The sequence below is a fragment of the Pseudomonas sp. R3.Fl genome (assembly GCF_023516765.1).
Taxonomy (GTDB): Bacteria; Pseudomonadota; Gammaproteobacteria; order Pseudomonadales; family Pseudomonadaceae; genus Pseudomonas; species Pseudomonas citronellolis.
The window spans coordinates 1362465-1584756 of record NZ_JAMGSO010000001.1 but is presented as its reverse complement, the minus strand read 5'-3'; the positions used below and the strand labels follow the sequence as shown (position 1 = coordinate 1584756).

203 protein-coding genes and 2 pseudogenes (2 of these 205 only partly in view) are annotated in these 222292 nt (G+C 68.5%); 109 read left to right on the top strand and 96 right to left on the bottom strand.

Translation table 11 applies throughout. The features are described from left to right. A protein-coding gene (locus M8R19_RS06610) for an acyl-CoA dehydrogenase C-terminal domain-containing protein (protein WP_249917370.1) crosses the window boundary here: on the bottom strand, positions 1-327 show its beginning. The gene continues 1494 nt to the left of window position 1, outside the view; only the first 327 of its 1821 coding nucleotides appear in the window; the start codon lies at positions 325-327; the stop codon falls past the left edge of the window. Positions 328-470: 143 nt separating this feature from the next. Here M8R19_RS06610 and M8R19_RS06605 point away from each other — a divergent pair, with 143 nt between their 5' ends. The 4 genes from M8R19_RS06605 to M8R19_RS06595 all read left to right on the top strand — a co-directional run bounded on the left by M8R19_RS06605 (position 471) and on the right by M8R19_RS06595 (position 2891). After that, positions 471-887 (top strand): MarR family winged helix-turn-helix transcriptional regulator, encoded by a 417-nt coding sequence (locus tag M8R19_RS06605; RefSeq protein ID WP_043312766.1) that lies wholly within the window; start codon positions 471-473, stop codon positions 885-887. Between the two features lie 75 nt (positions 888-962). Beyond that, on the top strand, positions 963-2159 hold the full coding sequence (locus M8R19_RS06600) for an MFS transporter (RefSeq protein WP_249920147.1): 1197 nt from the start codon (positions 963-965) through the stop codon (positions 2157-2159). Then, positions 2156-2278, top strand: coding sequence for a hypothetical protein (locus tag M8R19_RS33145; RefSeq protein WP_024128567.1), 123 nt, complete (start codon positions 2156-2158; stop codon positions 2276-2278). Before M8R19_RS06600 ends, M8R19_RS33145 begins: the two co-directional genes overlap by 4 nt. A 58-nt stretch (positions 2279-2336) precedes the next feature. Further along, complete coding sequence (locus tag M8R19_RS06595; RefSeq protein ID WP_009623611.1) at positions 2337-2891, top strand: glutathione peroxidase; 555 nt, start codon at positions 2337-2339, stop codon at positions 2889-2891. Positions 2892-3694: 803 nt separating this feature from the next. On the opposite strand, the gene M8R19_RS06590 is transcribed toward M8R19_RS06595, so the two are convergent. The 3 genes from M8R19_RS06590 to M8R19_RS06580 all read right to left on the bottom strand — a co-directional run bounded on the left by M8R19_RS06590 (position 3695) and on the right by M8R19_RS06580 (position 6733). Further along, positions 3695-4972: an outer membrane protein transport protein gene (locus tag M8R19_RS06590; RefSeq protein WP_074977238.1), complete on the bottom strand. Its 1278-nt coding sequence runs from the start codon at positions 4970-4972 to the stop codon at positions 3695-3697. Between the two features lie 175 nt (positions 4973-5147). Beyond that, positions 5148-5627: a hypothetical protein gene (locus tag M8R19_RS06585; protein ID WP_074977236.1), complete on the bottom strand. Its 480-nt coding sequence runs from the start codon at positions 5625-5627 to the stop codon at positions 5148-5150. A 251-nt stretch (positions 5628-5878) separates the two neighbouring features. After that, on the bottom strand, positions 5879-6733 hold the full coding sequence (locus M8R19_RS06580; RefSeq protein ID WP_043270950.1) for a sulfurtransferase: 855 nt from the start codon (positions 6731-6733) through the stop codon (positions 5879-5881). A gap of 106 nt (positions 6734-6839) precedes the next feature. Here M8R19_RS06580 and M8R19_RS06575 point away from each other — a divergent pair, with 106 nt between their 5' ends. After that, positions 6840-7637, top strand: a complete 798-nt coding sequence (locus M8R19_RS06575; RefSeq protein ID WP_249917369.1) for a lysophospholipid acyltransferase family protein — start codon at positions 6840-6842, stop codon at positions 7635-7637. A gap of 6 nt (positions 7638-7643) precedes the next feature. On the opposite strand, the gene M8R19_RS06570 is transcribed toward M8R19_RS06575, so the two are convergent. Then, entirely contained in the window at positions 7644-8702 is a 1059-nt protein-coding gene (locus M8R19_RS06570; protein WP_083426719.1) for an SMP-30/gluconolactonase/LRE family protein, read from the bottom strand. A 135-nt stretch (positions 8703-8837) separates the two neighbouring features. Between M8R19_RS06570 and rnd the strand changes: the two genes are divergently transcribed. From rnd to M8R19_RS06555, 3 genes are all read left to right on the top strand, one after another. Continuing rightward, a complete protein-coding gene (rnd, locus tag M8R19_RS06565) occupies positions 8838-9977 on the top strand; it encodes a ribonuclease D (RefSeq protein WP_074977230.1) in 1140 nt (379 codons plus the stop codon). After that, complete coding sequence (locus M8R19_RS06560) at positions 9974-10267, top strand: YcgL domain-containing protein (protein WP_009623596.1); 294 nt, start codon at positions 9974-9976, stop codon at positions 10265-10267. The genes rnd and M8R19_RS06560 overlap by 4 nt, the downstream gene beginning before the upstream one ends. 228 nt (positions 10268-10495) lie before the next feature. Beyond that, positions 10496-11428, top strand: coding sequence for a D-2-hydroxyacid dehydrogenase (locus M8R19_RS06555; protein WP_074977228.1), 933 nt, complete (start codon positions 10496-10498; stop codon positions 11426-11428). Between the two features lie 32 nt (positions 11429-11460). Here M8R19_RS06555 and M8R19_RS06550 read toward each other — a convergent pair whose 3' ends face one another. Continuing rightward, positions 11461-12054 carry a nitroreductase family protein gene (locus M8R19_RS06550; protein ID WP_058072850.1) on the bottom strand — a complete coding sequence of 198 codons (594 nt, stop codon included), beginning with the start codon at positions 12052-12054 and terminating at the stop codon, positions 11461-11463. A 212-nt stretch (positions 12055-12266) separates the two neighbouring features. Between M8R19_RS06550 and M8R19_RS06545 the strand changes: the two genes are divergently transcribed. Next, positions 12267-12716, top strand: coding sequence for a YcgN family cysteine cluster protein (locus M8R19_RS06545; RefSeq protein ID WP_009623592.1), 450 nt, complete (start codon positions 12267-12269; stop codon positions 12714-12716). Positions 12717-13488: 772 nt separating this feature from the next. Here the strand turns inward: M8R19_RS06545 and M8R19_RS06540 are convergent. Together M8R19_RS06540 and M8R19_RS06535 are read right to left on the bottom strand one after the other, a co-directional pair. After that, positions 13489-13854, bottom strand: coding sequence for a CPCC family cysteine-rich protein (locus M8R19_RS06540; RefSeq protein ID WP_249917368.1), 366 nt, complete (start codon positions 13852-13854; stop codon positions 13489-13491). Next, the gene (locus M8R19_RS06535; protein WP_249917367.1) at positions 13854-15914 is read right to left on the bottom strand and encodes a S9 family peptidase; all 2061 of its coding nucleotides are present in this window, start codon (positions 15912-15914) and stop codon (positions 13854-13856) included. The genes M8R19_RS06540 and M8R19_RS06535 overlap by 1 nt, the downstream gene beginning before the upstream one ends. Before the next feature lie 98 nt (positions 15915-16012). On the opposite strand from M8R19_RS06535, the gene M8R19_RS06530 reads away from it, so the two are divergent. The 3 genes from M8R19_RS06530 (at position 16013) to M8R19_RS06520 (ending at position 17972) form a co-directional block, all read left to right on the top strand. Beyond that, complete coding sequence (locus tag M8R19_RS06530) at positions 16013-16489, top strand: MFS transporter (RefSeq protein ID WP_074977223.1); 477 nt, start codon at positions 16013-16015, stop codon at positions 16487-16489. Between the two features lie 171 nt (positions 16490-16660). Continuing rightward, complete coding sequence (locus tag M8R19_RS06525; protein ID WP_074977221.1) at positions 16661-17434, top strand: class II glutamine amidotransferase; 774 nt, start codon at positions 16661-16663, stop codon at positions 17432-17434. Positions 17435-17447: 13 nt separating this feature from the next. Next, on the top strand, positions 17448-17972 hold the full coding sequence (locus tag M8R19_RS06520) for a DUF2937 family protein (protein WP_074977219.1): 525 nt from the start codon (positions 17448-17450) through the stop codon (positions 17970-17972). A gap of 129 nt (positions 17973-18101) precedes the next feature. Here the strand turns inward: M8R19_RS06520 and M8R19_RS06515 are convergent, their stop codons facing one another. Continuing rightward, a complete protein-coding gene (locus M8R19_RS06515) occupies positions 18102-18731 on the bottom strand; it encodes a cysteine hydrolase family protein (protein ID WP_249917366.1) in 630 nt (209 codons plus the stop codon). Positions 18732-18852: 121 nt separating this feature from the next. On the opposite strand from M8R19_RS06515, the gene M8R19_RS06510 reads away from it, so the two are divergent. Next, complete coding sequence (locus M8R19_RS06510; RefSeq protein WP_249917365.1) at positions 18853-19806, top strand: GlxA family transcriptional regulator; 954 nt, start codon at positions 18853-18855, stop codon at positions 19804-19806. Between the two features lie 644 nt (positions 19807-20450). On the opposite strand, the gene aceK is transcribed toward M8R19_RS06510, so the two are convergent. The 3 genes from aceK to cysK form a co-directional block, all read right to left on the bottom strand. Beyond that, positions 20451-22184 (bottom strand): bifunctional isocitrate dehydrogenase kinase/phosphatase, encoded by a 1734-nt coding sequence (gene aceK, locus M8R19_RS06505; RefSeq protein ID WP_436410240.1) that lies wholly within the window; start codon positions 22182-22184, stop codon positions 20451-20453. A gap of 125 nt (positions 22185-22309) precedes the next feature. Continuing rightward, positions 22310-23407 carry a polyamine ABC transporter substrate-binding protein gene (locus M8R19_RS06500; protein WP_074977211.1) on the bottom strand — a complete coding sequence of 366 codons (1098 nt, stop codon included), beginning with the start codon at positions 23405-23407 and terminating at the stop codon, positions 22310-22312. A 173-nt stretch (positions 23408-23580) separates the two neighbouring features. Next, positions 23581-24555 carry a cysteine synthase A gene (gene cysK, locus M8R19_RS06495; protein WP_116423541.1) on the bottom strand — a complete coding sequence of 325 codons (975 nt, stop codon included), beginning with the start codon at positions 24553-24555 and terminating at the stop codon, positions 23581-23583. 285 nt (positions 24556-24840) lie between these two features. Between cysK and M8R19_RS06490 the strand changes: the two genes are divergently transcribed. The 3 genes from M8R19_RS06490 (at position 24841) to M8R19_RS06480 (ending at position 28164) form a co-directional block, all read left to right on the top strand. After that, on the top strand, positions 24841-25686 hold the full coding sequence (locus M8R19_RS06490; RefSeq protein ID WP_009623574.1) for an AAA family ATPase: 846 nt from the start codon (positions 24841-24843) through the stop codon (positions 25684-25686). Between the two features lie 114 nt (positions 25687-25800). Further along, on the top strand, positions 25801-26982 hold the full coding sequence (locus M8R19_RS06485) for a vWA domain-containing protein (RefSeq protein WP_116423542.1): 1182 nt from the start codon (positions 25801-25803) through the stop codon (positions 26980-26982). 162 nt (positions 26983-27144) lie between these two features. Continuing rightward, positions 27145-28164, top strand: coding sequence for an AraC family transcriptional regulator (locus M8R19_RS06480; protein ID WP_043312790.1), 1020 nt, complete (start codon positions 27145-27147; stop codon positions 28162-28164). 257 nt (positions 28165-28421) lie between these two features. Here the strand turns inward: M8R19_RS06480 and M8R19_RS06475 are convergent, their stop codons facing one another. Continuing rightward, positions 28422-29465 carry a class I SAM-dependent methyltransferase gene (locus M8R19_RS06475; protein ID WP_116423543.1) on the bottom strand — a complete coding sequence of 348 codons (1044 nt, stop codon included), beginning with the start codon at positions 29463-29465 and terminating at the stop codon, positions 28422-28424. 243 nt (positions 29466-29708) lie between these two features. After that, positions 29709-30410, bottom strand: a complete 702-nt coding sequence (gene csiR, locus M8R19_RS06470; protein WP_249917363.1) for a DNA-binding transcriptional regulator CsiR — start codon at positions 30408-30410, stop codon at positions 29709-29711. 193 nt (positions 30411-30603) lie between these two features. Between csiR and glaH the strand changes: the two genes are divergently transcribed. The 5 genes from glaH (at position 30604) to gabP (ending at position 37292) form a co-directional block, all read left to right on the top strand. Next, on the top strand, positions 30604-31581 hold the full coding sequence (glaH, locus tag M8R19_RS06465; RefSeq protein ID WP_074977199.1) for a glutarate dioxygenase GlaH: 978 nt from the start codon (positions 30604-30606) through the stop codon (positions 31579-31581). A 121-nt stretch (positions 31582-31702) separates the two neighbouring features. Beyond that, positions 31703-32956: an L-2-hydroxyglutarate dehydrogenase gene (lhgD, locus tag M8R19_RS06460; RefSeq protein WP_249917362.1), complete on the top strand. Its 1254-nt coding sequence runs from the start codon at positions 31703-31705 to the stop codon at positions 32954-32956. A gap of 31 nt (positions 32957-32987) precedes the next feature. Next, positions 32988-34436 carry an NADP-dependent succinate-semialdehyde dehydrogenase gene (gene gabD, locus M8R19_RS06455; protein ID WP_249917361.1) on the top strand — a complete coding sequence of 483 codons (1449 nt, stop codon included), beginning with the start codon at positions 32988-32990 and terminating at the stop codon, positions 34434-34436. Positions 34437-34473: 37 nt separating this feature from the next. Then, positions 34474-35748 (top strand): 4-aminobutyrate--2-oxoglutarate transaminase, encoded by a 1275-nt coding sequence (gene gabT, locus M8R19_RS06450; RefSeq protein ID WP_249917360.1) that lies wholly within the window; start codon positions 34474-34476, stop codon positions 35746-35748. A 143-nt stretch (positions 35749-35891) separates the two neighbouring features. After that, complete coding sequence (gabP, locus tag M8R19_RS06445; RefSeq protein WP_249917359.1) at positions 35892-37292, top strand: GABA permease; 1401 nt, start codon at positions 35892-35894, stop codon at positions 37290-37292. A 447-nt stretch (positions 37293-37739) separates the two neighbouring features. On the opposite strand, the gene mdtI is transcribed toward gabP, so the two are convergent. Continuing rightward, positions 37740-38069, bottom strand: coding sequence for a multidrug/spermidine efflux SMR transporter subunit MdtI (gene mdtI / locus M8R19_RS06440; RefSeq protein ID WP_116423548.1), 330 nt, complete (start codon positions 38067-38069; stop codon positions 37740-37742). Beyond that, positions 38063-38422, bottom strand: coding sequence for an SMR family transporter (locus M8R19_RS06435; RefSeq protein WP_249917358.1), 360 nt, complete (start codon positions 38420-38422; stop codon positions 38063-38065). The genes mdtI and M8R19_RS06435 overlap by 7 nt, the downstream gene beginning before the upstream one ends. 472 nt (positions 38423-38894) lie before the next feature. On the opposite strand from M8R19_RS06435, the gene M8R19_RS06430 reads away from it, so the two are divergent. Together M8R19_RS06430 and M8R19_RS06425 are read left to right on the top strand one after the other, a co-directional pair. Continuing rightward, positions 38895-39353, top strand: a complete 459-nt coding sequence (locus M8R19_RS06430) for an Xre family toxin-antitoxin system antitoxin (RefSeq protein WP_249917357.1) — start codon at positions 38895-38897, stop codon at positions 39351-39353. Continuing rightward, the gene (locus M8R19_RS06425; protein ID WP_074977182.1) at positions 39353-39820 is read left to right on the top strand and encodes an RES family NAD+ phosphorylase; all 468 of its coding nucleotides are present in this window, start codon (positions 39353-39355) and stop codon (positions 39818-39820) included. Before M8R19_RS06430 ends, M8R19_RS06425 begins: the two co-directional genes overlap by 1 nt. 8 nt (positions 39821-39828) lie before the next feature. Here M8R19_RS06425 and M8R19_RS06420 read toward each other — a convergent pair whose 3' ends face one another. Then, the gene (locus tag M8R19_RS06420; RefSeq protein ID WP_249917356.1) at positions 39829-40278 is read right to left on the bottom strand and encodes an NUDIX hydrolase; all 450 of its coding nucleotides are present in this window, start codon (positions 40276-40278) and stop codon (positions 39829-39831) included. A gap of 58 nt (positions 40279-40336) precedes the next feature. After that, positions 40337-41212 carry a class A beta-lactamase gene (gene bla / locus M8R19_RS06415; RefSeq protein WP_502942813.1) on the bottom strand — a complete coding sequence of 292 codons (876 nt, stop codon included), beginning with the start codon at positions 41210-41212 and terminating at the stop codon, positions 40337-40339. A 268-nt stretch (positions 41213-41480) separates the two neighbouring features. Between bla and egtB the strand changes: the two genes are divergently transcribed. After that, a complete protein-coding gene (gene egtB / locus M8R19_RS06410) occupies positions 41481-43598 on the top strand; it encodes an ergothioneine biosynthesis protein EgtB (RefSeq protein ID WP_249917355.1) in 2118 nt (705 codons plus the stop codon). Here egtB and M8R19_RS06405 read toward each other — a convergent pair. Next, entirely contained in the window at positions 43595-44080 is a 486-nt protein-coding gene (locus tag M8R19_RS06405) for a GFA family protein (protein ID WP_249917354.1), read from the bottom strand. The two genes, egtB and M8R19_RS06405, sit on opposite strands and share 4 nt — an antisense overlap. Positions 44081-44234: 154 nt before the next feature. Between M8R19_RS06405 and fabF the strand changes: the two genes are divergently transcribed. Continuing rightward, positions 44235-45512 carry a beta-ketoacyl-ACP synthase II gene (fabF, locus tag M8R19_RS06400; RefSeq protein WP_249917353.1) on the top strand — a complete coding sequence of 426 codons (1278 nt, stop codon included), beginning with the start codon at positions 44235-44237 and terminating at the stop codon, positions 45510-45512. A gap of 85 nt (positions 45513-45597) precedes the next feature. After that, positions 45598-47532 (top strand): DEAD/DEAH box helicase, encoded by a 1935-nt coding sequence (locus tag M8R19_RS06395; protein WP_249917352.1) that lies wholly within the window; start codon positions 45598-45600, stop codon positions 47530-47532. Between the two features lie 158 nt (positions 47533-47690). On the opposite strand, the gene M8R19_RS06390 is transcribed toward M8R19_RS06395, so the two are convergent. Beyond that, entirely contained in the window at positions 47691-50090 is a 2400-nt protein-coding gene (locus M8R19_RS06390) for a DUF3772 domain-containing protein (RefSeq protein ID WP_249917351.1), read from the bottom strand. A gap of 223 nt (positions 50091-50313) precedes the next feature. Between M8R19_RS06390 and M8R19_RS06385 the strand changes: the two genes are divergently transcribed. From M8R19_RS06385 to M8R19_RS33140, 4 genes are all read left to right on the top strand, one after another. Next, a complete protein-coding gene (locus M8R19_RS06385) occupies positions 50314-51354 on the top strand; it encodes a histone deacetylase family protein (protein ID WP_249917350.1) in 1041 nt (346 codons plus the stop codon). Positions 51355-51380: 26 nt separating this feature from the next. Next, positions 51381-52481: an extracellular solute-binding protein gene (locus tag M8R19_RS06380; RefSeq protein WP_249917349.1), complete on the top strand. Its 1101-nt coding sequence runs from the start codon at positions 51381-51383 to the stop codon at positions 52479-52481. 184 nt (positions 52482-52665) lie between these two features. Continuing rightward, positions 52666-53598: a DMT family transporter gene (locus M8R19_RS06375; RefSeq protein WP_249917348.1), complete on the top strand. Its 933-nt coding sequence runs from the start codon at positions 52666-52668 to the stop codon at positions 53596-53598. 155 nt (positions 53599-53753) lie between these two features. Next, positions 53754-53885: a PA1414 family protein gene (locus M8R19_RS33140; RefSeq protein ID WP_009623528.1), complete on the top strand. Its 132-nt coding sequence runs from the start codon at positions 53754-53756 to the stop codon at positions 53883-53885. A 69-nt stretch (positions 53886-53954) separates the two neighbouring features. On the opposite strand, the gene M8R19_RS06370 is transcribed toward M8R19_RS33140, so the two are convergent. The 6 genes from M8R19_RS06370 to speB form a co-directional block, all read right to left on the bottom strand. Further along, on the bottom strand, positions 53955-54680 hold the full coding sequence (locus M8R19_RS06370; RefSeq protein WP_249917347.1) for an MBL fold metallo-hydrolase: 726 nt from the start codon (positions 54678-54680) through the stop codon (positions 53955-53957). A gap of 164 nt (positions 54681-54844) precedes the next feature. Next, complete coding sequence (locus tag M8R19_RS06365) at positions 54845-56446, bottom strand: 5-guanidino-2-oxopentanoate decarboxylase (RefSeq protein ID WP_249917346.1); 1602 nt, start codon at positions 56444-56446, stop codon at positions 54845-54847. Positions 56447-56539: 93 nt separating this feature from the next. Next, entirely contained in the window at positions 56540-57919 is a 1380-nt protein-coding gene (locus tag M8R19_RS06360; RefSeq protein ID WP_249917345.1) for a sodium:solute symporter family protein, read from the bottom strand. 139 nt (positions 57920-58058) lie between these two features. Then, positions 58059-59573, bottom strand: a complete 1515-nt coding sequence (locus M8R19_RS06355) for a purine-cytosine permease family protein (protein WP_009623524.1) — start codon at positions 59571-59573, stop codon at positions 58059-58061. A gap of 25 nt (positions 59574-59598) precedes the next feature. Further along, positions 59599-60003, bottom strand: coding sequence for a YybH family protein (locus M8R19_RS06350; RefSeq protein WP_009623523.1), 405 nt, complete (start codon positions 60001-60003; stop codon positions 59599-59601). A 10-nt stretch (positions 60004-60013) separates the two neighbouring features. Further along, the gene (gene speB / locus M8R19_RS06345; protein WP_058072822.1) at positions 60014-60973 is read right to left on the bottom strand and encodes an agmatinase; all 960 of its coding nucleotides are present in this window, start codon (positions 60971-60973) and stop codon (positions 60014-60016) included. 286 nt (positions 60974-61259) lie between these two features. On the opposite strand from speB, the gene M8R19_RS06340 reads away from it, so the two are divergent. The 6 genes and pseudogenes from M8R19_RS06340 (at position 61260) to M8R19_RS06315 (ending at position 67386) form a co-directional block, all read left to right on the top strand. After that, a complete protein-coding gene (locus M8R19_RS06340; protein ID WP_009623521.1) occupies positions 61260-62156 on the top strand; it encodes a LysR family transcriptional regulator in 897 nt (298 codons plus the stop codon). After that, positions 62153-62764 (top strand): tRNA-uridine aminocarboxypropyltransferase, encoded by a 612-nt coding sequence (locus M8R19_RS06335; RefSeq protein WP_249917344.1) that lies wholly within the window; start codon positions 62153-62155, stop codon positions 62762-62764. Before M8R19_RS06340 ends, M8R19_RS06335 begins: the two co-directional genes overlap by 4 nt. Positions 62765-62872: 108 nt before the next feature. Further along, positions 62873-63304 carry an acetyltransferase gene (locus M8R19_RS06330; RefSeq protein ID WP_249917343.1) on the top strand — a complete coding sequence of 144 codons (432 nt, stop codon included), beginning with the start codon at positions 62873-62875 and terminating at the stop codon, positions 63302-63304. Positions 63305-64702: 1398 nt separating this feature from the next. Next, positions 64703-65332 (top strand): hypothetical protein, encoded by a 630-nt coding sequence (locus M8R19_RS06325; RefSeq protein WP_135499910.1) that lies wholly within the window; start codon positions 64703-64705, stop codon positions 65330-65332. A gap of 174 nt (positions 65333-65506) precedes the next feature. Then, a pseudogene (locus M8R19_RS06320) lies at positions 65507-65602 on the top strand (DTW domain-containing protein); the annotation flags it as partial. 176 nt (positions 65603-65778) lie between these two features. Beyond that, on the top strand, positions 65779-67386 hold the full coding sequence (locus M8R19_RS06315; RefSeq protein WP_249917342.1) for an ABC-F family ATP-binding cassette domain-containing protein: 1608 nt from the start codon (positions 65779-65781) through the stop codon (positions 67384-67386). 297 nt (positions 67387-67683) lie between these two features. Here M8R19_RS06315 and M8R19_RS06310 read toward each other — a convergent pair whose 3' ends face one another. Next, the gene (locus M8R19_RS06310) at positions 67684-68052 is read right to left on the bottom strand and encodes an antibiotic biosynthesis monooxygenase family protein (RefSeq protein ID WP_249917341.1); all 369 of its coding nucleotides are present in this window, start codon (positions 68050-68052) and stop codon (positions 67684-67686) included. Between the two features lie 73 nt (positions 68053-68125). On the opposite strand from M8R19_RS06310, the gene soxR reads away from it, so the two are divergent. After that, entirely contained in the window at positions 68126-68608 is a 483-nt protein-coding gene (gene soxR / locus M8R19_RS06305) for a redox-sensitive transcriptional activator SoxR (protein ID WP_009623517.1), read from the top strand. On the opposite strand, the gene M8R19_RS06300 is transcribed toward soxR, so the two are convergent. Next, positions 68581-69540: a threonine dehydratase gene (locus M8R19_RS06300; protein ID WP_249917340.1), complete on the bottom strand. Its 960-nt coding sequence runs from the start codon at positions 69538-69540 to the stop codon at positions 68581-68583. The genes soxR and M8R19_RS06300 overlap by 28 nt on opposite strands. Positions 69541-69760: 220 nt before the next feature. On the opposite strand from M8R19_RS06300, the gene M8R19_RS06295 reads away from it, so the two are divergent. From M8R19_RS06295 to M8R19_RS06280, 4 genes are all read left to right on the top strand, one after another. Further along, on the top strand, positions 69761-70723 hold the full coding sequence (locus tag M8R19_RS06295; RefSeq protein WP_249920145.1) for a DMT family transporter: 963 nt from the start codon (positions 69761-69763) through the stop codon (positions 70721-70723). Positions 70724-70868: 145 nt separating this feature from the next. Further along, positions 70869-71393 carry an RNA polymerase sigma factor gene (locus tag M8R19_RS06290; RefSeq protein WP_249917339.1) on the top strand — a complete coding sequence of 175 codons (525 nt, stop codon included), beginning with the start codon at positions 70869-70871 and terminating at the stop codon, positions 71391-71393. Then, positions 71390-72331, top strand: a complete 942-nt coding sequence (locus M8R19_RS06285; protein WP_116423568.1) for a FecR family protein — start codon at positions 71390-71392, stop codon at positions 72329-72331. The genes M8R19_RS06290 and M8R19_RS06285 overlap by 4 nt, the downstream gene beginning before the upstream one ends. A gap of 110 nt (positions 72332-72441) precedes the next feature. Continuing rightward, entirely contained in the window at positions 72442-75000 is a 2559-nt protein-coding gene (locus M8R19_RS06280; protein WP_249917338.1) for a TonB-dependent receptor, read from the top strand. 416 nt (positions 75001-75416) lie between these two features. Here M8R19_RS06280 and aqpZ read toward each other — a convergent pair whose 3' ends face one another. The 4 genes from aqpZ to M8R19_RS06260 form a co-directional block, all read right to left on the bottom strand. Further along, on the bottom strand, positions 75417-76103 hold the full coding sequence (aqpZ, locus tag M8R19_RS06275) for an aquaporin Z (protein WP_116423570.1): 687 nt from the start codon (positions 76101-76103) through the stop codon (positions 75417-75419). Between the two features lie 151 nt (positions 76104-76254). Beyond that, a complete protein-coding gene (locus M8R19_RS06270; RefSeq protein WP_043312831.1) occupies positions 76255-76878 on the bottom strand; it encodes an NAD(P)H-dependent oxidoreductase in 624 nt (207 codons plus the stop codon). Further along, positions 76871-78265, bottom strand: coding sequence for a class II fumarate hydratase (locus tag M8R19_RS06265; RefSeq protein WP_249917337.1), 1395 nt, complete (start codon positions 78263-78265; stop codon positions 76871-76873). The genes M8R19_RS06270 and M8R19_RS06265 overlap by 8 nt, the downstream gene beginning before the upstream one ends. Positions 78266-78362: 97 nt before the next feature. Continuing rightward, a complete protein-coding gene (locus M8R19_RS06260) occupies positions 78363-79376 on the bottom strand; it encodes a DUF2804 domain-containing protein (RefSeq protein ID WP_407072403.1) in 1014 nt (337 codons plus the stop codon). 152 nt (positions 79377-79528) lie between these two features. Between M8R19_RS06260 and M8R19_RS06255 the strand changes: the two genes are divergently transcribed. From M8R19_RS06255 to M8R19_RS06230, 6 genes are all read left to right on the top strand, one after another. Next, positions 79529-80074, top strand: a complete 546-nt coding sequence (locus M8R19_RS06255) for a DUF2059 domain-containing protein (protein WP_116423574.1) — start codon at positions 79529-79531, stop codon at positions 80072-80074. 13 nt (positions 80075-80087) lie between these two features. Beyond that, entirely contained in the window at positions 80088-80393 is a 306-nt protein-coding gene (locus tag M8R19_RS06250) for a BolA family protein (RefSeq protein WP_249917336.1), read from the top strand. 110 nt (positions 80394-80503) lie between these two features. Beyond that, a complete protein-coding gene (gene trhO, locus M8R19_RS06245; RefSeq protein ID WP_249917335.1) occupies positions 80504-81445 on the top strand; it encodes an oxygen-dependent tRNA uridine(34) hydroxylase TrhO in 942 nt (313 codons plus the stop codon). 39 nt (positions 81446-81484) lie between these two features. Beyond that, positions 81485-82087 carry a DsbA family protein gene (locus M8R19_RS06240; protein WP_249920143.1) on the top strand — a complete coding sequence of 201 codons (603 nt, stop codon included), beginning with the start codon at positions 81485-81487 and terminating at the stop codon, positions 82085-82087. 526 nt (positions 82088-82613) lie between these two features. Next, positions 82614-85070 (top strand): EAL domain-containing protein, encoded by a 2457-nt coding sequence (locus tag M8R19_RS06235; RefSeq protein WP_249917334.1) that lies wholly within the window; start codon positions 82614-82616, stop codon positions 85068-85070. Positions 85071-85132: 62 nt separating this feature from the next. After that, complete coding sequence (locus M8R19_RS06230) at positions 85133-85918, top strand: iron-containing redox enzyme family protein (RefSeq protein ID WP_249917333.1); 786 nt, start codon at positions 85133-85135, stop codon at positions 85916-85918. 8 nt (positions 85919-85926) lie between these two features. Here M8R19_RS06230 and M8R19_RS06225 read toward each other — a convergent pair whose 3' ends face one another. The 3 genes from M8R19_RS06225 to M8R19_RS06215 form a co-directional block, all read right to left on the bottom strand. Further along, positions 85927-86883, bottom strand: coding sequence for a quinone oxidoreductase family protein (locus tag M8R19_RS06225; RefSeq protein WP_249917332.1), 957 nt, complete (start codon positions 86881-86883; stop codon positions 85927-85929). A 21-nt stretch (positions 86884-86904) separates the two neighbouring features. Next, on the bottom strand, positions 86905-87078 hold the full coding sequence (locus M8R19_RS06220; RefSeq protein ID WP_074977117.1) for a DUF1427 family protein: 174 nt from the start codon (positions 87076-87078) through the stop codon (positions 86905-86907). Between the two features lie 269 nt (positions 87079-87347). Next, a complete protein-coding gene (locus M8R19_RS06215) occupies positions 87348-88121 on the bottom strand; it encodes an AraC family transcriptional regulator (protein WP_249917331.1) in 774 nt (257 codons plus the stop codon). A gap of 341 nt (positions 88122-88462) precedes the next feature. Here M8R19_RS06215 and M8R19_RS06210 point away from each other — a divergent pair, with 341 nt between their 5' ends. Next, positions 88463-89872, top strand: a complete 1410-nt coding sequence (locus M8R19_RS06210) for an amino acid permease (RefSeq protein ID WP_249917330.1) — start codon at positions 88463-88465, stop codon at positions 89870-89872. Between the two features lie 102 nt (positions 89873-89974). Then, positions 89975-90352 carry an MliC family protein gene (locus M8R19_RS06205; protein ID WP_074977110.1) on the top strand — a complete coding sequence of 126 codons (378 nt, stop codon included), beginning with the start codon at positions 89975-89977 and terminating at the stop codon, positions 90350-90352. 215 nt (positions 90353-90567) lie between these two features. Here M8R19_RS06205 and M8R19_RS06200 read toward each other — a convergent pair whose 3' ends face one another. After that, positions 90568-91491 (bottom strand): nucleoside-binding protein, encoded by a 924-nt coding sequence (locus M8R19_RS06200; protein WP_116423584.1) that lies wholly within the window; start codon positions 91489-91491, stop codon positions 90568-90570. A gap of 236 nt (positions 91492-91727) precedes the next feature. On the opposite strand from M8R19_RS06200, the gene arfB reads away from it, so the two are divergent. Beyond that, positions 91728-92141: an alternative ribosome rescue aminoacyl-tRNA hydrolase ArfB gene (gene arfB, locus M8R19_RS06195; RefSeq protein ID WP_009621591.1), complete on the top strand. Its 414-nt coding sequence runs from the start codon at positions 91728-91730 to the stop codon at positions 92139-92141. A gap of 76 nt (positions 92142-92217) precedes the next feature. Here the strand turns inward: arfB and M8R19_RS06190 are convergent, their stop codons facing one another. Continuing rightward, on the bottom strand, positions 92218-93435 hold the full coding sequence (locus tag M8R19_RS06190) for an MFS transporter (RefSeq protein WP_249917329.1): 1218 nt from the start codon (positions 93433-93435) through the stop codon (positions 92218-92220). Between the two features lie 88 nt (positions 93436-93523). Here M8R19_RS06190 and M8R19_RS06185 point away from each other — a divergent pair, with 88 nt between their 5' ends. After that, entirely contained in the window at positions 93524-94078 is a 555-nt protein-coding gene (locus M8R19_RS06185; RefSeq protein ID WP_249917328.1) for a TetR/AcrR family transcriptional regulator, read from the top strand. Here the strand turns inward: M8R19_RS06185 and M8R19_RS06180 are convergent. Continuing rightward, entirely contained in the window at positions 94075-95298 is a 1224-nt protein-coding gene (locus M8R19_RS06180) for a flavin monoamine oxidase family protein (protein ID WP_249917327.1), read from the bottom strand. The genes M8R19_RS06185 and M8R19_RS06180 overlap by 4 nt on opposite strands. 74 nt (positions 95299-95372) lie before the next feature. Continuing rightward, a complete protein-coding gene (locus M8R19_RS06175; RefSeq protein ID WP_249917326.1) occupies positions 95373-96443 on the bottom strand; it encodes an AbrB family transcriptional regulator in 1071 nt (356 codons plus the stop codon). A 108-nt stretch (positions 96444-96551) separates the two neighbouring features. Here M8R19_RS06175 and M8R19_RS06170 point away from each other — a divergent pair, with 108 nt between their 5' ends. Further along, positions 96552-97442: a LysR family transcriptional regulator gene (locus M8R19_RS06170; protein WP_249917325.1), complete on the top strand. Its 891-nt coding sequence runs from the start codon at positions 96552-96554 to the stop codon at positions 97440-97442. 375 nt (positions 97443-97817) lie between these two features. Here M8R19_RS06170 and M8R19_RS06165 read toward each other — a convergent pair whose 3' ends face one another. Then, positions 97818-98711, bottom strand: coding sequence for a TauD/TfdA dioxygenase family protein (locus M8R19_RS06165; RefSeq protein ID WP_249917324.1), 894 nt, complete (start codon positions 98709-98711; stop codon positions 97818-97820). Between the two features lie 113 nt (positions 98712-98824). Between M8R19_RS06165 and M8R19_RS06160 the strand changes: the two genes are divergently transcribed. Beyond that, positions 98825-99856, top strand: coding sequence for an AraC family transcriptional regulator (locus M8R19_RS06160; RefSeq protein ID WP_061562336.1), 1032 nt, complete (start codon positions 98825-98827; stop codon positions 99854-99856). Positions 99857-99911: 55 nt separating this feature from the next. Here the strand turns inward: M8R19_RS06160 and M8R19_RS06155 are convergent, their stop codons facing one another. From M8R19_RS06155 to phhA, 3 genes are all read right to left on the bottom strand, one after another. Further along, positions 99912-101108, bottom strand: a complete 1197-nt coding sequence (locus M8R19_RS06155) for an amino acid aminotransferase (protein WP_249917323.1) — start codon at positions 101106-101108, stop codon at positions 99912-99914. After that, entirely contained in the window at positions 101105-101461 is a 357-nt protein-coding gene (locus M8R19_RS06150) for a 4a-hydroxytetrahydrobiopterin dehydratase (RefSeq protein ID WP_074977094.1), read from the bottom strand. Before M8R19_RS06150 ends, M8R19_RS06155 begins: the two co-directional genes overlap by 4 nt. A gap of 140 nt (positions 101462-101601) precedes the next feature. After that, complete coding sequence (phhA, locus tag M8R19_RS06145) at positions 101602-102390, bottom strand: phenylalanine 4-monooxygenase (RefSeq protein ID WP_249917322.1); 789 nt, start codon at positions 102388-102390, stop codon at positions 101602-101604. A 260-nt stretch (positions 102391-102650) separates the two neighbouring features. On the opposite strand from phhA, the gene M8R19_RS06140 reads away from it, so the two are divergent. Further along, positions 102651-104213, top strand: coding sequence for a sigma-54-dependent phenylalanine hydroxylase transcriptional regulator PhhR (locus tag M8R19_RS06140; protein ID WP_009621602.1), 1563 nt, complete (start codon positions 102651-102653; stop codon positions 104211-104213). Between the two features lie 640 nt (positions 104214-104853). On the opposite strand, the gene M8R19_RS06135 is transcribed toward M8R19_RS06140, so the two are convergent. The 5 genes from M8R19_RS06135 to M8R19_RS06115 are packed head-to-tail and all read right to left on the bottom strand — an operon-like array spanning position 104854 to position 107340. Beyond that, positions 104854-105228, bottom strand: a complete 375-nt coding sequence (locus M8R19_RS06135; protein ID WP_249917321.1) for a hypothetical protein — start codon at positions 105226-105228, stop codon at positions 104854-104856. A gap of 44 nt (positions 105229-105272) precedes the next feature. Further along, positions 105273-105809, bottom strand: a complete 537-nt coding sequence (locus M8R19_RS06130; RefSeq protein WP_249917320.1) for a protoglobin domain-containing protein — start codon at positions 105807-105809, stop codon at positions 105273-105275. Between the two features lie 9 nt (positions 105810-105818). Further along, entirely contained in the window at positions 105819-106187 is a 369-nt protein-coding gene (locus M8R19_RS06125; RefSeq protein ID WP_074977084.1) for a roadblock/LC7 domain-containing protein, read from the bottom strand. Then, positions 106184-106738 carry a GTP-binding protein gene (locus M8R19_RS06120; RefSeq protein WP_249917319.1) on the bottom strand — a complete coding sequence of 185 codons (555 nt, stop codon included), beginning with the start codon at positions 106736-106738 and terminating at the stop codon, positions 106184-106186. Before M8R19_RS06120 ends, M8R19_RS06125 begins: the two co-directional genes overlap by 4 nt. After that, positions 106735-107340: a DUF4388 domain-containing protein gene (locus M8R19_RS06115; RefSeq protein WP_249917318.1), complete on the bottom strand. Its 606-nt coding sequence runs from the start codon at positions 107338-107340 to the stop codon at positions 106735-106737. The genes M8R19_RS06120 and M8R19_RS06115 overlap by 4 nt, the downstream gene beginning before the upstream one ends. Positions 107341-107611: 271 nt before the next feature. On the opposite strand from M8R19_RS06115, the pseudogene M8R19_RS06110 reads away from it, so the two are divergent. The 6 genes and pseudogenes from M8R19_RS06110 to M8R19_RS33400 all read left to right on the top strand — a co-directional run bounded on the left by M8R19_RS06110 (position 107612) and on the right by M8R19_RS33400 (position 118751). Further along, positions 107612-111943 (top strand): annotated as a pseudogene (locus tag M8R19_RS06110) (DEAD/DEAH box helicase). Between the two features lie 199 nt (positions 111944-112142). Then, a complete protein-coding gene (locus M8R19_RS06105) occupies positions 112143-113606 on the top strand; it encodes a DUF6531 domain-containing protein (protein WP_249917317.1) in 1464 nt (487 codons plus the stop codon). A gap of 14 nt (positions 113607-113620) precedes the next feature. After that, complete coding sequence (locus M8R19_RS06100; protein ID WP_249917316.1) at positions 113621-116308, top strand: RHS repeat-associated core domain-containing protein; 2688 nt, start codon at positions 113621-113623, stop codon at positions 116306-116308. An 8-nt stretch (positions 116309-116316) separates the two neighbouring features. Further along, on the top strand, positions 116317-116733 hold the full coding sequence (locus M8R19_RS33405; RefSeq protein WP_366520474.1) for a DUF4279 domain-containing protein: 417 nt from the start codon (positions 116317-116319) through the stop codon (positions 116731-116733). A 47-nt stretch (positions 116734-116780) separates the two neighbouring features. Continuing rightward, positions 116781-117224, top strand: coding sequence for a hypothetical protein (locus M8R19_RS06095; RefSeq protein ID WP_249917315.1), 444 nt, complete (start codon positions 116781-116783; stop codon positions 117222-117224). A gap of 1299 nt (positions 117225-118523) precedes the next feature. Beyond that, positions 118524-118751 carry an Imm32 family immunity protein gene (locus M8R19_RS33400; RefSeq protein ID WP_502942804.1) on the top strand — a complete coding sequence of 76 codons (228 nt, stop codon included), beginning with the start codon at positions 118524-118526 and terminating at the stop codon, positions 118749-118751. 94 nt (positions 118752-118845) lie between these two features. Here the strand turns inward: M8R19_RS33400 and M8R19_RS06090 are convergent, their stop codons facing one another. Beyond that, positions 118846-119163 (bottom strand): Mpo1-like protein, encoded by a 318-nt coding sequence (locus M8R19_RS06090; RefSeq protein ID WP_009621613.1) that lies wholly within the window; start codon positions 119161-119163, stop codon positions 118846-118848. A 129-nt stretch (positions 119164-119292) separates the two neighbouring features. On the opposite strand from M8R19_RS06090, the gene M8R19_RS06085 reads away from it, so the two are divergent. Then, positions 119293-120291: an AraC family transcriptional regulator gene (locus tag M8R19_RS06085; protein ID WP_009621616.1), complete on the top strand. Its 999-nt coding sequence runs from the start codon at positions 119293-119295 to the stop codon at positions 120289-120291. A gap of 360 nt (positions 120292-120651) precedes the next feature. Here the strand turns inward: M8R19_RS06085 and M8R19_RS06080 are convergent, their stop codons facing one another. Continuing rightward, on the bottom strand, positions 120652-121365 hold the full coding sequence (locus M8R19_RS06080; RefSeq protein WP_249917314.1) for a TorF family putative porin: 714 nt from the start codon (positions 121363-121365) through the stop codon (positions 120652-120654). Between the two features lie 214 nt (positions 121366-121579). Between M8R19_RS06080 and M8R19_RS06075 the strand changes: the two genes are divergently transcribed. The 13 genes from M8R19_RS06075 (at position 121580) to M8R19_RS06015 (ending at position 132211) form a co-directional block, all read left to right on the top strand. Beyond that, on the top strand, positions 121580-121885 hold the full coding sequence (locus tag M8R19_RS06075; RefSeq protein ID WP_074977073.1) for an STAS domain-containing protein: 306 nt from the start codon (positions 121580-121582) through the stop codon (positions 121883-121885). Between the two features lie 12 nt (positions 121886-121897). Beyond that, positions 121898-123598 (top strand): ATP-binding SpoIIE family protein phosphatase, encoded by a 1701-nt coding sequence (locus M8R19_RS06070; RefSeq protein WP_116423596.1) that lies wholly within the window; start codon positions 121898-121900, stop codon positions 123596-123598. Positions 123599-123651: 53 nt separating this feature from the next. Next, positions 123652-124002 (top strand): Hpt domain-containing protein, encoded by a 351-nt coding sequence (locus M8R19_RS06065; RefSeq protein WP_009621625.1) that lies wholly within the window; start codon positions 123652-123654, stop codon positions 124000-124002. Between the two features lie 73 nt (positions 124003-124075). Then, positions 124076-125353 carry a flagellar hook-length control protein FliK gene (locus tag M8R19_RS06060; protein WP_249917313.1) on the top strand — a complete coding sequence of 426 codons (1278 nt, stop codon included), beginning with the start codon at positions 124076-124078 and terminating at the stop codon, positions 125351-125353. A gap of 462 nt (positions 125354-125815) precedes the next feature. Then, a complete protein-coding gene (gene fliL, locus M8R19_RS06055) occupies positions 125816-126328 on the top strand; it encodes a flagellar basal body-associated protein FliL (protein WP_249917312.1) in 513 nt (170 codons plus the stop codon). A 10-nt stretch (positions 126329-126338) separates the two neighbouring features. Next, positions 126339-127310 (top strand): flagellar motor switch protein FliM, encoded by a 972-nt coding sequence (gene fliM / locus M8R19_RS06050; protein WP_009621629.1) that lies wholly within the window; start codon positions 126339-126341, stop codon positions 127308-127310. Positions 127311-127335: 25 nt separating this feature from the next. After that, on the top strand, positions 127336-127803 hold the full coding sequence (fliN, locus tag M8R19_RS06045; protein WP_009621630.1) for a flagellar motor switch protein FliN: 468 nt from the start codon (positions 127336-127338) through the stop codon (positions 127801-127803). A gap of 2 nt (positions 127804-127805) precedes the next feature. Further along, the gene (fliO, locus tag M8R19_RS06040) at positions 127806-128288 is read left to right on the top strand and encodes a flagellar biosynthetic protein FliO (protein ID WP_249920142.1); all 483 of its coding nucleotides are present in this window, start codon (positions 127806-127808) and stop codon (positions 128286-128288) included. Continuing rightward, positions 128285-129064 (top strand): flagellar type III secretion system pore protein FliP, encoded by a 780-nt coding sequence (gene fliP / locus M8R19_RS06035; protein WP_061562328.1) that lies wholly within the window; start codon positions 128285-128287, stop codon positions 129062-129064. Before fliO ends, fliP begins: the two co-directional genes overlap by 4 nt. A 19-nt stretch (positions 129065-129083) precedes the next feature. After that, entirely contained in the window at positions 129084-129353 is a 270-nt protein-coding gene (gene fliQ, locus M8R19_RS06030) for a flagellar biosynthesis protein FliQ (RefSeq protein WP_009621633.1), read from the top strand. Then, positions 129353-130129, top strand: coding sequence for a flagellar biosynthetic protein FliR (gene fliR, locus M8R19_RS06025; protein WP_009621634.1), 777 nt, complete (start codon positions 129353-129355; stop codon positions 130127-130129). Before fliQ ends, fliR begins: the two co-directional genes overlap by 1 nt. Further along, on the top strand, positions 130129-131265 hold the full coding sequence (flhB, locus tag M8R19_RS06020) for a flagellar biosynthesis protein FlhB (protein WP_249917311.1): 1137 nt from the start codon (positions 130129-130131) through the stop codon (positions 131263-131265). The genes fliR and flhB overlap by 1 nt, the downstream gene beginning before the upstream one ends. Before the next feature lie 124 nt (positions 131266-131389). Next, complete coding sequence (locus M8R19_RS06015; protein WP_249917310.1) at positions 131390-132211, top strand: hypothetical protein; 822 nt, start codon at positions 131390-131392, stop codon at positions 132209-132211. Between the two features lie 3 nt (positions 132212-132214). Here M8R19_RS06015 and M8R19_RS06010 read toward each other — a convergent pair whose 3' ends face one another. Further along, the gene (locus tag M8R19_RS06010) at positions 132215-133474 is read right to left on the bottom strand and encodes an OprD family porin (RefSeq protein ID WP_249917309.1); all 1260 of its coding nucleotides are present in this window, start codon (positions 133472-133474) and stop codon (positions 132215-132217) included. Between the two features lie 350 nt (positions 133475-133824). Between M8R19_RS06010 and M8R19_RS06005 the strand changes: the two genes are divergently transcribed. From M8R19_RS06005 to M8R19_RS05995, 3 genes are read left to right on the top strand one after another with little or no spacing between them, the layout of a single operon-like run. Further along, on the top strand, positions 133825-134856 hold the full coding sequence (locus M8R19_RS06005; protein WP_249917308.1) for a TRAP transporter substrate-binding protein: 1032 nt from the start codon (positions 133825-133827) through the stop codon (positions 134854-134856). Positions 134857-134868: 12 nt separating this feature from the next. Next, complete coding sequence (locus M8R19_RS06000) at positions 134869-135405, top strand: TRAP transporter small permease (RefSeq protein ID WP_249917307.1); 537 nt, start codon at positions 134869-134871, stop codon at positions 135403-135405. After that, positions 135402-136724, top strand: a complete 1323-nt coding sequence (locus tag M8R19_RS05995; RefSeq protein ID WP_116423603.1) for a TRAP transporter large permease — start codon at positions 135402-135404, stop codon at positions 136722-136724. Before M8R19_RS06000 ends, M8R19_RS05995 begins: the two co-directional genes overlap by 4 nt. Before the next feature lie 223 nt (positions 136725-136947). Here the strand turns inward: M8R19_RS05995 and M8R19_RS05990 are convergent, their stop codons facing one another. Continuing rightward, complete coding sequence (locus M8R19_RS05990; protein WP_249917306.1) at positions 136948-138444, bottom strand: aldehyde dehydrogenase family protein; 1497 nt, start codon at positions 138442-138444, stop codon at positions 136948-136950. Between the two features lie 245 nt (positions 138445-138689). Between M8R19_RS05990 and M8R19_RS05985 the strand changes: the two genes are divergently transcribed. The 3 genes from M8R19_RS05985 (at position 138690) to feaR (ending at position 141843) form a co-directional block, all read left to right on the top strand. Then, a complete protein-coding gene (locus M8R19_RS05985; protein ID WP_043314781.1) occupies positions 138690-140189 on the top strand; it encodes an APC family permease in 1500 nt (499 codons plus the stop codon). Then, the gene (locus tag M8R19_RS05980; RefSeq protein ID WP_249917305.1) at positions 140170-140748 is read left to right on the top strand and encodes a DUF3156 family protein; all 579 of its coding nucleotides are present in this window, start codon (positions 140170-140172) and stop codon (positions 140746-140748) included. The genes M8R19_RS05985 and M8R19_RS05980 overlap by 20 nt, the downstream gene beginning before the upstream one ends. Positions 140749-140901: 153 nt before the next feature. Then, positions 140902-141843 carry a transcriptional regulator FeaR gene (gene feaR, locus M8R19_RS05975; RefSeq protein ID WP_249917304.1) on the top strand — a complete coding sequence of 314 codons (942 nt, stop codon included), beginning with the start codon at positions 140902-140904 and terminating at the stop codon, positions 141841-141843. 1 nt (position 141844) lies between these two features. Here the strand turns inward: feaR and M8R19_RS05970 are convergent, their stop codons facing one another. The 20 genes from M8R19_RS05970 to M8R19_RS05875 all read right to left on the bottom strand — a co-directional run bounded on the left by M8R19_RS05970 (position 141845) and on the right by M8R19_RS05875 (position 159918). After that, complete coding sequence (locus tag M8R19_RS05970) at positions 141845-142183, bottom strand: hypothetical protein (RefSeq protein WP_249917303.1); 339 nt, start codon at positions 142181-142183, stop codon at positions 141845-141847. A 133-nt stretch (positions 142184-142316) separates the two neighbouring features. After that, complete coding sequence (locus M8R19_RS05965) at positions 142317-143429, bottom strand: histone deacetylase-like amidohydrolase (protein WP_249917302.1); 1113 nt, start codon at positions 143427-143429, stop codon at positions 142317-142319. A 33-nt stretch (positions 143430-143462) separates the two neighbouring features. Beyond that, entirely contained in the window at positions 143463-144617 is a 1155-nt protein-coding gene (locus tag M8R19_RS05960) for an MFS transporter (RefSeq protein WP_249917301.1), read from the bottom strand. A gap of 10 nt (positions 144618-144627) precedes the next feature. Beyond that, on the bottom strand, positions 144628-145497 hold the full coding sequence (locus tag M8R19_RS05955; protein ID WP_009621657.1) for a transporter: 870 nt from the start codon (positions 145495-145497) through the stop codon (positions 144628-144630). Positions 145498-145601: 104 nt separating this feature from the next. Further along, positions 145602-146588, bottom strand: coding sequence for a response regulator transcription factor (locus tag M8R19_RS05950; protein WP_249917300.1), 987 nt, complete (start codon positions 146586-146588; stop codon positions 145602-145604). Positions 146589-146732: 144 nt separating this feature from the next. Continuing rightward, positions 146733-147500 (bottom strand): SDR family oxidoreductase, encoded by a 768-nt coding sequence (locus M8R19_RS05945; RefSeq protein WP_249917299.1) that lies wholly within the window; start codon positions 147498-147500, stop codon positions 146733-146735. Then, positions 147497-148291, bottom strand: coding sequence for an SDR family NAD(P)-dependent oxidoreductase (locus M8R19_RS05940; protein WP_249917298.1), 795 nt, complete (start codon positions 148289-148291; stop codon positions 147497-147499). The genes M8R19_RS05945 and M8R19_RS05940 overlap by 4 nt, the downstream gene beginning before the upstream one ends. Further along, entirely contained in the window at positions 148288-149103 is an 816-nt protein-coding gene (locus M8R19_RS05935; RefSeq protein WP_009621661.1) for a molybdenum cofactor biosynthesis F family protein, read from the bottom strand. The genes M8R19_RS05940 and M8R19_RS05935 overlap by 4 nt, the downstream gene beginning before the upstream one ends. A gap of 59 nt (positions 149104-149162) precedes the next feature. After that, a complete protein-coding gene (locus M8R19_RS05930) occupies positions 149163-149831 on the bottom strand; it encodes a helix-turn-helix transcriptional regulator (RefSeq protein WP_116423612.1) in 669 nt (222 codons plus the stop codon). Positions 149832-150066: 235 nt separating this feature from the next. After that, a complete protein-coding gene (locus M8R19_RS05925) occupies positions 150067-150432 on the bottom strand; it encodes a cupin domain-containing protein (protein WP_249917297.1) in 366 nt (121 codons plus the stop codon). A gap of 35 nt (positions 150433-150467) precedes the next feature. Then, positions 150468-151766 carry an NAD(P)/FAD-dependent oxidoreductase gene (locus M8R19_RS05920; protein WP_043270797.1) on the bottom strand — a complete coding sequence of 433 codons (1299 nt, stop codon included), beginning with the start codon at positions 151764-151766 and terminating at the stop codon, positions 150468-150470. A gap of 131 nt (positions 151767-151897) precedes the next feature. Beyond that, entirely contained in the window at positions 151898-152338 is a 441-nt protein-coding gene (locus M8R19_RS05915; RefSeq protein ID WP_043314767.1) for a GlcG/HbpS family heme-binding protein, read from the bottom strand. Between the two features lie 140 nt (positions 152339-152478). Beyond that, positions 152479-153285, bottom strand: coding sequence for a 4-hydroxy-2-oxoheptanedioate aldolase (hpaI, locus tag M8R19_RS05910; protein WP_249917296.1), 807 nt, complete (start codon positions 153283-153285; stop codon positions 152479-152481). 97 nt (positions 153286-153382) lie between these two features. After that, on the bottom strand, positions 153383-154186 hold the full coding sequence (hpaH, locus tag M8R19_RS05905; protein ID WP_249917295.1) for a 2-oxo-hept-4-ene-1,7-dioate hydratase: 804 nt from the start codon (positions 154184-154186) through the stop codon (positions 153383-153385). 12 nt (positions 154187-154198) lie between these two features. After that, positions 154199-155518 (bottom strand): MFS transporter, encoded by a 1320-nt coding sequence (locus tag M8R19_RS05900; protein ID WP_249917294.1) that lies wholly within the window; start codon positions 155516-155518, stop codon positions 154199-154201. A gap of 43 nt (positions 155519-155561) precedes the next feature. Next, entirely contained in the window at positions 155562-155954 is a 393-nt protein-coding gene (locus M8R19_RS05895; protein ID WP_043270789.1) for a 5-carboxymethyl-2-hydroxymuconate Delta-isomerase, read from the bottom strand. Positions 155955-155964: 10 nt separating this feature from the next. Then, positions 155965-156888, bottom strand: coding sequence for a 3,4-dihydroxyphenylacetate 2,3-dioxygenase (hpaD, locus tag M8R19_RS05890; protein ID WP_074977025.1), 924 nt, complete (start codon positions 156886-156888; stop codon positions 155965-155967). A gap of 112 nt (positions 156889-157000) precedes the next feature. Beyond that, positions 157001-158461: a 5-carboxymethyl-2-hydroxymuconate semialdehyde dehydrogenase gene (gene hpaE / locus M8R19_RS05885; protein WP_249917293.1), complete on the bottom strand. Its 1461-nt coding sequence runs from the start codon at positions 158459-158461 to the stop codon at positions 157001-157003. Between the two features lie 19 nt (positions 158462-158480). Beyond that, positions 158481-159251, bottom strand: a complete 771-nt coding sequence (locus M8R19_RS05880) for a fumarylacetoacetate hydrolase family protein (protein ID WP_009621680.1) — start codon at positions 159249-159251, stop codon at positions 158481-158483. A 1-nt stretch (position 159252) separates the two neighbouring features. Next, entirely contained in the window at positions 159253-159918 is a 666-nt protein-coding gene (locus M8R19_RS05875) for a fumarylacetoacetate hydrolase family protein (protein WP_069863974.1), read from the bottom strand. A gap of 275 nt (positions 159919-160193) precedes the next feature. On the opposite strand from M8R19_RS05875, the gene hpaR reads away from it, so the two are divergent. The 3 genes from hpaR (at position 160194) to M8R19_RS05860 (ending at position 163352) form a co-directional block, all read left to right on the top strand. After that, entirely contained in the window at positions 160194-160616 is a 423-nt protein-coding gene (hpaR, locus tag M8R19_RS05870; protein ID WP_009621684.1) for a homoprotocatechuate degradation operon regulator HpaR, read from the top strand. 213 nt (positions 160617-160829) lie between these two features. Continuing rightward, positions 160830-161744 (top strand): 4-hydroxyphenylacetate catabolism regulatory protein HpaA, encoded by a 915-nt coding sequence (hpaA, locus tag M8R19_RS05865; RefSeq protein ID WP_009621686.1) that lies wholly within the window; start codon positions 160830-160832, stop codon positions 161742-161744. A 402-nt stretch (positions 161745-162146) separates the two neighbouring features. After that, positions 162147-163352: a Bcr/CflA family multidrug efflux MFS transporter gene (locus tag M8R19_RS05860; protein ID WP_249917292.1), complete on the top strand. Its 1206-nt coding sequence runs from the start codon at positions 162147-162149 to the stop codon at positions 163350-163352. A 1-nt stretch (position 163353) separates the two neighbouring features. On the opposite strand, the gene M8R19_RS05855 is transcribed toward M8R19_RS05860, so the two are convergent. Next, positions 163354-164583 (bottom strand): MFS transporter, encoded by a 1230-nt coding sequence (locus M8R19_RS05855; protein WP_074977015.1) that lies wholly within the window; start codon positions 164581-164583, stop codon positions 163354-163356. Positions 164584-164884: 301 nt separating this feature from the next. On the opposite strand from M8R19_RS05855, the gene M8R19_RS05850 reads away from it, so the two are divergent. Beyond that, the gene (locus M8R19_RS05850) at positions 164885-166054 is read left to right on the top strand and encodes a p-hydroxyphenylacetate 3-hydroxylase oxygenase component (RefSeq protein ID WP_109934845.1); all 1170 of its coding nucleotides are present in this window, start codon (positions 164885-164887) and stop codon (positions 166052-166054) included. Between the two features lie 197 nt (positions 166055-166251). Then, positions 166252-167187, top strand: a complete 936-nt coding sequence (locus M8R19_RS05845) for a p-hydroxyphenylacetate 3-hydroxylase reductase component (RefSeq protein WP_249917291.1) — start codon at positions 166252-166254, stop codon at positions 167185-167187. A 6-nt stretch (positions 167188-167193) separates the two neighbouring features. Here the strand turns inward: M8R19_RS05845 and M8R19_RS05840 are convergent, their stop codons facing one another. The 3 genes from M8R19_RS05840 to M8R19_RS05830 all read right to left on the bottom strand — a co-directional run bounded on the left by M8R19_RS05840 (position 167194) and on the right by M8R19_RS05830 (position 169451). Continuing rightward, positions 167194-167904 carry an rRNA pseudouridine synthase gene (locus tag M8R19_RS05840; protein WP_249917290.1) on the bottom strand — a complete coding sequence of 237 codons (711 nt, stop codon included), beginning with the start codon at positions 167902-167904 and terminating at the stop codon, positions 167194-167196. Between the two features lie 52 nt (positions 167905-167956). Then, on the bottom strand, positions 167957-169054 hold the full coding sequence (locus M8R19_RS05835) for an AI-2E family transporter (protein ID WP_249917289.1): 1098 nt from the start codon (positions 169052-169054) through the stop codon (positions 167957-167959). 205 nt (positions 169055-169259) lie between these two features. Continuing rightward, positions 169260-169451, bottom strand: coding sequence for a PFL_1563 family small protein (locus M8R19_RS05830; protein ID WP_009621696.1), 192 nt, complete (start codon positions 169449-169451; stop codon positions 169260-169262). A 157-nt stretch (positions 169452-169608) separates the two neighbouring features. Between M8R19_RS05830 and M8R19_RS05825 the strand changes: the two genes are divergently transcribed. Both M8R19_RS05825 and M8R19_RS05820 read left to right on the top strand, forming a co-directional pair. Further along, the gene (locus M8R19_RS05825; RefSeq protein WP_116423623.1) at positions 169609-171378 is read left to right on the top strand and encodes an ABC transporter transmembrane domain-containing protein; all 1770 of its coding nucleotides are present in this window, start codon (positions 169609-169611) and stop codon (positions 171376-171378) included. Between the two features lie 30 nt (positions 171379-171408). Then, positions 171409-172245, top strand: coding sequence for a CvfB family protein (locus M8R19_RS05820; protein WP_009621700.1), 837 nt, complete (start codon positions 171409-171411; stop codon positions 172243-172245). 84 nt (positions 172246-172329) lie between these two features. Here the strand turns inward: M8R19_RS05820 and M8R19_RS05815 are convergent, their stop codons facing one another. Then, entirely contained in the window at positions 172330-172884 is a 555-nt protein-coding gene (locus M8R19_RS05815; protein ID WP_074977005.1) for an NAD/FAD-utilizing enzyme apparently involved in cell division, read from the bottom strand. Positions 172885-173109: 225 nt separating this feature from the next. On the opposite strand from M8R19_RS05815, the gene def reads away from it, so the two are divergent. Then, complete coding sequence (gene def, locus M8R19_RS05810; RefSeq protein WP_074977003.1) at positions 173110-173649, top strand: peptide deformylase; 540 nt, start codon at positions 173110-173112, stop codon at positions 173647-173649. Positions 173650-174023: 374 nt separating this feature from the next. Here def and M8R19_RS33135 read toward each other — a convergent pair whose 3' ends face one another. The 3 genes from M8R19_RS33135 to M8R19_RS05800 form a co-directional block, all read right to left on the bottom strand. Beyond that, positions 174024-174155, bottom strand: coding sequence for a hypothetical protein (locus M8R19_RS33135; RefSeq protein WP_009621712.1), 132 nt, complete (start codon positions 174153-174155; stop codon positions 174024-174026). A 105-nt stretch (positions 174156-174260) separates the two neighbouring features. Continuing rightward, on the bottom strand, positions 174261-174452 hold the full coding sequence (locus M8R19_RS05805) for a hypothetical protein (protein WP_074977001.1): 192 nt from the start codon (positions 174450-174452) through the stop codon (positions 174261-174263). Further along, on the bottom strand, positions 174449-174907 hold the full coding sequence (locus tag M8R19_RS05800) for a hypothetical protein (protein WP_249917288.1): 459 nt from the start codon (positions 174905-174907) through the stop codon (positions 174449-174451). Before M8R19_RS05800 ends, M8R19_RS05805 begins: the two co-directional genes overlap by 4 nt. Before the next feature lie 194 nt (positions 174908-175101). Between M8R19_RS05800 and M8R19_RS05795 the strand changes: the two genes are divergently transcribed. After that, positions 175102-176010 (top strand): YihY/virulence factor BrkB family protein, encoded by a 909-nt coding sequence (locus tag M8R19_RS05795; protein ID WP_009621718.1) that lies wholly within the window; start codon positions 175102-175104, stop codon positions 176008-176010. Positions 176011-176013: 3 nt separating this feature from the next. On the opposite strand, the gene M8R19_RS05790 is transcribed toward M8R19_RS05795, so the two are convergent. From M8R19_RS05790 to M8R19_RS05770, 5 genes are all read right to left on the bottom strand, one after another. Next, positions 176014-176508, bottom strand: a complete 495-nt coding sequence (locus tag M8R19_RS05790; protein ID WP_074976997.1) for a hypothetical protein — start codon at positions 176506-176508, stop codon at positions 176014-176016. A 338-nt stretch (positions 176509-176846) separates the two neighbouring features. Next, a complete protein-coding gene (locus tag M8R19_RS05785) occupies positions 176847-177098 on the bottom strand; it encodes a BrnA antitoxin family protein (protein ID WP_249917287.1) in 252 nt (83 codons plus the stop codon). Further along, complete coding sequence (locus M8R19_RS05780; RefSeq protein WP_249917286.1) at positions 177076-177354, bottom strand: BrnT family toxin; 279 nt, start codon at positions 177352-177354, stop codon at positions 177076-177078. Before M8R19_RS05780 ends, M8R19_RS05785 begins: the two co-directional genes overlap by 23 nt. A 141-nt stretch (positions 177355-177495) precedes the next feature. After that, positions 177496-178059 (bottom strand): GNAT family N-acetyltransferase, encoded by a 564-nt coding sequence (locus M8R19_RS05775; protein ID WP_249917285.1) that lies wholly within the window; start codon positions 178057-178059, stop codon positions 177496-177498. A 338-nt stretch (positions 178060-178397) separates the two neighbouring features. Then, positions 178398-179522: a PilT/PilU family type 4a pilus ATPase gene (locus M8R19_RS05770; RefSeq protein WP_074976992.1), complete on the bottom strand. Its 1125-nt coding sequence runs from the start codon at positions 179520-179522 to the stop codon at positions 178398-178400. Positions 179523-180114: 592 nt separating this feature from the next. On the opposite strand from M8R19_RS05770, the gene M8R19_RS05765 reads away from it, so the two are divergent. From M8R19_RS05765 to M8R19_RS05745, 5 genes are all read left to right on the top strand, one after another. Continuing rightward, positions 180115-182757, top strand: a complete 2643-nt coding sequence (locus M8R19_RS05765; protein ID WP_249917284.1) for a winged helix-turn-helix domain-containing protein — start codon at positions 180115-180117, stop codon at positions 182755-182757. Positions 182758-183138: 381 nt separating this feature from the next. Continuing rightward, complete coding sequence (locus M8R19_RS05760; RefSeq protein ID WP_043270753.1) at positions 183139-184083, top strand: SphA family protein; 945 nt, start codon at positions 183139-183141, stop codon at positions 184081-184083. An 11-nt stretch (positions 184084-184094) separates the two neighbouring features. Then, the gene (locus M8R19_RS05755; protein ID WP_249917283.1) at positions 184095-185681 is read left to right on the top strand and encodes a hydantoinase/oxoprolinase N-terminal domain-containing protein; all 1587 of its coding nucleotides are present in this window, start codon (positions 184095-184097) and stop codon (positions 185679-185681) included. A gap of 21 nt (positions 185682-185702) precedes the next feature. Further along, positions 185703-186815 (top strand): S-methyl thiohydantoin desulfurase family protein, encoded by a 1113-nt coding sequence (locus M8R19_RS05750; protein WP_249917282.1) that lies wholly within the window; start codon positions 185703-185705, stop codon positions 186813-186815. Beyond that, the gene (locus M8R19_RS05745; protein WP_249917281.1) at positions 186812-188119 is read left to right on the top strand and encodes an SLC5/6 family protein; all 1308 of its coding nucleotides are present in this window, start codon (positions 186812-186814) and stop codon (positions 188117-188119) included. The genes M8R19_RS05750 and M8R19_RS05745 overlap by 4 nt, the downstream gene beginning before the upstream one ends. A 21-nt stretch (positions 188120-188140) precedes the next feature. Here the strand turns inward: M8R19_RS05745 and M8R19_RS05740 are convergent, their stop codons facing one another. The 5 genes from M8R19_RS05740 to M8R19_RS05720 all read right to left on the bottom strand — a co-directional run bounded on the left by M8R19_RS05740 (position 188141) and on the right by M8R19_RS05720 (position 193488). Beyond that, the gene (locus M8R19_RS05740) at positions 188141-188422 is read right to left on the bottom strand and encodes a peptidylprolyl isomerase (RefSeq protein ID WP_009621739.1); all 282 of its coding nucleotides are present in this window, start codon (positions 188420-188422) and stop codon (positions 188141-188143) included. Between the two features lie 929 nt (positions 188423-189351). Further along, on the bottom strand, positions 189352-189939 hold the full coding sequence (gene mdaB / locus M8R19_RS05735) for an NADPH:quinone oxidoreductase MdaB (RefSeq protein ID WP_249917280.1): 588 nt from the start codon (positions 189937-189939) through the stop codon (positions 189352-189354). A gap of 212 nt (positions 189940-190151) precedes the next feature. Further along, entirely contained in the window at positions 190152-191723 is a 1572-nt protein-coding gene (locus M8R19_RS05730) for a M48 family metallopeptidase (protein ID WP_249917279.1), read from the bottom strand. Positions 191724-191734: 11 nt separating this feature from the next. Next, positions 191735-192097, bottom strand: a complete 363-nt coding sequence (locus M8R19_RS05725) for a hypothetical protein (RefSeq protein ID WP_249917278.1) — start codon at positions 192095-192097, stop codon at positions 191735-191737. Positions 192098-192135: 38 nt separating this feature from the next. Then, positions 192136-193488: a CHASE2 domain-containing protein gene (locus M8R19_RS05720; protein WP_249917277.1), complete on the bottom strand. Its 1353-nt coding sequence runs from the start codon at positions 193486-193488 to the stop codon at positions 192136-192138. A 144-nt stretch (positions 193489-193632) separates the two neighbouring features. Between M8R19_RS05720 and M8R19_RS05715 the strand changes: the two genes are divergently transcribed. Then, on the top strand, positions 193633-194478 hold the full coding sequence (locus M8R19_RS05715; protein WP_249917276.1) for a CAP domain-containing protein: 846 nt from the start codon (positions 193633-193635) through the stop codon (positions 194476-194478). A gap of 7 nt (positions 194479-194485) precedes the next feature. Here M8R19_RS05715 and M8R19_RS05710 read toward each other — a convergent pair whose 3' ends face one another. The 5 genes from M8R19_RS05710 to M8R19_RS05690 all read right to left on the bottom strand — a co-directional run bounded on the left by M8R19_RS05710 (position 194486) and on the right by M8R19_RS05690 (position 200627). Then, entirely contained in the window at positions 194486-195256 is a 771-nt protein-coding gene (locus M8R19_RS05710; RefSeq protein ID WP_249917275.1) for an IclR family transcriptional regulator, read from the bottom strand. Between the two features lie 76 nt (positions 195257-195332). Next, positions 195333-196799 carry an amidase gene (locus M8R19_RS05705; protein WP_249920141.1) on the bottom strand — a complete coding sequence of 489 codons (1467 nt, stop codon included), beginning with the start codon at positions 196797-196799 and terminating at the stop codon, positions 195333-195335. A 9-nt stretch (positions 196800-196808) separates the two neighbouring features. Beyond that, entirely contained in the window at positions 196809-198131 is a 1323-nt protein-coding gene (locus tag M8R19_RS05700; RefSeq protein WP_116423641.1) for a citrate-proton symporter, read from the bottom strand. A gap of 44 nt (positions 198132-198175) precedes the next feature. After that, on the bottom strand, positions 198176-199342 hold the full coding sequence (locus tag M8R19_RS05695) for a M20 aminoacylase family protein (protein ID WP_249917274.1): 1167 nt from the start codon (positions 199340-199342) through the stop codon (positions 198176-198178). Positions 199343-199490: 148 nt separating this feature from the next. After that, the gene (locus M8R19_RS05690) at positions 199491-200627 is read right to left on the bottom strand and encodes a porin (protein ID WP_249920140.1); all 1137 of its coding nucleotides are present in this window, start codon (positions 200625-200627) and stop codon (positions 199491-199493) included. Between the two features lie 252 nt (positions 200628-200879). Between M8R19_RS05690 and mdcA the strand changes: the two genes are divergently transcribed. The 9 genes from mdcA to madM are packed head-to-tail and all read left to right on the top strand — an operon-like array spanning position 200880 to position 208223. Beyond that, positions 200880-202541, top strand: coding sequence for a malonate decarboxylase subunit alpha (mdcA, locus tag M8R19_RS05685; RefSeq protein ID WP_249917273.1), 1662 nt, complete (start codon positions 200880-200882; stop codon positions 202539-202541). Next, a complete protein-coding gene (locus M8R19_RS05680; protein ID WP_249917272.1) occupies positions 202541-203416 on the top strand; it encodes a triphosphoribosyl-dephospho-CoA synthase in 876 nt (291 codons plus the stop codon). Before mdcA ends, M8R19_RS05680 begins: the two co-directional genes overlap by 1 nt. Positions 203417-203418: 2 nt before the next feature. Continuing rightward, entirely contained in the window at positions 203419-203718 is a 300-nt protein-coding gene (locus tag M8R19_RS05675; RefSeq protein WP_249917271.1) for a malonate decarboxylase subunit delta, read from the top strand. Further along, the gene (locus M8R19_RS05670; protein WP_249917270.1) at positions 203711-204574 is read left to right on the top strand and encodes a biotin-independent malonate decarboxylase subunit beta; all 864 of its coding nucleotides are present in this window, start codon (positions 203711-203713) and stop codon (positions 204572-204574) included. Before M8R19_RS05675 ends, M8R19_RS05670 begins: the two co-directional genes overlap by 8 nt. Next, positions 204571-205377: a biotin-independent malonate decarboxylase subunit gamma gene (gene mdcE, locus M8R19_RS05665; RefSeq protein ID WP_249917269.1), complete on the top strand. Its 807-nt coding sequence runs from the start codon at positions 204571-204573 to the stop codon at positions 205375-205377. Before M8R19_RS05670 ends, mdcE begins: the two co-directional genes overlap by 4 nt. 17 nt (positions 205378-205394) lie before the next feature. Next, entirely contained in the window at positions 205395-206063 is a 669-nt protein-coding gene (locus M8R19_RS05660; RefSeq protein ID WP_249917268.1) for a malonate decarboxylase holo-ACP synthase, read from the top strand. Beyond that, positions 206060-206992, top strand: coding sequence for a malonate decarboxylase subunit epsilon (mdcH, locus tag M8R19_RS05655; protein ID WP_249917267.1), 933 nt, complete (start codon positions 206060-206062; stop codon positions 206990-206992). Before M8R19_RS05660 ends, mdcH begins: the two co-directional genes overlap by 4 nt. Before the next feature lie 48 nt (positions 206993-207040). After that, complete coding sequence (gene madL, locus M8R19_RS05650; protein ID WP_043314736.1) at positions 207041-207457, top strand: malonate transporter subunit MadL; 417 nt, start codon at positions 207041-207043, stop codon at positions 207455-207457. Between the two features lies 1 nt (position 207458). Beyond that, positions 207459-208223, top strand: a complete 765-nt coding sequence (madM, locus tag M8R19_RS05645; RefSeq protein WP_116423645.1) for a malonate transporter subunit MadM — start codon at positions 207459-207461, stop codon at positions 208221-208223. A 35-nt stretch (positions 208224-208258) separates the two neighbouring features. Here madM and M8R19_RS05640 read toward each other — a convergent pair whose 3' ends face one another. Beyond that, positions 208259-209230 (bottom strand): LysR family transcriptional regulator, encoded by a 972-nt coding sequence (locus M8R19_RS05640; RefSeq protein ID WP_058071365.1) that lies wholly within the window; start codon positions 209228-209230, stop codon positions 208259-208261. A gap of 535 nt (positions 209231-209765) precedes the next feature. Between M8R19_RS05640 and M8R19_RS05635 the strand changes: the two genes are divergently transcribed. From M8R19_RS05635 to M8R19_RS05615, 5 genes are all read left to right on the top strand, one after another. Next, positions 209766-211100, top strand: coding sequence for a carbohydrate porin (locus M8R19_RS05635; RefSeq protein ID WP_249917266.1), 1335 nt, complete (start codon positions 209766-209768; stop codon positions 211098-211100). Positions 211101-211291: 191 nt separating this feature from the next. Further along, positions 211292-213286 carry a TonB-dependent receptor family protein gene (locus tag M8R19_RS05630; protein WP_502943058.1) on the top strand — a complete coding sequence of 665 codons (1995 nt, stop codon included), beginning with the start codon at positions 211292-211294 and terminating at the stop codon, positions 213284-213286. 44 nt (positions 213287-213330) lie between these two features. Further along, positions 213331-215742 (top strand): glucose/quinate/shikimate family membrane-bound PQQ-dependent dehydrogenase, encoded by a 2412-nt coding sequence (locus tag M8R19_RS05625; protein ID WP_249917264.1) that lies wholly within the window; start codon positions 213331-213333, stop codon positions 215740-215742. Between the two features lie 691 nt (positions 215743-216433). Further along, complete coding sequence (locus M8R19_RS05620; RefSeq protein WP_249917263.1) at positions 216434-219082, top strand: nitrate/nitrite transporter; 2649 nt, start codon at positions 216434-216436, stop codon at positions 219080-219082. Between the two features lie 49 nt (positions 219083-219131). Next, positions 219132-222292 carry the 5' portion of a nitrate reductase subunit alpha gene (locus tag M8R19_RS05615; RefSeq protein WP_249917262.1) on the top strand. It continues 604 nt past the right edge of the window, so 3161 of the gene's 3765 nt are visible here — the first part of the coding sequence; its start codon is at positions 219132-219134; the stop codon falls past the right edge of the window.

Here is a 222292-nt window from a genome sequence, read left to right as displayed (position 1 = left end):
CAGGCTCATCGGCAGGCCCTGGCCGCCGTATTCCACCGGGTGCGACAGGCCTTGCCAGCCGCCGGCCACGTAGGCGTCGTAGGCTTCCTTGAAGCCCTTGGGCGTGCGTACCTCGCCGTTCTCCAGGTGGCAGCCTTCCTCGTCGCCGGAGTGGTAGAGCGGGGCGATCACTTCCTCGCAGAGCTTCGCGCATTCGCCGAGGATGGCGTCGACCATGTCCGGCGTGGCCTCGGCGCCGTTGATCAGGTTGCGGTAGTGCTCGGGGAAGTCGAAGACCTCGTTGAGCAGGAAGCGGGTGTCGCGCAGCGGGGCTTTGTAGACGGGCATCGCGGTGATCTCGGAAGGACGGTGGCGCAGTTATACGGCCGCGCACCCGGCCTGGCCTTGGCAGCGGCAACAGCCGGCACCTGGCAGATCGGACAATCGACCGCGATTGACCTTCGCGGGTATCGCGGGTATATACACGTATCATGCTGACCACCCAATGCCTCTGCACCCAGTTGCGCCGCGCCGCCCGAGGTGTCACCCGCGTCTATGACGATGCCCTGCAGGGCATCGGGCTGACGGTTGCGCAGTTTTCCCTGCTGCGCCACTTGGCGCGCCTGGAGCGACCGAGCATTTCCGAGCTGGCCGAAGCCATGGGCCTGGACCGCAGCACCCTGGGGCGCAACCTGCGCCCGCTGCAGGCCGAGGGCCTGGTGGAGCTGCAGGGCGATGCCGGCGACCAGCGCAACCGCCTGGTGCTGCTCACCGCCGCCGGGCGCGAGCGCCTGGAGCAGGGCGCGCAGCCCTGGGAAGCGGCGCAGCGGCGGATGTACGAACGCCTCGGGGTGGAGCGCCGCGAGCAACTGATGGCGTTGCTGGGGGAGCTGGAAGCCCTCGATTGAACGCCTTGCCAAGGGCGTTCGTATGGATGAATGCGGGTATATACCCCTGTTGGAGCGAGAAGAACAATGTCCAAGCTGTCGCGTGCGGGTTTCTGGATCCTGCTGTCCGGCGCCCTGATCCTGGCCCTGTCCCTGGGCGTCCGCCACGGCTTCGGCCTGTTCCTCGCGCCGATGAGCGCCGAGTTCGGCTGGGGCCGCGAGGTGTTCGCCTTCGCCATCGCCCTGCAGAACCTCATCTGGGGCATCGCCCAGCCCTTCACCGGGGCCCTGGCCGACCGCTTCGGCGCGGCGCGCGCGGTGCTGGTGGGCGGCCTGCTGTATGCCCTGGGCCTGGTCATGATGGGCTACTCGGACTCGGCAGCCAGCCTGTCGCTGTCCGCCGGGCTGCTGATCGGCATCGGCCTGTCCGGCACCTCCTTCTCGGTCATCCTCGGCGCCGTCGGTCGCGCCGTGCCGCTGGAGCGGCGCAGCATGGCCATGGGCATTTCCGCCGCCGCCGGCTCCTTCGGCCAGTTCGCCATGCTGCCCGGCACCCTCGGCCTGATCGGTTGGCTCGGCTGGTCGGCGGCGCTGCTCGCACTCGGCCTGCTGGTGGCATTGATCGTGCCGCTGGCCGGGCTGATGCGCGACAAGCCGCTGCCGGTGCAATCCCATGAACAATCCCTGGGCGAAGCGCTGCGCGAGGCCTGCGGGCATTCCGGTTTCTGGCTGCTGTCGCTGGGCTTCTTCGTCTGCGGCTTCCAGGTGGTGTTCATCGGCGTGCACCTGCCGGCCTACCTGGTGGACCGCCACCTGCCGGCCACCGTCGGCACCACGGTGCTGGCGCTGGTGGGGCTGTTCAATGTGTTCGGCACCTACATCGCCGGCTGGCTCGGTGGGCTCTTCAGCAAGCCGAAGCTGCTGACCGGGCTGTACCTGATCCGCGGCCTGGTGATCCTGGCCTTCCTCTGGGCGCCGCTGACGGTGTGGACGGCCTACGCCTTCGGCATCGCCATGGGCCTGCTGTGGCTGTCCACGGTGCCGCTGACCAACGGCACCGTGGCCACTCTGTTCGGCGTGCGCAACCTGTCCATGCTCGGCGGTATCACTTTCCTGTTCCACCAGGTCGGTGCCTTCCTCGGCGGCTGGCTGGGCGGCTACGTCTACGACCACACCGGCAACTACGACCTAGTCTGGCGGATCGCCATTCTCCTCTCGCTGCTCGCCGGCCTGCTCAACTGGCCGGTGCGCGAGCGCCCGGTGGCGCGCCTGGGCGTCGCGGAGGTAGCGTGAGGCCGCTATTGCGCCTGGGCGCGGCCGTGCTGGCCGCGGCGCTGCTGGGCCTGGCCTGGTGGGGCTGGCGGCATGGTGGCCTGGCGTTGTTGCAGGCCGGCCTGGGCCATTGCTTCTGAGGATTGCCGCGGGCGGGGCAGGGGAGTAGCGTCCTTCGATCGAAGAAGGAGAATCGCCATGTCCCGCTACCTGTTCCTCGGCCTGCTGTGCTGCCTGCCCCTGGCCGCCCAGGCTGCCGACTGCCCGCCGCTGCTGGCGCAGCAGGGGCACCTGCAGAAGCTGCGCTCGAAGGTCGACCTCGACCTCTGCGGGCTCTACGCCGGCAAGCCGCTGCTGGTGGTCAACACCGCCAGCCACTGCGGCTTCACCCCACAGTTCAAGGGCCTGGAGGCGATCTACCAGCGCTACAAGGGCCAGGGCCTGGAAGTGCTGGGCGTGCCCTCGGACGACTTCAAGCAGGAGGCCGACGACGCCGCCGAGACCGCCCAGGTCTGCTACGGCAACTACGGCGTGACCTTCAACATGACCCAGGTGCAGCCGGTGCGCGGCGACGACGCCATCCCGCTGTTCCGCGAGCTGGCGCGCCAGGCCGACCAGGCGCCGCGCTGGAACTTCTACAAGTACGTGGTGGACCGCCAGGGCAAGGTGGTGGCGCAGTTCCCCAGCCTGACCAAGCCGGATGATCCGGCCTTGCAGGCGGCTATCGAGAAGGCGATCGCTAGCCAGCCGTGAAGATGGAAAGGCCGTTCGTGCCACCGGGGCGTCTGGCGCGCTCGGTGAATCCAATCGCGGACAAAGTCCGCTCCTACGCCCTCCGGCAAGCACCAGACCCGTAGGATGGCGTTGAGCGAAGCGATACCCATCACCCCGGCCGCATGGGTTTCGCCAAGGCTCAACCCATCCTACGAAAAGCGCCTTGGCGCAGCCGGCAAGACAGTTGCTCCTACGCCCGTGCTTCCTGGAACCGTAGGAGCGGACTCCGTCCGCGATTCGGCGGATAACGCCGTAGGCGTTATGCGCCCTACGGATTTCCAGAGAAACATCCGAGCGCACCGGAGTGCCCCTTCAGAAGGCCGAGCGAAACCCGCGCTCAGGAGGTCATGCGACATGGATGTCGCGAGAGCCCCGCGGGCTACAGGGACGTACCCTCGGGGCGGGCCTCCGTGGCGGGGGAGTTCGCGAGGGTAGCCCGGCTTTATCGGGCCCGTATGTTGGGGCAAGCCTTTTTGGTTCCTTTTTGCGGGGGTGGCCTTCCACCGTTTGACAAAAGGGACTCGCCCGAGGGGGCGAAACAAAAAACATCCGAGCACGCCGAAGCGGCGCAAACACACCCAAACAAGACGTCTCTGGGTTCCCGCGTTCGCGGGAATGAGGGGGGTGAGGATCGGAGCGAGGGATCAGGATTCGCAAGCGAAGCCACAGCCCCATCCCAAATGAAAAAATGCCGTTTCCCCCATGGAGAGAAACGGCATTCTTTTTAAGGGAACAGCATCAGGACATCTACCCGGCTTTCCCCATGCGCTGGCGACTAACTATCAGAAGCGATAGGTCACCTGCGCAGTCAAACCGTGAGCGCTGTTGTCATACTTGGCGCTGTAGGCCGGCTGCACGTTCAGGCCAAGGACGCTCGGGCCGTCAGGCTGGTTCACGCTTGCGGTGTTTTCCCACAGGTAGGCGTAGGCCACGTCGACGGTCAGGTCGGCGTTCGGCGACCAGCCGGCGCCCAGGGTGAAGATCTTGCGATCGCCCACCGGGATACGCACGTTGCGGTCCGCGTTGCTGGTCGGCGACGGATCGTAGGCGAAGCCGGTACGCAGCACCCATTCCGGGGTCAACTGGTAGGAGGTGCCGACGGCCACCGACCAGGTGTCCTGCCAGTTCAGCTCTTCGCCGATGGTGTTGAACTGGGCGACCGGGGCGCCCTGGTTGCGCACGCTGATTTCCTTCAGGCGGCTCCAGCGCGTCCAGGTGGTGCCGCCGTACACGGTCCACTTGTCGTCCAGCTTCTGGGTGATGGACATGTCCACCGATTCCGGCAGGGTGATGTCCAGCTTGGCGTCCATGCGCGAGTCGAACAGGCCCAGCGGCGAGCCGGACACGGTGGTGTGGCCGCCCAGGTGGTAGTCGACCTTGGAGTGGTAGGTCAGGCCCAGGCTGGTGCTGTCGGTCGGGGTGACCAGCACGCCGACGTTGTAGCCGATGGCGGTGTCGTCGCCCTTGATGCTGATCTTGGTGTCGTTGGCGGCGCCGGCCAGGCCGGCGGTGGCCAGGTAGTTCTCCAGCTTGCCGTCGATGCGGTTGAAGGTGGGGCCGAAGCCGACCGACACGACATCGTTGAACTTGTAGGCGATGGTCGGCTGGACGGTGATCACCTGGACCTTGCTGTAGGAGCCGTGGGCGCGGCCCTGGAAGCTGCTTTCGTAGTCGTTGATGATGCCGTAGGGCACGTAGATGCCCAGGCCGAAGGTGAAGTCTTCGTTGATCGGCGTGGAGAAGTAGCCGAACGGAACGGCGGCCAGGGGCACGGAGTCGCCCTTGTTGGTGCCGGTGCCGCCACCGTGGGCCTGGCTGATGTCGTCCTTGGCGTCGACGACGGCCAGGCCGCCGCTGACTTCGGTGCGCTTGAGCTTGGACAGGCCGGCCGGGTTGCCGTAGATGGTGCTGGCGTCGAGCGCGGAGGAGGCACGGCCCGCGTAGGCGGTGCCGGCGCCGCTGGCGCTTTGTTCGTTGATGGCGATGCCGTTGGCCAGGGCCTGGGCAGAGGCAGCGCTAATCGTCAGTGCGAGAGTGGTTTTGAGCCATGTTGTTTTCATTGTAAGAGCAACTCCTGTGGTCAACGGCGCGCAAGCTACCAAGATTCCCAGGCCTTTGGTAGTACCTCTGGGGGCTCTATATCGGGCATTTGCGCGTAAAGTGCCGTCCTTGTGCGAGGTTTTCCCTTCGTTAATGTATGTAAATGAAAGTTGACTGATCGGTCATTGATCGCGATCAGGCGGCGAGCAGTGGATCGCCTATGTACGCCTGCCAGGCGTCGAGGAAATCACGCAGGTGGCCGTGGGGCTGGAAGACCCGCCGCCAGACCCTGGCCTGGCCGAGGTGATCGGTGGGGGCGGGCAGTGGCAGGCGTTCGGCCTCCACCAGCATCCAGGCGATGGCGGTGCTGTAGCGCAGGTTCACGGTCAGTTCCAGGTGCGGGGCGTCGAGGAAGGCGTGCTGGCTGGCCAGGCCGCGCACGCGGCTGGCGAGGTTCGGGTCCAGGGCCAGGTAGCGGTCCCAGAGCTGCTGGTGGCGGTATTCGTCGATGCGGAACAGGCCGTGTCCGCGGCCATTGTCCAGGCTGCTGCCAAGCGCCGATTGACAGGCCGCCGCTCCCAGCAACAGCGCCTCGGCCTCCCCGCTGTGACGTTCCAGGTACAGCAGGGTGGGCCGGATGACGTGCTGTCGCAGGTCGCAGGCGGCGATTCCCATGGTCTTGTCCCTCAATGAACGGCGGGGCTGGGCGTCTTGGCAGCTTCTGATGTTCTCCTGGGCCCCGCCGTAAGCGGACTTAGCCGCTCGATTTGAAGTGTAGTGCGATAAACCCGCTGTAAAGGACTGTTTTTAAATTGTTTTGACTTTCTGCGGCGCAGGCATATTCCTCGATGTGATTAGTCGATAGCGGGTTACTGTGCCGGGGAAGGAGCCCCAGGCCGCGTCAGCCGCGGCCTGGGGCGGGGGCGTCAGGCGCCGGTGGCCACCGGGTGCCGCGGGTCGGTGATCCACTCGCTCCAGGAGCCGGCGTAGAGGCGGCCCAGGGGATAGCCGGCCAGGCTCAGGGCGAACAGGTTGTGGCAAGCGGTGACGCCGGAACCGCAGTAGGCCACCAGCTCCTGGGCCGGACGGCCGCGCAGCAGGTGGGCGAAGCGCTGGTGCAACTGCGCTGGCGGCAGGAAGCGGCCGTCGCTGCCGAGGTTGTCGGTGAAGGCCGCGCACTGCGCGCCGGGAATGTGCCCGGCGACCGGGTCGATGGGCTCCACCTCGCCGCGGAAGCGCGGCTCGGCGCGGGCGTCGATCAGCGGCAGCTGCGGGTCGGCCAGCAGCGCCGAGAGTTCGCCGGCGTCGATCAGCAGGCCGTTGTCCGGCTCGCCGTGGAAGGCGCCCGTCGGCACCGCCGGCTCGGCGGTGGTCAGCGGCAGGCCGGCGGCGCGCCAGGCGTTCATGCCGCCGTCGAGCAGGTACACGCCGTCGCGCTTGCCCAGCCACAGCAGCAGCCACCAGGCGCGGGCGGCGAAGGCGCCGGGACCGTCGTCGTAGAGCACCACCTCGTCGCTGTTGTCCAGGCCCCAGGCGCGCAGGCGCTGGATCAGCGCGTCGGCGTCGGGCAGCGGGTGGCGGCCGGTCACGCCCTTGACCACCGGGGCCGAGAGGTCGCGTTCGAGGTCGGCGTACTGGGCGCCGGGAATGTGGTTCTCGGCGAACACGCGGGCGCCGTAGCCCGGGTCGTCCAGGGCGAAGCGGCAGTCGAGGATCAGCAGGCCGGGTTCGTCCAGGCGGGCTGCCAGTTGTTGCGGGCTGAGCAGGCGGGCGAGTGACATCGTACGGGTTCCTGTGTCGTGACGGTTTCCTCGCGCATCATAAGGCTTGTGCAATGGAAAACGCCGGTTCGCGGCGGCTTTCTTCGATCCGATGGAGTTTTCGCCCATGTTCAGTCTGCAACCGGCGACCCAGGCGGCCTCGCGGGCGCGCGTCTGCGCCATCGCCCTGGCGACCGGCCTGATCACCCTCTACTACAGCCTGCTGGTGCTGTCCCTGGCCGCCATCGGCCGCCTGCGCCGCGAGCGCGTGGACCGCTACACCCGCCAATGGTCCGGCATGCTGCTGCGCCTGGTGCGCATGCGCCTGAGCGTGCACGGGGCCCTGCCGGACTTCGGCGACGGGCGGCGCTACATGATCCTCTGCAACCACTCCAGCCACTACGACATCCCGGCCAGCTTCGCCGCGCTGCCCGGCTCGATCCGCATGCTGGCCAAGAGTGAGCTGTACCGCATCCCGGTGCTCGGCCGGGCCATGCGCGCCGCCGAGTTCCCCTCCATCGACCGGCACAACAGCCAGCGCGCCCGCGCCGACCTTCAGCGCGCGCGGCAAATGATGGAGAGCGGCATCGTGCTGTGGGCGGCGCCGGAAGGCACCCGCTCGGACGACGGGCGCCTGCTGCCGTTCAAGAAGGGCTGCTTCCGCCTGGCGCTGGACACCGACGCGGTGATCATCCCGGTGGCCATCCGCGGCATCCACCGGGTGCTGCCGGCGCGCACCTTCGACCTCAACCTGGGCCAGCCGGTGGACCTGCTGGTGGGCCGCCCGGTGGACGCCGCGGCCTTCCACGGGCAGGGCCTGGACGCCCTGATGGGCGAGGTGCGCGGGCGCATGCAGGACCTGCTGGAGCCGGGCGCCGCGAAATGCGCCGAAGCGGCCCGCGAGGAGCCGCTGGCGCTGGGCTGAGGCGCTTCAGCGAATCTTCAGGCGGCCGATGCGGTCGTTTTCCAGGCTGCCGAAGTAGAGGTAGTCGCCCACCGGCTTGGCCGAGGTGATCATGCGCAGGTGCTGGCCGCTGGTGTCGTGCAGGCTGCGCACGATCTGGCCGTTCTCGTCCACGGCGATGACCAGGCCGTAGGGCACCGGCTTGGGCAGCAGCGCGCGCGGCAGCTTGGTCAACTGGCGCTTGAGCCAGGGCTGGCCGAGGATGAAGTCGGCGTCGGCCTTGCGCGGCGTCGGCAGGGCCACCCAGAAGGTGCCCTTGCGGTCGCCCTGGAGGTTGTCCGGCAGCCCCGGCAGGTTGTCGATGAAGATGTCCTGCTGCCCGGCCTTCGGGCCTTTCAGCCAGTAGCGGGCGATACGGTAGCGGTAGGTCTCGTTGACCAGCACGAAGTCCTCGTTGGCCGACAGCGTCACGCCGTTGGCGAAGTACAGGTCCTTGAGCAGCACCTCGGTCTTGCCGCTCGCCGGGTCGTAGCGCAGCAGGCGGCCGTGGGGGCGGGTCTCCAGGTAGTCGAGGATGTAGTCGGGCTGGTGGAAGCGGCTGGAGGCGTCGCTGAAGTAGATGCGCCCGTCGCTGGCGATGTCCAGGTCGTCGGCGAAGGCGAAGGGCAGGCCGTCAGCCTCGGTGCTGAGCACCGTGATCTTGCCCTGCGCGTCGATCTTCAGCAGGCCCTTCCAGGCGTCGGCGACGATCAGGTTGCCCTGGGCGTCGAAGTCCATGCCCAGCGGGCGGCCGCCGGTCTCGGCGAAGGTGCTGACCTGGCCGTTGTCCAGGCGCACCACGCGGCCGTCGTCCAGGCCGGCGTAGACGCGGCCCTGGGCGTCCACCGCGGTGTCTTCCGGGCCCTTCACCTGGCCCAGGCCGAGCAGTTCGGCCTTCATCAGGGTGTCGTTGGGTTCCAGCACGCCGGTCATCGGCGGCGCCGGCGGCGGGTTCCAGGCCACGGGGTCGATGGGGCTGGGGGTGATGGCGAGGTAGACCGCGGCGGCGGCGATCAGCAGTACCAGCAGGCTTGCGAGTTTCTTCATCATGAAGGCTTCTTGTCGGGGTTCCTGGGGCAGGAAAGATAAGCCTTCGTTCGCATCTGTACAGCCTTGCAAGCAAAAGCGGAATGCTCGGACATCATCCAGCCCGATATACTGCGCTCCACGTGAAGCAAGGAGATGTTCGTGAGCGCCCTCGATATCCGGTGGATCCGCGACGATGCCAGCCTGGCGCAGCAATGCCGGGACTGGAAACAACGGCCGTACCTGGCACTCGATACCGAGTTCATGCGCGTCGATACCTTTTACCCCGAAGCCGGCCTGGTGCAGGTCGGCGACGGCGAGCGGGCGTGGCTGATCGACCCGCTGCTGATCCGCGACTGGTCGCCCTTCGCCGAGGTGCTGGAGGCGTCCTCGGTGGTCAAGGTGTTCCATGCCTGCGGCGAGGACCTGGAAGTCTTCCAGCGCCTGACCGGCAGCCTGCCGCAGCCGCTGTTCGACACCCAGCTGGCCGCCGCCTACCTGGGCATGGCGCATTCCATGGGCTACTCCAAGCTGGTGCTGGAAATCCTCGGCCTGGACCTGCCCAAGGACGAGACGCGTTCGGACTGGCTGCAGCGCCCGCTGACCGACATGCAGGTGCGCTACGCCGCCGAGGACGTGCAGCACCTGGCCGAGGTCTACGTGAAGCTGGCGCCGCGCCTGCCCGAGCACAAGCTGGCCTGGCTGCTGGCCGACGGCGCCGACCTGGTCGCCAACCAGACCCGCGTCAGCGACCCGCGCCAGGCCTGGCGCGACGTCAAGCTGGCCTGGAAGCTGGCCCCGCAGCAGCTCGCCGTGCTGCGTGAACTCTGCGCCTGGCGCGAGGAGCAGGCGCGCCTGCGCAACCAGCCGCGCAACCGCATCCTGCGCGAGCAGACGCTGTGGCCGCTGGCGCGCCTGCAGCCGAAGGACAAGCTGGCGCTGTCGCGCATCGACGAGATGCACCCGCGCACCGTGCGCCAGGACGGCGACACCCTGCTGGCGCTGCTCGCCCACGCCGCCGCGCAGCCCGCCGAGCAATGGCCCGAGCCGCTGCCCGAGCCGTTGCCGCGCGAGGTGACGCCGCTGCTCAAGCAACTGCGCGAGGTCGGCCAGCGCGAGGCCGAGCGCCAGGGCATGGCCCCGGAGCTGATGCTGCGCAAGAAGATTCTCGAGGCGCTGCTCAAGAGCGGCTACCCCGATGGCCCCTACCGCCTGCCCGATTCCCTGCAGGGCTGGCGTCGTGAACTGATGGGCCAGGCTCTGCTGGACTGCCTGGCCGCCCCGGAGAAACCATGAAACGCATCTGCTCCATCTACAAGAGCCCGCGCAAGAACGAGATGTACCTGTACGTCGACAAGCGCGAGGCCCTGAGCCGCGTGCCCGAGGCGCTGCTGGCGGCGTTCGGCGCGCCGCAGCACGCCTTCGACCTGGTGCTCAGCCCCGAGCGCAAGCTGGCCCGCGAAGATATCCACAAGGTGCTGGAGAACATCGAGAAGCAGGGTTTCCACCTGCAGATGCCTCCAGTGGAGGAGGAATACATCGAGCACCTGCCGGAAGAGTTGCTGCGCATGAACGATCCGTTGTAAGCGTCGAAAAGTCGTCGCTGTCGCGAATTGGTACGAAATTGCTGTGCAAGTTGTAGGCTCAAGAGCATTATTGCGTCAGAAATTGCCTGAGTAAGCGGAACGCCTGGGCTTCCTGCCGGTCTACAGGCCCTTCGTTCAACTCGCAAAAAATCGCCGCTGCATGCAGGGACGATAACGACAATGCCAATCAACGTGCCTACGCCTTGCCACCCCGGTGCGATCTAGACCATGCGCCTGCTCATCCTCGATCGCGAACACACCCTCTACGCCGCGCTGACCATGGCTGCCGAGCCCAGCCTCAGCGTGGTGTCCGGCGACAAACCCGACAACCTCGTCGAGGCCGCCGCCGAATGTCCCGTGTGGCTGGGCGAGCCCGACCTTGTGGCGCAACTGCTGCGCAAGGGCGTGCACCCCGTCTGGGTGCAGTCCACTTGGGCCGGCATCACCCCGCTGCTGGCCGACGACCTGCCCAAGGACTACGCGCTGAGCCGCGCGGTGGGCATCTTCGGCCAGGTGATGAGCGAATACCTGCTGACCTACATGCTGGCCCACGAGCGCCAGTTCCTCGGCCGCCTGGCCAGCCAGGTCGGCAGCCAGTGGGACGACCGCGCCCCCGGCAGCCTGCGTGGCCGCCACGTGCTGCTGGTGGGCACCGGCGAGATCGGCCTGGCCGTGGCGCACATGCTGGCGGCCTTCGGCGTCGAGCTGACCGGCGTGGCGCGCACGCCGCGGCCGCTGCAGCCGTTCCAGCGGGTGGGTTCGCTGGCCGAGTTGCCGCGTCTGGTGGAGACTGCCGACTACGTGGTCAACCTGCTGCCCGACACCCCGGATACCCAGGACATCTTCGACCTGGCGCTGTTCCAGCGGATGAAACCCTCGGCGCTGTTCATCAACGCCGGGCGTGGCGTCGCGGTGGTCGATGCCGACCTGGTCAGCGCCCTGGAAAGCAACCGTCTGGCCGGCGCCGTCATCGACGTCTGCCGCCAGGAGCCGCTGCCGCCGCAGCACCCGTTCTGGAGCGCGCCGCGCCTGCTGCTCACCGGCCACACCGCCGCGCCGACGCTGCCGGGGCCGATGGTGGAACTGTTCCGCGAGAACCTGTCGCGCTTCTGGGCCGGGCAGCCCATGCGCGGCGAGGTGGACTTCACCCGCGGCTATTGAAAGCGGGCGCCCCGCGCGGGGCGCCCTGTCCCTCACAGGCTGAAATCGCCCTCGGCGGCCAGTTGCTCCAGCGGCCGGCGCGGGCTGGGGATTTCGCGCGCCTGCAGGCTTTCCGAGAGGATCGACTTGTCGCCGAGCTTGCCGATGGCGATGGCGGCGTGGATCTCGTGGTCGTCCGGCACCTTCAGCTCGACGCGGGTGGCCTCGCGGTCGAAGCCGGCCATGCCGTGGCTGTGCCAGCCGGCCAGGCTCGCCTGCAGGGCCAGGAAGCCCCAGGCCGCGCCGGTGTCGAAGGTGTGCCAGAGCGCCGGTTTCTCCTCGCTGGAGCCGGGCGGGGCGAAGGTGGTCTTGGACAGCACTATCACCAGCGCCGCGGCGTTCTGCGCCCAGCCGCGGTTGAACTCGCCCAGCAGGTCCAGGTAGCGCTGCCAGTTCGGCGTGTCGCGGCGCGCGTAGAGGAAGCGCCAGGGCTGCGAGTTGAACGAGGAGGGCGCCCAGCGCGCGGCTTCGAGGAAGCCCAGCAGGGTTTCCTCGGGGATGCTCTCGCCACTGAAGGCGCGGGGCGACCAGCGATTGATGAACTGCGGGTCGATGGGGTAGTCGGCAACGCGGGGATTGGCGCTCATGGCGGCTCCTGCTGGCAAAGGGGGATGGTGCCGTGGACGGCTGGGCATCGCGGATCGTGGGTGAAGCGGCGGCCCGCTCGGGCCTGATGGTGGGGGAAAGCTACCCAGCCGCGCGGCCCCTGGCAAGCGCTCCGGTGGTCACCTGCGCTTGGCCGGCGCGGCGCCTGGGCATAGACTTGGCGCCCCCGTGAAAAGCCCTACCTAGAAAAACGATGGCCGCCAAAGTCGAACCCTTCTGGAAACGCAAGACCCTCGAACAGCTCGATCAGCAGGAGTGGGAGTCGCTGTGCGACGGCTGCGGCCTGTGCTGCCTGCAGAAGCTCGAGGACGAGGACGACGGCACCGTCTACTACACGCGCATCGCCTGCAAGCTGCTGGACCTGAAGACCTGCCGCTGCACCGACTACGCCAACCGCCGCGCCAGCGTGCCCGACTGCATCCAGCTCACCCCGGCCCAGGCCGACGAGTTCCGCTGGCTGCCGCCGACCTGCGGTTACCGCCTGGTGGCCGAGGGCAAGGACCTGCCGTTGTGGCATCACCTGGTCTGTGGTGATCCCGATGCGGTGCATCATGAGCGGATTTCGCAGTCGGGGCGGATGCTCAGTGAGACTGTGGTGGCTGAGGATGATTGGGAAGAGCATCTGATCTTCCGGGCGGGGTGAGGTGCTGGGCGGGGATTGATTTTCGTAGGAGCGAGCTTGCTCGCGAATGGAGCTCCTCGGCGGTGTAGGTGCTGGGTTTAAGAGCGCCCTCTCCCCAGCCCTCTCCCTGAAGGGAGAGGGGGCCGTTCGGAGTGGAGTCGAAGAGTCAGGCACCATCCTTCAATCCCGTCATTCCCGCGAACGCGGGAACCCAGTGACTGCGGGGTTCGCGAGCAAGCTCGCTCCTACGAAAAGCAAAAGCAAAAGCAAAAGCGCGTTTGCTCTTGGACTTCCAGAGAAATAGCCGAGCGCACCGAAACGCCCCTTCAGAAGGCCGAACGAAACCCCCGCTCAGGAGGTCATGCGACATGGATGTCGCGAGAGCCCCGTGGGCTACAGGGACGTACCCTCGGGGCGGGCCTCCGTGGCGGGGGAGTTCGTGAGGGTAGCCCGGCTTCATCGGGCCCGTATGTTGGGGCAAGCCTTTTTGGTTCCTTTTGTGGCGTTTGACAAAAGGGACTCGCCCGAGGGGGCGAAACAAAAAATCTCCGCAGACTCGGTGCGGCGCGATACACCAAACCTCAAAGCCACTGGGTTCCCGCGTTCGCGGGAATGACGGGGGTGGAGGATGGCGCCGGACCAACAAACCACTCCGGACAGCCCCCTCTCCCTTCACAGGGAGAGGGCTGGGGAGAGGGCGCTCTTAAATGGGGAAACGATGCAGACAGCAACACACCGAGCCGGCTCTCCTCTCCCCACTACCCCCGACCCAGCGCCAGACAGGCTCTATCGCCTAACGCCCACTCGGCACCGGTCGCAACCAGTAGCAGGCTTCCTCCCCAGCCACCAGCGGGCCGCCGCTGTCCTCGTCCAGGCTCGGGTAGTCCGCTCGGCGTTGCCATAGGGCGAACCAGCGTTCGTCCTTCTCGTCCTCGATGGTCGGCGGCCGCACCTGCTCGCGGAAGCGCCTTTCGCAGGCGCCCCACTGCACGTAGTTCACCTGCGCCTCGATCAGGCTGACCGCGTTGGCGCCGCCGCGGGCGTCGGGGAAGCACAGTTGCAGCAGGTCGTCTTCCCAGAAGCAGATCGGGCAGGTTTCGTACGAGCCCGGCGCGTCGGCGAAGCTGAAGTGGCCGCAGCACGGGCAGGTGTAGAGCATCAGGCCGCCTCCAGCAGGCCCAGCACCTTGAGCACGAAGGCGTATTCCAGGGCCACGTCCTTGAGCCCCTGGTAGCGCCCGCTCATGCCGCCGTGGCCGGCGCCCAGGTCGGTCTTGAGCAGCAGCGGGTTGTCGTCGGTCTTGCTGGCGCGCAGCTTGGCCACCCACTTGGCCGCTTCCCAGTACTGCACGCGGCTGTCGTTGTAGCCGGCCACCACCAGCAGCGCCGGGTAGTCCTGGGCGCAGACGTTCTCGTAGGGCGCGTAGGCGCGGATGCGCTCGTACACCTTGTGCTCCTGCGGGTTGCCCCACTCGTCGTACTCGGTGACGGTCAGCGGCAGGTCCGGGTCGAGCATGGTGTTGAGCACGTCGACGAAGGGCACCTCGGCAATGCACGCGGCGAACTGCTGCGGGCGCTGGTTGAGCACCGCGCCCATCAGCAGGCCGCCGGCGCTGCCGCCGCTGATCACGGTCTGCTGCGGGGTGCTGTAGCCCTCGGCGCAGAGGTGCTCGGCGCAGGCGATGAAGTCGCTGAAGCTGTTCTGCTTGTTGGCCAGCTTGCCGGCGCGGTACCAGGCCTCGCCCAGCTCGCCGCCGCCGCGCACGTGGGCGATGGCGAAGACGAAGCCGCGCTCCAGCAGGCTCAGGCGGGCGTGGGAGAACCAGGGATCGAGGCTCGCCCCGTAGGCGCCGTAGCCGTACAGGTACAGCGGCGCCGGGCGGCCGGCGGCGATGCCCTGCAGCACCTCGCGGCGCGCCACCAGGCTGATCGGCACCTGCACGCCGTCGACGCTGGCGGCCCAGAGCCGGCGGCTTTCGTAGGCGTCGGCGTCGAAGGGGCCTTCCACCGGGGTTTCCTTGAGCACCTGCTGGGCGCCGTCGAGCAGGCCCAGCTGGCGGATCTGCGCCGGGCGGTTGAGCGCCTCGTAGCGCAGGCGGATGACCGGGCTGTGGAATTCCAGGCTGTCCTGCACGTACAGGTTGTAGGCCGCGTCCGGCAGCTCCACGCGGCGCGGCGCCTGGCCGGCGGCGTGGACCTCGACGATCGGCAGGCCGCCCTCGCGCAGGCTGAGGGTGAAGGCGTCCTGGTTGAGGGTGATGTCTTCGAGCATCACGCTGTCGCGGTGGGCGATCAGTTCGCGCCAGTGCTCGCGGTCGGGCGCCGCTTCGCTGGCGCTGTAGAGGGCGAAGTTGATGCCGCTCTGGTTGCTGCGGATGAACCAGGTCCACTCATTGTCCAGACGGCCGTGGTCGACGTGGTACTCGTGATCTTCCTGGCGCGGGGAGACGCAGCGGAACTCTCCGCGCGGCTGTTCGGCGTCCAGCACCCAGGCCTCGCTGGTGGTCTTGCTGCCCAGCAGCAGCACCAGCTGGCGCTCGGAGCTGGCGCGGTAGCAGTGCAGGAAGAAGCGCCCGTCGCGCTCCTTGAACACCTGCTCGGCGCCGGGTTCGCCCAGGGTGTGGCGGTACAGCTTGTGCGGGCGGTGGGTGTCGTCCAGCTCGCCGAAGAACAGGGTGCGGCTGTCGTTGGCCCAGGTCATGCTGCCGTCGCAGTCGTCGAAGGGCAGCTCTTCCACGGCGCCGCTGGCCAGGTCCTTGACGTACAGGCGGTAGATCTCGTCGCCGCTGGTGTCCAGGCTGTAGGCCAGGCGCGAGTGGTCGGGGCTGATGCTGAAGGCGCCGAGGGAGAGGAAGCCGCCGGCGGCGAGCTCGTTGGGGTCCAGCAGCAGTTGCTCGGCGCTTTCGTCCACGCTCAGCGAGTCGTCGGCCGGGCGCGGGCAGCGGTAGTGGCGCGGGTACTCGTCGCCGGCGGTGGTGCGCTGGTAGTACAGCCACGGGCCCCAGGGCGAGGGCAGCGACAGGTCGGTCTCGCGGATGCGGCCCTTGATCTCCTGGAACAGCTGTTCGCGCAGTTCGGCCTGGCCGGCCAGTTCGGTTTCGAGGTAGGCGTTCTCCGCCTTGAGGTAGTCGAGCACTTCGGCGCTGTCGCGGTGCTGCAGCCAGGCGTAGGGATCGGCGGCGGCTTCGCGGCGGGCGACGGGGGGCTGGCGGTCGGTCATGGCGGCTCCTTGGCGGGGCAGGGGTGACACCCGGCTGCGCACCCGTGGGGAAAAGCGGCTATCATAAGCCCCCTTCCGCCGCCATCGCACGCACGCGCATGAACGAACACGATTATCAACTCGCCTGGGGCGTCTACCTGTTCGCCGCTTTCGGACTCCTGGTCGTCTGGTTCCTGATGACCGGCTGGATGTGGCGCTGGCTGCGCGAACCGCTGCGGGTGATCGTGCTCGTGCTGTTGTTCACCCCGACGCCGGTCGACCCGGCCAACAACGAATACGCCCCGGCCATCGCCATCACCGCCCTGGACGTGCTGTTCAAGGTCGGCAACAACGCCTGGCGCGCCGTGTCCGACCTGGCCCTGGTGCTGCTGGCGGCCTTCGTCGTGTACCTGATCTTCGTCGCCGTGCGCTGGCCCATCGAGCGCGCTGCGCGCAACCGCCGCCAGCGCGCCGAGGCGGAGGACGAGCCGACCATGCGCCAGCTCATGCAGCCGCAGTTGATGCCCGACGTGGACGACAGCCGCGCCGACGAGCGCAACGGCAACCGCGGCATGCGCATCGAGCCGCGCCTCTGAGCGACCCCGGCGCCGCCCTTGCGCGGCGCCCATCCGGCGTTCAGCATGGCGGCATAGCCGTAGCGGAACGAGCCCGATGCAGCCCAAGACCTTCACGCCAGGCCGGCGCCTGATTTCCCTTTTCACTTTCCACCGCGTGCCGGGCGACCGCCTGCCACAGGAGCGCTGACCATGTGCGAACTGCTCGGCATGAGCGCCAACGTCCCCACCGACATCGTCTTCAGCTTCACCGGCCTGATGCAGCGCGGCGGCGGCACCGGCCCGCACCGCGACGGCTGGGGCATCGCCTTCTACGAGGGGCGCGGCGTGCGCCTGTTCCAGGACCCGAGCGCCAGCGTCGAGTCGGAGGTGGCGCGCCTGGTGCAGCGCTACCCGATCAAGAGCGAGACGGTGATCGGCCACATCCGCCAGGCCAACGTCGGCAAGGTCTGCCTGTCCAACACCCACCCCTTCGTGCGCGAGCTGGGCGGGCGCTACTGGACCTTCGCGCACAACGGCCAGCTGGCCGACTTCGCGCCGCCGCCGGGGCTGTACCGGCCGGTGGGCGACACCGACAGCGAGGCGGCCTTCTGCGACCTGCTCAACCGCGTGCGCCGGGCCTTCCCCGAGCCGGTGCCGGTGGAGGTGTTGCTGCCGACGCTGGTCTCCGCCTGCGCCGAGTACCGGCAGAAGGGCGTGTTCAACTGCCTGCTGAGCGACGGTGATTGGCTGTTCACCTTCTGTTCCAGCAAGCTGGCGTACATTACCCGCCGCGCGCCCTTCGGCCCGGCGCGGCTGAAGGACGCCGACCTGACCGTGGACTTCCAGTCCGAGACCACGCCCAACGACGTGGTCACGGTGATCGCCACCGAGCCGCTGACCGACAACGAGCACTGGTCGGTGCAGCAGAGCGGCGAGTGGATGCTCTGGTGGCGCGGCGAGATTCTCGACCAGGGCCGCGTCTGAGAGGGGGACTCCCATGTTGCGCAGTTACATCCGCCTGGTGCTTTTCGCCCTCGGCCTGCTGGTCGGGGTGCAGGTGCCGGGTTTCATCAAGGACTATTCGATCCGCGTCGATGCCCATCGCCAGGAATCTCTGCAGGCCCTGGAGGGCTATCGCAACACCGCCGGGCAGTACTTCCAGGGCGACCTCGACGCCCTGGTGGCGCACTACCGCGGCAGCCCGGACCCGGTGTTCCAGCGCGACGGCGACAACGTCGAGCGCCTGCTGCGCCGCGCCAAGCTGTTCGACAACGAATGGCAGGCCTTGCAGGGCCCCTGGTACGCCCGCGCCTGGCACCTGCTGAGCGCGCCGAACCGCGAGCTGCTGCAGGAGACCCTCGACGGCTACAGCTACCAGGTGGTGCTGGCGCCGGAGGCCATCGGCTGGGCCCTGGGCGGCGGTTTGCTGCTGGCCTGGATCGTCGAGCTGCTGATCGTTTCGGTCGGCGCGCTGGCGGGATTGGGGGACAACCGCAACGTTGCGCGGCGGCATTGGAGCTGAGGGCCGGTTGGACTCCGTGCGGGACGGGGAGGGCGGTCAGGCGGCATATAACCGCGAACGGTTATACGCCTTACGCCAGGGGTGAGCTTTGCGTAGGGCGGATAACGTTCGACGTTATCCGCCGTTTTCCTAACCGCGGGCGTTGATGGCCCGCTGGTTGGAGGCGTAGATGTTGTCGCGCTCCAGGGCCTTGCCGCTTTCCACCGCCGCCAGCCAGTCGGCGGTGCTGGCCACCGCGGCGAACGACGAATGCAGCACCACGCTGAACACCCGGTGGATTTCCTCGGCAGTGGCCGCGCCCGCGCTATTGGCGTAGGGCAGCGAGCCGCTGGCGTCGTCGAGGAATTCCACCTGCCAGCCTTCGTGGGCGGCCTGGCGGGCGGTGGAGTCGTCGCAGTTGTGCGTCATGTAGCCGACGAGTGTCAGGGTGTCGACGCCGCGCTCGCGCAGCCAGTCGCCCAGCCCGGTGCCGCTGAGGGCGCTGGCCTTGCTCTTGTCCAGCAGCAGGTCGCGGGGGCGCTCGGCCACCTGCGGGTGCAGTTCCACGCCGTGGCTGCCGGGGGCGAAGATGGGCGCGCCGGCCGGCGCTTGGTGGCGCACCACCACCACCGGGATGCCGGCGGCGTGGGCGGCGTCCATGGCGCGCAGGATGTTCGGCAGCGAGTCGCCGACCGGCGGGTATTCGATGCGCAGGTTGCCGCTGAAGTACTCGTTCTGCACGTCGATGACGATCAGGGCGCGTTTCGGGGCGTTGCTCATGCTGGGTGTCTCCGCTGGAGTGGGGATGGAGCCATTCTGCGCAGGGGCCGGCGGTCGGCGTGAGTGGCCCGCAAGACAGCTTTCGCTAGAATCGGGCCAAAGCCTTGTCCGGATGATGCCCATGGAAACCCATCGCGTGGCCGTGGTGGCCTTCGACCAGATCAGCCCCTTCCACCTCTCGGTGCCCTGCCTGGTGTTCGGCGAGGGTGACCCGGGCGGCTCGCGCACGCGCTTCGAACTGCAGGTCTGCGCCGCCGAGCCGGGACCGCTGAACACCACGGCCGGTTTCGCCATAGACACGCGCCACGGCCTGGAGGTGCTGGAAACCGCCGATACCCTGATAGTGCCGAGCTGGCGCGAGCCGGCGGAACGCCCGCCACAGGCCCTGCTCGACGCCCTGGTGGCTGCGCATGCGCGCGGCGCGCAGCTGGTGGGCCTGTGCCTGGGCGCCTTCGTGCTGGCCGAGGCTGGTCTGCTCGATGGCCGCCGGGCCACCACCCACTGGCTGTGGGCAGACTATTTCACCCAGCGTTATCCCCAGGTGCGGGTGGAGCCGGACGTGCTCTACGTCGACGATGGCCCGATCCTCACCTCCGCCGGCACCGTGGCCGGCATCGACTGCTGTCTGCACCTGCTGCGCCAGCGCTGCGGCGCCGGCCTGAGCAACCAGCAGGCCCGCCGCCTGGTGGTGGCGCCGCACCGCCAGGGCGGCCAGGCCCAGTTCATCGAACAGCCGCTGCCGGCCACGGCGCGGGACAACCGCCTCTCCGGCCTGCTCGACTGGGTACGCGAACGCCTCGACCAGCCCCACGACCTGGACAGCCTGGCCGAACGCGCGCTGATGAGCCGGCGCAGCTTCAGCCGGCACTTCCGCCAACTCACCGGCAGCACCCTGGGCGACTGGCTGCGCGGCGAACGCATGGCCCTGGCGCAGCGGCTGCTGGAGTCCACCGAACAGCCGATTCCGGAGGTGGCGGCGCTGGCGGGGTTTGGTTCGGTGGCTTCGTTGCGGCAGCATTTCAGTGCGGCGCTGGGGGTGTCGCCGAGTGCCTATCGGCAGGCGTTTCGGGGGTGAGCGGGGGCTCCGGCTTTTGTAGGAGCGAGCTTGCTCGCGAACAGTGGTTACCGGTGGCTGCGGTGTTGGGGGTAAGAGCGCCCTCTCCCCAGCCCTCTCCCTGAAGGGAGAGGGGGCTGTTCGGAGGGGGTGGGGAGTTTGGAGTTATCCTGAGACGCCCATCTCCCCCTCGTCATTCCCGCGAATGCGGGAACCCAGTGACGGGCGGTTCGCGAGCAAGCTCGCTCCTACGAAAAGCAAAAGCAAAAGCGCGTTTGCTCTTGGACTTCCAGAGAGACATCCGCGCGCACCGGAACGCCCCTTCAGAAGGCCGAGCGAAGCCCCCGCTCAGGAGGTCATGCGACATGGATGTCGCGAGAGCCCCGTGGGCTACAGGGACGTACCCTCGGGGCGGGCCTCCGTGGCGGGGGAGTTCGTGAGGGTAGCCCGGCTTTATCGGGCCCGTATGTTGGGGCAAGCCTTTTTGGTTCCTTTTGTGGCGTTTGACAAAAGGGACTCGCCCGAGGGGGCGAAACAAGAAACATCCGAGCACTCGGAGCGGCGCGCTACACCCAAACAAGAAGGCAGCTGGGTTCCCGCGTTCGCGGGAATGACGGGGGTGAGGATCGGAGCACGGAATAGAAGGTTCGCGAGCAAGCTCGCTCCTACTCCTCCAACACCTTCTCCGGCAACTCATTACGCCGATAAGGAAACACGTCTATCACCTTGCCCGCCCGTATCTGCGCCTGCAGCCCCTTCCAGTAATCCGCGTCATAGAGATCGCCATGCAGCTTGGCGAACAACCGGCGCAGCTTCAGATCGACGAACAGGAAGCGCGGAAACTCCTCGGGAAACACATCCATCGGCCCCACCGAGTACCAGGGCTCGGAAGACATCTCGTCCTCCTCGTAGCGCGGCGGCGGGATGTGGCGGAAGTTCACCTCGGTGAGGTAGCTGATCTCGTCGTAGTCATAGAACACCACGCGGCCGTGGCGGGTGACGCCGAAATTCTTCAGCAGCATGTCGCCGGGAAAGATGTTCGCCGCCGCCAGCTGCTTGATGGCCAGGCCGTAGTCGTACAGCGCCTCGTGCACCTGGGCCTCGGTGGCGTGCTCCAGGTAGAGGTTCAGCGGGGTCATGCGGCGCTCGGTCCAGCAATGGCGGATCAGCACCACGTCGCCCTCCATCACCACGGTGGAAGGCGCCACCTGCAGCAGTTCGGCCAGGCACTCGGGCTCGAACTTGGCCACCGGGAAGCGGAAGTCGGCGAACTGCTGGGTGTCGGCCAGGCGGCCGACGCGGTCGTGGTTCTTCACCAGTTGGTACTTCTGCACCACGGTGGCATGGTCCACGGTCTTGGCCGGGTTGAAGTTGTCCTTGATGATCTTGAACACGGTGTTGAAGCCGGGCAGGGTGAACACGCTCATCACCATGCCGCGCACCCCGGGGGCCATGACGAAGCGGTCGTCGGTGCTCGCCAGGTGGTTGATCAGGGCGCGGTAGAACTCGCTCTTGCCCTGCTTGTAGAAGCCGATGGAGGTGTACAGTTCGGCGATGTGCTTGCCCGGCAGCAGGCGCTTGAGGAAGGCCACCAGCTCCGCCGGCACCGGCACGTCGACCATGAAGTAGGAGCGGGTGAAGGAGAAGATGATCGACACCTCCGCCTCGTCGGTGATCACGGTGTCGAAGCGGATGCCGCGGCCCTCGCGGTGGATCAGCGGGAACACCAGCGGCCACTGCTCGTCGGGGGTGAACAGGCGGCCCACCAGGTAGGCGCCCTTGTTGCGGTAGAACACCGAGCCGATCAGCTCCAGGGCCAGCTCCGGGTCCTTGCACACCCAGTCCGGCAGGTTGCTGTGCAGCAGGGCGTCCAGGCGCGCCAGGTCGCCTTCGGCATCCTCGTAGGGCACCTGGAAGCGGTAGTCGGCGAATATCTGCTGCAGCGCCTGGCGCAGGTTGCCCCGGGGCCGGTAGACGCGGGTGTGCGGGTCGCGCGCATGGGGCCGCAGCGACGGCCGCGTGGTGTGCACGAACATGGTGCCGTCGCTGATGTTGTCGTGGCTGAACAGGCCACAGAAGATCGAGTTGAACCAGGTTTCCGCCAGCTCGTCGTCGTTGCGCGGGTCGATCAGGGCGATGTAGGCGCTCTTGATCAGTGGCCAGCGCTCCACGTCCAGCAACTCCGCGGGGCTGAACCTGCTGCCGACCCGCGCCACCGTCTCGGCGACCTTCTCCTCGTAGAGGTCGATGCGCTCGGCCGAGGTCCGCTGGATCTCCTGCCACTGCGCCTGCTCGAAGCGCGCCTGGGCGCCGTCGGTGATCTGCTTGAAGCGCTCGCGGTAGACGTCGAAGCCGTCGAGGATGGTCTGCGCGATCTGGGCATGGCTCATGGGGCGCATCTCGTTCATGGGATGTGCAGCGAGCTTAGCCAGACTCCGGGGGCGGCGAAAGCGACACGGCCGACCGGCCGGTCAGGAAGCGGGGGCGTCGCCGCCCCCGTTCGTTCAGTACGTCGTGCAGGGGATTACTTGCCGGTCTTGACGTTGGTCCAGATGCGCGTGCGCAGGCGGTCGATCTTCATCGGCATGGATTGCAGGGCGAACAGCTTGGCCATCTTGTCCTGCGGCGGGTAGATCGCCGGGTCGGCCTTGATCGCCGCGTCCACCAGCGGCTCGGAGGCCAGGTTGCCGTTGGCGTAGTGCACGTAGTTGCTGATGCCGGCCATCACCTCCGGGCGCAGCAGGTAGTTCATGAAGGCGTAGGCGGCCTTCTCGTCGGGCGCGTCGGCCGGCATGGCGATCATGTCGAACCACAGCGGCGAGCCTTCCTTGGGCGTGGAGTAGTGGATCTCGATGCCGTTCTTGGCTTCCTTGGCACGGGTGGCGGCCTGCAGGATGTCGCCGGAGAAGCCGACGGCCACGCAGATGTTGCCGTTGGCCAGGTCGCTGACGTACTTCGAGGAGTGGAAGTAGGCGATGTACGGGCGCACCTTGAGCAGCGCTTCCTCGGCCTTCTTGTAGTCCTCGGGGTTCTGGCTGTGGTGCGGCAGGCCCAGGTAGTTCAGGGCGATGGGCAGCAGCTCGGGACCGTTGTCCAGTACCGCCACGCCGCACTTGGCCAGCTTCTGCATGTACTCGGGCTTGAAGAACAGGTCCCAGGAATCGACCGGTGCGTCTGCGCCCAGCACTTCCTTGACCTTGGCCGGGTTGTAGCCGATGCCGGTGGTGCCCCACAGGTAGGGGAAGCCGTACTGGTTGCCCGGGTCGTTGACCTCCAGGGCCTTCATCAGCACCGGGTTGAGGTTCTTCCAGTTGGGCAGCTGGCTCTTGTCCAGCTTCTTCAGCGCGCCGGCCTGGATCTGCTTGGCCATGAAGTGGTTGGAGGGCGCCACGATGTCGTAGCCGGACTTGCCGGTCATCAGCTTGCCGTCCAGCGTCTCGTTGCTGTCGTAGACGTCGTAGGTGGTCTGGATGCCGGTTTCCTTGCTGAAGTTGGCGACGGTGTCGGGGGCGATGTAGTCGGACCAGTTGTAGATCTTCAGGGACTCGGCCTGGGCGCCGGCGGCGACGCCCAGGGTGAGGGAAAGCGCTAGGGCACTGGACAGCGGTGCGGTCGTTTTCATTGTTGTTTCCTGACGGCAAACGGTAGTGGCGCGGCCGGGGTGGGGCCGCGGCTGCTCAAGGAATAACCGGATTGCCGGAGGATTTGGAGGGGGCGCGGTTGCCCGCGGGTCCGCAGACAGTGGCAAAGGGCCGCCGCGCGGGGCGCCGCCCCGCAGTGGGGCGGCGCGGGGGCTTACTGCACCATTTCCTGTTCTTCGAACACGCCTTCGAAGAGCATGCTCGACAGGTAGCGCTCGGCCGAGTCGGGCAGGATGACGACTATGGTCTTGCCCTGCATCGCCGGCTCCTCGGCCAGGCGCACGGCGGCGACCATGGCGGCGCCGCTGGAGATGCCGCAGAGCACGCCTTCCTCCTGCATCAGGCGCAGGGCCATGCTGCGGGCCTCGTCGTCGCCGACCAGTTCGACGCGGTCGACCATGGCCAGGTCGAGGTTCTTCGGCACGAAGCCGGCGCCGATGCCCTGGATCTTGTGCGGCGAGGGCTTGACCTCTTCGCCGGCGAGAGTCTGGCTGATCACCGGCGAGCTGGTCGGCTCCACGGCCACCGAGAGGATCGGCTTGCCCTTGGTGTTCTTGATGAAGCGCGACACGCCGGTGAGGGTGCCGCCGGTGCCGACGCCGGCCACCAGCACGTCCACCGCGCCGTCGGTGTCGTTCCAGATTTCCGGGCCGGTGGTCTTCTCGTGGATCGCCGGGTTGGCCGGGTTGTCGAACTGCGCCGGCATGAAGTACTGGGCCGGGTCGCTGGCCACCAGCTCCTCGGCCTTGGCGATGGCGCCCTTCATGCCCTTGGCCGGCTCGGTGAGGACCAGCTCGGCGCCGAGGGCCTTGAGCACCTTGCGCCGCTCCAGGCTCATGGAGGAGGGCATGGTCAGCACCAGCTTGTAGCCGCGCGCGGCGGCGACGAAGGCCAGGCCGATGCCGGTGTTGCCCGAGGTCGGCTCGACGATGGTCATGCCCGGCTTCAGGCGGCCGCTGGATTCGGCATCCCAGATCATGTTGGCGCCGATGCGGCACTTCACCGAGTAGCCGGGGTTGCGGCCCTCGATCTTGGCCAGGATGGTGACGCCGCGCGGGGCCAGGCGGTTGATCTGGACCAGCGGCGTGTTGCCGATGGACTGCGCGTTGTCTGCGAAGATGCGGCTCATGATGGGTGTCCTTGTGGATCGATGCTGACCCACCAGCCTATTCCCCGGCGCCCTGGCCGTAAAGCTGCGAAACCGTCGGAAAGGTCGGCTCCAGGGCAGCGGCGTCGGTGAGAGGGTGGTGCGCGGTCGACGTCGTTCGACGAATGGACGAGTGGCTGCGCATTCAGTGACTGAATGCCATGCCTGCGTTCACAGTCGACGGAGCTGCGCGGTATAGTCGCAGTCTGTCTCCCAGTTCCTACAGCCCGGGCATAGGCCCGGCCGATACCGTTCGAGGATTCCCCGATGAAGTTCGAAGGCACCCAGTCCTACGTCGCCACCGACGACCTCAAGCTGGCGGTCAACGCCTCCATCACCCTGCAGCGCCCGCTGCTGGTGAAGGGCGAGCCGGGCACCGGCAAGACCATGCTCGCCGAGCAGCTGGCCGAAGCCTTCGGCGCCAAGCTGATCACCTGGCACATCAAGTCCACCACCAAGGCCCACCAGGGCCTCTACGAGTACGACGCGGTGAGCCGCCTGCGCGACTCGCAGCTGGGCGTGGACAAGGTCCACGACGTGCGCAACTACATCAAGAAGGGCAAGCTCTGGGAGGCCTTCGAGGCTGACGAGCGCGTCATCCTGCTGATCGACGAGATCGACAAGGCCGACATCGAGTTCCCCAACGACCTGCTGCAGGAACTCGACAAGATGGAGTTCTACGTCTACGAGACCAACGAGACCATCAAGGCCAGGCAGCGGCCGATCATCATCATCACCTCGAACAACGAGAAGGAGTTGCCGGACGCCTTCCTGCGCCGCTGCTTCTTCCACTACATCGCCTTCCCCGACCGCGAGACGCTGCAGAAGATCGTCGACGTGCACTACCCGGGCATCAAGGCCTCGCTGGTCAGCGAGGCGCTGGACATCTTCTTCGACGTGCGCAAGGTGCCGGGCCTGAAGAAGAAGCCCTCCACCAGCGAACTGGTCGACTGGCTGAAGCTGCTGATGGCCGACGACATCGGCGAGGCGGTGCTGCGCGAGCGTGACCCGACCAAGGCCATCCCGCCGCTGGCCGGCGCCCTGGTGAAGAACGAGCAGGACGTGCAGCTGCTCGAGCGCCTGGCGTTCATGAGCCGCCGCGCTTCACGCTGAATTTGACCGGCTCTTCGTAGGAGCGAGCTTGCTCGCGAACAGACTCCGCGACGGGGGCTCGTTCGCGAGCAAGCTCGCTCCTACAGGGCATGTGCTTCACGAGAGGACGCAGCCATGCTGCTCAACCTGTTCAACGAAATGCGCGCGGCCAAGGTGCCGGTGTCGGTGCGCGAGCTGCTGGACCTGATCAACGCGCTCCAGCACCGCGTGGTGTTCGCCGACATGGACGAGTTCTACTACCTCGCCCGCACCATCATGGTGAAGGACGAGCGCCATTTCGATAAGTTCGACCGGGCCTTCGGCGCCTACTTCAAGGGCCTGGAGAAGCTCGACGACCATCTCAAGGCGCTGATTCCCGAGGAATGGCTGCGCAAGGAGTTCGAGCGCCTGCTGACCGACGAGGAGCGCGCGCAGATCCAGTCCCTCGGCGGCCTGGACAAGCTCATCGAGGAGTTCAAGAAACGCCTTGAGGAGCAGAAGGAACGCCACGCCGGCGGCAACAAGTGGATCGGCACCGGCGGCACCAGCCCGTTCGGCTCCGGCGGTTTCAACCCCGAGGGCATCCGCGTGGGCGACGCCGGCAAGCGCCAGGGCAAGGCGGCCAAGGTGTGGGACCAGCGCGAGTACAAGAACCTCGACGACCAGGTCGAACTGGGCACGCGCAACATCAAGATCGCCCTGCGCCGCCTGCGCAAGTTCGCCCGCGAAGGCGCGGCGGAAGAGCTGGACATCGACGGCACCATCGACCACACGGCCAAGGACGCCGGGCTGCTCAACATCCAGATGCGCCCGGAGCGGCGCAACACCGTGAAGCTCCTGCTGCTGCTGGACATCGGCGGCTCGATGGACGCCCACGTGAAGGTCTGCGAGGAGCTGTTCTCGGCCTGCAAGACCGAGTTCAAGCACCTGGAATATTTCTACTTCCACAACTTCATCTACGAGTCGGTGTGGAAGAACAACCTGCGCCGCGGCAACGAGCGCACCGCCACCTTCGACCTGCTGCACAAGTACGGGCCGGACTACAAGGTGGTGTTCGTCGGCGACGCGGCCATGGCGCCCTACGAGATCACCCAGGCCGGCGGCAGCGTCGAGCACTGGAACGAGGAAGCCGGCTACGTGTGGATGCAGCGCTTCATGGAGAAGTACAAGAAGCTCATCTGGATCAACCCGTACCCGAAGGACACCTGGAACTACACCGCCTCCACCAACCTGGTGCGCGAACTGGTGAAGGACCAGATGTACCCGCTGACCCTGCGCGGGCTGGAAGAGGGGATGCGCTTCCTTTCGCGCGGTTGAGCCCGCTGTGCTGCACCAACCATCGCGCTCCCCTGTAGGAGCGCGCCCTGCGCGCGAATCGCGGGCAGGGCCCGCTCCTACAATTGCCGCCTTTGCCTTGCCAAATCCCATGCCCGCGACGGTAACATCGCGGGCACGGCGCAGCGCACCGATGGGCAAGACATGACCGGAACCAGCTTCTCCCGCAACACCTGGCTCAACTCCCTGCACATGACCACCCTGACGGTTTCCCTGCTGGAAGCCGAAGGCCATGAGCGCGACGGCATCCTCGAAGGCAGCGGCATCACCGCCGCCGACCTGGTGGACCTGCGCCGGCTGGTCAGCCCCTGGCAGGAGCAGCAGGTGTTCGCCAACGCCGAGCGCCTGGCCGCCGAACCCGCCCTGGGCCTGCGCCTGGGCCTGCGCACGCGGATTTCCGCCTACGGCCTGCTGGGCTATGCGCTGCTTTCGGCGCCGACCCTCGGCGAGGCGCTACGCATCGGCCTGAGCTACCCGGTGCTGCTGGGCACCTACTTCCACCTGTCTCTGCAGGTCGAAGGCGAGGTGGCCTGGCTGGTGGCCACCGGCTACAGCGAGGACGAGGCCCTGCGGCCGTTCAACACCGAACTGTGCCTGGGCTCGATGAAGGTCACCTGCGGCGACCTGCTGGGCCAGCCCCTGGAGTTGCTGTGCGCGGAGTTCGACTATGCCGGCCCGCCCGAGCGCGAGGCCGCCTACGCCGAAGGCTTCGCCTGCGGCTTGCGCTTCGGCGCTTCGCGCAGCGCCTTCGGCTTCCCCGCCGCCTGGCTGGAGCGCCGCCTGCCGCTGGCCGACCCGGTGACCCACCGCGAGATGCTCGAACAGTGCCGCCGGCAGAACGTCGACCTGGCCGCCCGCCGCGCCTGGTTGGACAAGGTCCGCGGCATCCTCGGCGAGCGCCTGCAGTCGCCGCCGGGCCTGGAGGAACTGGCGCGGCGCCTGAACTGCTCCTCGCGCAGCCTGCGCCGGCACCTGCAGCAACAGCAGACCAGCTACCAGCAACTGCTCGACGAACTGCGCTTCGCCCGCGCCAAGGAGCTGCTGCAGGGCGGCGACATGCCCATCTACCGCATCGCCGAGGAACTCGGCTTCAGCGAAACCGCCAGCCTGCGCCACGCCTTCCAGCGCTGGAGCGGCCAGCCGCCGAGCCATTTCCGCGCCTGAGTTGCGTAGGTGCATGCTGCTCCTTTGTAGGAGCGCGCCCTGCGCGCGAATCGCGGGCAGGGCCCGCTCCTACAGGAGGCACGGTGCCGGGAATGGCTTATCCGCGATAGCCGAACGTACCGGCGGGCACGGCTTCTCGTAGGAGCGAGCTTGCTCGCGAACGGAACCCCGCAGCGGAATCTGTTCGCGAGCAAGCTCGCTCCTACGAAGAGCAGCCCGGCGCGGCCTGCAAGACAGTTGCTCCTACGATCGACCACTCATGGCCGCGCCTCCAGGATCAGGTTGAACGGCGTCTCCGCCGCCCGGCGGAAGCGGGTGAACCCGGCTTCCTCGAACACCGCGCGCAGACGCGCCTCGCCCGCCTGGGCGCCGAGGCCCAGGCCCACTTCCTGGGACAGCGAGTTGGGCGTGCAGATGAAGGTCGAGGCGGCGTAGAACAGCTTGCCGATGGGCGTCAGGTTGTCTTCCAGGCGGTCGCCGGCGTAGGGCTCCACCAGCAGCACCGTGCCGTCCGGCGCCAGGTGGCGCAGGGCGTGGCGGGCGGCGCCCACCGGGTCGCCCATGTCGTGCAGGCAGTCGAAGTAGCAGATCAGGTCGTACTCGCCCAGGTAGTCCTTGGCGCTGGCCTGGGAGAAGTCCACGCGGTCTTCCACGCCGGCCTCGCGTGCGCGCTGGCTGGCGGTTTCCACCGAGGGCGCGTGGTAGTCGAAGCCGGCGAAGCGCGAGGCCGGGAAGGCCTGGGCCATGATCACCGTGGAAGCGCCGTGGCCGCAGCCGATGTCGGCCACCCGCGCGCCGTTCTGCAGCTTGGCCACCACGTCGTCCAGCGCCGGCAGCCACTCCTCTACAAGATGCGCGCGGTAGCCGGGGCGGAAGAAACGCTCGGTGCCGCGGAACAGGCAGGGGTGGTGGTCGCCCCAGGGCAGGGCGCCGTCGCCGCGCATGGCGGCCAGCAGCTTGTCCTTGTCCTGGTACAGCGAAGCCAGCACGCCGGCGCCGCCGGCCACGTACACCGGCGAGTCCTCGATGGCCAGGGCCATGGCCTGTTCCTCGGGCAGGCGGAAGTTGCCGCCTTCGTGCTCCAGGTAGCCGGCGGCGGCCTGGGCGCTGAGCCATTCGCGCAGTAGCCGCGGGTTGCAGCCGGTGCGCTCGGCCAGGGCCTGCGGGCTTACCGGCTGGTTGTCGGCCATGGCCCGGTACAGGCCCAGTTCGTCGCCGAGGATGACGTTCGCCAGCATGGCCGCGCCGCCCATGTCGGCGACCAGGCGGCCCATGAAGTCGTTGAGTTTGGCTTCGTCCATGGCAACTCCTCCGCTGTCGGGCGCCCGCGCGGCGGCGGGGGGCTCCGGGTGGATGGCGGGAGGTGCCGGTTCTCCGTACGCGAGGCGAACAGCGGGGCAGGGCAGGCGCCGGCCCGGGACGGGCGCGTGCCGGCAGCCGCGGTTCGCGCGTCATTGCCGGCCCGGGGCGGGCGGCCCCTCGGCGGGGCGTCGTTTCAGTCTAGCGCTGCGGCCGCGGCGGGTGGCGCCGGCCGACGCCCGGCGTCAGCGGGCGGAATCACCCAGGCCGCCGTTGCGCATGATCTGCGCGATGATCGGCACCGGCGTCATCAGGTGGTTGCGCATCATCTCGCTGGCCTTGGCGGCATCCCGGGCGAGGATCGCCTCCACCAGCGCGGTGTGCTCCTGGCGCTTGAGCTCCAGGGCCTGTTCGGAGAACACCGTGTGCGTCAGCCACAGGTGGCGGTAGCGCTCGGCCTGGTCGAACAGGTAGGTGCGCGCCTGCAGCAGGTGCTTGGAGCCGCAGCCCTGGGCGATGGCGGTGTGGAAGGCCTTGTGCCGCTCGTCCCAGACGTCCAGGCGTTGCTCGCGGGTCTTCACCTCCACCACCTTGGCCAGGGTGTGCGAATTCGCCAGCACCTGCGCCTCCCAGGCATCGTCGCCGCGCTGGATGGCCAGGCCGACGATCATCGCTTCCAGGTTGGCGCGGGCGTCGTAGATGTCCTGCATCTCTTCCAGCGACATGGGCGCCACGCGGTAGCCCTTCTGGCTGATGGCCACCACCAGGTGCTCCGCCACCAGTTGCGACAGGGCCTCGCGCAGCGGACCCACGCCCAGGTCGTAGCGCTCCTTCAGGGTGCTCATCAGCAGCTTTTCGCCGGGTTTGAAGACGCCGCGGATGATGTCCTTCTTGAGCCACTCGTAACCGCTGACGGCCGAGTTCTGACGGGGGGCGATCGCTTCCAAATCCAGCTCCTGTGGGGATTTGCGCTGGATCATACCCAAATGTCGTATGGACGAAAAACAATAGACAGGACGCATATTTGTCGTCGAAAAATAAAAATGTAGACATTTTTAGTTTGTGACGATATTTTTCTCCTGCCCGCCTGATCCAGGTCATTGCCGGACGGCGCCACCCCATCATTGCCAGGACACCGCCATGAACGCCTTCACCTCCATCCAGGACCTCGCCATGCCCCTGCCGCTGGAGACCCGCGGCTACTCGGTCGCGCCTTCGGCGCAGTCGCCGCGCCTGCTGGAACTGACCTTCGCCCGTGAAACCGTGCAGGCCTTCGTCAAGGCGGTGGCGCAGTGGCCGGTGCAGGCCCTGGAGTACAAGTCGTTCCTGCGTTTCCGCGTCGCCCAGATCCTCGACGAGCTGTGCGAAGGCACCCTGCGCCCGGTGCTGCTGAACACCATCCTCGACCGTGGCACCGGCGGCATGCTGGTCAAGCCCGAGGGCCTGGATGACGTGGCCCAGGCCGAGGACATGGTGAAGTTCTCCACCGCCATCGCGCACCTGATCGGCCGTTCCAACTACGACGCCATGAGCGGCCAGTTCTACGCCCGCTTCGTGGTGGTCAACAGCGACAACTCCGACAGCTACCTGCGCCAGCCGCACCGCGTGATGGAGCTGCACAACGACGGCACCTTCGTCAATCAGATCACCGACTACGTGCTGATGATGAAGATCGAAGAGAAGAACATGGAGGGCGGCAACTCGCTGCTGCTGCACCTGGACGACTGGAACGAGCTGGACGAGTTCTACCGCCACCCGCTGGCCCGCCGCGAAATGCGCTGGACCGCGCCGCCGAGCAAGAAGGTCAGCGAGGACGTGTTCCATTCGGTGTTCGACTGCGACGCCGAAGGTCGCCCGACCATGCGCTACATCGACCAGTTCGTGCAGCCCAAGGACTTCGAGGAAGGCATCTGGCTGAACGCCCTGTCCGACTCCCTGGAGACCAGCCCGGCCAAGCTCTCGGTGCCGGTGCCCCAGGGCTGCTTCCTGCTGATCAACAACCTGTTCTGGCTGCACGGCCGCGACCGCTTCACCCCGCACGAGGGCCTGCGCCGCGAGCTGATGCGCCAGCGTGGCTACATCGCCTACCAGAAACCGCTGTACCAGCGCGGCCAGTAATTCCGACAGCGTCACCCTTGCCACAGGAGCGGGCTCGCCCGCGAAGGTCCGCGCACGGTCTTCGCCGGCGGCCCGCTCCTGTGGGTCTTTTTCAGCTGAGCCAGTGCGCGAGGTAATGGCTGTGTACGATTTCATCATCATCGGCGGCGGCATCGTCGGCATGTCCACCGCGATGCAACTCACCCAGGTCTACCCGGACGCGAAGATCCTCCTGCTGGAGAAGGAATCCGGCCCGGCGCGCCACCAGACCGGGCACAACAGCGGCGTGATCCACGCTGGCGTCTACTACACCCCCGGCAGCCTCAAGGCGAAGTTCTGCCTGGCCGGCAACAAGGCCACCAAGGCCTTCTGCGACAAGCACGGCATCCGCTTTGATGAGTGCGGCAAGCTGCTGGTGGCCACCAACGAGCTGGAGATGGAGCGCATGCGGGCGCTCTGGGAGCGCACCGCGGCCAACGGCCTGGAGCGCCATTGGCTGAGCGCCGGCGAGCTGCGCGAGCGCGAGCCGAACATCGTCGGCATGGGCGGCATCTTCGTGCCCTCCAGCGGCATCGTCAGCTACGCCGAAGTCACCGCCGCCATGGGCCGCGAGTTCCAGGCCGCCGGTGGCGAGATCCGCTACAACGCCGAGGTGACGGCGCTGGACGAGCGCGCCGAGGAAGTGGTGGTGCGCACCACCGACAACGAGTTCCGCGGCCGCTACCTGGTCACCTGCTCGGGCCTGATGGCCGACCGCATCGTGCGCATGCTGGGCCTGGAGCCGCAGTTCATCATCTGCCCGTTCCGCGGCGAGTACTACCTGCTGCCCAAGCAGCACAACCAGATCGTCAACCACCTGATCTACCCGATCCCCGACCCGTCCATGCCGTTCCTCGGCGTGCACCTGACGCGGATGATCGACGGCACCGTCACCGTCGGCCCCAACGCGGTGCTGGCGATGAAGCGCGAGGGCTACCGCAAGACCGACGTCAGCCTTTCCGACCTGTTCGAGACACTGACTTCGCCGGGCATCCTCAAGGTGCTGGCGAAGAACCTGCGCCCGGGCCTGATCGAGATGAAGAACTCGCTGTTCAAGGGCGGCTACCTCAAGGAAGTGCAGAAGTACTGCCCGAGCATCGTCAAGAGCGACCTCACCGAGTACCCGGCCGGCGTGCGCGCCCAGGCCGTGTCGCGCGACGGCAAGCTGATCGACGACTTCCTCTTCGTGAATACCAGGCGCAGCGTCAACGTCTGCAACGCGCCGTCGCCGGCCGCCACCTCGGCCATCCCGATCGGCGCCTACATCGTCGAGAAGGTCCGCGAGCAGGTCGCAGCCCAAGGCGGCGACTTCGCCAAGGCCGCCACCCCGGACAACAACCTGCGGGCCGCCGGCTGAGCCGCCCGCCACCGATAACGAGGAAGAACGCGTGCAACTCAAAGACTCCAGCCTGTTCCGCCAGCAGGCCTACATCGACGGTGCCTGGGTGGATGCCGACAACGGCCAGACCCTCAAGGTCAACAACCCGGCCAGCAACGAGATCCTCGGCAGCGTGCCGAAGATGGGCGCCGCCGAGACGCGCCGCGCTATCGAGGCCGCCGACCGTGCCCTGCCGGCGTGGCGCGCGCTGACCGCCAAGGAGCGCGCCAACAAGCTGCGCCGCTGGTTCGAACTGATGATCGAGAACCAGGACGACCTGGCACGCCTGATGACCCTCGAACAGGGCAAGCCGCTGACCGAAGCCAGGGGCGAGATCGCCTACGCCGCTTCCTTCCTCGAGTGGTTCGGCGAAGAGGCCAAGCGCGTCTACGGCGACATGATTCCCGGCCATCAGCCGGACAAGCGCCTGATGGTGATCAAGCAGCCCATCGGCGTTACCGCGGCCATCACGCCGTGGAACTTCCCCTCGGCGATGATCACCCGCAAGGCCGGCCCGGCCCTGGCCGCCGGCTGCACCATGGTGCTCAAGCCCGCTTCGCAGACGCCGTATTCCGCCCTGGCTCTGGCCGAACTGGCCGAGCGCGCCGGCATCCCGAAAGGCGTGTTCAGCGTGGTCACCGGCAGCGCCGGCGAAGTCGGCGGGGAGCTGACCGGCAACCCCATCGTGCGCAAGCTGACCTTCACCGGTTCCACCGAAATCGGCCGCCAGCTGATGGCCGAGTGCGCCAAGGACATCAAGAAAGTCTCCCTGGAGCTGGGCGGCAACGCGCCCTTCATCGTCTTCGACGACGCCGACCTGGATGCCGCCGTGGACGGCGCGCTGGTCTCCAAGTACCGCAACAACGGCCAGACCTGCGTCTGCGCCAACCGCCTGTACATCCAGGACGGCGTGTACGACGCCTTCGTCGAGAAGCTGAAGGTCGCCGTGGCCAAGCTGAACATCGGCAACGGCCTGGAGCAGGGCATCACCACCGGCCCGCTGATCGACGCCAAGGCCGTGGCCAAGGTCGAGGAACACATCGCCGACGCCGTGGGCAAGGGCGCCAAGGTCGTCGCCGGCGGCAAGCCCCACGCCCTGGGCGGCACCTTCTTCGAGCCGACCATCCTGGTCGACGTGCCGAACGACGCCGCCGTGGCCAAGGAAGAGACCTTCGGCCCGCTGGCGCCGCTGTTCCGCTTCAAGGACGAGGCCGAGGTGATCGCCATGTCCAACGACACCGAGTTCGGCCTGGCCGCCTACTTCTACGCCCGCGACCTGGGCCGCGTGTTCCGCGTCGGCGAGGCGCTGGAGTACGGCATCGTCGGCATCAACACCGGGATCATCTCCAACGAAGTCGCCCCCTTCGGCGGCATCAAGGCCTCGGGCCTGGGCCGCGAAGGCTCCAAATACGGCATCGAGGACTACCTGGAAATCAAATACCTGTGCATCGGCGTGTAACGCGCGTCCGCCTACCCATTCCTGACCTGGAGACAGCATGAACAGCAACCAGAGCCTGCAACAACGGCGCATGGCCGCCATCCCGCGCGGCGTCGGCCAGATCCACCAGATCTACGCCGAGCGCGCCGAGAACGCCACCATCTGGGACGTGGAAGGCCGCGAGTACCTGGACTTCGCCGGCGGCATCGCCGTGCTCAACACCGGCCACCTGCACCCGAAGGTGATGGCCGCCGTGCAGGCTCAGATGGCCAAGCTGACCCACACCTGCTTCCACGTGTTCGGCTACGAGGGCTACGTGGCCCTGGCCGAGAAGATCAACGGCATGATCCCCGGCGACTTCGAGAAGAAGACCCTGCTGGTGACCACCGGCGCCGAAGCCGTGGAGAACGCCATCAAGATCGCCCGCGCCGCCACCGGCCGCAGCGGCGTGATCGCCTTCACCGGCGCCTACCACGGCCGCACCCACTACACCCTGGCCCTGACCGGCAAGGTGGTGCCGTACTCCGCCGGCCTGGGCCTGATGCCCGGCGGTGTGTTCCGCGCGCAGTACCCGAACGCGCTGCACGGCGTGTCGGTGGACGACGCCATCGCCAGCATCGAGCGCATCTTCAAGAACGATGCGCAGCCGCGCGACATCGCCGCGATCATCCTCGAGCCGGTGCAGGGCGAGGGCGGCTTCAACCCGGCGCCGAAGGACTTCATGCAGCGCCTGCGCGCCCTGTGCGACGAACACGGCATCGTGCTGATCGCCGACGAAGTGCAGACCGGCGCCGGCCGCACCGGCACCTTCTTCGCCATGGAGCAGATGGGCGTCGCCGCCGACCTGACCACCTTCGCCAAATCCATCGCCGGCGGCTTCCCGCTGGCCGGCGTTGCCGGCAAGGCTGAGCTGATGGACGCGGTGGCCCCGGGTGGCCTGGGCGGCACCTACGCCGGCAACCCGATCTCCTGCGCCGCCGCCCTGGCGGTGATCGAGGCCTTCGAGGAAGAGAACCTGCTGCAGCGCGCCCAGGCTGTGGGTGAAATCCTCGGCGCCGGCCTGCGCAAGATCGGCGAGCGCCACGCCAGCGTCGGCGACGTGCGCATCCTCGGCGCCATGGTCGCGGTGGAACTGTTCGAAGCCGACGGCCAGACCCCGGCCGCCGAGCTGACCGCGAAGATCGTCGCCAAGGCCCGCGACAAGGGCCTGGTGCTGCTGTCCTGCGGCACCTACTACAACGTCCTGCGCATCCTCGTGCCGCTGACCGTCAGCGACGCCGACCTGCAGCGTGGCCTGGGCATCATCGGCGAGTGCTTCGACGAGCTGGCCTGAGGTTCCTCCGCGTGCCCCGCGGCCCCTTTCCCTGAAGGGGTCGCGCCGAAGAGAACAAAGACGGACCCCGTACCCGCCCGTGCCCACGCACGGGTGGGCCGGGCCATTTCCGCCGCAGGGACGCAGCTTTACAAGGTGAGACCATGCAACAGCTCAACAAGAACAACCTGAGCCATGGGTTGAAATCGCGGCATGTGACGATGCTGTCCATCGCCGGCGTGATCGGCGCCGGCCTGTTCGTCGGCTCCGGCCGCGCCATCGCCGAGGCGGGCCCGGCGGCCATCCTCGCGTACATGCTGGCCGGCGCCCTGGTGGTGATCGTCATGCGCATGCTGGCCGAGATGGCCGTGGCGTCGCCCGACACCGGCTCCTTCTCCACCTACGCCGACCGCGCCATCGGCAAGTGGGCCGGCTACACCATCGGCTGGCTGTACTGGTGGTTCTGGGTCCTGGTGATCCCCATCGAGGCGAACATCGCCGCCACCATCATCAACAGCTGGGTGCCGCAGCTGGACATCTGGGTGCTGTCCCTGGCCATCACCCTGCTGCTCACCGTCACCAACCTGTTCAGCGTGAAGAACTACGGCGAGTTCGAGTTCTGGCTGGCGCTGGTCAAGGTGATCGCCATCGTCGGCTTCATCGTCCTCGGCGCCTGCGCCATCCTCGGCCTGCTGCCCGATACCGGCGTCAGCGGCGTATCGCGCCTGTGGGACAACGGCGGCTTCATGCCCAACGGCTTCGGCGCGGTGCTCAGCGCCATGCTGATCACCATGTTCTCGTTCCTCGGCGCGGAAGTGGTGACTATCGCCGCCGCCGAGTCGGACGCTGCCGAAAAGCAGATTTCCAAGGCCACCAATTCGGTGATCTGGCGGATCACCCTGTTCTACATCCTGTCGATCTTCATCGTCGTCGCCCTGGTGCCCTGGACCGATTCGCGCCTGGCTGCCGACGGCTCCTACGTGACCGTGCTGGAAGTGCTGGGCGTGCCCCACGCCAAGGCGCTGATCGACGTGGTGGTGCTGACCTCGGTGACCAGCTGCCTGAACTCCTCGCTGTACACCGCCTCGCGCATGCTCTACTCGCTGAGCAGCCGCGGCGACGCCCCGGCCGCCGCGCGCATCACCAGCCGCGCCGGCACCCCGGTGGTGGCGGTGCTGCTGTCGACCGCCGCGGCCTTCGCCACGGTGATCGCCAACTACCTGGTGCCCGCCCAGGTGTTCGGCTTCCTCATGGCCAGTTCCGGCGCCATCGCGCTGCTGGTGTACCTGGTGATCGCCATCTCCCAGCTGCGCATGCGCAAGCGCATGAACGCCGAGGGCCAGGTGCCGCAGTACCGCATGTGGCTGTTCCCCTGGCTGACCTGGGGCGTGATCCTGTTCATCGTCGGCGTCCTGGTGCTGATGCTGCTGCGCCCGGACCACCGCGTGGAAGTGACCGCCACCGCGTTGCTGAGCATCCTCATCGTCTGCTCCGGCCTGCTGGTCACCCGCCGCCGCGCGCGTGGCGAACAGGGCGCCACACGCCTGAGCGTGGCCGAGCGCTGATGGGCTCTTCGTAGGAGCGAGCTTGCTCGCGAACGGCTCCGCAGCGGGGTTGGTTCGCGAGCAAGCTCGCTCCTACAGGTTACCCATACGCCGTGCCCTTGTAGGAGCGCGCCCTGCGCGCGAATCGCAGGCAGGGCCTGCTCCTACAACAGGTTTCCGTGAGGCACGTAGTTCAACCGTAGGAGCACCTTGTCCGCGATAGCCGGCCATCCCGGCGCGATTCGCGGATGAGATCCGCTCCTACAGGTTGCCCATACGCCCTGCCCTTGTAGGAGCGCGCCTTGCGCGCGAATCGCAGGCAGGGCCTGCTCCTACAGGTTGCCCATACGCCGTGCCCTTGTAGGAGCGCGCCCTGCGCGCGAAATCGCGGGCAGGGCCCGCTCCTACAGGTATCCGTCACTCCCAAATGAAAACGGGGCGCCAATGCGGCGCCCCGCTTTCGTTTCCTCAGGCCAGCTTCAGCAGCGCCATCCCCGTCACCAGCAAGCCCAACCCGAGCCAGCCACGCCACACCAGGCGCTGGCCGAACAGCGCCCAGCCCATGGCCACGGTGGCGAGGATGCCGAAGCCGCCCCACACCGCGTAGGCCACCGACAGTTCTATGTCCTTCACCGCCTGCGCCAGGGCCGAGAAGGCGCCCAGCACGCAGAGGATAGAGGTGACGCCCAGGGCGCGCCTGCGGAAGCCGTCGGAGTACTTCAGCAGCAGGTTGGCGATCACTTCCAGCACGATCGCCAGGGCCAGCCAGGCGAACGGAACCCAATCGAGGCTCAGCATGTGACAGCCTCCTCTGTGGACGGCTCGCGCTTGCTGCGGGTGCCGGACTTCACCAGCAGGATGCCGGCGATCATCACGGCCAGGCCCAGGAGCTTCTCCGGGGCCAGGTTCTCGCCCAGCCAGGCGACGCTGACCAGGGTGATGAGGACTATGCCGATGCCTTCCCAGAGGGCGTAGGCCACGCCCACCGGCACGCGCTTGATGGCCAGCGACAGGAAGTAGTACGACAGGCCGACCATGGCGTACATCAGCAGGTGGCCATAGAACGGGGCCAGGGTGGTGGTGAGTTTCATCGAAGTGGTGCCGACCACTTCGAAACCGATGGCGGCGAACAGATAGATCCAGGAACGCATGATCGAGCCCTCCCTTGGGCAAGCCGCTGCCCTCGCGAACGGACGCGTGGCCAGGCGGAAAGTCGGAACGGGGAGGTGACGCTGAGCGAGCGGCGATACGCTCGGGCGCATCGTCACCAAAGACGTGACTTCGGGGAGGGTGCTAGAGGTCGCCGGTCCAGTGACGCTCGCGGGCGACCAGGCGGGAAGTGGAGATGCGGTAAAGCGTTGTGTTCAACATAGTGCACAGTATATTGCCTGAGCTTAGGAAAATTGGCAAATCGATAGGCCCAGGCAATGAGTCGATGGCACAGAATTTCCTTGTTTTCTCGGGAAGAGCTTCAGGCAGGACGTCAGTTGTTCAAAAGGAGTGTGCAATATTTTGTTCATTATGCTGTGCGCCCGCCCGCTCCCTTTATCCTGGCTGGGCAAATCTGCCGGAAAGGAGTAGCCTTCATTTGACGTTTTGTTTTTCATCATTTGAGGAGGTCGCATGTTGGCCATCAAGACGGAAGATCGTCGTCGCAGCGACTCGCCGTCCCCGGTGTTCTGGCATCTGGTGCACGACCATGCCAGCCTCACCGAGGCCCAGCGGCTGCAGCACATCCGCCACGGCTTGAGCTGGCGCTGGGTCGAATCGGTGCGCGATACCTTCCGCATCAGCGGCCCCGGCTTCGTCGAGCTGTTCAACATCTCCCTGTCCACCTACGAGCGCAAGAAGAAGGCCGATCAGGCGCTGGACGTAGTCACCTCGGAGCGCCTCGACCGCCTGGCCTCGGTGGCCGTGCTGGCCGAGCAGGTGTTCGAGGACAAGGACGCCGCAGCCCAGTGGCTGGAGCGCCCCAACCAGGCCCTCGGCGGCCAGACGCCGCTGAGCCTCTGCGACACCGAGATAGGCGCCAACCAGGTACGCCGCGTGCTGCACGCGCTGGAGTGGGGTGGGGTCGCCTGATGCGGGCCTGGCGCGTCGCCAAGGCGGCTCGGGCCAGCGATCTGAGCGGTCAGGGCGCGGCCATCCTCGGCGGGCGCTGGAACCACCGCGACGTACCGGTCGTCTACCTGGGCCTGACGCCGGCCATCTGCTGTCTGGAAACCTTCGTGCACGCCAGCGGCCGGCCGACCTTCCCGATGAAGATCACCGCCTTCCGGCTCCCGGAAGGCGACGACCTCTACCTCAAGCCCGATCCCCGGGACCTGCCCGAAGGCTGGAACAGCCTGCCGGCGGACCGCCCGAGCATGGACTACGGCACCCGGTGGCTGCAGGCCGGCGAACAGCTCGGCCTGATAGTGCCCTCGGCGGTGCTGCCGCTGGAGTGGAACCTCCTGCTCAACCCGCGGCACCCGGCGATGAGCCGGGTGCGGGTCGAGGACAGTTACGACTTCATGTATGACGAGCGGATGTTCCAGGCGCGCGCTTGACGAGGCTGTCAGGCGCCGAACAGTCCCTGGGCGCGCAATAGTTCCCCCAGTCCATTGGGATACAGCGGCGTGCCTTCATCGAAGTCGGCGATGCCGCGCCAGACGGCGGTGAAGGGCTGGCCGTCGCTTTCGTTGCCCGGCAGTTCGGTGCGCAGGTAGGTTTCGGCATCAGCGAAGCGGCCGTCGTAGACCATGACGATCTCGTGGCCCGGCCTGACGGCGTAGGTGAAGAGGTTTTCCAGTGTGCCCAGCAGGTGCGGTTCGAGCACTTCCAGGCCCAGTTCCTCGCGAATCTCCCGCGCCACGGCCTGGACGCTGCTTTCGCCGAACTCGATGCCGCCGCCCAGCGGGCGGTAGTAATGCTGTTCCTTCACCGGGTCGTAGGCCTGATTGACCAGGATTCGCCCCTGATGGTGAAAGACGCAGAGGGCTACCGCGCGGATCCGTCCCTGGGACATGTTCATTTCCTCCTGACGAATGGCCGGCAATGATAGCGCCGGCCATTCAAGCGCGATATCAGCCCGGGTCCGACACCAACCCCGCCGCCAGCCGTCCAACCTCCGCCAGCACCGCATCGCGCTTTTCCGCCGGGGCCGGGCTGCCGGTGAGGTAGGCTGCCACCAGGATTGGCGCGCGGCCCGGTGGCCGGAGGATGGCCACGTCGTTGCTGGTGCCGCGCTCGCCGGTGCCGGTCTTGTCGCCGACTTTCCAGCCCGTTGGCAGGCCTGCGCGGATACGTTTGTCGCCGGTCTTGTTGGCTGTCAGCCAGGCGTTCAGTTGGTCGCGCGAGGCGGGTTGCAGGACGTCGCCCAGCAGCAGGCGCTGCAGGGTGGCGACCATTGCCCGTGGGGTGCTGGTGTCGCGCGGGTCGCCCGGGAGGGCCTGGTTGAGGGTGGGTTCGTTGCGGTCCAGGCGGCTGATGTCGTCACCCGTGCTGCGCAGCCAGTCGGTCAGCCCGGCGGGGCCGCCTAGGCTGGCCAGCAGCAGGTTGGCGGCGCCGTTGTCGCTCAGGGTGATCGCCGCCTCGCAGAGTTCGGCGACGCTCATGCCCGGCTGGCCGACGTGGCGTTCGCTGACCGGCGAATATTCCACCAGGTCCGCCTGGCTGTAGACGATGCGCCGCGCCAACTGCTCCTCGCCACGATCCACGCGGGCCAGGACGCAGGCGGCGAGCAGCAGCTTGAAGGTGCTGCACAGCGGAAAGCGTTCGTCCTCGCGCAGGCCGAAGCGGCGGCCATTGCCGGTGTCGAGCACGGCCACGCCCAGGCGCCCGCCGCTGCCGCGTTCCAGTTGCTTCAGGCGCTCCAGCGTGGATGCCCGCGCGGTGCCGGCGAGCAGGCCGGCCAGGGGCGCCAGGAGCATGGCGCGGTTGATCTGTCTTCTGCTGAACATGCTGCCTCCTTGTCGAAGCGCGACTATCGGCCAGCCGGGCGGGGTGGGGCAAGCGGGCACGCCCATCGGTTTTTCCCGGCCGGCGCGGCGAGCGCTTCTACCCTGAAAAGGTGCGGCCCTGGCGACAATCTGTTGCAACCTTTGTCCGGGACCGTGGCTCGAACCCGATGAGTGCGCCGCAGCGGTGCCTTCCACCCGGAGAAGGTCAACCTCGAGAACGAATGACCGCCTGCGTTCCGAACCCGCCCACGGAAAAGGGGACCACCCCATGTCCAGCAAGGCCCCGTCTCTGCTCGATGCCTACCGCCAGGTGCGGCGGCACAGCGAGGAACTGATCGCCCCCCTCAGCGCCGAGGACGCGGTCACCCAGTCGATGCCCGACGCCAGCCCGGCCAAGTGGCACATCGCGCACACCACCTGGTTCTTCGAGACCTTCCTGCTCAAGCCGCGGCTGGCCGGTTACGTCGAGTTCGATGCCAGCTTCGGCTACCTGTTCAATTCCTACTACGAGGCCCTGGGCGCGCGCCAGCCGCGGCCGCAGCGGGGAATGCTGACGCGGCCGCCGTTGCACCGGGTGCTCGACTATCGGCTGCACGTCGACGAGCACATGCAGGCGCTGCTCGCCGTGGAAGCCGATGCCGAACTGGAAGCCCTGGTGCGCCTGGGCCTGGCCCACGAGGAGCAGCACCAGGAACTGCTGCTGATGGACATCCTCCACCTGTTCAGCCTGTCGCCGCTGGCGCCGGCCTATGGCGACGGATACGCGCCCCCGGCCTGCGGGCCGCAGCGCTTCCTGGCGATCCAGGGCGGGCTGCTGGGCATCGGCCATGATGGCCAGGGTTTCGCCTTCGACAACGAGGCGCCGGCGCACCGCTGCTTCCTGGCGCCCTTCGAGATCGCCGAGTCGCTGGTGAGCAATGGCCAGTGGCTGGCGTTCATCGAGGATGGCGGTTACCGGCGCGCGGAATTCTGGTTGTCCGACGGCTGGGCCAAAGTGCAGGAGGAGAGCTGGGAAGCGCCGCTGTACTGGCGACGGCAGGACGACGGCTGGCACGAGTTCGGCCTGGCCGGCCTGTGCCCGCTGGACCTCGACGCGCCGGTGCTGCACGTCAGCTACTACGAGGCCAGCGCCTACGCCAACTGGGCCGGCGCGCGGCTGCCCACCGAGATGGAATGGGAGGTGGCCGCCCGCGACGGCCGCCTGCGCCAGCTCTACGACGCCGCCTGGCAGTGGACGCAGAGCGCCTACGCGCCGTACCCGGGCTTCCGCCCCGGCGCCGGGGCGGTGGGCGAGTACAACGGCAAGTTCATGGTCAGCCAGATGGTCCTGCGCGGCGGTGCCTGCATCACCCCGGCCGGGCATTCGCGGCCCAGCTACCGCAACTTCTTCCACCCCGAGAAGCGCTGGATGTTCGCCGGCCTGCGCCTGGCCCGCGACCTGCCCGAACAGGCCGCGCTGGACCCGCGCGCCCGCGAACTGGCCGAGGACCTGGAGGCGGGCTTCTCGCTGCAGCCGCGGCAACTGCCGCCCAAGTACTTCTACGATGCCGCCGGCTCCGAGCTGTTCGAGGCCATCTGCCGCACCCGCGAGTATTACCCCACGCGCAGCGAGACCACGTTGCTCAAGCGTATCGCCCCGGCCCTCGCCGAGCGCATCCCGGCCGATTGCACCCTGGTGGAGTTCGGCAGCGGCGCCAGCGAGAAGACCTGCCTGCTGCTGGACGCGGCGCCGCAGATCCGCCGCTACGTGCCCATCGACATCAGCCCGGCGGCCCTGGACAAGGCCGCCGCGCGCCTGCAGCGCGACTACCCGGCGCTGCGCGTCGAGCCCCTGTGTGCCGACTTCACCCGCCTTGAGGCGTTGCCTCCGGCGTTGGCCGACGGCCCGCGGCTGGGCTTCTTCCCCGGCTCCACCATCGGCAACTTCGCCCCGGAGCAGGCCCTGGCCTTCCTCCAGGGCGCCCACGAACTGCTGGGACCGGGCGCGAGCTTCATCGTCGGGGTCGACCTGCGCAAGGAGGTGAAGGTGCTGGAGGCCGCCTACAACGATGCCGAGGGCGTGACCGCGCGCTTCAACCTCAACCTGCTGCAGCGCATCAACCGCGAACTGGGCGCCGACTTCCAGCTCGACCGCTTCGACCACCTGGCGTTCTGGAACCCCGAGCACAGCCGCATCGAGATGCACCTGGTCAGCCGCGTCGAGCAGCGCGTGCGCATCGCCGGCATGGAGTACCTGTTCCGCGCCGGCGAGCGCCTGCACACGGAGAACTCCTACAAGTACGCCATCGACGACTTCCGCGCGCTGGCCGAGCGCGGCGGCTGGCTGGTGCGCGAGCACTGGACCAGCGCCGAGCCGGCCTTCGCGGTGTTCCGCCTGCAGGCCTAGCGCTCCAGGCCCAGGCGCCGGTGCCAGTCGGCGATGGATTCCTCCGGGTAGCCGTCGAAGTACAGGTCGCGCGGGTGCTTTTCCACCTCCACCCAGGGGGCCTTGGAGTCCAGCAGCAGGTGGGTGTGTTCCGGCGGCACCGGCAGCGGGGTGTCGATGGCCGAGGCGAAGGGGTGGATCAGCTCCGGCCATTCCGGGCTGAACAGCCACAGGGCGCTGCCGCATTCGCCGCAGAAGTTGCGCTCGGCAGTGCTGGTGCGGGTGCGCTGGCCGGGCTCGCGCAGCTTGGCGTGGTAGACGCGCAGGTGCTTGCGCCCGCGCACCTTGAGGCTGGCGGCGTTGCCGCCGAGGTTGATGGCGTAGCCCCCGCCGCCCTGGGTCTTGCGGCAGATCGAGCAGTAGCAGCGCTGGTAGGGATAGGGGTGGGCGCTCTCCAGGCTGAAGGTCACGGCGCCGCAATGGCAGGAGCCTTCCAGTCGCATGGCTAATCTCCTCTGTAGGGATACGGGGCCTGGGCAAGGGTGGTCGATCGCGCCCCGCCGCGCCGGGCGCGACGACGGATGGTCGGCTCGCCCGGGATGTTATATGTTGAGCGTAATTCAATGATGGCAAAGCCATCCTCAGGCAGGTGAAATCATGGCTGTACAACGCATCGTGGTAACCGGGACCGGGGTGGTCAGCCCCCTCGGATGTGGCACCGAGAAGGCCTGGCAGCGCCTGCTGCAGGGGCGCTCCGGCATCGTCCGGCTGGCCGACGAATTCGTCCGCGACCTGCCCTGCGAGGTGGGCGGCCCGGTGCCGGACATCGCCGTGGACGCCGAGGCCGGCTTCGATGCCGAGCGCGCCGCGCCGGCCAAGGAGCAGAAGAAGATGCACCGCTTCATCCTCTTCGCACTGGCCGCCGCCGAGGAGGCCCTGGCCCAGGCCGGCTGGGCGCCCCAGGATGAGCGCGGGCAGACGCGCACGGCCACGGTGATCGGCTCGGGCATCGGCGGCTTCAGCGCCATCGCCGACGCCGTGCGCACCACCGACGGGCGCGGGCCGCGGCGCCTGTCGCCGTTCACCATCCCGTCGTTCCTGGTCAACCTGGCGGCCGGCCACGTGTCCATCCGCCATGGCTTCAAGGGGCCGATCGGCGCGCCGGTGACCGCCTGCGCCGCCAGCGTCCAGGCCATCGGCGACGCCGCGCGGATGATCCGCGCCGGCGAGGCGGACATCGCCCTGTGCGGCGGTGCCGAGGCTTCCATCGACCGCGTTGCCCTGGGCGGCTTCGCCGCGGCGCGGGCACTGTCCAGTGGCTTCAACGACCGCCCGCAGCAGGCCTCGCGGCCCTTCGACCGCCAGCGCGATGGCTTCGTCATGGGCGAGGGCGCCGGGCTGCTGGTGATCGAGTCGCTGGAGCACGCCCTGGCCCGCGGCGCGCAGCCGTTGGCCGAGGTGGTCGGCTACGGCACCAGCGCCGATGCCTACCACCTGACCGCCGGCCCCGAGGACGGCAGCGGCGCGCGCCGGGCCATGCAATTGGCCATCGCCCAGGCCGGCATCGACCCGGCGTCGATCGGCCACCTGAACGCCCACGCCACTTCCACGCCGGTGGGCGACAAGGGCGAGCTGGCGGCCATTCGCGCGGTGTTCGGCGACACCGGCTCGGTGGCGGTGAGCGCCACCAAGTCCGCCACCGGCCACCTGCTGGGCGCGGCCGGCGGGCTGGAGGCGATCTTCACCCTGCTGGCCCTGCGCGACCAGTTGGCCCCGGCGACCCTCAACCTCGACGAGCCGGACGAAACCGCCACCGGCATCGACCTGGTGCGTGGCGCGCCTCGGGCGCTGCAGACGGAATACGCACTGTCCAACGGCTTCGGCTTCGGCGGCGTCAACGCCAGCGTGCTGTTGCGCCGCTGGACCGGCGCCTGAGGCGAACGCAAGGCGCCCGGCGCTGTCGGATCGTCACTGAAACCCCTTATCATTCAGCGACATCCTCCAGGGCCGGAGCCTTCCGATGCTGTCTGCCGTAAGGCGCTACAAACTGCTGCTGTCCGAATCCCTGGCGCGGTATTTCCCGCGCACCACCGCCTACCTGCGCGAGCAGAACGAGGCCGCCCAGCCGCCGACGGCGAAGAAGCCGCGCGCCACGGCGCGGAAGAAGGACGGCGCCGCGGCCAAGCCCCGCGCGCCGCGCAAACCCAAGGCCGAGGCGGGCGAGAAACCTTCGGCGAAGCCCGCGGCGGCAGGCCCCGCCGGCATCTACCCGGCGCGCGCCCTGGCGGTGCGCCCGGAGCAGGTCGAGGCGATGCGCGAGCGGGTGCGCCAGGCGGTCAGCGCCGGCGTGATCAGCCCGCCGTCGGACGAGCAGTGGGCGATGATCCTCTGCCGCCAGCCGCTGGCGCGCATCTTCGCCGGCGCCGGCTCCGGCAAATCCACCACCCTGGTGCTGCGCCTGGTGTTCATGCTCTGCCACCTGGGTATCGAGGCCGACAAGGTCACGGTGATCTCCTTCACCAATGCCTCCTGCGCGCAGCTGCGCGAACAACTGGTGCGCGTGCTCGCCTTCTGGCAATACCCCTTCGACATGGCCCGCGCCCGCGAATGCGTGCGCACCTTCCACTCGGCCATGGGCGTGCAGGCCCGCGAGCTGCTGGGCAAGCAGCGCTGGTTCGAGCAACTGGAGGAGCGCAACCCCGACGAGCCGGACAACCCCCTCACCGGCGGCCGCCTGCGCCCGGCGCAGCAGCGCCTGCTGCTGGAGGCCTACGAGGAGTGCTACGCGGTCAACGGCGCCTTCCGCGCCAAGGTGCACCGCCTGCTGGGCCTGGAGAAGCCGGAGGAGGTGCCGGGCCCGGCGCCTGTCCAGCCGTTCCGCCTGCCCGGCGAGTTCGTCGAGGCGCCGCTGGTGGAAGTCTTCCACACCCAGGCCGGTTTCATGGAGAGCCTCGGCCTGCGCCCGCAGGACCTGAAGGTGGCCGAGCTGGACTGCTCGACCCGCGAGAAGATCTTCCTCGAAGCCCTGGCCATCTACTGGAGCTTCTTCCTGGCCCTGCTCAAGCGCCAGCGCCTGACCACCTTCAACGCCGCCTTCCAGCAGCTCACCCAGCGCTTTGCCGAGGGTGAGGCGAAGCTCGAAGCGGCCGAGCCGATGACGCACTTGCTGATCGACGAGTTCCAGGACATCTCGCCGCAGATCGTCCTCTGGCTGCAGGCCCTGCACCGCTTCCTGGCGCGCAGCGGCAAGGCGCCGAGCCTGATGGCCATCGGCGACGACTGGCAGTCGATCTACGGCTGGCGCGGCAGCTCGCCGGAGCTGTTCATGGACTTCGACAAGCACTTCCCCAGCAAGGGCCGCAGCCGCCAGAGCACGGTGCTGCTGCTGGAGACCAACTACCGCAGCATCGAGCCGGTGATCCGCGATGCCGAGTCGGTGCTGGCCGAGGTGAACTTCAAGCAGGCCAAGACCTGCCGCGCCTTCAAGCCGATGCAGCCGGGCGACCACGGCGTGCGCGTGGAAACCCGCTTCGACCTGGCTCGCGACCTGCCCAGACTGGTGGCCGACATCCGCGCCCAGTGCGAGCACGTGGCCCAGCGCGGCAGCCGCGAGAGCACCGCGGTAATGCTGCTGAGCCGGCGCAACGAGCCGCTGCAGCAGATCCAGGCGCAACTCGACGCCAAGCTGCCGGTGAAGGCCATGAGCATCCATCGCGCCAAGGGCCTGCAGGCGGAGGTGGCGATCATCATCGACGACTGCGCGCCGCCGGAGCGCCATCCGTTGCGCAACGTGCTGTATGCGCACAGCGGGTTCTTCCGCAACAGCTATGACCAGGCGATGCAGGATGAGAGTTTGCGATTGGCTTATGTGGCCGTGACGCGCGGGGTGAGCCGGGTGTTCTGGTACTCGCGCAAGGCGCAGGGGGCGGCGGCGGTGTTGGCGAGGCGAGGGTGAGCGTAGGGCGTACAACCGTTCGCGGTTGTACGCCGTTACACCCCGCCCATAGTCGACCGCGTGGCTGACCTGGGCGCTCGACACGGGGCGCTTCGTGTTCGACCTCGAGTTGGCTGTGGCCAAGGTCAGGCGGCGGATAACGTCGAACGTTATCCGCCCTACGCCCCGGTATCGCTCGCGGCATCCTCGATCCGTTCCTTGCCACCCCCCACCAGGCGCAAACTCCTTGGCGCCACCAGGCTGATGCCTTCCTCGCGCAACCTGCCGAAGATGGTGAACAGCAGATCGCTCCGGGCGCTGGAGACCCCCCGTGGGCTGCTGACGCTGCCGCTGGCCGCCAGCGTCAGGCCTTGCTCGGTGAGCTGGGTGAAGCTCACCGAGGGCCTGGGGGTTTCCAGGATCGCCGGGTGCTCGGCGTAGGCCGCCAGCAGCAGTTCGCGGACCTTGTGCACGTCGGTGTCCAGCGGCAGCGTGAGGCTGATGCCGACGCTGCCCAGCGCGCCACCCATGGTCACGTTGCGTACGTTCTGGGTGATCAGTTGCGAGTTGGGCACTATCACCGTGGAGTTGTCCGACTGCTGGATTTCCGTGGCGCGCACGTTGATCCGGCGGATGTCGCCCTCCACGCCGCCGAGGCTGACCCAGTCGCCGACCTTCACCGGGCGCTCGGTGAGCAGGATCAGGCCGCTGATGAAGTTCTGCACGATGGCCTGCAGGCCAAAGCCGATGCCCACCGACAGGGCGCTGACCACCCAGGTCAGGCTGGTCAGGTTGATGCGCAGGGCCGAGAGCGTCAGCAGGCCGAGCAGGACGAAGCCGAGGTAGCCGACCAGAGTCACCAGCGAGGCGCGCATGCCGGCGTCCATGCTGGTTTCCGGCAGCAGCCGCTCGGCCAGCCAGCGCTTGAGCAGGCGCAGGGCGAACAGCCCGCCGAGCAGGGTGAGCAGGGCCAGCAGGATGTCCTGCGGGACGATGTTCAGGTTGCCCAGCGCCTGGCCGCCCTGGGCCAGGCGCTCGACGCCGGCGAGCAGTTCGTCGGGGGTGCTGGCGGTGGGCGAGAGCATCACCATCAGCGTCATCAGCACCAGCAGGGTGCGGCCCACCCCGGACAGCAGGGTGGCGGCCTGGGCCTGGTGCTGCGGCGACAGGCCGAGGGCGCGGGCGAGGGTCTTGCCGCTGTCCTGGCGCGGTGACAGCAGGGTGTCGCAGAGGTCGCCGAAGAAGGCCGTGATCAGGTAGCCGGTCGCCGCCACGGCGCTGATCCACAGCAGCTTGGTGGCCAGGTAGAAGGCCAGCGACAGGTAGCCGCTGAGCAGCGCCAGGACGATCAGCAGCACCACCAGCAGGGCGATGAGGTGGATCACCCCGGCCAGCGCCGGGCGCGGGTGTTCCTCGTCCTCCTCGTCGCTGCGGCGCAGGCGCAGCAGGGCCAGGCCGAAGAGCACGGCGATCAGCAGCGCGGTGAGGCCGTTGACCGCCACGGTCAGCGCCAGGCTGGCGCCGATGGCGCTGTTGATGCGGTCCTGGGCGCCGAGCAGCATGGCCACTATCGCCAGCAGCCCGGGGAAGTGGGCCACTGCCCTGGCGGCAGCGTCCGGGATCGGCAGCAGGCGCCAGGAGGGCCGGCTGACCATCAGCAGGGCGCGGCCCAGGCCGGTGATGAAGGCGCTGAACACCGCCAGGGTGACCATCTGCCCGGCCAGGTTGGCCAGGCCGTTGTCGAAGCCCTCGTTCCAGTCCAGGCCCTGGTGGACCAGCGCGGCGGCGCCGCCGAAGGTGACCACGCTGGCCAGGGCGATGGCCAGGGCCAGGCTGCTGCGGCGCAGGCGGCCCTCGGGGATGAAGTGGCTGGCCAGGTAGCCGGCGAACCTTTCCAGCAGGCGCCGGCCCGGTATCCACAGCAGCACGGCGGCGACCAGGCAGGCCAGCAGCGGCAGGCGCGCACCATGCCAGGTGTCCTCCAGGCTGGCGGTGAGCTTGTCGCCCAGGTTGCGCAGGCGCGCCAGGTCGTCCTCGGTGGGGCGCGTCAGGGTGGACCAGAAGACGGGGCTGAAGGGCGGCGCGGAGCGGGTGGCGATCTGCGAGTTGAACAGGCTGCGGCGCAGGTTGACGATCTGCGCGGCCAGGTCCTGGGCCGAACGCAGGATCTGCGCGGCCTGGGTGGCCTGGGCCTGCAGCTCGGCCTTCTGCTGGTTCAGCTCGGTGCGCTGCAGGGCCAGGGCGGCGGCCTCGCCCTCTACCGGCGGGCCGAGCACGTTGAGCTGGTCGGACAGGCGGTCGAGGCGGGCCTGCAGTTCGTCGCCGTGCTGGCCCGCCATCCTCTGCACTTCCAGGGTGGCCAGGCGCAGGCGCGCCAGCTCGTCGTCGCCGACCTGCTCGGAGACGCCCTGGCGGATGCTTTCCAGGCGCTCGGCCAGGGTTGGCAGGCCAGCGTCGTCGGCCAGCGCCGGCAGCTCGTCGGCGGGCAGGCCCGGGGCCGGCGCGGCCAGGGCCCAGCCGGCGCAGAACAGGTTCAGGATCAACAGGCAACGGAGCAGGATCTTGCGGTCCCCCGACATCTCTTCTTCCTTCCTTCGCCAGGTGCATGCTGTTCGACCGATGGGGCCGGCAGCCATTCCCCAGAGCATAGCGAGCCGGCGTGGATACGCAGGTTCACTGTAGTAAAGGGCCATAAATGTTGGCCATATCTATCCCCTTTTGGCCGCCGCCACCGTTCAGCCGAGGCCGCCCGAATGGGCAGAATCCCCCCACCAAGAACAACAAAGCCGAGAGGTTTTACTCATGCTGACCGTCTACAGCGACGATCACCGCCTGCATTTCGGCCAGTCCGAACTGGTCGATGGCAAGCTCCAGCCCTGCTTCGAAATGCCCAGCCGCGCCGACACCGTGCTGGCCCGGGTGAAGTCACAGCAGCTCGGCGAGATCATCGCGCCGAAGGATTTCGGCCTGGATGCCATCCACCGCGTGCACGATCCGAAGTACGTTGCCTTCCTCAAGGGCGCCTGGGCCCGCTGGGCCGCCGAGGGCCACAGCGGCGACCTGGTCTCCACCACCTTCCCGGGCCGCCGCCTGCGCCGCGACGGCCCCATCCCCACCGCCCTGATGGGCGAGCTGGGCCACTACAGCTTCGACACCGAGGCGCCGATCACTGCCGGCACCTGGCAGGCCGTGTACAGCTCGGCCCAGGTCGCGCTGACCGCCCAGGATCACATGCGCCAGGGCGCGCGCACCGCCTTCGGCCTGTGCCGTCCGCCGGGCCACCACGCCGGCAGCGACTTCATGGGCGGCTACTGCTTCATCAACAACGCCTCCGTGGTCGCCCAGGCCTTCCTCGACCAGGGCGCCCGGCGCGTGGCCATCCTCGACGTCGACTACCACCACGGCAACGGCACCCAGGAGCTGTTCTATAACCGTGGCGACGTGCTGTTCGCCTCTATCCACGGCGACCCGCTGGTGGAATACCCGTACTTCCTCGGCCACGCCGACGAGCGCGGCGAAGGCGCGGGTGAGGGCTTCAACCACAACTACCCGCTGGCCCACGGCACCGGCTGGGACGGCTGGTCCGCCGCTCTGGAGGACGCTTGCCGGAAGATCGCCGCCTACGCGCCGGACGCGGTGGTGGTGTCCCTGGGCGTGGACACCTACAAGGACGACCCCATTTCCCAGTTCAAGCTGGACTCCCCGGACTACCTGCGCATGGGCGAGCGCATCGCCGCCCTCGGCCTGCCGACGCTGTTCATCATGGAAGGCGGCTACGCGGTCGAGGCCATCGGCGTCAACGCGGTCAACGTCCTGCAGGGTTACGAAGGCGCCGCCCTCTAAGGGCGCGCCGTTTCGAGGAGCGAGTCATGCGCAAGAACAACAAGATCATCCGCGGCCTGCTCGGCGCCGCGCTGCTGGCCGCCGCCGGCATCGCCAGCGCCGAACCAGTGGTGCGCATCTACAACTGGTTCGACTACATCGGCCCGGACACCCTCAAGGGCTTCCAGAAGGACAGCGGCATCGCGCCCAAGTACGACGTCTACGACAGCAACGAGGTGCTGGAGGCCAAGCTGCTCTCCGGGCATTCGGGCTACGACCTGGTGGTGCCCAGCGACAGCTTCCTGCCCAACTACCTCAAGGCCGGCGTGTTCCAGAAGCTGGACAAGAGCAAGCTGCCGAACTGGAAGAACCTCAACCCGGCGCTGCTCAAGGTGCTGGAGAGCAAGGACCCGGGCAACCAGTACGCCATGCCGTACATGTGGGGCACCAACGGCGTCGCCTACAACGTCGACAAGGTGAAGGCCATCCTCGGCGCCGACGCGCCGGTGGATTCCTGGGACCTGATCTTCAAGCCGGAGAACCTCGCCAAGCTCAAGCAGTGCGGCGTGGCCTTCCTCGACTCGCCCACCGAGGTGATCCCCGAGGCCCTGCATTACCTGGGGCTGTCGCCGAACAGCCACGACCCCGAGGACTACGCCAAGGCCGAGGCGCTGCTCAGCAGCCTGCGCCCGTACATCACCTACTTCAGCTCCTCGAAGTTCGTCACCGACCTCGCCAACGGCGACGTCTGCGTGGCCATGGCCTGGTCCGGCGGCGCCATGCAGGCGGCCAACCGCGCCAAGGAAGCGAACAACGGCATCCACATCGAATACCGCATTCCCAAGGAAGGCACCGCGGCCTGGTTCGACGTGCTGACCATCCCCAGGGACGCGCAGAACGTCGAGCAGGCACACGCCTTCCTCAACTACCTGCTGCGCCCGGAAGTGGTGGCGCCGATCTCCGACTACGTGGCCTACGCCAACCCCAACCAGGCGGCGGACCAACTGATTTCCGCCGACCTGCGCGACAACCCCAACGTCTACCCGCCGGCCGAGGTGCAGGCCAGGCTGTACTCGGTGGAGATGCTGCCGCCGAAGCTGGAACGCATCCGCACCCGCACCTGGAGCAAGGTCAAGACCGGGCAGTGACGCCCTGGCGGCCGACGGTGTCGGATTTGCGCTGGTGCCGTTCGTCGTTTGGCTGGAATAATCGGCGGTACACCCTTGGGGTACCGCCGTTTTCACGTCTTGGTGCCCGCTCACTGCCGAGCCTTGCCATGAAACTGCCTTGCTGCCGCTGCCCCCTTCCTTCGCCCGGACCGCGGAGGTGCGCATGACGCCGCTACCTCCGCGCAAGGGCGCCGACGCCTTCGCCCTGCAGGCGATGTTGCTGCTGTGCCTGATCTGGGGCGTGCAGCAGGTGGCGGTGAAGCTCGCCGCCGGCGACATAGCGCCGATCATGCAGGCCTTCGGCCGCAACCTGCTGGCCGCCACGCTGGTGGGCCTGCTGGTGCTCTGGCGCGGCGACTGGAAGGCCGCGGTCGGCACCCTGGCCGGCGGCGCGCTGGCCGGGCTGCTGTTCGCCATGGAGTTCCTGTTCATCGCCCAGGGCCTGGTGTACACCAGCGCTTCGCACATGGCGGTGTTCATCTACACGGCGCCGATCTTCTCCGCCCTGGGCCTGCACTTCCTGCTGCCCAGCGAACGCCTGCGGCCGCTGCAGTGGCTGGGCATCGCGGTGTGCTTCGGCGGCATCGCCCTGTGCTTCGGCGGCGGCTTCGACCTGCAGCACATGGACAGCCGCATGCTGCTGGGGGATTTCTTCGGCGTGCTCGCCGGGGCCTCCTGGGGCGCCACCACGGTGGTGGTGCGCAGCACGCGGCTGTCGGAGGCGCCGACCAGCCTGACGCTGTTCTACCAGTTGTTCGCCGCCGCGCTGCTGCTGCCCTTCATCGCCCTGGCCCTGGGCGAGTTCGGCAACGTGCGCTTCACCGCGCTGGGCGTGGGCAGCGTGCTGTTCCAGGGCGTGGTGGTGTCCTTCTTCAGCTATTTCGCCTGGTTTTGGCTGCTGCGCCGCTACCTGGCGTCGAACCTGGCGGTGTTCTCCTTCATGACGCCGCTGTTCGGCATCGCCTTCGGCGTGCTGTTGCTGCACGAGCCGCTGGCCTGGAACTTCATCGCCGGGGCGGCGCTGGTGCTGGCGGGGATTTCCCTGGTCAGCGGCGAGGCGTGGGTGCGCCGGGCATTGCGTGGCAAGCGTGCCTGAACTTGATCCAGGTCAGCGGATCGCGGCCGGCCGACGCGTAGTCTTTGTTGCAAGGAGTGAGTGGCACGGGCGGAGAGTGGGACGCCGGGCTACTCTACTCTTAGGGCGGCCCGGAAGCGGGCCGCCCGACCCTTCCACCGCAAAGGAGGCATCCCATGAAACTCTGGCTGCAAACCCTGGCATGGAAACTGGGTGTCACGCTCGGCCTCATCGAGCCTCCGCGCCTGCAACCCATTCCCATTCCAAGCGATGAGCAACGGCGTTATGCACAGCAACGCCGACGCTGACTCCTGAAGCACCTGCTGGACACACCTTCTGCCCGCTCACGCGGGCAGATTGCGTTGGGCCCCGGTATTTCAGCCGTGGGCCGCGAACCATTCGTCGATGATCTGCCGCAGGCGTTCCCCGGAAAAGCTCGGGAAGTGCCCGCCGTGCACGGTGCGCACCGGTAGCTGGCGCAGGCGCTCCAGGCTGCGGGCGTAGTCGTCCAGGTTGGAGTGGTAGGCATCCTCGATCAGCGGGCCGTCGTAGACGATGTCGCCGGAGAACAGCGTCTGCGTTCGTGCTTCCCACAGGCTGATGCCGCCCGGCGAATGGCCGGGGGTATGCAGCACCTCCAGCGCGCGGTCGCCCAGGTCGAGCACATCGCCTTCATCGATGGTGCGCGTGGCCGGCGCCGCTTTCACCCGGTACTCGGCGTAGCACAGCGGGCAGTCCGGGTGCGCTTCGAACATCTCGTCGCCGACGAAGGCCGTGGCCAGGGTGCGCTCGCCGTCGGGGCTGGCGAGGATGTCGGCCTCGGCCGGGTGGCACAGGCGTTCGGGGAATTCGTGGTGGCCGGCGATGTGGTCGAAGTGGGTATGGCTGGCCACCGCCAGCAGCGGCCGCTCGGTGAGCCAGGGCAACTGCTCGCGCAGGCTGACCAGGCCGGAGCCGCTGTCCACCAGCAGGTCGCGCTCGCGGCCCTGGATGTGCCACATGTTGCAGCGGTAGAAGGGCCGCACCCAGGGCTCGTGGATCAGGCTGACGCCGTCGTAGCAGTGGCGGACTTCGAACCAGCGGTCGCGGGTGACGATTTTCATGGTGGGGCCTGGTGTCTTTGTGCTTTGTGTAGGAGCGCGCCCTGCGCGCGATTTCGCGGGCAGGGCCCGCTCCTACAGGGTGGCATGCCTGTGAGGGCGGTGCCGGGTGGGGGGCCTTTCCCTCTCCCTGAAGGGAGAGGGTTGCCGCGCCTCACTCCATCACCTCAAGGCGCGAACGGCGCCGCCTCCATCACTTCCACGATCAACGGCCGATCGCTCGGCGCATTACGCAGCAACTCCTGCAGGTGCTCGTAATCCCGCGCCCGCTCCGCTTCGCAGCCGAAGCCGCGGGCGATGGCGAGGAAGTCCGGCGTGTAGATATCCACACCCAGCGGGGTGATGTCGCGGCGTTCCATGTAGCGCTTGATCTCGCCGTAGCCGTGGTTGTTCCACAGCAGCACGATGATGCCCACCCTGGCCTCCACGGCGCTGGCCAGCTCCGGCAGGGTGAACTGCAGGCCGCCGTCGCCCATCAGGCTGATCACCGGGCGGCCCGGTTCGCCGAGCTTGGCGCCGATGGCCGCCGGCAGGCCGTAGCCGAGGGTGCCGTAGCCGCTGGCGGAGTTGAACCAGCGGCGGCCGCCGTCCAGTTCCACCAGGTGGTTGCCGCTGTATACGGTCTGGGTGGAGTCGCCGACGAAGCGGGCGTCCGGCAGCGCTTCGAGGATCTTGCCGAACAGCGTGCGGTAGTGCGCCCAGCCGCTGAAGTCCTCGGCCAGCTGCGCGCGCACCTTGGCCGCGCGCTGGGCGCCGGGGCTGGCGGCGCTGGCCTGGCGGGCCGGCAGCAGTTCCAGCAGGGCGCGCATGGCGGTGCGGGCGTCGGCCTGGATGGCGACGCTCGGGACTTGGTTGCGCATCAGCTGCTGCGGGTCGATGTCGATGCGGATCAGCTCGCCGCCGATGCGGAAGTTGCCGTCGAACACCACGTCGTAGTCGGTCTCGCCCAGCTCGGTGCCGATGGCCAGGACCACGTCGGCCTCCAGTGCCAGTTCACGCACCGGCACCAGCGACTGGTTGCTGCCGACCAGCAGCGGGTGTTCCGGCTGCAGCAGGCCCTTGGCGTTGACGGTCAGCGCGGTGGGGGCGTCCAGCGCGGTGGCTAGGGCGCGGGCTTCGGCTTGCGCCGCGACGCAACCGCCGCCGAGCAGCAGCAGCGGCTTCTGCGCCTTGGCCAGCTTGGCCGCCGCTTCGTGCAGTGGCGAGCGCGCCGGGGCCGGGCGCGCCAGTTGCACGCGCGGGCGCACCTGCATGTGCTCGGCGGGGGCGGTGATGATGTCCAGCGGCAGCTCGATGTGCACCGGGCGCGGGCGCTCGCTGTCGAACACGGCGAAGGCGCGGGCCAGCACCGCCGGCAGCTCCTCGACGCTCATCAGGGTGTGGCTGAAGGCGCTGACGCCGGCGGTCATGGCGCGCTGGTCGGGCAGCTCGTGCAGGTAGCCGTTGCCGTGGGCCAGGCGCGAGCGCTCGTTGACGCTGCTGATCACCAGCATCGGGATGGAGTCGGCGTAGGCCTGGCCCATGGCGGTGAGGATGTTGGTCATGCCCGGGCCGGTGATGATGAAGCACACGCCTGGCTTGCCGGTGACGCGCGCGTAGCCGTCGGCCATGAAGCCGGCGCCCTGCTCGTGGCGCGGGGTGACGTGGCGGATGGCGCTGCCCGGCAGGCCGCGGTAGAGCTCGACGGTGTGCACGCCGGGGATGCCGAAGACGGTGTCCACGCCCCAGGCTTCGAGTTGCTTGACGAGGAATTCGCCGCAGGTGGTCATGGCAGTTCCTTTTGTTCGTGGGTGAGGAAGTTTCTCAAACGAAGAGGGCGCGGAGATCGACTCGCCGCGCCCTTGTTCATCGCAGCGTACGCGTCAGGCGACGCTGGCGGCCGCCTGCGGGCGGCGCGACAGCAGGCTGACCACGACGAAGCTGACCAGGCCGATGGCCAGGCTGTAGTAGATCGGGGTGTTGGCGTCGAAGCCATCCTTGAGCATGAACACCAGGGCGGTGATGAAGCCCAGAGTCATGCTGGTGATGGCGCCGGCGGTGGTGGCGCGCTTCCAGTAGATGGCGCCGATCAGCGGGATCAGCATGCCGCCCACCAGCAGGTTGTAGGCCAGGGTCAGGGCGCTGATCACGTCGTTCACCACCAGGGCGATGGCCAGCACCACCAGGCCGGTGAGGGCGGTGAACAGGCGGTTGATGCCCAGGCTGGAAGTCTTGCCGCCGCGCAGTTTCGGCAGCAGGTCCTCGGTCAGGGTGGTGGAGGCGGCGAGCAGGCCGGCGCTGGCGGTGGACATCATCGCGGCCAGGGCTGCGGCGATCACCAGGCCGCGGATGCCGTCCGGCAGCGAGGCCTGGACGATGGCGGCGAAGGCGTTGTTGACGTTGTCCAGGTTGGGCAGCAGGACCTTGGCGCACATGCCGATCAGCGCGCCGACCAGGCCGTAGATCACGCAGTACACGCCGGCGGCGGTGCCGGCGTACTTGGCCACGCCCTCGCTGCGCGCGGTGAACACGCGCTGCCAGATGTCCTGGCCGATGAGGATGCCGAAGAAGTAGATCAGGAAGTAGGTGATGATGGTGTCGTAGCCGATGGTGTGGAAGCTGAAGGCGCTGGCCGGCAGCTTGGCCACCAGCTCGTCCCAGCCGCCCACGCGGTACAGGCAGATCGGCAGCAGCAGGAACATCAGGCCGACGGTCTTGATGATGAACTGGACGATGTCGGTGAGGGTCAGCGACCACATGCCGCCGATGGTCGAGTAGACCACCACCACGCCGCCGCCGAGCAGCACCGAGATCCAGAACGGCAGGCCGAACAGCACCTGCATGACGGTGCCGATGGCCAGGGTGGAGACGGTGCCGATCATCAGGGCGTAGGCGAACATGATCACCGCGCTGGCCTGGCGCGCCATGGGGTTGTAGCGGCGCTCCAGCACCTGGGTGACGGTGAAGATGCGCAGCTTCAGCAGCGGCTTGGCCAGGAACAGGTTCAGCGCGATGATGCCGGCGCCCAGCGCGGCGCACAGCCAGAAGCCGGAGATGCCGTGGACGTAACCCAGGCGCACGGTGCCGACGGTGGAGGCGCCGCCGAGCACGGTGGCGGCCATGGTGCCCATGTAGAACGACGGGCCCAGGTTGCGTCCCGCTACCAGGAAGTCCTCGTGGGTCTTCGCCCGGCGCATGCCGTACCAGCCCAGTACCAGCATGCCGGCGGCATAGATCAGAACGACGATTATATCCAAGGCCATGATCGGCTCCTCACACTCGAATTGTCATTGTTGCCGCCCGCGGCTGGCGGGCGGTAGGCCGGCGGACCGGTGGTAACCGGCCCGTCGGCGTCTCACAGGTACTGCGGTTGGCGCTGCGCTCCAGGCAGGAAGCGCGGATTCAGGCCGCCGGCTCGTTGATGCCGAGCACCGGGCGGTCGTGGCTGCCGACCCAGCGCGGGCCTTGCGGGCCGTACACCCCGGCGGATTCCGGGAAGGTGCGCAGCAGCGTCAGGTAGAGCAGGGCGGCCAGGCCGAGGGTCACCGGCAGGCTGATGTCGATGCCGCCGGCCAGCTCGCCCAGGGGGCCGACGAACTGGCCCGGCAGGTTGACGAAGCACAGGCCGGCCAGCGCGCTGGGGATCCAGGCGCCCATGCCGCGCCAGTTCCAGCCGTGGTGGAACCAGTAGGCGCCGCCTTGCTGGCCACGGGTGAACACCTGCAGGTCGTCGGCGTGGTAGAAGCCGCGGCGCACGATCAGGCCGAGGATCATGATCACCATCCAGGGGCTGGTGCAGGTGATGATCAGCACGGCGAAGGTGGACACGCTCTGCACCAGATTGGCGGCGAAGCGGCCGATGAAGATGAAGGCGATCGACAGCAGGCCGATGAACAGGGTGGCCTGCACGCGGTTGAGCAGGCGCGGGAACACGCTGGACATGTCCAGGCCGGTGCCGTACAGCGAGGTGGTGCCGGTGGACATGCCGCCGATGGTGGCGATCAGGCACACCGGCAGGAAGAACCAGCTCGGCGAGATGGCCAGCAGGCCGCCGACGTAGTTGTTCGCGGCGATGTAGTCCGGCGCTTTCACGGCGACGATGGTGGCGGTGACCAGGCCGAAGAAGAACGGGATCAGCGTGGCCAGCTGCGACAGCAGCACCGCCAGCATGATGCGCTGCTTCGAGGTTTCGCGCGGGATGTAGCGGGCCCAGTCGCCGAGGAAGGCGCCGAACGACACCGGGTTGCTCATGGCCAGCAGGGTGGCGCCGATGAAGGCGGCCCAGAAGCCCGCGCTGCCCAGCTGCACGCTACCGGCGTAGCCGGCGTCGAAGGGGCCGGCGAAGGCGAACACGCCCAGCAGGAACAGCAGGCTGGCGGCCCACACGGCGATCTTGTTGACCAGCAGCATGAAGCGGAAGCCGTAGATGCACACCACCAGCACCAGCACCGCGAACAGGCCGTAGGCCAGGCCCAGGGTGAGGTCGGTTTCCGGCAGGCCGAACAGGCGCTTGGCGCCGCCGACCAAGGCATCGCCCGAGCTCCACACCGACAGCGAGAAGAAGGCGATGGCGGTCAGCAGCGACAGGAAGGAGCCGACGATCCGCCCGTGCACGCCGAAGTGCGCGCCGGAGGAGACCGCGTTGTTGGTGCCGTTGATCGGGCCGAACAGGCCCATGGGCGCGAGGATCAGCGCGCCGACCAGCACGCCCAGGACGATGGCCCAGGCGCCGGCCTGGAACGACAGCCCGAAGAGCACCGGGAAGCTGCCGAGCACGGCGGTGGCGAAGGTGTTGGCGCCGCCGAAGATCATGCGGAACAGGTCGGTGGGCGTGGCGTTGCGCTCGGCGTCGGGAATCTGCTCGACGCCGAATGTCTCGATGGTGGTGATTGCGTGTTGGTTGTTCTTGTTATCCATGACTTCCTCCCGGGAAAGTCCTGTCTCAGGGCGTGGGCGACAGGTGCTCGTGGACGGCCAGCCAGCGGCCTTGTTGTTGTTCACGGCGGAAGACGATGGTCTCCCGCTCGTGGTTCAGGCTCTCCGTTCCCTGGATGCGCAGCCGCGTGGCGACGTCGTGGCTGAAGATCGCCACGTCCTCGCCCTGCAGGCTGACGAAGGTGTTGCTGGACTGGCAGTCGAGGACCTCGAAGCCGTCGTCACGCAACCAGCTCTCCCACACCTCGCGGTAGGCCGCGCGGGTGCGCAGCGGCTGCGGCCAGTTGTGGAAGATGAAGCTGGCGTCTTCGCTGAAGGCCGCGAAGTAGGCCTCGGTGTCGGTGCGCGCGAAGGCTGCCACGAGCGCGCGGGCAGCCTCCAGCACCTGTGCTACGCAGGCGTCGTTATGCATTTGGGGTCACTCAGCGGCGCTGTACGCCCGGGAGGATGCAGAGCATTTCGTACAGCAGATTGGCGCCGAGCAACGAGGTGTTGCCGGTGGTGTCGTAGGGCGGGGAGACCTCGACCAGGTCGCAGCCGATGATGTCCAGGCCCTGGCAGCCGCGCACGATCTCCATCGCCTGGATGGTGGTCAGGCCGCCGATTTCCGGGGTGCCGGTGCCCGGCGCCCAGGCCGGGTCGATGCCGTCGATGTCGAACGACAGGTACACCGGGCCGCCGCCGACCTTCTCGCGCACTTCGGCCATCAGCGGTGCCAGCGACTGGTGCCAGCACTCCTCGGCCTGGACCACGCGGAAGCCCTGCTTGCGGCTCCAGTTGAAGTCCTCGGCGGTGTAGCCCTGGGCGCGCAGGCCGATCTGCACCACGCGGTCGCAATCCAGCAGGCCTTCTTCCACGGCGCGGCGGAAGGTGGTGCCGTGGGCGATCTTCTCGCCGAACATGTGGTCGTTGACGTCGGCGTGGGCATCGATGTGCACCAGGCCGACCTTGCCGTGCTTCTTGTGGATGGCACGCAGGATCGGCAGGGTGATGGTGTGGTCGCCGCCGAGGGTCAGCGGGACGATGCCGTGGTCGAGGATCTTGTCGTAGGCCTCCTCGATGATGCGCACGGCCTCCAGCAGGTTGAAGGTGTTGATCGCCACGTCACCGATGTCGGCGATGTTCAGCGAATCGAACGGGGCGGCGCCGGTGGCCATGTTGTACGGACGGATCATCACCGACTCGGCGCGGATCTCGCGGGGCCCGAAACGGGTGCCGGAGCGCAGGGAGGTGCCGATGTCCAGGGGCACGCCGACGAAGGCGGCGTCGAGCTCGTTGAGCTGTTCGGGGGCCTGGATATGCGGCAGGCGCATCATGGTGGCGATGCCGCCGAAGCGCGGCATTTCGTTTCCGCCCAGGGGCTGGTGGAGTTTCTTGTCCATGGGTAGGCCTCACGGGATTCGCTGTTTTCGTGGAAACAGGCTTGTTGATACTGAGGCCGGATTCTGGTCATGCCCGGTAGTGGGAAGAATCGCTGGCTACAAATAATCAGTTCAGAGTTTTCTAAACTTATTTCCACGGCTAGACTGCGTTGCCCTGTCGCAGCCCCCGCGGCGCCAGCCCCGTCGTATGTGCCTTGCAGGCCGGGCGGCGACGGACGGTCTGGCCGATTGCCAGTCCAGTGACTGCTGAACTGGAGCCCCTCCACCTCGAATTGCGGAGCCCTTCATGAGCGCCAGCGCCCTGCCCGACGTCAAGCTTCTGCGGATTTTCGCCTGCGTGGTGCGCAACCAGGGCTTCGCCTCGGCGCAGCAGGAGCTGAACCTGTCGACCTCGGCCATCAGCACCTACATGAGCCAGTTGGAGAACCAGTTGGGCATCGTGCTCTGCCACCGCGGCCGCGGCGGCTTCGGCCTGACCAGCAAGGGCGAGCTGTTCCACCAGGAAACCCTGCGCATCCTCGGCGAACTGGAAGGCTTCGAGCGCTACGCGGCGACCTTGAAGGGCGAACTGCGCGGCACCCTCAACCTCGGCGTGCTCGACTCCACGGTGAGCGACCCGGCGCTGCCGCTGGCCGACGTCATCGGCTCCTTCAGCAGCCTGCACCCGGCGGTGCACCTGCACCTGCAGGTACAAAGCCCCTACGAACTGCAACTGGCGGTGCTGGACAACCGCCTGGACCTGGCCATCGGCTCCTTCTTCAGCCGCATGAACGGCCTGGTCTACCAGCCGCTGTACCGCGAGCAGCACTGGCTGTACTGCAGCGACCGCCACCCGCTGTTCGACGGCCGGCGCATCCCCGCCGAGCTGATCACCCAGCAGCGCATGGTCGGCCGCGGCTACTGGAGCCAGGCGGAACTGGCGCGCCACGGCTTCAAGCACAGCGCGGCGACGGTGGAGAGTATGGAAGCGCAGCTGATCCTCATCCTCTCCGGCGGCTACATCGGCTACCTGCCCGAGCACTACGCGCATTCCTGGGTGGAGCAGGGCAGGCTGCGCGCGTTGTCGCCGGCCACCTTCGGCTACCAGGCGCCGTTCTCGCTGATCCTGCGCCGCGGCCGCTCCCGCGAGCCGCTGATCCAGAACTTCCGCGACCTGCTGCGCACGCAGCCGGGCAAGCCATGAGCCGCGCCCGCTGCGAACGCTGCCTGCGCCCGGCCGGCCATTGCCTGTGCGCGCTGATCCCGCGCCTGGACAACCGCACCCGCGTGCTCCTGCTGCAACACCCCAGCGAAGCCGGCCACGCCCTGAACACCGCCCGCCTGGCGGCCCTCGGCCTGGCCAACGCCGAACTGCGGGTGGGCGAGGACTTCCGCGACCTCGACCTGAGCGGCGAGGACGCCTGGCTGCTGTTCCCCGGCGAAAACGCCATCCCCCCCGCCGAACTGGCTACCCGCCCGGCCTCCCGGCCACGCCTGCTGGTGGTGCCCGACGGCACCTGGCGCAAGGCGCGCAAGCTGCTGCACCTCAACCCCAACCTGGCGGCCCTGCCGCGGGTGGTGCTGCCCGAGGGCCTGACCTCGCGCTACCGCCTGCGCAAGGCGCCGGCCGAGGGCGCGCTGTCGACCATCGAGGCGGTGGTGCATGCGTTGAACGCGCTGGATGCACCGCAGTCCTTCGACGCGCTGCTGCGGCCGTTCGAGGCGCTGATCGACGGGCAGATCGCGGCGATGGGGGAGGAGACTTTCCAGCGCAATCACCAGCGCGAGTTGAAGCCTCGGCACGAATCGTAGGGCGCATAACCGTTCGCGGTTATCCGCCGTCGGCCAATACACCGAAGCCCGACGAAAACGGCGGATAACGCCTTAGGTGTTATGCGCCCTACAAGACAGGATGCAATCATGCTTATTCGCCAGCGCTTCGCCGCGGACAACCCGATCCTGCTGGACATCTGGCTACGCTCCGTGCGCGCCACCCACGACTTCATCAGCGAAGCCGACATCGCCGAACTGCTGCCCCAGGTGCGCGACCTCTACCTGCCGGCGGTGGAAGTGTGGGTCGCCGTCGATGATGAGGATCGCCCGCAGGGCTTCATCGGCCTGGACCAGGCACACGTGGAAATGCTCTTCATCGCCCCCGAATTGCGGGGGCAAGGCATAGGCACGCGCTTGCTTGACTACGCGCGCGAACTGCGCGGGCGGCTTAGCGTCGACGTCAACGAACAGAACTCGCAGGCGGTAGGGTTCTACCGGTGCTATGGGTTCCACGACATCGGCCGCTCTGAGACCGATGGCCAGGACCGGCCGTTTCCGCTGCTGCACATGAGCCTGTAGAGAGAAGCCGGCCTGGCGGCCGGATCGCGGACGGAGTCCGTTCCTACGGGGAGGCGCCATTTCTCACGACAGCTTGTGGGCGGGGTGATGGGTTTCGCTCCGCTCTACCCATCCTACGGCGGCATTTTCCTGCACCTTGGAGCAACTGCCTTAAAGGCTGCGCCGAGGTGCTCTTTGTAGGGCTCCGTCTGTGATTGGTCCAACAGTCAGGCCGGCCGCTCCGCCACCAGGAAACTGTCGAAGTGAATGCTGTTGGCCCCAGCCGCAGCAGGATGTCGCTGAACAGCTCGCCGCGGGTGGCGCCGCAGTCTCAGGTGGCTTCCCAGTCCTTGCGGCTGCGCCAGCACACGTAGCCGAGCAGATGGCGGCTGTCCGCGCCGAGCTGCTGCACCCGTGTGAGGTGCTGATCGACGGGCAGATCACGACGATGGGGCGGAGACTTTCAGGAGCAACTACTAGTTGGTGGTGGGTGTCTCGCTAGGGCATTTCCAAGGGGCGGCGGAGACTCGTAATGCATAGTCCCGTAGACCGCAGCGGGAACAGCAACGAAACACCTTGACTAATAGTCTGGGTGGCTGGGTGTATAAGAGCACGAGTCTTTCCTATCGATTCTTGAATTTTATGTTTGTTTAGGAGTTTTCATATTCCGAAGGTTGGATCGTGAATTTTGTTTTCATGGGTTGAGCGTGTCTCGTTGATGCTCGCGTGGTTTGTATTGCGCTTTTTCTCCTTGGGTTGTAGGCGTTTTCCTTTGCTCCTGGGCGTATGTTTGAGGTCTTCGCTTATCCTTGGTTGATTTTTCTTTTTTTCTCAGGGGTATAGGTTTGCGAGCGAGGTTTGGTATGGATGAGCTTATGCGTTTCTATCGCGGTGTTTTCGACTGGGGTGTCTGGTAGCTTAGTTGGGTGTTGTAGGGGGCGAACCAGATAGGTATCGATAGGAGGTCTTATGTGGAGGTTGGCTACATTGTTCTGGTCGATTTTTTGCGGAGTTCCTCTATCTCATGCATTGAGCTGGGATCTGGAAATGGTATCTCGGGCGAATTGTGTGAATAATGAATCTTTGTCGTTTACCTGGAATGTTTCGAATCCGAATCAATGGTTTCTGCAGACGCAATCCATGCAATATAACTACACCACTGGCGAAAGCGTGCATATAGAGTCGCCTGCCGAGGTTACTTGGCGATCGGCGGCAATATGCTGGGGGTGCGGTATTACGGGGGATTGGATAGTCCATGGGTTGCATGGTGTGACTACGGCTAATGCCTCCCAAGATTGTGAGGATATCGAGAGACACTGTCAGGCTATGCAGGGAAACAATATCGTTTGTTCAGGGACTCCCGAGATAGACTTTTGCGGTGAGACGATAACGACGAATTGTAGTTTCTAGGGGGCGTGAATGAGGTTTTCTGTTGCGTTATTCATAGGTTTTTTTCTAACAGGCCTGCTGCAGGGCGAGTGGGCGTTGGCAGATGCTCCTTCTGTTCAAGACTCAAAGTTGCCGCAGGGTTTTTTGCAAATAATAGAAGATGCGGCAAAAGGTGAGGGGCGAGGGAAGGATTCTGGTTTTTCAGAAGCATCTAGAATGAGTCGGCTTGATAGGTATAGGGAGGATGTCACCGGGCGAGATTTGAAAACCTCAATGAATGCTGTTCGAGTGTCCGAGTCGCCGCTGAAGGCTTGCAAAGAAATTTCTTCACAGGCGGTGGGGGTTCGTCGAGCCGAAGGGTTGGATGGTCTGCTCAGAGTTTATCAGTGTGCGGAGCAAGGGGGGATAACGTTGAAGGAACAAGGTGGTTCTTCGGTTCTTTACAGAGAATTGGTGAACTTCAACGTCAATGGAAAAAGTGCCAGGAAGACAGTTGGGTCAGGTAGCTCGCAGATTACCAGTATCCTATGGGTTGAGCCCGATAGGACCGTGTTGCTCCAAATGAATCGAATAGATGAGAAAAGTGTTGCGTGGCTAGAAACGGTGGCAGAGAGCTTGTCGGAGAATATTGTCAGGAACGCATTGTCTTCTGACTTGTGATCTATCTTCAGGGGGATCCCATGCTCATTCGCCAGCAGCTCCGCTGCGGACAACCCGGTTCTGCTGGACATCTGGCTGCGGGTGGCGCCGCAGTTCCAGGTGGCTTCCCAGTCCTCGCGGCTGCGCCAGCACACGTAGCCGGTAGCGGCCCTCATCGCTGGCGCGCAGTTCCGCGCCGAGCTGCTGCGGCCATTCGAGGCACTGATCGACGGGCACATCGCGGCGATGGGGGAGGAGACCTTCAGGCGCAATCACCAGCGCCCACACTGATTCCGTTCGTCTCGCCGGGGGCTGACAGCCGTGGCTGCCGCTCTTTATAGTGCGCGCTTCATTTCCTTTCGCGAGGTGTTCGTCCGATGCGCAATTGATGCTGCCGTGCCCGCACGGCCCGTTTCCGTCCCAGGCTGTGTGCCCTGGGGGATTCATGGCATCCAATTGGAGTCGGTATGACGAGCCCCTTCACCCTGGCGCTGCAAGGCGTCACCTGCCAGTTGCCCACTGGCGAAATCCTCTTCCGCGATATTGACGAAAGCCTCGACGAACGCCGCACCGGCCTGGTGGGGCGCAACGGCGTGGGCAAGTCGCTGCTCGCGCGCATCCTCGCCGGCGAGCTGGCGCCCAGCGCCGGGCGTTGCCTGCGCCAGGGGCGCGTGCACTACCTGGCGCAGCACCCGGTGGGCGCCGCCAGCGTGGCGGAGCTTGCCGGCGTGGCGGCTCCCTTGCAGGCCCTGGCGCGTATCGAGGCCGGTGGTGTGGACGCGGTGGACTACGAACTGCTCGACGGCCGCTGGGACGTTCGCCAGCGCCTGGAGGCGGAGCTGACCGCCTGCGGCCTCGGCCACCTGGAGGCGGAAACCCCGGCGGCGCGCCTGAGCGGTGGCGAAGCCACGCGGGTGGCGCTGCTCGGTGCCTGGCTCAGCGGGGCCGACTGCCTGATCCTCGACGAACCCAGCAACCACCTCGACCGGCCCGCCCGCGAGGCCCTGCACGAACAGTTGCAGCGCTGGCGCGGCGGCCTGTTGCTGGTCAGCCATGACCGCCTGCTGCTGGAGGGCATGCAGCGCATCCTGGAACTGTCGGCGGATGGGCTGCGCAGTTACGCCGGAGGCTATTCCGCCTATCGCGAGGCGCACCGCCTGGAGCGGGATGGCGCGCTGCGCGAATTGCAGCGGCGCAAGCTGGAGCGCGAACGCCAGCAACGCGCCATGCAGGCCCAGCGCGAGCGCCAGGAGCACCGCCAGGCCAGGGGCCGGCATCAGGCCCGCGAGGTCAATCAGGCGGCCATCCTGGTGGACCGCCAGAAGGAGCGAAGCCAGGCCAGCATCGCCAGGCTGCATAGCCAGCACGGCGAGCGCCGCGAGCGACTCGATGAGGAGGTTCGCGAAGCCTTCGCCCGGGTGCGCCAGGACACCGAGGTGCTGCTGGACGCACCGGACTGCGAGCTGCCAGCACAACGCAGAGTGCTCGTGCTGGAAGGGCTGCGCCTGCCCTTCGGCACCTGCCGTGCCCCGCTCGACCTGCAGCTCTGCGGGCCTCGCCGGCTGGCCATGACCGGGGCGAATGGCTGCGGCAAGTCGACCCTGCTCAAGGTCTTGGCCGGCCACCTGGCGCCGCTCGCCGGCTACTGCGAGACGACGGTGCGCACGGCCTATCTGGACCAACATCTGCACAGCCTGCGCGCGGATCGCTCGGTGTTGCAGTCATTGCTGGAGCGCAACCGCCGCATGGCGCCTTCCGACCTGCGCACGCGCCTGGCCCGGATGGGCCTGGGCGCCGCGCGCATCGAACTGCCCACGGCACTGCTCAGCGGCGGCGAGCGGGTCAAGGCGGCGCTGGCCTGCGAACTGTACGCCGAACAGCCGGCGCAATTGCTGTTGCTCGACGAGCCGGACAACCACCTCGATCTCCCGGCCCTGGAGGCTCTGGAAGCGTTGCTGCGGCAGTACCGTGGCGCGTTGCTGGTGGTCTCCCACGACGAGGCCTTCCTCGCCGCCCTGGAACTGGACGGCCGACTGCAGGCCGGTGCCGAGGGTTGGTGCTGGGCGGTGCCCTAGCGGCTCTACCCGGTCGCTGTGGCCAGATCGCTACATCGCAGGCGAGCAAGGCTTTTCGTAGGAGCGAGCTTGCTCGCGAATGAGCCTCGCAGCGGAGTCTGTTCGCGAGCAAGCTCGCTCCTACGAAGAGCACCTCCGGACCCACCTGTAGGAGCGCGCCCTGAGCGTGATTCGCGGCCATGGGCCGCGGAAATTCCAGCGTAGGATGGTGTTGAGCGAAGCGATACCCATCGTCACGGCCGCATGGGTTTCGCCAAGGCTCAACCCATCCTACGAAGAGCGCCTCGGCTTCGCCCCTCAGGCCAACCGCTCCGCCACCAGGAAACTGTCGAAATGAATGCTCCTGGCCCCCAGCCGCAGCAGGCTGTCGCTGAACAGCTCGCTGCGCGTGGCGCCGCAGTCCCAGGTGGCTTCCCAGTCCTCGCGGCTGCGCCAGTGCACGCAGCCGAGCAGGTGCTGGCCGTCTTCGCTGGCGCGCAGTTCCGCGCCCAGGTAGCCCGGCGCCTGGTGGAACAGTTCGCGCAATTGTTCCAGGTAGCGCTCCAGGCGTTCGGCGATGTCGGGCTGTTGCGCCGGCGCCACCTCGATGTCGATCAGCAGGGCGAAATGCGCCGGGGTTCCGGCCTGGTCGGCGTCGGTGCTGCAGTAGGCGCTGGGAATGATCATGGGTGGGCTCCTGGGCTTGAAGGCAGACGCTGGCGAGGGTAAAACCTCAACTTAACTTGAGGTCAAGCTCGCCATGCCGAAAAAACACCAGGCCCTGCACGTACCCCATGAACTGAGCGTCGGCGAACTCGCCAGGCGCGCCGGCGTGGCTGTGTCCGCGCTGCATTTCTACGAGGCCAAGGGGCTGATCCACAGCACCCGCAATGCCGGCAACCAGCGCCGTTACCCGCGCGACGTGCTGCGCCGGGTGGCGGTGATCAAGGTCGCGCAGCGCGTCGGCATCCCGCTGAACGAGATCGCCGAGGCCCTGGCCAGCCTGCCCAGCGGGCGTTCGCCCATGGCCGCCGACTGGGCGCGGCTTTCAGCGCGCTGGCGTGACGATCTGGACGAGCGCATCGCCAAGCTGGTGCTGCTGCGCGACCAGCTCAACGGCTGCATCGGCTGCGGCTGCCTGTCGCTGGAGACCTGCCCGCTGCGCAACCCCGGCGACAGGCTGGCGGAGCAGGGGCCGGGCGCGCACTGGGACGGTCAGCCGCCGGACAGCTCGCGGGCGTAGACCTCGCGGTCGACGTTGCCGCCGCTGAGCACCAGGCCCACCTTCAGCCCGCGCAGCGCCTCGCGCTCCTGCAGGGCGGCGGCCAGCGCCGCGGCGCCGGCGCCCTCGGCGACGTTGTGGGTGGCGGTGAACAGCAGGCGCATGGCCGCGCCGATTTCCGCGTCGCTGACCTGGACGATGTGGTCGGCGCCGGCGCGGATCATCGCCACCGCGTTCGGCTCCGGCGTGGTGCAGGCCATGCCGTCGGCCAGTTGCGTGCTGGTGGCGTGGAACACCGGCTCGCCGGCGGCGAAGGACAGCGCGTAGGCCGGCGCATGGCTGGAGACCACCCCGACGATGCGCGTCTTCAGGCCCAGGGCGTCGCGCGCGGCGATCATCCCGCAGATGCCCGAGCCCATGCCCACCGGCACGTAGCACACGTCCAGGCCGGGCAGGGCGCGCAGCAGCTCCAGGCTGTAGCTGGCCACGCCGGCCACCAGCCAGGGGTGGAAGGAGGGAATCAGGTGCAGGCCGTCGCGCTCGGCCAGTTCGCCGGCGTACTCGCGGGAGGCTTGGAAGTCCTCGCCGTGCTCGATCAGGTTGGCGCCCAGGGCGCGCATGGCGGCGTTCTTCTCGCGGCTGTTGCCGTGGGGCACGACTATGGTCGCCGGCATGCCCAGGCGCGCCGCGGCGAAAGCGATGGACTGGCCGTGGTTGCCGCGGGTGGCGCTGATCACCCCGGCCGGGCAGGGGGACTGGGCCGCCAGGTGGTGGAAGTAGACCAGCCCGCCGCGCAGCTTGAAGGCGCCCACCGGCGAGTGGTTCTCGTGCTTGACCCAGGCTTCGCAGCCCAGGGCTTCCACCAGCAGGGGCCAGCGGATCTGCGGGGTGGGCGGCAGGCTGCGGTGGACGATGGCGGCAGCGGCTTCGAGGGCGGGCAGGCTGAGCGGCATGGGGTTCTCCTATGGGAAGAGGGGAGTCTAGGACGCTGCGCCGGGAATGCGACAGGTACAGCTGGGAAGAGGATTTTTCGTAGCGCTCCAGTAGCGCTTCCGGCCGCCTGCGCCCGGGTGTGCCGTCGGACCGGTACAGTTGTATCGCCGAACTGTTCCTGTCGAGCGCCACCGACGCTGGCTTAGCATGGCTGACCGCACACGCGAAGGGCTGTCCTCCATGCACGTTTCCTCCGGCCGCTGGCAATTCGGCCTGTTCCTCTCCCTGGTCACCGCCGTGCTCTGGGGCATCCTGCCGATCAAGCTGAAGGAAGTCCTGAAGGTGATGGACCCGGTCACCGTCACCTGGTACCGCCTGGTGGTGGCCGGTGGCGTGCTGTTCGTCTGGCTGGCCGTGCGCGGCCAGCTGCCGCGCTTCCGCCCGCTGGGCCGGCGCGGCGGCGGCCTGGTGCTGCTGGCGGTGCTGGGGCTGACCGGCAACTACGTGTTCTACCTGGTCGGCCTGCGCATGCTCACCCCGGGCACCACCCAGCTGGTGATCCAGATCGCGCCGATCCTGCTGCTGCTCGGCAGCCTGTTCGTCTTCAAGGAGAGCTTCAGCCTCGGCCAGGGGCTGGGCCTGCTGGTGCTGCTGGGCGGCTTCGCGCTGTTCTTCAACCAGCGTCTCGGGGAGCTGTTCGGCTCGCTGGGCGACTACACCCTGGGCGTGCTCGTCGTCCTGCTGGCGGCCTTCGTCTGGACCTTCTACGGGCTGGCGCAGAAGCAGTTGCTCACGCAGTGGAACTCGCTGCAGGTGATGATGGTGATCTACCTGGGCTGCGCTCTGCTGCTCAGCCCCTGGGCGCATCCGCAGCAGGTGCTGCTGCTCGATGGCGTGCAGGTCTGGCTGCTGCTGGCCTGCTGCCTGAACACCCTGGTGGCCTATGGCGCCTTCGCCGAGGCCCTGGCCCATTGGGAAGCCTCGCGGGTCAGCGCGACCCTGGCGCTGACGCCCCTGGTGACCATCGCCAGCGTGGCCGTGGCGGCCAGCCTGTGGCCCGAGCACCTGCAGCCGGAAAGCCTCGACGGCCTGGCCTACCTGGGGGCGCTGCTGGTGGTGTGCGGTTCGGCGCTGACCGCGCTGGCGCCGTCGCTGCTGCGCAGCTACCGGGCGCGGCGGGCGAGGGCGGCGCTGTCGTCCTGAGTTGTCCCTTTAATTTCGCGAATGATATGTATTATCATTTGAGAAATTACAGCAGTGGTCCGGCGCGGATGAAGCCGGTGCGGGGACGTTATCGTGAATGCGGGAAGGGTGGCCGGCGGGGCCGCAAGGCAGCGGGGGCGAGGCCGTGGATGAGGGCTTCCGCCACTCGGTGGCGCAGGCCTACCAGGCTTTCCACGGCGAGTTGCTGCGCTTCCTGCATCGCAACCTGGGCAGTTCGGCCGATGCCGCGGACCTGGCCCAGGACACCTTCGCCCAGTGGCTGAAATCCGCCTCGCGCCAGCAGGTGCGGCAGCCGCGCGCTTTCCTCTTCCAGATCGCCCGTAACCTGCTGCGCGACCATTGGCGCCGCCAGGATGGCCGGCGCCCATCCGCCGCCGAGGGCGACGCCCGGGAAAGCGCCGAGCCGGCCAGCGAGGGCCGCGAACCCATGCTGCAACTGGAACGCCAGCGCTACCTGCGCCACCTGGCCGCGGCCCTGGACAGCCTGCCGCCGCGCCGCCGCGAGGCCTTCGTGCTGCACAAGTTCGACGGCCTGTCCCAGGCCGAGGTGGCGCAGCGCATGGGGATATCCCTGAGCATGGTGGAGAAGCACGTGGCCGCCGCCCTGCTGCATTGCAAGCGGCAGATGCAAGGAGAGGACGAGGCATGAGCCCGCAGCAGGAGCGACAAAGGATCATCGACGAGCTGGCCGCCAAGTGGTTCAGCCGCCTGCGCGCCGGCGCCGACGAGCGCGAGCGCCAGGCCTGGCGCCAGTGGCTGGCCGAGGACGCGGCGCACGAGCGCGCCTACCGCGCCATCGAAAGCCTGTGGGACGACTTCGACCTGCTGCCGCGCCCGGCCCTGGCGCCGGCCCGCCATATGCCGCACTGGCGCGGCCTGGCGACTGCCGCGGCAGTGTTGGCCGCCGTGGTGCTCGGCGCCATGCCCTGGGGGCGGCCGCTGGTGGACCCGCAACTGAGCCAGGCCAGCGCCCCCGGTGAGCAGCGCGAACTGCGCCTGGCCGACGGCTCGCGGCTGTTCCTGGCCGGCGACTCCGCGGTGCGGGTGGACTTCAGCGGCGCTTACCGCGAGGTGCGGCTGCTGCGCGGCGAAGCCTATTTCGAAGTGGCCCACGACAGCGCCCGGCCGTTCCGCGTGCGCGCCGGCGACAGCCGCGTGCGCGTGGTGGGCACGCGCTTCGACCTGCGCTTGGCGGAGGATGGCCTGCAAGTGGCGGTCAACGATGGGAAGGTGGCCCTGCAACCGCGGCTGGACCGCGCGCAGGAACAACCCCTGGTGCGCGGCGACCTGGCGCGGGTGGCCGCCGACGGCGCGCTGCAAGTCGAACGCATCGACCCGGCCCGGGTGGCCGACTGGCGCGACGGCCTGCTGCGCTTCCGCGAGCGGCCGCTGGGCGAACTGGTCGAGGAACTCTCGCGTTACCGCAGCGCGCCCATCCGCCTGGGCGATCCGCGCCTGGCCCGGCGGCAGTTGTCCGGCAGCGTGCGCATCGCCCGCCTGGACGACTTCCTCGCCGCCTTGCCGGCGCTGGCGGATGTGCGGGTGCGCCGGCAGGCCGACGGCAGTGCGCTGATCCTGCCGCGCTGACGTCAAAGAAGAAATATTTTCATTCGCAGGTGTGGGTTTTTCGCGTTTGCACGTCTTCCCCGTCGTTCGCCGCGATCTTGCGGCCCTATCGTCCCCGGGGAGGACTCGCCATGTTGTCTCGCTTCACCCTTCCGCTTTCCCGCCCGCTGGCCTGCGCGGCGCTGCTCGGCGGCCTGCTGCTGGCCGAATACAGCCGCGGCGCCGACCTGCAGCTGGCGCTGCCGGCGCAACCGCTGAGCGCGGCGCTGGGCCAACTGGCCGAGCAGGCGCAGGTCCAGGTGCTGTTCGACGAGGCCCAGTTGCAGGGCCTGCAGGCGCCGGCGGTGCAGGGCCGCTACGGCGTGCGCGAAGCCCTGGAGCGCCTGCTGCAGGGCACTTCGCTGGAGCTGGTGGAGGTGGGCGAGGGCTTCGTGGTGCGCCGCCGCGGCAAGGTCGACGCCTTCCAGGACAACGCCCTGCAACTGGACTCGCAGACCATCGTCGGCACCGGCGAGTCGGTGGACGCCAGCAGCGTCGGGCGCTCGACTCTGACGCGCAAGGACATCGAGCGCATCCAGGCCGACAACATCCCCAGCCTGCTCGACACCCTGCCCGGGGTGAGCATGGGCGGCTCGCCCAAGCCCGGCGGGCAGACCGTCAACATCTGGGGCCTGGGCGACGCCGAGGACGTGCCCTTCACCCTCGACGGCGCGCCCAAGAGCGGCTTCGAGCGCTACCAGCAGGGCACCGTGTTCATCGAGCCGGAGCTGATCAAGCGCATCGAGGTGGAGAAGGGCCCGCACTCGGTGTTCAACGGCAACGGCGGCTTCGGCGGCACCGTGCACATGGAGACCAAGGATGCCGGCGACCTGCTGCGCGACGGCAAGGACGTCGGCGCCATGCTCAAGTATGGCTACCACTCCAACGACCAGCAGAAGATCTACAGCGGCGCCGTCTACGGCCGCAGCGAGGACCGCAAGGTCGACGCCCTGGCCTACCTCACCGCGCGCGATGGCCGCGACATCAAGCTGGCCGGGCACATCCCCGACCCGGAAGGGCGCTACCCGATCAACCCGCAGCGCCTGCCCAACAGCGCCCAGGACCTGGACGCCGGGCTGTTCAAGCTGAACCTGCACCCGAACCCGGACAACGACCTGGGCTTCTCCTACAGCCGTTCGGAAAGCACGCGCTGGACGCCGTTCTCCTCGGCCAGCTACCCGACGCCGCCGACCCAGTCGAGCATCGACAAATACGGCTATGAGGCCGCGCTCAAGCGCCTGCTGGCGCACCGCGACACCACCGACACCACCTGGTCCGGCAAGTACCAGTACCACCCCATCGACAACCCGCTGCTCGACCTGCTGCTGCAGTATTCCGAGTCCCACGTCGAGCAGACCGACGAGCGCAACCCTGACGCCTTCTTCCAGGTCGCCACCGGCGGGCAGAAGATGGACACCGACTACCGCGACAAGGTGCTGGAGCTGCGCAACACCAGCCTGTTCGACACCGGGCCGCTGCAACACGCCTTCACCGTCGGCGCGCAGCTGCACAAGCACACCCGCGACACGCAGATGTACATCCCCGGTTCCACCTACGACACCGCGCGCTACAACTACGGGCACTTCCAGCCGGCCTTCATGCCCAGCGGCAAGCAGCTCACCCGCAGCGCCTACGTGCAGGACGCGCTGACCTGGGGCAGCGTGACCGTCACTCCGTCGCTGCGCTTCGACCAGGTGCGCAACGCCGGCAAGGCCAACGATGCGCCGCTCTACGACAACCCGGCCCAGGGCCACGACTACAGCTCGCAGACCTACAGCGGCTGGTCGCCGCGCCTGTCGCTGTTCTGGACCGCCACCGAGCGCGTGGCCTTCTTCGCCGATTACTCGCGCACCTGGCGCGCGCCGGTGATCGACGAGCAGTACGAGGTGCAGAACAGCAGCACCATCAGCGCCACCAGCCGCGACCTGGACGCCGAGCGCATCCACGCCCTGCGCCTGGGCAACATCGTCAACCTGCCGGACCTGTTCGTCGCCGGCGACAACCTGCAGGTGCGCACCACGCTGTTCCAGAACAAGATCAAGGACGAAATCTTCCGCACCCGCAGCGTGGCCTGCGAGCAACAGTCCATCGACGACGGCAGCATCGGCGGCAGTTGCGCCGGCATGCTGCCGCTGAGCAATTACCGCAACCTGCCCGGGGCGACCTACAAGGGCTTCGAGATCGAGAGCTTCTACGACAGCGAGCGGCTGTTCGCCGGGCTGTCGTACAGCTGGGTGGAAGGCAAGCACGACGGCGCCTACAGCAACCCCTGGGGCCCCAACGTCTGGGCCCGCGACGTGCCGCCGGCGAAGTGGGTGGCGACCCTCGGCGTGAAATTCCCCGACTGGGACGCGCAGATGGGCTGGCAGGGCGAGTTCGTCCGCCAGACCGACCGCCTGCCCAGCGACAAGTACTCCGGCGGCATGGGCACCGTGGCGGGCGACAGCTACTGGGACCAGACGACCAACGACAGCTACGACACCCAGCGTGTCTTCGCCAGCTGGAAGCCGCGGCGCCTGGGCCTGGAGAACACCGAGCTGAACCTTACGGTGGATAACCTGTTCAACCGCGACTACCACCCGGCGCTGTCGGGGGACAACGTGTACAGCCAGGGGCGCAATGCGAAGTTCAGTGTGACTCAGTACTTCTGAGGTTGCGGTGGTGATGGGTATCGCTTCGCTTCACCCATCCTGCGGGGCGGTGTGTTTGGTGGGGGAGGTGAGCGAGCAGGCCTGCGGGCTTTCCCCTGTAGGAGCGCGCCCTGCGCGCGAATCGCGGGCAGGGCCCGCTCCTACAGGTGCATGGCCTCATGGAGCGTGTGGGGAACGGAATCGAGCGGGCAGGCCTGCGGCCCCTCACCCTAACCCTCTCCCGGAGGGAGAGGGGACCGTTCGGAGTGCGTTGGTGTGGCGGCGTTAGCCGGCTAGCACAGGGATTGCCGGCTGAAACCAGGCCTCCTCCCGGCACGGACTAGCCCCCTCTCCCTCCGGGAGAGGGTTGGGGTGAGGGGGAAGCCCGCACGCCGACGTCATTCCCCTGGTAGGAGCGGACCCCATCCGCGAATCACTCAACGCCCGCGAATAACCCGCCAGGCCAGGGCGCCCAGCACCCCGCCGGCCAGCGGCGCGACCCAGAATGCCCACAGCTGCTGCAGCGCCCAGGGATCGGTGAAGAGCGCCACGCCCAGGCTGCGCGCCGGGTTCACAGAGGTGTTGCTGACCGGGATGCTGACCAGGTGGATCAGCGCCAGGGCCAGGCCGATGGCCAGCGGCGCGAAGCCGGACGGGGCGTCGCGGTCGGTGGCGCCCATGATGATGAACAGGAAGACCGCGCTCATCAGTACTTCGCACAGCAGCACCGCCTGCAGGCTGTAGCCGCCCGGCGAGTGCTCGGCGTAGCCGTTGGCGGCGAAGCCCTTCGACGGGTCGAAGCCGGCGGCGCCGCTGGCGATGCAGTAGAGCGCGGCGCCGGCGAGCAGGCCGCCGGCCACCTGGGCCAGCATGTAGGGCAGCAAGTGCTGGGCGGGGAAGCGCCCGCCGACGCACAGCCCCAGGCTCACCGCCGGGTTGAAGTGGCCGCCGGAGATCGGCCCCACGGCGTAGGCCATGGTCACCACGGTCAGGCCGAAGGCCAGCGATACACCGAGCAGGCCGATGCCGACATTGCCGAATTGCGCGGCCAGCACGGCGCTGCCGCAGCCGCCGAAGACCAGCCAGAAGGTGCCGACGAGTTCAGCACCGAGTTTGCGAAACATGTTTCCCTCCCAGGAACCCAAGGGCCGCCAGGAATGGCGGCAAGGGCCGGGATGCTAGGCGAGGAGGGTGGGAGGGGGCTTTAGGGAACGTCTGGAAAAGCCCCGGCTCCCGGAGATGGGATGGTGGGCGGGCCGTCGGCCCGCCCGGTGCTCACACCTGCGAACCCAGCGACTCGGCGCGCTTGAGCCAGGCCTGGCGCTGTTCCTCGCTGGCGCCGCGCATGGGGCTGAACTCTTCCAGGTGGCGGGTGGCGATGCCGCACGGGCCGAGGATGCAGCGCACCATCTGGCGGTGCGCCGGAGCGCCCTGGCGCAGGCGGTAGCGCCAGTGCGTCTGGTCGTGGGTCACCAGCAGGTCGGCGCTGCGCCCGCCCAGCAGCGGTTCCCACTCGCGGTCCTGCGGGGTGCGGTAGCGGAAGGCGAAGCCGGGCAGGAACACCCGGTCGAAGAAGCCCTGCAGCAGCGCCGGCAGGCCGCCCCACCAGATCGGGTAGACGAACGCCAGGTGCTGGGCCCAGTGCACCTGGCGCTGGGCTTCGAGCAGGTCCGGCTCCAGGTCCTGGCTGCGCTCGTAGCCGCCGCGCAGCACCGGGTCGAAGCGCAGTTCGCCGAGCTTCAGGGTACGCACCACGTGGTCCCGGCTGCGCGCGCCGTGCTGGTAGGCGTCGGCCAGGGCGTGGCAGAAGCCGTCGGCCTTGGGCGTGCCGAGGATCACCAGGATGCGCTTGCCGTCGCCCTCCAGGGGCGTGGCGCCGGATTTGCCGGATTCAACCATGCTGCCCGGCCTCCAGCATGTCCTGCGGGCGGACCCATTCGTCGAACTGCTGGTCCGTCAGGTAGCCCAGCTCCAGTGCCGCCTCGCGCAGCGAGGTGCCTTCCTTGTAGGCCTTCTTGGCGATCTCCGCGGCCTTGTCGTAGCCGATGTGGGTGTTCAGCGCGGTGACCAGCATCAGGCCGCGCTCCAGGTGCTCGGCCATGCGCTCGGCGTCCGGCTGCAGGCCGGCGATGCAGTGGCTGTTGAAGTTGCGGCAACCGTCGGCCAGCAGGCGGATGGACTCCAGCAGGTTGTGGATGATCACCGGCTTGAACACGTTCAGCTGCAGGTGGCCCTGGCTGGCGGCGAAGGTCAGGGCGGCGTCGTTGCCCATGACCTGGCAGGCCAGCATCGACAGCGCCTCGCACTGCGTCGGGTTGACCTTGCCGGGCATGATCGAGCTGCCCGGCTCGTTGGCCGGCAGGCGCACCTCGGCGATGCCGGCGCGCGGGCCGGAGCCGAGCAGGCGCAGGTCGTTGGCGATCTTCATCAGCGCCACGGCGAGGGTCTTCAGGGCGCCGGCGAGGGTCACCAGCGGCTCGTGGCCGGCGAGGGCGGCGAACTTGTTCGGCGCCGAGACGAAGGGCAGGCCGGTGAGGCCGGCCAGTTCCGCGGCGATGTCCTCGGCGAAGCCCGCCGGGGCGTTCAGCCCGGTGCCCACCGCGGTGCCGCCCTGGGCCAGTTCGTAGACCGCCGGCAGCGCGGCGCGGATGGCGCGCTCGGCGTAGTCGAGTTGGGCGACGAAGGCCGACAGCTCCTGGCCGAAGGTGATGGGCGTGGCGTCCATCAGGTGAGTGCGCCCGGTCTTCACCAGGTCGGCGTGGCGCGCCGACTGCGCGGCGATGCCGCCGACCAGCTCGGCGATGGCCGGCAGCAGCTCCTCGTGCACGGCCCGGGCGGCGGCCAGGTGCATGGCGGTGGGGAAGCTGTCGTTGGAACTCTGCGCGCGGTTGACGTGGTCGTTGGGGTGCACCGGGGCCTTGCCGCCGCGGGCGTTGCCGGCCAGTTCGTTGGCGCGGCCGGCGATCACCTCGTTGACGTTCATGTTGCTCTGGGTGCCGCTGCCGGTCTGCCAGACCACCAGCGGGAACTGGTCGTCGTGCTGGCCGGCGAGGATCTCGTCGGCGGCCTGCTCGATCAGCTGGCCGATCTCTGCCGGCAGCTCGCCCAGGCGCACGTTGACGCGCGCGGCGGCCTTCTTGACCAGCGTCAGGCCGTAGACCACGGCCAGCGGCATGCGCTGCCCGCCGATGGCGAAGTTCTCCAGCGAGCGCTGCGTCTGCGCGCCCCAGTAGGCCTGCTCGTCGACCTCGATGGGCCCCAGGCTGTCGGTTTCGGTCCGTTTCATGAAGGCGTCCTCCCGGAATGATCTGAGGGAGTTTAGGCCTTGTGCCGGCTTTCGGGTTCCGCGCTGCGTCAATGGCGCTTATAGCTTGCCGGCGGGCCTACCAGCGTGCGTGGGTGGCGCCTATCCAGCCCAGGGCGCGCTTGACCGGCACCTGCTCGCCGGCGGCGCTGCGCAGGAAGCCGTCGTAGTGGCCGAACCACTGGCTGGTGTGGGCATAGAGCAGGCCCAGGCGCGGCGAGGCCTCGTGCAGCTTGAGCGGGGTGAAGGCGAGGTCGACGCGCTGGTCGGCGGTGCTCAGGCGCCAGGGAGCGAGCGGGTCGTTGGGCGCCTGGCGGATGTCCACCTCGCCGCGCAGGCGCTGCAGCTCGCCGCCGAACCACAGGGCGTTTTCCTTGTGTTCGCTGTGGTCGGTCCAGCCTGAGCCGAAGTTGCCGGCGATGCCGCCGGGCGCGGCGAAGGCGGCGCGCGTCCAGAAGCTGCGGAAGGGCCACACGCCACGGCCGAAGTCCAGCGCGGCGAAGCTCTGCCCGGCCTGGGCCTGGTAGGTTTCCTCGCCCAGTTGCAGGGCGCCGGTGAAGGGCAGGCCCATCTGCCGGCTGCAGGCGTGGAAGTGGTTGCCGCCCATGGGCACCACCAGGTTGACCGAGTCCAGGTGCGCCGGGCGCTGCACGTCCAGCGCCAGGGACAGCGGCAGGCCGCCCAGGTCGCCGGCGTCGGCGTGGATGCGCAGGCGCGCGCCTTGGTCGTCGAAGCCCAGGTTGAGGCGTTCGTGGCGGAAGGCGTGGTTCTGGTTGGGGTGGTCGGGCAACTCGCAGCACAGGCCCAGCGGGCAGATCTGGGTGCGGGAATAGGCCTTGCCGGTGTTCAGGTCGAGGAAGTAGAGGGCGCCGTAGCCGAGGTAGTCGAGGTCGGCGATGGTCAGCGAGAGCATCCAGCCCGGGCTGATCAGACACCAGTGGTTCCAGCGCTTGCGCCGGCCGCGCTGGCCGGGCAGGGCGCAATCCAGCAGCGGCCGCGACGACCAGCCGATGGCGCCCGGGTCCAGGTGGCCTCGCGCATCGCACAACATCGGTAGGGCGGGAGGCAGCGTGAGGCGGGCCTGGGAGGTCATCGAACACATCCATGTGACAATCTGACCCAGCATGCCGATTCGCCGCTGACAGAACAAGGGTAGGCAGTAACTTTCAGCCATTTCTGCCACTGGGCTGGCATAAACGCCGTTGCTCGGCTCCCGCTTGAGGGCTTTCAGAACTTAGGCGCAGAATGGCGGGTCCCAAGGGACACACCAGACAGACTCAAGGACTGCCCATGACCGCCCTTCGCAAGATTTGCACCGCTGCACTCCTCGTTGGTTTCAGCACCATGGCCCTGGCCGATTCCGCCGCCGAGGCCGAGAAATTCCTCAAGCAGGTCCACGCCGACAAGCTCACGGTGCCGGTCTACGCCCAGGTGCAGCAGATGTTCTCCCAGCACTTCGCCCAGGCGAAGGCGCCGGACAGCAAGAAGGCGGTGCTCGACCGCTACCAGGCCAAGGCCAACGCCGAGTTGGACCGCGCGGTGGGCTGGGAGAAGATCAAGCCGGAGCTGGTCAAGCTCTACACCGACAACTTCACCGAGTCCGAGCTCAAGCAACTGAACGACTTCTACGCCTCGCCCCTGGGCCAGAAAGTGCTGCAGAAGATGCCGCGCCTGACCGCGCAGTCCGCCCAGCTGACCCAGGCCAAGCTGCAGACCGCGGTCGACCCGGTGAACAAGCTGCTGGCCGACATGGACAAGGAACTGGGCGTGAAGGCCCCGGCGAAGAAGTGACGGAAACAGCGACATGAGCATGCAGGAACGTATCCAGTCCGCCCTGGCCGGCCTCGAACCGCAGCACCTGCAGGTGCTGGACGAGAGCCACATGCACAGCCGTGGCCAGGAAACGCACTACAAGGCCGTGATCGTCAGCCCGGTATTCGCCGGGCTGAATTCGGTCAAGCGGCACCAGAAGGTCTACGCCACCCTCGGCGAGCTGATGGGCGAGTTCCACGCCCTCGCGCTGCACACCTACACCCCCGAGGAATGGGCCGGGCAGGGCGCCGCGCCCGACTCGCCGACCTGCCGCGGCGGCAGCAAGCACGACCACTGACGCTGCCCGGTCGTTGCGGTAGAATGCGCCAACGCCGGCAACCGATGCCGGCGTTGTCTTTTCTGACCCGGTCCGCCCTTTACGCGGGCGACCACTGGAGGATGTACCCCATGACCCGCTCCATCGTCGTGGCGGCGCTGTACAAGTTCGTTTCCCTGCCGGACTACGTCGCGCTGCGCGAACCCCTGCTGCAGACCCTGCTGGACAACGGCATCAAGGGCACCCTGCTGCTCGCCGAGGAAGGCATCAACGGCACCGTGTCCGGCACCCGCGAGGGCATCGACGGATTGCTCGCCTGGCTGCGCCGGGACCCGCGCCTGGCCGACGTCGACCACAAGGAATCCTACTGCGACGAGCAGCCGTTCTACCGCACCAAGGTCAAGCTGAAGAAAGAGATCGTCACCCTGGGCGTGCCCGGCGTCGATCCCAACCGCCGCGTCGGCACCTACATCGAGCCGCAGGACTGGAACGCGCTGATCAGCGACCCCGAGGTGCTGCTGATCGACACCCGCAACGACTACGAAGTGGCCATCGGCACCTTCGAAGGCGCGGTCGATCCCAAGACCCAGTCGTTCCGCGAGTTTCCCGATTACGTGAAGGCCCACTACGACCCGGCGAAGCACAAGAAGGTCGCCATGTTCTGCACCGGCGGCATCCGCTGCGAGAAGGCCTCCAGCTACATGCTCGGCGAGGGCTTCGAAGAGGTCTTCCACCTCAAGGGCGGCATCCTCAAGTACCTGGAGGAAGTGCCCGAGGAACAGAGCCTGTGGCGCGGCGACTGCTTCGTCTTCGACAACCGGGTGACGGTGCGCCATGACCTCTCCGAGGGCGACTACGACCAGTGCCACGCCTGCCGCAACCCGATCTCCGTCGAGGACCGCGCCAGCGAGCACTACGCCCCGGGCATCAGCTGCCCGCACTGCTGGGACACGCTGAGCGAGAAGACCCGCGCCAGCGCCCGCGAGCGGCAGAAGCAGATCGAACTGGCGAAGCTGCGCAACCAGCCCCACCCCATCGGCCGCGACCCGCGGCAGGCCGTCCTGGAGGACTGATCCTTGGCCAACGCCCGCCTGCTCTACGTGATGGACCCCATGTGCTCCTGGTGCTGGGGCTTCGCCCCGGTGGCCCAGGCGCTGATCGAGCAGGCGGGCGCCGCCGACGTACCGCTGGCGCTGGTCATGGGCGGGCTGCGCACCGGCCACGGCGCGGCCCTGGAGCCGGCCACCCGGCGTTACATCCTCGAGCACTGGCAGGCGGTGCACCTGGCCACCGGACAGCCGTTCCGCTTCGAGGGCGCGCTGCCCGAAGGCTTCGTCTACGACACCGAGCCGGCCTGCCGCGCGGTGGTCGCTGCCCGGCGCCTGGACGAGGAGGCCGCCTGGTCGCTGGTCAAGGCCATCCAGCAGGCCTTCTACGTCGAGGGACGCGACGTCACCGAGGCCGCGACCCTGGCGCAGCTGGCCGAAAGCGTCGGCCTGCCGCGCATCGAGTTCGCCGAGCTGTTCGACAGCCAGGAAAACCACCTGACGACCCAGGCCGACTTCTCCTGGGCCCGCGACCTGGGCATCGCCGGCTTCCCCACCCTGCTGGCCGAGCGCAACGGCCAACTGGCCCTGCTGACCAATGGCTACCAGCCGCTGGAAGAGCTGGCGCCGATGCTGGAACGCTGGCTGGAGCGCGGCCGCCAGGGCTGATTCCTGTTTCGCTGTTGGTGGTGATGGGTATCGCTTCGCTCAACGCCATCCTACGGGCGTGGTGTATGCCGGAGAATGAATGTAGGAGCGAGCTTGCTCGCGAACGGCACTCCCCGGCGGCAACGACACACCGGCGAACCCCGCCCCCTCACCCCAGCCCTCTCCCGCAAGCGGAAGAGGGCTGGGGTGAGGTCTGATCGCTCGGCGTCACCCTGAATCCGCATCGCTGCGCTTCGCATTCGCGAACGGAATTGCCCTGCAGCGCCGACACGCCCACCACCGACGAAGTGCACCACTGTCGCCCATCGGCTGGCCGAAGGCCCTGGCGCAGGGGTTGGCAACGACGCAGGCGGCGGCCGGCGGCATATTGTCGGACAATTTTGAGATTTTCCTCGGCCCAGGCCCTGTACCCCCGCCTTGTGGAATGGCTACCATGCGCTAAGAGTAAGGAGGGGCCGTTGCGCTCCAGTCCGGCTACGGCGGGCTGCCGCAGCGGTAAGGACACGAAAGGAATCCGACAATATCCATGGGTGCTACTGGGCAGAGCCGTATTCGCCATGACTCCCGGCTGTGGAAGCTGGTATGGCCGTTCATCGCCGTGGTCCTGCTGCAGGGATTGCTTGGCGTAGGCAGCCTTTACCTGATTTCGGGGGCGCGCGCCTACGTCGGCGGCGAGAGCCTCTGGTCCAAGGGCCAGAAGGACGCCATCCACTACCTGCAGCGCTACGGCGAGACGCGCGACACCGACGACTACCGGCGCTACCAGGAAGCCATCGCCATCCCCCTCGGCGACCGCCTGCTGCGCACCGCCCTGGACAGCCCGCAGCCGGACTACGAACTGGCGCGCAAAGGCATCCTCGCCGGCGGCAACCATCCCGACGACGTCGGCGCCATCATCACCCTCTACCGCTATTTCCACGACTTCAGCTACTTCAACGAGGCGGTGCGCTACTGGAAGGAGGGCGACCGCTACCTCGACCAGCTCCAGGCCATCGCCGAAGAGATGCACCAGCGCATCCAGGCCGGCCAGGTCGGCCCCGGCGACATCAGCTACTGGGACCAGCGCATCCAGGCCATCAACGAAGGCGTGACCCCCGCCTCCATGGCCTTCAGCGCCGCGCTCGCCCAGGGCTCGCGGGCGGTGATGCGCCTGCTGCTGGCGGCCAACGTCGTCAGCGGCCTGGCCCTGATCCTCCTGGCGGCCTGGCGCACGCGCAACCTGCTGCTGGCCCAGCGCGCCTTCCAGAGCGCCCTGGACAGCGAGCGCGAGAAGGCCCAGACGACCCTGGCGGCGATCGGCGACGCGGTCATCACCATCGACGAGAACGCCCACATCGCCTACCTCAACCCGGCCGCCGAACGCATGATCGGCTGGGACAGCGAGATGGCCGTGGGCCTGCCGCTGAAGTCGCTGCTGCGCATGCTCGACGAGACCTCCGAGGAAGAGGACCTGGCCCTGGTCGGGCAGGTCCTGCGCGGCGAGGTGGAGGCCGGCAGCGAAGTCAGCAAGCTGCTGCAGCGCCTGGACGGCAGCGGCGTGGTGGTGACCCTGGTGGGCACGCCGATCCGCGTCGGCGGGCGTATCGTCGGCGCGGCGCTGGTGCTGCACGACATGACCCGCGAGCGGCAGTACATGGAAAGCCTGTCCTGGCAGGCCACCCACGATTCCCTGACCGGCCTGAGCAACCGCCGCGAGTTCGAGTACCGCCTGGAGCAGGCGCTGGAGCGCTCGGCGCAGCGCAACGACCGCCACAGCCTGATGTACCTCGACCTGGACCAGTTCAAGCTGGTCAACGACACCTGCGGGCACGCCGCCGGCGACGAGCTGCTGCGCCAGACCTGCAGCGTCCTCGAAAGCTGCCTGCGCGAGGGCGACACCCTGGCGCGCCTGGGCGGCGACGAGTTCGGCGTACTGCTGGAGAACTGCCCGCCGGACGTCGCCGAGCAGATCGCCGAGAACCTCCGCCAGGGCGTCGAGAACCTGCACTTCGTCTGGGACCGGCGGCCCTTCAACATCACCGTCAGCATCGGCGTGGTGCACGTCTCGGCCATGCTGGTGTCGGTGGAGGAGGCGCTGCGCTGCGCCGACATGGCCTGCTACCTGGCCAAGGAGAAGGGCCGCAACCGCGCCCAGGTGTTCAGCCCGGACGACAGCGAGCTGTCCATGCGCTTCGGCGAGATGGCCTGGGTTCAGCGCATCCGCCAGGCCCTGGACGAGGACCGCTTCCGCCTGTTCGCCCAGCGCATCCGCGCGGTCGACCCGCAGGCCGAGGAGGGCCTGCATGTCGAGCTGCTGCTGCGCGTGCTGGACGAGAACGGCCGCCTGGTGCCGCCCAACGACTTCATCCCGGCCGCCGAGCGCTACGGCCTGATGCCGCTGATCGACCGCTGGGTGGCCAACCGCGCCTTCGAGATCCTCGCCGAACGCCGCGAGGCCGGCTGCGAGCCGATCGCCACCTGCGCCATCAACCTGTCCGGCGCCACCATTGGCGACGCCAGCTTCATCCAGATGCTCCGCGAACTGCAGCCGACCTACGGCCTGGCGCCGGAGAACATCTGCTTCGAGGTCACCGAGACCAGCGCCATCGCCAACCTGGTCAGCGCCACCCAGTTCATCCACGAACTCAAGGCCAAGGGCTACCGCTTCTCCCTCGACGACTTCTGCGCCGGCATGTCGTCCTTCGTCTACCTCAAGCACCTGCCGGTGGACTACCTGAAGATCGATGGCAGCTTCATCAAGGACATGCTCGACGACCCCATCGACCGCGCCATGGTCCAGGTGATCAACCAGATCGGCCACGTCATGGGCAAGCGCACGGTGGCGGAGTTCGTCGAGTCGGAGGAAATCCTCGAGGCGCTGCGGGAAATCGGTATCGATTATGCCCAGGGTTACGCCGTGGGCCGCCCGCTGCCGTTCAACCGTCACTATTCCGGGCAGGCGGAGCCGGCCCTGGTGGAGCCGGACACCACCTCCGGACGGTGACAGCCGGCGGCCCGTCATCTAGTCTGGCGGTCGATTTCGTCGACGCACAAGGATGGGCCAGCATGAACGAAGCATTTCTCCGCGTCGGGTCGCTGAAGGACCTGACCAGCTACCCGCAGTGGGCACAGGACCTGGTGGCCGCCTGCGAAGGCGCCCGCCGCGCGGTCTCCGGGCACGAGTTCTACCGCCGCCTGCGCGACGGCCAGATGGGCGCCGCGACCATGCGCACCTACCTCATCGGCGGTTGGCCGGTGGTCGAGCAGTTCCCCCTCTATATGTCGCAGAACCTGCTGAAGACACGCTTCGGCCGTTCCCCCGGCGAGGACATGGCGCGGCGCTGGCTGATGCGCAACATCCGCGTCGAACTGAACCACGCCGACCACTGGCTGCGCTGGGCTGAGGCCTATGGCGTGGGCCTGGCGGCGCTGCGTGTGCAGGAGGTGCCCGAGGCGTTGCACGCCCTCGGCCACTGGTGCTGGCACAGCAGCGCCTCGGACGACCTGGCGGTGGCCATGGCGGCCACCAACTACGCGGTGGAAGGGGTGACCGGCGACTGGTCGGCGCTGGTCTGCTCCAGCGACGCCTACGAGCAGACACTGCCGGCGGAACTGCGCAAGAGCGCGATGAAGTGGCTGCGCCTGCATGCGCACTACGACGATGACCATCCCTGGGAAGCGCTGGAGATCATCTGCACCCTGTGCGGCCAGGAAATCGCCGCCGGGCGCTGGGACGAGCTGCGCGCGGCCATCTGCAAGAGCTTCCGCTACATGGAGCTGTTCCTGGACCACTGCCTGGCCCAGGAACTGGCCGGCACCTCGCGCCGCCCGCAGGTGCGCGTGGCCGGCTGAAGCCCGCCTCAGGGCAGCAGGATGTGCTTGTCGCTGCTGCCCTCGTTCACCTCGCGATAGCGCTGCAGGCCCTCGCTCAGCGGCGATTCGCGCAGCCCGCCGGGCAGCGGCAGGCGGCCTTCGTCGAAGCCTCGGCCGAACTGCTCCAGCATGCGCGCGCAGGCGACGCTGTCGTACAGCAGCGAATTGACCCCCACCAGCGAACCCCCGCGGCGGTACAGCGCCAGCGCCGGCAACTGCACGTGGCCGTCCACCGGCGCGGCGATGATGGCGATGCGGCCGAAGGTGGCCAGGGCGCTGACCGCTGCCGGCAGCCAGAAACCGGTGGTGTCGAAGATCACCTCGGCGCCGCCGGGGAATGTTGAATTCACTTGCTCGGCCAGGCGCTCCGGCTGCTCCAGCAGCAGGCTGGCGATGCCGCGGGCCTGCAGTTCGGCGGCCTGTTCGGCGCGGCGCACCCCGGCCAGCACCTCGGCGCCGCGGGCGCGGGCCAGGTCCAGCGCGGCCGAGCCGACCGCGCCGGCGCCGATCACCAGCAGCCGGGTGCCGGCCTTCACGCCGCTGCGCTCCAGGGCGTCCCAGGCGGTGGTATAGGGCACCCCGCAACTGGCGGCCTGGGCGAAGTCCAGGCTCTTGGGCATCAACGCCACGCCGCGCGCCGGCAGGGCCAGCAGGCCGGCATGGCTGCCGTCGCGGAGGAAGCCGAGCTCCTTGCCGGTACCCCACACGGCCTGGCCGAGCAGCGCCTGCGGGCCTTTCACCACGACCCCGGCGAAATCGCGGCCGGGCACCCGGGGCAGGGTGGTGTACGGGAAGCGGCCGAGCACGTTCTTCACGTCGCTGGGGTTGAGGCCGGCGGCGCGGACCTCCACCAGCACCTCGTCGGCGGCGGGAACGGGATCGGCCAGTTCGACCCGCTGGAGCGCGTCGAGGTCGCCGGTACGGGCGAATTGCAGGGCTTGCATGGGAATCTCCGTCGAAGGGTTTCAGTGGAACCAGCGCAGCACCAGCTCGCGGCCGACCGGCAGCAGGCTCTCGCCCAGCTGCATGCCGAGCAGGCCGACCAGCGCCACCAGGGGCGGCGCCGGCGAGCGGAAGTCGAGCAGGTTGTAGAGCACGCCGACGGCGACGCCGATGGCCAGCGAGATCAGGTAGTTCATGGGGCCTCCGGGACGTTCGGCTGGGTGGAGGCAGTCTAGGGCGGACGGCGGGCGGGTATCGGTCAAGGACTTCGGAATTTCGGACAGATTGGGGCGTCGGACGGCTGTCTTGCCGACTGCGCCGAGGTGCTTTCGTAGGATGGGTTGAGTTTGCGAAACCCATGCGGTCGTGGTGATGGGTATCGCTTCGCTCAACCCATCCTACGATGGTGTTTCTCCTGCACTTGTAGGAGCGGGCCCTGCCCGCGATTCGCGCGCAGGGCGCGCTCCTACCAGGTTTCCGCCCCCCACTCCGAAGGCACCACCCCCAGCTCGCGGCGGAACATCTCGCTGAATGCCCCCGGCGTATAGCCCAGCTCGTGGGCGATGCGATTCACCGGGGTGCCGGCGGCCAGCGCGGCCACGGCGGTGGCCAGTTGCACCTGGCGGCGCCAGGCGGAGAAGCCCATGCCCAGGCTGCGCTGGAACAGGCGGGCGAGGGTGCGCACGCTGGCGCCGACGTCGGCGGCGTGCTGCTCCACGGAGATTTCCGTGCTGGGGTTGGCCATCACCGCCTGGCACAGGGCTAGCAGACGGCGGTCGTCGTCTTCCGGCAGGGGGATGCGCGGCAGGCTGCTGCGGGCGCGGCGCAGTTCCAGCACGCAGAGGTCGGAGAGGGCGCGGTAGTACTCGGCGTCGGGCTGCCTTTCCTGTTCCACCAGGCGCAGGATCAGCTCGCGCAGCAGGGTGTCCACCTCGAATACCTGCACGCGCTCCTCCAGCACTCCGGCCAGGCTCGGGCGCAGGTAGATGTTGCGCATCTGCAGCTCGCTGACCACGCGGATGCCGTGGGGCACGCCCGGCGGCAGCCAGACGGCGCGCTGCGGCGGCAGCAGCAGGGCTTCCTGCGGGGTTTCCAGCCACATCAGCCCGGACATGGCGTAGAGCACCTGGCCCCACTCATGCTCGTGGGGCTCGATGTACAGCCCGCGCGGGTAGCTGCGCGCCAGGCCGCGCAGGGGCACCTGGGTATCGCTGAGGTCGGGCGGGGCGGCGCGGGCCATGGCTCACCGGAAAACGAAGGTCGATGCCGCGCATGGTAGCGGCGGCGCGGGCGCCTTGCATCTGCCCTGGAAAGCTGGTGAACCGCTGTGTAACGAAGGCTTTACGCGGCCGCCGGTGCACTGCGCAGCCCGCCATGGCTGTAACGAAAAACTGCCGCCCGCGACGTTGGCCGGGCGCTTTCCCACAAGGGTTGCGGACTTGTTCGCAGCGACCGCAGCGGCTGATATGGCGCCTGCCCCGTGCCCGGCGGCAATTCGTCGCGGCGCGATGCGCCTTGCATGCCGCGCGGCCACGAACCGCGGGGCCCTATCCGTCACAGATAACAACAAAAGGTGACGCAATGACGCGTGATACCCAGCACGCAGGCCAGTTGCAGCGCGGCCTGAAGAATCGCCACATCCAGCTGATCGCCCTCGGCGGCGCCATCGGCACCGGCCTGTTCCTTGGCTCGGCCGGGGTGCTCAAGTCGGCCGGGCCGTCCATGCTGCTCGGCTACGCCATCGCCGGGGTGATCGCCTTCCTGATCATGCGCCAGCTCGGCGAGATGATCGTCGAAGAGCCGGTGGCCGGCTCCTTCAGCCACTTCGCCCACAAGTACTGGGGCGGTTTCGCCGGCTTCCTCTCCGGCTGGAACTGCTGGGTGCTGTACATCCTGGTCGGCATGTCCGAGCTCACCGCGGTGGGCAAGTACGTGCACTACTGGTGGCCGGACGTGCCCACCTGGGCCAGCGCCGCGGTGTTCTTCGTGCTGGTCAACCTCATCAACCTGACCAACGTCAAGCTGTTCGGCGAGGCCGAGTTCTGGTTCGCGATGATCAAGGTCAGCGCGGTGGTCGGCATGATCCTGCTCGGTTGCTGGCTGCTGTTCTCCGGCCACGGCGGCGAGCAGGCGAGCGTGAGCAACCTGTGGAGCCACGGCGGCTTCTTCCCCAACGGCGCCAGCGGGCTGGTGATGGCCATGGCCTTCATCATGTTCTCCTTCGGCGGCCTGGAGATGCTCGGCTTCACCGCCGCCGAGGCCGACCAGCCGAAGACGGTGATCCCCAAGGCGATCAACCAGGTGCTCTGGCGCATCCTGATCTTCTACGTCGGCGCCCTGGCCGTGCTGCTCGCGCTGACGCCCTGGGACAGCCTGCTGCAGAGCATCAGCGCGGCCGGCGACGACTACAGCGGCAGCCCCTTCGTGAAAGTGTTCTCGCTGCTGGGCAGCGACACCGCCGCGCACATCCTCAACTTCGTGGTGCTCACCGCGGCGCTGTCGGTCTACAACAGCGGCACCTACTGCAACGGCCGCATGCTGGTCGGCCTGGCCGAGCAGGGCGACGCGCCCCGCGCCCTGGCGAAGGTGGACAAGCGCGGCGTGCCGGTGCGCGCGCTGCTGGTGTCGGCGCTGGTGACCTTCCTCGCGGTGGTGGTCAACTACGTGATCCCGCACCAGGCGCTGGAGCTGCTGATGTCGCTGGTGGTGGCGGCGCTGGTGATCAACTGGGCGATGATCAGCTACGCGCACCTGAAGTTCCGCCAGCGCATGGACCGCGATGGCGTGCGCACCGCCTTCCGCGCCATCTTCTACCCCTACGGCAACTGGCTGTGCCTGGCCTTCGTGCTATTCATCCTCGGGGTGATGGCGATGATCCCGGGCATCCAGGTCTCGGTGTACGTGATCCCGCTGTGGCTGCTGGTGATGTTCGCCTGCTACCGCCTCAAGCGCTCGCGCGCCGCGCAGCCGGCGCTGGCCCTGGCCGAATGAGGGCGAGCCGCGCGCCCGACTTTTCGCCGGGGCGCGCGGCGTTGCCGCCGGCGGCGAACCTTGGCTAGAGTGTCCTGGCCATTTTTCGTCAGAGGGACACCCATGAAAAAAGCATTCTGGCTACTGGCCGCCGCCGTTCCCGTGCTGCTGGTCGCCTGCGGCGGCGAGGAGAAGAAGGCGCCGCCGGTGGACGCGCTGGTCCTGCCGGGCGACGCCAAGCTGGATTCGCGCAGCGTCGACTACAAGTGCGACGACGGCCGCAAGTTCAGCGTCCAGTACCTGAACAAGGGCGACAACCACCTGGCGGTGGTGCCGGTGAGCGACAGCGCCAACCTGGTGTTCAGCAACGTCATCTCGGCCTCCGGCGCCAAGTACGCCGCCGGCCAGTACATCTGGTGGACCAAGGGCGAGGAAGCCACCCTGTACAAGGACTGGAAGGGCGGCGAGCCCGCCGACGGGGTTTCCTGCAAGGAGCGCTGAGTTCGTCGCGATGAAGAAAGCCCGGCCTGTGCCGGGCTTTTTCATTGGTGAGGGCTGATGGGTATCGCTTCGCTCAACCCATCCTACAGACAGCGCCGGGTTGCTCTTCCGCTCTTCGTAGGAGCGAGCTTGCTCGCGAACGGGCCCTGCAGCGGAGTGTGTTCGCGAGCAAGCTCGCTCCTACGAGAGGCCGTACCCGTACCGAGGCCCGAACCTCAGAAACTGAACTCCAGGTTCACCGTCGGCGTCGAGGTGCGGCTGCCGGTGCCGCCGTCCACGCCGAACTTGTTGTGCCAGTACTCGTAGCCCACGCCGAGCCAGAGGTTCGGCTGGCGCCTGGCGCCGGGCAGGGCCGCCACCATCAGCGAGGTGCGCACCAGCGTCTCGGCGGCGGTGTCCTTGTCGTTGTAGTCCTCGCCCTTCTCGCCGACGTGGTTGAGGAAGCCCTGGAACTTGGCCATGCGGTCGCCGAGTTGGAAGGGCTTCAGCCAGGTCAGGTTGAGCATGTAGGTGCCGTCGAAGGTGTGGTCCGGGTGCTTTGCGCCGGGCACGCCGAAGTGGTTCTTCTCGCGGTAGTACATCAGGCTCAGGTCGAGCACGCCGGCGCCGTTGAACTTCACCGTCGGGCCGATCACCAGGGCGCGCTTCTTCGCCGAGGCCAGGTTGTTGTTGCGGCTGGCGTCGAAGCCGAAGGTCAGCGCATGGTCCTTCACCAGGCCCTTGCCCAGCGGCACGTCGAACACCCGCGAGGCGTACAACTGGTGGCGGTACACCGCGTAGACCTCGCTACCGCCGTGGTCGGTGCCCTTGCGCGGGTCGCGGCTGTCGGAGAGGAACACGTCCAGGTGGAAGAAGTTGCTGCCGTAGCGGTAGCCGTCGGCGTGGCTGAAGCTGTAGATGCGCTTGGCGAACTTGTCCGGGTTGTTCGGGTTGGTGAACTGCTGGCCGTAGCGGAAGCCCAGCGTGTTGCTGGTCCACTCGAAGAAGCGGTCGTCGTCGGCGAAGGCCGCGTCCAGGGGGAGGCCGGCCAACAGGGCGGCGCTCAGGGCGATACGGCTGCCGGTGCTCAGGCGGCGGGACGTACGCGGGTGTTGGCGGACGGCGCTGGGCGCCGGCACGGATGATACCGGGCGGAACATGCTGCACCTCGATCTTGTTGTTGTTATGGGGCCGGTTGCCGCGTGACTGCCCGCGGCCGGACAGGGACGGTTCTAAAGGTCTGTTGGATTCATTGCAAGAGATTTTTGTATACACAAGTGTATTCAAAAATTGATCCACAAGTCAGGAATCGGCCTTGCGCCGCGGCGGGCTGCGTTCTGTGCCTGCTGGCGATTGCGCGTTATGCTGTGCTTTCCCTCCGTCCGAATTCCCCGCCATGCTCGTCATCTCCAACGCCGTGCAGATCCCCGACGCCGAAATCGAGCTGAGTGCCATCCGCGCCCAGGGCGCCGGCGGGCAGAACGTCAACAAGGTGTCCAGCGCGGTGCACCTGCGCTTCGACATCCGCGCCTCGTCGCTGCCGGATTTCTACAAGGAGCGCCTGCTGGCGCTGAGCGACCAGCGCATCAGCGGCGACGGCGTGGTGGTGATCAAGGCCCAGCAGTACCGCACCCAGGAGCAGAACCGCGAGGATGCGCTGGAGCGCCTGGCCGAGCTGATCCGCTCGGCGGCCACGGTGCAGAAGAAGCGCAAGCCGACGCGGCCGACCCTCGGCTCCAAGACCCGCCGCCTGGAGGGCAAGAGCAAGCGCGGGGCGATCAAGGCCGGGCGCGGCAAGGTGGATTACTGAAAGGGGCTACCGGCTTCGTAGGATGGGACGAGCGAAGCGACTCCCATCGATGGGTATCGCTGCGCTCAACGCCATCCTACATGACCGGTGCAGTGGCCCTGGCGCTGCGCCAACTGGACAGCAGCACCAGCGTGGCCAGCAGGATGAGCACGCCGGCATAGCCGTTGGTGGTGGGGACCAGGCCATAGCGCTGGGTGGCGGCCCCCGCCAGCACCGCCGGCAGGCTGAAGGCCAGGTAGCTGAGCACGTAGAAGCCGGCCATCAACCCGCCGCGTTCGTGGGCATGGGCCAGCGGCACCACCGCGCGCAGGGCGCCGAGGAAGCCGCCGCCGAAGCCCAGCCCGGCCACCGCGGTGCCGAGGAAGAACAGCCAGGCGCTGCCGCTGTCGATGCCCAGCAGGGTCAGCAGCAGGCCGCCGACCAGGGCCAGGCCGCCGCGCCGCAGGATGAGCGGCGCCGCGCCGTGGCGCAGGGCGAAGATCGCCAGGGCGCCGCAGGCGGTCAGCAGGAACACCAGCACGCCGCCGGTGAGCGGCGCCTGCAGGCCGCTGACCTGGCGCGCCAGGCTCGGCCCCAGCGACAGGTAGAACCCACCCAGGGCCCAGAGGCTGGCATTGAGCGGCGCCACGCTCCAGAAGGCGCGGCGCGCCTGGGGCGGGATGCGGATGCGCGGGCGCAGCGAAGCCAGCGCGCCCGGCTGCGGGCTGACGCTCTCCGGCAGGCGCCACAGCAGCACCAGGCAGAGCGCGAACAGGCCGAACAACACCCGGTACACCAGGTGCAGCGGCTCGCCGGCGAACTGCACCAGGGCGCTGCTGCCCAGGGCGCCCAGGGCCAGGCCGAGCATGGGCGCGATACTGTTGACCAGCGGGCCGCGCTCGCGGTCGAAGTCCAGCAGGGCGGCGCCCAGCACGCTGGTGGCAAGGCCGGTGGCGAAGCCCTGCAGCAGGCGCGCCAGGATCAGCGCCTGGACGGAGTCTGCGGCCAGGAACACCGCCATCGCCAGCAACTCGATGAGCAGCGCGGCGCGGATCAGCGGGCGGCGGCCGAGGTGGTCGGACAGCGAGCCGAACACCAGCAGCGCCAACAGCAGGCCGCCGGCGTAGATGCTGAACACCAGCGTCAGCAGCGTGGGCGAGAAGCCCCAGGTCTCGCGGTACAGCGCATACAGCGGGGTGGGCGCGCTGGCGGCGGCGAGAAAGCCCATGAGGATGGCGCCGAGCAACACGCTGGCAGCCCGCGGGGACAGGCCGGGGCGGCGCTCGCTCGTGCTTTTGGGTAAGGTGGCTGTCATGGTTGGCCTCGCAAAGGCTAAGATTTAGCTTTTGCGAGATGCTGGACCTGTTTCGGCACAAAAGCAAATTCTTTGCGTTAGGGTGATTATGGCGATCAATCAGGGCGCGCGGCCGGGGGGCCGCAGTGCGAGGGTGCAGGCCTCGGTGCACAAGGCGGTGACGGAACTGCTGGAGGAACGCGAACGCGGCGAACTGACGGTGCCGCTGATCGCTTCCCGCGCAGGGGTGACGCCCTCGACCATCTACCGGCGCTGGGGCGACCTCAACGAACTGCTGGGCGACGTCGCTCTGCAGCGCATCCGCCCGGACGCCGAACCGGCGGACACCGGCAGCCTGCGCGGCGACCTGCGCGCCTGGGGCGAGCAGTACATGGAAGAAACCGCCTCGGTGCCCGGCCGCGCCGTGGTGCTCGACCTGCTGGCCGCCGGCGGCGGCTGCTCCGGCCGCTGCCTGGAGATCGCCCGCGGCCAGTTCGAATGCATCCTCGCTCGCGCAGCCAAACGCGGCGAGGCGCTTCCCGCGGTGGACCGAATCGTCGACCGGCTGATGGCGCCGCTGGTCTACCGCATCCTGTTCTCCAGCGAGGAACTGGGCGCCGACTACCTCGAGCGCCTGCTGGACGTCACCCTCGAAGGCCTCTAGCGCGCGCTTTCCAGCGCGACGGCCCAGGCCTGCAGGGCATCGCGGGCTGCGAGGGCGATCTGCTCGTCGCTGCGCCCGGCGAACTGGCGCTCCACGGCGTCGGCGGCGATCAGCCCGGCCACCGTCGGCACGCCCACGGCGTCGGTGAGGTCCAGCCATTCGCCCCAGCTGGCCGGGCTGTCGTACCAGCGCAGGTAGCCCGAGGGCGAGCGTGGCCACCAGCGCCGCTCGAACTGCAGCACCACCTTCTCCAGGCGGCCCATGCCCAGGTGGGCCAGGGCATCCTGCTGCGCCGCCGGCAGCGCCGGGGTGAAGCGCAGCGTCTTGAGCACGCCCAGCGGCACGCTGCAAATGCAGAAGTCGCCGCGCTCGTCGTTCACCCGCACCTGCTCGCTCGACCAATCGATGTGCGTCACCGGTTGGCCCAGGCGGATGTCCAGGCCCTGCGCCAGGTGCGCGATCAACTGGCCATAGCCGCCGGGGAGGAAACGGTCGCCGTTGCCGACGCCTTCCTCGTCCAGGGCGTCCACCGAGAGCTGCGCCAGCGGCAGGCAGGCTTCGAGGACGAGGTTGGCGTCGATGGCGAAACCTGTGGCGCGGGCCTGCGCGGTGTCCAGGTCGGCCAGGTAGCGCTCGACGGCCTCGGCCAGCGGCAGTTGCCGGTCCAGCCCGTTGCGCAGAGCCTGCCAGGCCGCGTCTATGTCCGGCAGCGGACCGTCGCAGGCGGCGGCCAGTGGTCGGGCGAAGTCGGTTTCCACCAGCGCCAGGTCCAGCGCCAGCGCCTCATGGGCCAGGGCGTTGTCGGCGAACTGCTGCAGCCAGGCGGCGCCGACGTCCACGGTGGCCTCGCCCAGGCGGATGCTGTGGGTGCGCCCGCCGATGCGCTCGCGGGCCTCCAGCACCACGCAGTCGACGCCTTGCTCGCGCAGGCGCCGCGCGGCGGCCAGGCCGGCGCATCCGGCGCCGATGACGATCACCCGGCGGGCGCCCGCGCGCAGGGCCAGTTCGGCGGCGCGCAGGCCGTCGTCCCAGGCGCCGTGGGTCATGGCCGGCGCCCGCGGGTTGCAGGCTTCGCCGGCGAGCACCAGGCGGCCGTCCAGGCAGGCGCCGAGGGTGGCGCGGTGCGTGGGCTTGCCGCCGGGCAGCAGGGCGCTGTAGGCGCCGAGGCTGAAGGGGTCGTCGCTCCAGTGGGTGACGTGCCAGGCGATGGGGCGGTGCATGGGGGCTGTCCTTGGCCAAGTCGAAGGGCTTCCGATCTTGGACGCCCCCGGCTGCGCGCACAAGGCGCCGCGCTTCAGGCGTGGCTCAGGCGGATAACCAGGCGGGCGATGGACACGCCGCTGAACAGCACCACGAACAGCCGCAGGGTCTGCATGGCCAGCACCAGGCCGACGTCGGAGTGGGTATCCACCGCGATGATCGCCATGGCGTCCAGGCCGCCGGGGCTGGTGGCCAGGTAGAGGGACAGGAAGTCCATGCCGGTGATGGCCGCCAGGGCCCAGGCGAAGAGCGCGCAGGCGAGGATCAGGCCGAGGGCGCTGACCAGCATGGCCGGCAGGTGGCGGCCGACGTAGGCCAGGCTGTCGCGGTCGAAGCGCAGGCCGATGTAGCAGCCGATCACTCCGTAGGCCAGCACCAGCAGCCAGTGCGGCAGGGTTATCTGCAGCAGTCCGCCCAGTTGCAGCGCGGCGCCGGCCACCAGCGGCACCAGCAACGGGCCGGCCGGCAGGCGCGCGCCCAGGCTGACGCCGACGAAGATCAGCAGCAGGCAGTTGACCAGGTCGGGCAGGTGGCCGGCGTCGTTCAGCGGCGTGCTGTGGGCCGCCGAGCCGCCGCCTTCCAGGCCCAGCAGGCGGCCGACCAGGGCGCCGGCCATGACCACGCAGACCACCCGCACGTACTGCATGGTCGCCACCACCCGCGGATCGGCGCCGTGGGATTCGGCCATCGCCACCATGGCCGCCGCGCCGCCGGGCGCGGTGCCCCAGGCGGCGGTGCTGCCGGGGATGCCGCCGAAACGCACCATGGCGTAGCTGACCAGGGCGCTGAGCAGCAGGGTGAGCAGGGTGGCGCAGAGCATCAGCGGCCAGGACGCGGCCATGGCCTGCAGCACCGACCAGTTGATGGCGTGGGCCACCAGCAGGCCGATGCAGCCCTGGCTGAGGCGGAAGGCCTGGCGCGGCAGGCGGATGCCGGCGCCGCCGACGCCGAAGGCGATGGCCACCAGCATGGGGCCGAGGAACAGCGCGGCGGGGATGCCCAGCCAGGCGAGCAGCTGCCCGGCGCCGCCGGCCGCCAGGATCAGGGCCGGCCACTGCAGGCTGGCGGGGATACGGCTGAGGCTCTGGGCTTGAGGGCTGGACACGCGAAGGCTCCCGACTGCGGACAACGGGGAAAATTATCGATAGCGCAATCCATCAAGTCCATTTTCTAATAGTCATGAATTCATTCCTGAAATCTATCGGTGGCCGCCATGGACCTGCGCGATCTCGCCTACTTCGAAACCATCGCCGAACTCGGCCACCTGGGCCGCGCGGCGGACCGCCTGGGGCGTAGCCAGCCGGCGCTGACCAAGAGCATCCAGCGCCTGGAGCAGTCCCTGGGCGCCAGCCTGTTCCAGCGCGAGGGCCGGCGCATCCGCCTGACCCCGGCCGGCGAGCTGATGCTGCAGCGCGCCCGCCAGCTGCGCCAGGACATCGAGGAGACGCGCCGCGAGGTACGCGACTTCGCCAGCGGCCTGGTGGGCAACATCCGCCTGGGCTGCGCCGCGACCATGGCCGAGTACCTGCTGCCGCCGCTGGTGGAGGAACTCTTGCAGCGCGCCCCGGAAGTGACCATCAGCCTGTCCCTGGGCCAGGACGACGTATTGCGCGAGGCCCTGCGCGGCGGGCGCCTGGACATGGCGATCTGTTCGCGCATCCTCGACGACGCGCACCTGGTCAGCGAGCCGCTGCTGCAGGACCAGGTGGTGGTGGTGGCCAGCCGCGAGCACCCGCTGTTCGACGGCCCGGTGGCCATCGCCGACCTGTGCCGCTACCGCTGGGTGCTGCCGGCGCCCGGGGTGTCGTCGCGGCGCTGGATGGACGCCACCTTCCAGGCCCACGGCCTGCCGCCGCCGCGGGTGCAGATCGAGACCAACGCCATTCCCATGCTGCCCAACCTGATCGCCCGCACCCGGCTGCTCAGCTTCGTTGCCCGCGAAACGCTGGACGGCGGGTTGCATGGGATGAGCCAGCTGCGCGAGGTGAGGCTGGCGGAAACCACCTTGACGCGGACCATGGGCCTGGCGGTGCGGGAGGGGGCCTATCTGTCGCCGGCGGCGCAGTTGCTGCGGGGGATGTTGCGGGAGCATGCGGGGGTGTGAGATGGGCTTTTCGTAGGAGCGAGCTTGCTCGCGAACAAGCTCCCCGGTGACTCCGCTGCCGGGCCCACCTCTGTTCCCTCTCCCTAACCCTCTCCCTGAAGGGAGAGGGGACCGTTGGGCAGAAACGGAGACCATGGCGTTAGCCGGAAACGAAGTTGCAGGTTGAAGCCATTCCTATCCCCAGGCACGGACAAGCCCCCTCTCCCTTCAGGGAGAGGGCTGGGGAGAGGGTACGGAGTTCACCGCAAACACCGTAGCTACCGGGAAACACCCTTCGCGAGCAAGCTCGCTCCTACGAAAAGCAGAAAAGCAGAAAAGCAGAAAAGCAGAAAAGCAGAAAAGCAGTGAAGCAGCGAAGCAGCGAAGCAGCGCCTCTCACCGAGCCGGCACCTCACCCACCACCGTAGTCCGATACATCTCACGCCGCATCCCATGGTAGTCCGACACCGGGTAGTGCCAGGTGCTGCGGTTGTCCCAGATCGCCAGGGTGCCCTGGCTCCAGCGCATGCGGCAGGTGAAGGCCGGTTGGGTGGCAATGCTATAGAGGTAGTCCAGCAGCGGCTGCGCCTCGGCCGGGCGCATGCCCTTGATGCCGCTGGTGTAGGCCGGGTTGACGAAGAGTATTTTCTTGCCGGTTTCCGGGTGGCGCGTCACCAGCGGGTGCGAGCGGGTCTCGCCGTCGGCGTTGCCGTAGCGCACCGCCATGTTCTCCATCAGCTCGTTGTGCTTGGCCTCGGCGCCGTAGGCGCGTTCCGGGCTGTGGATGGCGTCCAGGCTCTCCAGCTGCGCGCGCAGCTTGGGCGACAGCCATTCGTAGGCCAGCGCCAGGTTGGCGTAGAGGGTGTCGCCGCCGAACGGCGGGATGTCGTGGCCGTAGAGCAGGGTGAAGGCCGGCGGGCGCTCCTGGAACGACCAGTCGCTGTGCCAGGCGCCGCCGAACACCACCGGCGTCTTCTCGTCGGCCTCCTTGACCACCCGCACCACGTGGGGATGGTCGGGCAGGCCTTGCACGTAGGGCTCGCGGCCGAACTCGCCGAAGCGCAGGGTGACCGCCTCCAGGTCCTCGACGCCCAGCGACTGCCCGCGGATGAACAGCACCTTGTGCGCCAGCAGCGCCTGGCGCAGCTCGGCGAAGCCTTCCTCGCCCAGGCTGCGCAGGTCGACGCCGCTGACGTCCGCGCCTATGGCGCCGGTGGCCGGGAGTATCTGGAAGTGGCGGTAGCCGGCGGCGCGGTTCTGGCTCGGCAAGGCGTAGAAGAACTCGAACATGGGGTGCCCTCTTGTTGGTGTTGTCGGCCTGTTGAGGATGGTCGCCGTGGCGCACTTGCGCCATGATGATCGGCGCCAGAAATTGATGATTCCCGCTACTTGCAGGAGGCCCCATGGACTGGCGACAGACCCGTGACATCACCGGCGTGCGCCACCTGCTCGACTGCGCCCGCAGCGAGGGCCTGGCCGCGGAGGCCTGCCTGGTGGGCAGCGCCATCGAGCCGCGCGAGCTGTCTGGGCGCCACGCGCAGATCCAGGCCTGGCAGGAGCTGGCGGTGATCCGCAACCTGCTGCAACAGGGCGCTCGTCCTGGCCTGGGCTTCGCCGCCGGGCGCCGCTACCACCTCACTTCGCTGGGGCTGCTGGGCTTCACCATGCTCGCCTGCCGCAGCCTGCGGGAAGCCTTCGAGACCTTCGGCCGCTACCAGAGCCTGGCCCTGACGCTCTGCCCGGTGAGCCGCGAGGCCGAGCCGCGCGGGCACTGGATGATTTTCGACGACCAGGTGCTGCCGCCGGACGCCCGCGCCTTCGTGGTCGAGCGCGGCATCGCCGGCTGCCTGCAACTGGCCGGCGAACTGCTGCAGCGCCCGGTGCAGCCGCTGGCGCTGGAGCTGCGCGCCGAGGCGCCGGCCGACCTCGACGCCTACGCCCGCGCCTGGCCGTACCCGGTGCGCTTCGGCGCCCCGCGCAATGCCCTGCTGTTCGCCCGCGCCGACCTGGAGGCCAGCCTGCCGCAGGCCAACCCGGACAGCCGCAGCAGCGGCGAGCAACTGTGCGAGAAGCTCTGCGAGGAACTGGCGCTGCCCCTGGCCGCCACGCCCACCGCGCGGGCGGTGCAGCGCCTGCTGGTGCGCGATGCCGCGAGCCTGCCGGGCTGCCGCGAGGTGGCGCAGCGCCTGGGGCTTTCCGAACGCACCCTGCAGCGCCGCCTGGCCGCCGAAGGGCAGCGCTTCCAGCCGCTGAGCGACGGCATCCGCCTGCGCCTGGCCGAGCGCCTGCTGCTGGAGTCGCGCATGGACCTGAACGGCGTCGCCCAGTGCCTGGGTTATGCCGAGGCGGCCAGCTTCTGCCGGGCCTTCCAGCGCTGGACCGGGACCACCCCGGGGCGCTGGAAGCGCCAGGCCGGGCCGCTGTCGCCGCGCTGAACGCGGGCAAAAAAAGACCGGCCAGCGGCCGGTCGAGCGAGGGTGGAAATAGTTTTCAGGCGCAGACCGCGGCGATGGCCCTGGCCAGGTCGCCCAGGCGGCTGGCGTCCAGCCCGGCGACGTTGGCGCGGCCGCTGCCGACCAGGTACACGCTGTGTTCCTCGCGCAGGCGGCGCACCTGGTCCGGGCTCAGGCCGGTGTAGGAGAACATGCCGCGCTGGATGGCGATGTGCGCGAAACGCTCGGCCAGGCCGTGGGGCTGCAGCGCCTCGACCAGGCCCAGGCGCAGCCCGGCGATGCGCGTGCGCATGGTGGTCACTTCCTCCAGCCACACTTGCTTGAGGTCGCGGTCGCCGAGAATGGTCGCCACCACCTCGGCGCCATGGGCCGGCGGCGTGGACCAGAGATTGCGCGCCAGGCTGGCCAGCTGGCTGCGCACGTTGCCCAGTTGCTCGGCGTTGGCGGCGCAGACGATCAGCGCGCCGACGCGGTCGCGGTAGAGGCCGAAGTTCTTCGAGCAGGAGCTGGTCACCAGCAATTCCGGCAGGCTCTCGGCGAACAGCCGCACGGCGCGGGCGTCTTCCTCCAGGCCGTCGCCGAAGCCCTGGTAGGCGAAGTCGATCAGCGGCAGCAGCTCGCGGCGGCGCACCACTTCCAGCACTTTCTGCCAGTCGTTGTAGGCCAGGTCGAAGCCGCTGGGGTTGTGGCAGCAGGCGTGCAGCAGCACCACGTCGCCGTGGGGCACCTGTTCCAGGGTGGCGAGCATGCCTTCCACGTCGAGGTGGTTGTCGGCGCCGACGTAGGGGTAGTGGTGCACCTTCAGGCCGGCGGCGGCGAACAGCGTCTCGTGGATCGGCCAGGTCGGGTCGCTCACCCAGATGCCGCGGCCGGGCAGGCAGCGGGCGATGAAGTCCGCGGCCAGGCGCAGGGCGCCGGTGCCGCCGGGCGTCTGGCTGGCGTCGGCGCGCTGGCTGGCCAGCAGCGGCGAGTCGCTGCCCAGCACCAGTTCGCACAGGCGCGCGGCGAACAGCGCATCGCCGTGGCCGCCGACGTAGCTCTTGGTGGTCTCGTGCTCCACCAGGCGCTGCTCGGCCAGCTTCACCGCGCGGGGGATCGGCGTCAGGCCCTGGGCGTCCTTGTAGACGCCCACGCCCAGGTCCAGCCTGGCCGGGTTGGGGTCGGCGCGGTAGGCGTCGAGCAGGCCGAGGATGGGGTCGCCCGGCACGCGCGGGATGGGGGCGAAGTGGTTCATTTGCGGCCTTCGGCGACCTTGGCCAGCTCGTCGGTGCGCGCGGCCATGATGAAGTCGTTGCGGTGCAGGCCCTTGAGCTCGTGGCTCCACCAGGTGACGGTGACCTTGCCCCACTGGGTGAGCAGGTCCGGGTGGTGGCCTTCTTCCTCGGCGATGGCGCCAACGGCATTGGTGAAGGTCAGGGCGTGGCGGAAGTTCTTGAACAGGTACACGCGCTCCAGCTCCATGTGGCCGTCGCGGACCTCGATGTTCCAGTCCGGGATCTGCTTGATCAGGGTCGCCAGTTCCTCGTCGGAGACGTGGGGCGCGTCGGCGCGGCAGGCTTCGCAATGGGCTTGGTTGAGGGCGGTCATGGGGTTCTCCTTGTAGGGTTCGTCACGCAAGACATTGAGCTTAGGAGTGTAGGAGCGAGCTTGCTCGCGAACCGCATGGCACTGCGTTTGTTCGCGAGCAAGCTCGCTCCTACGAAAAGATGTCGGGCAGGCCTCGGGGCTCAGGCTGCCTGCTTCGGCGGGAACTTGGGCGCGTGCAGGCCCAGCTGCATGGCCTGGCGGACCAGCGCCATGATGTCCTGGTGGGCCAGTTCGAACAGGCGCTTGAGTTCCGGCAGCACGAAGTACAGCGGCTGCAGGATGTCGATGCGGTAGGGCGTGCGCATGGCCTCCACGGGGTCGAAGGCCTGGTGCTCGGGCTCGCCGGAGAGGCTGTAGACGGTCTCCTTCGGCGAGGAGAGGATGCCGCCGCCGTAGATGCGCCGGCCCTGCGGGGTGTCGAGCAGGCCGAACTCGATGGTCATCCAGTACAGCCGCGCCAGGTACACGCGTTCTTCCTTGCTGGCGGCCAGGCCGAGCTTGCCGTAGGTGTGGGTGAATTCGGCGAACCAGGGGTTGGTCAGCAGCGGGCAGTGGCCGAAGATCTCGTGGAAGATGTCCGGTTCCTGCAGGTAGTCCAGTTCTTCCGGGGTGCGGATGAAGGTGGCCACCGGGAACTGCTGGCTGGCCAGCAATTCGAAGAAGGTCTGGAAGGGAATCAGCGCCGGGACGCGGGCCACGCGCCAGCCGGTGGTGGCCTGGAGCACCTTGTTGATCTCGCCCAGTTGCGGGATGCGCTCGTGGGGCAGGGCGAGCTGCTCGATGCCGTCCAGGTATTCCTGGCAGGCGCGGCCTTCGATCACCTTGAGCTGGCGGGTGATCAGGGTGTTCCAGACCTGGTGCTCGGTTTCGGGGTAGTGGATGAAACCGTCTTCGTCAGGTTGGCGGGCCACGTACTGCGTTGTCTTCATGGGTCCTCCGGCTTCGAGGCCTTTGTTGTTTTGATGCCTCATCAATAGCCGCGTCGGCGTGCCCATGCAGCCCCCGTGGGCCTTGGGCGAGCGCTGCAAATCCCCTTCGCCCGTAAAGAAAAGATTACGAATCTCGCCGAATCGCGAGTCATCGGCTTGCTGCTGGCGTCAGCTGTCACATATTCTTGACGGAAATTTCCGCCTTGCCGGCGAAACCCGGCCGGGTACCGCCCCGCACAACGACAATCTCCGGGCTCGCCATGCGTATCAAAGTCCACTGCCAGAACCGCGTCGGCATCCTGCGCGACATCCTCAACCTGCTGGTCGACTACGGCATCAACGTCAACCGCGGCGAGGTCGGCGGCGAGCAGGGCAACGCCATCTACCTGCTCTGCCCGAACCTGATCAACCTGCAGTTCCAGTCGCTCAAGCCCAAGCTGGAGGTCATTCCCGGGGTGTTCGGCGTCAAGCGCGTCGGCCTGATGCCCAGCGAGCGCCGCCATCTGGAGCTGAACGCGCTGCTGGCGGCGCTGGACTTCCCGGTGCTGTCCATCGACATGGCCGGACAGATAGTCGCCGGCAACCGCGCCGCCGCGCAGCTGCTCGGGGTGCGCGTCGACGAGGTGCCGGGCATTCCCCTGGCGCGCTACGCCGAGGACCTCGACCTGCCGGAACTGGTGCGCGCCAACAAGGCGCGGATCAACGGCCTGCGGGTGAAGATCAAGGGCGACGTGTTCCTCGCCGACATCGCCCCGCTGCAATCCGAACACGACGAAAGCGAGGCCCTGGCCGGCGCCGTGCTCACCCTGCACCGCGCCGACCGCGTGGGTGAGCGCATCTACAACGTGCGCAAGCACGAGCTGCGTGGCTTCGACAGCATCTTCCAGAGCTCGCGGGTGATGGCCGCGGTGGTGCGCGAGGCCAGGCGCATGGCGCCGCTGGACGCGCCGCTGCTGATCGAGGGCGAGACCGGCACCGGCAAGGAACTGCTGGCCCGCGCCTGCCACCTGGCCAGCCCGCGCGGCCAGGCGCCGTTCATGGCGCTGAACTGCGCCGGGCTGCCGGAATCCATGGCCGAGACCGAGCTGTTCGGCTACGGCCCCGGCGCCTTCGAGGGCGCGCGCCCGGAAGGCAAGCTCGGCCTGCTGGAGCTGACCGCCGGCGGCACCCTGTTCCTCGACGGCGTCGGCGAGATGAGCCCGCGCCTGCAGGCCAAGCTGCTGCGCTTCCTGCAGGACGGCTGCTTCCGCCGGGTGGGCAGCGACGAGGAGGTGTACCTGGACGTGCGGGTGATCTGCGCCACCCAGGTGGACCTGTCCGAACTGTGCGCCAAGGGCGAGTTCCGCCAGGACCTGTACCACCGCCTCAACGTGCTCTCGCTGCACATCCCGCCGCTGCGCGAATGCCTCGACGGCCTGACGCCGCTGGTGGAGCACTTCCTCGACCAGGCCAGCCGGCAGATCGGCTGCCCGCTGCCGCAGTTGGCGCCCCAGGCCATGGACCGCCTGGGCCGCTACCACTGGCCGGGCAACGTGCGCCAGTTGGAGAACGTGCTGTTCCAGGCGGTGTCGCTGTGCGAGGGCGGCACCATCAAGGTCGAGCACATCCGCCTGCCGGACTACGGCGCGCCGCACCCGCTGGGCGACTTCTCCCTGGAAGGCGGCCTCGACGCCATCGTCGGCCGCTTCGAACGCGCAGTGCTGGAGCGCCTGTACCGCGAGCACCCCAGCAGCCGGCTGCTGGGCAAGCGTCTGGGTGTCTCGCACACCACCATCGCCAACAAGCTGCGCCAGCATGGGTTGGGGCAGGGCGGGGAGTCCTGACATCGGGGCTCCGCGCCTGGTCCGGGCTCCGCCCCTGTAGGAGCGAGCTTGCTCGCGAACCCGGATTCCCGGCCGACTCCAGACCATCCGCCCACACCGAACAGCCCCCTCTCCCGCTTGTGGGAGAGGGTTGGGGAGAGGGCGATCCAGGCCTTTGCTTCGACGTCATGGTGTCGCGGGCCATGTCCGCGATCGCGGATGAATCCGCTCCTACACCCGTGCCCGACCGTAGGGCGGATAACCGTTCGCGGTTATCCGCCGTTGGCCGTGACGTCGGTCAAACGGCGGATAACGCCGTAGGCGTTGTGCGCCCTACGGGTTGTCCCGTGCCGCCGTAGGATGGTGTTGAGCGAAGCGATACCCATCGCCACAACCGCATGGGTTTCGCAAGCTCAACCCATCCTACGAGAAGCCGTGCCCGCCGGTATGGCAGGAGCGGACTCCGTCCGCGATCACCGACACACGCCAGCCGGATCGCGAATAAGATCCGCTCGGTTTGCCTCTTTGCACCGTGCCTCCCTGTAGGAGCGGACCCTGCCCGCGAATCGCGCGCAGGGCGCGCTCCTACATGGGAATGGTGTGGATGGGGATCGCGTAGGAGCGGACTTCGTCCGCGATAGACCCCCGCCGGTGGATGATGTCACCAGGTCTTTACCCGCTGCCCCTTCACGCAGGCGCGCACCTCGTCGTCGATCAGGTTCCCCGGCTTGATGCACTCGGCCAGGCTCCGTGAGCTGTCGGTGTACTTCATGGGCTGGGCCGTGACCTGGTCGGCCGGGCGCTCCAGGCCCAGGCGGCCGAGCAGGGCGTGCCAGCGCGCCTCGCCCCACTGGCGGCTGGCAGGGTTCTGCCAGAGGGCGCCGGCGCCGATCGCCAGCGCCACCAGCAGGGCCAGTTGCAGCAAATGCCTGAACGCCCGGCGTAGGTGCCACTGCCGCCGGCGCGGCGGTGGTTCGCCGGGCTGGCCGGGGTTCTTCAGGTTCTGCCAGTACCAGTCGCGGTCTTTCTCGGCCATGTCTCGCGGTCCGTCGGGGGAATCCGCGAAGGGTAGCGCCCGGCTCAGCTGCCGGAAAGCAGGCGGCGGGCCAGGCGTTCGTTGCCGGTGAGGTCGGCCAGGTGCTGCAGCTGGTTGTTCTCGTAGGCCTGGTTGAAGGTCGCCACGTCCAGCGCCAGGACCTTGCGGAAGGCCGTCAGCGCCTCGGCGCCGGCCTGGCCGGCCACCTCTTCGCCGTAGCGGGCGATCAGGTCGAGCATGACCAGCGGGTAGCGCACCGGCAGGCCGATGCGCACGTGGATCAGGCCGATGTTCAGGCGCTTGAGCGCGTAGGTGTCGTCGTAGACGCCGCCGAACAGTTCGCAGAACCAGGTGGCCAGGGATTCCCCCAGGCGCTTCTGGTCGGTGATGAACTCGCGGGTGGCCTCCTGGCTCAGCAGGCGTTGGTAGAAGTCCTCGATCAGCGCCGGGCTGGCGGCCTTCGCCTGTTCGGCAAGGCCTGCGAGCAGTGCGCATTCCCTGTCGGACAGGTTCAGCAGGGCGATCAGTTCATGAACGATGGCGGCGTCCTTGGTGGCCCAGGACAGGCGGTCTGCGTGCATGGGGGCTCCTCAGAGAATGCCGTCGAGCGTGGCGAGGCTGTCCGCCACTTCGAGGTTGATCAGGCCCACGTTGCTGTCGCGCGCGGCGACGATCGCCAGGCAGGCCTTGTCGCCGGCCAGGTGGATGAACACCCGGCCGTCCTCCGCCAGCAGGCTCAGCTCCTTCATCGCGCCGCTCTTGAGGGTTTCGCCGATGCGCCGGCCCACGCCCAGGGCGGCGGCGGCCATGGCTGCGATGCGCGCCGGCTCGATGCCATGGTCGCTGATGGCGTCGACGATGGGCATGCCGTCCAGGCTGCCGAGCAGCACCCCGCGGATGCTGGGGACCGACTGCCGGAGGCGGTCGAGTTCGGCTTGCAGGCGTTCTTGTCGGGTCATGGGGTTTCTCCGTGGTGGGGGTCGGGTGATGGGGCGTCGTTGGCCAGCAGCTGTACCAGGACATCGCAGGCGCTCTGCCGGTCGCGGGCGTCCGTGGCGATGACGCGCTGCGGTTGCAGGTCGAAGTAGGCGGCGACCTCGGCCGGCACCCAGGCCTGGTCGTCGGCGTCGCAGTGGGTGAGGGCGACGATGAAGGGCACCGGCTGCACGCTGGTGATCGCCTCGAGGATGCTGCGGGCCTGGCCGAACTGTTCCGGGTGGTCGGCGGCCAGCATCAGCACCAGGCCGTCGGCGCCTTCGCTGAGCAGTTCCCACATGAAGCTGAAGCGCTCCTGGCCGGGCGTGCCGAACAGATGGATGTCGGTGGCGTCCAGGGTGATCCGGCCGAAGTCCAGCGCCACCGTGGTGTTCGCCTTGCCGATGGCTTCGCTGCTGGGCACCTCGGTGTCGACGACGGGGATTTGCGAGAGGTTGCGGATCAGGGTGGTCTTGCCCGAGCCCACGGGCCCGGAGACGACGACCTTGATCGGATGTGCGCTGTCCTGGTTCATGGGCGGAAGAGCCTCTTCAGACGGCTGGCGAGGGTGGAATTGGCATGCCGGGTCGATACGCCGGCGCCCTCGTGGGCGCGCACCGGCCAGATTTTCTTGATCTCCCGCAGGTGCTGCAGGAATGCGCAGGTCTCGCGGACTTCCAGGTTCAGCGCCTGGGCCAGTTGCCGCGCGCTGCAGCCCTCGGTCAGCAGGGGCATGGCCCTGGCCAGGAAGGCGTCGAGCTCGGCCGGCAGCGTCACTGTGCGCCCGCGGATCAGCACGAAGCGCGTGTCCGGATGCACCGACGGCTCCGCCCGGGACGACGGCGCCAGGCTGGCGAGCACCTGGTCGATGGGCAGATGCCGGCCGGGTGTCGCTTCCGTGGGCGGAGTGGGTTCGAAGTGAAAGCTGGCGTTGCCGATCGACTGCAGGACGCGCTTGATCTCGCCCGGGTCGCCGATCGGCTGTTCGAGGCTCAGGCCGAGCAGCTGTTCGTTCTGCAGCCGCAGGCGGAGCCGCCTGCCGTCCGCTTCTTCAAGCGTCAGCTGGCCTGCGCGCTTGCCGATGACCGAGAGGACTTCCGCGAGCGGGAAGTCGGAGAGCTTGCCGAAAATTGCCAAACGAAATGTCCTCCAGGGCGGGGCGGGCGCCCTGTCCTGGAAGGGAGTCAGTGCGCGATTCGTGATGCGCCGAGATGATAATGGGAGGAATTGTTATGACATGCCCGTACTGCTTGTAGGTGATCTCCGAGGGGCGCTGTCGTTTGTGTAGAGTGCTAAGGCTGTTTCCTTCGGTCCCCCATGACCTGGCCGCGCGATGCCTGCGCCGCGTCAGGCCAGCCACGATCGGCGGTGCTTGAGGGCCATGCCCGCCGCCACCATATTGGTGCCCATGAACCGACTCGCCAGCAGCGCCACGCCCGCCGACGTCCTGCAGGGTTTCCACCCCGCCGTCGCCGCCTGGTTCGCCCGCCATTTCGCCGCGCCGACCCCGGCCCAGGTGTAGGCCTGGCCGTCGATCCGCGCCGGGCGCTCGACCCTGGTGGCCGCGCCCACCGGCTCCGGCAAGACCCTCACCGCCTTCCTCTCGGCCATCGACCAACTGGTGCGCGAGGGCCTGGCCAACGGCGGCGAGCTGCCGGACCGCACCTGCGTGGTCTACGTCTCGCCGCTCAAGGCGCTGTCCAACGACATCCGCATCAACCTGGAAGAACCCCTGGCCGGCATCCGCGCCGAGCTTGAGCGCCAGGGCCTGCCGGCCGTGGATATCCGCAGCGCGGTGCGCACCGGCGACACCAGCCAGGGCGAGCGCGAGGCCATGCGCCGGCGGCCGCCGCACATCCTGGTGACCACCCCGGAATCGCTCTACGTGCTGCTCGGCTCCGACTCCGGGCGGCAGATGCTGGCCGGTGCGCGCAGCGTCATCGTCGACGAAATCCATGCCCTGGCCGGCAGCAAGCGCGGCAGCCACCTGGCGCTGTCGCTGGAGCGCCTGCAGGCCTTGTGCGCCGAACCGCTGGTGCGCATCGGCCTGTCCGCCACGCAGAAGCCCATCGAGGCGGTGGCGCGGTTCCTCTGCGGCAACGCCGACTGCCGCATCGTCGACATCGGCTACAGCCGCGCCCGCGACCTGGGCATCGAAGTGCCGCCGGCGCCGCTGGAGGCGGTGATGTCCCACGAGGTCTGGGACAGCGTCTACGACCGCCTCGCCGCGCTGGCCGAGGAACACCGCACCACCCTGGTGTTCGTCAACACCCGCCGGCTGGCCGAGCGCATCACCCGCCACCTGGGCGAGCGCCTGGGGATAGACAAGGTCGCCGCGCACCACGGCAGCCTGTCCAAGGAACAGCGCCTGGGCGCCGAGCAGCGGCTCAAGGCCGGGCGCCTGAAGGTGCTGGTGGCCACCGCCTCGCTGGAGCTGGGCATCGACATCGGCGACGTCGAGCTGGTCTGCCAGGTCGCCTCGCCGCGTTCCATCGCCTCTTTCCTGCAGCGCGTCGGGCGTTCCGGGCACAGCGTCGGCGGCACGCCGAAAGGGCGGCTGTTCCCCACCTCCCGCGACGAACTGATCGAATGCGTGGCGCTGCTCGACAGCGTGCGCCGCGATGAACTGGACGCCCTGGCGATCCCCCGCGCGCCGCTGGACGTGCTGGCCCAGCAGATAGTCGCGGAAGTGGCCTGCCGCGAATGGCGCGAGGACGAGCTGTTCCAGCTGCTGAGCCACGCCCAGCCCTACGCCGACCTGCCGCGCGAGCGCTTCGACGCCGTGCTGCGCATGCTCGCCGAGGGCTACGCCAGCCGCAACGGCCAGCGCGGCGCCTACCTGCACCGCGACGGCGTCCACGGCCTGCTGCGTGGCCGGCGCGGCGCGCGGCTGACCGCGGTGACCTCCGGCGGCACCATTCCCGACGCCGGCGACTACCAGGTGCTGCTGGAGCCCCAGGGCCTGACCGTGGGCACGGTGAACGAGGACTTCGCCGTGGAAAGCCTGGCCGGCGACGTGTTCCAGCTGGGCAACGTCTCCTATCGCATCCTCCGCGTGGAGCCGGGCAAGGTGCGCGTCGAGGACGCCCAGGGCCTGCCGCCGAACATCCCGTTCTGGCTGGGCGAGGCGCCGGGGCGCAGCGACGAGTTGTCGGTGAGCGTGTCGCGCCTGCGCGAACGCCTGGACGTCCTGCTCGCCGAAGGGCAGGGCAGCGACGCCCCCCTGGCCCCGGCGCTGCGCTGGCTGGAGGACGAGCTGGGCCTGCAGGAAGCCGCGGCCCGGCAACTGGTGGAATACCTGGCCCGCGCCCGCGCCGCCCTTGGTGTGCTGCCGAGCCAGTCGGCGCTGGTGCTGGAGCGCTTCTTCGACGAATCCGGCGGCATGCAACTGGTGCTGCACTCGCCCTACGGCAGCCGTATCAACCGCGCCTGGGGCCTGGCTCTGCGCAAGCGCTTCTGCCGCACCTTCAACTTCGAGCTGCAGGCGGCGGCCACCGAGGACGCCATCATCCTCTCGCTGTCCACCAGCCACAGCTTCCCGCTGGACGAGGTGTGGCGCTATCTGAATTCGAAGAGCGCCGAGCACGTGCTGATCCAGGCCCTGCTCGACGCGCCGCTGTTCGGCGTGCGCTGGCGCTGGAACGCCACCACTTCGCTGGCCCTGCCGCGCTTCCGTGGCGGGCGCAAGGTGGCGCCGCAACTGCAGCGCATGCGCAGCGAGGACCTGCTGGCGGCGGTGTTCCCCGACCAGGTGGCGTGCCTGGAGAATATCGTCGGCGAGCGCGAGATTCCCGACCACCCGCTGGTGGCCCAGACCCTCGACGACTGCCTGCACGAAGCCATGGACTGCGAGGGTTGGCTGGCCCTGCTGCGGCGCATGGAGGCCGGCGAGGTGGCGCTGCACGCCCGCGACCTGCCGGCGCCTTCGCCGCTGGCGGCGGAAGTGCTGAGCGCCAGCCCCTACGCCTACCTCGACGACGCCCCGCTGGAAGAACGCCGCACCCAGGCCGTGCTGAGCCGGCGCTGGAGCGACCCGGAATCCGCCGACGACCTCGGCGCCCTCGATCCCGAGGCCATCGCCGCGGTGCGCGCCGAAGCCTGGCCCGAGGCCCGCGACGCCGACGAGATGCACGAGGCGCTGACCGGCCTGGGCTGCATCCTCGCCGAGGAAGCCCGCGCCAACCTGGGCTGGGAACTGCTGCTCGGGCGCCTGGCCAAGGCCGGGCGGGCGACGCGCCTGCGCAGCGGCGCGGCCGACCTCTGGGTGGCCGCCGAACGCCTCAGCCAGTTGCGGGCGGTCTATCCACAGGCACGGCTGGTGCCCGAGCTGGACCTGCCGCTGGCGTTGCAGGAAGGCTGGTCCGCCGAAGACGCGCGCCTGGAACTGCTGCGCGCGCGCCTGACCGGCTTCGGTCCGCGCACCCAGGCGCAACTGGCCATGGACCTCGGCCTGCCGCCTGCCGACATCGCCTTCGCCCTGGCCGGCCTGGAGCGCGAGGGCTACGTGCTGCGCGGCCGCTTCAGCCCCGGCATCGACGACGAGGAGTGGTGCGAGCGCCACCTGCTGGCACGCATCCACCGCTACACGGTGCGCCGCCTGCGCCGCGAGATCGAGCCGGTGGAGCGCGCCGACTTCATGCGCTTCCTGTTCGACTGGCAGCGCGTCTCCAGAACCACCCGGGCGCGCGGCGCCGAGGCCCTGGCCGGCGTGCTCAGCCAGCTGGAAGGCTTCCAGGCCGCCGCCGGGGCCTGGGAAAGCGACCTGCTGCCGGCGCGGGTGGCCGACTACGGCATCAACTGGTTGGACGACCTGTGCCGCGCCGGCCGCCTGGTCTGGGCGCGCCTGCCCAGCCGCGGCACGGCGCGCGGGCGCAGCGGCGCCGGGCCGCTGCGCAGCACGCCCATCGTCCTGCTGCCGCGCCGCCAGTTGCCGCTGTGGGGCGCGCTCTGCGCCGATGCGCCGGAGGCCGAGCTGTCCTCGAAGGCGCAGAAGGTGCTGCAGGCGTTGCAGGAGCAAGGAGCACTCTTCTTCGACGAACTCACCAGCGAGGCGCACCTGCTGCGCAGCGAACTGGAAATGGCCCTGGGCGAACTGGTGGCGGTGGGCCGGGTGAACGCCGACAGCTTCGCCGGCCTGCGCGCGCTGCTGTTGCCGGCGGCCAAGCGCAGCCGCCAGGAGCGCCGGGCGCGCACCCCGCTGTTCGGCATGGTCGACGCCGGCCGCTGGGCGCTGCTGCGCCGCCCGCGCAGCGAACTGATCGAAGGTCAGCCACCGCGCCTGCAGGCGGAAGTGCTGGAACTCGTGGCCATGACCCTGCTGCGCCGCTACGGCGTGGTCTGCTGGCGCGTGCTGGAGCGCGAAGCCGACTGGCTGCCGCCCTGGCGCGACCTGCTGCGCGTCTACCATCGCCTGGAAGCCCGCGGGGAAATCCGCGGCGGACGCTTCGTCGCCGGCCTCACCGGCGAACAGTTCGCCCTGCCCGAGGCCGTCGGCCTGCTGCGCGAAGTGCGCCGGCGCGAAAAGGACGGCGAATACCTGGTGCTCTCGGCGGTGGACCCGCTCAACCTCGCCGGCACCCTGCTGCCGGGCAGCAAGGTACCCGCAGTAGCCGGCAACCGCGTGCTCTACCGTGACGGCGCCGCCCTGGGCGCGCTCATCGCCGGCAAGCCGGTGCTCTGGGCGGAACTGCCGGCGGAGGAAGTGGCGAAGGTGCGGGAGCTATTGATCCGGCGCCTCTAGATGCATCTGCCAGAGAGGGCGTCCTGCGCGTAGGCAGGGTCCTCGATCGGGGTGGGATGTTTTTCTGATTTCAGGAGTGGCTAGGCGTTAACGTTCTTCGCCTGCCGCCATCGCTTGACTGGGGCCTCCACTGTTCATGGAGGACCCAAGCATGCGCCCCCGTCTAGTTCTGCATTGCCTGCTCCCAGGGTTGGGAGCCTTGTTAGCCAGCCAGGCCAGCCTGGCTGAATACCAGTGGCACGACGCGACGAGGACCGCCTGGCCCTCGGCCGAAGCGGCCTGCGAACAGGGCGAGGGCATCCGCCTGCTGCTCCAGAAGCGTGAGCAGAATCCCCGCCAGCAATGGCGCATCAACAACTATTCGCTCACCGACATCGGGGGTGAAGCCTTCTGCCGCTTCACGGTCGAACGCAAATTGTTCGGTCGCTGGCTTCCCGACACCTACCACTTCTCCTCCGTCTACCTTTCCGGCGGGCCGGACCTTTGCCCCAGCGGCGTGCTGGATGAAGGGGGCCAGTGCTGCGCGCAATGCCAGAGCAACGAATGCAATGACAGCAATCCCATCCTTGGCGCCACCGGGCAGAAGGTGCAGATCGAGGTCGACCTGAGCGTGCCCGGTTCGCGGCTGGGGTTCAGCCGCAATTACTGGAGCAGCCGCAACCAGGCCGGCGACCTTGGCGTCGGCTGGAACCATGGCTGGAACCAGCGCATCGCCAAGCTCACCGCCGACCGGCTCAAGGCCTATCGCGACGACGGCCGGGCAGTCGCTTTCACCCGCGTGGCGGGCAAGTGGACGGCTTCCGCCGACGAGCGACTCACGCTGGTCGAACTGCCCGAGCAGGGCGGCTGGAGCCTCACTGGCGCCGACGCCAGCGTCGAAACCTACGATGCGCTCGGACAGTTGAAGCGCTTCGACCCGGTGCTCGGCAGCAGCCTGCATTTCGCCCGGGATGCGGCTGGCCGGCTGGTCCGGATCAGCGATGCGGGCGGCCGCCAGATCACCCTCGGCTATGCCGGTGAACGGCTGGCGAACCTGCAGTTCGGCAACTGGAACATCAGCTACCGCTACGACGAGCGTGGCCGCCTCGCCAGCGTCCTGCGCGGCGACGAAGAACAGCACTACCACTACGAAGTCGCCGAACGCCCGCACCTGCTCACGGGGATCACCGACGCCCGCGGCCTGCGCTTCGCCACCTGGACCTATGACGGCCAGGGGCGCGCCACCTCCAGCAGCCATGCCGGCGAGAACGGCACCGTGCAATTCGCCTATCTCGATGCCAACCGCGTGCGGATCACCAACCCGCTGGGCAAGTCGACGCTCTACCACTACCAGACCTTCGACCAGCGCCGCCTGGTCACCCGCCGGGACGGCGAAGCCAGCGCCCACTGCCCGGCCGCCAGCCAGCAGGTCACCTACCTGGCCAATGGGCTGCCGGCCAGCCGAACCGACTGGAACGGCAACCTGACCACCCACCAGTACGACGAGCGCGGCCTGGAAGTCTCGCGCACCGAAGCGGCCGGCACGCCGCAGGCACGCACCATCACCACAACCTGGCATCCGACCTTCGCGCTGCCGCTGAGCGTCACCGAGCCGGGGCAGGTCACCCGCTACCAGTACGACAACCGTGGTCGCGTCATCGCGCAAACCACCGAAGCGCTTTGAGCAAGGAGGCTGACATGAAAACGAAATTATTCGGCGCCCTGTCCCTGGCGATATTGCTTGGGCACCCCGCCCAGGCCGCCGAGCGCAGCTGGTCCTACACCTACAACGACCTGGGCCTGATCGAAAGCGCCGACGGCCCGCGCACCGACGTGCAGGACGTCACCCGCTACAGCTACGACGCCAAGGGCAACCTCACCGCGGTGACCAACGCCCTGGGCCACGTCACCCGCCTGGCCGACCACGACGAGCGCGGCAACCCCGGCACCCTTACCGACGCCAACGGCGTGGTCAGCACCCTGACCTACAGCGGCATCGACGCCCGCCTGGCGTTCATCAGCAGCGCCGGCAGCACCACCCGCTTCGAATACGACGCGGTCGGGCAGATCACCCGCCTGACCCGCGGCGACGGCAGTTGGCTGGCCTACACCTACGACGACGCGCGGCGCCTGGTGGCCATCGCCAACAACCTCGGCGAGCGCCTGGAATACGACGTCGACGCCCAGGGCAACCGCACGGCGCAGCGGCTGAAGGACGCCGGCGGCAGCCTGGTACGCCAGCAGCAGTGGGTGTACGACGAACTCGGCCGGCTGCTGCGCGCGGTCGGCGCCGCTGGCCAGACCCACAGCTACCAGTACGATCTCAACGACAACCCAACCGGCCGGACCAACCCGCGCCAGTACGCCAGCACCCAGGCGTTCGACGCCCTCGATCGCCTGGTCAGCCATACCGACGCGCTCGATGGCGTCACCCACCTGACCTACGACGCCCAGGACAACCTCACCCAGGTCAGCGATCCCCGCGGCGTCACGACGCGCTATGTGTATGACGGCCTGGGCAACCTCATCCAGCGCATCAGCCCCGACAGCGGCGCCACCCACTTCGAGTACGACGCCGCCGGTAACGTCATCCGCCAAACCGACGCGCGTGGCGTGGTGGTGGAGTTCAGCTACGACGCCCTGAACCGCCTGAGCGAACGCCGCTACCCGGCCACCCCGGCCTTCGACGTGCGCTACCAGTACGACGGCAGTGCCGACGGCAACCACGGCATCGGCCGCCTGACGGCCATCGAGGATGGCAGCGGCCGTCTCGCCTATCGCTATGACGCGCGCGGCAATCTGGTGCAGCAGACGCGCAGCCTGAGCATCAACGGCCAGGTATTGGAAGAGTCCCTGAGCTTCCAGTACGACGCCGCCGACCGCCTGGTTGGCATCGGCTATCCGTCTGGCTATACCCTCGGCTACCCGCGCAATGCCGGCGGCCAGGTGAGCAGCGTCACCCTGGGCGTAGGCAGCCAGGCCCCCCTCGTCCTGGCCAGCGATATCGCCTATCTGCCCTTCGGCCCCCTGCAACGCCTGAGCTGGGCCAACGGCATCAGCCTGGCCCGCGAGTACGACCAGGACTACCAACTGGTCCGCCAGCGCATCGGCCCCTGGCAGAGCGACTACCGGCACGACGCCAACGGCAACATCACCCAACTGGCCCACAGCCTCTGGGGCACGCTGGACTACCAGTACGACCCCCTGGACCGCCTGACCACGGAACGCAGCAGCCAGGCCGAGCGCCGCTACGGCTACGACGCCGTGGGCAACCGCACCGAGAAGAGCGCCACGCGCCTGGCTGACGGCGAATCCCTGCAGGACAGCTACCGCTACGCCAGCGACAGCAACCGCCTCACCGCCCTCAATGGCCACACGGTGACCAGCGATGCCGCCGGCAACCTGCTCCAGGACCGCGCCAGCCGCCTGCTCGGCTACGACGCCCAGGGCCGCCTGGCAAATGTGCGGATCGACGGCCAGGAAGTCGCCCAGTACCGCTACAACGCCCACGGCCAGCGCATCGCCAAGCTGACCGCGCAAGGCTTCACCACCTACCTCTACGGCCCCGACGGCCAACTGCTCGGCGAAGCCGCCTACGACCGGAATGGCCAGTCCCGCCGCGAACAGTACTACCTGTGGCTCGACCGCCTGCCCCTGGCCACCCTGAGCACGGCCTATGACGACCAGGGCCATCCGGGCAACCCCCGCGTGCTCTACCTGCACAGCGACCACCTCGACACCCCGCGGCTGGCCAGCGACGACGACCAGCGCCTGGCCTGGCAATGGCAGTCCGACGCCTTCGGCAACGGCCAGCCCAGCAGCCCGGACAACACCGTGGTGAACCTGCGCTTCCCGGGGCAGTACTACGACGCCGAGAGCGGCCTGCACTACAACTACTTCCGCGATTACGACCCGCAGACCGGGCGGTATGTGGAGAGTGATCCGATTGGGCTTGAGGGTGGGTTGAATACCTATGGTTATGTACTGGGGAACCCACTTAAATACGTCGATCCGAGAGGGCAAAGCGTACTTATAGCGCCTGGCGCAAAGGCGGGGGCAACTGCTGGAACAGCGATATGCCCCGGCATAGGAACTGTTGTAGGAGGTGTCGTTGGTGCCGGCATAGGTGCCGGACTGGGTTGGTATATTGGCGATAGCTTATTTAACGAGTCTGCCGATGAGGATAGTAATGCATCAGACAAGAAGCTGTCCCCTGGTGAGATTGAAAAATTAAAAGATGCTGGTATTGATCCTCATGATTTAAAGCCAAAGAAGAATGGCTCGAAGTATGATCTTTTTAAAGATAAGGATGGAAATATAATAATAAAGCCAAAGGCTGGTAATGGTCCCGGTGATTCGGCGGGTATAAATATAAATGATATTTAGGTGGAAGTATGAAGTGTTATGTTAGGTTGGTTGTTTCGAGCTCTTTTCAAAGTGTGGCTCAGATTAGTGAGCGGTTGGATATTAAATGGGATAGGTCTTGGACGGTAGGCGATGTAAGAGGTAAGGCCTCGATAATTGAAGTGGATAATGGTCTGATTCTGGATTCTACAGAAGATAAGGAAAAAGAGGTTGGCGTTCATGTCAGGAGCTTTATAGCGCGACTCAAAGGGAAGGAGTGTAAGTTTGAGGAGTTCTCTAATCTGTCAGGTTGTACCGTGCAGATCGCATGTTCAATTTATTATGACGAGGAACCGCCATTATTGCTGGACAAAGACCTGATTTCTTGGGTGGGAAGTATAGGAGGCTCCATAGATATTGACATATATCATGTCGAGCGCGCGGTGGAGTTGGGAACTGAATCTTAGGTTAAAATCTAATCAATGGGGTCCATCCATTGATATAGGAAGTTATTGTGCTGTCCAGTGACTTTCATGATGGAAATTTAATATCTATTTCCTCGCAGAATGGTGTCTTTGAGCTTCGTGTGCTCTCCAGAGGGAAACTCATAAAGATAACCGTCAAGGACCTTGAGAGGCTGCGTGTCTCAGACTTTAAAGAAGGCAACGTTATAAATTTTTTGCGTGTGTTCTCCGGTGAGGAAGAAATGTGCAATGAAGGGCGATATATGTCGCTGATAAAGTATGTTTACGATATAGGTGATGAAACTGTGGAGAGCAATGGAAAAATTCCTTTGTTCGTGAGTAAAAAGATTGAGGAGCTCAAGAGAGGAACCCTGCTGGCTCTGGAGGTTGAGCCATCTTATGGTGGGTATGTAGTAGCTATTGGGAGGGCTGTTCTGGAGGAGTGCAGGGGGGCTGAGAGTCATTTGGAGTCCTTCGCTGACCATGACTCATAGCGACCCTGGCTTAGGGGGGTGACCTATCAAAGGGCTACGGCTTGGTGTATCTGAGCCGTAGCCTTCTACATATTTTTGATTGCAACCTGCATTCTATGACGGTACGGACGAGGGCACGATATCTAGGATCCCCAGATCAGTAGTCCTGTGCATGCGTGGGTTTGAGCTCAGTCCGAAACAGGTAGCGCTTATGTTTGGAGTGCGGTATCGGAGACAGGTGTCGGTGGTGAGTTCGCTAGACCTGCCGTAAAAACCGACTGAAACGATCGTTTGTCAGGTTCTCATTGGCGTTTCCGAACTCTTGTCGGATGGACGAAATGATTCCAGCGCTTTGGACTCATCTTGGAGGTATGGGCCGTATTCGTGAAATCAAAGAAAAGATAAAGCCTGAATATCTTGAGGTTGATTTGGTTTACCAGTCAAAGGTTCCGAGGAGCAGGAAGGAGGTTTTTTTTCGCCTTCTACGTTGGCAGAGCTCTGTCTTTTGGGTGGGATGCTCTCGTTTCAATTCGTTTAGGGTTTGGAGTAAATGTGCCAAACCCGGTTGCCTATGAAAGCTTACAGCAGGTGCTTGAAGGTGGCTGAGCGGTTCTTTTAGAAGGCGAAGTGGATAGCCCAGGTAAAGAGTTTTTTCCGGGGTGTGAAGGTGAAGCTGAAAATCATGGACTATTTGAGGATTACTTGCCATAAGTAAGAAGCATCTAAAAGCATCCCTTAGAATATGGCATCCTACCATTCCAGCTCAGGGTATATATCCTGGTATAAAGTTGGGGCTAGTGAGGCGGTGGAGTTGTGGAGAGTCGCGTACTACTCCGAAAGGCACCCCGTTTAGCGGAGTGTATAAGGAGACTTACTGTTGTTTTGATTTGATCAATAATGCCTCTCAAGACCTTTCTATTGTATTAAAGTCTGCAAATGAAGAGCTCCAGCGATCTGGTGAATTAATCAGAGAGGTTGTGGCTACAGGAGGACGTATTGAGTATTGCGTAAGTCTCTCAGGAGGGATGGGGTTTGAGTTTGATGGCTCGTTGATTTCGGAGTTTTCTGAATTAAAAATAAGTCTGGCTGTAGAGGCTATATAAGTATGTATGTGACAGGGTTGCTGCGACTCGAGAACGGATCGTGGCGCCTTGTCTATAGTGTTGCTCCGCATGGCTCTAAACTCTATGTTCAATGGAGTTATGCTGTTGTATTGTCTTTCAAGAAAGTTTAAATTTTTTGGGTTGAGTATAAGTTTGGTCGGCAGGGTTGTGGATAATTCCTTGCGAGCGGTTCGGTGGGTGCGTATAGGAAATTCGTGTGAAATTATATGGGTACGAAGGCTCTGATGTGCTGAAAGAGCTTCAAGAGGTTTCTATCGTTGCCACATCGTCAGAACTTCGAAGCTTGGCTGATATGCTCGTTTTAGCGGCTAAGAGGATAGAAGGTCTGGCAGAGTGTATGTCTGATCACATTCACTTCAGTGATTTTGTGAGTGGCTTGGACTCCGACTCTGCTGATATTGTCGTCATGACAGTGGTTTCATAGGAATTCTGAAGTCGCTTGTGAGAGAAACCCCGAAGCGCTATTGCTTTGCAATAGCGCTAATTCTTTAAGAGCAATCTGTTACAGCAGAGCAACCTCAGAACCGAATCCGCCCCGTAAAGGCATCCCTGAGCATCACCCAGTCGCCCATGAACGACCACAGCGGGTACTTGAAGGTGGCCGGGCGGTTCTTTTCGAAGACGAAGTGGCCGACCCAGGCGAAGCCGTAGCCGGCGAAGGGCAGGGCGATGAGCCACAGCAGGTTGCCGCTGGCGATGGCGTAGGCGAGGATCGCCAGCACCAGCAGGCTGCCCACGTAGTGCAGGCGGCGGCAGGTGGGGTTGCTGTGTTCCTGCAGGTAGAAGGGGTAGAACTCGGCGAAGCTGTGGAAACGCTCGGCGGTGTGGGTGGTCATGGCGCACCTCCTGTTGTTGTGATGGCCGCAGTCTACGAAGGCGGCCGATGACTTGCAGATGACCCCTGCAGCCAGTTTAGTATCCAACCCCGCCATTCCTTGCGCGCGCTGACAACAAGAAGAACCGAGATGCCTGAGCGTACCACCCTGTCCAGTTGGGTTCGTGGGATCCTCCTCGCCATCGAGCTGGAGGGGCTGGACAGCCGCGAGCTGTTCGCCGAGCTGGGCCTGGACCTTGCCGTCCTCGCCGACCCGGACGCGCGTTTCCCCCAGGACGACATGACGCGCCTGTGGCAGTTGGCCGTGCAGCGCAGCGGCAATCCGGCCATCGCCCTCAACTTCGCCCGCGTGCACACCCCGGCGTTTCCGGTGCTGGGGTATTCGATGATGTCCAGCCGCACCCTGGCCGAGGCCTTCGAGCGCCTGGAGCGTTACCAGCGGATCATCGCCGAGGGGGCGGACGCGAGTTTCCGCCGCCTGCCCGAGGGCTGCCTGTTCAGCGTGCAGGTGCATGGCGACCGCCTGCTGCCGCCACGGCAGAGCGCGGAAAGTTCGCTGGCCAGCATGATCGCCCTGGTGCGCTGGATCACCGGGCGCGACATCCGCCCGCTGGAGGTCCGCCTGGCGGGCGAACCGCCGGTCGACCTGGCGCCCTACCAGGCGCTGTTCCAGGCGCCGCTCAGCCATGGCCACGGGCAGTGCGCCATGCTGTTTTCCCACGAGGACATGAATGCGCCGCTGCCGACGGCCAACGCCGAACTGGCGCGCCTGCATGACCGTTTCGCCGGCGAGTACCTGGCGCGCTTCGGCAGCAGCCGCTTCAGCCACCAGACGCGCCAGGTGCTGTGCCGCCTGCTGCCCCAGGGCGAGCCGCGGCGCGAGGTGGTGGCGGAAATCCTCCACTTGTCCGAGCGCACTCTGCAGCGGCGCTTGCAGGAGGAGGGCAGCAGCTACCAGCAACTGCTCGACGACACCCGCCGCGAGCTGGCCCAGCAGTACCTGGCGACGCCGCACATGACGCTGCTGGAGATCGCCTACCTGCTGGGGTTCTCCGAGCCGAGCAACTTCTTCCGCGCCTTCCGTCGCTGGTTCGGGGTGACGCCGGGGGAGTATCGGGAGCGGTTGTAGGCGGTCGAGGGAAATGCCATGCCTCCCCGGTGATCGAGCGGGCCCTGCCCGCGAATCGCGCGCAGGGCGCGCTCCTACATGGCTGTGGCGTATGGGGCAACCCGCAGGAGCGGATCTCATCCGCGAATCGCGCCGATACGTCCGGCCATCGCGGACAAGGTCCTACCGCATGAGCGAGCATGGCTTTTCGTAGGATGGTGTTGAGCGAAGCGATACCCATCACCGCAACCGCATGGGTTTCGCCAAGGCTCAACCCATCCTACGAAAAGCGTCTCGGTGCAGCCGGCAAGACAGTTGCTCCTACGCCCGTGTCTCCTGGAACCGTAGGAGCGGACTCCGTCCGCGATTATCCGCGCAGGCTCAGAAGAACGACCGCGACGCCTTGAAGGTCACGGCGCTGTCGCAGTAGGCGTTGTGCCCCGAATAGGCGCTGCAGTCCGTCCCGCTCAGGCTGCTGCCGCTGTAGGAGAAGTTCAGGTCCAGGCCCAGCCAGGGGCGGCTGAGGTTCACCGACCAGTCGTTGAAGCCGCTGACGTAGCCATTGGTCACGCTCACCGGGTTTTCCAGGCTGTAGCTGGCGTATTTCAGCGTCAGGTCGAAGCCCAGCGGCGGCGTCAGGCCCAGGTCGGCGAACAGGGTGGCGCTGCTGCGCCCGGCGCTGTTGCTGTAGGCGGCGCCCAGGCGGCTGCCGAAGATCGACAGGCCGCCGTAGACGTCCTGGGTGTCCAGGTCCGGCCGCTGCGGGTGCACGTAGCGGATGCTGCCCAGCTCGTAGCCGAGGTGGCCATTGCCCAGCGGGCGCTTGAAGCCGGCGTAGGAATCGACTTCGGTGGGCTTGTCCGGTTCCAGGTTGGCGGCCCAGCCGCCGAAGTACCAGCCCGAGTCGTGGCTGGCGTCGAGCCCGCCGTGCAGGCTGTCCAGGCCGCCGGGCTGGACCAGGCCCTGGGCCATGCTGCGGGCCGGCGAGGTGGCCAGCTTGAGGTCGAAGTCGCCGAGCTGGCGCTGCATGACCTGGGCATTGGCGGCCAGGCTGGCGCACAGCGAGGCGCCCAGCAGCAGACGGTGGATGATCATGGCTCCCCCCTTGATCTTCGAAATGCTCCTTGGCAGGTGCGGTCCCCTCCGCACCTTTACAGGGTAAATCCATTCCTTGACCGGGCAATGACCGGTGGTCCATTTGTCGGCCGGAGCGAACCTTTGCGTACCGGCGCTCGCCGAGGTTGCCGGGCCGCGGACTAGCTGCTAAATCTTCCCCAGCATGCGCAGTCCATTCAGCAGGGAGGCCTCCATGGCCATCACATCCGTACCTTCGGCCGACGGCCAGGAACTGACCATCGTCGTCCAGGGCCGCTTCGACTTCGGTGCGCACCAGGAATTCCGCGACGCCTACGAGCGCGTCGAGACCACCCCGCGGCGCTACGTCGTCGACCTCAAGGGCGCCACCTACCTGGACAGCTCGGCGCTGGGCATGCTCCTGCTGCTGCGCGACCACGCCGGCGGCGAACATGCGCAGATCAGCCTGGCGCACTGCAGCCCGGACGTGCGCAAGATCCTCTCCATCTCCAACTTCGAACAACTGTTCCGCATTTCCTGAGCCGTGGCGGTCATGGCCAACTTCCTCACGGTCCTGATCGCCGACGACAACGCTGCCGACCGCCTGCTGCTGTCCACCATCGTCAGCCGCCAGGGCCACCGCGTGCTGACCGCCGCCAACGGCCTGGAGGCCCTGGCGCTGTTCGAGCAGGAGCGCCCGCAGCTGGTGCTGATGGACGCCCTGATGCCGGTGATGGACGGCTTCGAGGCGGCCCGGCGGATTCGCCGCCAGGCCGGCGAGGAGCTGGTGCCGATCATCTTCCTCACCTCGCTGACCGAGACCGAGGCCCTGGTGCAGAGCCTGGAGGCCGGCGGCGACGACTTCCTCTCCAAGCCCTACAACCGGGTGATCCTCGAAGCCAAGATCCGCGCCATGGGCCGCCTGCACCACCTGCAGCGCGAGGTGCTGGCGCAACGCGACCTGATCGCCCGGCACAACGAGCACCTGCTCAACGAGCAGCGGGTGGCCAAGGCGGTGTTCGACAAGGTGGCGCATTCCGGCTGCCTGAACGCGCCGAACATCCGCTACCTGCAGTCGCCCTTCGCGCTGTTCAACGGCGACCTGCTGCTGGCCGCCTACAAGCCCTCCGGCGGCATGCACGTGCTGCTCGGCGACTTCACCGGCCACGGCCTGCCGGCGGCCATCGGCGCCATGCCGTTGGCCGAGGTGTTCTACGGCATGACCGCCAAGGGCTACCCGATCGCCGACATCCTCCGCGAGATGAACGCCAAGCTGAAGCGCATCCTGCCGGTGGGGGTGTTCTGCTGCGCCAGCATGCTCAACCTGAGCTTCCAGCGCGGCCTGCTGGAGGTGTGGAACGGCGGCCTGCCCGACGGCTACCTGTTCCGCCAGGGCCGCGAACTGCAGCCCCTGGTGTCGCGCCACCTGCCGCTGGGCATCCTGGAGCCGGCGGCCTTCGACGAGGCTTGCGAAGTCTTCCCCATGGAGGACGGCGACCGCGTGTTGCTGTTCTCCGACGGCGTGCTGGAGGCGCGCAACCCGCAGGGCGAGATGTTCGGCGAGCAGCGCCTGCGCCAGGTGTTCGAGGAGCAGCGCGACGCTTCGCGGCTGTTCGACGGGGTGAAGGCGGCGCTGGTGCGCTTCCGCGGCGAGGCCCAGGACGACCTGAGCATGCTGGAGGTGGCCCTGGTGCCCGATGCCAGCCTGCAGCGGCCGCCGCTGGCCTTCTCCGAGAGCGGGCTGGGCGGCACCCAGGACTGGTCCTGCAGCTTCGAATTCCGCTCCCCTACGCTGCGTCACTTCAACCCCCTGCCGTTCCTGTTGCAGCTGCTGATGGAGGTGCATGACCTGCGCCCCCGCGGCGGGGCGCTGTACACGGTGCTCGCCGAGCTCTATTCCAATGCCCTGGAACACGGCGTGATGGGCCTGGAGTCGCGCCTGAAGTGCGACGCCCAGGGCTTCGCCCGCTACTACGAGGAACGCCGCAGGCGCCTGGAAAGCCTCGACCACGGCTTCGTGCGCTTCCACATCGACCTCGCCCCCCATGGCGACGGCGGCCGCCTGCTGGTGCGGGTGGAGGACAGCGGCAACGGCTTCGACGTCAATGCCGTGCTGCAGGCCCAGGCGCAGTGCGCGCCGGGTTCCTTCAGCGGCCGAGGCCTGACCCTGGTGCGCAGCCTGGCCGACCGCTGCCAGTGGTCGGCGGACGGCAAGTCGGTGTCCGTGGAGTTTTTCTGGTCCGCTCAGGCATAATCCGGCACTTCCCGTGCGCCGGCCCTGGCCACGGGTAGCCAGGGAGCGAGCGAATGTCCGATGTGCATCTCGACGATGCCGTACTGAAGGCTTTGCGGGAGGTGATGGCGGAAGAGTTTCCGCTGTTGCTGGACACCTTCGTCGCGGATTCCGAGGAGCGCCTGCGCAACCTCCACGAGGCCCTGGCGGAACTCGACGGCCAGGCCCTGCGCCATGCCGCGCACAGCTTCAAGGGCAGTTGCGGGAACATGGGCGCGCCGGCCCTGGCCGCGCTGTGCAAGCGCCTGGAAGACGCCGCCCGGCAAGGCGACATGGCCAAGGCCGCCGGGCTGATCGAGCAGGTCGAGCGCGAGTTCGCCATCGTCCGCATCCTCCTGCGCCAGCAGCGCCTGCAGCGTTCCTGACGAGCGATCCGGGAAACTGGCCCGGCCCTTGCTATCTCCGTGTCATCGACGCAAACGAAAACGGAGATCGCCGATGGCTGTCGCCCCGGACATCCTACTTTCGCCGAGCCCGCCAGCGAGCCCCCGGACATCCCCGTCCAGGGCCGCGCAGGATTCGGCCAACACCAGCAACGACAAGGGTTCCAGCTTCGCCGACGTCTACGCCCAGGAGAGCCGGCCGGCCGCCAAGGAGCGCCCGCAGGCCCAAACCAAGGCCAGCCGCGACAAGCCGCGCGGGCAGGACGACGCGCCGGCCAAGGACAGCGCCAAGGCGCCGGAAGCCGGCAGCGAGCAGCCAAAGGTTGCCGATGGCGGCAAGCCCTTGCCGGCCCAGGAACAGGCGTCGACCGACGACGACGGCCAGCAGCCGCCCGACCCCAGCCTCGACCCGCTGCTGGCGCTGGCCATGGGCGCGCAGCCGCCGGTGCAGGACAGCGCCGCGCAGCTCGGCCAGGCCCAGCTCAATGCCGCCAACAGCGATGGCGACCTGCAGAAGCTCAACCAGGCCCAGGGCGTGGCCCTGTTGCCGGAAGCGGGCGCCGAGGAGGTGACCCAGGCCCTGCAACTGCCCACCGGCGGCAAGGGTGAAATCAACCTCAAGCTGACCGACGACCAGGGCAAGGGCGACGCCAAGCTGGACATGACCAGCCTGCTGGCCGGCCTCAAGGACGCCCAGGGTTCGACCGAGGCCAAGACCACCGATGCCGCCGGCGAACTGGCCGGGCAGTTGGCCGACGACGTGGCACAGCCCAAGACCGAGACGCGCAACGAGAGCTTCGCCCATCGCCTGGAGGCCATGACCCAGGCGCTCAACGGCACCCAGCAGGCGCTCACCAGCCGCCCGGTCAACCCGCAGGTGCCCGGCCAGCCGGTGGCCATGCAGCAGAACGGCTGGACCGACCAGGTGGTGGACCGGGTGATGTGGATGTCCAGCCAGAACCTGAAGTCCGCCGACATCCAGATGGAGCCGGCCGACCTCGGGCGCCTGGAGGTGCGCATCCACATGACCAGCGACCAGACCCAGGTGACCTTCGCCAGCGCCAGCGCCGGCGTGCGCGAGGCCCTGGACAGCCAGCAGCACCGCCTGCGCGAGATGCTCGGCCAGCAGGGCATGAACCAGGTCAACGTCAACGTCTCCGACCAGTCCCTGGCCCGCGGTTGGCAGGGGCAGGGCCAGCAGCAGGGCAACGCCCGCGGCGGCGCGGCCACGGCGGGCGCGGAGGGCGATGACGAGCCGGTGCTCAGCGGCGTCAGCGAAATCCGCGCGCGGCCGCAGTTGGGTGGGTTGGGGATGGTGGATTATTACGCGTAGGGCGTATAACCGTTCGCGGTTATACGCCGATACACCGCGGCCACAGCCAACGCCAAGGTCAACCCCGGAGCCGCCGGGTGCCGCGGCCAAACGGCGGATAACGTCGAACGTTATCCGCCCTACGCCAGGCCCGACCATGACGTAGGGCGTATAACCGTTCGCGGTTATACGCCGCTTCACCGATGCCATAGCCAACGCCAAGGTCAACCCCGGAGCCGCCGGGTGCCGCGGCCAAACGGCGGATAACGTCGAACGTTATCCGCCCTACGCCAGTCCTGACCATGACGTAGGGCGTATAACCGTTCGCGGTTATACGCCGCTTCACGTGAATCCTGTACCGCCCCTCGCTCCGCTCATCGGCAGCCTGTAATATCCGCCGCGGCGGCCGGGCATGACCTGGCACAGCCCTTGCTCCTGTCCTTTCAGACAGGCAACGGACCGCGCAAGTGACGGATTTCTGGCATGGCTAAGAACGATCAGCAGACCACTCCACCCGCCGAGGGCGGCGCCGGCAAGGGCCGGCTCAAGCTCATCATCATCCTGGGCCTGGCCTTCCTGCTGGCGGTCGGGGCGTCGGTGGGCGGCACCTGGTTCTTCCTCAGCCGCGGCGCCAAGCCGGCCGAGGCGCCGGCCGCCGAGGCCGGCAGCGGCAAGAAACCGGCGCTCTACGAGGTGTTGGCGCCGTCCTTCGTGGTCAACTTCAACCAGGGTGGACGGCAGCGCTACCTGCAGGTCGCCGTGGCCCTGATGGGCCGCGACCAGGCCCAATTGGACGCCCTGCGCGAACAGATGCCGCTGGTGCGCAACCAACTGGTGATGCTGTTCTCCAGCCAGAATTTCGACACCTTGACCACCCCGGTGGGCAAGGAGATGCTGCGACAGCAGGCGACCGCCAGCATCCAGGAACTGGCCAAGAAGGCCACCGGTCAGTTGACCGTGGAACAGGTGCTTTTCACCAATTTCGTACTCCAGTAGGTAAGCCGCCATGGCTGTGCAAGATCTGCTCTCCCAGGACGAAATCGACGCGCTGCTGCACGGCGTCGACGACGGCCTGGTGGAAACCGAAGTCGATTCCGACCCCACGGCGGTCAAGTCCTACGACCTGACCAGCCAGGACCGCATCGTCCGCGGTCGCATGCCGACCCTGGAGATGATCAACGAGCGCTTCGCCCGCTACACCCGCATCAGCATGTTCAACCTGCTGCGGCGCTCGGCCGACGTCGCCGTGGGCGGCGTGCAGGTGATGAAGTTCGGCGAGTACGTGCATTCGCTCTACGTGCCCACCAGCCTCAACCTGGTGAAGATGAAGCCGCTGCGCGGCACCGCGCTGTTCATCCTCGACGCCAAGCTGGTGTTCAAGCTGGTGGACAACTTCTTCGGCGGCGACGGCCGCCACGCCAAGATCGAGGGCCGCGAGTTCACCCCCACCGAGCTGCGGGTGGTGCGCATGGTCATCGAGCAGGCCTTCGTCGACCTGGCCGAGGCCTGGAGCGCGGTGCTGCCGATCACCTTCGAGTACGTCAACTCGGAAGTGAACCCGGCCATGGCCAACATTGTCAGCCCCAGCGAGGTGGTGGTGGTCTCCACCTTCCACATCGAGCTGGACGGCGGCGGCGGCGACCTGCACATCACCGTGCCCTACGCCATGATCGAGCCGATCCGCGAGATGCTCGACGCCGGCTTCCAGTCCGACGTCGACGACCAGGACGAGCGCTGGCAGAACGCCCTGCGCGAGGACATCCTCGACGTCAACGTGCCGGTGGACGCCACCGTGGTGCGCCGCCAGCTGCGCCTGCGCGACATCCTGCACATGCAGCCGGGCGACGTGATCCCGGTGGAGATGCCCGAATTCATGGTGATGCGCGCCAACGGCGTGCCTTCCTTCAAGGTCAAGCTGGGTTCGCACAAGGGCAACCTGGCCTTCCAGATTCTCGATCCGCTCGAGCGCCCGCGCTGAGCGCATCCCCCCAGAGGACCCGACAATGGCAGATGAAGACAAAGTGACCCCCGAGGAGCAGGCCCTGGCGGACGAATGGGCCGCGGCCCTGTCCGAGGCGGGCGACGCCAGCCAGGACGACATCGACGCGATGATGGCCGGCAACGCCGCGCCGGCCGCCCCGGTGGCGCCGCGCGCGCCCATGGAAGAGTTCGGCATGGCGCCGCGGGCGCCGACCATCGCCGGCCTGGAAGGGCCGAACCTGGACGTCATCCTCGACATCCCGGTGACCATCTCCATGGAGGTCGGCCACACCGACATCACCATCCGCAACCTGCTGCAGCTCAACCAGGGCTCGGTGATCGAGCTGGACCGCCTGGCCGGCGAGCCGCTGGACGTGCTGGTCAACGGCACCCTGATCGCCCACGGCGAGGTGGTGGTGGTGAACGAGAAGTTCGGCATCCGCCTGACCGACGTGATCAGCCCCAGCGAACGCATCAAGAAGCTGCGCTGATGATGGCCCGCCTGCTCGCGCTGTTCTGCGCCCTGCCGCTGGCGGGGCTGCTGTCCCTGGCCCAGGCCGCCGAGGAGCCGGCCGCCGCGCCGGCGCCGGCCATCGTCCACGCCAGCGCCTCGCCGAGCCTGATCACCGGCAGCGCCGGGGCCCAGCTGCTGCAGCTGCTGTTCGGCCTGGTGCTGGTGGTGGCGCTGATCTTCCTGCTCGCCTGGCTGGTGCGCCGGGTGCAGCAGATCGGCCCGCGCGGCAACCAGGCGATCAAGCTGGTGGCCAGCCAGGCCCTGAGCCCGCGCGACCGCCTGCTGCTGGTGCAGGTGGGCGAGGAGCAGATTCTCCTCGGCCTGACCCCCGGGCGCATCACCCCGCTGCACGTGCTCAAGGAGCCGGTGCGCGGCGTCGAGGCCGGCGAGCAGCCGGCGCCGCCGGAATTCGCCCAGCGCCTGCTGGAGCTGCTGAACAAGGACAAGGGCCGCCCGCAATGAGCTTCCCCGCCTTCGCCCAGGCGCTGCGCCGCTGCCTGCCGCTGCTGGCCGTGCTGCTGGCGCTGCTCGCGCCCCAGGCCTTCGCCGCCGACCCGCTGCAGGTCTCGGCGATCACCGTGACCACCAACCCGCAGGGCCAGCAGGAATACTCGGTCAGCCTGCAGATCCTGCTGATCATGACGGCGCTGAGCTTCATCCCGGCGTTCGTCATGCTGATGACCAGCTTCACCCGGATCATCATCGTCTTCGCCATCCTGCGCCAGGCGCTGGGCCTGCAGACCACGCCGTCGAACCAGATCCTCGTCGGCCTTGCGCTGTTCCTCACCCTGTTCGTCATGGCGCCGGTGTTCGACAAGGTCAACAGCACCGCGCTGCAGCCCTACCTGAACGAGCAGATCCAGGCCCCGGAGGCGCTGAGCCGCGCCGAGGTGCCGCTGAAGTCGTTCATGCTGGCGCAGACGCGGCAGTCGGACCTGGACCTGTTCGTGCGCCTGTCCAAGCGCACCGACATCGCCAACGCCGACGCCACGCCGCTGACCATCCTGGTCCCGGCCTTCGTCACCTCGGAACTGAAGACCGCGTTCCAGATCGGCTTCATGATCTTCATCCCGTTCCTGATCATCGACCTGGTGGTGGCCAGCGTGCTCATGGCGATGGGCATGATGATGTTGTCGCCGCTGATCATCTCGCTGCCGTTCAAGATCATGCTGTTCGTCCTGGTGGACGGCTGGGCGCTGATCATCGGCACCCTGGCCGGCAGCTTCGGCACCGTTTGACTAGAGAGGAGGGCGCGCCATGACCCCGGAAGTCGCCGTCGACCTGTTCCGCCAGGCACTCTGGCTGACCGCCATGATGGTCGCCATCCTGGTGCTGCCGAGCCTGCTGGTGGGCCTGGTGGTGGCCATGTTCCAGGCCGCCACGCAGATCAACGAGCAGACCCTGAGCTTCCTGCCGCGCCTGCTGGTGACCCTCGGCACCCTGATCGTCCTCGGCCCCTGGCTGGTGCGCGAGCTGATGGAGTACACCCAGGGCCTGATCACCAGCATCCCCACGCTGATCGGCTGATGCTGGAGCTGACCAACGCGCAGATCGGCGCCTGGGTCGGCAGCTTCGTGCTGCCGCTGTTCCGCATCGCCGCGCTGCTGATGACCATGCCGATCTTCAGCAACCAGATGGTCCCGGCGCGGGTGCGCCTGTACCTGTCGCTGGCCATCGCCGTGGTGCTGGTGCCGACGCTGCCGCCGATGCCCCAGGTCGACGCCCTGAACCTGCGCGCCATGCTGCTGGTGGGCGAGCAGGTGCTGATCGGCGCCATGCTCGGCTTCACCCTGCAGTTGTTCTTCCACGTCTTCGTGGTCGCCGGGCAGCTGCTGTCGATGCAGATGGGCCTGGGCTTCGCCTCCACCGTGGACCCGGCCAACGGCATCTCGGTGCCGGTGATGGGGCAGTTCTTCAGCCTGCTGGTGACCCTGCTGTTCCTGGCCATGAACGGCCACCTGGTGGTGCTGGAGGTGATCGCCGAGAGCTTCGTCACCCTGCCGGTGGGCCAGGGCCTGTCGGGCGAGCACCTGTACACCGTGGCCGGCAAGCTCGGCTGGGTGCTCGGCGGCGGCCTGCTGATCGCCCTGCCGGCGGTCACCGCGCTGCTGGTGGTGAACCTCGCCTTCGGCGCCATGACCCGCGCCGCGCCGCAACTGAACATCTTCTCCATCGGCTTCCCGCTGACCCTGGTGATGGGCTTCATCATCGTCTGGATCGGCACCGCCGAAATCCTCTCGCAGTACCAGGACCTCGTCCGCGAGGCCCTGGCGCTGCTGCGTGAACTGGTGGGAGCGCGCTGATGGCGGAAAGCGAGAGCGGCCAGGACAAGACAGAGGAACCCACGGAGAAACGTCGCCGCGAGGCCCGCAAGAAAGGCCAGCTGCCGCGTTCCCGCGAGCTCAACACCCTCTCCGTGCTGATGGCCGGGGCCGGCGCGCTGCTGGTCTACGGCGCGCACCTGGCCGAGGTGCTGATGGGGGTGATGCGCAACAGCTTCGAGATGTCCCGCGAGACGGCGATGCGCAGCGAGAGCATGCTGCAACTGCTGGGCACCGCCGCGCGCGGGGCCGCCGAGGGGCTCTGGCCGATCCTGCTGGTGCTGCTCTGCGCCGCCCTGCTCGGGCCCATCTCCCTGGGCGGCTGGCTGTTCTCCGGCGAGGCCCTGGCACCCAAGTTCAGCCGCATGAACCCGCTGGAAGGGATCAAGCGGATGTTTTCCGCCAAGTCGGTGCTGGAGCTGTTCAAGGCGCTGATCAAGTTCGTCGTGGTGCTGACGGTGGCGGTGCTGGTGCTGCGCTCGGACAAGGAGGCGCTGCTGGCGCTGCTGCACCAGCCGCTGCAGACGGCCATCGTGGAAAGCGTCAAGGTGGTGGGCTGGAGCGCCTTCTGGATGGCCTGCAGCCTGCTGCTGATCGCCGCCGTGGACGTGCCCTACCAGCTCTGGGACAACCGCCAGAAGCTGCTGATGACCAAGCAGGAAGTGCGCGACGAGTACAAGGACTCCGAGGGCAAGCCCGAGGTCAAGGCCAAGGTTCGCCGCCTGCAGCGCGAGATGGCGCAGCGGCGCATGATGCAGGCGGTGCCCGACGCCGACGTGGTGATCACCAACCCGACGCACTTCGCCGTGGCCCTGAAGTACGACGCCGCGGCCGGCGGCGCGCCGCGCCTGCTGGCCAAGGGCAACGACTTCCTCGCCCTGAAAATCCGCGAGGTGGCCCAGGAGCACAAGGTCACGGTGCTGGAGTCGCCGGCCCTGGCCCGTGCGGTCTACTACTCCACCGAGCTGGACCAGGAGATTCCCGCCGGCCTCTACCTGGCGGTGGCCCAGGTGCTGGCCTACGTCTACCAGCTCAGGCAGTTCCGCGCCGGCAAGGGCAAGCGCCCCGGGCCGATGCCCGACGTGCCGATCCCGCCGGACCTGCGCCGCGACGAGTGAGGCACCGCGTTCGTCGCCCGCCATTGACGGCTGCCGCTGGCGGCCTTCACTTTCACTTGAGGGCCGGTGGCGCGTGCCGTGGTACGACCTGAACGGAGTCGGACCACAACACGGGATTGCTGCCATGGCCAAGGTATTGCTGACCGCCGCGCTGCGCGGCGAATACGAACAACTCTTCAACAGCTGCCAGATCCGCCCGGCGCGCGCCGCCGAGGTGGAGGCGCTGGTCGAACGCATCGAGGACAACCAGCCGCGCTACGCCGAGGTCGGCAAGGCCCTGGGCATCCCCTGGGGCTTCATCGGCGTGGTGCACTGCATGGAAAGCGGCCTGCGCTTCGACCGCCACCTGCACAACGGCGACCCGCTGACTGCGCGCACCGTGCAGGTGCCGGCGGGGCGGCCGAAGGAGGGCAAGCCGCCGTTCACCTGGGAGGAAAGCGCCGAGGACGCCCTGCGCCTGAAGCGCCTGGGCGCGGCCACCGACTGGAGCCTGGCTGGCACCCTCTACCAGCTGGAGGCCTACAACGGCTTCGGCTACCGGCTGTACCACCCCCACGTGCTCTCGCCCTACCTGTGGAGCTATTGCAACCACTACCAGAGCGGCAAGTACGTGCAGGACGGCACCTGGTCCGATAGCGCCCAGTCCAAGCAGTGCGGCGCCGCGGTGCTGCTGCGGCGCATGGCCGAGCGCGGCCTGCTGGAGTTCGTCGACCAGCCCAAGCCGAGCGCCGCCCAGCCGCTGCTGGTGAACTACTCCATGAGCCTCTCCGAGGACCCGGCCGAGGTGCGCCGGGTGGAAGAACTGCAGACCTGGCTGAACAGCTTCCCGGGCGTCTTCGTCAAGATCGACGGGGTACCCGGCAAGCGCACCTCCGAGGCCTGGCGCCTGGTCACCGGCGCCTACCTGCCGGGCGATCCGCGCGCGCGGCGGCGGGCGGCCGCCTGAGACTCACCAGATGGGGATGCTGTAGTTGGCGATCAGGCGGTTCTCGTCCATGTCCGCGCCGTGGCTGCTGCGCGCAGTCACGTTGCGCCAGCGCAGCGACAGCCCCTTGAGCGGCCCGTCCTGCAGGGTGTAGGCCAGGTCGGTGTCGCGCTCGTACTCGTGGCCGTCCTCCAGGCCCGCGCCGCGGCGGATGTCGTCGCCGCGGGTGTAGCGCGTCATGAAGCTCAGGCCGGGAACGCCGAGGGAGGCGAAGTCGTAGTCGTAGCGCAGCTGCCAGGACTTCTCCCCCGGCTGGGTGAAGGTCTGGATGGTCATCAGGTTGTGCGAGTAGGGCGGGGTGTAGCCGTTGAGGGTGGGGAAGCCGTCGTCGCCGATCATCTTCTGGTAGGCCACGCCGATGGCATGGGCGCCGGCGCGCAGGGTGAACATCATGCTCAGGTTGCGGTTGTCCACCGGGCCGGAGATGGCCTTGCCGTCGTCGTCGCTGTCGAAGTAGCGCAGGTCGCTGCGCAGCGACAGGCCCTCGGCCAGCGGCAGGGTGTGCACCAGGCCGTAGTAGTGCTGCTGGTAGATGTCCTTGAGCTGGCCGTAGAAGTAGCTGGCGGTCAGGTTCGGGGTGAAGGCGTAGCTGGCGCCGGCGAGGTTGAACTCGTCGCTGGCGAAGGCCTTGCTGCGGCCCATGATGTACATGTCGTCGTTGCCCGCCGACTCGCGGGTGCGCGACTTCCACAGCTGGCCGGCGGTGAGCGTCAGCCCGTCGATCTCGTTGGAGGTCAGCAGGGCGCCGTCGAAGGTCTGCGGCATCAGGCGCACGTCGTCGCGGAACACCACCGGCAGCTGCGGCTCCAGCAGGCCGATGTTCAACTGCGTCTTCGAATAGCGCAGCTTGGCGGTCAGCCCGGCGTGGCTGTAGTCGTCCACCGGCTCGCGGGAGTTCGGCCCGAAGGGCAGGGTGCCGTCGCCGCTGCGCCCGCGCCCGGAGTCGAGCTTGACGCCGAGCAGCCCGGTGGCGTCCAGGCCGAAGCCGATGGGGCCATCGGTGAAGCCCGACTGCAGGCGCAGGACGAAGGCCTGGGACCAGTTGCCGGCCTGGGATTGCGCGGCGTTGTCCTGGCGGTAGTCGCGCAGCTGGTAGAAGTTGCGCAGGTCCAGGCGGCCGCTGCTGTCGTCGATGAAATCGGCCTGGGCGGCCAGCGGCAGCAGGCCGGTGGCCAACAGGCCGAGGCGGAACGGAATGCGCTTCTGAATGTGTGTGGCGGACATGCTCTTCCCCTTGTTGTTCTTGTTCTTCGCTCCTCGGCGGGAGCGAGCGGGGAGAGGTTGTACCACATAATTAATTTGTTAACGATATGCCGAAGCAACCCGGAACTTTCCTCCCGCGGATCGGCTGTTTTCCGTGGAGCGCGCACCGTTGCCTGCTTGAGAAAGCCTTCAGTCCGGTGTCCATAGGCCTTTCAGGGGCGTCTCATAACATTTTGTCACATTTGCCCGGATGGCAATCCGCCGCCTGATTCGCCGGACGTATTGTTAAAATATTAACTATGTGCCTGAATCTAGCCCCCGGGCGCCGCCAGGTGTCCACCCGACGATAAGAACAACACCGAGGTAACGGCATGAAGAAATCCTCCTTCCTGGCCCTGCTGCTCGCCTGTGGCAGCCTGGCCCCGGCCGTGGCGGCCGAGCGCGTGACGCTGAAGATCGCGCACTTCCTCCCGGCCAGCTCCAACGCCCAGCAGCACGTCATCCAGCCCTGGTGCGACACCCTGGCCCGCGAGTCGGAGCAGCGCATCCAGTGCCAGATCTACCCCTCCATGCAGCTCGGCGGCACCCCGGGGCAACTGCCGGACCAGGTGCGCAACGGCGTGGTGGACATCGTCTGGACCGCCCCCGGCTACTCGCCCGGGCGCTTCCCGCGCAGCGAGGCGGTGGAGCTGCCGTTCATGCTGCCGGCCAACGGCGTGCAGGCTTCGAAGATCATCTGGCAGTTCTACCAGCAGGCCCTGCAGGAGGATTACAAGGGCTACCGCGTGCTGGCCCTGCACAGCGACGGCGGCATGCAGCTGCACACCACCGGCAAGGCCGTGCACAGCCTGGAAGACTTCAAGGGCCTGAAGCTGCGCGCCTCCTCGCGCATGAGCGCACGCCTGGCCACCGGCCTGGGCGCCGCCCCGGTGAGCATGCCGGCGGCGCAGCTCACCGAGTCGCTGTCCAAGGGCGTGATCGACGGCGCCCTGGCCAGCTGGGAACTGATCCCGGCGCTGAAGCTCGACGAAGTGACGCAGCACCATACCGACGTGCCGGAAGGCCGCCCGACCTTCTCCATCACCTTGCTGGGCATGCTGATGAACCCGCGCAGCTACGAGCGCATGCCCGACGATCTCAAGGCGATCCTCGACCGCAACAGCGGCGACGCCCTGGTGCAGCGCTTCGGCGAAGCCTGGGAGAACGAACTGGCGCGGGCCCGCGACATGGTCGCCAAGGACAGCGTGGCCAGCTTCGAGCCGGCGGCCTACCAGAACCTGCGCGAGGCCGGCGACAAGGTCACCGCCGAGTGGGTGGCCGACGCCGAGGGCAAGGGCCTGGCGGGCGGGCAACTGGCCGACCAGCTGCGCGAGCTGTCCCGGGCCGCCGGCGTCGAGCTGTAAGGGGTGGCCGCGATGAGCGAGATGCTGTCCCTCGAAGGCGCCGTGCCGGCCCGCGGCAAGGGCCTGCCGGTGCGCCTGCTGGAATCCCTGGCGCAGGGCTTCGCCTACTTTGGCGGCGCCCTGCTGCTGGCCCTGGTGGGCATGTCCCTGGTGTCCATCGTCGGCCGCAAGCTGTGGTCGATGCCGGTCACCGGTGACATGGAGCTGCTGGAAATGGGCGCGGCGGTGGCCATCGCCGCCTTCCTGCCGCTGTGCGAGATACGCAACAGCCACATCCGCGTGGAGATGTTCTCCAACTGGATGCCCCTGGCCGTGCGCCGCGGGCTCGATGCCGTGGCGCACCTGCTGTTCGCCGCGGTCGCCGCCGTGCTGGCCTGGCGCACCGGCCTGCAGGTGCTGGAGGCCCACGCCCACGAGGACAGTAGCACCCTGCTGGCGGTGCCGCACTGGATCCCCCTGGCGCTGGTGGTGCCGAGCCTGGCGCTGCTGTGCCTGTGCGCCCTGTGCCGCAGCCTGCTGGCGCTGCTGGAAGAAGGAGCCGGACGATGAGCGGAATGGCCCTGGGCCTGTGGATGTTCGCCGGCCTGCTGGCGATGCTGGTGCTGCGCGTGCAGGTCGGCGTGGCGATGTTCCTGGCCGGCGCGCTGTGCTTCCTGGTGATCAACCAGGGCGACCTCGGCGCCTTGCTCTACACCCTCAACAACCTCGCCTACGCGCGCCTGTCCAACTACGACCTGGCGGTGATCCCGCTGTTCGTGCTGATGGGCCAGTTCGCCACCCACGGCGGCCTGTCGAAGGCGCTGTTCCGCTGCGCCTCGGCCTTCATCGGCCACTGGCGCGGGGGCCTGGCGCTGTCGGCGGTGGGCGCCTGCGCCGGCTTCGGGGCGATCTGCGGCTCGTCCCTGGCCACCGCGGCGACCATGGGCCAGGTGGCCCTGCCGGAGCTGGCGCGGCACAAGTACTCCGGGCGCCTGGCCACGGCCTCGGTGGCCGCCGGCGGCACCCTGGGCATCCTCATCCCGCCGTCGGTGCCGCTGATCATCTATGCGGTGCTGACCCAGGAATCCATCGCCAAGCTGTTCGTCGCCGCCATGCTGCCGGCGCTGGTCGCGGTGCTCGGCTACATGCTGGTGATCCGCATCCAGGTCGCCCGCGATCCCAACGCCTGCCAGCCGGCGCCCAAGGCCAGCGGCCGCGAAAGGCTGGCGGCCTTCGTGCAGATCCTGCCGATCCTGGCGATCTTCCTGGTGGTGATCGTCGGCATCTACGGCGGCTGGGCCAACCCCACCGAGGCGGCTTCCATCGGCGCCGCGGCCTGCGGCCTGCTGGCGGCGCTGCGCGGCGGCATGCGCTGGGACGGCCTGGGCAAGAGCCTGACCGGCACCGCCGAGGCCAGCGCAATGATCTTCCTGGTGCTGCTGGGCGCCGACCTGCTCAACTCCGGCCTGGCGCTGACGCAGATGCCGGTGGAACTGGCCACCTGGGTCCGCGACAGCGGCCTGGCGCCGTTGCTGGTGCTGGCGGTGATCCTGCTGATCTACCTGCTGCTGGGCTGCGTGATGGACTCGCTGGCGATGATCCTGCTGACCATCCCGATCTTCTACCCGATGATCATGGGCCTGGAGTTCTTCGACCTGACGGCGGGGGAGAAGTCCATCTGGTTCGGCATCCTGGCGTTGATGGTGGTGGAGATCGGCCTGATCCACCCGCCATTGGGGATGAACCTGTTCATCGTCAACAAGCTGGCGAAGGACGTGCCCTACATGGAAACCGCCAGGGGCGTGCTGCCGTTCCTCGCCTCCGACCTGCTGCGCATCGTGCTGCTGGTGCTGGTGCCGGGGTTGTCGCTGTGGTTGTTGAGTTTCTGAGCCGAGCGTTCGTCCCGAACCTGTAGGAGCGGGCCCTGCCCGCGATATCGCGCGCAGGGCGCGCTCCTACGTGGGGGGGTGTGGGCGGGGATCTCATCCGCGAATCGCGCCGGTGGTTCCGGTTATCGCGGACGGAGTCCGCTCCTACGCTTCCTGGAAGCACGGATGTAGGAGCGGACTCCGTCCGCGATTGGGCTCACCGGCAAACTCCCCAACCCTCACCTCAATACGCAATACAAACCGACTTCCCCTCCGTGAACCCCTCGATCGCCGCCCGTCCGAACTCCCGTCCCAGCCCCGACTGCTTGTAGCCGCCGAACGGCAGGTTGGGGTCCACCGGCACGTGGTTGTTGACCCACACCGTGCCCGCCTCGATCCGTGGGATCAGGTCCATCACCCGGCCCAGGTCGTTGCTCCAGATGCTCGCCGCCAGGCCGTAGGGGTTGTCGTTGATCTGCGCCACGGCGGCGTCGAGGTCGTCGTAGCTCAGCACCGAGAGCACCGGGCCGAAGATTTCCTCGCGGGCGCAGGCCATGCCGGCGTTCACCCCGGCCAGCACCGTCGGTTCGACATAGTAGCCGGGCAGGTCCGGGCGGCCTCCACCGCAGATGAAGCGCGCGCCCTGTTCCCGGGCCAGGGCCAGGTGGCGCAGCACGCTGTCCTGCTGGCGGCGCGAGACCAGCGGGTTGACCTGGGCCTGTGGGTCGAGGCCCGGGCCGATGCTCAGCTTGCCCACCTGTTCGCCCAGGCGCTCGACGAACTCGGCGTGGCGGCTGGCGTGGACGAACAGCCGCGAGGCCGCCGCGCAGACCTGGCCCTGGTTCAGCAGGCCGCCGCCGATGGCGCCGGCGATGGCCTTGTCCAGGTCGGCGTCGGGCAGCACCAGCATGGGGTTCTTGCCGCCCAGTTCGAGGGTGAAGCGCGTCATGTTCTGCAGGGCCGCGCCGCCCACCAGCTTGCCCACCGCGGTGGAGCCGGTGAAGGACACCTTGTTCAGCAGCGGGTGCGCCACCAGCGCCGCGCCGGCCTCGGCGCCGCCGAGCAGGACGTTGAAGACGCCGGCGGGGATGCCCGCCTCGATGGCCAGCTCGGCCACGCGCAGGGCGGTCAGCGGCGTCTCGTCGGCCGGCTTGATGACGATGGCGCAGCCGCAGGCCAGGGCCGGCATGACCTTCCACAGGGCGATCATCAGCGGGAAGTTCCACGGCACTATGCCGGCCACCACGCCCACCGGTTCGCGGCGGGTGTAGGCGGAAAAGCGCGCGCCGGCCGGCATCGGGATGGAGACGTCCAGCGTCTGCCCCTCGATCTTGGTGGCCCAGCCGGCCATGTAGCGCATGTAGCCGAGGGAGGCGCCGACCTCGATGGCGCGGGCGATGTGGATCGACTTGCCCTGTTCCAGGCTTTCCAGCTGCGCCAGTTCCTCGGTGTGGCGCTCCACCAGCTCGGCGAAGCGCAGCAGCAGGCGTTCCCGCTCGCTCGGCGCCAGGCCGCTCCAGATGCCGGAACGGAAGGCGCGGTGGGCCGACTGCACGCAGGCGTCGACCTGCTCGAGGTCGGCCAGGCGCACTTCGGCCAGGGGGCTGTCGTCGGCGGGGTTGCGCAGGGTGCGGCGGGCGTCGCCGTGCGGCGCGCATTGTTCGCCGTCGATGAAGGAAGCGTGGGGGCGGGCGAGGTAGGCCTGCACCTCCGGGAGGATCGGAATCAGCGGGCTGGACATGGGCAACTCCTGGGCTGCGATGGTCGATGGCCCAGGCTAGCCGCGGCGCGCGCCGGCGGCTTGTCCGAGCCTGCCAGTCGGGCATGACCCTCACTGCCGCCCTGGCAGCCATGGACAAGTCCGCCGGCAAGCCTGGGCAAGACGCCAGCAGGCGCCGGGCGCAGAGTGTCAGCCAGGCCCCACCGTGCCGCCCCTTCATGCCTAAGCCACAACAAACCAGAACATCTGCTTAGAGGCTCACCACCATGTCCATCCAGCAGCAGCTCGACGCGCACCTCAAGCGCGGCACTGTCGGTTTTCCCACCGCCCTGGCCAGCACCATCGGCCTGATCATGGCCAGCCCGGTCATCCTCACCGCCACCATGGGCTTCGGCATCGGCGGCAGCGCCTTCGCCGCGGCCATGGTGATCGCCGTGCTGATGATGCTGGCGCAGTCCACCACCTTCGCCGAGGCGGCCTCGATCCTGCCCACCAGCGGCTCGGTGTACGACTACATCTCCTGCGGCATGGGGCGCTTCTTCGCCATCACCGGGACCATCGCCGCCTACCTGATCGTCCACGTCTTCGCCGGCACCGCCGAGACCATCCTTTCCGGGGTGATGGCGCTGGTGAACTTCGAGCACCTCAACACCCTGGCCGAGTCCGCCGGCGGTTCCTGGCTGCTGGGCGTGGGCTTCGTGGTGGTGTTCGGCATCCTCAACGTGTTCGGCGTCAACGCCTTCGGCCGCGCCGAGGTGGTGCTGACCTTCGGCATGTGGAGCACCCTGATGGTGTTCGGCGTGCTCGGCCTGCTGGCCGCCCCGGCGGTGCAGCTGGACGGCTGGTTCGGCGCCTCGCTGGTGGGCACCGACCTGCAGACCATCCTCTCGCTGGTGGGCATGGCCATGTTCATGTTCGTCGGCTGCGAGTTCGTCACCCCGCTGGCGCCGGATTTGCGCAACTCGGCCAAGGTGATGCCGCGGGCCATGGCCCTGGGCCTGTTCGGCGTGGCCTCGTGCATGTTCATCTACGGCGCGGCGATGAAGCGCCAGGTGGAGAACGTGCTGCTCGACCCGGCCGCCGGCGTGCACCTGCTGGACACGCCCATGGCCATCCCGCGCTTCGCCGAGCAGGTGATGGGCCAGGTCGGCCCGCTGTGGCTGGGCGTGGGCTTCCTGTTCGCCGGCGCCGCCACCATCAACACCCTGATGGCCGGCGTGCCGCGGATCATGTACGGCATGGCCGTGGACGGCGCGCTGCCCAAGTGCTTCGCCTACCTGCAGCCGCGCTTCAAGACGCCGGTGCTGTGCATCCTGGTGGCGGTGCTGATCCCCTGCCTGCACGCCCTGTGGCTGCGCGGCAACACCGACCACATCATGAACCTGGTGTTGGCCGCGGTCTGCGCCTGGAGCACCGCCTACCTGCTGGTGACCCTCTCCGTGGTGCTGCTGCGCATCCGCCGCCCGGACCTGCCGCGGGCCTACCGCTCGCCGCTGTTCCCGCTGCCGCAGATCGTCTCCAGCGTCGGCATCCTCATCGGCATGTGGTACATCACCCCGCCGGGCATGAACCCCGCCGACATCTACGTGCCCTTCGCCGTGATGCTCGGCCTGACCGCCGCCTACGCGCTGGTCTGGACCCTGCTGGTGCAGAAGGTCAACCCGTTCCGCCCGGTGCCGGTGGAAGAGGTGCTGGAGAAGGAGTTCCGCGCCGAACCCGGCATCCATTCCAGCGAGTTCTACGGCCATGCTTCCAAGGCTGTCTGACTGGCTGCGCCGGCCGCCCTCGGGCTACCGCCCGGGGGTGACCCTGGAGCAGGCCCGGCGCAACCTCGGCGGCCTGGCCTTCGAAGCGCTGGAGCCCGGCGCCGGGCGTTTCAGCACGGTGGACGGCGGGTTGGTGTTCGAGCTGCGCGAGCGGCCCCAGGCGCAGTTCCTCATGCACCTGGTGCTCACCGAGTTCGTCGTCGAAGGGCCGGCGGCATACTCCGGCGAGGCGCGCTTCGAACTGCGCCACCAGGGTGTGCTGCGGCGCCAGGGCGTGGAATGCCGCCAGCGTTCCGGCGACCCGGCGCTGGGCGCGCGCCTGGCCGAGCGCCTGGCGGCCGACGAGCACCTGCAACGGGCGCTGCCGCCGCTGGACTTCAAGCGCCTGGAGTTGGAGTTCGACGCCGGGCGCTGGCGCATCCGCCTGGAGCACATGGCCGCCAGCGAGGTGGTCAACCGCCTGCCCAGCTTCCGCCGCTACCTGCGCCTGGAGCGCGAACAGCGCGACCACCTGCTGCGCGCGCTGTTCCACCTGGGGCGCCTCGCAAGCGAACTCTGAGCGCGGCTTGCCGCGCTGCTTTCATTTACAGGTTATCCACGCCCACTGGCATGCCAGCTGCATAGGAAACGGCTGTCAGAAATTCGTTGCGGGCATTTCGATAACATGTTAACTGTTTCGCGACAACAACAACGCCACCCCACGGAGGTGCGTATGCAAGCCCATCATGCCGCCCAGGTAGGGCTGGAAGGCTGGAGCGCGGCGCTGCGCTCCATCTGCGGTCAATTCGAGACGCAGCTGGCCTTCAGCCGTTCGCTGTTCATCGGCGAGATCCACGCGCAATCGCACTCCGGCCTGACCATGGCGCACCTGCGCACCAATGCCGGGCTGATCGCCCGCAAGCGCCTCAATGCGGACCAGGACGACGACCGCCACTGCTTCCTGATCAGCCAGCGCAGCGGCTTCTCCCAGGTCAGCCAGAACGGCGTGGACATCCAGCTTTCCCCCGGCGAGCTGCTGTTGATGGATTCGGTGGGCAGCTGCGAGATCACCCCCTTCGGCCTCATCGAGCACGCCTCCCTGCACCTGCCGCGCGCGGCGCTGGACAAGGTGCTGCCCGGGCGCAGCAAGTTCGGCAAGGTCTCAGCCGCCTGCGCCAGCGGGCGCATGCTGCACCTGCTGGTGGACCAGCTGTGCCGCGAGTCCGGCTCGAGCCCCGCCGGCGCCGAAAGCGAGGCCCTGGAGAACGCCTTCATCGCGCTCCTGCCCACGGCCCTCGGCGCCCACGGCGAGACGCCCGGCAGCGAGGCGCTGCAGGGCGGCAACCTGCGCAGCTACGTGCAGAAGGTCATCGACGAATCCCTCACCCAGCCGGGCCTGAACCCCCAGGGCCTGGCGCAGCGCCTGAACATCTCGGTGCGCCACCTGTACCGGCTGTTCGAGGAGCAGGGCGACAGCGTCTGCCGCTACATCCAGCGCGCGCGCCTGCAGCGCAGCGCCGACGACCTGGCCAACCCCATCCTGCGCGGCGAGTCGATCACCACCATCGCCTACAAATGGGGCTTCACCGACTCGGCGCACTTCAGCCGCGCCTTCAAGAAGCACTTCGAGCGCTCGCCCAAGGACTACCGCGCCAGCGCCCTGAGCGTGGCCTGAGTCAGAGCAGCTGGTCGATGAGCACGGCGTTGCTGTAGACCAGGCTGCCGTCGCTGGCGCGGTGGCCCACCAGGTGGAAGTGGCCGCGCTCGTCGCGGTCCAGGTAGACGCGCAACTGGCAGTCGGACAGCGGGCCGTAGTCCTCGGGCAGGTTCAGCTCCAGGGTGCTCATGTCGACGTCCACCCAGCGCTCGGGCTCGTGGCTGCGCTGCAGCTCCTCCTCGGCATCTTCCAGGTGCCGGCGGTCGGTGCCGCTGAGGTAGAAGTGGATGTCCTCGATGGGCATGGGCTGGGCGTCGGGGCTGGTCTTGCACCAGCCTTCGATGGTCAGGGTGCTCATGGCGTGGCCTCCGTTTGGCGGGCCGGCAAGGTTCGTCCGGCCTGTCCCGATTGGACCACGGGTGTGCCGTGCCTGCTTCGACGCCTGGACAAACGGATCGGCGGCCGGCGCGGGGCGGCGGCCGCCGACGGGCTCAGTCGGCGAGCTGGCGCGCCAGGTCCCGCACGCGCTGGCGGAGGAAGGCCGCCACCTCGCTGCCCGGCTGCTGCAGGCCGAGGAACTCCAGCAGCGGGTCTTCCACCGCGGTGCGGATGCCGCTCAGTTCCTCCAGCACCGCCAGGCCGCAGAAGGGCACGTAGGCTTCGGCGTAGCCGCCCTCGTGGACCAGCACCAGGCGCCCGTCGCAGAGCTGCTCGGCGGCTTCGCGCAGGCGCGCGGTCATGGCGCGGAAGGAGCCGCTGTGCAGCAGCATGCGCGCCAGCGGGTCCACGGCGTTGGCGTCGTAGCCGCAGGCGACGATGATCAGTTGCGGGCGGAAGCGCCGCAGGGCCGGCAGGACGATTTCGTCCAGCGCCTGCAGGTAGGCGTCGTGGCCGCTGCCGGCGGGCAGCGGCACGTTCAGGTTGGCGCCCAGGCCGGCGCCGCGGCCGCGATCGGCGACGCCGCCGTAGCCCGGCGGGAAGCAGTTCTCCTGGTGCAGCGAGACGCTCAGCACGTCGCCGCGCTCCTCGTAGATGGCCTGGGTGCCGTTGCCATGGTGCACGTCCCAGTCCACCACCGCCACCCGCTCAATGCCGTGCCGCGCCCTGGCCGCCTCGATGGCGATGGGGATGTTGGCCAGCATGCAGAAGCCCATGGCCTGGTCGGCCAGGCAGTGGTGGCCCGGCGGGCGCGACAGCGAGTAGGCGTTGTCCGCCTCGCCGCGCAGCACGCAGTCCACCGCGGCCATGGCCAGGCCGGCGGAGAGCCGGGCGATCCCGTAGCTGCCCGGGCCGATGGGCGCGTGGTCGCCCAGCTCGCCGCCGCCGGCGTCGCTCAGGGCCTTGAAGCGCTGCAGGTAGTGCTCCGGGTGGACGCGCAGCAGGTCCTGCTCGCTGGCCGGCTCGGCGCTGCGCAGGTCCAGCTGGCGGGTGAGGCCGGAAACGTCCATCAGGTTCTTCAGGCGCCGTTTGCTTTCCGGCGACTCGGCATGGCCGCCGCCGGCCGGCGGCTGCACCCAGCCGCCCACGGGCAGGAACAGGGCGTGCTGGCTGGCGCTGTGCCAGAGGCTCAGTTCATCGAAGAAGAACGCGGTGCGTCGGGTCATGGAAGGCTCCATTCACGGGGATTCACAGGGGATTCACAGGGGTTGCGCAGTGGCGGCCGCCGCGCGCGGGCGGCTGCCGAGGATCAGGGGCAGGGACAGCGCGGTGAGCGCGGCGGCGCCCAGCAGCAGGCCGTGGAAGTCGCCGTCGGCGCCGATCAGCCGCCCGCCGAGGGCAGGGCCCAGGGCCAGGCCGGCGCCTATCACCAGGTTGCTCAGGCTCATCAGCCGGCCGCTGGCGTCCAGCTCGGCGAGGCAGGCGAGGATGAAGGGCAGGGCGTAGGTCCAGGTGAACTTGAACAGCAGCGCGGCCAGGGCGAAGCGCGCCAGGCCCGGGGCGCCGAGCAGCAGGAGGATGGCCAGGGCCATCAGCGCGAAGCCGGCGGCCAGCTGGCCCTCGCGGCGCCAGCGCTCGCCCGCCAGGCTGGCGCAGGTGGCGCCGGCGATGCCGGCCAGGGTGGCCACGGCCAGCACCTCGCCGCCCAGGGTGGCGGCCAGCCCGGCGCGTTCGCCGATGGCGCCGACGAAGGTCCAGACCGCGCTCAGGGCGACGTAGAAACCCAGCAGGCCGAGGATGGCGGCGGCGATCTTCCAGCGCGGCGCTTCGACGGCCTTGCGCGGGCCGGTGGCGGCCATGGCGCCGCTCGGCAGGGCGCGCACCAGCGGCAGCGCCAGCAGCATCAGCGCGGCCAGGGCCAGGTAGCCGGCGCCCAGGCCGTAGGCCTGGTACAGGCGCGGCAGCACGGCCAGGCCGACGGCGCCGAGCACCAGCTGGCCCAGCACCCAGATGCCATAGGCGCGGCTGGGGTTGGGCATGCCGGCGGCGCAGGACAGGCAGAGGATCATCAGCGAGCCGCCGCAGAAGGCGCTGAGGGCGCGCAGCACGAGCAGCGCCTGGTAGCCGCCGGCGTTCGCCGAGGCCAGGTTGGCGAGGATGAAGCCCAGCGCCGCCAGCAGCCCGGCCAGGCGCCAGTCCACGCGCCTGAGCCAGAACAGCGAGGGCAGGGTGGCCAGGCTCATGGCGCCCAGCTCGACGGCGAACAGGTCGCCGATGCGCGCCGGGTCCAGGTGCAGTTGCGCGGCCAGTTGGCTGGCGATGGCCGGGGCGGTGAGCAGCACCGCGGGGGTGATGGCGGCGAACAGCACCACGGCCGCCAGCAGGGCCGGCGAGGGAATGCGCGGAACAGTCATGGCGGCGACCTCAGAAGGCATGGACGAAGCGCAGCAGCAGGTTGTCCTGGGCATACGCGTTGGCGGTGGAGACATTGCGGGTGAGGCCGAGCAGCACCTGGTTGCGCTTGTCCAGCCAGTGGCCGACCTCGAAACCGGCCTGGGTGTAGCGTTGGTGGCTGTCGTCGATGTCGTGGCCGCCCAGGCGCAGGGCGCCGCCGTCGGCGGCGATCAGGCGCAGCGCGGCATAGGTGGCGGGGGTGAAGTCGTAGGAGGCGAAGGCCTGCAGGCGGTACAGCGGCTTCTGTTCGAGGGTGGCGCCGAGGTAGTCGTCGTTGTTGCCGTAGAGCTGGGCTTCCAGGTTGGCCTCCAGCACCCAGTTCTCGCCCACGCCGCGGGTGTAGTTGTAGTTCAGGTGCAGGGCCCAGCGGTTGGCGCCGGGCGACACGCCCGGGTCCTTGGCGTGGTATTCGCCCAGCGGCAGGCTGACCAGGGCCAGCAGGCCGCTGTAGGTGCGCGTCTGCGGCTCGTCGATGAAGAACAGCGTGCCGCCCACCTGTGGGTCGCCCACCCCGCGCTCGCGGCTGCGCTCGGCGGCGCCGGGGCCGCGCGCCTCGATGTCGGCGTAGGGCACGATGAACTGCGGCGTGCACAGGCGCCCGCAGATGTCGCTGAACCACAGCTGGCGGTAGGCCAGGGCATTCACCTTGAGGTCGGCCTTGCCGCTGCTGTCCGCCGCGCCGTGGTAGTCGTCGGAGCGCGTCAGCGGCAGGTAGGTCACCCCCAGGCTGGTGCCCACGGGGGCGGAAAAGAAGTCGCGGGCGTTGAGGTCGGCGGCCTGGGCCGGGCCGAGGTACAGCGCGCCAAGGGCGCAGAGCGAAAGGCTTCGGTGCAGCTTCATGGTGGTTTTCTTCTTCTGTCGGTGAGGCGGGCGAAAGCCTCCCCTGGCGCCGCGCGCGGGCGCGGCGTCGGGATGTGGAGGCGTTGGGGAAATGCGGCCGGCTATCAGCCGGGCGGGTGGTGCAGCAGCTGGGCGATGCCGGCCTTGCCGTTGACGCCGAGCTTGCTGTAGATGCTGCGGATGTGGTGGCGCACGGTGTTCGGCGCCAGGCCCAGGTCGCGGGCGATTTCCTTGTAGGTGCTGCCCAGGCCGAAGCGCTGCGCCACCTCGGCCTCGCGGGTGCTCAGGCGGGCCATGGCCGGGCACAGGCGGGCGCTGAGCAGCAGCAGGTCGTGCACGGCGGTGGCCTGCAGTTGCAGGTGCTGGCCGCTGTAGCCGGCGGCCGGGTCGACTTCCGCCGGCAGGCGCGGACCGGTCCAGCGCGGCCATTCGCGCAGCAGCAGCTCGACGAAGCCGCGCTCGGCGTAGTGCAGCAGGCCGCGCCGGTCGCACACCGCCAGGGCCAGCGGGTTGGGCGCGTCCAGGCGCTCGCGCAGGGCCACCAGGGCGCGGATCTGGTTGGCCCCTTCGGCGGCCACCAGGTGCGGCATCAGCTGGTCCACCAGGAAGCGCTCGCTGGCGTCGAAGGGGCGCGCGCCGGCGCGGCGGTACAGGCTCAGGTGCAGGCTGAGCTGGGTGCGCGGGTCGATGTGGATGATGCAGAGGAATTCGCCGAAGCCGTGGTGCTCGGCCAGCCAGCGCAGGCCGGGGGTGCAGTCGGCGGCGCGGGTGTCGATGCGCACCGCGTGGCCGGGCGTGGCGTAGACGCGCTTGACGGTGATGTCCTGGTGGCGGATCGCCTGCCAGTCCTCCAGGTAGCTGTCCGGCAGCCGGTAGAGGTGGCTGCTGTGCTCCAGCGGCAGGCCGTCGACCAGGGCCGCGCGGCCCCACCAGGCCATGTCGAAGTCCAGCAACTGCTGCAGGCGGCCCATGGCGGCGGCGTGGAAGCCGGGCAGCGCGCATTCCTGGGCCAGGCGCTGGAGGTCCAGGACCAGGGCGTTGAATTCGCTGAAGCGCCGGGCGCCGAAGGACAGGTCGAGGGTGCTGCTCATGGGGTTCCCCTGCTGCGACTTTAGTTGTTGTTGTCAGTCATCAGTGAGCGGCCGGGTGTCGAGACGACAGGGCAGGGCCTGGGGCTGAGTATCCGCATCGCGGCGCGCGCGCACCATCCTGCAGATGCAGGATGGGCGGGTGGTTCAGACCAGCGCGGCACTGCTTTCCGGGAGGGTGGCGCCGCCGTCCACCACCAGCGTCTGCCCGGTGATGTAGGCGGCGGCGTCGGAGGCGAGGAAGAGCATGGCGTTGGCGATGTCCGCCGGCTGGCCGAGGCGGCCCAGGGGGATGCCGGCGGCGATGCGCGCTTCCAGTGCTGCGTCGCCCAGGTTGGCCATGGCCGGGGTGTGGATCATCCCCGGCTCCACGCCGTTGACGCGGATGTTGCGTGGCGCCAGTTCCAGCGCGGCATTGCGGATGAAGCCGTTGACCCCGGCCTTGGACGCCGCGTAGTGGCTCAGCCCCGGGTAGGCCACCCGGTTGCCTGTGACCGAGGAGGTGGCCAGCACGCAGCCGCCGCCGCGCGCGGCGAACAGCGGCAGGGCGGCCTGGGTCAGCCAGAACAGCGCGCCCAGGTTCACCGCCAGGGTGCGTTGCAGCAGCTGCGGGGTGATGGCGGCGAACTCGGTCAGCGGGAAGTAGGCGGCGTTGTGCACCAGCACGTCCAGGCCATCGAGCTCGGCGAGGGCGGCGGCGATGGCCGGCGGATCGGCCAGGTCCACCGCCAGCGCCCGGGCCTCGCGGCCCTGGTTGCGCAGTTCGCTGGCCAGGGCTGCGACGGCCTGCTCCTGGCGGTCGAGCAACAGCAGCGAGGCGCCGGCCGCGGCGAAATCTTCGGCGATACGGCGGCCGATGCCCTGGGCCGCGCCGGTGACCAGCACGCGCCGGCCGCTGAAGTCGAAGCGCGTCATGGTCCGTCCTCCATTCGTTCGAAGGCGAGGGTGGGCAGGTCCACCACGCTGGCGCCGCCGTCGGCCACCAGGCAGGCGCCGGTGACGATGGCCGCCGCCTCGCTGGCGAGGAACTGGCACAGCCCGGCGATCTCGTCCGCCATGGCCGGGCGGCGCAGCGGCACCTCGGCGGTGACCCGCGCGTAGGCGGCGTCCAGGTTTTCGCCATGGTGCTGCATCAATGGCTGCATCTCGGCATCGGCCATGGGCGTGCGCACCCAGCCGGGGCACAGGGCGTTGACGCGCACGCCGCGCGGGCCATAGTCCCGCGCCAGGGAGCGCATCAGCCCGAGCAGCGCGTGCTTGGCGACGGTGTAGCCGCACACGCCGGGCCCGGCCACCAGGGAGGCGATGGAGCCCACCAGCACCATGTTGCCGCGCCGCGCCAGCAGCGATGGCAGGCAGGCGCGGGCGCTGGCGAAGGCGCTGTCGAGGTTGCCGCGCAGGGCGTCGCGCCAGGCCTGGTCGCTGGTCTCGCCGGCCGCGCCCAGGCCGTGGCCGCCGGCGCAGGCGACGAGCACGTCGATGCCGCCGAAGGCCGCCTCGATGCGCTGGATGAAGCCCTGCCAGGTTTCGCCGTCGGCGGCGTCGCCGGCCAGCACCAGGCCGCCGCACTGGGCGGCGACCTGCTCCAGGGCCTCGCGGCGGCGGCCGATCAGCACCACCTTGTCGCCCGCTTCGGCGAAGCGCCGCGCGCAGGCCGCGCCTATGCCGGTGCCGGCGCCGGTGATGACGACGACGCGGCCGCTCATGGGTACACCGTGCGGTTGAGTTCGTCGCAGTAGGAGGCGACCGGGAAGTTGGACAGCTCGTCGAAGCCGCTGCCGGCGTAGCCGAAGATCTTGCCGTCGCTGCGGTGCTGCTGCAGGTCGATCATCACCAGGCCGAGGGTGGGGACGATCTTCTCGCGCCAGACGAACAGGTACAGCTGCTCGGCGACCTTGTAGTAGTGGCAGCGGTCGGTGTCGCACAGCCCGGCCTCGACGCCGGCCAGGCACTGCCAGGTGTAGAAGCCGTCGTTCAGGTAGATGTGTTCGTAGACCTCGGTGGGGCTGTAGCGGTAGCGGTTGCGCAGGCCCACCAGTTCGCTGCTCGGCGCGTGCGGGCAGGCGCCTTCCTGCCAGGGGCGGTCGAGGCTGCCGTGGAGGATCTGCACCTGCACGCCGGTCAGGTCCTTGCCGGCCAGGGCGCGGGCGTAGAGGCCTTCGCCGGTCTCGGCGGCGCCGGGCAGCTGGCCCAGCACGGCGGTGAAGGACTGGCTGTGGCGGTCCAGCACCAGGCTGACCGACCAGGCCTGGCCGTCCTCGCGCTTGATGAAGTCGACCAGCACGATGCCGGGGCGCACCGAGGTGGCGCGGTAGGCCGCCTCGCCCGCGGAGTGGCCGTCGGCGGCGCGCCAGCGGGTGGTCTCGGCGTCGAACCGGTGCTCGATGCGCCAGCCGTTGGCGAAGTGCAGTTCCAGGCGCTGCCCGGCGAGGTCGGCCAGGCGCGGCAGGATGAAGGCCTCGGGGGCGAAACCCTCGGCGAGGGCGCCGACGGTGATCCAGTCGGAAGAAGCGGTCATGGGTGGGACTCCTGTGTTGGTGGAGCCCCCATGCTGCGCGGCGGGGCGCGCGGGGAACATCAACCGGATGGTTGATCCAGGAACAGCCGCGCCAGCAGCTCGGTGCGGCTGGCCACGCCGGCCTTGCGGAACAGGTGGATAAGATGCGTCTTCACCGTGGCCAGGCCCAGGCCGAGCTGGCGCGCCAGGTCCTTGTTGCTGGCGCCGTCGCGCAGCAGCAGGGCGATCTCACGCTCGCGCGGGGTGAGCTGGGCGAGGGCGTCGTGGCTGCGGGGCAGCGCCTGGGCGGCCAGCTCCAGCAGCCCCTGCAGGGCTCGCAGGCGGTCGAGTTCGTCGCTGGAGAAGGGCGCCTCGCCGACGCGCCGCAGCAGCGAAAGCCCGGCCAGGGGGCGGCCGCGGTCGGCGGCGATGACTTCCACCACGTCGATCACCCCGTGCCGGCGCAGGAAGCCGTGGTAGCGCTCGCGCTGGTCGCCGGGCTGCTGCGCCATGCCCACGGCCAGCGGCACCACCGGCAGGCCGGTGGCCAGGCAGGCGCCGGGCCGCAGCGGGTCGAGGCGGTGGTAGTGGTCGAGGTAGTCGGCGTGCATCTGCCGGCCCATGCCGAGCAACTGGAAGTCGCAGGCCTGCAGGTCGGCGTCGATGCGGTAGAAGGCGGCGCGGGTGGCGGGGACCAGTTGGTGGAAGCTGTGCAGGCAGCGTTGGCCGATCTGTTCGGGGGTGGGCATGGGCTGGGTCCTGCGTGGGGGTGGGGGGAGGTGTTTCAGGTTAGCGCGGTTCCCTCTCCCCAGCCCTCTCCCTGAAGGGAGAGGGGGCTTGTCTGTGCCGAGAGAAGGAATGGTTTCAGCCGGTAATCACTGTACTAGCCGGCTAACGCCGAACTATCAGCGTCTGCCCAACGGTCCCCTCTCCCTTCAGGGAGAGGGTTAGGGAGAGGGGCTCTTCAGGCTTCCGAATCAGCCCTCAAACCACCGCGTAATAGTGCTTCACAAACCCCTCCCCCAACACCTCCCAAAGCACCTGCGTGCCCTTGGTCACGAACCAGCTATCCCCAGCCTTGTACAACTGGCTCTGCCCGGTGGCCTCGTCGGTCAGCCGCACCTCGCCGCTGACCACCGTGGCTTGCTCGTTGAAGGGATAGGTCATGCGGAACTTGCCGCCGGTGGTGCCGAAGTAGGCGGCGCTGACCGGGTCGGTGGGGGCGCCGGCGGTCATCTTGCCGAAGGCGCGGACCTCGCCTTCGAGGATTTCCGAGCCGAGGTCGGCCACGGTGCCCCAGGCGTCCAGCTCGTCGAGGGTGATGCCTTGCCTGATGGGGGTGAGTGCCATGTGCTTGCTCCTGTGCAAGTGAGTGGAAAGCGGGTTCAGCGGCGCCCGGACCAGTAGCCGGACACCTGGTGCCAGGTCTTGCCGGCGCTGAGCAGCAGCGGGCGGAACTGGTCCTTGCCGTGGACGCGGATGCGTCGCACCGAGCTGATCAGGTCGTAGCGCGCCGAGCCTTCGCTCATGCCCTCGGCCAGCACCTTGCAGATGATGTGGCTGGGGGTGACGCCGAAGCCGGAGTAGCCCTGCACGAAGAAGGCGTTGGGGCGGCCGGGCAGGGCGCCGATCTGCGGGAACAGGTTGGGGCTGCAGGCCATGGGGCCGCCCCAGGCGAGGTCGATCTTCACGTTTTCCAGGTAGGGGAAGATCTTCAGCATCAGCGCCCGGTTCCAGGCCTTGAGGTCGCGCGGGATGTGCTCGATGAAGGGCGTGGCGGCGCCGAACAGCAGGCGGTTCTCGCGGGTCACGCGGTAGTAGTCGATGACCGGGCGGATGTCGCTGTAGGCGCCGCGGATCGGGCTGATGCGCTGGATGAGTTCGTCCGACAGCGGCTCGGTCATCATCTGGAAGGCATAGGTGTTGATGGTGCTCTTGTGCAGCTCCGGCTCCAGCTTGTTGAGGAAGCTGTCGCAGGCCCAGAGCAGCTTGCCGGCCTTCACCGAGCCCTTGGCGGTGCGCACGGTGATGCGCTCGCCGTAGGTCACGTCCAGCGCCGGGCTGTACTCGAAGATCTTCACCCCGTGGCTGGCCAGGGCCTTGGCCTCGCCGAGCAGCAGGTTGAGCGAGTGCACGTGGCCGCCGCCCATGTGCAGCAGGGCGCTGGAGTATGCGTCGGAGCCGATGATCTGGCGCACCTCGGAGCCGTCCAGGTAGCGGATCTCGTGGGTGGAGTTCAGCGACTTGAACTCCTTCTCCCAGGCCCGCAGAGTCTTCGCCTGGCGGGCGTTGAAGCCCATGTAGCCGTAGCCGTGGCAGAAGTCGGCGTCGATGCCGTACTTCTGGATGCGGCCCTTGATGATGTCGGCGCCCAGGTCGCTGATCTCGAAGATCTGCCGCAGGCCGTCCTCGCCGACGTCCTTGCGGATCTTCTCCAGGTCGTGGCCGATGCCGGCCATGATCTGCCCGCCGTTGCGCCCGGTGCCGCCGAAGCCGAGGTAGCGCGCCTCCAGCACGACGATGTTGGTGATGCCCTTCTCGGCCAGCTCCAGGGCGGTGTTGATGCCGGAGAAGCCGCCGCCGATCACGACGACGTCGGCCTCCAGGTCCGCCTCCAGGGAGGGGAAGGACAGGTCGTATTTCTTGGTCGCGGTGTAGTAGGTGGGGGTCTCGATGTTGATCATGACTGCAGCCTGGAACCGGAGGGAAAAGGGCGCGGCCGCTGCCGCGCGGATGGCCCTATTAGGGGCCGCGGCGCCCATTCCTGTCTTGACCCTGGCTGCCCGGCCACTTGTCCGGGACTGACAGCGGCGGCTCAGCCGGCCAGCAGTTGCTCCACGCGCTCGACGGCGGCGCGGGCGCAGAGCATGTCCTGCGCCTCGGAGGCGCCGGAGACGCCGACCGCGCCGATGACCACCTCGCCCAGGCGCAGCGGCTCGCCGCCGCCGAACAGCACCAGCCCGGTCTGCAGCGGCAGGCCCTGGCGCACGGTCGGCGCGCTCTGTTCCAGGTAGGCCTGCCAGTCGCCGGTGGGTTTGTCGAAGGCGGCGGCGGTGCCGGCTTTCTTCAGGGCGATTTCGCGGCACGGCTGCGCGGCGCCGTCCATGTGCGCGGTGAGCACCGGCAGGCCGCTGGCGTCGACCAGCGCGATGCTGAGCCGCAGGCCCAGTTCCTCGGCGCGCGCGAGCGCGGCCTGCAGCGCCTGCTGGGCGAGGTTCAGGGTGAGGTGTGCCTGCTGGCGGACGAGTGCGGTCATCGAGGGGACTCCGAGTGGGAAGGTGGCGGGGCGGATCATGACCGAAAGGGGGCGGGGCTTTGCAAGGGCCAAGAAAATCCTTGCCTGGGCGCCGCCCGCCAGCCGCGCCTTCCCGCGCGGGCCTGGCGGGCGGCGGGGCTTCAGTACACCGAGGGGGCGGACGGGGCCTGGGGCTGGGCGCCGCCCTTGAACTTGCCGGCCAGTTCGCGCAGCGAGCGCATCAGCAGGCTGGTGTCCACGCCCACGGCGACGAACCTGGCGCCCAGCTCCAGGTAGCGCCGCGCCAGCTTCTCGTCGGCGCTGAGGATGCCGGCGGCCTTGCCGGCACGCTGGATGCGGGCGATGGCGTCCTCGATGGCGGCCTGCACTTCCGGGTGCCCGGGGTTGCCGCGCTGGCCCATGGCCGCGCTGAGGTCGGCCGGGCCGATGAACACGCCGTCGACGCCGTCCACCGCAGCGATAGCGTCGAGGTTGGCCAGGCCTTCGAGGTTCTCCACCTGCACCAGCAGGCACATCTGCGCGTCGGCCTCGTCGAGATAGCCGGGGATGCTGTTCCAGCGCGAGGCGCGGGCCAGGGCGCTGCCCACGCCGCGCACGCCGAACGGCGGGTAGCGCATGGCGCGCACCAGCTCACGGGCCTGCTCGGCGGAATCCACCATGGGCACCAGCAGCGTCTGCGCGCCTATGTCGAGCAGTTGCTTGATCAGCGCCGTGTCGCCGAGCACCGGGCGGATGATCGGCTGCACCGGGTAGGGCGCCACCGCCTGCAACTGGCCGAGCAGGCTGCGCAGGTCGTTGGGCGCGTGCTCGCCGTCGATCAGCAGCCAGTCGAAGCCGGCGTTGGCCGCCAGCTCGGCGCAGTAGGGATCGGCCAGGCCGAGCCAGAGGCCGATCTGGGCTTCGCCGGATTGCAGGCGTTGTTTGAACGTATTGAGGGGGATGTGCATGGGAGGTCCTTGGCGGAAGTCTGAGGCTAGAGGCTAGAGGCTAGAGGCTAGAGGCTAGAGGCTAGAGGCTAGAGCCGCTCTGACTTCCAGCTCACATTCATACAAACCGGCAAGAAATGCTGCCGAGCTGGTCGTAGTCGACGTGGAAGGTATCGCCGGGCGCCGCCGCCACCGGGCGGGTGAAGGAGCCGCCGAGGATCACCTGGCCGGGTTCCAGGGTGACGTCGTAGGGGGCCAGCTTGTTGGCCAGCCAGGCCACGCCCTTGGCCGGGTGGTTGAGCACCGCGGCGGAGACGCCGGATTCCTCGATCACGCCGTTGCGGTAGAGGATCGCCGGCACGCGGCGCAGGTCGATCTCGCTCGGCCGCACCGCGCGGCCGCCCATGACCACGCCGGCGTTGGCGGCGTTGTCGGAGATGGTGTCGAAGACCTTGCGGGTGACCTTCGTCTGCGGGTCCACCTGCTGGATGCGTGCGTCGATGATCTCCAGCGCCGGGATCACCCACTCGGTGGCCTCCAGCACGTCGAACAGGGTGACGTTCGGCCCCTTCAGCGGCTTGCCGAGGATGAACGCCAGCTCCACTTCCACCCGCGGCACGATGAAGCGCTCGAAGGGGATGTCGCTGCCTTCCTCGAAGAACATGTCGTCCAGCAGGGCGCCGTAGTCCGGCTCGGTGATGTTCGACGAGACCTGCATGGCCCGCGAGGTCAGGCCGATCTTGTGGCCTTTCAGCACGCGGCCATTGGCTATCTTTTGAGCCACCCAGGCGCGCTGGATGGCGTAGGCGTCCTCGATGGCGATGTCCGGGTAGTCGAGGGAGAACTGCCGCACCTGCTGGCGCGAACGCTCGGCGGCGTCGAGGCGGGCGGCGGCTTCCTGGATGAGGCTGGAGTCGAGCATGGCGATATCTCTTTAGCGGGGGTTGACCACGGCGGCCGGGGTACGCAGGACCAGGGCGGCGCCGAGGGCGATGAGGATGGCCAGCAGGTACAGGGCCAGGCTGGAGCTGTGGGTGGTGTCGCGCATCCAGCCGATGAAGTAGGGCGCAGCGAAGGCGGCGATGCTGCCGAAGGAACTGATCAGGGCGATGCCCGCGGCCTGGGCGCGGTCGGCGAGGAAGGCCGGCGGCAGCTGCCAGAACATCGGCAGCGCGGCGCTGGCGCCCATGCCGGCGAGCACCAGCCCGGCCAGCACCAGCCACGCGTTGCTCGGCGCCAGGCCCGTCAGGGCCAGGCCGGCGGCGGCCAGCAGCAGCGGCACGGCGAGGTGCCAGCGGCGCTCGCGGCGGCGGTCGGAGGAGCGCCCCAGGGCGATCATGAACACGCAGCCGGCGAGGTACGGCAGGGCGCTGAGCAGGCCGACGCGGCCGTCGGAGCCGATGCCTGCGCCGTGGATCAGGCTGGGCATCCAGAAGGCCAGGGTGTTCACCGCCAGCATCACCGCGAAGTAGATGGCCACCAGCAGCCAGACCTGGCGGTCGCGGAAGATGCCGGCGAGGGAGGTGATCTGCTTGCGCTGTTCCTCGCCCTGCATCTCCGCGCGCAGGCCGGCCTTCTGCTCGTCGCTGAGCCAGGCCACGCGTTCGAAGCTCTCCGGCAGGCGGCGCCAGACCAGCAGGCCGAGCAGCACCACCGGCAGGCCTTCGATGAGGAACATCCACTGCCAGCCGCGCAGCCCGAGGAAGTCGTGGAAGCCCTCGAGGATGCCGCCGGACAGCGGCCCGCCGATCACCCCGGCCATGGGCACGGCGATGGCGAACAGCGCGGTGACGCCGGCGCGGCGGCGCGCCGGGAACCAGCGGTTGATGTAGACCAGTATGCCGGGGAAGAAGCCGGCCTCGGCCACGCCCAGCAGCAGGCGCAGGCTGTAGAAGCCGGCCGCGCTCTGCACCAGCAGCATGGCGGTGGACAGCAGGCCCCAGGTGACCATCAGGAAGGCGATCCAGCGGCGCGGGCCGACGCGCTCCAGCATCAGGTTGCTGGGCACGCCGAACAGCGCGTAGGCGACGAAGAACAGCCCGGCGCCCAGGCCGTAGACGGTGTCGCTGAAGTGCAGGTCGGCGCTCATCTGCAGCTTGGCGAAGCCGATGTTGATGCGGTCCAGGTGGGCGAAGACGTAGCAGATCAGCAGCAGCGGCATCAGGCGCCAGACCACGCGGGCGTGGGTGGCGTCGCTGCCGGCGGGCAGGTCGGCGGAGGGCTGTGCGGCGGAGGGCAGGGTGGCGGTGCTCATGGTCTTGTCTTTGTTCTGCGAGTGGCCGGGGGCGCGGCGGGCTTCAGCCCGCCTGGCCGTTGAGGAAGGCGTGGACGTTGTTCTGCTTGTAGTTGAGCTCGGCGTTCAGCTCGCTCATCTCGAAGGACAACGCCAGCAGCCGGCGCGCCTGGAGGTCGGCGAAGTGCGCCTTGATCACCTCGAACAGCGCGTCGGCGACCTGCCTGCGGGTGGCCAGGTCGCGCCCGGCGCCCACCTTCAGGCTCATGTGGACGAAGGCGTAGTCGTGCGCGCCGTCGGCCATGCGCCAGGTGTCCAGGCGCACGGCGCGGCTGCGGATGCCGCCGAGCGGGAACACCCCGCTCGCGCCGAGGCAGGCGTGGACCTTCTCGAACAGGCCGGGCAGGTCGGCCTCGGCTTCGATGTTGTGCGTGTACTCGGCGATGAAGTGCGGCATGGCGGGCTCCTCAGAGGCGGCTGGCGGACGGGTTGCCGGCGGGGTTGGAGGCCTGGGCGGCGGGGATCGCCGAACCGTCCTGCGGGGTGACCGGGAACACCGCGTTGATCTGCCCGGTGCCGGAGGAGCCGAAGTAGGGCGTGACCACCTCGGCCTTGCCGTCGTAGTCCGACCAGCCCAGCGCGCCGAGGAGCATGGCGGTGTCGTGCATGAAGCCTTCGCCGTGGCCCTTGGCCGCGTACTCCGGGAGCATGCCGCAGAAGGCCTGCCAGTCGCCGCGCTGCCACATCCGCACCACCTCGTGGTCGAGGGTTTCCAGGAACGGGCTCCAGACCTTGTCGGCGAATTCCGGGGCCTGGCCGTTCTGGGCGAAGCGGTGGGTCAGCGAGCCGCTGGCGAGGAAGGCCACGGTGCCGTCGTAGTGCTCTTCCACCGCCTTGCGCATGGCCCAGCCCAGGCGCGCGCTGTCGTTGAGGTAGTGCACGGTGCACAGCGCCGAGACCGAGACCACCTTGAAGTGCTGGTCGGCGTTCATGTAGCGCATCGGCACCAGGGTGCCGTACTCCGGGCCGAGGGTGGTGGCGTCGTGGGCCAGCACGTCCACGCCCATGGCGGTGCAGCCCTCGGCGAGGATGCGGCCCAGTTCGGGGTTGCCGGGGAACTCGTACTCCATGTTGGCGATGAAGTGCGGCAGCTCGTTGCTGGTGTACAGCCCCTGGAAGTGCGGCGCGCAGTTGATGTGGTAGCCGGCGTTGACCAGCCAGTGGGTGTCGAACACCACGATGGTGTCCACCCCCAGCTCACGGCAGCGGCGGCCGATCTCCTTGTGGCCGTCGATCGCCGCCTGGCGGCAACCCTGGCGCGGGCCGGGCAGTTCGGAGAGGTACAGCGAGGGAACGTGGGTGATCTTGGCAGCCAGAGCGAGTTTGCCCATGGTGGTTCTCCTGGTGCGGGGCGCCTGCGCTGGGGCGCCCGGATTCTTGTGATTGTGGCTGCACGCCGGCGATGCAGGCGGCCTGGGCGGCCGCTCTCATCGGGCCGCCTTTTTACACGCCCCAGCGGGGGATGTGGTGGCTGCCCATGGAAATGCACACGTTCTTGATCTCGGCGAAGACCTCGAAGCTGTACTCGCCGCCCTCGCGGCCGGTGCCCGAGCCCTTCACCCCGCCGAACGGCTGGCGCAGGTCGCGCACGTTCTGGCTGTTGATGAATACCATGCCGGCCTCGATGCCGCGCGCCAGGCGGTGGGCCTTGCCGATGTCCTGGGTCCAGATGTAGGAGGCCAGGCCGTATTCGGTGTCGTTGGCCAGGCGCAGGGCCTCGGCCTCGTCCTTGAACTTCAGCAGGCAGACCACCGGGCCGAAGATTTCTTCCTGGGCGATGCGCATGCGGTTGTCCACGTCGGCGAACACCGTGGGCTGCACGAACTGCCCGCGGGCCAGGTGCGCCGGCAGGTTGGCCGGGCGTTCCAGGCCGCCGGCGACCAGGCGCGCGCCTTCTTCCATGCCGATGCGGATGTAGCCGGTGACCTTGTCGTAGTGCTGCTGGGTGATCATCGAGCCGACCTGGGTCTTAGGGTCCTGCGGGTCGCCGACGATCAGGCGCTTGGCGCGGGCGGCGAACTCCTCGACGAAGCGCTCGTACACGCTCTCCTGGATGAAGATACGGCTGCCGGCGGTGCAGCGCTCGCCGTTCAGCGAGAAGATGGTGAACAGCGCGGCGTCCAGGGCGCGGTCGAGGTCGGCGTCGTCGAAGATCAGCACTGGCGACTTGCCGCCCAGCTCCATGGAGTACTTCTTCAGGCCGGCGGTCTGCATGATCTTGCGCCCGGTGGCGGTGCCGCCGGTGAAGGAGATGGCGCGCACGTCGGGGTGGCGCACCAGGGCGTCGCCGGCGGTGGCGCCGTAGCCCTGCACCACGTTGAGCACGCCCGGCGGGATGCCGGCTTCCAGGGCCAGGCGGCCCAGCTCGTTGGCGGTCAGGGGCGACAGCTCGCTCATCTTCAGCACCGCGGTGTTGCCCAGGGCCAGGCAGGGCGCGGTCTTCCAGGTGGCGGTCATGAACGGCACGTTCCACGGCGAGACCAGGCCGCACACCCCCACCGGCTGGTACAGGGTGTAGTTGAGCATCTGGTCGTCCACCGGGTAGCTGTGGCCGTCCATGCGCGTGCAGACCTCGGCGAAGAACTCGAAGTTGTGCGAGGCGCGGGGGATCAGCACGTTGCGCGTCTGGTGGATCGGCAGGCCGGTGTCGAGGGTTTCCAGCTCGGCGAGGTTGGGCACGTTCGCATCGATCAGCTCGCCCAGCTTGCGCATCAGCTTGGCGCGTTCCCTGGCCGGGGTGTTGGCCCATTTCGGGAAGGCTTCCCTGGCCGCGGCCACGGCCATGGCGATTTCCTCGGCGCCGCCGCTGGCGACCTCGGCGATCACTTCGGTGGTGGCCGGGTTGATGGTCTGGAAGACTTCTTTGCTCTCGACCTCGCGGCCGTTGATCCAGTGCTTGATCATGCTTGTTTCTCTATCTCGATTAGGGACGGGCGCGGTTCGCGAAGAACTCGGCCTCGCTGACGATGCGGTTGACCAGGCGGCCGACGCCTTCCACTTCCACCACCACTTCATCGCCCGGCACCACGTCGGCCAGGCCTTCCGGCGTGCCGGTGGCGATCATGTCGCCCGGCTGCAGGGTCATGAAGCTGGAGAAGTATTCGATCAGGTAGGGGATGTCGAAGATCATGTCCGCGGTGGTGCCTTCCTGCTTCAGCTCGCCGTTGACCCAGGTGCGCAGCTTCAGCTTCGACGGATCGGCCACGTCGGCGGCGTCGACGATCCACGGGCCGACCGGGGTGGTGGCGTCGCGGTTCTTCACCCGCAGGTTGGGGCGGTAGTAGTTCTCCAGGTAGTCGCGGATGGCGTAGTCGTTGCAGACGGTGTAGCCGGCCAGGTAGGCGAGGGCGTCCTCGCGCCTGACGTTGCGCGCCGGCTTGCCGATCACCGCTACCAGCTCGCACTCGTAGTGCATGTAGGCGACGTTGTCCGGGCGCCAGGTGACCTGGTTGTGGCCGGTGTAGGTGCCTTTGGACTTGATGAACGCCAGCGGCTCGGTGGGCGCCTTGAAGGCCAGTTCGGCGGCGTGGTCGGCGTAGTTCAGGCCGAGGGCGAACATGCTCCCTTCGGCCGGCGGCAGCCACTGCACCTCGTGCTCGCCGAGCAGGCGGCCATCGGCCAGGCGCACGGCGTTGTCGGCTTCCACGGTCACTGCGTGGATTTCGCCCTGGTAGCGGATGCGTGCGTGTTTCATCTCAGGCTTCCTCCGCCACGACGTGATTGACCAGGCGGCCGAGACCTTCGATCTCCACCACCACCTCGTCGCCCGGTTGCACGTCGACGCGGCCCTCGGGGGTGCCGGTGATGAGCACGTCGCCGGCGTGCAGGGTCATGAACTCGCTGATCTCGGCGATCAGTTTGGGAATGCTGCGCACCAGGTTGGCGGTGCTGTTCTGCTGGCGCACTTCGCCGTTGACCAGCAGGCGCAGCGGCAGGGCGTGCGGGTCGGCGATCTCGTCGCGGCCGACCACTTCGCTGCCCAGCGGGCAGAAGCCGTCGCGGCACTTGGCCTTGACCGCCGGGCGGTAGTAGCTGTCTTCCGGCAGGCTGAATTCGTTGACGATGACGTAGCCGGCCACGTAATCCATGGCCTCGTCCTCGCTGACGCGGCTGGCGTCGCGGCCGAGCACCACGCCCAGGGCCGGGCCCGGCTGCAGGCGCTCGACGCCAGCGGGGAACACCACCGCCTGGCCGTCGCCGTTGCGGGTGTTCGGCGTCTTGATGAACAGCACCGGCTTGACCGGCGGCTTCTGGTAGGGCGGCTGCTGGAATTCCTCCAGCCGGCTGTGCAACAGGCCCTGGTAGTTCAGCGCGACGCCGAACAGGGTGCCCGTTGCGGCTTCGCTGATAGCGCGACGCATGGCTTCGTTCTCCTGCTTCACCCGGGCCGTGGATACCCAGGTATCGTTAACATGTTAGCGTTATAGTTAATATGTTAACTATGGTCAAGCCTCGTCCATCGGGGCCTGGTTTCGCTGCAGGCATTGGAGCAGGCGCGCCGGCGCCGGGATTGTCCGGCGCTGCCATGACCTTGACCGACGCTGCCAGGGCGCCGCGCGGGTCGTCGCAGGGTTTGCCTATGCAGGGGCTATGCTGGTTAAAATCTTTCCTATTTTCAGTCGAGTAGCCCATCTACATGTCCACGCCGCGTCCGTCCCTGACCCTCACCCTGCTGCAGGCCCGCGAGGCCGCCATGGCCTTCTTCCGCCCCTCGCTCAACCAGCACGACCTGACCGAGCAGCAATGGCGCATCGTGCGCATCCTCCGCCAGCAGGGCGAGATGGAGATCTACCAGTTGGCGCAGCAGGCCTGCATCCTCAAGCCGAGCATGACCGGCGTGCTGGCGCGCATGGAGCGCGACGGCCTGGTGCGCCGCTGGAAGTCCGAGCACGACCAGCGCCGCGTGCTGGTGTGCCTGAGCGAAAAGGGCCAGCAGTGCTTCGTGGCCATGAGCGACGACATGGAGAACAACTACCGGCGTATCCTCGAACAGTTCGGCGAGGACAAGCTGCAGCAATTGCTGGGGCTGCTCGACGAGCTGAAGAAGATCAAGCCCTGAGGCTCTTTTTGTAGGAGCGAGGGGGACGCCTAGTTCTTGCTCGCGAACCCGCCCCAGCGCCTCACCTTGACCGTCATTCCCGCGAACGCGGGAACCCAGTGACTGTGGCGACGCGCACTGGAAGCCACTGGATCCCCGCGTTCGCGAGGATGATGGAGCCGATTCCGGCGCTGGAGCTAGTTCGCCCCTACAGTCCCACAGGCAGGTAACCCCATGGCCCGCGCACCCATCCCCAACATCGACATCGGCCAGGTCTACGACCTGCGCTACAGCGATTCCGAGGTGCACTACGAGGAGCTGGGCAAGCTGGCCGACTTCTTCGGCCGCAACATGCCGGTGCACCGCCACGACCGCTTCTTCCAGGTGCACTACGTCAAAAGCGGCTCGGTGCGCGTGTACCTCGACGAGCAGCTCTACCACCGCCAGGGCCCGCTGTTCTTCCTCACCCCGCCAACCATCCCCCATGCCTTCGTCACCGAGAACGACGCCGACGGCCACGTGCTGACCGTGCGCCAGCAACTGCTCTGGCCGCTGCTGGCGCCAGAGCAGGGCCTGGCCGCCGGGCCGGACATCGGCCCGGTGTGCGTGGCCTTCGACCAGCTGGACGAGACCTTCGCCGGCGAGGTGGCGCGGGTCGACGGCCTGTTCGAGCTGCTGCGCGAGGAGTTCCGCGGCGAACGCCCCGGCCGCGAGCTGGCCCTGGCCGACCTGGTGCGGTTGATCTTCGTCAGTCTGCTGCGCCTGTCGGCCCGCTCGCTCAAGGCGCAGCCCATGCGCCGCGAGGACCTGCGCCTGTTCCAGCGCTTCAACCAACTGATCGAGCAGCACTACCCCGAGCACTGGCCGCTGACGGCCTACGCCGAGCGCATCGGCGTGACCGAGGCGCGGCTGAACGACATCTGCCGGCGCGTCGCCGGGCTGCCGTCCAAGCGCCTGGTCCACGAACGGCTGATGCAGGAGGCGCGGCGCCTGCTGCTGTTCAGCGGCAGCTCGGTGAACGAGATCTGCTACCAGCTGGGGTTCAAGGACCCGGCCTACTTCAGCCGCTTCTTCGCCCGCAATGCCGGGATGGCGCCGGGGGAGTACCGGCAGCGTAGGGCGGGTGACAAGGAAGAAGCCTGGCGGTAGGTGGGTGCTGCTGGCTTTTCGTAGGAGCGAGCTTGCTCGCGAACGGGGTTCGTCGGTGACTATGGGGGCTGGGTTTGAGAGCGCCCTCTCCCTAACCCTCTCCCTGAAGGGAGAGGGGACCGTTCGGTGCATTTGGGTAGTTTGGAGTCAGCCGGCAAGCACCGTGGCTGCAAGCTGAAGCTGTCATCTTCTCGGCACGGACAAGCCCCCTCTCCCTTCAGGGAGAGGGCTGGGGAGAGGGTTACGGACTTCTATCCCGCTCCGTTGCTGAACCTGGCGCCGCTGTTCGCGAGCAAGCTCGCTCCTACGAAAAGCATCCCGTTGCCCCGACAGAAAACCCGTGGCTTCCGGTCTTTTGGTTAACTTGTTAACTTTATACTCCGCTCTCACCCGGACCCGCCCATGCCCACCCCAGCCCACCCCCAGCGCCTGATCCTGCCCCTGGCCGCGCTGGTCGCCTTCGCGCCCCTGTCCATTGACACCTACCTCCCCAGCCTGCCGCTGATCGCCAGCGACCTGGCCGCCGGCGCCAGTGAGGTGCAACTGACCATCAGCCTGTTCCTCGCCGGCCTGTGCCTGGGCATGCTGTTCTACGGGCCGCTGTCGGACCGCTTCGGCCGCCGGCGCCTGCTGCTGGGCGGCATCTGCCTGTACCTGCTGGCCACCCTCGGCTGCCTGTTCGCCGGCACGGCTTCGGCGCTGATCGCCTGGCGTTTCTTCCAGGCCCTCGGCGGGGCGGCGGCCTCGGTGCTGGCGCGGGCCATAGTGCGCGACCTGTTCCCCTTGCAGCAGTCGGCGCGGGTGCTTTCGCTGATGCACCTGGTGACCATGCTCGCCACCCTGGTGGCGCCGCTGCTGGGCAGCCTGCTGGCCCAGGCCGCCGGCTGGCGCGCGGTGTTCGCCGTGCTCTTCGCCTTCGCCGCGCTTTGCCTGCTCACGGTGCTGTGGCGGATTCCCGAGAGCCTGCCGGCGGCGCAACGCGGGCAGTCGGTGGCGCAGGTGTTCCGCGCCTACGGGCGCATCCTCCTGCAGCCCAGGGCGCTGGGCTACATGCTGTGCATGGGCCTGTCGTTCGGCGGCATGTTCGCCTTCATCACCGCCTCGCCCTTCGTCTACATCGAGCATTTCGGCGTGTCCCCGCAGGCCTATGCCTGGCTGTTCAGCCTGAACATCGCCGGCATCATCCTGGCCACCAGCCTCAATGCGCGCCTGGTGGGACGGCTCGGGCCGCAGCGGATGCTCGCCTGCGGCGCTGCCATGGCCGCGCTGTCGGGGCTGCTGCTGTTGGTCTGCGGCTTCACCGGCTGGGGCGGGTTGCCGGCGCTGGTGCTGGGCGTGCTGCTCTACGTCAGCGTCACCGGCCTGCTCGGCGCCAACTGCGTGGCCAGCCTGCTGGCGCTGTTCCCGCGCGAGGCCGGGGCCGCCGCCGGGCTGGCGGTGACCGGGCAGTTCGCCCTGGGCACGGCGTGCAGCGCGCTGGTCGGCGCGCTTTCCGATGGCAGCCCCTGGCCGATGTGCCTGGTGGTCGGCGGTGCCGGCATCGGCTGCCTGCTGGCCTTCCTCCTGGCCCGCCGGCACGCTCCGCAACCTTTGGCGGAAGCGGCCTGAGCTAGGCCGGCTGCTGTTCCGTCCGCGCCGTGCGGCGCAGGCCCTGCCAGGCGCAGTAGGCCAGCAGCAGGGCGCCGGCCGCGGCCATCGCCCAGGGCCCGCCGTAGCGCGCCGCCAGCAGCCCGGCGAGCAGGCCGCCGATGGCGTCGAAGCCGAAGCGGGTGGCGGTGTAGATCGACACCACGCGGCCGCGCAGCGCTTCCGGCGCGCTGCTCTGGATGACGATGTTGGTGCCGACGTTGTTCACCGTGACGCCGAAACCCAGCACCGCCATGGCCGCCAGCGACAGCGGCAGATCGCGGCTGAGGGCGAACGCCAGCAGCGCGCCGGCGCTGGCCAGGGCGGAGAGCAGGATGATCCGCGGCAACCGCGCCGGGTCCTGGTGCTGCGCCAGGAACAGGCTCGACAGCAGCGAGCCGAAGCCGGCGGCACCCCACAGCCAGCCGAGGGTGCGCGCATCGCCGGCGAAGACGTCGCGGGCGAAGACCGGCAGCAGCGCCGCGTAGCTGGAGGCGGTGAGGTTGACCAGCAACACGCCGAGCATCAGCCGGCGCACGCTCGGAGTACGCAGGGCATAGTCCAGGCCCTCGCGGAACACGCTGCCCATGCTGCCGCTGGCGCGCACCCCCGGCGCCAGGCGCACCCGCAGCAGGCCGGCCACCAGCGCGAGGTAGGACAGGGCGTTGAGGGCGAAGCACAGGCTCTCGCTGGTCAGCCCCAGCAGCAGCCCGGCCAGCGGCGGGCCGACGAAGCGCGAGCAGGTGAACAGCGAGGCGTTCAGCGCCAGGGCGTTGGGCAGGTCAGCACGGTCGTCGACGAAGCGGCTGAGCAGCGACTGCCGCAGCGGCGTGTCGAAGGCGCTGAGCACGCCGAGCAGCGCCGACATGCCGACGATCAGCGCCGGGGTGATCAGCCCGCTGGCGGTCAGCCCGGCCAGGGCCGCGGCCTGCAGGGCCATCAGGCTCTGGCTGGCGAGCAGCAGGCGGCGCTTGTCGTGGCGGTCGATCCAGGCCCCGGCCAGGGGGCCGATGAACAGCTGCGGCAGCAGCGCCACGCAACTGGTGATGCCCAGCAGCGCCGCCGAGCCGGTCAGCCGGTAGACCAGCCAGGCCAGCGCCACCTGCTGGACCCAGGTGCCCAGGGTTGAGACCGCATGGCCGGCGAAGTACAGGCGGAAGTTGCGGTGGCGCAGCGCGCGCAGGCTGTTCGGCCAGGAACGGGAAGCGGACATCGGCGGCTCGCTCGGGCGGAGGGCGAATGAGGGAAGGGCGCCATGATAACGGAAAAATTCCGTCAGAACGTTCAGATGTTAACGAAAGCCGCGCGGCGCCTGGCCCGGCGCCGGTTTCGCCGCTTCCAGGGGCCGCTAAATCCCATGAAAAGTGCAATCGAGTCCGCGGAAGTTGCATTCAAGGCCCCGCCGGGCGGCTCCCATAATCGGCCCTGCCACTCTCGCCACGAGAGCCCTGCCGCCCGTCGCCAAGCACTTCGCGACGGCGGCGCGCCTCCAATAACAATCAAGGGCCGCCAAGATGAAAAAGCCAAACCCCCTGCTCGAAGACCTGAAATCCGTCCTGCCCGCCATTGCTGCCAACGCCGCCAAGGCCGAACAGGCGCGCACCGCGCCCGCCGAGAACATCGCCCTGCTCAAGGGCATCGGCATGCACCGCGCCTTCCAGCCCAAGTGCTATGGCGGCATGGAAATCTCCCTGCCCGAGTTCGCCGACTGCGTGGTTGCCCTGGCCGGCGCCTGCGCCAGCACCGCCTGGGCCTTCAGTCTGCTGTGCACCCACAGCCACCAGTTGGCGATGTTCTCCAAGCAACTGCAGGACGAGGTCTGGGCCGAGAACCCCGATGCCACCGCCAGCAGCAGCATCGCGCCGTTCGGGCGCATCCAGGAGGTCGAGGGCGGCATCCTGTTCAACGGCGAGATGGGCTGGAGCAGCGGCAGCGACCACGCCGAATGGGCCATCCTCGGCTGCCGCCGGCAGAACGCCGAGGGTGAGCAGGTGTACTGCTTCGCCGTGCTGCCGCGCAGCGACTACGAGATCCGCGACGACTGGTACGCCGCCGGCATGAAGGGCAGCGGCACCAAGACCCTGGTGGTGAAGGACGCCTTCGTGCCCAACCACCGCATCCAGGCGGCCAAGGACATGATGGAAGGCCGCTCCGCCGGCTTCGGCCTGTACCCCTACAGCAAGATTTTCTACACCCCGTACCGCCCGTACTTCGCCAGTGGCTTCGCCTCCATCGGCCTGGGCATCGCCGAGCGCATGCTGGAAGCCTTCAAGGAGAAGACGCGCAACCGCGTGCGCGCCTACACCGGCGCCAGCGTCGGCACCGCCACCCCGGCGCTGATGCGCCTGGCCGAGTCCACCCACCAGGTGGCCGCCGCCCGCGCCTTCCTCGAGAAGACCTGGCAGGACCACGCCGAGCACGGCGAGCGCCACGAATACCCCAGCCGCGAGACCCTGGCCTTCTGGCGCACCAACCAGGCCTACGCGGTGAAGATGTGCATCCAGGCCGTGGACCGCCTGTTCGAGGCCGCCGGCGGCACCGCCTGGTTCGAGAGCAACGAGATGCAGCGGCTGTTCCGCGACTCGCACATGACCGGCGCCCACGCCTACACCGACTACGACGTCTGCGCGCAGATCCTCGGCCGCGAGCTGATGGGCCTGGAGCCTGATCCGAGCATGGTCTGAGCCACCACGCCCACACCCATCCTGCGGGCCGCACCGAACCGCTCTTCGTAGGAGCGAGCTTGCTCGCGAACCGACCCCGCTGCGGAATCCGTTCGCGAGCAAGAACTAGGCGTCCCCCTCGCTCCTGCAAGTGGGCGCCAACCGCAGATGAATCTCTTCAATCCCGCCGGCCCCCGCGCCGGCGCGGAGGAACCGCCATGAACCAGAACAATGAAGCGGGCCTGGACCCGCGTGCCTTCCGCCGTGCCCTGGGCAACTTCGCCACCGGCGTCACCGTAATGACCGCGGCCGCCGACGGCGAGCGTGTCGGCATGACCGCCAACAGCTTCAACTCGGTATCCCTCGACCCGCCGCTGGTGCTCTGGAGCATCGACAAGCGCGCCACCAGCCTGGCGCTGTTCGACAAGGCCAGCCACTACGCGGTGAACGTGCTGGCCGCCGACCAGATCGACCTGTCCAACCAGTTCGCCCGGCCCAGCGCCGACAAGTTCGCCGGCGTGGCCTGCGAGCAGGGCGCCGGCGGCGCGCCGCTGCTGCCGGACTGCGCGGCGCGCTTCCAGTGCGAGCTGCAGCAGAAGCTCGACGGCGGCGACCACTGGATCCTCATCGGCCGCGTGCTGGCCTTCGACGACCTGGGCCGCGCGCCGCTGCTCTACCACCAGGGCGTGTACTCCAGCGTGCTGCCGCACCCGCGCCTGCGCGAGGCCCAGGCCGGGGTGCCGCGCACCGCCTTCCAGGGCCGCCTGAACCACAACCTCTACTACCTGATGACCCAGGCGCTGCGCTGCTACCAGGCCGACTACCAGCCGCGGCAACTGGCCAGCGGCCTGCGCACCAGCGAGGCGCGCATGCTGATGGTGATGGAGAAGGACGCCGCCCTGGACACCACGGCGCTGCAGCAACTGGTGGCGATGCCGCTGCGGGAGATCGAGGAGGCCCGCGCCAACCTCGAACGCAAGGGCCTGCTGCAGGTGGGCGAGGGCGGCTGCGCGCTGACCGCCGCCGGCATCGACCAGGCCGAGACGCTGTGGAGCATCGCCGAGGAACAGCAGGCCAAGGTCTTCTCGCGCTTCAGCAGCGAGCAGGTAGAGACCTTCAAGACCGTGCTCAGGGGCCTGGCCCAGCCGCTTTAGAAGCTGTCAGAAGCGCTCGCTGGGCAGCAGGTAGCGCCACTGCCCCGGTTCCATCTTGCCCATGGACACGCCGCCCAGGCGCAGGCGGCGGATGCCCACGACCTTCAGGCCGACCTGGCGACACATGTCGGCGATCTGCCCGGGGCGGAAGCCCTTGCCGGCGAAGCGCAGGCGCGTCTCGTTCTGCCAGCTGACCTTCAGCGCCGGCAGCGGCCGGCCCTGGTACAGCAGGCCGTGGCGCAGGCGCGCCAGGCCGGCGTCGTCGAGGCTGCCGTCGACTTCCACCAGGTACTCGTGCTCGATGGTCGCTGCGTCGTCCTGCAGGCGGTGCAGCACGCCGTAGTTCTGGGTGAACACCAGCAGCCCGCCGGCCTGGTCGTCCAGCGGCGTGGTGCTCTGCTGGCGGGCGAAGTGCTTGCTCAGCGGACGTTGCTCGGCGCTGTCGGCTTCCCAGCGATTGGCCGCCACCAGCAGGCCCAGGGCCTGCTCGGCGGAGTGGCCGGCCGGCTTGTACAGCAGCAGGGTGGCCGGCGGAATCGGTGCAGGGATGGCCCCGGGCAGCAGCTCGACGCGCTGCCCGGCGACGCGGAAATGCGGCTCGTCGACGGGTTGGCCATCCACCGTGACCCAGCCTCCCTCGATGTACAGCTCGGCCTCGCGGCGGGAGCAGGGCAGCAGTTCGGCGAGGCGCTTGGACAGGCGGGTGGTTTCGGTCATGGCAGGGAGTCGGCGGCGGGAAAGGCCGCCATTGTACTCCCGGGCCGCGGGTTCAGGGCGAAACGTCCTCGGGCTCCGGCGGCCGGGCGCCCTCGCGCACCCAGGTCATGAACAGCTGGAAGCCCAGGGCCAGCACCACCGGGCCGATGAACAGGCCGATGATGCCGCCGGTGAGCATCCCGCCCAGGGCGCCGAGGAGGATCACCGGCATCGGCACGGCGACGCCGCGGCCGAGCATCAGCGGCTTGAGCACGTTGTCGGAAAGCCCGGCCAGCACCGTCCAGACAGTGAACAGCACCGCGCTGACGGTGCCGTAGTCGCCGCTCCAGAACACGTAGACGATGGCCGGCAGCGAGATCACCGCCACCGGCAACTGGACGATGCCCAGCAGCAGCACGCCGAGGGACAGCAGGCCGGCGGCGGGGATGCCCATGACGATGAAGCCCAGGCCCAGCAGCAGGGTCTGGATGAAGGCCACGCCGACCACGCCCTGGGCCACCGCGCGGATGGTCGCGGTGCTCAGCCGGGACAGTTCCGGGCCGCGCTCGGGGCCGGAGACGCGCACCGCGATGTCCTCGGCGGTGCGCGCGCCCAGCGGGCCGTAGGCCATGATCACGCAGGCCACCAGGAAGGCGCCGAGGAACTGCAGCAGCTCCATGCCCACGCCGGCGGCCTTGGCCAGCACCGTGCGGGCCACGCCCTGCAGGTGCGGCGCGGCCTGCTGGGCGGCGCCGAGGAAGTCCTCGGCCAGCCGCTGCCAGGCGTTGTAGATGTAGGGCCCCACCAGCGGCCAGCCCGCCACCGCCTCGGGCGGCGTCGGGATGCGCAGGCCGCCGGCCTGGAAGCGGTGCGCAAGGTCCGCCACCGAGTCGGCGATGGAGAAGCCGATCAGCACCACCGGCACCAGCAGCAGGGCCAGGCCGACCACCGCCAGCAGCGTCGCCGCCAGGGCCGGCCGCTGGCCCAGGGTGCGCTGCAGCATGCCCTGCAACGGGTAGAGGGTGACGGCGAGGATCAGCGCCCAGAGCATCAGGTCGAGAAAGGGGTGGAAAATGCGGAAGCAGAACACCGCCAGGAACAGGATGAGACCGGCGCGTATCAACACGTCCAGCAGGTTGCGCGACAGTATCCGGTCCGCCGATGGCAGCATGACATCTCTCCTTGGAAAGCCTCGTGGGGTTCCTCAGAGCATTGGCGGTGCGCGGCGGAATGCAAGTCGGGCGGGAGAAATCGCAGGATGTCGAGCGAAAGTAGGAGAAGCGGGGGAGGGTACGCAGGGCTCTTGCTCGCGAACGCCCGGGCCGGAAACGGCGGGGTCCGCGAGCAAGCTCGCGCCTACGGGAGGAGCGGGGGGATTACTTCTTGCCGAGGCTGATGTGGCGGCTGGCGGCGCCGTTGGGCTGGCCGGTCACGCCCTTGGCGACTTGCTGGATCTCGCCGCCGGACTTGAGGAAGGCGGCCACCTGGGCTTCCAGGGCCTCGCGGCTGGTCACGGCCGCAGCGGGTTTCGGGGCGGACTTCTGGCGGGAGATGGTTTTGCTGGACATGCTTGCCATTACCTGTTCATTCGCGAAATGGCCGCCCATTGTACAGGAAATGACCGTCCTTCGGGGTGAAAATCGACCGAAGGGCCATTGCAGCGCCATCGCCGGGCCCGCGGCGGGGTGTTAACCTCGGTCGATTCCCGGTCGCCACGAGCCTTCCATGCCTCTGCTGTCGTCCCGCCAGCGCAATGCCCTGCGCCTGGCCCGGGCCTTCCTCGGCCCCTACCGCTGGCGCGCCCTCGGCGCCCTGCTGGCGCTGCTGTTCACCGCGGCCATCACCCTGTCCCTGGGGCAGGGCATCCGCCTGCTGGTGGACCAGGGTTTCGTCACCCAGTCCGAGCACCTGCTCAACCGTTCCATCGGCATTTTCTTCCTGCTGGTGCTGGGCCTGGCGCTGGGCACCTTCGTGCGTTTCTACCTGGTGTCGTGGATCGGCGAGCGCTTCGTCGCCGACATCCGCCAGCGCGTCTTCGACCACCTGATCGAGCTGCACCCGGGCTTCTACGAGAGCAACCGCGCCCTGGAAATCCAGTCGCGGCTGACCGCCGACACCACGCTGCTGCAGACGGTGATCGGCTCGTCGCTGTCCATGGCCCTGCGCAATGCCCTGACCCTGGCCGGCGGGGTGATCCTGATGTTCGTCACCAACGCCAAGCTGACCAGCATAGTGGTGGCCTCGCTGCCCCTGGTGATCGCGCCCATCCTCCTGTTCGGCCGCCGCGTGCGCGAGCTGTCGCGGCAGAGCCAGGACCGCGTGGCCGACGTCGGCAGTTACGTCGGCGAGACCCTCGGGCAGATCAAGACGGTGCAGGCCTACAACCACCAGGCCCAGGACCGCGCGCGCTTCGGCCGCACGGTGGAGGCCGCCTTCGGCACCGCGCGCAAGCGCATCCTGCAGCGTTCCTGGCTGGTCAGCGTGGTCATCCTGCTGGTGCTGGGCGCGGTGGGGGTGATGCTGTGGGTCGGCGGCATGGACGTGATCGCCGGGCGCATCAGCCCCGGCGAACTGGCGGCCTTCGTGTTCTACAGCCTGATCGTCGGCATGGCCTTCGGCACCCTCAGCGAGGTGCTGGGCGAGCTGCAACGCGCCGCCGGGGCGGCCGAGCGCATCGCCGAGCTGCTGCGCGCGCGCAACCAGATAGTCGCGCCGCAGGAAGGGCTGCTGCGCCTGCCCGAACGCGTCGAGGGGCGCATCGAGTTGCGTGGCCTGCGCTTCGCCTATCCATCGCGCCCGGAGCACTGGGCCATCGACGGTATCGACCTGGACGTGCGCCCCGGCGAGACCCTGGCCCTGGTCGGCCCCTCCGGCGCCGGCAAGTCCACCCTGTTCGACCTGCTGCTGCGCTTCTTCGACCCGCAGCAGGGCGAGATCCGCATCGACGGCACGCCCATCACCCGCCTCGACCCCGCCGACCTGCGCCGCTGCTTCGCCCTGGTGTCGCAGAACCCGGCGCTGTTCTACGGCACGGTGGACGACAACCTGCGCTACGGCCGCCCCGACGCCAGCGACGAAGCGCTGCGCGCCGCGGCCCGCGCGGCCCATGCCGACGACTTCATCCAGCGCCTGCCCGAGGGCTACCGCACCCACCTGGGCGAGGGCGGCGTGGGCCTGTCCGGCGGCCAGCGCCAGCGCCTGGCGATCGCCCGCGCGCTGCTGGTGGACGCGCCCATCCTGCTGCTCGACGAAGCCACCAGCGCGCTGGACGCCGAGAGCGAGCACCTGATCCAGCAGGCCCTGCCGCAACTGATGAGCGGGCGCACCACCCTGGTCATCGCCCACCGCCTGGCCACGGTGCTCAATGCCGACCGCATCGCCGTGATCGACCAGGGCCGCCTGCTGGCCCTGGGCACTCACGCCGAGCTGGTGGCGGGCAACCCGCTGTACGCACGCCTGGCGGAATTGCAGTTCGGCCAGGTGCAGAGCGTGTAGAATGCGCGCCTTTTCCCCGGAGTCCCGCACATGGCAGCCATCGGCCGTTTCAATTCCCTGCAGGTGGTCAAGCACACCGAGATCGGCCTGTTCCTCGACGGCGGCCCCCACGGCGAAATCCTCCTGCCCAAGCGCTACATCCCCAAGGACGAGCCCACCGAGCCGGGCGAGTGGCTGAACGTCTTCATCTACCTCGACAGCGAAGACCGCATCATCGCCACCACCCTGAAGCCTAAGGTGCAGGTCGGCGGCTTCGCCAGCCTGAAGGTGGTGGAGGTCAGCCGCGTTGGCCTGTTCCTCGACTGGGGCCTGCCCAAGGACCTGCTGCTGCCGCACTCGGAGGAGAAGCGCCCGCTGCAGGTCGGCGACTACTGCGTGGTGTACTGCTACATCGACGAGCGCACCCGCCGCATCACCGCCACTGCGCGCCTGGACCGCTACCTGGACGACACCGCGGCGCACTACCAGGCGGGCCAGGAAGTGGACCTGCTGGTGGTGGAGCGCACCGACCTCGGCTTCAAGGCCATCATCGACGGCAGGCACTGGGGGCTCATCCACAAGAACGAGCTGTTCAAGTTCGTCCGCAGCGGCATGCGCGAGAAGGGCTACATCAAGGAAGTGCGCGCCGACGGCAAGATCAGCCTGAGCCTGCAGCCGGTGGGCCAGGCCGCCCGCGACGACCTCGGCGAGCGCATCCTCGCCGCCCTGCGCGAGGCCGGCGGCAGCCTGGCGCTGTCGGACAAGAGCCCGCCGGAGGCGATCAGCCGCGAGTTCGGCGTGAGCAAGGGCAATTTCAAGAAGGCCATCGGCGGGCTGTTCAAGCAGGGCCTGATCACCATCCTCGACGACCGCATCGAGCTGCGCTGATTCCACCGGGCCGCAGCTGCCCCCGGCAGCCCCGCGGCCGCCCTCGGCGCGATCATCCAGCGGCAGGTCCGGCCGCCGCGGTCGCTACATCATGCGTTTGAAGCGGTGCCAGGCCTGTTCCCAGGCCAGCACCCAGCGCGGCATGGGCGCGCCGAAACCGGCCACTTCCAGGCGCGGGTGGTGGCCGACGACCATGTCCAGCAGCGGCTCCTGGTCGGTCCGCACGTCGACGAAGAACACATGCCGGCCGGCCTGCAGCGAAGGCGCGAAGCGCCGCACGTCGCCGCTGGGCCGTTGCAGGCCGAAGAAGCTGCCTTCCCACAGGCTGAAGCCCAGCAGCACGGCCGCCAGGAACAGCACCGGAATCCAGCCGGCGGCGCTTTCGCTCCAGCCGCCGAAGTAACCCAGCGCCAGCACCAGGACCGCCAGGGCGACGCCGATGCCCAGCCCGTACTTGCCGCCGCGCACCAGGTCCTTGCGCATCACCTCCGGCACTTCGTGCAGGTGGCGCTGGTCGAGCTGCGCGTCCTGCTCGCTGAGCACGTGCATCTGCTCCTCGGCGATGCCGTTGGCCTTCAGCTCGCTCTCGACGTTCTCCAACTCGTCCAGGTCGTTGCTGATGTAGTAGTGCCTGTTCATGGAGCACCTCCAGGTCAGTCCCCCGGCTCCCCCTCGGCGAACGCTCCGGCGTTCGCGGCAGTTCCACGCGGATCGCAGCCCGATGGCCGCGTGTCACTCTTTGAATTTTACGCCCCTGGACGCTCCCGGCCCCCCGGGGCGACGGGCGTAGCGGGCCTTGCCAGGCGCCGGGCAAGGGGCGAGGATGCCAGCTCACGCACAACCGCCAGCCAGGGGCCCAGGGGCATGATCCGCGAGATTCTCAAGATGGGCGACGAGCGCTTGCTGCGCGTCGCCCCGCCGGTGCCGGCGCAGATGATCGGCAGCGCCGAACTGCGGCAACTGATCGACGACATGTTCGACACCATGCACCACGCCGGCGGCGTCGGCCTGGCCGCGCCGCAGATAGGCGTGGACCTGCAACTGGTGATTTTCGGTTTCGAACGCAGTGAGCGATATCCGGATGCTCCGGCGGTGCCGCCGACCATCCTGCTCAATCCGGTGATCACGCCGTTGGGCGAGGATATGGAGGAGGGTTGGGAGGGCTGCCTGTCGGTGCCCGGCCTGCGTGGGGCGGTGAATCGCTACAAGCGTATTCGCTATCAGGGGCTGGATCCGCAGGGGCAACCTGTCGATCGCACGGTGGAGGGGTTTCATGCCAGGGTGGTGCAGCATGAGTGCGACCATCTGATTGGTCGGCTGTATCCGTCGCGGATCACGGATTTCGGTAAGTTTGGTTTTACTGAAGTGCTGTTCCCGGGGTTGGATCCGAAGGCGGATGATTGAGGGGCCGCCTCCTGGGCATTTGGCGTGGCCGGTGAATCCAATCGCGGACAAAGTCCGCTCCTACGCCCGTGCCTCCCTGGAGTTGTAGGAGCGGGCCCTGCCCGCGATTCGCGCGCAGAGCGCGCTCCTACAGGGGAATGGCGCGGGTGGGGTTGCGTAGCGGATCTCATCCGCGAATCGCGCCGGGACGTCCGGTTATCACGGACAAGGTCCGCTCCTACCGCATGAGCGAGCACTGCTTTTCGTAGGATGGCGTTGAGCGAAGCGATACTCATCACCGCAACCGCATGGGTTTCGCAAGCTCAACCCATCCACCGACCCCCTGAGTAATTCGCGGACAACCGCCCCCAAGCGGCCGTCCGCAGCCGTTGGACTCAGGACGTCTGCCCGTGACTGCCGAGCAGCGCATTGCCGGATTTCTTCTGCTTTTTCGCCATGCGTTTCTCGTGGGCCGTCTTCAGGGGCTTCTTCTTGCCTTCCTTGTGGGCGTTCAGACCTTTGCTCATGACCGTTACCTCGTGGACTGGGAAGGACTGGCATCCCTGCGGTCGGCGCTCCGTCGGCCCGCAGGCGCGGGCCGGTGCTTCTTCAGCATAGACCTGCCGGGCGCTTCAGGCTTGGCCGCTGAGCCGCTCCAGCTCGCGGCGGACCATGGCCGCGTACTGCGGCGGGCCCAGGCGGTAGAGTTCGCCGGCCACCCAGGCCAGCCAGCGCCCGCCCAGGGCCTGGCGCTCGGCCAGTAGCCGGCGGGCCTCGGCTTCGGCCCGGGCGGCGTGTTCGCGGTGATAGTCGGTGCGGCTCATCCCTGGCACTGGAGTTTCTGCGGGTCGATCTCGATGCTCGCCAGCGGCTTGCCGTCGCTGCCGTCGTAGTCGTGGGCGACGCGGATGCCGTGCTCGCGGATGCGCTGCAGCAGCGCCGGCTGCTGGCAGGTGGCGCGTTCCAGGCGGGTGCGCTGCTCGCCCTTGAACTTGTCCAGGGCATCGGCCTGCATGCCCTCGGCCTTCATGCTGGAAATGCCATAGCGGTAGTGCAGCACCTTGCTGTCGGTGTCCAGGTGCACGTTCTCCAGGCGCGTCACCTGGTCCACCTGCACCGGCAGCTGCTTGCTCTGCTGCTCGAAGAAGGCGGCCGACTCCTTGAGGAAGGTGGCTTCGTCCTCCGCCCGGGCCTGGGGTTGCAGGCTGGCGAAGGCAGCGCCGGCGAGCAGCAGGGTGGCGCCGAGGCGGCGGGCGGGGCGGAGCATCGGGATGGGCATGCGGGGTTCCTCCGGCTGTGGTTGCGCTGAAGTGTATAGGCCATTTCCCACACCTGCCCGCCGCCTGCGCAACTTCCCCTGGCCGCGCCCAGTGGCTAGGCTTGCCCGCAAGGACCGAACTTGAGCCGTGCCGGCGGGTCAACCGTCGACACGGAGCCGCGCCGCGGCCGGACTGCGGAGGAAGGAAACCAGGCATGCGATTCATGGATTTTCGGGGCCTGCGCCTGGGCCCCTGGCAACTGCTGAAACTGACCGTCAAGGAATTCCTCGACGACGAGATGCCCACCTACGCGGCGGCGCTGGCCTACCAGGGGCTGTTCTCGCTGTTCCCGTTCCTGCTGTTCCTCATCGCCCTGCTGGGCTTCCTGCACCTGCCGGAATTCTTCGACTGGCTGCGCGAGCAGGCCGCCTACGTGCTGCCGGGCCAGGCCCTGGAGCAGGTCAACCCGATCATCGACCAGTTGCAGCAGCGCCAGGGCGGGCTGCTCTCGGTGGGGATCGTGGTCGCGCTCTGGTCGTCCTCGGCGGCGGTGCGCTCGTTGATGAACGCGCTCAACGCCGCCTACGACGTGCGCGAGGCGCGCCCGGTGTGGAAGCGCGTGCCGCTGTCGCTGCTCTACACCCTGGGCCTGGCGGTGATGCTGATGCTGGTGACCGCGCTGATGATCCTCGGGCCGCAGGTGATGGGCTGGATCGCCGAGCGCATCGGCCTGCAGGATTACGTGGTGGTGCTCTGGTCGCTGCTGCGCTGGCCGGTGATGGTCCTGCTGATGATGATGGCGGTGGCGGTGATCTACTACGCCACCCCCAACGTCAAGCAGAAGTTCCGCTTCATCACCCCCGGCTCGGTGCTGGCGGTGGTGGCTTGGGTGGCGGCGTCCCTGGCCTTCGGTTTCTACGTGAAGAACTTCGCCGACTACAACGCCATGTACGGCAGCGTCGGCGCCATCATCGTGCTGCTGCTGTACTTCTACATCTCCGCCGCGGTGCTGCTGCTGGGCGCCGAACTCAACGCGGTGATCGAACACCACCTGCCCCACGGCAAGAACCCCGGCGAGCGCACCTTCGAACAGGCCGAGACGCGCAGCCCCGAGGAGGGCTGAGGCTCACTGCGCCGGCTGCTGGCTGAGCAACTGGTCGACGATCTGCCCGGCGCGCTCGAAGTTCGGGTAGCCGCTCTTGGCCACGTCCAGCTCGGCGTAGGCCTTGCGGTATTCCTCGGCCTTCAGCGCGTCGGCATCCTGGCCGAGCAGGGGCTGGCTGTAGACGCGGTAGAGCAGGGCGATGGCGTAGGGCTGGCCGGCCTTGGCGGCGCGCTCCAGCAGGGGCAGGGCCTGGTCCGCCGGGGCCTGCTGGCGGATCTTCAGCAGCGCCTCGTAGAAGGCCACCTCGCCGCGCTGGTCGGCCTCGCGGGCGCGTTCGAGCAGGTCGTTGGCGCGGGCGTAGTTGCCCGGATCGGCGGAGGCGATCAGCAGCTTCGCCTCGAGCATGTCGTTGCGGTACAGCTGGTGCTGCTGCTCGGCGTCATGGCTGGCGCAGCCGGCCAGGCACAGTGGCAGGCCGATGACGGCGAGGCGGGAGAACGGGTGGCGCATGCCCATGAAGGTCCCTCGATGGCGAACGGGCGCGGAGCCGACGATTTTGCCGTCTCCGCGTGGGCAAGCATAGACGGCCGGCGTGCCGTTCAGGAACCGGGCGCGCGCTCCCATGCCGAGCTGCTCTTCGTAGGATGGGTTGAGCGAAGCGATACCCATCGGGCCATGGGTGATGGGTATCGCAAGCTCAACCTATCCTACATGGCTGGGCCGCGGTGTTCGGGGCAACGGCGGATAACCGCGAACGGTTATGCGCCCTACGGTTCCAGGTAAACGCGGTTGCAGGAGCAACTGTCTTGCCCACCGTGCCGAGGCGCTCTTCGTAGGAGTGAGCCCGTGTATCCCTAGGACTGCCGGTGAGCTTCCATATAGAGCCGCAGCAACTGGTTGATGCGCGTCTGATAGCCGCTGCCCTGGGCTTTGAACCACTCCAGTACATCCGCATCCAGGCGGATGGTGACGGTCTGCTTGGCCGGGACGCGCAATTGCGCGCGGCGGAAGAAGTCGTCGCCCAGTTCGGGGATATCGGAGGTGTCGATGGCGTCGTCGCCCTGTTCGACCAGCCGCTTCCAATCAGTCTTCGATGCTTTCGACATAGCGCCTCACCTCCTGGCGTGTGGCCTTGCGCGCCGAGATGATGCGGATCACCTCGCCCCGTCGTTCGGTATAGACCACCACGCCGACGAGCCGCCGGAGCCAGCCGATGGCGATCCAGCGCTCTTTCTCGTAATCGATTCGGTCATCGCGCAAGGCCAGCAGCGGGTGCTGGAAGATTTCCGGTACATCGCGGAAATCGATGCCGTGCTTGCGGATGTTGGCCTGGTTCTTGGCCTCGTCCCATTCAAACTGCATGGGATGTCCCGTATTTACACTTGTAAATACAAGGTATGCCGAAAGTCCTGAAATTGCCACCCCTGGTTGGGCATCCCGGGCCCGGGAGCACGCGTACACGCGAATAGGCCGGGCCTGCGCACGGTTCGTGGATGGAGTCCGCTATGGATATTGCGCTCGGGTTTGGGCCCAGTCCTCGGCGAGCAGCCCATACAGTGCCGAGTCGGACACTTCGCCGGCGACCATCCAGCGCTGCCGCAGCAGGCCCTCGTGGCGGAAGCCCAGGCGTTCCAGGATGGCGGCGGAGGCCAGGTTACGCGGGTCGATGTCCGCCTCCAGGCGGTTCAGGCGCAGGTCGCCAAAGGCGTAGTCGAGCAGGCTGCGCAGGGCCTCGTTCATGAATCCCTGGCCTTGCGCGGCGCTGGCCAGGCAGTAGCCCAGCTCGGCTCTTCTCGACTCCTCGGCGATGTTGAACAGCATGCAGGTGCCGATGAGTTCGGTCTCATGGCGGCGGGTGATGGCCAAGGTCAGATATTCCCCCCTGGCGAATGCCTCCATGTCCCGACGGATGCCATGCACGGCTTGTTCCGGCTCGGTCCAGGGCGGGGTGTTCCAATAGCGCATCACCTGCGGGTCGGACATCATCGAGAACAAGGCGTCGGCGTCGTCCAGGCACAGGGGGCGTAACTGCAAGCGGGCGCTCTGAAGGCCTTGGGTGAAGTTCATCGGCTACCTCCTGGGGCGTAGGTGAGCCGGGAAGCCTAGCAACCGCGGGGTTCCCCGCCGCGGCGGATATACGTGAGGATGTTTCTTGAGCGGGGCAGGGAGCACGCGGCGTTCGGCTCGATCCCCACAGGCACAACTACCTTGCCCGCTGCGCCGAGCTGCTCTTCGTAGGAGCGAGCTTGCTCGCGAATGAGCCCCGCTGCGGACTCTGTTCGCGAGCAAGCTCGCTCCTACGAAAGGCGCTGCGCCTACGCCCAGTGAGGCACGGAATACCGTAGGAGCGGATCCTATCCGCGATTGCGCCGGCAGGGCCGGCGATGGCTGGCGGAGGGCAGGGCTCAGATGCCGAAGGCACTCCCGCCCTCGTCGCCGTCGAAACCGCGCTCCAGCTTGATCTTCAGGCTCAGGTCGGTGCGTGAGTCGGCGAATTTCAGGGCGTCGGCGACGCTGATGCGGCCGGCTTCCAGCAGTTGGTACAGGCTCTGGTCGAAGCTCTGCATGCCTTGTTCCAGGGCGCGTTCGATGGCGCCGCGCAGTTCCGGCAGTTCGTCGCGCTGGATCAGCCCGCGGATGTGCGGCGTGCCCAGCACCAGTTCCACCGCCGCCACGCGGCGCTGGGTGGTGCCCGGCACCAGGCGCTGGCCGACCAGCGCCAGGAGGTTCTGCGACAGGTCGGCCAGCACCTGCGGGCGGGCCTCGTCGGGGAAGAAGCGGGCGATGCGCTCGATGGCGTGGCGGGCGCTGGTGCCGTGCAGGGTGGCCATGCACAGGTGGCCGGTCTCGGCGTAGTGCAGGGCGTGCTGCATGGTCGCGGCGTCGCGGATTTCGCCGAGCATGATCACGTCCGGCGCCTCGCGCAGCACGTTGCGCAGGGCGTCCTCGAAGCTGTGGGTGTCCAGGCCGACTTCGCGCTGGTCGATGATCGAGCGCTGGTGGCTGTGGAGGAACTCGATGGGGTCCTCGATGCAGACGATGTGCCCCGAGCGGTGGCGGTTGCGGAAGTCGAGCATCGCCGCCAGGGTGGTGGACTTGCCGGCGCCGGCCGCGCCCACCACCAGGATCAGGCCGCGGTCCTGCACCGCCAGCTTCTCCAGGATCGACGGCAGGCCGAGGCTGGCGGCGTCGGGGATGACCTGCCTGATCAGCCGCACCACCATGGCCACCTCGCCGCGCTGCAGGTAGACGTTGACGCGGAAGCGCCCGCTGCCGGGCACCGCCACCGCCAGGTTCATCTCCAGGTCGCGCTCGAAGTCGGCGATCTGCTGCTGCGACATCAACTGGTAGGCCAGCTGCTTGACCTCGCCGCTGCGCAGGCGGCGCTCGCCGGCCGGGCGGCTGACGCCCTCGACCTTGATGTGCGGCGCCGCGCCGACGCTGAAGAACATGTCGGAACCGGCGTGCTGCGCCAGCTGGTGCAGCTGGCTGAAGACGTCGGGCAGGGCGCTGTCGCTGGCATCGCTCATGGGGAATCCTCGCAAGGGCGGGCGCCCGGGTGGGGCGGGCGCATGTTCTCAGCCTAGCCGGCCTGGCGGACGGTGGCCTGTTGGGTGGCGCGCAGCCTAGCGTGCCGGCGGCGCCGATCTCTTGACCTGGGTCGTCCCGGCGATGTCGATGGGGCTGCGCCAGATTGGCCGATTACCTACGCAATACAAAGCCAAATCCTTCGTTGCTTGCGGACGTGGATGGCTGACTTGCGCGGGTATTTCTCAATGCTTCGTCTTGGTGCTGCCAATGACCGTCGCCATCCCCCATTTGCGGTTAGGCACTCCCCCGTTTTTACCGCTGTCCGTAGCCGGCAGCTTCCCATACTGCCGTGCCGGAAGGCGGCAGGAAGGCCGCCAGGTCCGTGCAGACACGCGACAGGACTCGATCCCCTGGCGGCCGGCCGGGTCCACCTGTGCGTAGCGCATCCTGGCTAGTGTCTGGATGCGAAAGATACGCAATACCCACTCGACCAACGGAGACAACCCTTTCCGGCCGCCCGCACCACCGCCGGTGATCCGCGCCATGCCCGGGGCGCCGGCGCCACCTGGAGAACGTATGGGAACTGCAAGCATGAGTACGTTGGCCGATGGCCGTTTCGCCCCGATCGTCGACATCAGTGATTCACTCCTCCGCCAGCGCCTGTTCGACGCGCTGCTCGGCGCCGCCCCGAGGGACGCCCGCCTGGTGCTGGTCTGCGCCCCGGCGGGCTTCGGCAAGACGACCCTGCTGGCGCAGGTCGAGCGGCTGCTGGCCGAGCGGGGCGAGTACACCTTCTGGGTGAACTGCGGCGAGAGCGACTGCCGGCCGGAACTGTTCCTCGAAAGCCTGCTGCAGTGCCTGCACCAGGGTGGGCTGGGCCCGGCGGAGGATGCCGGCCTCGGCGCGCTGCTCGGCCTGCTCGAAGCCTGCCCGCGCAATTGCAACCTGTTCGTCGACCAGTTGGACCTGGCCCTGGACCTCGAAGTCGAGCGGTTGCTGGAGGACCTGGCCCGGCGCCTGCCTTCGGGTTGCCGCCTGCTGCTGGGCAGCCGGCGGCAACCGGCGCTGCCGCTCACGCAACTGCAATTGGCCGGGCTGCTGCGCGTCGTCGAGGCCGACAACCTGCGGTTCACCGAAGAGGAGACGCAGCAACTGCTCGGCGCGCAGCTGGGCGAGACGCGCGCCCGCTACTGGGCGAACTACACCGAGGGCTGGCCCTTCGCCCTGCAACTGCTGCGCCTGCGCTGCAACGGCAACCTCGACGGCCAGGCGCCGCCGGAGACCGACCCGTACGCCTCGCTGGGCGGCATCTTCGATTACCTCGCCGAGGAGGTGTTCGCCAGCCTGCCTGTGGAACTGAGCGGGTTCCTGCTCGACTGCAGCATCCTGGACAGCGTGGACGTGCCCAGCGCCAATGCCCTGCGCGGGCGCGACGACGCCGAGCACTGGCTGCGCGAGGCCGCGCGCCTGGCGCCCATCGTGGTGCCCGAGCAGCCGCTGCGGGTGCGCCTGCATCCGCTGCTGCGCGAATTCCTCCTCGGCCGCCTGGAAAGCCGCGAGCCGGACCGCTTCGCCCTGCTGCAGGGGCGCGCGGCCGACTTCCATGCCCAGCGCCAGCAGGTGTTCCGCGCCGTCGAGCACGCCTCGCAAGGGGGGCTCTACTACCAGGCCGTGTCGATTATCCTGGAGGCCGGCGCGGTGCGCCTGCTGGTCAGCGAGGGGACGGCGCGCACGCGGGCGCTGCTCGAACTGCTGCCGCTGACCCTGGTGCGCCGCGAGCCGCGCCTGCGCCTGATGCTCATCTGCCTGCACATGCTCAGCGGCGAGACGCTGCAGGACAGCCTCGACCTGTCGCGGCTGGAGGCCGCCTACGGTGGCGTGACCTCATCGCCGGAAGACGCGGAGACGCGCACCGACCTGCTCTACGTGCGGGCGATGATGCTCATCGGCTGCGTGCAGCGGGCCGGCGACGGCGCCTCCCGCGAGGTGGTGGCGCGGGCCATGGCCGATGCCCGCGCGCGCTTCTTCGAGGACCCGCGCTACCTGTGCCTGGTGCTGCCGAGCGAAATCATGCTGCTGCTGCGCTACGGCAACATAGACGAAGCGCGCCTGCGCCTGGAGGAGTTCATCGAGGTCAACCGCGGCGAGGGCTTCCGCGAGAACCAGCCCTGGTCGCTGGTCTACCGGGCCCTGAGCGACAGCGCCCAGGCGCGCTTCGACGAGGTGCTGCAGGCGGTGACCCTCCTGCTGGCCAAGGACGGGCCGCTAGCTTCCCCGCAGGCGCGGGTGCTCTTCTACCTGGTGCATGCGCTGCTCGGCCATGTCCACTACGTGCGTGGCGAACTGGAGCAGGCGCGGCAGGCGTTCGCGCACTGCGCCTCGCGCCTGGGCAACGCCATGGCCGAGGCCTGGGAGCGCGGCCTGATCGGCGCGGCGCGGGCGGCCTACTTCCTCGGCGACAGCGCCCAGGCCATGGCCAGCCTGGAGGCGGCCTGGGCCGGGCGGGCCCTGGAGTACCCGCTGCGCCGCGCGGTGGCCGCGAGCCTGGTGGAGTTGCGCCTGCGCCAGGGCGAGGTGGAGGCCGGCCTGGAACTGGCGCTGGAGGTCAACCTGGCGAGGCTCTGGCAGGAGATCCTGGACGGGCGCCCGCTGTTCTGGGCCGAGCTGGTCGCCATCGCCCAGGCCCACTACTGGCTGCAGGCGGCCCAGGGGCAGATGGCGGAGGCGCTGCTGACGGCGGAGGCCTTCGAGCGCCTGGCCCGTGATAGGCGCAACCGCTCCGGCGTCGGCCGCGCCCTGGCGCTCAAGGCCCATGCGCTGCTGGCCGGTGAACTGCCCGGCGAGCCAACGGCGGTGCTCGACGAGGCGCTGGAATTGCTAGGCCAAGGTGGCGCGGTACAGAGCTTCATCGAAGCGGGCGCCGAGGTGATCACCCACCTGCGCGAGATGTCACGGCGCCAGGGCCACGCCCAGGCGCCGCTGATCGCGCGCTGCATCGAACTGTGGGAAAGGCACTTCCGCGCACGCCTGGATGCCCAGGCCCTGTTCACCCGGCGCGAGCTGGACGCGCTGATGGGCCTGGCCGGCGGCCGCACCACCAAGGTCATCGCCCGCGAACTGGGGATTTCCCCGGAGACGGTCAAGCAGCACCTGAAGTCGGTCTACGCCAAGCTGGGCGTGCACCGGCGCCGGGAGGCGCTGGCCATGGCGCGGCGCCGGGCCATCCTGCCCTGAGCCAGGGCGCCGTTCCGGCCTGCCGGAACGGAAACCGGGGCGCGGCCTCGATCCTTCGCCGGGGGATCGGCTGCTTCCCCCAGCTTCCTCCGTGGGCTGCGTCCGCATATCCCGCGCGGCCGAACGCCAGGACGCCGTCCAGGCCACTCCCGCCAGCGCCGTAGCGACGGGGGGCAGCGCTCCCCCGATTTACCCGCCACCTTCCCTCATCCCGGGACGGCTCGCGCCGTCCGGGCCTTCGCATACTGCGCCCGGCAGGCAGCGGCGGCACTGCGCCGCGCGCTAAGCCCATGACAACGACAATCCGCGGCCCGCGAGGCCGCAGGCTTCGCCAGGCCGTGAGCCGCGATGGCTCCGCCGGCAGGGCGCAGGAGGCGTGCAATGAACCTTCGAAGAACGACCGCGGTACTCCTCGGCCAGGCGGCGCTGCCCCTGGCCTGCGCATTCGCCGCCGAGGGGGCCAGCTACGGCGGGCCGGTGGGCGGCACCGACCTGGGGGCGGCGCTGCTGCCGGCCACCTCCGGTCTGTACGGCGGGCTGGTGCTCGGCTACGCCAGCGGCGATCGCTTCCATGGCAACGACGGCGGGCGCGACCCGGCGCTCGAAGGCCGCATGGCGTCCCAGGTGGCCGCCCTGGGCCTGCTCTACGTCTACCCCGGGCAGGTCTTCGGCGGCACCCTGGCCTCCAGCCTGCAGGGCAGCGTCAACGGCGGGCGCATGGAGCTGAACGGCGAGGCCCAGCACTACCAGGGCTTCGGCGACCTCTACGCGGACCTGCTGATGTGGAGCCGCTACCTGGGCGACGCCGCCCCCGGCCAGCGGCCCACCGGGGCGACGCTCAAGCTGGCGTACTCGATGGTGTTCCCCAGCGGCCGCTACAACACCTCGGATCTCTATACCTCCGGGCGCAACGTCTACTTCTTCGTGCCCAACGCCGCGCTCACCTACCTCGGCGGGCCGAACGCCCTGGGCGAGGGCCTGGAGCTGAGCCTGCACGCCTTCGTCAACGTCGCTTCCCGGAACCGTGCCACCGACTACGAAAGCGGCACCGTGGCCAACCTCAACTTCGCCGTCGGCCAGCGCATCGGCCGCTGGCAGCTGGGCCTGGCCGGCTACCACGCGCGCCAGCTCGATGACGACCGCCAGCACGGCGCGCGCGTCGAGCCGGACGGCCGGCGCTACCGCGCCACCGCGCTGGGGCCGGTGCTGGCCTACGACCTGCCGCGCGCCGCCGGCTCGCTGAAGTTCAAGGCGCTGGCGCCGCTGAGCACGCGCAATTCGCTGGCGGCCAATACCGCCTATGTCGTCTGGTCACGTTCGCTTTGAGGAGAGAGCCCATGGTCCGCAAGGACACCCCTGCGCTGCGCATCGGCATCGATGTCGGCGGCACCAATACCGACGCCGTGCTGATGCGCGGCCGCGAAGTGCTCTGCGCCCTGAAGCGCCCCACCACCGCGGCGGTCGGCGACGGCGTGGCGGCAGCGGTCGACGAACTGCTGCGCGAGGCGGCGGTGGAACCGGCGGCGGTGGCCGCGGTGATGCTGGGCACCACCCAGCTGCTCAACGCCTTCCTCGAACGCCGGCACCTGGCGCGGGTCGCGGTGGTGCGCCTGGCCCTGCCGCGCGGCGACGGCGTGCCGCCGCTGCTGGGCTGGCCGGCGGAGCTGTGCGAGGCGATCGATGGGCAGGTCTTCCTGGCCGACGGCGGCGCGCTGTTCAACGGCCGCACCTACAGCGCGCTGGATGTGCGCCAGCTCGAACGGATCGGCGCATCGATCCGCCAGCGCGGCGCCGAGGCGCTGGTGCTGTCCACCACCTTCGCCCCGCTGCGCCCGGACATCGAGCAGGAAGCGGCGGCGGTGTTGCGGAAGGTCCTGGGTGACGCGGTGCACCTGACGCTGTCTTCGGATGTCGGCGGCATCGGCCTGCTGGAGCGGGAGAACGCGGCCATCGTCAACGCCAGCCTGCAGCCGCTGGCGCAGCGGGTGGTCGGCGACCTGATGCGGGCCTTCCGCCGCCTGGAACTGAACGCGCCACTGTTCATCAGCCAGAACGACGGCACCCTGATCACCCCGTCGATGGCCACGCGCTTCCCGATCCTCACCTGCGCCGCGGGGCCGACCAACAGCCTGCGCGGCGCGGCCTTCCTCACCGGCGTCGAGGACGCCCTGGTGCTGGACATCGGCGGCACCACCAGCGACATCGGCGCCCTGGTCCAGGGCTTCCCGCGGCAGACCGCTGGCCCCCTGGAACTGGGCGGGGTGCGTTGCAACCTGCGCATGCCCGACACCCTGTCCGTCGCCCTCGGCGGCGGCACCCTGGTGCGTCTGGCGGAGGATGGGCCGGTGCTCGGCCCCGAGTCCCTGGGCCTGCACTTGCGCCAGCGGGCCCGGGTGTTCGGCGGCGACGCGCTGTGCGCGACCGACATCGCCGTGGCTGCCCACTGCCTGCAGGGCATCGGCGACCCGCGGCGCCTCGTCGATCTCGAACCGGCCCAGGTGGAACAGGCCATGGCCGCCATCCGCGGGACACTGGAGCACGCCCTGGAACGCATGCGCACCAGCAGCGCGCCCTTGCCGGTGGTGCTGGTGGGTGGCGGCAGCATCCTCCTGCCCATGCACCTGCAGGGCACCGCGCAGGTGCTGCGCCCGGCCCGCGCGGAGGTGGCCAACGCCATCGGCGCGGCCATCGCCCAGGTCAGCGGGCGTGTCGACCGCTTGTTCGAGATGCACCCGGGCAACCGTGAAAGCGTGCTGCGCCAGGCCCGCCAGGAGGCCATCGACGCCGCCGTGCAGGCCGGCGCCGAGCCTGCCAGCGTCGGCGTCGTGGAACTGAACGAACTGCCCATGACGCACCTGCGCGCCGGCGCCACCCGCGTGCAGGTCCGCGCCGTCGGCGACCTGGCCCTGGCCGCCGCCCACTGAACTCCCGAAGAGGACCCGAGCATGCCTTGCTTCGATACCATTTCCAGCCAGGACCTGGCGCGCGGCGCCGTGCTGCTGGGCACCGGCGGCGGGGGCGACCCCCATGTCGGCGAGCTGTTCCTGCGTCGCCAATTGCAGCGTGGCCTGCAGCCGCGCCTGCTGCCGCTGGCCGAGCTCGCCGACGAGGCCTTCGTGGTCAGCATCGCCGGGATAGGCGCGCCCACCGTGCTGGTCGAACACCTGCTCAGCGAGGTTGCCCTGCAGCACCTGCTGCAGCAGGCCGAGGCGCTCTACGCGCGGCCGATAGACGCGCTGATCTGCGCCGAGGTCGGCGGCGCCAACGCCATGCTGCCGCTGGCCGCCGCGGCCCTGAGCGGCCTGCCGCTGGTGGATGCCGACGGCATCGGCCGGGCCTTCCCGCACATCGACATGACCACCTTCGGCATCCACGGCTGCAGCGCTTCGCCGGCCCTGTTCAGCGATGACCTGGGCAACCTGGCGCGCCTGAGCGCGGTCGACAACCCGAGCCTGGAACTCATGGTCCGGGCCCTGGCCGCGAGCCTGGGCGGCAGCCTGTACGGCGTGCTCTATCCGCTGAGCGGGGCCCAGGCGAAGCGCTTCGCGGTAGCGGGCAGCATCACCCAGGCCCTGCGCATCGGCCGTCATATCCGCGAGGCGCGCGCCGGCAGCGCCGACCCGGTGGCCGGGCTGGTGCGCTTCCTCGACGGCCTGGAGCCGGGGCGCCGCGCCCGCGAGCTGTTCGACGGCAAGGTCGCCGACGTGCGCCACGAGACCCGCGACGGCTTCCACTGGGGCCAGGTGCTGCTGGAGCCGGCCAGCGGCAGCGGCGAAGCGGTGCTCATCGACATCCAGAACGAGTTCCTCCGCGCCCGTCAGGGCGAGCGCGTGCTGGCGGTGGTGCCCGACCTGCTGTGCCTGCTGGACAGCGAGAGCGCCGAGCCGCTGACCGCCGAGAACCTGCGCTACGGCATGCGCGTGCGCCTGCTGGCCTACGCCGCGCCGCCGTGCCTGCTCAGCGAGGCGGCGCTGGCGGTGGTGGGCCCGGCGCGCTTCGGCCTGGACTCGCCGTGGCGCTCCTTCCTGGCCGATGACCAGGGGAGGGCGCCGGCATGAACGAGCTACCTGGCGCGCAGCCCGACGGCGACCCTGCCACCTGCGCCCTGCCACACGGCGAAGGCCTGGGCGCCTGGCGCCTCGGCCTGATCCTGATGGGCGCGCTGATCGCCCTGCCGTGCTTCGTCACCGGCGCCGAACTGGCCCACGCCCTGGGCCGGCAGCAGGCGCTGCTGGCCTGCCTGGGCGGCGGCGCGGTACTCCTGCTGCTGGCGCTGCCCGCCGCCTACGCCGGGGCGCATTCGCGGCTGAGCACCTACATGCTGATCCTCGACGCCTTCGGTGCCGTGGGCGGGCGCTGCGTCAACCTAGTGCTGTCGCTGGCGCTGCTGGGCTGGTTCGGCGTGGTCGCCGGCCTGTTCGGCCAGGCCATGGCGGCGGCCGCGCCGGCCTTCCTGGCCGGCGTGCCGGCGCTGGGCTGGAGCCTGGTCGGCTGCCTGCTGATGCTGCTCACCAACCTGGTCGGCTTCCGCGCCCTGGACCGGCTGTCGCAACTGGCCACGCCGCTGAAGCTGGGCCTGGTGCTGTGGGCCTGCTGGGTGGCGCTGAAAGGCCACGGCATGCCGCCCGCGGGCGGTGGCGCCGGGGATTACTCGGTGCTGCAGGGCATGTCGCTGGTGGTAGGCGGCGTGGTCATCGGCTGCATCCTGCTGCCGGACATCTGCCGCCACGCCCTGTCGCCCGGCCGCGCGCTGGCGGCGGTGTTCTGTGCCTTCGGCCTGGGCTTCCCGCTGGTGCTGACGCTGGCCGGGCTGCCCAGCCTGGCCACCGGGGAGCGGCAACTGGTGGCGATCATGCTCGCCCTCGGCCTGGGCCTGCCGGCGATGCTGATCATCCTGCTCTCGGCCTGGTCGACCAACGCCTACAACCTCTACGCGGCGACCCTGGTGTGCGCCAGCGTGGCGCCGCAGGTGCAGCGCCGGCGCCTGGCGCTGTTCACCGGGCTGGTCGGCGCGACATTGGGGCTGGCCGGCCTGGGCGACGCCCTGCAGCATTACCTGGCGCTGCTGGCCGTGGCCCTGCCGCCGGTGGGCGGGGTGTACCTGTGCAACTACTACCTGAACCTGCGGGGCACCGTGCGCAGCCCGCGCCGCTGGCGGCCGGAAGCCTTCGGCGCCTGGGGCTGCGGGGTAGGGGCGGCGGCATTGCAGGTGTTCTGGCCGTTCACCCTGACCTGGGTGCCGGCGCTGGATTCGCTGCTGCTGGCGGCTGGCTGCTATCTGCTGCTACGCGCCATCGCCGCGCGCCGCGGAGTGCGGAAGCCGGGCGTGGCCCGGCAAGGCAGCCGGGCGCTGTTGCCCTGAGGCGCGCCCGGCGCGGAGGGATCAGTCTTCGCGGCTGGTGACTTCCACCAGGTGGTAGCCGAACTGGGTCTTCACCGGGCCCTGGACCTGGTTCAGCGGCGCGCTGAACACCACCTGGTCGAATTCGCGGACCATCTGGCCCGGGCGGAAGGAACCCAGGTCGCCGCCGCTGCGGCCGGACGGGCAGGTGGAATGCTCGCGGGCCAGGGCGGCGAAGTCGGCGCCACCTTCGATGGCGGCCTTGAGTTCATTGCACTTGGCTTCGCTGGAAACCAGGATGTGACGGGCGGAAGCGCGGGCCATGGTGATGCTCCTGAAAGGCAGAGGGGAGGGAGGCAGAGACTAGCGCATTTGCCGGTACGGTGCGGAGGGTTTCTGTCGGGGCGGCGCAGGCACGGAAGAATGCCGCGCTCATCCAGGTGGCCCGGCTTCTCGTAGGAGCGAGCTTGCTCGCGAACGGGGGTTTGTCGGTGGCTGAGGTGTTGGGGTTAAGAGCGCCCTCTCCCCAACCCTCTCCCGCAAGTGGGAGAGGGGGCTGTTCGGAGTGGGCGGTGAGTTCGGAGTCATCCTGCTACTCCGAACCCCACCCCGTCATTCCCGCGAACGCGGGAACCCAGTGACTGGCGGGTTCGCGAGCAAGCTCGCTCCTACGAAAAGCAAAAGCGCGCCGCTCTTGCTTTTGGATTTCCAGAGAAACCTCCGCGCACTCCGAAACGCCCCTTCAGAAGGCCGAGCGAAACCCGCGCTCAGGAGGTCATGCGACATGGATGTCGCGAGAGCCCCGTGGGCTACAGGGACGTACCCTCGGGGCGGGCCTCCGTGGCGGGGGAATTCGTGAGGGTAGCCCGGCTTTATCGGGCCCGTATGCGGGGCAAGCCTTTTTGGTTCCTTTTTGCGGGGGTGGCCTTCCACCGTTTGACAAAAGGGACTCGCCCGAGGGGGCGAAACAAGAAGGTCGGGCAAACTCGGAGCGGCGCAGAAACGCCCAAGCCAAGGCAGCTGGGTTCCCGCGTTCGCGGGAATGACAAAGGTTCGCGAGCAAGCTCGCTCCTACGAAAAGCGGGGGCCCCTTCATGTAGGAGCGGGCCCTGCCCGCGATTTCGCGCGCAGGGCGCGCTCCTACAGGGGAATGGCGCGGGTGGGGTGGCGTAGGAGCGGATCTCATCCGCGAATCGCGCCGGTGGTTCCGGCTATCGCGGACGGAGTCCGCTCCTACGGGGTGACGCCGAACCTCACTGCCTGCCGAACACCTCATCCAGATGCTTGCGATAACGCTCCACATCCGCCTCGATGTTCGGCCGCTTCATCACATCCACGCAGAGGAAGGTCGGCAGCGCCTGCATGCCGAGGAACTGGTTGGCCTTGTGGAAGGGGAAGTAGACCGCATCCACGCCCTTGCCCTCGAAGAAGTCGCTGGGGTCGTCGAAGGCCTGCTGCGGGGCGTTCCAGGTCAGCGAGAGCATGTAGCGCTTGCCATGGATCAGGCCACCGCTGCCGTACTTCTGCGAGGCGTCGGAGCGGGTGCGGCCGTCGTTGGCGTAGAGGCTGCCGTGGCCGGCGGTGAAGACCTCGTCGACGTACTTCTTCACGGTCCAGGGTGCGCCCATCCACCAGCCGGGCATCTGGTAGATCACCACGTCGGCCCAGAGGAATTTCTGCACCTCTTCCTGGATGTCGTAGCCGCCGTCGATGAAGGTTTCCTTCACGTCGAAGCCGGCGTGGTCGAGGTGGGCCAGCGCTGCTTCGTGCAGGGTGGCGTTGTATTGGCCGTTGGAATGGGCGAACTGCTTGCCGCCATTGAGCAGGAGGATGTTTTTCATGGAAAGGCTCCGAAAGCTGTGAGTGGCCGGCAGGATAGCCAGGCCGCGGAAGCGGAAAAACCGGCCCCGCGGCAATTGATTTGTGTTTCTAACTCACGAATCGGCGCCGGGAATTGCTCCAGGTTATGCAATCGGCAGATAGCCCGGGGCAATGCGCGGGCTGCGGGCGATGACGCCGCCGGCGGCTCTGGCCACCGGCGGCGCCTGGTGCGTCAGACGGAGCTGGGCACCAGCTTGCGGCAGCTTTCCTTGCGGCTGGGGTATTGCTCGCACTTGCGCAATACGGACTGCACCTGGTCGTCGGCCTTGAGCTGACGGTTGGCCAGCAGTTTCTCGGTGATGAACAGCTCTTCCGAACCCAGGTTGCGCTCGGCCTTGTCGATCATCGTCAATGCCGCCTGTGGATCGTTGCGCTTGAGGTGATAGCTGATCATCAGGTCGTAGATCGACGGCCCGGCCAGCGACCAGTCCTGGATCGACTCCAGGTCGGCCAGCGCCGCGCGGCCGTCACCGCGGTCCAGGTGGACGTTGAAGGCGGCGCGGCGCACCCCGGGTTGGTTGCCCACCGGCGAGGCCAGGGCGCGGGCGATGAAGGCCTGGGCCTGGGCCGGTTGCTTCTGTTCCAGCGCCGCGGTGGCGGCGTAGGCGTCCTTGTAGCCCTGCAGCGAGGCACGCACCTTCTCCGAGTCACGCACCTTCGGCCAACTGCGCCGGTCGACCCGCGCGCGGGTCTGTTGGTGGTACTCGCGCTGCAGGTACTTGCGCAATTCCTCGTCGCGGTCGGTGGGCGACATGTGCGAGCGGGTGAAGTATTGCCCGGTAGCCGCGATGGCCGTGCCCAGGCCCTGGTCGAGCAGGGTGTTGAGCTCGCGGCTGAAGCGGTTCAGGTCGAACTGTTGCAGCGACTCCTGCATAGCGCCCTGGCGCGCCTTGAGGAAGCCGCCGAGCAGCGGTTCCTGCTTGCCCTGGAAATCGCCCAGGCGCTGCAGGCTGACGCTGGCGGCGCGCGGCGCGTAGCCGGCGCGGATCATCAGGTCGCTGCCCAGCAGGTCGGCCTGGTCTTCCTGGGTGCGGCCCCAGGCGGTGCTCCAGACGTTGTCCGAGAAGCTGTTGGCCAGTGCGGTGTAGAGCAGCGTATTGCCGATGGTCTTCTGGGTGCCCAGCGGGTCCTTGCTGATCAGCCTGAGCTTGCCGCTGCTGCGGTCCACGCCGGTGTCCGCAGCCACCGCGGCGACCACCACGGTGGTGGCGACGTTGAGCATCAGTTCCTTCTGCTGCTGGAACGCGGCCAGGCGGTCGTGATGGCGCAGCAGCACGTGGCTCATCTCGTGGCCGAGCATGGCGGCGATCTCGTCCTCGCTCTCGACGTTGTCGAGCATGCCCAGCGGCACGAAGATGGTGCCGAAGGGGTCGGCCGAGGGGCCGAAGGCGTAGCTGTCGGTGATGCGCACCTGCAGTTTCGGCGCTTCGCCCGGCCAGCCCTTGGCCAGGCGCTCGACGATGCCTTGCAGGTAGGCCTGCAGCTCGGGGATCTGCACCAGGTTCTGCTGGCGGATCTCGCCGGCAGGCAGGGTGCGGCCGTCGAAGCTCAGGCGCTGCTGGCCGGCGCGTTGCGGGTCGAGCCGGTAGTACTCGCGAACCTCGGCCTGGTCCAGGTAGTGGCCCTGCACCCGCGACTGGGTGGAGGGGCCGACCAGGTTCAGCGCCGCCTTGTGGGCACCGTCGAGGGTCTGGCAGCCGGCCAGCAGGGCGAGCAGCGGCAGGGCCAGCAGGGCGGGCGTCATGCGGGCCGTCCTCACTTCTTGCACCCCGCGCCGAAGCCGATGGTGGAGTTGTTCTGCTGGTCCTCGGCCTGGCTGCGGGTGAGTTTCTCGCAGGGCAGGTCGACCACGTGCAGCGGCGGGTCGACGCGCACTGCCATGCTGTCCAGCCAGACCTTCTGCCCGCTCACCTCGACCTCCACCAGGTCCAGCTCCTTGTCGTACTGCAGCACCGGCAGGGCCTGGCGCGGCAGGCTGGCGCTGGGCACCGCGCGCTGCACCTTGCCCTGGTCGTCGAGCAGTTCCACCGTGTCGTCGAGGTAGCCCACCACCTGGCTGGCGGCCAACAGGCTCTGGCTGAACAGGGCGCAAAGCAGGAATAGGGAGGTTTTGCTCATCTCTGGACTCCTTGAGTAGGGCGGTTTCCGAAGCCTCTTCAGGCGTTGCGCTGAAGGCGTTCCTGGATCTTCTCGGTGAACAGAGAAAGCGACAGCAGGAGGATGCCGAGCACGTTCACCGGGGTCATGTTCAGCCGGTACAGCGCATAGCTCAGCGCCGCCAGCAGCAAGGTCATCAGCGCAAGGCCGGTCATCGGCGAGCGCAGCCAGGGGCTGTGCGGCCAGCGTCCGGCGGGCCGCGCCTGGAGGAACTTGAGCTGCGCGATCAGGCCGAGCAGGGCCAGCTGCGCCAGGTCCAGCAGGTTCACCGAGCCCAGGCTGAAGTCGGCCAGTGCCGGTGGGTCGCGGTAGTAATGCGGGCCCCAGGCGATCAGGTTGTCCAGGGCCATGGCGTGCAGGTACACGCCGGGGATCTTGCCGTGCAGCGGCGACAGGGTGAGGTCGCCGGTGCCGGCGATGCTGGCGCCGACCAGCACCAGCTTGCCGCGCAGCAACTCGCGCAGCAGGGCGCGGTCTTGGTCGGCGGTGGCTTCCAGGTCGCTGGCGGTCAGCGTCAGGCTGTACGGGCAGGTGGCCTGGGCCGAGTTGCCGAGCTTCCAGAACATCGCCTGGAGCATCTGCCGGAACACTCCCGGGGCGCTGCAATGCCCGATGGTCGAGATATGTTCCTGCTGCGGCGAGAGCTTCAGGCCCCACTGCAGGGCCATGGCCGGCAGTTGCGCGGCGGCCTCGGCGTCGGCCGGCAGCGTCGGGCAGTCGTGGCGTCGGCAGTATTCGCGGTACAGGCCCAGGGCAGGAGTCTCCAAGGTGCCCAGCGGAGTCGGCGCGGCCAGCGGATACTGGTCGCCGAAGCCGCTCCAGGCCACCAGGGCCGGGCGGCTGACCGAGGCGAAGCGCGGCAGTGCGTTGACCGCGCCGTCCACGCCGCGCGGCAACCCCGTATTGGCCAGCAGCAGGGGGATGCCCTGGCGCTGGTAGCGCTCGAACACGTTGGCCAGCAACTGGCTTTCCATCAGCGGTTGCTGGCCTGGCACCGCCCGGGAGTGGTCATGGCTGTACAGCAGGTCGACGAACACCGCGCCGGGCTGGTAGGCGAGCAGGCGCTTGAACAGCTTGCTCTGTTCGTTGTAGGGCAGCGGCCAGTAGGCCTGGTGGCGTTGCAGGTAGGCGTCGTCGACCAGCACCACCACCACCTGGTGCTGCCCGCTGTCCGGGTAGCGCTCGGCGAACAGGCGGTTCAGCCAGCGCGCCGAGGCGGCGTTGGAGGAGCTGGCCAGGCCGAAGGGATCGCACAGGGCGATGAAGGCGACGGCCAGGCCGAAGACGATCGGGCGGGCATAACGCGAGACGAAGGCTTTGACCGACTGCTGCAACCTGGCTTCCCTGCACATGGCGATTCATTGGCGTCATTTTGCCATCATTGTTTCGTGATGTGAAAGTGCCATCTTTTCGCTGGGCGACCGAGCGTGTGCAGGGGGCAGCGAAATCCCGCCGGATCGCGCATCATGTCCGGCAGTCCACCAAGGGAGCCTTTCATGCGCGTCTTGCCGTCCGTTCTGCGATGCCTCCTGCCGTCCCTGGCGCTGCTGGCCGGCGCCGGCCATGCCGTGGCGGCCGAGCCGCTGCTCGAAGCCATCAACCTCTATCGCAGCCAGCCGCAGGCCTGCGCCGGCCGGGCCAGCGAGGCGCTGCCGCCGCTGGGGCAGGATGCGCGGCTGGTGCTGGCGCCGGGCGTTTCCGACTGGCAGTCGGCGCTCAAGGCCACCGGCTACCCCATGAGCAGCGCGCGCATGCTCAGCCTCAGCGGGCCGAAGGATGAGCAGGCGGCCATGGCGGCGTTGCAGGAGAGTTTCTGCCAGGTGCTGCTCGACCCGCAGTTCATCGAGGTCGGCGTCAGCCGCCAGGGCAACGACTGGCGCGTGGTGCTGGCGCGGCCGCTGCTGCAGGGCAAGCTGGGCGACTGGCAGGCCGAGGGGCAGAAGCTGTTGCAGGCAGTCAATGCCGCGCGGGGGCAGGCGCGCCAGTGTGGCGGGCAGGGCTTCGCCAAGGCTGCGCCGCTGGGCTGGAATGCCGTGCTGGGCGGCGTGGCCGAGGAGCACAGCCGCTCCATGGCCAACGGCAACTATTTCTCCCACCTGGATCGCGACGGCCGCACCCCCGGCGACCGCGCCGAGCTGGGCGGCTACAGCGCCGGCGCCGTGGGCGAGAACATCGCCGCCGGGCAGGGCACCGCGAATGCCGTGGTGCAGGCCTGGCTGGCCAGCCCCGGGCACTGCGCCAACCTGATGAGCCCGCAGTACCGCGAGCTGGGCGCGGCCTACGCGGTGGACCCGAAGAGCGACGCCGGCATCTACTGGACGGCGATGTTCGGCGCGCCCTGAGCGCGCCTCAGGCGAGGCTGCGCTGCAGTTGCTCGATGGTGTCGCCGAGGCTGCCCAGGTACTGGCGGCGCACCTGCTCGACGCTGCCCTGGTCCTGTGGCCAGTGCAGCGCGACGCTGCCCAGCAGGCGTTCGCCGGCGCGCACCGGCAGGGCGATGGCGCGGATCAGGAAGGGCAGGCGCACCGAGTATTCCCAGTGGCCTTCGGTGCGTTCGCCGAAGCCGCGATGGTGCGCGCGCTCGTGCAGTTGCAGCAGCTCCTCGTCCTGCAGCGCGTGGCGTTCGGCCAGGCTGCGCACGTGCTGCTCGTCCAGCGCGGCGAGGCAGGCCTGGCCCATGGCCGAGTGGAACAGGCTGGCCTTGAGGCCGATGATCATGCGGTTGCTCGGGTAGCGCTTGCGCAGGCGCTCGGGCACCGAGCTTTCCATCACCCGCAGGTCGGCGCCGTCGAAGAACGACAGGTCGGCCACCAGCCCGGTGCGCTCGCTCAGCGCCTTGAGCAGCGGCGCGGCTTCCTCCACCAGGCGCCGGCTCTGGCGCTCGGTGGCGTCGCCGAACAGCCGCCGCGAGCTCAGGCGGTAGCGCCGGTCGCACAGGCCGCGGTACAGCCAGCCCTGCTCCTGCAGGGTGTGCAGCAGGCGCGAGACGGTGGCCTTGGGCAGGGCGGTGAGGTAGTGCAGTTCCTCCAGCCCCAGGGAGCCGTGCTCGCCGAGCAGTTCGACGATCGCCAGGGCGCGCTCCACCGAGCGCACCGTGCTGCCTTCCTCTTTCCCCTGCATCGCCGTTCCCCATGTACCCAATGCCGTCGGCAATGGGGAGGCAGGATGCGTGCCATGCCCGAGCGGGCGCCGCGCCTCAGCGTTCATCGAGCAGCGCCGGCGGCCGCCGGGCGACCCAGCGCGTCCGTTGTTCATGGGCGTGGGCCAGTTGCAGCACGGCCAGGTCCGCCTGCGCCGGGCCGAGGATCTGCACGCCCATGGGCAGCCCGGCGGGGTTGAAGCCCACCGGCACGTTCATCGCCGGCAGCCCGGCGAGGGTGGCGCCGATCACCACTTCCATCCAGCGGTGGTAGGTGTCCATCGGGCGGCCGGCGATGGCATCCGGCCATGCCAGTTGTGCATCGAAAGGGAACACCTGGGCACTGGGCAGGAGCAGGTAGTCGTAACGCTCGAACAGCTTCTGCAGGGCGCGGTACCAGTCGCTGCGGTCCAGCGAGGCCTGGTAGACGTCGGCGGCGCCCAGGCCCAGGCCCGACTCCACTTCCCAGATCGCCTCCGGCTTGAGTTGCCGGCGCAACGTCGGCTCGGCATAGGCCTGGGCCAGGCTGCCGGCCACCAGCCACTGGCGGTGCACCAGCCAGCAGCGCCACAGGCGCGCCATGTCGTAGTCCGGGCGGCACGGCTCGACCTCGGCGCCCAGGGCGCGGAAGTCCGCCAGGCCCGCCTCGCACAGCGCGAGCAGGCCCGGCTCGGTGGGCAGGTAGCCGTCGAAGTCGCCCAGCCAGCCAATGCGCGCGCCGCGGAAGTCGCGCTCCAGCGGTCCGGCGAGGTCGTCGCTGCCACGCAGCGAAAGCGGCGCGCCGGGCGCATGGCCGGCCTGGGTGCGCAGCAGCGCGGCGACGTCGGCCACGCTGCGGCCCATGGGCCCCTCGCTGGCCAGTTGCTGGACGAACAGTTCATTGGACGGGCCGAAGGGCACGCGGCCCTGGGACGGGCGCAGGCCGTAGACGTTGTTGAACGCCGCCGGGTTGCGCAGCGAGCCCATCATGTCGCTGCCGTCGGCCACCGGCAGCATGCGCAACGCCAGGGCCACCGCGGCGCCGCCGCTGCTGCCGCCGGCCGTCAGGCGCGGGTCGTAGGCGTTGCCGGTGATGCCGAACACGGCGTTGTAGGTGTGCGAGCCCAGGCCGAACTCGGGCACGTTGCTGCGCCCGACGAAGATCGCCCCGGCCTTGCGCGCGCGCTCCACCACGTAGGCGTCGTGCCCGGTCACCTGCCTGGCGAACAGCGGCGAGCCCATGCTGGTGACCAGCCCGGCGCAGGCCGCCAGGTCCTTCGGCGCCTGGGGCATGCCGTGCAGCCAGCCGAGCCAGCGGCCCTGGGCGAGCAGGCGGTCGTGTTCGTCGGCCTCGCGCAACAGTTCGTCTTCAGGGCGCAGCGAGACCAGCGCATTGACCCGCGGGTTGTAGCGTTCGATCTGTTCCAGGTAGGCCCGCATCACCTCGCGGCAACTGAGCTGGCGGTTGCGGATCGCCTCCGACAGCGGCAGCGCGTCGAGGGCGACGATTTCCTGCTGCAGCGGGGTGGCGTAGGGCGCGGTCATGGCGGTCATTCACAGGCTCCGGGCAGTGGCGGAAAGGGTAGCGCGGGCGCGGCGCCGGGCCAGGGCCTCGGGCGCGCCTTCGCGGAGGAAGGCCAGGGCGAACAGGCCGATCAGCGAGGCCGCCAGCACGTACCAGGCCGGCGCCACCGGGGTGCCGCCGACCTTTGTCAGCCAGGCGACGATGAACGGGGCGAAGCCGCCGAACAGCATCACCGCGACGTTGTAGGCCAGGGCCAGGCCGGTGGAGCGCACGCGGGTGGGGAACTGCTCGGCCACGGCGGTGGGCGCCGGGCCGTAGCTGATGCCGATCAGGCTGCACAGCACCAGCTGCATCACCAGCAGGTTGCCGATGCTCGGCGCGCCGGCCACCCAGGCGAACAGCGGGTAGATCAGCAGGGTGAAGCCGAGCATGCCGGCGAACAGCACCGGGCGCCGGCCGTAGCGGTCGGAGAGGGCGCCGGCGACGGGGATGATCACGGTCATCAGCGCCACCGCCAGCATCTGCACCATGAACACCTGGTCCAGCGGCAGGCCCAGTTGGGTGTGGGCGAAGGTCGGCATGTTCACCAGCACCACGTAGAAGGCCACGGTGCCGTTGATGGTCGAGCCCATGGTCACCAGCACCGCGCGGCGGTGCTCGCGCAGCACCTGGCGCAGGCCGACGGGTTTTTCCTGGCTGCTGGCGCGGACGAAGTCCTCGGTCTCTTCCATGTGCCGGCGCATCCACAGGCCCACCGGGCCGATCAGCAGGCCGAGCAGGAAGGGCACGCGCCAGCCCCAGGCGTCCAGCGCCTCGGGCGACAGGTTGTGGGTGACCAGCGCGCCCATGCCGGCGCCGGCGAACACCGCCAGGCACTGGCCGAACAGCTGCCAGGCGCCGTACAGGCCGCGGCGGTTGGCCGGCGCCGACTCCACCAGGAAGGCCGTGGCGCTGGCGTATTCGCCGCCGGTGGCGAAGCCCTGGAGCATGCGCGCGATGACGATCAGCGCCGGCGCGCCGACGCCGATGGCGGCGTAGTCCGGGGCGAAGGCGATCAGCGCGATGGCCAGGGTCATCAGCGCGATGATCAATTGCATGGCCGCCTTGCGGCCCTTGCGGTCGGCGTACATGCCCAGCAGCACGCCGCCCACCGGGCGCATGAAGAAGCCCACGCCGAAGGTGGCCAGGGCCATCAGCAGCGAGGCGTAGGCGCTTTCGGCGGGGAAGAACAGCCGGGCGATCAGGCTGGAGAGGAAACCATAGACGATGAAGTCGTACCATTCGAGGGCGTTGCCGATCACGGCGGCTGCCACCTGGTGGTTGCGCGACACGGCGCGGGAAGAGGTCTGCATCACGGGGTGCTCCAGGAAAGGGGGAGGGCAGCTCGATAAGGTGCTCAGGAGCGCAGCCAGCGCTCGGCCAGCGCCGCCCAGTAGGCGGCGCCGCGCACCAGGATGGCGTCGTTGAAGTCGTAGGCCGGGTTGTGCACCATCGCCCCGGCGCCGTTGCCGATGAACAGGTAGCTGCCGGGGCAGCGCTGGAGCATCCAGCCGAAGTCCTCGCTGCCCATCACCGTGGGCGCCTCGCGCACTTCGTCGGCGCCCACCAGTTCGAGGCCGACTTCGCGGGCGAAGGCGGTTTCCGCCGCCGTGTTGACCAGCACCGGGTAGGCTGGGCGGTGCTCGACCTGCGCCGTGCAGCCGTAGCTCTGCGCCTGGCTGTGGATGATCGCCTGCACCCGCTCCAGCACCTGTTCGCGCACCTTGGCGTCGAGCGCGCGCAGGCTCAGGCGCAGCAATGCCTGCTGCGGGATGACGTTGGCCGCCTCGCCGGCCTGCAGCGCGCCCACGGTGACCACCGCGGCCTGCTGCGGGTCGACGTTGCGCCCCACCACGGTCTGCAATGCCATCACCACGCTCGCCGCCGCCACCAGCGGGTCGACGCTCAGGTGCGGCATCGAGCCGTGGCCGCCGACGCCTTCGATGCGCACTTCCAGCAGGTCCTGGGAGGCCATCATCGGCCCGTTGCGGAAGCACAGGTGGCCGGCTTCCAGCCCCGGCATGTTGTGCATGCCGAACAGCGCGTCGCAGGGGAAGCGCTGCAGCAGGTCGTCCTCCAGCATGGCCAGGGCGCCGCCCTGGCCTTCCTCGGCGGGCTGGAAGATCAGCGTCAGGCTGCCCTGGAAGTTGCGGGTGGCGGCCAGGTAGCGCGCCGCGCCGAGCAGCATCGTGGTGTGGCCGTCGTGGCCGCAGGCGTGCATGCGCCCGTGATGGCAGCTGCTGTAGGGCAGGCCGGTGGCTTCCTCGATGGGCAGCGCGTCCATGTCGGCGCGCAGGCCCAGGCGCCGCGGCGAGTCGCCGTTGCGCAGCACGCCGACCACGCCGGTGCGGCCGACGCCGCGGTGCACCTCGTAGCCCCACTGGCCGAGCAGGTCGGCCACAAGGTCAGCGGTGCGGCGTTCTTCGAAGCCCAGTTCGGGGTGGGCGTGGATGTCCTGGCGCAGGGCCTTGAGTTCGTCGGCGCTGTCGTTCAGCCAGGCGAGGATGTGAGCGTGGAGGGGCATATGGGGCTCTCCCGGGGTAGCCGGACTGGAGTCCGGTCTTGTTGGTGGTTGCCGGCGGCGGGGCCGCCGGCTCGGATGGCTACCAGCAAAGCGCGGGCGCCGTGGCGGGGCAATGCGCGTTGGTTCCACCCTGTGGAACCGCGCGCGCTCAGAAGTGGTAGTAGATGCCGATGGCCACGCTGGACGGGTCGTCGCCGGTCTGCTCCACGGGGATGCCGGCGTAGCTCACGGCGGCCTGGCGCTGGTTGTCGATCAGCGCCACGCGGCCGTACAGCGCCAGGTTCGGGCGCAGGAAGTGGTCGTAGCCGAGCATCACCCCGGTGGCGTCCTGCTCGCCGCTGTCGACGTTGCGCCGGGTGGCCACCAGCCGCGCCAGGTCGCGCTCGCCCACCGGCAGCATGAAGCCGAGGGTCCAGGCGGTCATGCTCGGGGTGCCGTGGTAGTCCACGTCCTGGCGCTGCCAGGTGAGGTTGGAGGAGAAGGGGCCGAAGTCGTAGAAGGCCGAGGCGCTCTTGAACACGTTGTGCGTCTGCCGGCTGCGCCCGCCGTCGTCCCACGGGTCGCTCAGGTAGTCGTTGTAGGAGCCGAGCAGGATCAGCCGGCTGTCGCGGTACTGCAGGCTCACGCCCTTGCCGCGCACCGTGCGTCCGGAACTGGCGGCGTCGTCGAAGCCGAAGCTCATGGCGCTGCCGAGGCTGAAGCCGTGGTAGCTCGGCGTGGTGTAGGCGAGGGTGTGCTTGGGCCGCACGTCCAGGTAGTAGGCGCCCTTGCCGCGCGGCGGCAGGGTGAGGAAGGTGTAGGGCGAGCCGTACACGGCGAGGAAGGGGTCGGCGTAGGTCGGCGTGCTCATGTTGTAGGTCTTGCCGAGCTCCAGCTTGCCGTAGTGGCGCGTGCGCAGCGCCACCAGCGCCAGGCGTAGCGCGCCGACCTGCTTCCAGTGCTGGTCCAGGGCCTGGCCGTTGAGGTTGAAGCCTTCCTCGACGTCGGCCTCCAGCACCGTGTCCTCGTCCAGCGCCTTGCGCAGGTACAGGCCCAGCTTGTTGGTCCAGGCGCCGCCGCCTTCCAGGCGCCAGCCGGAGTGGTGGCCGGAATCGTGGTAGTCGCTGAAGACGTCGAGGGTCCCGTAGACCCTGGCCTTGTCGTCGAAACCCTTGTCGATGTTGTAGTAGCCGAACCCCGAGGCGATGCGGCCGATGCCGGGGAAGCCTTCGGCCTGGGCCGCGAAGGGGGCGGCCAGCAGGGCGGCGAGGAGGAACGGGGAAGGCTTGCGGTGGTGAGCTTGGATGTGCACGGCGCGGATTCCTGGTTGTGGTTGTTGTAGGCAGGTACCGGGGCGGCAGCGGGGCCGCCGTCGCCTTTCCAGCAGAATCCGGACGGGGCCGGCGCGGCAATGCACAGCGGTTCCATGGCGCGGAACCGCTGGCAGGCTGGGTCAAACGTTACGCTCAGGTTAACGATCGTGCGCCGCGCTTGATTGATGCAGCGGGCGGCGGGTCCCTAAGGTGCGTCCACGACAGCAGCGTTCGTGGAGGTTCCGATGATCCAGACATCCCCCCCGCCCCAGTGGTCGCGGCGGCGCGCCGAGAAAGCGCGACGCCTCGAACGGGTGCGCCACCTGGCCGATGGCGCGGTGCTGCCGCGCGAGCACCTGGTGCGCGCCCTGGAGGCGCTGATCGCCCCGGGCGACCGCGTGGTGCTGGAGGGCAACAACCAGAAGCAGGCCGACTTCCTCTCGCGCAGCCTGGCCCGGGTGGACCCGGGCCAGGTCCACGACCTGCACATGATCATGCCCAGCGTCGGCCGCCCCGAGCACCTGGACCTGTTCGAGCTGGGCATCGCGCGCAAGCTCGACTTCTCCTTCTCCGGCCCGCAGAGCCTGCGCATCGGCCAGTTGCTGGAGGACGGGCTGCTGGAGATCGGCGCCATCCACACCTACATCGAGCTGTACTCGCGCCTGGTGGTGGACCTGATCCCCAACGTCGCCCTGGTGGCCGGCTTCATCGCCGACCGCGACGGCAACCTCTACACCGGCCCCAGCACCGAGGACACCCCGGCGCTGGTGGAGCCCACCGCCTTCAGCGACGGCATCGTCATCGCCCAGGTCAACCGCATCGTCGACGATCCGCGCGACCTGCCGCGGGTGGACATCCCGGCCAGCTGGATCGACTTCGTGGTGGAGGCCGACCGGCCGTTCTACATCGAGCCGCTGTTCACCCGCGACCCGCGCCACATCAAGCCGGTGCACGTGCTGATGGCGATGATGGCGATCCGCGGCATCTACGAGCGGCACAACGTGCAGTCGCTGAACCACGGCATCGGCTTCAACACCGCGGCCATCGAGCTGATCCTGCCGACCTACGGCGAGTCCCTGGGGCTGAAGGGCAGGATCTGCCGGCACTGGACGCTCAACCCGCACCCGACGCTGATCCCGGCCATCGAGAGCGGCTGGGTGGAAAGCGTGCACTGCTTCGGCACCGAGCTGGGCATGGAGCGCTACATCGCCCAGCGCCCGGACGTGTTCTTCACCGGCCGCGACGGCTCGCTGCGCTCCAACCGCATGTTCTGCCAGCTGGCCGGGCAGTACGCGGTGGACCTGTTCATCGGCGCCACCCTGCAGGTGGACGGCGACGGCCATTCCTCCACCGTCACCCGCGGCCGCCTGGCCGGCTTCGGCGGCGCCCCGAACATGGGCCACGACCCGCGCGGCCGGCGCCATTCCACTCCGGCCTGGCTGGACATGCGGCCCGAGCCCGAAGCCCTGCTGGAACGCGGCAAGAAGCTGGTGGTGCAGATGGTCGAGACCTTCCAGGACGGCGGCAAACCCACCTTCGTCGAGCAACTGGACGCGGTGGACGTGGCGCGCAAGGCGAACATGCCGCTGGCGCCGGTGATGATCTACGGCGACGACGTCACCCACGTGCTCACCGAGGAAGGCATCGCCTACCTGTACAAGGCGCGCTCGCTGGAGGAACGCCGGGCGATGATCGCCGCGGTGGCCGGCATCAGCCCCATCGGCCTGCGCCACGACCGGCAGGACACCGAGCGCATGCGCCGCGAAGGGCTGATCGCGCTGCCCGAGGATCTGGGCATCCGCCGCGCCGACGCCAGCCGCGAACTGCTCGCGGCCAAGAGCATCGCCGAACTGGTCGACTGGTCCGGGGGCCTGTACGAGCCGCCGGCACGCTTCAGGAGCTGGTGATGGCCCAAGCCTACGAACTCGAACCCCGCGTCGGCCTGGGCGAGCGCCTGGCCGACCTGGCGGTGGACGCGCTGATCGACGAAGCCGAGCTGTCGCCCAAGCCGGCGTTGGTGGACCGTCGCGGCAGCGGCGCCCACAGCGACCTGCACCTGGGCCTGATGCAGGCCTCGGCGCTGAGCCTGTGGCCGTGCTTCCAGGCCATGGCCGAGGCCGCCCGGGCCCATGGCGAAATCGGCCTGCCGCTGCGCGAAACCCTCGGCCGCCTCGGCCGCGAAGGCGAGGCGGACATGCTGCGCACCACGGCGGGGGTGAACACCCATCGCGGCGCCATCTGGGCCCTGGGCCTGCTGAGCGCCGCCGCCGCGCTCGACACTTCGCGGCTGGCGGCCGAAGCGGTGGCCGCCCGCGCCGGGCGCATCGCCGTGCTCGCCGACCGCGCGCAACCGCAACTGCCCAGCCATGGCGCCAGGGTGCGCCAGCGCTACGGCGTCGGCGGCGCCCGCGAGGAAGCCCAGCTGGGCTTCCCCCGCGTGGTGCTGCACGGCTTGCCGCAACTAAGGCGCAGCCGCGCGGCCGGCGCCGGCGAGCAGAACGCCCGGCTCGACGCGCTGCTGGCGATCATGGCCGTGCTGGACGACACCTGCGTGCTGCACCGCGCCGGCACTGCCGGCCTGCAAGCCATGCAGGGCGGCGCGCGGGCGGTGCTCGATGCCGGCGGCAGCGCCAGCCTGGCCGGGCGCCGCCAACTGCGCGAGCTGGACCGTGCGCTGTTGGCGCTCAACGCATCTCCCGGCGGCGCCGCCGACCTGCTCGCCGCCTGTCTCTTTCTGGATCGCCTGCCCGCCGCGCTCGGCGGGTGGGCCGGGAGCCTCTGACCATGGAAACCCTGTCCTTCGAATACCCCGCCACTTCGTCGGTGCGCGGCCGCGCCCTGGTGGGCTGCGTCGGTTCCGGCGACCTGGAGGTGCTGCTGCAACCGGCCCCGGCCGGGGCCCTGAAGATCGAGGTGGTGACCTCGGTGAACGGCAGCGCGCCGCGCTGGCGGCAACTCTTCGAGCGGCTGTTCGCCGCCGTGCCGGCGCCGGCCGCGCAGATCTGCATCCACGACTTCGGCGCCACCCCCGGGGTGGTGCGCCTGCGCCTGGAACAGGCGCTGGAGGAGGCCGGCCATGAGTGACGTCGCCCAACTGCTGGCCCTGCGCAGCTTCACCGAACTCTCCGCCCGCCAGCGCGCCCGCGAACTGCTGGACGCCGGCAGCTTCCGCGAACTCATCGACCCCTTCGCCCGCGTGCAGTCGCCCTGGCTGGAAGGGCAGGGCATCGTGCCCCAGGCCGACGACGGCGTGGTCATCGCCCGCGGCACCCTGGACGGCCAGCCGGCGGTGGTGGCCGCCATCGAAGGCGCCTTCCAGGGCGGCAGCATGGGCGAGGTCAGCGGGGCGAAGATCGCCGGCGCCCTGGAACTGGCCGCCGAGGACAACCGCCAGGGCATCCCCACCCGCGCGCTGCTGTTGCTGGAAACCGGCGGCGTGCGTTTGCAGGAGGCCAACCTGGGGCTGGCGGCCATCGCCGAAATCCAGGCGGCCATCGTCGACCTGCAGCAGTACCAGCCGGTGGTGGCGCTGGTCGCAGGCCCGGTCGGCTGCTTCGGCGGCATGTCCATCGCCGCCGGGCTGTGCAGCTACGTGCTGGTCACCCGCGAGGCGCGCCTGGGGCTCAACGGCCCGCAGGTGATCGAGCAGGAAGCCGGCATCGAGGAATACGACTCCCGCGACCGTCCGTTCATCTGGAGCCTCACCGGCGGTGAGCAACGTGCCGCCAGCGGCCTGGCCGATGCCTGCCTGGCCGATGACCTGGCGACCCTTCACCAGGCGGTGCGCGACTACTTCGCCAAGGGCCTGCCGGCGCACCCGCGCAGCCGCCGCGCGCGGGACTTCCTGGCGCGCCTGGAAAGCCTCGATACGAGCGAGCAGATCGACGCCGCCGGCGTGCGCCGCCTCTACGCCGGCCTGAACCAAGGAGACGCGCAATGAGCCAAGCACCTTCTTCCCGTGGCCTGGCCTGGTTCCAGGCGCTGGCCGGCGAACAGCCCGCGCGGGCACAGGACGGCTTCTCGCTGCGGGTGGCCGACGTTGAGCTGGACGGCCAGCCGCTGCGCTACCTGGCGGTGATTGCCGATGCACAGAATCCCTTCCCCCGCGCCTGCAACGGCGAGGTCGGCCTGCTCGAAGGCTGGCGCCTGGCTGCGGCGGTGGACGAGGCCATCGAGGCCGACCGTGATGCGCCGCTCAAGCGAGCCCTGGTGGCGATAGTCGACGTGCCCAGCCAGGCCTACGGACGCCGCGAGGAAGCCCTGGGCATCCACCAGGCCTTGGCCGCTGCGGTGGACGCCTACGCCCGCGCGCGCCTCGCCGGCCACCCGGTGATCGGCCTGCTGGTGGGCAAGGCCATGTCCGGCGCCTTCCTTGCCCATGGCTACCAGGCCAACCGGCTGATCGCGTTGCGTGATGCGGGGGTGATGGTCCACGCCATGGGCAAGGCCGCCGCCGCGCGCATCACCCTGCGCAGCGTCGAGGAACTGGAACGGCTGGCCGCCACGGTGCCGCCGATGGCCTACGACATCGACAGCTACGCCTCGCTCGGCCTGCTGTGGGACAGCCTGGAAGTGCCGTCCATAGACGCGCCCGGCGAAGCGGACGTGGCCCAGGTGCAAGCCAGCCTGCGCCGCGCCCTGGACGATATCGCCGGTGCCCCGCGCGACCTGCGCGGCCGCCTCGGCGCAGCCAACCGCGCGGCCTCCAGCCGCGTGCGCGAACTGCTGCGCGAGCAGTGGTGAGAACTCAGGAGCGGGCCATGGCCATCGTCGACAGCTCACAGCGGGGCTCGCGCCGGGACTGGCCCGCTCCTGACCTTTTCCGCGCCCACGACCTGCTCTGGGGCATGGGCGCCGAACACTTGCCGGAGGATGCACCGGCCTGGGCGAGCGAAGTGCTGGCGGCCGGTTGGCCTGTCGCCGTGCGTCGCGCCCCGGCTCGGGATGGATGGCTGGCAGTGGGCCTGCGTGGACACAGCCGCGACCAGCGCTGGGCCGGCTGGTTGTCGGTAGCCGCGGTGCAGCGTTGCGCCACGCCCGAAGCGTTGCGCCAGGTCGTGCCGCAACGCGAGCTGCCCACCTGGCAGGCCCTGCGCCAAGTGCGCGAAGTGCTGGATGCCAGCGGCCTGGCCTGGGGCATCACCGGCGGCGCCGGCTTCGAACTGGTCACCGGCGTGCCGGTGTTGCACGACGCCAGCGACCTCGACCTGCTGCTGCGCACCCCGCAGCCGTTTTCCCGCGACGCGGCCCGCGCGCTGCTCGCCGAACTGAACCAGGCCGCCTGCCGCATCGACCTGCAACTGCAGACCCCCGCCGGCGGCCTGGCCCTGGCCGAATGGGCCGGGGAGGGCGCCCGCGTCATGGTCAAGGGCGACCACGCGCCGGCGCTGCTGGCCGATCCCTGGGCGCGTGCCGAGGTGGCCGCATGAGCAACTTCTTCGCCTTCCCCGGCCAGGGCGCGCAGTACCCCGGCATGCTCTCGGCGTTGCCCGGCGAGCCGGAAGTGCGCACCTGCCTGGAAGAGGCGGCGGACGTGCTCGGCCAGCCCATGGCCAGCCTGGAAAACGCCGAGGCCCTGGCCTCTACCCGCGCCGTGCAGCTGTGCCTGCTGATCGCCGGTGTCGCCGCGGCACGCCTGCTCGGCGCACGCGGGCATCGGCCGGCGATGGTGGCCGGGCTGTCCATCGGCGCCTATCCGGCCGCCGTGGTCGCGGGTGCCCTGGCCTATGCCGATGCGCTGCGCCTGGTCGCCCTGCGCGGCGAGCTGATGCAGCGGGCCTGGCCCAGCGGCTACGGCATGAGCGCCATCCTCGGCCTGGAGCAGGCGCAGCTGGAGCCGCTGCTGGCCCAGGTGCACAGCGCCGAACGCCCGGTCTACCTGGCGAATATCAACGCCGAACGGCAACTGGTGGTGGCCGGCAGCGACGAGGCCCTGCAAGCCATCGCCGAACTGGCCCGCGCCCAGGGCGCCAGCGCGGCGAAGCGCCTGGCGGTCAGCGTGCCGTCGCACTGCGAACTGCTGGCCGAACCCGCCGCGCGCCTGGCCGAAGCCTTCGCCGGCGTGCAACTGAAACGCCCGCGGCTGCGCTACCTGAGCAGCAGCACGGCGCGCCTGGTCATGGAGCCGGCGGCCCTGGCCGCCGACCTGGCCGGGAACATGGCGCGCCGCGTGGAATGGCGCGCCACCCTGCGCAGCGCCTACGAGCGCGGCGCCCGCCTGCACCTGGAGCTGCCGCCCGGGCGCATACTCAGCGGCCTGGCCAAGCCCTGCTTCGGCGCCGCCGCCATCGCCTTCGACGGTGCCCGCGCGGACACCCTGGACGCGCTGCTGCGCGAGGAGGAACGCCGCGACCCCTGAGCCGGTCCCAACATCCCCAACCCCAACGACCAACCGAGGACAACAACAATGATCATCTACGGTGTCGCTTTACTGTCTGCCTGCACGCTCGCGGGCGTGATCCTGGGAGACCTGCTGGGCGTGCTGCTCGGCGTGCAATCCAACGTCGGCGGCGTCGGCATCGCCATGCTGCTGCTGATCTTCGCCCGCCTGGCGATGCACAAGCGCGGCGGGCTGAGCAAGGAATGCGAGTTCGGCGTGGGCTTCTGGGGCGCCATGTACATTCCCGTGGTAGTCGCCATGGCCGCGCAGCAGAACGTGGTCACCGCCCTGCACGGCGGCCCGGTGGCGCTGCTCGCGGCGATCGGCTCGGTGCTGGTGTGCGGCGCGACCATCGCGCTGATCAGCCGTACCCACCGCGGCGAGCCGCTGCCGCGCGAGGACCGCGCCGAAGACCTGGGCGCCGCCCCGGTGGGAGGGCGCTGAGATGTGGCAGATCGTCGAGAACGCGCTCATCCATAACGGCCTGGTCACCGCCTTCGCGGTGGTGGGCGTGATCATGTGGGTGTCGGTGCTGATTTCCCGCCACCTGACCTTCGGCCGCGTCCACGGCTCGGCCATCGCCATCCTCATCGGCCTGGTGCTGGCCTGGGTCGGCGGCACCCTCAGCGGCGGGCAGAAGGGCCTGGCCGACCTCTCGCTGTTCTCCGGCATCGGCCTGATGGGCGGGGCCATGCTGCGCGACTTTGCCATCGTCGCCACGGCCTTCGAGGTGCAGGCCACGGAGGCGCGCAAGGCCGGGCTGATCGGCGTGGTGTCGCTGCTGCTGGGCACCATCCTGCCGTTCATCGTCGGGGTGATCGTGGCCTGGTCGTTCGGCTACCGCGACGCGGTGAGCATGACCACCATAGGCGCGGGCGCGGTCACCTACATCGTCGGCCCGGTCACCGGCGCGGCGCTGGGCGCCAGCTCCGACGTGATGGCGCTGTCCATCGCCACCGGGCTGATCAAGGCCATCCTGGTGATGGTCTTCACCCCGGTCTCGGCGCGCCTGCTGGGCCTGGACAACCCGCGCTCGGCGATGGTCTTCGGCGGCCTGGCCGGCACCGTCAGCGGCGTCACCGCCGGGCTCGCCGCCACCGACCGGCGCCTGGTGCCCTACGGCGCGCTGACCGCCACCTTCCACACCGGCCTGGGCTGTCTGCTCGGCCCGTCGCTGCTGTACTTCTGCGTGCGCGGCCTGGTGGGTTGAGCTAGTGGCCGGCTGAGAAAAGCGGGCGGGGCGCCTCAGGCCCCCGCCCGCGCCGCTTCCTGCTCGTGGCGCATGCCGTACATGCGGCATTCGGCGAGCAGCGCCAGCAGGTTCGGGTCGCGCTCCTTGGCGCGCAGGAACACCACGCCGATGCGTTGCTGCAGGCGGTAGCGCGCCTGCAGCGGAATCAGCTTCACGCGGTTCTCGTACACCGCCTCGATGCGCTTGGGCAGCAGCGCGTAGCCCACCCCGGAACTGACCATGCTGAGCAGGGTGAAGATGTCGTTCACCTGCATGGCGATGTGCGGCTCGAAGCCGGCCTGGCGGAATACCCGCACGCCGTCCTGGTGGGTGGCGAAGCCCTGGGCGAGGGTGACGAAGGGCGCGTCCTTCAGGCTGGCCAGGTCGATCTCGGCCTGCTCGGCATAGGGCGAATCCACCGGCACGGCGAGGAAGATGTCGTCGGAGAACAGCGGCAACTGCTCGCAGTCGGGGTCGGCCACGCTCTCGTTGAGCGACACCAGGATGGCGTCCAGCTCCATGTTCTTCAACTGGTAGAACAGGTCGACGTTGGAGCCGAGGATGAGGTCGATGTTCAGCTCGCTGCGCCGCAGCTTCAGGCCCATGATCAGTTGCGGCACGGTCTTCACCGTCAGCGAATAGAGCGCGCCGAGCTTGAAGCGCTCGGCGGAGAAGCCGGCGGCCTCGCGGGTCAGGCGCACCGTCTCGTTCACGTCCTGCACCAGCTTCTGCGCGCGTTCCTCCAGCACGAAGGCGCTTTCCAGCGGCGTCAGCGTGCGCCCCTCGTGCTTGAACAGCGGGCAGCGCAGGGCGCTTTCCAGGGAGTGGATGGCTCGGTGCACGCTGACGTTGCTGGTGCCCAGCTCGGCGGCGGCGCGGGCCAGGTTGCCGGTGCGCATGAAGGCCAGGAAGACTTCCAGTTTCTTCAGCGTCAGCTCTTCGTCGATGCGCGGCGTGGGCGCGCTGGCCGTGTCAGCGCGGGCCATGGGGGCCTCGGGCGGCGTGCGGAAGGGGCATGGGGATTCTCGCTTCGTCGATGGCCCGGCCAAGGTAGCGGAGCCGGGCGCGGGCTGCCAGCGCCGTGCCGGTGGTGGTTTGGGGAAGTGCTTGGACAGCGCTGTCTTTTGCGCGCGGGAGGCTGCATGTCGCCGCAGGGCCCCGCAGGCGCGAACCTGTGGGCCGTCATTACCCTGGGTATTGTGCGGTTATTGAGGAAAATATTTCACGAACGGGCTGGATTATTACGGGATATGAAAAATAATATTGCCAGCCCTGCGTCTGGCCATTAGCCCGCGCGGGCAGTAACGTGCGCGTCGCCTTTGACCGGGCATTTTTTTCACCTGCAAAAGATAGCGCTGTCTCAAGGCTGCGCAGGTTTTCCGGGGCAGGGGGAATGGCCGCGCCAGAGCGCTGCGTCGGCCCCTGTTCTACAGTTTTCGTTTGGCCATGCGGCTCGCGCCCCGTTGGGGAGCGGGCCGGGTGGCGCTTTTTCGCTTCAGGCTGCCAGGAGGAATAGCCCCCATGATCACCGCCCGCAATCTCGCCCCGGGGCTGGGGCTGCTCGCCCTGCTGGCCGGCGGCGCCCATGGCGACGAGGCTTTTTCCGCCGATTCGAAGTGGGGCCTGGGGGACTGGGGCGGCACCCGCAGCGAGCTGCTGGAGAAGGGCTACGACTTCAAGCTGGACTACGTCGGCGAGGCCGCGGGCAACCTGCACGGCGGCTACAACGACGACAAGACCGCGCGCTACACCGACCAGTGGGCGCTGGGCACCCACCTGGACCTGCAGAAGATCCTCGGTTGGCACGGCGCGGAGTTCCAGCTGACGGTGACCGAGCGCAATGGCAACAACCTCTCCAACGACCGCCTCAGCGACCCGCGCGCCGGCCAGCTCAGCTCGGTGCAGGAAGTCTGGGGCCGCGGCCAGACCTGGCGGCTGACGCAGATGTGGTACAAGCAGACCTTCCTCGACGACGCCCTGGACATCAAGGTCGGCCAGTTCGGCGAGGGCGAGGACTTCAACAGCTTCCCCTGCGACTTCCAGAACCTGGCCTTCTGCGGCTCGCAGGTGGGCAACTGGGTGGGCGGCATCTGGTACAACTGGCCGGTGGCGCAGTGGGCGCTGCGGGTGAAGTACAACCTGAGCCCGGAATTCTTCGTGCAGGTCGGCGCCTACGAGCAGAACCCCTCGAACCTGGAGACCGGCAACGGCTTCAAGCTCAGCGGCAGCGGCACCAAGGGCGCGATCCTGCCGGTGGAGCTGGTGTGGTCGCCGAAGGTCGGCGGGCTGCCGGGCGAGTACCGCCTGGGCTACTACTACAGCACTGCCAAGGCCGACGACGTCTACGAGGACGTCAACGGCCAGCCCCAGGCGCTGACCGGCAATGCCTTCAAGTCCCACGGCAGCAAGCACGGCTGGTGGGTGGTGGCGCAGCAGCAGGTCACCGCGCACGACGGCGACGCCGCGCGCGGCCTGAGCCTGTTCGCCAACTTCACCGTGCATGACCAGGCGACCAACAGCATCGACAACTACCAGCAGGTGGGCGCGGTCTACAAAGGCCTGTTCGATGCCCGGCCGAAGGACGACATCGGCCTGGCGGTGGCGCGCATCCACATCAACGACGATGTGACCAAGCACCAGAAGCAGCTCAACGAAGTCGCCGGCCTCGACGACTACGACAACCCGCTGTTCCAGCCGGTGCAGCACAGCGAATACGACGCCGAGCTGTACTACGGCGTGCACGTGACCAACTGGCTGACGGTGCGGCCGAACCTGCAGTACATCAAGCATCCCGGCGGCGTCTACGAGGTGGACAACGCCCTGGTCGCCGGCCTGAAGGTCCAGTCCAGCTTCTGAGCCGCCCAGTCATCACCAAGGCCCCGGCCAGCGCCGGGGCAGGGAGCAGGAACCCCAGCATGCCCTTGCGTTTTCGCCCGCTCAGCCTCGCCATCAGCCTGCAGCCGCCGCTGCTGCTCTGGGGCCTGGGCACCGGCACCTTCGCCCTTGCCGCGGACAGCGCCGTGCCCGCCGACGACGTGTTCGCCCCGATGGTCGTCACCGGCACCTACGCGCCGGTGTCCAGCTTCGACCTGCCGTTCTCCATCGACACCGTGCAGCAGCCGCAGATCGGCGACGGCCAGCTCGGCGTCAACCTCTCCGAGGTGCTGCCGCGGGTGCCCGGCCTGGTGGTGCAGAACCGCCAGAACTACGCCCAGGACCTGCAGATTTCCTCACGCGGCTATGGCGCTCGCTCGGCCTTCGGCATCCGCGGGCTGAAGCTGCTCAGCGACGGCATCCCGGCCAGCACGCCGGATGGCCAGGGCCAGGCGGCGACGCTGAACCTCGACGTGGCCGAGCGCATCGAGGTGCTGCGCGGCCCGGCCTCGACCATTTACGGCAGCAACGCCGGCGGGGTCATCCAGATGTTCAGCCGCGACGGCTCCGGCCCGCCGAAGGTGGGCGCCGAAACCACCTTCGGCAGCGACGGCTTCAACAAGAACCACCTCTACGCCGAGGGCGGCAACGACAAGGCCGGCTTCCTCCTCGACGCCTCGCGCATGGACACCGACGGCTACCGCGACCACAGCGCCGCGCGCCGCGACCAGACCTTCGCCAAGCTCAACTTCAGGCCCGACGACGACAGCCGCCTGGCGCTGATCTACAGCAGCCTGGAGCAGAACAACACCCAGGACCCGCTGGGCCAGACCTGGGACGCCTACAAGCACGACCCGCGCTCGGTGGCGTCGGTGGCCGAGACCTACGACACGCGCAAGAGCATCGACCACCAGCAGGTGGGCATGAACTACGAGCGCTACTTCGGCGACGCCACCCTGCAGTTCAACCTCTACGCCGGGCAGCGCAGCGTCATCCAGTACCTGTCGATCCCCAGGGGCGTGGTCTCCAACACCCAGCGCGGCGGCGGCGTGGTGGACTTCGACCGCGAATTCCACGGCGGCACCCTGCGCTGGATCCAGCCGGTGCATGGGGTGCCCGGCGAACTGACCGTCACCACCGGGGTGGACTACGACCGCAGCCGCGACGACCGCCACGGCTACCAGAACTACAGCGGCGACCTGCTGGGCGTGAAGGGCGAGCTGCGCCGCGACGAGGACGACATCGCCACCAGCCTCGACCCCTACGTGCAGGCGCGCTGGGAGCTGGGCGACTGGACCTTCGACGCCGGCCTGCGCCACAGTACCATGAAGATGGAAGTGGACGACCACTACCTGGCCAACGGCGACTCCAGCGGCTCGAAGAAGTACCAGGAGAACACCCCATCGCTGTCGGTGATGTACGCCTTCACCCCCGAGCTGCACGGCTATGTCAGCGCCGGCAAGGGCTTCGAAACGCCGACCCAGGCCGAGATGGCCTACGCCCCGGGCCTGGTGGAAAGCTTCAACTTCGGCCTCGACCCGGCCACCAGCACCCAGTACGAACTGGGCCTGAAGGCCAAGGTCGGCGGCAACACACGGGTCAATGCGGCGATCTTCGAGATCCGCACCGACGACGAGATCGTCGTCGCCAGTTCCACCGGCGGCCGCACCAGCTACCAGAACGCCGGCAAGACGCTGCGCCGCGGCTTCGAGCTGGGCGTGCAGAGCCAGCTCAACGAGCAATGGGACGCGACCCTCGCCTACACCCGCCTGGAGGCCACCTACGACCAGGACTTCGTCGAGGGCGGCAACCTCATCGAAAAGGGCAACCACCTGCCCGGCGTGCCCGGCAGCAGCCTCTACGGCGAGTTGGTGTGGAAGCCGCGCCAGGACATCAGCATGGGCTTCGAAGGGCAGTACCGCAGCAAGGTCTATGTTGAAGACAGCAACGAGGACAAGCCGGCGCCCAGCTATGCGGTGTTCAACTGGCGCACCCGCTTCGAACAGCGCTACGGCCCCTGGACGTTCCACCAACTGGTGCGCCTGGACAACCTGCTGGACCGCCAGTACGTCGGCTCGGTCATCGTCGGCGACAGCAACGGCCGCTACTACGAGGCCGCCCCGGGGCGCTCCTGGTACGCCGGCGCCGGCCTCGAATACCAGTTCTGAACCCAAGCAGTACCCGCTCACTGAAAGACCGAAGGAGAACACGCATGAGCACTGACGGTGCGTTTGGCAGGTCACGCCTGCTGCCGAGCCTGCTCGGACTATTGTTGCTGCTGATGGGCCTGGCCCTGCTGGCCGGCGGCGTCAAGCTGCTGAGCCTGGGCGGCTCGCTCTACTACCTGGTGGCCGGCGTGGTGCTGGCCGTCACCGGCGTGCTGCTGCTGCTCGGCCGCGTCGCCGCCATCGGCCTGTACGCGCTGTTCCTGCTGGGCAGCACCCTGTGGGCCTGGTACGAAGTGGGTCTGGACTGGTGGCAGCTGGTGCCGCGCCTGGCGCTGTGGTTCGTGCTCGGCATCGTCCTGCTGCTGCCCTGGCTGCGCCGCCCGCTGCTGAGCGCAGGCCCCGCGCCCAAGGCCACCGCGCTGCTGGGCCTGGCCGTGGTGCTGGCCGGCGCCACCGCCATCGCCTCGCAGTTCACCAACCCGGGCCGCATCGAAGGGCGCATCGACCGCGCCAGCGCCGGCGTGCCCAACGCCGCCCCGGCGCAGCCCGAGGGCGACTGGCAGGCCTACGGGCGCACCGCCTTCGGCGACCGCTACTCGCCGCTCACGCAGATCAACCCGGACAACGTCCACCAGCTGAAGCTGGCCTGGACCTTCCGCACCGGCGACCTGCCCGGCCCGAACGACCCGGGCGAGACCACCGCGGAGAACACCCCGCTGAAGGTCAACGGCAAGCTCTACGTGTGCACCCCGCACAGCCAGGTGATCGCCCTGGACCCGGACAGCGGCAAGGAACTCTGGCGCTTCGATCCCAAGCTGAGCACGCAGAACGCGGCCAACTTCAAGGGCTGGGCGCACATGACCTGCCGCGGCGTGGCCTACCATGACGAGGCCGCCTACGCCGCCAAGGCCGCCGACGGCACCCCCGTCGCCAGCCCGGCGCCGGCCGCCGGCAGCTGCCCGAAACGCCTGTTCGTGCCCACCGCCGATACCCGCCTGATCGCCCTCGACGCCGACACCGGCAAGGTCTGCGAAGGCTTCGGCAACAAGGGCGAGATCGACCTGCGCGCCAACATCGGCAGCTTCACCGCCGGCGGCTACTATTCCACCTCGCCGCCGGCCGTGACCCGCGACCTGGTGATCATCGGCGGCCACGTCACCGACAACGTCTCCACCGACGAGCCTTCCGGGGTGATCCGCGCCTACGACGTGCGCGACGGCCACCTGGTGTGGAACTGGGACAGCGGCAACCCGGACGCCACCGCGCCCATCGCCGCCGATAAAACCTATACCCGCAACTCGCCGAACATGTGGTCGGTGGCCAGCGTCGACGAGAAGCTCGGCCTGGTCTACCTGCCCATGGGCAACCAGATGCCCGACCAGTGGGGCGGCAACCGCACTCCCGAGGCGGAGAGGTTCAGCGCCGGCGTCACCGCGCTGGACCTGGCCACCGGCAAGGTGCGCTGGACCCACCAGTTCACCCACCACGACCTGTGGGACATGGACGTCGGCGGCCAGCCGACCCTGGTCGACCTGAAGACCGCCGACGGCATCAAGCCGGCGCTGCTGGCCTCGACCAAGCAGGGCAGCATCTACGTGCTCGACCGCCGCAACGGCGAGGCCATCGTGCCGATCAACGAAACCCCGGTGCCGCAGGGCGCGGTGGAAGGCGACCACACCTCGCCGACGCAGCCGATGTCCGAGCTGAACTTCATGCCCACCACCCTGCGCGAGAAGGACATGTGGGGCGTGACGCCGTTCGACCAGATGCTCTGCCGCCTGGACTTCAGGTCGCTGCGCTACGAGGGCATCTACACCCCGCCGTCGCTGCAGGGCTCGCTGGTGTTCCCGGGCAACTTCGGGGTGTTCGACTGGGGCGGCGTGTCGGTCGACCCGGTGCGCCAGATCATGTTCGTCAACCCCGACTACATGGCCTTCAAGTCCAAGCTGGTGCCCCGCGAGGAAGTCGCCGGCGGCCCGGCCCGCAAGAGCGAGACCGAAGGCGTGCAGCCCAACGCCGGCGCGCCCTACGGCGTGATCATGGCGCCCTTCCTGTCGCCGGTCGGCCTGCCTTGCCAGGCCCCGGCCTGGGGCTATGTGGCGGCGGTGGACCTGACGACCCACAAAGTGATCTGGAAGCACAAGAACGGCACCGTGCGCGACAGCTCGCCGGTCCCGCTGCCGCTGACCATGGGCGTGCCCAGCCTCGGCGGCCCGATCACCACCGCCAGCGGCCTGGGCTTCCTCAGCGGCACCCTGGACCAGTACCTGCGCGCCTACGACCTGCGCGACGGCAAGGTCCTCTGGGAAGGCCGCCTGCCGGCCGGCGCCCAGACCACGCCGATGACCTACACCGGCAAGGACGGCAAGCAGTACGTGCTGGTCATGGCGGGCGGGCATGGCTCCCTGGGCACTCGCCAGGGGGATTACGTGATGGCCTTTGCGTTGCCGGATTGAGGGTGGCGCTGGAATGAAAGAACGCCCGCGGAGTGATCCGCGGGCGTTTTTGTTTGCAGGGTTGGTAGGAGCGAGCTTGCTCGCGAACAGGCTCCCCGGTGACTCCTCTGCGAAGCCAACCTCTGTTCCCTCTCCCCAGCCCTCTCCCTTCAGGGAGAGGGCTGGGGAGAGGGCGCTCTGAAGGCTCACCACCAAAGCCCCCGGCAAGCACCTCACCCCATCACCCGATTACGCCCACCCTCCTTGGCCCGTTACACCGACTCCGCGGCTGAACTCGGCGCGCTCTTCAACGGCGGCTCCGTGCCCGGCAGCGAGCGGGATGTGGCCAAGGCCAAACGGCGGATAACGCGGAGCGTTATCCGCCCTACGCCACGCCCACCATGGACGTAGGGCGTATAACCGTTCGCGGTTATACGCCGCCACACCTTCCTTGCCGGCCGTTCCGAGGTTGAACCTGGCGCGCTCTTCAACGGCGGCGCCTTTGGACGAGCGTTCTGGAATTCTCGCGGAACCTGACTACGCTCAGTTCTTGCACCAAAGCGGTGCCACGATAACGAAAGCAGCAACATCAACCGTGATTGGCCTGAGTGCGATGCTATTCGCTGTGGACCGGTAGCCGCCGGTATCGGGACTCGCCCCCGGGCCTGTAGAGCAAGCGCCGTTCGAGGCGCTCGCCAGGGACTGCGCGCGCATGGCTACGACCGCTCCTGTCCGGGATCAATACCGGGCCCTCGGCTTGTCGACATTGGCGTTCACCCTCTGCTTCGCCGTGTGGACGCTGTTCTCCATCCTCGGCTTGCAGATCAAGGACGAGTTCGGGCTGACCGACACCCAGCTCGGCCTGCTGATGGCCACGCCGGTGCTGACCGGCTCCATCTCGCGGATATTCCTCGGCCTGTGGACCGATCGCTACGGCGGACGCTGGGTGTTCGGCCTGGTGATGCTGGCCTCGGCGCTGTGCGTGTACCTGCTGACCTTCGCCACGGACTTCTACAGCCTGCTGCTGGCGGCCCTGGGCGTGGGCCTGGCCGGCGGCGGCTTCATCGTCGGCACCGCCTACACCTCGGCCTGGTTCGAGCCGGGGCGCCAGGGCACCGCGCTGGGCATCTTCGGCGCCGGCAACGTCGGCGCCGGCATCACCAACTTCGCCGCGCCCTTCCTGCTGCTGGCCCTGGGCTGGCGCGGCGCAGCGCTGGTGTACGCCGTGGTGCTGGCGGTCATGGGCGTGGCCTTCATGCTGCTGGCCAAGTCCGACCCGCAGAGCCAGGCGCGCAAGCAGCAGCCCATTGCCCTGGCGGAGCAGCTGGCGCCGCTGACGGAACTGCGCGTCTGGCGCTTCTCGCTGTACTACTTCTTCGTCTTCGGTGCCTTCGTCGCCCTGGCCCTGTGGCTGCCGCACTACCTGATGCAGGTGTTCGGCGTCAGCCTGGCCAGCGCCGGGGTGATCGCCGCGCTGTACACGGTGCCGGCGTCGCTGTTCCGCATCCTTGGCGGCTGGCTGTCCGACCGCTACGGCGCGCGCCGGGTGATGTACTGGACCCTCGGCGTGTCGGTGCTGTGCACCTTCCTGCTCAGCTACCCGCCGACGCGCTACATCGTCAGCGGCGTGCGCGGGGACCTGGAGTTCTCCCTGCACCTGGGCCTGGCCGGCTTCATCCCGGTCATCGTGGTGCTGGGCTTCTTCATGTCGCTGGGCAAGGCGGCGGTGTTCAAGCACATCCCCAGCTACTACCCGCAGCACGTCGGCGTGGTCGGCGGCCTGGTGGGCATGGTCGGCGGGCTTGGCGGCTTCCTGCTGCCGCTGACCTTCGGCATGCTCAACGACGTCGTCGGCGTCTGGCAGAGCTGCTTCATGCTGCTGTTCCTGATCGCCGCAGGCGCCCTGGCCTGGATGCACTACGCGATCCGCATGGCCGAGCGCGTGGAGTGGGCCGAGCAGCGCGAGGGCCGCGACCTGCCGGAGCTGTCCACCCCCAGCAGCTTCGTGCTGCAGGAGTGGCACCCGGAGGACGCCGCGTTCTGGGAGGCCAAGGGCAAGCGCATCGCCACGCGCAACCTGTGGATCTCCATTCCCAACCTGCTGCTGGCCTTCGCCATCTGGATGGTCTGGTCGGTGGTGGTGGCCAAGCTGCCCCTGGCCGGCTTCGACTACAGCGCCAACCAGCTGTTCTGGCTGGCCGCGCTGCCCGGGCTGTCCGGCGCCACCCTGCGCATTTTCTACAGCTTCATGGTGCCGATCTTCGGTGGCCGGCGCTGGACCGCGCTGTCTACCGCCTCGCTGCTGCTGCCGGCGCTGTGGATCGGCTTCGCCGTGCAGAACCCGAACACGCCCTACCTGATCATGCTGATCCTCGCCCTGCTGTGCGGCCTGGGCGGCGGCAACTTCTCCTCGAGCATGGCCAACATCTCGTTCTTCTTCCCCAGGCAGGCCAAGGGCGGCGCCATGGGGCTGAACGCCGGGCTGGGCAACCTGGGCGTGAGCGTCATGCAGTTCCTGGTGCCGCTGGTGATCACCGCCGGGGTGTTCGGCGCCCTGGGCGGCGAGCCGCAGCGCAGCGCCGGGGGCGCGCCGCTGTGGCTGCAGAACGCCGGCTTCGTCTGGGTGCCGTTCATCGCCGTCGCCGCCTTCGCCGCCTGGTTCGGCATGAACGACATCGCCAGCGCCAAGTCCTCGTTCAAGGACCAGCTGACCATCTTCAAGCGCAAGCACACCTGGCTGATGAGCGTGCTCTACACCGGCACCTTCGGCAGCTTCATCGGCTTCTCCGCCGGCTTCCCGCTGCTGGCCGGGCGCCTGTTCCCGCAGGTCGAGGTGCTCAAGCTGGCCTTCCTCGGCCCGCTGATCGGCGCCCTCAGCCGGGCCTTCTCCGGCTCCCTGGCCGACCGCTTCGGCGGCGGCCGCATCAGCCTCTGGGTGTTCGTCGCCATGGCGGCCTGCGTGTTCGGCGTGCTGTTCTTCATCGGCATCAAGGAGCAGCCGGGGGCCTTCTGGGGCTTCTTCGCCATGTTCCTGCTGCTGTTCTTCTTCTCCGGGGTGGGCAACGCCAGCACCACGCAGATGATCCCGGCGATCTTCCGTGCCCAGGCGCCGCTGCTGAACCCGCAACTGCCGGCGGCCGAGCAGGCGTTGCAGGGCGAGAAGGAGTCCGCCGCCGCGGTGGGCTTCATCTCGGCGGTGGCCGCCTATGGCGGCTTCTTCATCCCGAAATCGTTCGGCAGCTCGTTCGACCTCAGCGGCGGCCCCGAGTGGGCGCTCTACAGCTTCATCGTCTTCTACGCCCTGTGCATCGCCCTGACCTGGTTCTACTACACCCGTCGCGACGCCGAGGTCCGCTGCTAGTCGCCCGGCCCGCGCGCAGGGCGGCTTTTGCCCTGCAAGGAGGACAGACATGAGTTACTTCATCGACCGCCTGCGCTACCTGGTCAAACGCCCGCCGGAATTCGCCGGCGGCCACGGCGAGACCCGCGATGAGAGCCGCGCCTGGGAGGACGGCTACCGCCAGCGCTGGCAGTTCGACAAGATCGCCCGCTCCACCCACGGGGTGAACTGCACCGGCTCGTGCAGCTGGAAGATCTACGTGAAGAACGGCCTGGTGACCTGGGAAACCCAGCAGACCGATTACCCGCGCACCCGCCCGGACCTGCCCAACCACGAGCCGCGCGGCTGCCCGCGCGGGGCCAGCTACTCCTGGTACCTGTACAGCGCCAACCGGCTGAAGTACCCGCTGGTGCGCAAGGCGCTGATCCAGCTGTGGCGCGAGGCGCTGGCCAGCCACGCCGACCCGGTGCAGGCCTGGGCGAGCATCGTCGAAGACCCGCAGAAGACCAGGCAGTACAAGTCCATCCGCGGCCGCGGCGGCTTCGTGCGCAGCGACTGGGATGAGCTGCAGACGCTGGTCGCCGCGGCCAACGTCTACACCATCAAGACCTATGGCCCGGACCGCGTCGCCGGCTTCTCGCCGATCCCGGCCATGTCCATGGTCAGCTACGCCTCGGGCACCCGCTACCTGTCGCTGATCGGCGGGGTATGCCTGAGCTTCTACGACTGGTACTGCGACCTTCCGCCCGCGTCCCCGCAGGTGTGGGGCGAGCAGACCGACGTGCCCGAGTCGGCCGACTGGTACAACTCCGGCTACCTGATCGCCTGGGGCAGCAACGTGCCGCAGACGCGCACCCCCGACGCGCACTTCTTCACCGAGGTGCGCTACAAGGGCACCAAGACCGTGGCCATCACCCCGGACTACGCGGAAATCTCCAAGCTCTGCGACGAGTGGATGAGCGCCAAGCAGGGCACCGACTCGGCCCTGGCCATCGCCATGGGCCAGGTGATCTTCAAGGAATTCCACCTGGAGAACCCGCGGAGCTATTTCACCGACTACGCGCGCCGCTACACCGACCTGCCGATCCTGGTGGAACTGGAACCGCGCGCCGAAGGCGGCCTGGTCCCCGGCAAGCAGCTGCGCGCCGCCGACTTCGCCGGCCAGCTGGCGCAGGCCAACAACCCCGAGTGGAAGACCGTGGCCTGGGACGAGGAGGGCGAGCGCCTGGTGGTGCCGCGCGGCTCCATCGGCTTCCGCTGGGGCGAGTCCGGCCACTGGAACCTGGAACCGGTGGACGCCGAGGGCCGCGAGGTGCGCCTGGCGCTGTCGCTGCTGGGGCGCCACGACGAGGTGGCACGGGTGGCCTTCCCGTACTTCGGCGGCATCGAGCGCAAGCACTTCCCCAACGTGCCCGTGCGCGACGTGCTCTACCACCACGTGCCGGCCAAGCGCCTGCAACTGGCCGACGGCCGCGAGGCGCTGGTGGCCAGCGTGTTCGACCTGATGGCCGCCAACTACGGCATCGACCGCGGCCTGCAGCCCACCGTGGGCGGCGCCGGCGAGGATGACGGCGCCAGCGACTACGGCCAGCTCAAGCCCTACACCCCGGCCTGGCAGCAGGCGATCACCGGGGTGCCGGCGGCGCAGATGATCCGCATCGCCCGCGAGTTCGCCGAGAACGCCGACAAGACCCACGGCCGCTCCATGATCATCGTCGGCGCCGGGATGAACCACTGGTACCACATGGACATGAACTACCGCGGGCTGATCAACATGCTGATCCTCTGCGGCTGCATCGGCCAGAGCGGCGGCGGCTGGTCGCACTACGTCGGCCAGGAGAAGCTGCGCCCGCAGACCGGCTGGACGCCCCTGGCCTTCGCCCTGGACTGGCACCGCCCGCCGCGGCACATGAACGGCACCTCGTTCTTCTACAACCACTCCAGCCAGTGGCGCTACGAGAAGCTGGAGGTGAAGGAACTGCTCTCGCCCCTGGCCCGGCCGCAGGACTTCGGCGGCAGCCTGGTGGACTTCAACGTGCGCGCCGAGCGCATGGGCTGGTTGCCCTCGGCGCCGCAGCTGAGCACCAACCCGCTGCGCCTGGCCGCCGCGGCCCAGGCCGCCGGCAAGAGCACCGCCGACTACGTGGTGGAACAGCTCAGGAGCGGCCAGCTGCGCTTCGCCAGCGAAGATCCGGACAACCCGCAGAACCACCCGCGCAACCTGTTCGTCTGGCGCTCCAACCTGCTGGGCAGCTCGGGTAAGGGCCACGAGTACATGCTCAAGTACCTGCTGGGCACGAAGAACGGCGTGCTCGGCAAGGACCTGGGCGAGGCCGGCAAGCAGAAGCCCGAGGAAGTGCTGTGGAAGGACGAGCCCATCGAGGGCAAGCTCGACCTGCTGGTGACCCTCGACTTCCGCATGTCCACCACCTGCCTGTACTCCGACGTGGTGCTGCCGACCGCCACCTGGTACGAGAAGGACGACCTCAACACCTCGGACATGCACCCCTTCATCCACCCGCTGACCGCCGCCACCGACCCGGCCTGGGAAGCGCGCAGCGACTGGCAGATCTACGACGGCATCGCCCGCGCCTTCTCGCGCCTGTGCGTCGGCCACCTGGGCGAGGAGACGGACCTGGTGACCCTGCCGCTGCAGCACGACAGCCCCGGCGAGCTGGCCCAGCCCGAAGTGCGCGACTGGAAGAAGGGCGAGTGCGAGCCCATACCCGGCAAGACCATGCCCTCGCTGATCGAGGTCAAGCGCAACTACCCGGAAACCTACGAGCGCTTCAGCTCCGTCGGCCCGCTGCTGGACACCCTGGGCAACGGCGGCAAGGGCATCGCCTGGCAGACCCGGGAAGAGGTCGACCTGCTCGGCAAGCTCAACTACCGCAAGCACGAAGGTTCTTCCGTCGGCCGCCCGTGCCTGGCCTCGGCGGTGGATGCAGCGGAGATGATCCTCACCCTGGCCCCGGAAACCAATGGCCAGGTGGCGGTCAAGGCCTGGGCCGCGCTGTCGAAGATCACCGGGCGCGACCACACCCACCTGGCGCGGCCCAAGCAGGAAGAGAAAATCCGCTTCCGCGACCTGGTGGCGCAGCCGCGCAAGATCATCTCCAGCCCCACCTGGTCGGGCCTGGAGGACGAGCACGTGAGCTACAACGCCTGCTACACCAACGTGCATGAGCTGATCCCCTGGCGCACCCTCAGCGGCCGCCAGCAGTTCTACCA

Bases quoted from the DNA above. Each gene is read 5' to 3' on its own strand.
- M8R19_RS06605 (WP_043312766.1), top strand. From the start codon at position 471: ATGCTGACCACCCAATGCCTCTGCACCCAGTTGCGCCGCGCCGCCCGA.
- M8R19_RS06595 (WP_009623611.1), top strand. From the start codon at position 2,337: ATGTCCCGCTACCTGTTCCTCGGCCTGCTGTGCTGCCTGCCCCTGGCC.
- M8R19_RS06590 (WP_074977238.1), bottom strand. From the start codon at position 4,972: ATGAAAACAACATGGCTCAAAACCACTCTCGCACTGACGATTAGCGCT.
- M8R19_RS06585 (WP_074977236.1), bottom strand. From the start codon at position 5,627: ATGGGAATCGCCGCCTGCGACCTGCGACAGCACGTCATCCGGCCCACC.
- M8R19_RS06580 (WP_043270950.1), bottom strand. From the start codon at position 6,733: ATGTCACTCGCCCGCCTGCTCAGCCCGCAACAACTGGCAGCCCGCCTG.
- M8R19_RS06575 (WP_249917369.1), top strand. From the start codon at position 6,840: ATGTTCAGTCTGCAACCGGCGACCCAGGCGGCCTCGCGGGCGCGCGTC.
- M8R19_RS06570 (WP_083426719.1), bottom strand. From the start codon at position 8,702: ATGAAGAAACTCGCAAGCCTGCTGGTACTGCTGATCGCCGCCGCCGCG.
- rnd (WP_074977230.1), top strand. From the start codon at position 8,838: ATGTTCGTGAGCGCCCTCGATATCCGGTGGATCCGCGACGATGCCAGC.
- M8R19_RS06560 (WP_009623596.1), top strand. From the start codon at position 9,974: ATGAAACGCATCTGCTCCATCTACAAGAGCCCGCGCAAGAACGAGATG.
- M8R19_RS06555 (WP_074977228.1), top strand. From the start codon at position 10,496: ATGCGCCTGCTCATCCTCGATCGCGAACACACCCTCTACGCCGCGCTG.
- M8R19_RS06550 (WP_058072850.1), bottom strand. From the start codon at position 12,054: ATGAGCGCCAATCCCCGCGTTGCCGACTACCCCATCGACCCGCAGTTC.
- M8R19_RS06545 (WP_009623592.1), top strand. From the start codon at position 12,267: ATGGCCGCCAAAGTCGAACCCTTCTGGAAACGCAAGACCCTCGAACAG.
- M8R19_RS06540 (WP_249917368.1), bottom strand. From the start codon at position 13,854: ATGCTCTACACCTGCCCGTGCTGCGGCCACTTCAGCTTCGCCGACGCG.
- M8R19_RS06535 (WP_249917367.1), bottom strand. From the start codon at position 15,914: ATGACCGACCGCCAGCCCCCCGTCGCCCGCCGCGAAGCCGCCGCCGAT.
- M8R19_RS06530 (WP_074977223.1), top strand. From the start codon at position 16,013: ATGAACGAACACGATTATCAACTCGCCTGGGGCGTCTACCTGTTCGCC.
- M8R19_RS06525 (WP_074977221.1), top strand. From the start codon at position 16,661: ATGTGCGAACTGCTCGGCATGAGCGCCAACGTCCCCACCGACATCGTC.
- M8R19_RS06520 (WP_074977219.1), top strand. From the start codon at position 17,448: ATGTTGCGCAGTTACATCCGCCTGGTGCTTTTCGCCCTCGGCCTGCTG.
- M8R19_RS06515 (WP_249917366.1), bottom strand. From the start codon at position 18,731: ATGAGCAACGCCCCGAAACGCGCCCTGATCGTCATCGACGTGCAGAAC.
- M8R19_RS06510 (WP_249917365.1), top strand. From the start codon at position 18,853: ATGGAAACCCATCGCGTGGCCGTGGTGGCCTTCGACCAGATCAGCCCC.
- aceK (WP_436410240.1), bottom strand. From the start codon at position 22,184: ATGCGCCCCATGAGCCATGCCCAGATCGCGCAGACCATCCTCGACGGC.
- M8R19_RS06500 (WP_074977211.1), bottom strand. From the start codon at position 23,407: ATGAAAACGACCGCACCGCTGTCCAGTGCCCTAGCGCTTTCCCTCACC.
- cysK (WP_116423541.1), bottom strand. From the start codon at position 24,555: ATGAGCCGCATCTTCGCAGACAACGCGCAGTCCATCGGCAACACGCCG.
- M8R19_RS06490 (WP_009623574.1), top strand. From the start codon at position 24,841: ATGAAGTTCGAAGGCACCCAGTCCTACGTCGCCACCGACGACCTCAAG.
- M8R19_RS06485 (WP_116423542.1), top strand. From the start codon at position 25,801: ATGCTGCTCAACCTGTTCAACGAAATGCGCGCGGCCAAGGTGCCGGTG.
- M8R19_RS06480 (WP_043312790.1), top strand. From the start codon at position 27,145: ATGACCGGAACCAGCTTCTCCCGCAACACCTGGCTCAACTCCCTGCAC.
- M8R19_RS06475 (WP_116423543.1), bottom strand. From the start codon at position 29,465: ATGGACGAAGCCAAACTCAACGACTTCATGGGCCGCCTGGTCGCCGAC.
- glaH (WP_074977199.1), top strand. From the start codon at position 30,604: ATGAACGCCTTCACCTCCATCCAGGACCTCGCCATGCCCCTGCCGCTG.
- gabT (WP_249917360.1), top strand. From the start codon at position 34,474: ATGAACAGCAACCAGAGCCTGCAACAACGGCGCATGGCCGCCATCCCG.
- gabP (WP_249917359.1), top strand. From the start codon at position 35,892: ATGCAACAGCTCAACAAGAACAACCTGAGCCATGGGTTGAAATCGCGG.
- mdtI (WP_116423548.1), bottom strand. From the start codon at position 38,069: ATGCTGAGCCTCGATTGGGTTCCGTTCGCCTGGCTGGCCCTGGCGATC.
- M8R19_RS06435 (WP_249917358.1), bottom strand. From the start codon at position 38,422: ATGCGTTCCTGGATCTATCTGTTCGCCGCCATCGGTTTCGAAGTGGTC.
- M8R19_RS06430 (WP_249917357.1), top strand. From the start codon at position 38,895: ATGTTGGCCATCAAGACGGAAGATCGTCGTCGCAGCGACTCGCCGTCC.
- M8R19_RS06425 (WP_074977182.1), top strand. From the start codon at position 39,353: ATGCGGGCCTGGCGCGTCGCCAAGGCGGCTCGGGCCAGCGATCTGAGC.
- M8R19_RS06420 (WP_249917356.1), bottom strand. From the start codon at position 40,278: ATGTCCCAGGGACGGATCCGCGCGGTAGCCCTCTGCGTCTTTCACCAT.
- bla (WP_502942813.1), bottom strand. From the start codon at position 41,212: ATGTTCAGCAGAAGACAGATCAACCGCGCCATGCTCCTGGCGCCCCTG.
- egtB (WP_249917355.1), top strand. From the start codon at position 41,481: ATGTCCAGCAAGGCCCCGTCTCTGCTCGATGCCTACCGCCAGGTGCGG.
- M8R19_RS06405 (WP_249917354.1), bottom strand. From the start codon at position 44,080: ATGCGACTGGAAGGCTCCTGCCATTGCGGCGCCGTGACCTTCAGCCTG.
- fabF (WP_249917353.1), top strand. From the start codon at position 44,235: ATGGCTGTACAACGCATCGTGGTAACCGGGACCGGGGTGGTCAGCCCC.
- M8R19_RS06395 (WP_249917352.1), top strand. From the start codon at position 45,598: ATGCTGTCTGCCGTAAGGCGCTACAAACTGCTGCTGTCCGAATCCCTG.
- M8R19_RS06390 (WP_249917351.1), bottom strand. From the start codon at position 50,090: ATGTCGGGGGACCGCAAGATCCTGCTCCGTTGCCTGTTGATCCTGAAC.
- M8R19_RS06385 (WP_249917350.1), top strand. From the start codon at position 50,314: ATGCTGACCGTCTACAGCGACGATCACCGCCTGCATTTCGGCCAGTCC.
- M8R19_RS06380 (WP_249917349.1), top strand. From the start codon at position 51,381: ATGCGCAAGAACAACAAGATCATCCGCGGCCTGCTCGGCGCCGCGCTG.
- M8R19_RS06375 (WP_249917348.1), top strand. From the start codon at position 52,666: ATGACGCCGCTACCTCCGCGCAAGGGCGCCGACGCCTTCGCCCTGCAG.
- M8R19_RS33140 (WP_009623528.1), top strand. From the start codon at position 53,754: ATGAAACTCTGGCTGCAAACCCTGGCATGGAAACTGGGTGTCACGCTC.
- M8R19_RS06370 (WP_249917347.1), bottom strand. From the start codon at position 54,680: ATGAAAATCGTCACCCGCGACCGCTGGTTCGAAGTCCGCCACTGCTAC.
- M8R19_RS06365 (WP_249917346.1), bottom strand. From the start codon at position 56,446: ATGACCACCTGCGGCGAATTCCTCGTCAAGCAACTCGAAGCCTGGGGC.
- M8R19_RS06360 (WP_249917345.1), bottom strand. From the start codon at position 57,919: ATGGCCTTGGATATAATCGTCGTTCTGATCTATGCCGCCGGCATGCTG.
- M8R19_RS06355 (WP_009623524.1), bottom strand. From the start codon at position 59,573: ATGGATAACAAGAACAACCAACACGCAATCACCACCATCGAGACATTC.
- M8R19_RS06350 (WP_009623523.1), bottom strand. From the start codon at position 60,003: ATGCATAACGACGCCTGCGTAGCACAGGTGCTGGAGGCTGCCCGCGCG.
- speB (WP_058072822.1), bottom strand. From the start codon at position 60,973: ATGGACAAGAAACTCCACCAGCCCCTGGGCGGAAACGAAATGCCGCGC.
- M8R19_RS06340 (WP_009623521.1), top strand. From the start codon at position 61,260: ATGAGCGCCAGCGCCCTGCCCGACGTCAAGCTTCTGCGGATTTTCGCC.
- M8R19_RS06335 (WP_249917344.1), top strand. From the start codon at position 62,153: ATGAGCCGCGCCCGCTGCGAACGCTGCCTGCGCCCGGCCGGCCATTGC.
- M8R19_RS06330 (WP_249917343.1), top strand. From the start codon at position 62,873: ATGCTTATTCGCCAGCGCTTCGCCGCGGACAACCCGATCCTGCTGGAC.
- M8R19_RS06325 (WP_135499910.1), top strand. From the start codon at position 64,703: ATGAGGTTTTCTGTTGCGTTATTCATAGGTTTTTTTCTAACAGGCCTG.
- M8R19_RS06315 (WP_249917342.1), top strand. From the start codon at position 65,779: ATGACGAGCCCCTTCACCCTGGCGCTGCAAGGCGTCACCTGCCAGTTG.
- M8R19_RS06310 (WP_249917341.1), bottom strand. From the start codon at position 68,052: ATGATCATTCCCAGCGCCTACTGCAGCACCGACGCCGACCAGGCCGGA.
- soxR (WP_009623517.1), top strand. From the start codon at position 68,126: ATGCCGAAAAAACACCAGGCCCTGCACGTACCCCATGAACTGAGCGTC.
- M8R19_RS06300 (WP_249917340.1), bottom strand. From the start codon at position 69,540: ATGCCGCTCAGCCTGCCCGCCCTCGAAGCCGCTGCCGCCATCGTCCAC.
- M8R19_RS06295 (WP_249920145.1), top strand. From the start codon at position 69,761: ATGCACGTTTCCTCCGGCCGCTGGCAATTCGGCCTGTTCCTCTCCCTG.
- M8R19_RS06285 (WP_116423568.1), top strand. From the start codon at position 71,390: ATGAGCCCGCAGCAGGAGCGACAAAGGATCATCGACGAGCTGGCCGCC.
- M8R19_RS06280 (WP_249917338.1), top strand. From the start codon at position 72,442: ATGTTGTCTCGCTTCACCCTTCCGCTTTCCCGCCCGCTGGCCTGCGCG.
- aqpZ (WP_116423570.1), bottom strand. From the start codon at position 76,103: ATGTTTCGCAAACTCGGTGCTGAACTCGTCGGCACCTTCTGGCTGGTC.
- M8R19_RS06270 (WP_043312831.1), bottom strand. From the start codon at position 76,878: ATGGTTGAATCCGGCAAATCCGGCGCCACGCCCCTGGAGGGCGACGGC.
- M8R19_RS06265 (WP_249917337.1), bottom strand. From the start codon at position 78,265: ATGAAACGGACCGAAACCGACAGCCTGGGGCCCATCGAGGTCGACGAG.
- M8R19_RS06260 (WP_407072403.1), bottom strand. From the start codon at position 79,376: ATGACCTCCCAGGCCCGCCTCACGCTGCCTCCCGCCCTACCGATGTTG.
- M8R19_RS06255 (WP_116423574.1), top strand. From the start codon at position 79,529: ATGGCGGGTCCCAAGGGACACACCAGACAGACTCAAGGACTGCCCATG.
- M8R19_RS06250 (WP_249917336.1), top strand. From the start codon at position 80,088: ATGAGCATGCAGGAACGTATCCAGTCCGCCCTGGCCGGCCTCGAACCG.
- trhO (WP_249917335.1), top strand. From the start codon at position 80,504: ATGACCCGCTCCATCGTCGTGGCGGCGCTGTACAAGTTCGTTTCCCTG.
- M8R19_RS06240 (WP_249920143.1), top strand. From the start codon at position 81,485: ATGTGCTCCTGGTGCTGGGGCTTCGCCCCGGTGGCCCAGGCGCTGATC.
- M8R19_RS06235 (WP_249917334.1), top strand. From the start codon at position 82,614: ATGGGTGCTACTGGGCAGAGCCGTATTCGCCATGACTCCCGGCTGTGG.
- M8R19_RS06230 (WP_249917333.1), top strand. From the start codon at position 85,133: ATGAACGAAGCATTTCTCCGCGTCGGGTCGCTGAAGGACCTGACCAGC.
- M8R19_RS06225 (WP_249917332.1), bottom strand. From the start codon at position 86,883: ATGCAAGCCCTGCAATTCGCCCGTACCGGCGACCTCGACGCGCTCCAG.
- M8R19_RS06220 (WP_074977117.1), bottom strand. From the start codon at position 87,078: ATGAACTACCTGATCTCGCTGGCCATCGGCGTCGCCGTCGGCGTGCTC.
- M8R19_RS06215 (WP_249917331.1), bottom strand. From the start codon at position 88,121: ATGGCCCGCGCCGCCCCGCCCGACCTCAGCGATACCCAGGTGCCCCTG.
- M8R19_RS06210 (WP_249917330.1), top strand. From the start codon at position 88,463: ATGACGCGTGATACCCAGCACGCAGGCCAGTTGCAGCGCGGCCTGAAG.
- M8R19_RS06205 (WP_074977110.1), top strand. From the start codon at position 89,975: ATGAAAAAAGCATTCTGGCTACTGGCCGCCGCCGTTCCCGTGCTGCTG.
- M8R19_RS06200 (WP_116423584.1), bottom strand. From the start codon at position 91,491: ATGTTCCGCCCGGTATCATCCGTGCCGGCGCCCAGCGCCGTCCGCCAA.
- arfB (WP_009621591.1), top strand. From the start codon at position 91,728: ATGCTCGTCATCTCCAACGCCGTGCAGATCCCCGACGCCGAAATCGAG.
- M8R19_RS06190 (WP_249917329.1), bottom strand. From the start codon at position 93,435: ATGACAGCCACCTTACCCAAAAGCACGAGCGAGCGCCGCCCCGGCCTG.
- M8R19_RS06185 (WP_249917328.1), top strand. From the start codon at position 93,524: ATGGCGATCAATCAGGGCGCGCGGCCGGGGGGCCGCAGTGCGAGGGTG.
- M8R19_RS06180 (WP_249917327.1), bottom strand. From the start codon at position 95,298: ATGCACCGCCCCATCGCCTGGCACGTCACCCACTGGAGCGACGACCCC.
- M8R19_RS06170 (WP_249917325.1), top strand. From the start codon at position 96,552: ATGGACCTGCGCGATCTCGCCTACTTCGAAACCATCGCCGAACTCGGC.
- M8R19_RS06165 (WP_249917324.1), bottom strand. From the start codon at position 98,711: ATGTTCGAGTTCTTCTACGCCTTGCCGAGCCAGAACCGCGCCGCCGGC.
- M8R19_RS06160 (WP_061562336.1), top strand. From the start codon at position 98,825: ATGGACTGGCGACAGACCCGTGACATCACCGGCGTGCGCCACCTGCTC.
- M8R19_RS06155 (WP_249917323.1), bottom strand. From the start codon at position 101,108: ATGAACCACTTCGCCCCCATCCCGCGCGTGCCGGGCGACCCCATCCTC.
- M8R19_RS06150 (WP_074977094.1), bottom strand. From the start codon at position 101,461: ATGACCGCCCTCAACCAAGCCCATTGCGAAGCCTGCCGCGCCGACGCG.
- phhA (WP_249917322.1), bottom strand. From the start codon at position 102,390: ATGAAGACAACGCAGTACGTGGCCCGCCAACCTGACGAAGACGGTTTC.
- M8R19_RS06140 (WP_009621602.1), top strand. From the start codon at position 102,651: ATGCGTATCAAAGTCCACTGCCAGAACCGCGTCGGCATCCTGCGCGAC.
- M8R19_RS06135 (WP_249917321.1), bottom strand. From the start codon at position 105,228: ATGGCCGAGAAAGACCGCGACTGGTACTGGCAGAACCTGAAGAACCCC.
- M8R19_RS06130 (WP_249917320.1), bottom strand. From the start codon at position 105,809: ATGCACGCAGACCGCCTGTCCTGGGCCACCAAGGACGCCGCCATCGTT.
- M8R19_RS06125 (WP_074977084.1), bottom strand. From the start codon at position 106,187: ATGACCCGACAAGAACGCCTGCAAGCCGAACTCGACCGCCTCCGGCAG.
- M8R19_RS06120 (WP_249917319.1), bottom strand. From the start codon at position 106,738: ATGAACCAGGACAGCGCACATCCGATCAAGGTCGTCGTCTCCGGGCCC.
- M8R19_RS06100 (WP_249917316.1), top strand. From the start codon at position 113,621: ATGAAAACGAAATTATTCGGCGCCCTGTCCCTGGCGATATTGCTTGGG.
- M8R19_RS33405 (WP_366520474.1), top strand. From the start codon at position 116,317: ATGAAGTGTTATGTTAGGTTGGTTGTTTCGAGCTCTTTTCAAAGTGTG.
- M8R19_RS06090 (WP_009621613.1), bottom strand. From the start codon at position 119,163: ATGACCACCCACACCGCCGAGCGTTTCCACAGCTTCGCCGAGTTCTAC.
- M8R19_RS06085 (WP_009621616.1), top strand. From the start codon at position 119,293: ATGCCTGAGCGTACCACCCTGTCCAGTTGGGTTCGTGGGATCCTCCTC.
- M8R19_RS06080 (WP_249917314.1), bottom strand. From the start codon at position 121,365: ATGATCATCCACCGTCTGCTGCTGGGCGCCTCGCTGTGCGCCAGCCTG.
- M8R19_RS06075 (WP_074977073.1), top strand. From the start codon at position 121,580: ATGGCCATCACATCCGTACCTTCGGCCGACGGCCAGGAACTGACCATC.
- M8R19_RS06070 (WP_116423596.1), top strand. From the start codon at position 121,898: ATGGCCAACTTCCTCACGGTCCTGATCGCCGACGACAACGCTGCCGAC.
- M8R19_RS06065 (WP_009621625.1), top strand. From the start codon at position 123,652: ATGTCCGATGTGCATCTCGACGATGCCGTACTGAAGGCTTTGCGGGAG.
- M8R19_RS06060 (WP_249917313.1), top strand. From the start codon at position 124,076: ATGGCTGTCGCCCCGGACATCCTACTTTCGCCGAGCCCGCCAGCGAGC.
- fliL (WP_249917312.1), top strand. From the start codon at position 125,816: ATGGCTAAGAACGATCAGCAGACCACTCCACCCGCCGAGGGCGGCGCC.
- fliM (WP_009621629.1), top strand. From the start codon at position 126,339: ATGGCTGTGCAAGATCTGCTCTCCCAGGACGAAATCGACGCGCTGCTG.
- fliN (WP_009621630.1), top strand. From the start codon at position 127,336: ATGGCAGATGAAGACAAAGTGACCCCCGAGGAGCAGGCCCTGGCGGAC.
- fliO (WP_249920142.1), top strand. From the start codon at position 127,806: ATGGCCCGCCTGCTCGCGCTGTTCTGCGCCCTGCCGCTGGCGGGGCTG.
- fliP (WP_061562328.1), top strand. From the start codon at position 128,285: ATGAGCTTCCCCGCCTTCGCCCAGGCGCTGCGCCGCTGCCTGCCGCTG.
- fliQ (WP_009621633.1), top strand. From the start codon at position 129,084: ATGACCCCGGAAGTCGCCGTCGACCTGTTCCGCCAGGCACTCTGGCTG.
- fliR (WP_009621634.1), top strand. From the start codon at position 129,353: ATGCTGGAGCTGACCAACGCGCAGATCGGCGCCTGGGTCGGCAGCTTC.
- flhB (WP_249917311.1), top strand. From the start codon at position 130,129: ATGGCGGAAAGCGAGAGCGGCCAGGACAAGACAGAGGAACCCACGGAG.
- M8R19_RS06015 (WP_249917310.1), top strand. From the start codon at position 131,390: ATGGCCAAGGTATTGCTGACCGCCGCGCTGCGCGGCGAATACGAACAA.
- M8R19_RS06010 (WP_249917309.1), bottom strand. From the start codon at position 133,474: ATGTCCGCCACACACATTCAGAAGCGCATTCCGTTCCGCCTCGGCCTG.
- M8R19_RS06005 (WP_249917308.1), top strand. From the start codon at position 133,825: ATGAAGAAATCCTCCTTCCTGGCCCTGCTGCTCGCCTGTGGCAGCCTG.
- M8R19_RS06000 (WP_249917307.1), top strand. From the start codon at position 134,869: ATGAGCGAGATGCTGTCCCTCGAAGGCGCCGTGCCGGCCCGCGGCAAG.
- M8R19_RS05995 (WP_116423603.1), top strand. From the start codon at position 135,402: ATGAGCGGAATGGCCCTGGGCCTGTGGATGTTCGCCGGCCTGCTGGCG.
- M8R19_RS05990 (WP_249917306.1), bottom strand. From the start codon at position 138,444: ATGTCCAGCCCGCTGATTCCGATCCTCCCGGAGGTGCAGGCCTACCTC.
- M8R19_RS05985 (WP_043314781.1), top strand. From the start codon at position 138,690: ATGTCCATCCAGCAGCAGCTCGACGCGCACCTCAAGCGCGGCACTGTC.
- M8R19_RS05980 (WP_249917305.1), top strand. From the start codon at position 140,170: ATGCTTCCAAGGCTGTCTGACTGGCTGCGCCGGCCGCCCTCGGGCTAC.
- feaR (WP_249917304.1), top strand. From the start codon at position 140,902: ATGCAAGCCCATCATGCCGCCCAGGTAGGGCTGGAAGGCTGGAGCGCG.
- M8R19_RS05970 (WP_249917303.1), bottom strand. From the start codon at position 142,183: ATGAGCACCCTGACCATCGAAGGCTGGTGCAAGACCAGCCCCGACGCC.
- M8R19_RS05965 (WP_249917302.1), bottom strand. From the start codon at position 143,429: ATGACCCGACGCACCGCGTTCTTCTTCGATGAACTGAGCCTCTGGCAC.
- M8R19_RS05960 (WP_249917301.1), bottom strand. From the start codon at position 144,617: ATGACTGTTCCGCGCATTCCCTCGCCGGCCCTGCTGGCGGCCGTGGTG.
- M8R19_RS05955 (WP_009621657.1), bottom strand. From the start codon at position 145,497: ATGAAGCTGCACCGAAGCCTTTCGCTCTGCGCCCTTGGCGCGCTGTAC.
- M8R19_RS05950 (WP_249917300.1), bottom strand. From the start codon at position 146,588: ATGAGCAGCACCCTCGACCTGTCCTTCGGCGCCCGGCGCTTCAGCGAA.
- M8R19_RS05945 (WP_249917299.1), bottom strand. From the start codon at position 147,500: ATGACGCGCTTCGACTTCAGCGGCCGGCGCGTGCTGGTCACCGGCGCG.
- M8R19_RS05940 (WP_249917298.1), bottom strand. From the start codon at position 148,291: ATGAGCGGCCGCGTCGTCGTCATCACCGGCGCCGGCACCGGCATAGGC.
- M8R19_RS05935 (WP_009621661.1), bottom strand. From the start codon at position 149,103: ATGACCGCTTCTTCCGACTGGATCACCGTCGGCGCCCTCGCCGAGGGT.
- M8R19_RS05930 (WP_116423612.1), bottom strand. From the start codon at position 149,831: ATGCCCACCCCCGAACAGATCGGCCAACGCTGCCTGCACAGCTTCCAC.
- M8R19_RS05925 (WP_249917297.1), bottom strand. From the start codon at position 150,432: ATGGCACTCACCCCCATCAGGCAAGGCATCACCCTCGACGAGCTGGAC.
- M8R19_RS05920 (WP_043270797.1), bottom strand. From the start codon at position 151,766: ATGATCAACATCGAGACCCCCACCTACTACACCGCGACCAAGAAATAC.
- M8R19_RS05915 (WP_043314767.1), bottom strand. From the start codon at position 152,338: ATGACCGCACTCGTCCGCCAGCAGGCACACCTCACCCTGAACCTCGCC.
- hpaI (WP_249917296.1), bottom strand. From the start codon at position 153,285: ATGCACATCCCCCTCAATACGTTCAAACAACGCCTGCAATCCGGCGAA.
- hpaH (WP_249917295.1), bottom strand. From the start codon at position 154,186: ATGCTCGACTCCAGCCTCATCCAGGAAGCCGCCGCCCGCCTCGACGCC.
- M8R19_RS05900 (WP_249917294.1), bottom strand. From the start codon at position 155,518: ATGAGCACCGCCACCCTGCCCTCCGCCGCACAGCCCTCCGCCGACCTG.
- M8R19_RS05895 (WP_043270789.1), bottom strand. From the start codon at position 155,954: ATGCCGCACTTCATCGCCGAGTACACGCACAACATCGAAGCCGAGGCC.
- hpaD (WP_074977025.1), bottom strand. From the start codon at position 156,888: ATGGGCAAACTCGCTCTGGCTGCCAAGATCACCCACGTTCCCTCGCTG.
- hpaE (WP_249917293.1), bottom strand. From the start codon at position 158,461: ATGATCAAGCACTGGATCAACGGCCGCGAGGTCGAGAGCAAAGAAGTC.
- M8R19_RS05880 (WP_009621680.1), bottom strand. From the start codon at position 159,251: ATGAAACACGCACGCATCCGCTACCAGGGCGAAATCCACGCAGTGACC.
- M8R19_RS05875 (WP_069863974.1), bottom strand. From the start codon at position 159,918: ATGCGTCGCGCTATCAGCGAAGCCGCAACGGGCACCCTGTTCGGCGTC.
- hpaR (WP_009621684.1), top strand. From the start codon at position 160,194: ATGTCCACGCCGCGTCCGTCCCTGACCCTCACCCTGCTGCAGGCCCGC.
- hpaA (WP_009621686.1), top strand. From the start codon at position 160,830: ATGGCCCGCGCACCCATCCCCAACATCGACATCGGCCAGGTCTACGAC.
- M8R19_RS05860 (WP_249917292.1), top strand. From the start codon at position 162,147: ATGCCCACCCCAGCCCACCCCCAGCGCCTGATCCTGCCCCTGGCCGCG.
- M8R19_RS05855 (WP_074977015.1), bottom strand. From the start codon at position 164,583: ATGTCCGCTTCCCGTTCCTGGCCGAACAGCCTGCGCGCGCTGCGCCAC.
- M8R19_RS05850 (WP_109934845.1), top strand. From the start codon at position 164,885: ATGAAAAAGCCAAACCCCCTGCTCGAAGACCTGAAATCCGTCCTGCCC.
- M8R19_RS05845 (WP_249917291.1), top strand. From the start codon at position 166,252: ATGAACCAGAACAATGAAGCGGGCCTGGACCCGCGTGCCTTCCGCCGT.
- M8R19_RS05840 (WP_249917290.1), bottom strand. From the start codon at position 167,904: ATGACCGAAACCACCCGCCTGTCCAAGCGCCTCGCCGAACTGCTGCCC.
- M8R19_RS05835 (WP_249917289.1), bottom strand. From the start codon at position 169,054: ATGCTGCCATCGGCGGACCGGATACTGTCGCGCAACCTGCTGGACGTG.
- M8R19_RS05830 (WP_009621696.1), bottom strand. From the start codon at position 169,451: ATGTCCAGCAAAACCATCTCCCGCCAGAAGTCCGCCCCGAAACCCGCT.
- M8R19_RS05825 (WP_116423623.1), top strand. From the start codon at position 169,609: ATGCCTCTGCTGTCGTCCCGCCAGCGCAATGCCCTGCGCCTGGCCCGG.
- M8R19_RS05820 (WP_009621700.1), top strand. From the start codon at position 171,409: ATGGCAGCCATCGGCCGTTTCAATTCCCTGCAGGTGGTCAAGCACACC.
- M8R19_RS05815 (WP_074977005.1), bottom strand. From the start codon at position 172,884: ATGAACAGGCACTACTACATCAGCAACGACCTGGACGAGTTGGAGAAC.
- def (WP_074977003.1), top strand. From the start codon at position 173,110: ATGATCCGCGAGATTCTCAAGATGGGCGACGAGCGCTTGCTGCGCGTC.
- M8R19_RS33135 (WP_009621712.1), bottom strand. From the start codon at position 174,155: ATGAGCAAAGGTCTGAACGCCCACAAGGAAGGCAAGAAGAAGCCCCTG.
- M8R19_RS05805 (WP_074977001.1), bottom strand. From the start codon at position 174,452: ATGAGCCGCACCGACTATCACCGCGAACACGCCGCCCGGGCCGAAGCC.
- M8R19_RS05800 (WP_249917288.1), bottom strand. From the start codon at position 174,907: ATGCCCATCCCGATGCTCCGCCCCGCCCGCCGCCTCGGCGCCACCCTG.
- M8R19_RS05795 (WP_009621718.1), top strand. From the start codon at position 175,102: ATGCGATTCATGGATTTTCGGGGCCTGCGCCTGGGCCCCTGGCAACTG.
- M8R19_RS05790 (WP_074976997.1), bottom strand. From the start codon at position 176,508: ATGGGCATGCGCCACCCGTTCTCCCGCCTCGCCGTCATCGGCCTGCCA.
- M8R19_RS05785 (WP_249917287.1), bottom strand. From the start codon at position 177,098: ATGTCGAAAGCATCGAAGACTGATTGGAAGCGGCTGGTCGAACAGGGC.
- M8R19_RS05780 (WP_249917286.1), bottom strand. From the start codon at position 177,354: ATGCAGTTTGAATGGGACGAGGCCAAGAACCAGGCCAACATCCGCAAG.
- M8R19_RS05775 (WP_249917285.1), bottom strand. From the start codon at position 178,059: ATGAACTTCACCCAAGGCCTTCAGAGCGCCCGCTTGCAGTTACGCCCC.
- M8R19_RS05770 (WP_074976992.1), bottom strand. From the start codon at position 179,522: ATGAGCGATGCCAGCGACAGCGCCCTGCCCGACGTCTTCAGCCAGCTG.
- M8R19_RS05765 (WP_249917284.1), top strand. From the start codon at position 180,115: ATGAGTACGTTGGCCGATGGCCGTTTCGCCCCGATCGTCGACATCAGT.
- M8R19_RS05760 (WP_043270753.1), top strand. From the start codon at position 183,139: ATGAACCTTCGAAGAACGACCGCGGTACTCCTCGGCCAGGCGGCGCTG.
- M8R19_RS05755 (WP_249917283.1), top strand. From the start codon at position 184,095: ATGGTCCGCAAGGACACCCCTGCGCTGCGCATCGGCATCGATGTCGGC.
- M8R19_RS05750 (WP_249917282.1), top strand. From the start codon at position 185,703: ATGCCTTGCTTCGATACCATTTCCAGCCAGGACCTGGCGCGCGGCGCC.
- M8R19_RS05745 (WP_249917281.1), top strand. From the start codon at position 186,812: ATGAACGAGCTACCTGGCGCGCAGCCCGACGGCGACCCTGCCACCTGC.
- M8R19_RS05740 (WP_009621739.1), bottom strand. From the start codon at position 188,422: ATGGCCCGCGCTTCCGCCCGTCACATCCTGGTTTCCAGCGAAGCCAAG.
- mdaB (WP_249917280.1), bottom strand. From the start codon at position 189,939: ATGAAAAACATCCTCCTGCTCAATGGCGGCAAGCAGTTCGCCCATTCC.
- M8R19_RS05730 (WP_249917279.1), bottom strand. From the start codon at position 191,723: ATGACGCCCGCCCTGCTGGCCCTGCCGCTGCTCGCCCTGCTGGCCGGC.
- M8R19_RS05725 (WP_249917278.1), bottom strand. From the start codon at position 192,097: ATGAGCAAAACCTCCCTATTCCTGCTTTGCGCCCTGTTCAGCCAGAGC.
- M8R19_RS05720 (WP_249917277.1), bottom strand. From the start codon at position 193,488: ATGTGCAGGGAAGCCAGGTTGCAGCAGTCGGTCAAAGCCTTCGTCTCG.
- M8R19_RS05715 (WP_249917276.1), top strand. From the start codon at position 193,633: ATGCGCGTCTTGCCGTCCGTTCTGCGATGCCTCCTGCCGTCCCTGGCG.
- M8R19_RS05710 (WP_249917275.1), bottom strand. From the start codon at position 195,256: ATGCAGGGGAAAGAGGAAGGCAGCACGGTGCGCTCGGTGGAGCGCGCC.
- M8R19_RS05705 (WP_249920141.1), bottom strand. From the start codon at position 196,799: ATGACCGCGCCCTACGCCACCCCGCTGCAGCAGGAAATCGTCGCCCTC.
- M8R19_RS05700 (WP_116423641.1), bottom strand. From the start codon at position 198,131: ATGCAGACCTCTTCCCGCGCCGTGTCGCGCAACCACCAGGTGGCAGCC.
- M8R19_RS05695 (WP_249917274.1), bottom strand. From the start codon at position 199,342: ATGCCCCTCCACGCTCACATCCTCGCCTGGCTGAACGACAGCGCCGAC.
- mdcA (WP_249917273.1), top strand. From the start codon at position 200,880: ATGATCCAGACATCCCCCCCGCCCCAGTGGTCGCGGCGGCGCGCCGAG.
- M8R19_RS05680 (WP_249917272.1), top strand. From the start codon at position 202,541: ATGGCCCAAGCCTACGAACTCGAACCCCGCGTCGGCCTGGGCGAGCGC.
- M8R19_RS05675 (WP_249917271.1), top strand. From the start codon at position 203,419: ATGGAAACCCTGTCCTTCGAATACCCCGCCACTTCGTCGGTGCGCGGC.
- M8R19_RS05670 (WP_249917270.1), top strand. From the start codon at position 203,711: ATGAGTGACGTCGCCCAACTGCTGGCCCTGCGCAGCTTCACCGAACTC.
- mdcE (WP_249917269.1), top strand. From the start codon at position 204,571: ATGAGCCAAGCACCTTCTTCCCGTGGCCTGGCCTGGTTCCAGGCGCTG.
- M8R19_RS05660 (WP_249917268.1), top strand. From the start codon at position 205,395: ATGGCCATCGTCGACAGCTCACAGCGGGGCTCGCGCCGGGACTGGCCC.
- mdcH (WP_249917267.1), top strand. From the start codon at position 206,060: ATGAGCAACTTCTTCGCCTTCCCCGGCCAGGGCGCGCAGTACCCCGGC.
- madL (WP_043314736.1), top strand. From the start codon at position 207,041: ATGATCATCTACGGTGTCGCTTTACTGTCTGCCTGCACGCTCGCGGGC.
- madM (WP_116423645.1), top strand. From the start codon at position 207,459: ATGTGGCAGATCGTCGAGAACGCGCTCATCCATAACGGCCTGGTCACC.
- M8R19_RS05640 (WP_058071365.1), bottom strand. From the start codon at position 209,230: ATGGCCCGCGCTGACACGGCCAGCGCGCCCACGCCGCGCATCGACGAA.
- M8R19_RS05635 (WP_249917266.1), top strand. From the start codon at position 209,766: ATGATCACCGCCCGCAATCTCGCCCCGGGGCTGGGGCTGCTCGCCCTG.
- M8R19_RS05630 (WP_502943058.1), top strand. From the start codon at position 211,292: ATGGTCGTCACCGGCACCTACGCGCCGGTGTCCAGCTTCGACCTGCCG.
- M8R19_RS05625 (WP_249917264.1), top strand. From the start codon at position 213,331: ATGAGCACTGACGGTGCGTTTGGCAGGTCACGCCTGCTGCCGAGCCTG.
- M8R19_RS05620 (WP_249917263.1), top strand. From the start codon at position 216,434: ATGGCTACGACCGCTCCTGTCCGGGATCAATACCGGGCCCTCGGCTTG.